Here is a 222,130-nt window from a genome sequence, read left to right as displayed (position 1 = left end):
GCAAAGCCGAACTCGCGCTTGTGGCCGCCCTCGACCTTGCCGCCGAGTTGGTGCGCCATGGTCTGCATGCCGTAGCAGATGCCGAGCACCGGCACGCCCAGGTCGAACACGGCCTGCGGGGCTTTGTCGGTGGTTTCTTCGTACACGCTCGCGTGGCTGCCCGAAAGGATCACGCCCTTCAGGTGCCCGTCGGCCGCGTATTCGCGCACCCATTCGTCGGTGACGTCGCAGGGGTGCACCTCGCTGAGCACATGCGCCTCGCGCACGCGGCGCGCGATGAGCTGCGTGACTTGCGAGCCGAAATCGAGGATGAGGATCTTGTCGTGTTGCATGGACGTTGGGACTCAGAGCGTTGAAATGTCGAACAGCTTCACGCCCGCCTTGGGCGCTGCCTGGATGAGTTGCTCGTCGAAGGTGGCGAGCGGGAGATTGAGCGACTTGGCGAGCCAGAGGTAGCCCGCGTCGTACTGCGACACGCCGGCATCGATGGCCACCGCGAGCACGGCCTTGTGCTGCGCGGGTGCGAGCTCGTGCAGCTCGACGCGATGGCGGATGGCGTAGAGCACGCTCCACAGCCCTTCGACTGCCGACGTCGGAATGCGGCCGCTGCGCACGCCGTTGGCGAGGATGTTGGCGCACTCCCATTGCCAGGCATTGGGCGCCTGCGGCTCGACCTCGTCGCGGCGGATGGCGGCGTAGAGCTTGCGGGTGTGTTCGCTGGCCCGGTCAGGCAAGAGCCAGGCGGCGGTGACGGAGGCGTCCATGACGAAGGCTGTCACGATTGGCGCCCTTCGTCGAGCAGTGCACGCATGGGGCGGCCTGGCTGGATGGTGGCGTGCAACGCGTCGATCTGGCCGAGTTCGCGCTCGATCTGCTCGTCGGTGATGACCGGCTTGCGCCGCACCGGCAGCATGCGCACCACCTCCTTGCCGTGGCGGGTGATGCGAACCTCCTCGCCCTTCTCGACCAGGTCGATCAGGGCCGAGAAGTTGTTCTTGGCTTCAGCGATGCCGATGGATTGCATTTGGGCCAGAAAATTCAAATCTGGCCTGAATTCTAATGCCAATCTGGCCAGACGTGGAAAGTCAGGCCAGATTGGACTTATTCAGCGCGGTAGTTCGGCGCTTCCTTGGTGATCTGCACGTCGTGCACGTGGCTTTCGCGGATGCCGGCCGTGGTGATTTCGACGAACTCGGCCTTGTTCTTCATCTCTTCGATGGTGGCGCAGCCGCAGTAGCCCATGCTCGCGCGCAAGCCGCCCGACATCTGGTAGACGATCGAGACCATCGAGCCCTTGTAGGGCACGCGGCCTTCGATGCCTTCGGGCACCAGCTTGTCGGCGTTGGGATTGCCGGTGGTCGACTCCTGGAAGTAGCGGTCGGCGCTGCCCTGCTGCATGGCGCCGATGGAGCCCATGCCGCGGTAGCTCTTGTAGCTGCGGCCCTGGAACAGCACGATCTCGCCGGGCGCCTCTTCGGTGCCCGCGAACATGCCGCCCATCATCACGGTGCTGGCGCCCGCGGCAATGGCCTTGGCGATGTCGCCCGAATAGCGGATGCCGCCGTCGGCGATCAGCGGGATGCCAGTGCCCTGCAGCGCGGTAGCGACGCTGTCGACCGCCATGATCTGCGGCACGCCGACACCGGCCACGATGCGCGTGGTGCAGATCGATCCGGGGCCGATGCCGACCTTGACCGCGTCGGCGCCGGCATCGGCCAGTGCGCGGGCCGCATCGCCGGTGGCGATGTTGCCGCCGATCACGTCGACCTGCGGATAGTTCTTCTTGACCCAGCGCACGCGCTCGATCACGCCGGCGCTGTGGCCGTGCGCGGTGTCGACCACGATGGCGTCGACGCCGGCCTTCACCAGCGCCTCGACGCGCTCCTCGGTGCCCGCGCCCACGCCGACCGCCGCACCCACGCGCAGGCGGCCCGAGGGGTCGCGCGCGGCGTTGGGAAAGCTGGTCTGCTTGGTGATGTCCTTGACGGTGATCAGCCCCTTGAGCTCCCACGCGCTGTTGATGACGAGCAGGCGTTCGAGCTTGTGCTTGTTGAGCAGCGCCTTGGCCTCGGCCAGCGTGGTGCCGTCGGGCACGGTGATGAGCTTGTCGCGCGGCGTCATGATCTCGCTCACCGGCACGTCGTAGCGGTTCTCGAAGCGCAGGTCGCGCCCGGTCACGATGCCCACCACCTTGCCGCCGTCGAGCACCGGGAAGCCCGAGATGCCGAGTTCGTCCGACAGTTGCATGACCTGCAGCACGGTGTGCGTGGGCGTGATCACCACGGGATCGCGCAGCACGCCCGATTCGTAGCGCTTCACCTTGGCCACCTGCGCGGCCTGCTCGGCGGCGGTGAAGTTCTTGTGCACGATGCCGATGCCGCCTTCCTGCGCGATGGCGATCGCGAGGCGTGCTTCAGTCACGGTATCCATCGCGGCGGAGACCAGCGGCAGATTCAGCGTGATGTTGCGGGAGAAACGGGTGGCGAGGGAGGTGTCCTTGGGCAGGACCTGGGAGAACGCTGGCACCAACAACACGTCGTCGAAGGTGAGCGCTTTGCCGAGAAGGCGCATGGGTGAAGCTCCAAAAGACGGATTGTAGCGACCGTCGGTACTTACCCGCCCTGGCGGGGGCTTCGACCGGCCTCCGCGTGCCCGGCCGGACGTCGAAACGTAGCCAATTCCCCACTTGGCGGCAGCGAAAGGCGGTCCCTGCCGTGTTGCAAAACGTAAGGCAACGCTAAACTCACCGCATGAAATTCGCGCATTGGCTCGTACTGGGATGTGTCTGCCTGCTGCCGCTGTCGGCCAGCGCGCAATGGCAATGGATCGACAAGAACGGCAAGAAGGTCTTCAGCGACCAGCCGCCGCCGACGGACGTGCCGGAAAAGAACATCCTGCGCCGCGCGGGTTCTCCACCGCCTCGAGGCGGCTCGGCGCCGGCCGCTGCCGAGGCTGATGCGCCCGACGCGGCGGCCCCCAAGACCGCGGCCGCGCCCAAGCCCGCGGGCGTCGACAAGGAACTCGAGGAAAAGACGAAGAAGGCGCAGGCCGAGGAAAAGGCCAAGCAGGCCGCCGAAGCGGAAAAGAACGCCAAGGCCAAGGCCGACAACTGCGATCGGGCGCGCCAGGGCAAGGCCACCTTCGACAGCGGCATCCGCGTGGCCAAGATCAACGCGAAGGGCGAGCGCGAAATCATGGATGACGCGGCCCGGGCCGCCGAGCAGAAGCGCCTTCAGTCGATCATCGAAAGCGACTGCAAGTAAGCGGCTCGCGCCGGTTCAGTAGCCGGCCTTGCCGCCCTTGCGGCGGTTCGCAAAGAGACCGGTGCCGCGCGCGCCCTGGCGCTGGAAGCGCTCGCGGCGCGCCACCTTCGGATCGACCGCCAAAGGCCGGCACAGTTCGACGCGGTCGCCGTCCGCGAGCGGCTGGTCCCAGCCGACTTCCCTGCCCCAGATTCCCGGCGTCATGGCCTCGCGCCAATCCAGCTGCGGGAAGCGCTGCGCAAGCTCGCTGGCCTTCACGGCATCGGCCACGGTGGCTTCGGGCGCGAGCCGCAGCACCTGCTCGAACACCTCGCGCGGCGCGGGCGAGCAGCAGAGCGTGACTTCGATCATCAGGAAGCGCCGTAGACCTGCTCGGCGCGCTTGACGAAGGCTTCGACCAGGCTGGAGGCCACGGTGTCGAACACCGGCCCCACCAGCGCCTGCAAAGCAAAATTGCTGAAGCCGTAGCTCATGTGCAGCTCGACGCGGCAGGCGCGCTCGCCGGGCTCGCCCACAGGCACGAACTTCCAGATGCCATCGAGGTTGGAGAACGGCCCATCGACCAGCTTGAGGTGCACTTCGCGCCCCGGCACATGGGTGTTGCGGGTGGTGAAACTCTGGTGCAGGCCGGCAAAGGCCAGGCCCACCTCGGCGGTCATGCCGGCCTCGTCTTCCTCGATGACCCTGGACTTGTCGCACCAGGGCAGGAACTGCGGATATTTCTCCACGTCGGTGACGAGCGCGTACATCTCTTCGGCGCTGTACCAGATGAGGACGGACTTGTTGACGGTTTTCATAGAATCGGGACAGCGTGCGCGACGGATTGTATTGAAGCCATGCGCCCCCACCTTCCCGAGCCATGGCCACCAAGAAACAAGATACCTCCTCCCGCATTGCCGACAACAAGAAGGCCGCGTACAACTATTTCTTCGAAGAACGCTTCGAGGCCGGCATCGTGCTCGAAGGCTGGGAGGTCAAGTCCCTGCGCGAAGGCAAGGTCCAGCTGACCGACGGCTACGTGGTGATCCGCGACGGCGAGCTCTTCGTCGTGGGCCTGCAGATCAACCCGCTCAAGAGCGCCTCGACCCACGTCAATCCTGACTCCATCCGCACCAAGAAGTTGCTGCTGCACAAGGAAGAGATCCGCCGCCTGGTCGGCAAGGTCGAACAAAAGGGCTACACGCTGGTGCCGCTCAACCTGCACTGGAAGGCGGGCAAGGTCAAATGCGAGATCGCGCTGGCCAAGGGCAAGGCCGAACACGACAAGCGCGACACCATCAAGGACCGCGAAGGCAAGCGCGAGGTCGAGCGTGCGATGAAGAGCCGCAGCCGCTAGTCATTTTTTATTTTGCGCGGCATGGAATAAAACGCCGGCAGCAGGCGTTTGTGCGGTGTCATCGGATCGTCGGTGCCACCAACTCCAGGAGTCTTCCATGTCGCCTTTTCGCCTTTCCTCCGCCGGCCTTGCCGTAGTGCTGCTTTCCGGCCTGCTCGCGCTTCCTTCGTTCGCCCAGCCCAAGGCGGCCGACGGCGCGCTGGTCGGTCCCAGCGGCATGACGCTCTACACCTTCGACAAGGACACGGCCGGCAGCGGCAAGTCGGCCTGCAATGGCGGCTGCGCAGCCAACTGGCCGCCCTTCATGGCCACCGACAGCGACAAGCCGGCCGGCGACTTCACCATCGTCACGCGCGACGACGGCAAGAAGCAATGGGCCGCCAAGGGCTGGCCGCTCTACTACTGGTCCAAGGACACCAAGCCGGGCGACAAGACCGGCGACGGCGTCGGCGGCGCCTGGAAAACCGCCAAGCCCTGACCCCCGCGCGCGCTCCCGCTCCCCATGGACGCCCGCCTGCTGGCCGACCAGATCCCGAGCCTGCGCCGCTATGCGCGCGCGCTCACGGGCAACGCCTGGGCGGCCGACGACCTGGTGCAGGACACGCTCGAGCGGGCCTGCAGCAAGTGGCGGCTCTGGGTGGTGGGCAGCGACCTGCGCGCCTGGCTGTTCACGGTCATGCACAACATCTTTGCGAGCCAGCTGCGGCGCACGCCACCGCCGCACAGCGTGGTGCCGCTGGAGGATGCGGCGCAGGAACTGCACGGCGGCAGCGATCCAGGCCGCGACCCCGGCATGGGCCTGGACCTGCAGCGCTGCCTGATGCAGCTGCCCGAAGAGCAGCGCGCCGTGCTGCTGCTCGTCACGCTCGAAGATCTTTCCTATGCCGAGGTGGCCAAGGTGCTCGGCATCCCCGCCGGCACCGTGATGTCGCGCCTGTCGCGCGCCCGCGTCCGGCTGCATGAGCTGATGGACGGCGCCTTGGCGCCGCATCGCCCCGGGCTGCGCCGCCTCAAGTGAAACTTGCCGCCTCATCATGAATCGCCCTGCCCCGCCCCCTACCGACGACGAGTTGCATGCCCTCGTCGATGGCCAGCTGGCACCGGAACGCCGCGCCGAGGTCGAGGGCGCCGTGGCGCGCGACCCGGCCCTTGCGGCGCGGGTGGCGGCCTGGCGCACCCAGCGCGATGCGCTGCGCCGGCTGCACGGCGAACTGCTGGACGAGCCCGTGCCTGCGTCCCTGATGAACGCGCTCGGTCGCAGCCAGACTCGCCGGGCCCGGCAAGGCCACTGGATGAGATGGGGCGGCGTGGCGGCCGGCGTGCTGATCGCCTTTGCCGCCGGCTGGCTCGGCAATGCCCAATGGTCGATGCAGCGCGCCGCTTCGGCCCAGCTGGCCAGGGCGCCTGCCATGCGCGAATTCGTGCACGACGCTTCGATTGCGCATGCCGTCTATGCGCCCGAGAAAAGGCATCCGGTCGAAGTGGCCGCCAGCGAGCAGCAGCACCTCGTGCAGTGGCTGTCCAAGCGCCTCGACAGGCCGCTCAAGGTGCCCGACCTGACGGCCATGGGCTACGCGCTGGTCGGCGGCCGGCTCTTGCCTGGGGAAAGCGGCGCGCGCGCCCAGTTCATGTTCGAGGACGGCGCCGGCGAGCGCATCACGCTCTACATCGGCACCCTCGACAGCCAGGGCGCCGCCGGCACGGGCGCAGCGCGCGAAACAGCCTTCCGTTTCGCATCCGAAGGACCGGTACCGAGCTTTTACTGGGTCGACCAGGGCTTCGGTTACGCCGTTGCCGGCAAGCTGCCGCGTGAAGTTTTGCTGAAACTCGCGACGCTCGCCTACCGCGATTTGTCGTGAGGCCGGCATAAACTGCCGTGTCGCGCAACCACTGCCTTGTTTTCGCGATTTTTCAACTGAAGGAGAAACTGCATGAAATTGCTCAGCGCCTCGATCCTCGCGGCGGCCTTGCTCGCCGGCTGCGGCGGCATGTCCAACAAGACCGCCAGCGCCCCCGACACCCCCACCCGCACCGCCGACGGCGTGCTGGTCGGCCCGAATGGCATGACGCTGTACACCTTCGCCCGCGACACGGCCGGTGCAGGCACTTCGGCCTGCAATGCCCAGTGCGCCGCCAACTGGCCGCCGCTGCCGGTGGCCGAAACCGCCAAGCCGATGGGCGGCTACACCATCATCGTGCGCGAAGACGGCAAGAGGCAGTGGGCCTACAAGGGCTGGCCGCTCTACTACTGGACCAAGGACAGCAAGCCGGGCGACAAGACCGGCGACGGCATCCTGAACGGCGCCTGGAAGGTGGCCCGTCCCTGATCCCGTGATCGCCTGATCGCGCGAAGGCCCCGGCAGATGCCTGGGCCTTTTTCTTTTCGGCTCGCTGGCGCAGTTCAGTGCGCGCTGGGAAGCGCGTTGTCGGCCACGGTGGCGCGGCGTCCGCGCAGCGCCAGCAGTTCGTTGAACACCAGCGCTCCGATGACCAGCGCACCGCCGGTCAGCACGCTCGCAGCCGGCTCCTCGCCCGCACCGATCCAGGCCAGTGCAATGCCGAAGATCACTTCGAGCAGCGCGAGCAGCGCCACTTCGGGCGCCTTGAGCACCTGCGCGCACAGCACCGCCAGCACGCAGGGAATGGCCAGCTGGAAAACACCCAGGAAGGCCAGCAGGCCGAGATCGTGCGCATTGGCCTGGAACGGCAGCGCAAAAGGCAGCGTGAGCAGCGCGCTGAGCGCCGCGCCAATCAGCACCGCGGGAACCAGGTCGATGTCATGCCCCTTGGCACGCGCATGCTGAACCACCGTCCAGTTGGCGGCGCCCGCGAGCGGCACGCACAGCGCCACCAGGGTTCCGAGCAGCGATCCGCCCGCCGCCCCGCCCTGCATCAGTTGCGTGCCGTACATCCAGGCAATGCCGAGGCCAGCCACCACGATGGCCACCCAGGTCCGCGCAGGCAGGCGATGGCCGATGAACAGGCGCGCGGCCAGCGCGGTGAGCAATGGGCCAAGGGACATCGTGACCAGCACGCTGGCCGTCGAAGCCAGCGTGAGCGCCACCATGAAGGCCGTGAACATCACGGTCCAGCAGACGCCCGAGATCCAGAGCTCGCGCCCGCCCGAGCGGATCTGCGAAAACACCGCCCGGCCCCGCCAAAGCGGCAAGATCACCAGCAACGCGAGCATCGTGAAGAGGCTGCGCCAGAAGGTGATCTCGAAACTGTGGGCCTGCGCCAGGTGCCGCGTGACGACGCCCGCCGTGGCCCACATCAGGGTCACGGCGACCATCAGCCACACGGCTCCGCCGTGGGTCAGGCGCAGCACCATGGCCGGATGGCGATCAGCTCGCCATTTCGCGGCTGGCCCGCTTGCGCTCGTTTTCCTTGAGGAAGCGCTTGCGCAGGCGAACGCTCTTGGGCGTGATCTCGACCAGCTCGTCGTCCTCGATGAATTCCACGCCGTATTCCAGCGTGAGTTCGATCGGTGGCGTGATCTTGATCGCATCTTCCTTGCCCGAGACGCGGAAGTTGGTCAGCTGCTTGGTGCGCGTGGCGTTCACCACCAGGTCGTTGTCGCGGCTGTGGATGCCCACGATCATGCCTTCGTACACCGGGTCGTTCGCCTTCACGAACATGCGGCCGCGGTCGTCGAGCTTGCCCAGGGCGTAAGTGAAGATTTCACCGTCGTCCATGGAAATCAGCACGCCGTTCTTGCGGCTGCCGATCTCGCCCTTGTGCGGTTCGTAGCTGTCGAAGATGTTGCTGATGAGGCCCGAGCCGCGCGTCAGGTTCAGGAATTCGTTGGTGAAGCCGATCAGGCCGCGCGCCGGAATGCGGTACTCGAGGCGCACGCGGCCGCGGCCGTCCGGTTCCATGTTGACCAGCTCGCCCTTGCGCTCGCCGAGGGCCTGCATCACGCCGCCCTGGTGCTGCTCTTCGATGTCGGCCGTCACCAGTTCGATCGGCTCGTGCTTCTCGCCGTTGACCGTGCGGAACACCACGCGCGGCTTCGACACGGCCATTTCATAGCCTTCGCGGCGCATGTTTTCCAGCAGGATGGTCAGGTGCAGTTCGCCGCGGCCCATCACCTCGAAGATGCCTTCCTCGTCGGTTTCGTTCACGCGCAGCGCCACGTTGTGCTGCAGTTCCTTCTGCAGGCGGTCCCAGATCTGGCGGCTGGTGACGAACTTGCCTTCGCGGCCGGCCAGCGGGCTGGTGTTGACGCAGAAGTTCATGGTCAGGGTCGGTTCGTCGACCTTGAGCATGGGCAGCGGCGCCGGGTTGGCCGGGTCGGTCACGGTCACGCCGATGCCGATGTCGGCAATGCCGTTGATCAGCACGATCTCGCCCGGGCCGGCTTCGGTGGCCTGCACGCGGTCCAGGCCCTGGAAGGTCAGCACCTGGTTCACGCGGCCCTTGATCGACTTTCCGTCCGGTCCTTCCATGACCAGCACGTCCATCATCGGCTTCAGCGTGCCCTGGCTGATGCGGCCCACGCCGATGCGGCCGACGAAGGTCGAGAAGTCGAGCGCGGAAATCTGCAGCTGCAGCGGTGCGTTGGGGTCACCCTTCTGGGCCGGCACGTGCTTCAGGATGGTGTTGAACAGCGCCGACATGTCGGGGCCCCACTGCTCGCCGGGCGCACCCTCTTCGAGCGACGACCAGCCGTTGATGCCCGAGGCATACACCACGGGGAAGTCGAGCTGCTCGTCGGTCGCGCCGAGCTTGTCGAACAGGTCGAAGGCGGCGTTCACCACCTTGTCGGGATTCGCGCCCGGCTTGTCGACCTTGTTCACGACCAGGATGGGCTTCAGGCCCAGGGCCAGCGCCTTCTTGGTCACGAAGCGCGTCTGCGGCATCGGGCCTTCCTGGGCGTCGATCAGCAGCACCACGCCATCGACCATGGAGAGCGCGCGCTCCACTTCGCCGCCGAAGTCCGCGTGGCCGGGGGTGTCGACGATGTTGATGTGCGTGCCTTCCCAGGTCACGGCGCAGTTCTTGGCCAGGATCGTGATGCCACGTTCCTTTTCGATGGCGTTGTTGTCCATCACCGTGTCGACCACTTTCTCGTGCTCGGCAAAGGTGCCCGACTGCCGCAGCAGCTGGTCGACCATCGTGGTTTTGCCATGGTCGACGTGGGCAATGATGGCGATATTGCGGATTTGCTTGGTACTCATGGTGTCGCTTCGGTCTGTTGTGCGTTCAAAAGAATTTGCTGGATTTCGATGGGGTTCAGCAAGCGCCCCGGGATCAATTCGTTGGCGGCGATGTGGGCCGTGCCCAGGAAGGCGGGAGGCGCTTCGCCGAACACCGCCACATGGTCGGCATCGGGCCAGGTGCCGCGGCGGCGCAGGCCGGACAGGAAGCGCCCCGCATCTTCGCTGCCGAGCGTGACGACCGTATGGCCCTCGACCAGGGATTCGGCAGGCAACAATTGCGCCAGCCGCTCTTCCTCGCCCATGGCTTCGAGCGCTTCGAGCGTGATGCACTGTGCCTCGCCGAAGCCGCCGGTGGCCGTGCGGCGCAGCGACGTGAGGTGCGCACCGCAACCCAGCGCCTCGCCGATGTCTTCGCCCAGCGTACGGATGTAGGTGCCCTTGCTCACGGAAGCCACGATCCTGATGGCGTTGCCTGCCGATTCGGAGGCTGCCTGCGTGATCTCCAAGGCATGAATGACCACGTCGCGCGGCGCCCGCTCGATCTCGACGCCTTCGCGTGCGTATTCGTACAGCGCCTTGCCGTCCTTCTTGAGCGCGCTGTGCATCGGCGGCACCTGCCGGATCGGGCCGGTGAACTGCACCTCGACGCGGGCCAGGTCTTCAGGCGTGACGTGCACCGGGCGCTCGGCAATCACCTCGCCCTCGGCGTCGCCGGTGGAGGTCTTGATGCCAAGGCGTGCCGTGGCCTCGTAGGTCTTGTCGGCATCGAGGTGCAATTGGCTGAACTTGGTGGCCGCGCCAAAGCACAGCGGCAACACGCCGGTGGCCAGCGGATCGAGCGTACCGGTATGGCCCGCCTTTTCGGCGCGCAGCAACCACTTGGCCTTCTGCAAGGCCTGGTTGCTGGAAAGTCCCAGCGGCTTGTCGAGCAACAACACCCCATGCACAGGGCGCCGCTGCACCCTTGTGCGTGGCGCATTCATCGCTAGTCGTCTTTCGAACGCGAAGCGACGGCCTGCGCAATGAGCGCATTCATGTCGGCCGCACGCTCGGTGGTGCGGTCGAACAGGAAGTGCAGCGTCGGCACGGTGTGGATGTGGAGGCGCTTGAACAGGCCGTTGCGCAAGAAGCCCGCGGCCTGGTTCAGCGCTTCGGTGGTTTCGGTCACGTCGCCCGTGAGCATGCTGAAGTAGATCTTCGCGTGCGCATAGTCGGGCGTGACCTCGACCGCCTGGATCGTGACCATGCCCACGCGCGGATCCTTCAACTCGCGCGCGATCAGCTCCGTCAGATCCCGCTGGATCTGGTCGGCAACCTTGAACGCGCGGTTGGGGGCGGCGGCTTTTCTTTTGGGCATGGACTTCGTCGCATCGAACGCTTGTTACAGCGTACGGGCAATCTCCTTGATCTCGAAGAACTCGAGCTGATCGCCCTCTTTGATGTCGTTGTAGTTCTTGAGCTTGATACCGCACTCGAAGCCTTCGCGCACTTCGCGGACATCGTCCTTCATGCGCTTGATCGAGTCGACCTCGCCGGTGTAGACCACCACGTTGTCGCGCAGCAGGCGGAAATGCGCACTGCGGTTGACCGAACCCGAGGTGATGTACGAACCCGCGACCGTACCGATCTTCGAAGCCACGAACACCGTGCGGATCTCGGCCGAGCCGATGATTTCCTCGCGGCGCTCCGGTGCCAGCATGCCCGACATCGCGACCTTGATCTCGTCCACGGCGTCGTAAATGATGCTGTAGTAGTTCAGCTGCACGCCATTGCCTTCGGCCAGCTTGCGCGCACCGGCATCGGCGCGCACGTTGAAGCCGATCACGATGGCCTTCGAGGCGATCGCGAGGTTGATGTCGCTTTCGCTGATGCCGCCCACGCCGGCGTACACGATCTGCACCTTGACCTCGTCGGTCGCCAGCTTGAGCAGCGACTGGGCCAGCGCTTCCTGCGAGCCCTGCACGTCGGCCTTGATGATGATGCGCAGCGTCTGCACTTCGCCGGCCGAGAGGTCGGTGAACATGTTCTGCAGGTTCGCAGCCTGGGCCTTCGCCAGCTTGGTGTTGCGGAACTTGCCGGCACGGTAGGTGGCGATTTCGCGCGCACGGCGCTCGTCGCTCATCACCATGAACTCGTCGCCCGCCTGCGGCACCTCGGTCAGGCCCTGGATCTCGACCGGGATCGAGGGGCCGGCCGACTTGATGGTCTTGCCGTCTTCGTCGAGCATGGCGCGCACGCGGCCATAGGTCGAACCCGCCAGCACCACGTCGCCGGTCTTGAGCGTGCCGGACTGGACCAGCACGGTCGCGACCGGGCCGCGGCCCTTGTCGAGCTGCGCTTCGATGACCAGGCCCTTGGCGGCGGCATCCACCGGCGCCTTGAGTTCCAGCACTTCGGCCTGCAGCAACACCTGCTCGAGCAGTTCGTCGATGCCCTGGCCCGTCTTGGCGGACACCGGCACGAACGGCACGTCGCCGCCGTACTCTTCGGGCACGACCTCCTCGGTCACCAGTTCCTGCTTCACGCGGTCCGGGCTGGCATCGGGCTTGTCGATCTTGTTGATGGCAACCACGATCGGCACACCCGCAGCCTTCGCGTGCTTGATGGCTTCCTTGGTCTGCGGCATGACGCCGTCGTCGGCCGCCACCACGAGGATGACGATGTCGGTGGCCTGCGCACCGCGGGCACGCATGGCCGTGAAGGCCTCGTGGCCCGGGGTGTCGAGGAAGGACACCATGCCGCGTTCGGTCTGCACATGGTAGGCACCGATGTGCTGCGTGATGCCACCGGCTTCGCCCGCTGCGACCTTGGCGCGGCGGATGTAGTCGAGCAGCGAGGTCTTGCCGTGGTCGACGTGGCCCATGACGGTCACGACCGGTGCGCGCGGCAGTGCTTCGGCGGTTTGCGCCGACACGTCCTCGTCGGTGAAGGCTTCAGGGTCGTCCAGCGCGGCAACGACCGCGTTGTGGCCCATTTCCTCCACCAGGATCATGGCGGTGTCCTGGTCCAGCGACTGGTTGATGGTCGCCATCTGGCCCAGCTTCATAAGCTGCTTGATGACTTCCTGCGCCTTGACGGCCATCTTGTGCGCAAGCTCGGCCACCGTGATGGTTTCGGGCACGTGCACTTCGAGAATGCGCGCCTCCACCGGTGCGGCCTGCACATGCTCTTCGTGGCCTCCACGGTCATTGCTGCCACGGCGGCCGCGCGGGCCTCCGCGCCAGTTGCCGCGGCCGACACCCCCGCTGGCATCGCCGCGGGTCTTGATTTCCTTCTTTTTGGCAGGATCGCCCGCCCAGCTCGAAGAGAGCTTGGCCGACTTGACTTCCTTGCCGGCACCAGCAGCGCCAGGGGCTGCGGCAGCACCCGGTGCGGCCGGCGCGCCGGGACGCGCTGCGGGCGTGGCCGGCTTGTGCAGCGTGCCCTTGACCGCGGCCTTTTCGGGCTGCGGCTTCTCGGGCGCCTTGTGCGGCACCAGCACGCGGGCCGGTGCGTTCATCATGGCGCGAATGGCTTCGGCTTCGGCCAGGGCCTTGCGGCGGCGCTCGTCCAGGTCCTTGGCGCGGGCGGCTTCCTCGTCGGCACGGGCCTTCGATTCGGCGGCGGCCTTGGCCTTCGCGTCTTCCTTGGCCTGCGTGGCGGCCGTCTGGGCGGCCAGCTTGGTGTCGGCGGCCTGCTGTTCGGCGGCGGCTGCAGCGGCTGCAACAGGCGCGGCGACCGGCTTGGCCGCTTCCTTGGCGGGCGCGGCAGCGGCTTCGGCGGCGGCCTTCTTCTCGGCGGCGGCGCGTGCGGCTTCCTGTTCGGCCTGTTCCGCGCGCTCGGCCTTTTCGGCCTGTTCGCGTTCGCGGGCTTCGGCTTCTTCGCGCAGGCGGCGCTTCTCGGCCAGTTCTTCTTCCTGGCGGCGGATCAGCTCGGCCTGGCGGCGCGCCTCTTCCTCGCGGCGGGCCAGTTCGGCTTCGTCGATGCGGGGTGCGGCAGGTGCCGCGGCAGGCGCCTCGGCCACCGGTTGCGCCTCGGGCGTGGCCGGGTGGCCGTCGTCGCGCTGGATGAAGGTGCGCTTCTTGCGCACCTCGACCTGGATGGTGCGGGCGCGGCCGGTGGCGTCGGCCTGCTTGATCTCGCTGGTCGACTTTTTCGTCAGCGTGATCTTCTTGCGCTCGGGCTCGGCGGTGCCATGGCTGGCTTTGAGAAAGCCGAGCAGGCGCTGCTTGTCAGCCTCGGTGAGCGCATCGGTGGGTGCCGCCTTGGGCACGCCTGCGCTCTTGAGCTGGTCAAGCAAGGTTTCGGGAGTCTTCTTGAGCTCGTTCGCGAACTCGGCGACAGTGGTACTGGACATATTGGTTTCGTGCCTCCATGACCATCACTCTTGGCCGGCGAACCAATGTTCGCGGGCTTTCAAGATGAGGGCTTTGGCGTCATCGGCGCTGTGGCCGGTGATCTCGGTGAGTTCATCGACCGCGAGGTCGGCGAGGTCGTCGCGGGTGTGCACACCCGCCTCGGCCAGCTTGGGAATCAGCTCGGGGTCGAGGCCTTCGAGGTCGCGCAGGTTCTGCGAGACGGTCTCGACGCCCTCTTCCTTGGCGATTTCCATGGTCAACAGCGCATCCTTGGCGCGCGAACGAAGCTCGTTGATCGTGTCTTCGTCGAAGGCTTCGATCTCCAGCATTTCGGAGATCGGCACATAGGCGACTTCCTCGAGGCTGTTGAAGCCCTCGGAGATCAGGATGTCGGCGATTTCCTCGTCGACGTCGAGTTTTTCCATGAACAGCTTGCGGCTGGCGTCGGTTTCGCTCGCCTGCTTCTGGGCCGATTCATTGGCGTCCATGATGTTGATCTTCCAGCCGGTCAGATCGGAGGCAAGCCTCACGTTCTGGCCGCCGCGGCCGATCGCGATGGCGAGGTTCTCCTCGTCGACCACCACGTCCATGGCGTGCTTTTCTTCATCGACCACGATGGACGACACGTTGGCCGGGGCCAGGGCGCCGATCACGAACTGGGCCGGGTCCTCGCTCCACAGCACGATGTCCACGCGCTCGCCGGCGAGCTCGTTGGTCACGGCGTTGACGCGCGTGCCGCGCACGCCGACACAGGTGCCAATGGGGTCGACACGCTTGTCGTGCGAGAGCACGGCGATCTTGGCGCGCGAGCCGGGATCGCGGGCGCAGCTCTTGATCTCGAGCAGGCCCTGTTCGATTTCGGGCACTTCCTGGCGGAACAGCTCGATCATGAACTCGGGCGCCGAGCGCGACAGGATGATCGGCGCGCCGCGCAGCGTCAGGTCGACTTCCATGATCATGGCCCGCACGCGGTCGCCGTTGCGCAGGTTTTCCTTGGCGATCATCTCGCTGCGGCGCAGGCGCCCTTCGACGCGGCCGGCCTCCACGATGATGTCGCCCTTGTCCAGGCGCTTGACGGTGCCCACGAAGATCTTGTCGCCGCGCGACATGAAGTCGTTGAGCAGCATCTCGCGCTCGGCATCGCGGATTTTCTGCAGGATGACCTGTTTGGCGGCCATGGCACCGATGCGGCCGATCGGCACCGAGTCCACCGCTTCCTCGATGTACTCGCCGACCTCGATGTCGGGCATTTCTTCCTTGGCTTCGAACAGGAGGATTTCCTGATCGGGCAGCTGCAGGCCGGCTTCGTCGGGGACGACGTGCCAGCGGCGGAAGGTCTCGTAGTCGCCGCTGTCGCGGTCGACCGAGACGCGGATGTCCACGTCGCCCTGGTGGAGCTTCTTGGTGGCTTGCGCCAGCGCGGACTCGACCGCGCCGAAAACCACGTCGCGCTCGACGTTCTTCTCGCGCGAGATCGCATCCACCAACATCAACATTTCGCGATTCATGCCACCCACTCCTCTAGTCAGTCCGGAACGTTGGTTCCGTCGTCAATATCCGAAAAACCCGGTTGGGTTTTGGCCCTGCGGCCCTTGAAATCCACAATTGGCGCGAGCCGCGCATCGCGCAACTCATCCAGCATGAAACCGAGCGCATGCAACTTTGCAGGCGCGCGCTTCTTGCTGACTTTTTGACCCGGTTTGGGCTCCGGCGCATCGCTCCAGACGATTTGCCAGCCCGGGGCTCCGTCGGCCCCTTCCGCCTTTTCAGCACGCTCCAGCGTGCCGCGAAATTTCTTGCGGGTGGCAGACACCTGCCCCGCCGCCGCGGCACCCATGGGCGCCTTGAGCGTGATGTCGATCACCTCGCCCACGAAACGCTCGAAATCCTGCTCATTGCGAAGCGGACGGTCAATACCCGGCGAGGAAACCTCGAGCCGCTTGTAATCGACACCGTCTACCTCGAGCGCAAACTGCAACTGGCGCGTGACCTTCTCGCAATCCTCGACCGTCACGAAGGGTTCGGGAATGCCTGCAGCCACAGCTTCCGATGTGGGGGCAGTCCAGGGCAAATCAATTGTCACGCGCAGCAATCCCCCGGCCGAGCGTTCGATCTCGACCAGGTCGTAGCCGAGACCGGCCACGGTTTGTTCCACTGTCTGCTGCAATGCCACGTGTTTGAAATTGCCTTGTAAAAATGCTTATGCGTGCCACCCGCCGCCACGGGTGTCACGCATCGAAATTGCATAGACCAAAAAAAACGGGCGGTTGGTACCCGCCCGTTTGGTCGTGAGCCTCGAATTATATGCTATTCCCGTGATAAATGAAGTGGCTTGGCCTGCTCAAAGCGCCACTTTGCGGCGGGATTTTGACCAGACCACGGCAAACAGCACCGATCCGAGCGCCAGAGCGGCGGCGGCCACCAGCAGCGGGAGCTCGAAAGACCCGGTCCGCTGGGCCAGCGGCGCCGCAAACAGCGGGCCGATGATCTGGCCGACACCGTAGGACGCGGTCGCATAGCCGATCAGCCCGGCCGCGGCATTGCCGCGCAGCCGGCGCGCATCCCGCATCGCAAAAAGGGTGATGGCCGTGAAAGGCATCCCCAGCAGCAGGCTGCCGAGCGCAAAGCCGGTGATGGTGGGCCACGCCACCGAGAGCACCACGCCCAGCGCCTGCAGCGCATAGGCCGCGGCCAGCAGCAGCCGGTTGTCCCAATGGATGGGGGCGCGGGCGCCGATCAGCGCGCCCGGGATGATCGCCAGCCCGAACAGGGGCCAGAAGAAGTCGGGCCATGGCGAGCCCGGCAGGGCCTGGCGCGCGATCACCGGCAGGAAGGTGGCGGTGATGATGTAGCCGAAGCCGGCCAGCCCATAGAGCGCGACCAGCCAGACGGCGTCGCTGCGCGCGGAAGGCGACGCGGGCACGCCGGCCTGGGCGGACGGCGCGCCCGCGGAGCCTTGCGCCGAGGGCGAGTCACCATCGTCGAACACGCGCCAGATCGACGCCACCAGCACCACCGCCAAGAGGCCCAGGCCGATCCATCCCGCCTCGGAACCCCAGCGTCCGAGCGCGCCGCCGAGCAGGCCGGTCATCGCGATGCCGATGCCGGGACCCGTGTAGATCACGCCAGCCAGCGCCGGGGAATGGGTTTCGGCCAGCCGCCGCAGGCCCCAGCCGGACGCGAAAACAAAGACCCAGGCACTCATCACCCCAGCCGCCGCGCGCAGGATGCCCCAGCTTGTGAAGCTGTGCAGCACGCCCATGCCCACCAGCAGCGCCGCCGTGGCCACGAGGCCGCCGCGCACCATGCGCTTGGCCTGGATGCCGATGGCCGCGCAACTGACTGCGCCAAGAAAGTAACCGAGGTAATTGAGCGAAGCCAGCACGCCGCCGGCCTCGAGTTGGAGCTTTCCCTCGTGCAGCATGATCGGCAGCATGGGCGTGAAGGCAAAGCGCCCCAGGCCCATGGCAACGGCCAAGGTCACCATGCACGCCAGTGCCGCGCGCCAGGCACCGCGCCTGTCCCGTCCGATATCCGACATTTCCTTTGATTCCGTTGTTCTATTCCAGCAGCGCGGCGGCCACCAGCTTCTTTGTGTAGGGATGCTCGGGCGCATCGAGCACGCGCTCGACCGCACCGGCTTCGAGGATGGCGCCATCCTTCATCACGATGACCTGGTGCGCCATGGCGCGGATCACCTCGACGTCGTGCGTGATCAGCAGGTAGCTCAGGCCGCGCTCGCGCTGCAGGCGCTGCAGCAGCCCCAGCACCTGTTTCTGGATCGTCACGTCGAGCGCGCTCGTGGGCTCGTCGAGCACCAGCAGCTGCGGATCGACGATGAGCGCGCGCGCAATCGCGAGCCGCTGGCGCTGCCCGCCCGAGAACTCGTGCGGATAGCGCTCGAGCAGCGAGGGAAACTGCGCCTCGCCCAAGCCCACGTCGGCCAGCGCCGCCAGCGCCCGCGCGCGGCGCTGGGCCGTGCTGAGCTCGGGTGCGTGCACGCGCAGCCCCTCGCCCACGATCTGTTCGACCGTCATGCGCGGCGACAGCGAAGAGAACGGGTCCTGGAACACCACCTGCATGACCCGCCGCAAGGCCAGGTCGGAACTCCGGTCCACCGCCCAGCCCTTGCCGCCCACCTTGAGTGCGCCCTGGTGCTTCAGCAGCCCGAGGGCGGCCAGCGCCAGCGTGGACTTGCCCGATCCGGACTCGCCCACCACGCCCAGGGTTTCGCCGGGCGCGATGCGGAAGTCCGCGTTCTGCACCGCGATGAATTCGCCCTTGCGGAACCAGCCGGCAAAACCGGGCCGCGGCACCGGGTAGCTCACGCGCAAGCCGGTGGCCTCGAGCAACGGCCGCGCGCCGGCACCCGCGGGCACGGCGGTGACATCGCGCTCCGGGTGGCTGTCGATCAGCTTGCGGGTGTAGGCGTGCTGCGGCGCCTCGAACACGGCCGCCACGGCGCCCTGCTCCACCACGTGGCCGTCTTCCATCACGGCGATCCGGTCGGCGAAGCGGCGCACCAAGTTGAGGTCGTGCGTGATCAGCAGCACGGCCATACCATGCCGGCGCTGCAGATCGGCGAGCAGTTCGAGGATTTGCGCGCGCACCGTGACGTCGAGCGCGGTGGTCGGCTCGTCGGCCAGCAGCAGGCGCGGCTTGCAGGCGAGCGCCATGGCGATCATCGCGCGCTGGCGCTGGCCGCCTGAAAGCTGGTGCGGAAACGCCCTCGCCCGCCGCTCCGGCTCCGGAATGCCGGTGTCGGCCAGCAATTGCACGGCGGCCGCCTGGGCCGCGCGCGCCGACAGGCCCTCGTGCAGTTCGAGCACCTCGGCGATCTGGTCGCCCACGGTGTAGAGCGCGTTGAGGGCGGTCATCGGCTCCTGGAAGATCATCGCGATCTCCTTGCCGCGGATGCCGCGCAGCTCCCGCTCCGGGATCGAGAGCAGGTCGCGCCCGTTCGGCGCATCTGCGGAGCCGAACAAGGTCGCCGTGCCGGCCACGTCGGCGTTCTGCGCCAGCCGCAGCAGCGACAGCGCCGTCACGGTCTTGCCCGAACCCGATTCGCCGACCAGCGCGAGCTTCTCCCCCGCGGCGATGCGGAAGTCGATGCCGTGCACCACCTCCTTGCCGCCGAAGGCCACGCGCAGCTCTTTCACGTCCAGCAGCGGCTGGTGCTTCGTTTCGCTCACTTGTCGGCCTTCCGCGGATCGAGGGCGTCGCGCAGCGCGTCGCCCATGAAGGTGAGCAGCATCAGCGTCACGACCAGCACGCCGAAGGTGGACAGCGAGATCCACCAGGCGTCGATGTTGGCCTTGCCCTGGCTCAGCAGTTCGCCCAGCGACGGCGTGCCCGGCGGCACGCCCAGGCCCAGGAAATCGAGCGAGGTCAGCGCCAGGATGGCCGCGCTCATGCGAAACGGCAGGAAAGTGACGACCGGCACCATGCTGTTGGGCAGGATGTGGCGCCACATGATCTGCAGGTTGCCCACGCCGAGGGCGCGCGCGGCGCGCACGTAGTCCATCTGGCGGTTGCGCAGGAACTCGGCGCGCACGTAGTCGGCCAGGCCCATCCAGCCGAACAGGCTCAGCAGGATCAGCAGCAGCGCCACGCTGGGCGCGAAGATCGCGCTGAAGATGATCAGCAGGTAGAGCTCGGGCATCGACGCCCAGATCTCGATGAAGCGCTGGAACGCGAGGTCGATCTTGCCCGCGAAGTAGCCCTGCACCGCCCCCGCGATCACGCCAAGCACCGTGCCGATGACGGTCAGCGCCAGGCCGAACAGCACGCTCACGCGAAAGCCGTAGATCAGCTGCGCGAGCAGGTCGCGGCCGCGGTCGTCGGTGCCGAAGAAGTTCTCGCGCGAGGGTGCCGCGGGATTGGGTTGCGAGGCGAAATAGTTCAGCGTGCGCGGACCGTAGCGGTTGGGCGCATAGAGCGCCCAGTTGGAACCTTCGGTGATGCGCTTCTGGATGAAAGGGTCGAGATAGTCGGCTGGCGTCTCGAAATCGCCGCCGAAGGTTTTCTCGGAGTAGTCGCGCAGCACCGGGAAGTAGGTATGCCCCTCGTAGCGCACGACCAGCGGCTTCTCGGTGGACAGCAGCTCGGCGAACAGGCTCAGTACCACCAGGGTCGAGAAGACCACCAGGCTCCAGAAGCCCAGCGGATTGCGGCGGAAGCGGCGCCAGGCGCGGCGGCCCGGGCTTACGGAAACAATGGCGGCGCTAGTCAAACTTGACCCTCGGATCGACCCAGACGTAGCAGAGGTCGGAAATCAGCTTGGTGACCAGGCCGATCAGCGTGAACAGGTAGAGCGTGCCCAGCACCACCGGATAGTCGCGGCGGATCACGCTCTCGTAGCTCAGCAGGCCCAGGCCGTCGAGCGTGAACAGCGTCTCGATCAGCAGCGAGCCGGTGAAGAACGCACCGATGAAGGCCGACGGAAAGCCCGTGATGATCGGAATCAGCGCATTGCGGAACACATGCTTCCAGAGCACCTGCCGCTGCGACAGCCCCTTGGCGCGCGCCGTCAGCACGTACTGCTTGCGGATTTCCTCGAGGAAGGAGTTCTTCGTGAGCATGGCGGTGACGGCAAAGCTGCCGAGCACCATCGACGTCACCGGCAGCGCGATGTGCCACAGGTAGTCGACGATGCGCGCGCCCCAGCTCATGCTCTCCCAGTTGGGCGAGGTGAGGCCGCGCAGCGGAAACCACTGCAGCTGCCCGCCGAAGATCACGAGCAGCGCCACGCCCAGCACGAAGCCCGGGATGGCATAGCCGATCAGCACGATCAGCGTGGTGATGAAGTCGAAGCGCGTGCCGGCCCTCACCGCCTTGGCCACGCCGAGCGGCACCGCGATGAGGTAGCTGATGAAGAAGGTCCAGAGGCCGAGGCTGATCGACACCGGCATCTTTTCCTTGATGAGCTGCCAGACGTCCTTGCGCTGATAGAAGCTGGTGCCCAGGTCGAAGCGCGCGAACGACTTCAGCATGGTCCACAGGCGTTCATGGGCAGGCTTGTCGAAGCCGTAGAGCTTGCGGATCTCCTCGACGCGCTGCGGGTCGAGGCCCTGGCGGCCGCGGTAGCCGGCACCGCTGGCCGCGGCCCGCTCGCCGCCCGAATCGCGTCCCTGCAATTGCGCCACCATCTGCTCGACCGGACCGCCCGGCACGAACTGGATCACGCCGAAGGTGATGACGAGCACGCCCAGCAGCGTGGGAATCATCAGCAGCAGGCGCTTGAGGATGTAGCTGGTCATTCGGTGTTCATGTCCGGTGCGGCCGCGTCATTTGTTGGCGGGCGAAGCCCACCACGTCGTGAGCGCCCAGTCGCCGGCATCGTAGTACGGCGGGATGGTCGGCGGCAGCACGAACGGCGCCGGCCGGTAGCCGACCAGGAACGCGTTGCCGTAGTACTGCGGGATCGAGTAGTAGCCGTTGGAAAGCACCCGGTCGAGCACCCGCATGGCCGTGGCCAGCTCGGGGCGCGTGGTGGCCGCCAGCACCTTGCCGACCACCGCGTCCACGGCCGGATCGGCAATGCCCCAGATATTGGACGAACCCGGCGTGTCGGCCGCCTTCGAGCCGAACAGCTCGAGCAGCTCGCCGCCCGGCGCGCTGTTGCCGGGCAGGCGCAGCGAGGTCATCTCGAAGTCGAAGTTCTGCATGCGCTGCTGCGAGAGCGAGAAATCGACCGTGCGGAACGTCATCTCGATGCCCAGCTTCCTCAATGCGGTCTGCAGCGGCGTCACGACGCGGATCAGCCCGGGCTGGTCGTTGAGGAACTCGATCGTGAAGGCCTCGTTCTTCGCGTTGCGCAGCGCACCGTCGCGATAGGTCCAGCCGGCCTCTGCGAGCAGCGCCCTCGCCTTGCGCAGGTTCTCGCGCAGGCTGTTGGGCGGCGCCGTGCTCGGCGGCTGCGGGGCCGGGCCGAACACTTCGGGCTTGAGCTTGCTGCGCAGGGGCTCCATCAGCGCCATCTCGTCGGGCTTGGGCAGGCCCTCGGCATGGAACTCGCTGTTGGGAAAGTAGCCCTGCACCCGGGTATAGATGCCATAGAACAGCTGGCGGTTGAGCCACTCGAAGTCCATCGCCAGGCCAATGGCCTGCCGCACGCGCGCATCCTTGAACTTGTCCTTGCGGATGTTGAACACGTAGCCCTGGAAGTCGCCGGGGTTGTGGTTCTCGAAGGCGCGCTTGACGATCTCGCCGCTATCGAACTGCTTGCCCTTGTACTGGCGCGCCCAGTTGCGCGAGGTGAATTCGCGCATGAAGTCGAACTCGCCGGCCTTCAGGCCCTCGAAGCGCGCGGTTTCGTCCAGGTAGACGCGGAAGGTGATGCGATCGAAGTTGTAGAGCCCCTTGCGCACCGGCAGGTCCGCGCCCCAGTAGTCGGCGCGGCGCACGTAGGTGATGTCGCGGCCCAGGCGGTCGCTGGCGGGCTTGTAAGGGCCGGAGCCGATCGGCATCTCGGTGACGATCTGGTCGAAGGGCTTGCCGCCGCCCCACTGGCGGCTGAAGACCGCCATGCCGCCGATCACCAGCGGCAACTCGCGGTTCGGGCTGGCGAAGTCGAAGCGCACGGTGCGCTCGCTGGTGGCCGTGGCCTTCTTCACTTCGGCGTAGATGGTACGGTACTGCGGCGCGGCCAGCGGGCCGGTCAGGGTATTGAACGAGTGCACCACGTCGGCCGCCAGCACCGGCGAGCCGTCGTTGAAGCGCGCCTTCGGGTTCAGGCGAAAGGTGGCCGAAAGGCGGTCGGGTGCCACCTCGACGTCTTCGGCGAGCAGGCCATAGCCCGTGGTCGGCTCTTCGGAATTGCCCGTCATCAGGCTCTCGAACATCAGCGAGCCGATGCCCGAGGGCGCCGTGCCCTTGAGCGTGAACGGGTTGAGCTTGTCGAAGTTGGTGGGCCGCGTGGGCGGCACCATCCGGATCTCGCCGCCCTTGGGCGCATCCGGATTCACGTAGCTGAAGTGGGTGAACCCCGGCGGATACTTGACGTCGCCGAATTGCGCGTAGGCATGGGCGGCCCATGAAGGAGCCGCCGAGAGCGCCAGAAAAAGAAGCAGCCAAACCCGCATGCGAGAATTCTGCCCAAGATTTTCACGAGGCAACTTCATGGGCTTTCTTTCCGGCAAAAAACTGTTGATCACCGGCGTGTTGAGCAATCGCTCCATTGCCTACGGCATAGCCAAGGCCTGTCACGAACAAGGCGCCGAGCTTGCTTTCAGCTACGTCGGCGAGCGATTCAAGGACCGTATCACCGAATTCGCCGCGGACTTCGGCTCCAAGCTTATTTTTGACTGCGATGTGGGCGACGACGCGCAGATCGACAAGCTCTTTGCCGATCTGGCACAAGCGTGGCCCAAGTTCGACGGGTTCGTGCACAGCATCGGCTTTGCGCCGCGCGAGGCCATCGCGGGCGACTTCCTCGAAGGGCTCTCGCGCGAGGGCTTCAAGATTGCGCATGACATCAGCGCCTACAGCTTCCCGGCCATGGCCAAGGCGGCCCTGCCCTACCTCAACGACAAGTCGGCGCTGCTGACGCTGACATACCTCGGCGCCGAGCGCGCACTGCCCAACTACAACACCATGGGCCTGGCCAAGGCCTCGCTCGAGGCCTCGGTGCGCTACACCGCAGCTTCGCTCGGCCCCAAGGGCATGCGGGTCAACGGCATCAGCGCCGGCCCGATCAAGACGCTGGCCGCCAGCGGCATCAAGGGCTTCGGCAAGATGCTGTCGGCGGTGGCCGACGCCTCGCCGATCCGGCGTAACGTGACCATCGAGGAAGTCGGCAACGTGGCCGCCTTCCTGCTGAGCGACCTGGCCAGCGGCGTCACCGCCGAGATCACCTATGTGGACGGCGGCTTCAGCAACGTCGTGGCGGGCATGGCCGAGTAGTCGATTGGCAGCGGCCTCTTGCTGAACAGACGTTCCCTCCTGCTCGCCGGCCTCGGCGCGCTGGCGGCCCGCGTGGCCGCCGCGCGCGAGGCCGCGCCGGCGCTGATGCTGGCCGAGGTCTACCGCCCCGGCATGTCGCTGGACGACTACTGGGTCAGCGAAAAATTCGACGGCGTGCGCGGCTACTGGGACGGCAAGCAGCTGTGGACGCGCGGCGGCGAACCGGTGGTGGCGCCCGCCTGGTTCATCGCGCCGCTGCCCAGGCAGCCGCTCGACGGCGAGCTGTGGGCAGGCAGGGGCCAGTTCGCGCATGCGGTTTCCACCGTGCGCAGCCAGACGCCCAACGACACCGCCTGGCGCAGCATGCGCTTCATGGTGTTCGACCTCCCGGCCCAGGGCGGCGATTTCACGGCTCGGCTGGCTGTCTTGCGCAAGCTGCTGCCGATCACCGATGCGCCGTGGGTGGTGCCTGTGCCGCAGGAGCGCGCAACCACCCATGCTGAGTTGCAGGCCCTGCTCGCCAAGACCGTGAAGATGGGCGGCGAAGGCCTGATGCTGCACCGGGGCGGATCGCTCTACCGCGCCGAACGCAACACTGACCTTCTCAAGGTCAAGACCCACGACGACGCCGAGGCCCGGGTGGTCGGCCACATGCCCGGCAAGGGCCGGCACAGCGGCCGCTTGGGCGCGCTGCTGGTTGAAACCCCCGAGGGCAGGCGCTTCAAGCTCGGCAGCGGCCTGACCGACGCCGAGCGCGAGAACCCGCCCGCCATCGGCAGTTGGGTGACCTACCGCTTCAATGGCACCAACGCCGGCGGGCTGCCAAGGTTCGCCCGCTTCATGCGGGTGCGCAGCGACCGGCCCTCCTGAAGCGCGGCGCGCGTCCTCCCCGCTTCCTTGCCGCCTACTTCTTCGACGCGGCCACGCAGTCCGCGTAATAGCGCTTCTTGCCGGTTTCGTCGATGCGCGCCACCAGGCCGTGGATGTCGGTCTCGAAGCCCGGGCACTGCGAATTGAACTCGCGCGAGAACCGGAGGTAGTCGACGATCTTCTTGTTGAACACCTCGCCCGGGATCAGGAGCGGAATGCCCGGCGGGTACGGCGTGATCAGGCTCGTGGTGATGCGGCCTTCGAGCTCGTCGATCTCCACGCGCTCGGTCTTGCGGTGCGCAATGTGGGCGAAGGCGTCGCTCGGCTTCATGGCTGGAGTCAGGTCGCTCAGGTACATCTCGGTCGTCAGGCGCGCCACGTCGTAGCGTGCGTAGAGCTGGTGGATGTGCTGGCACAGGTCGCGCAGGCCCAGGCGTTCGTAGCCGGGGTGCTGCTGGCAGAACTCCGGCAGGATGCGCCACATCGGCTGGTTGCGCGCGTAGTCGTCCTTGAACTGTTGCAGCGCCGTGAGCAGCGTGTTCCAGCGGCCCTTGGTGATGCCGATGGTGAACATGATGAAGAAGCTGTAGAGCCCGGTCTTCTCCACGATCACGCCGTGCTCGGCCAGGAACTTGGTGACCACGCTGGCCGGAATGCCGGTCTCGGCAAAGTTGCCTTCCAGGTCGAGGCCCGGCGTCACGATGGTCGACTTGATCGGGTCGAGCATGTTGAAGCCGTCGGCCAGTTCGCCGAAGCCGTGCCAGTTGCGCGGCGACTTCTTGCTCTTGCTCTGCTTGCCGTTCTTCTCGCCCGTCATGATCCAGTCTTCGGCGCGGCCGATGCCTTCGTCGACGAGCTTCTCGGGGCCCCAGACCTTGAACCACCACTCGTCCTTGCCGAATTCGGCCTCCACCTTGCGCATGGCGCGGCGGAAGTCGAGCGCCTCGAGAATGCTCTCTTCCACCAGTGCGGTGCCGCCGGGCGGCTCCATCATGGCGGCGGCCACGTCGCAACTCGCGATGATCGCGTACTGCGGGCTGGTCGACGAGTGCATCAGGTAGGCCTCGTTGAACAGGTCGCGGTCGAGTGCACGGTTCTGCGAGTCCTGCACCAGCACGTGGCTGGCCTGGCTGATGCCCGCGAGCAGCTTGTGGGTCGACTGCGTGGCAAACACCAGCGACTCCTTCGGCCGCACGCGGCGCTTGCCCATCGCGTGGTAGGCGCCGTAGAACGGGTGGAAGGCCGCATGCGGCAGCCAGGCCTCGTCGAAGTGCAGCGTGTCGACGTAGCCGTCGAGCATGTTCTTGATGGTCTCGGTGTTGTAGATCACGCCGTCGTAGGTCGACTGGGTCAGCGTCATCACGCGCGGCTTGACCTTGTCGGGGTCCACGTCGGCGAGCAGCGGGTTGGCCTTGATCTTGGCCTTGATGGCGCTCTGCTCGAACTCGCTCTTCGGAATCGGGCCGATGATGCCGAAGTGGTTGCGCGTGGGCTTCATGAACACCGGAATCGCGCCGGTCATGATGATCGCGTGCAGGATCGACTTGTGGCAGTTGCGGTCGACCACCACCACGTCGTCGGGTGCCACCGTGTGGTGCCAGACCATCTTGTTGCTGGTGCTGGTGCCGTTGGTCACGAAGAAGCAATGGTCGGCGTTGAAGATGCGCGCCGCATTGCGCTCGCTGGCCGCCACCGGGCCGGTGTGGTCGAGCAGTTGGCCGAGCTCCTCCACCGCGTTGCAGACGTCGGCGCGCAGCATGTTCTCGCCGAAGAACTGGTGGAACATCTGGCCCACCGGGCTCTTGAGGAACGCCACCCCGCCCGAATGGCCCGGGCAGTGCCACGAGTACGAACCGTCTTCGGCGTAGTCGATCAGGGCCTTGAAGAACGGCGGCTGCACGCCCTCGAGATAGCTCTTGGCTTCCCGGATGATGTGGCGCGCCACGAACTCCGGCGTGTCCTCGAACATGTGGATGAAGCCATGCAGCTCGCGCAGGATGTCGTTGGGAATGTGGCGCGAGGTCTTGGTTTCGCCGTAGATGTAGATCGGCACGTCGGCGTTCTTGCGCCGCACCTCGCCGATGAAGTTGCGCAGGCTCAGCACGGCCGGGTCGAGGTCGGGGCCGACCGTGAATTCCTCGTCGTCGATCGACAGGATGAAGGCGCTGGCACGGCTTTGCTGCTGCGCGAACTGGCTCAGGTCCCCGTAGCTCGTGACGCCCAGCACCTCGAAGCCCTCCGTCTCGATGGCCTGCGCGAGCGCGCGGATGCCGAGGCCCGAAGTGTTTTCGGAGCGGAAGTCCTCGTCGATGATGACGATGGGGAAGCGAAATTTCATGAGCGGGGCTCCGGACAAGCAATGGACACAGGCAATGAGGCGCGAAGTGTACGGAATTCGGATGAAGGATTGAGTCAGGTTTTGACACAGAATGTCGTGCATTCACCAAAGAGGAGAAGTCATGGCGAATTCCACCATCTGGTGGCTGATAGCGGGGGCCGCCATCGTGCTGGAGTTGCTTTCCGGCACGGTCTACCTGTTGCTGCTGGCCACCGGCTTCGCGGCGGCGGCCATTGCGGCGCACCTGGGCGCCGGCACCGTCGCCCAACTGGTCGTGGCGGCGGTGGTCGGCGTGGGGGCCGTCCTGGTCTGGTATGCGGTCCAGCGCCGGCGCCCGGCCGCTGCGCCCACGGCGTCGAACCGCGATGTCAATCTCGACATCGGCGAGATCATCCACGTCGAGGCATGGAACCCGGACGGCACCGCCATCGTTCGCTACCGCGGCGCCCAGTGGACCGTGATTCCGCGCGCGGGCCAGGCCCCGACCACCGGCGAGCACCGCGTGGTCGAGGTGATCGGCAGCCGCCTCGTGGTCGACAAGACCTGATCCGAACAGAACAGAACAGAACCCTAGAGGAGAAAACCATGGAATTTTCGGTACCCATCATCATCCTGGTCATTGCGATCATCTTCATCAGCCAGTCGGTCAAGTTCGTGCCGCAGCAGAACGCCTGGGTGCGCGAGCGCCTGGGCAAGTACCACGGCACCATGACGCCCGGGCCCAACTTCCTGATCCCCTTCATCGACCGCGTCGCCTACAAGCACAGCCTGAAGGAAATCCCGCTCGACGTGCCGAGCCAGATCTGCATCACGCGCGACAACACCCAGCTGCAGGTCGACGGCATCCTGTACTTCCAGGTGACCGACCCGATGCGCGCGAGCTACGGCTCGTCGAACTACATCGTCGCCGTGACGCAGCTGGCGCAGACCTCGCTGCGCAGCGTGATCGGCAAGCTCGAACTCGACAAGACCTTCGAGGAGCGTGACGTCATCAATGCGCAGGTGGTCGCGGCCATCGACGAGGCTGCGCTCAATTGGGGCGTGAAGGTGCTGCGCTACGAGATCAAGGACCTGACGCCGCCCAAGGAAATCCTGCTGGCCATGCAGGCGCAGATCACCGCCGAGCGCGGCAAGCGCGCGCTCATCGCGGCCTCCGAAGGCCGCCGCCAGGAGCAGATCAACATCGCCACCGGCGAGCGCGAGGCCTTCATCGCCCGCTCCGAGGGCGAGAAGCAGGCCCAGATCAACAACGCCCAGGGCGAGGCCGCCGCCATCACGGCCGTGGCCACCGCCACGGCCGACGCCATCGAACGCGTGGCGGCCGCCATCCGCCAGCCCGGCGGCGAACAGGCCGTGCAGCTCAAGGTGGCCGAGCGCGCCGTCGACGCCTATGGCAAGGTCGCGGCCGATTCCAAGACCACGCTGATCGTGCCGAGCAACATGACCGAAACCGCGGCGCTCATCGCTTCCGCGATGCGCATGGTGCAGGCCGGCAAGCCGCAAAATCCTACCTGAGCGACTGCTACAATCGAGGGCTCAGGAGCGGTGGATGAGCGGTTTAAGTCGCACGCCTGGAAAGCGTGTGAGGGTTAATAGCCCTCCGCGGGTTCGAATCCCGCCTGCTCCGCCAAACTATGGCCCCGGTAGCTGCCCAGCTGCCGGGGCTTTTTGTTTGCCGGCCGCTCGCGGGGTGTGGAGGCGTTGGGCCGGCACAACGACGGAATCAACGGGGTTGTCTGGCGGTACCATCCAAAGGTTCTACTTTCAAGCCTGCAAAAGGAGGAGCCTCGATGGCTGGACAGTCCCCCACCGCGCCGCGCGGCAAGACGTCGCTCGACAAGACGCTCAAGAAGAGCGAAGAAGTGGCTGCCGATGTGCAGCGCGCCTCGGACAATCTCGCGGTCGTGAACACGGTGCTCGAACAGGAGTTGCCGGACGAGGTGCAGGTTGGCGAAGTGGCACAGGCCATCGAGCAGACCGGGCAGCTGGAAGCGAAGCTCGCCAAGTCGGCCGAGAAGCTGGCCGAGGTCAACGCGGCATTGAGCGAGGAAATCGAGAAGCGCCTCGAAGTGACCGCCGAGCGCGATGAAAGCCAGGCACTGGCCGAAGAGCTCAAGGCAAGGATCCGTTCCGACAACAAGCACTGAGCGCAGCGCCGCGCCAGAACGCGCTGTCCGTCTCCCTTCTCCTACGCTGCGGCCGCGTCCGGCACGCTACGCTATTGGTTCTCAGAACGAAACCACGGCATGGCCCTCATCACGTTCCTCGTCGAGGACAACAAGACCATCAGGGACAATCTGGTCCCGGCCCTCGAAGATTTGGTCAATGGCCAGGTCGTCGGCTTTGCCGAAACCGAAACGGACGCGCTCGCCTGGCTCGCCCTTCATCCCCACGACTGGCAACTGCTCATCGTCGACCTGTTCCTGAAGGAAGGCTCCGGCCTGGGCGTGCTCTCGGGCTGCAAGGTGCGCGGTCCGGGCCAGCGCGTCGTGGTGCTGAGCAACTACGTCACCGCCGACATCCGCGCCCGCTGCGAAGCGCTGGGTGCCGATGCAGTATTCGACAAGTCGCGCGATCTCGACGCCTTCATCGAATACTGCAACACCGACCGGCCCTCGGGGTTCGCAACGCTGGCCTGAAAAGCGCCGCCGGCAGGCACAAAAAAAGGGCCCGAAGGCCCTTTTTTTTTGCCCGCCTGGATCAGCGAACCACGGCGATCTGCGTACGCACGCCACCCTTGTAGGTGAAGAGCGTCAGCGCGCCGTTCTTGATGTCGCCCTTTTCGTCGAAGGCGATCGGGCCGGTCACGCCCTTGTATTGCACCTTGCCGACTTCGGGCAGGTACTTTTCAGGATCGGCAGAACCGGCCTTGACCATGGCTTCGGCCAGCACGTTGACCGCGTCGTAGACGTACGGTGCGTAGATCTGGACTTCCACGCCGTTCTTGGCCTTGAACCTGGCCTTGAAGTCTTCCAGCGGCTGCTTGAAGTCGCCGTCCACACCGCCGGCTTCGGCGCAAACCACCATCTCTTCGCCGATCGCATCGCCAGCCAGCTTCGGCAGTTCGCCGGTGCACAGGCCGTCGCCGCCCATGAACTTGACGTTCAGGCCGAGCTGCTTGACCTGCTTGAGCATCGGGCCGCCCACGGCGTCCATGCCGCCGAAGAACAGCACGTCGGGCTTGGCAGCCTTGAGCTTGGTCAGGATGGCGTTGAAGTCGGTCGACTTGTCGGTGGTGAATTCGTGGCCGACGATGGTCCCGCCGGCAGCCTTGGCCGCCTTCTCGAACTCTTCGGCAACGCCCTGGCCGTAGGCCGTGCGGTCGTCGATCACGGCAATGTTCTTGCCCTTGAGCGTTTCGACGGCGTACTTGCCCAGCGTACCGCCGAGTTGCGTGTCGTCGGCCACCACGCGGAACGTGGTCTTGAAGCCTTGGCGCGTGTACTTGGGGTTGGTTGCCGACGGCGAGACCTGCGGAATGCCAGCGTCGCTGTAGAGCTTGGAAGCGGGAATGGTCGTGCCCGAATTCAGGTGGCCGACGATGCCGTTGACCTTGCTGTCGACCAGCTTCTGGGCCACTGCGGTGCCTTGCTTTGGATCGCCGGCGTCGTCTTCTGCCAGCAGTTCGAACTTGGCAACCTTGTCGCCGATCTTGAGGCCCTTGGCATTGAGGTCTTCGATGGCCATCTTGGCGCCGAACTCGTTGTCCTTGCCAAGGTGGGCAATGGCGCCGCTGGTGGGGCCGACGTGGCCGATCTTGACGATCAATGCGTCTGCCGGAGGCGCTGCAGGTGCGGGGGCCGCTGCCGTGGGCGCCGGAGCGGCGGGAGCAGCAGCTTCTTCTTTCTTGCCGCAAGCCACAAGCGTGAGAGCAGCCAGTGCGACCGCAGTCCATTTCAATTGCATGAGAACCTCCAGAACATTGATGAATAAACCAAAAACCGGTCGTGTGATCCGGGCGCGAAGACCTCGCAAGTTTCGCGCCGCAGACCAGCGGCACCCTCCCGCCCATCGACCTGGCGCGCAGTTTAGCTGAAGCTTTATGCGCCGGAAGCTGGCGTAGACCCTGTGTTTTCAGAGAGCTCGGCGGCCATGGCCTCGATCACCAAGGCGCGCAGCACGGCCTCGATTTCCTCGCGTAGCCGAGGCACCATCGCATCGAGTTGCTGCTGCACGGCGGCAGAGACCGTGTCGCTCAGGCGCTCTTCCAGGGACAGGTCGACGCGCTGCAGGACGCGGTGCAGAAGCTGCTCCTCGAGCCGGACGATTTCGGCCTCGGAGCGCTGCTCGGCCGGAGGCAATGCCACGGCCTCGGCGGGGTCGACCGCTGGTGGCGGCGGCGCGCTGGCGGGCTTGGCCGCCTCGGCGGCGCCCAGGGGCTCGGCCGGCAGGTCGAGCACCGTGGTCAGCGTGGGGACGAACCGGGGCGGCGTGCGCAGCGTGCTGGCCATCAGGAAGCGCTCCTTGCAAAGTCGTGCGGCTGGATCGAATAGCCCCGGTCGGCATAGTGGCGCCAGCGCGAGCGGCCGATCTGCCGATCGTCGGCCTCGTTGCTCACGATGTCGACCAGGCGCTCGAAGCGCTCGAAGCCGACGGGCACCGTGGGCCCGAGATTGACCAGCATCTCGCGGTGCGCGAGGCCCGCGGCATCCGTGCCCTCGGCGCAAAGAATGACCGGCGAGCGCGCCACCAGGTGGGGCTGCGCATCGCCGCGGCAATGCGCGATGAAGTCGCAGGGCGAGAGCTGCCAGAGCGCCGCATCGACCGCTTCCAGCACCTGCGGCTCGCCCACCACGACCACCCGCAAGCCGCGCACGCTCACAGCCTTGCGCACCAGCCGACAGGCGTAGTTCGCCTTGTCCGGCAGATTGAAGTGAAAGCCGATTTCCGTCACTGCGCGGACCGGGCCTTGCGCACCGCCTTCTTGGGCGATGCGGCCGGGGCCGCGCCGCTGCGCGCGCGTTCCATCAGATAGGCGACCAGCAGCCCCACGGGCCGACCGGTCGAGCCCTTGGCCGCCCCGCTCTTCCAGGCCGTGCCCGCGATGTCCAGGTGGGCCCAGGCGAAGTCGCCGGCAAAGCGCTGCAGGAACTTGGCCGCGGTGATCGCGCCGCCGGCACGGCCGGCCACGTTGGCGACATCGGCGAAGTTGCTCTTCAGGCCCTCGGCATATTCGTCGTCCAGCGGCAACCGCCAGCAGCGGTCCTGCGACTGCTCGCCGGCTGACTGGAGCGCCTCGGCCAGCGAATCGTCGGTGGTGAACAGGCCGCTGCGCACGCCGCCCAGCGCCACCACGCAGGCGCCGGTGAGCGTGGCGATGTCGATCACGGCCGCGGGCTCGAAGCGCTTGGCATAGGTGAGCGCATCGCACAGGATGAGCCGACCCTCGGCGTCCGTATTGAGCACTTCGATGGTCTGGCCGCTCATGCTGGTCACCACGTCGCCGGGCTTGATCGCGCGGCCGTCGTTCATGTTCTCGCAGGAGGGCACGAGGCCCACCACGTTGATGGCCGGCTGGATTTCTCCGAGCGCGCGGAAGGTGCCGAGCACGCTGGCCGCGCCGCACATGTCGAACTTCATCTCGTCCATTTCGGCCGCCGGCTTGAGCGAGACGCCGCCGGTGTCGAAGGTGATGCCCTTGCCGACCAGCACCACGGGCGCCTGGTCCTTGGGTCCGCCCTGGTAGCGCAGCACGATGAAGCGCAGCGGCTCGGCCGAGCCCTGCGCCACGGCCTCGAACGAGCCCATGCCGAGCTTGTGCACTTCCTTGGGGCCCAGCACCTCGCACTTGACGCGGGGCAGCTTGCCGAGTTCCTTGGCCGCCTCGGCCAGCAAGGTGGGCGTGCAGTAATTGCCAGGCCGGTTGCCCCACTCCTTGGCGAGCTCGACGCCGGACACCGTGGCACGGGCTTCGCCGAAGGCCTTGTCGACCGCCGCCGCGTCGGCCACGCCGAGCGTCAGGTGGCGGATGCTGCGGCCTCCTTCGCCGTTGGAGGCTTTCGACTTGGTGGTGGTGTAGACGTAGCTGGCGTCGGCTGCGGCCGCGACGGCGCACGCCACGGCCGCGCCGTCGGCATCTTGCGCGAACACCAGGACCAACCGCTTGGGCCCGTAGGCCTTGGCTGCATTGACCGCCGCGATGACGCCGCTGCGCACCGAGGCGGGCTTGCCGTCGCCAATGGCGGCCAGCACCACGCGCGAGGCCACCACTTCGTCGGGATGGTAGAGCGCGAGCAGCTTGCCGGCCTTGTCGGGCAGGTCGCCGGCCTTGCGGGCGCTGGCAATCAGCGCGGACAGGGGGTCCTTGGCCGTGAGGGGGGCGCTGCCGACGAGCACGATCAGCACGTCGGTTTTTTCGGCCGCGGCGCGGGCGACGGTGAGGGTCTTGAGCTGAAAGTCCATAATCCTTTTTTTCCTCGAACGATGTTATTCCATTCTTCCCTACGCAAGGAGCTGTCGCGCAGCTTCGGAGCGACCCTCGTGGTCCTGGTCACCATCGTGATGACCATGATGCTCATCCGCACGCTCGGGCTCGCCTCCAAGGGCAGCGTGAACCCGTCCGAAGTGTTCCTGGTGATGACGTACACAGTGCTCGGCTACATGCCGACCATCCTGAGCCTGAGCCTGTTCATCGCCATTGTCGGCACCTTGTCGCGCATGTACCGCGACAGCGAGATGGTGATCTGGTTTTCCAGCGGACGGGGCCTGGCCGATTTCGTCGAGCCGCTGTTCCGTTTTGCCTGGCCGGTTCTGGTGCTGATCGCGGTGATGGCATTGCTGGGCTGGCCCTGGGCCAATTCGCAGACCATCGGCATGCGGGCGCAATATGAAGGGCGCAGCGACATCGAGCGGGTCACGCCGGGCGAATTCCGCGAATCGTCCGGGCGCATGCGGGTCTTCTTCATCGACAAGGACACGCCGGATGGCGCCACGGCCACCAACGTGTTCATCTGGGCGGTCGAGCGCGGCCTGCAGATCACGACCTCGGCGCGCAGCGGACGCATCGAGAACGTCGGCAACAACCGCTTCCTGATGCTGAGCAACGGGCAGCGGCTCGAGCGGCCTCTGCTGCCCACCGCGGGGCTCAAGATCAGCGAATTCGAGACCTACGGCACCCGGGCCGGCAGCACCTCCGACTTCTCCGCGGACAACACGCCCGCGCGCGCCAAGCCCACGCTTCAGCTGCTGCGCGAGCCCGGCGACGCCAGCCGCGGCGAACTGGCCTGGCGCATCGGCATGCTGCTGGCGGCCATCAATTTCGTGCTGCTGGCGCTGACGGTGTCGAGCGTCAACCCGCGCGTGGGGCGAAGCGGCAACCTGCTGTTCGCGCTGTTCGCCTTCGTCGTCTACTACAACATGCTCAACCTGGGCCAGAGCTGGATCAGTTCCGGGCGCTTCGGCATGGGCTCGTTCATGCTGCTGCTGCACGGCGGCGTCCTGCTGATCGGCGTTGCATGGCTGCTCCTGCGCAACAACAACTGGGGCCGCAGGCGCAGGACCGAGCACGTCATGGCCGGTGGCCTGCCGCCTTCGCCACCCTCGAAAATCGACCCGACCTCGTGAAAACAATCCGACGCCTGATCTATGTCGAGGCACTGAAGGCCGTGGCTTTCGTGACCCTCGGCTTCCTGAGCCTGTTTTTCTTCTTCGACTTCGTCGACGAGCTGCAGTCGATCGGCCGACCCGAAAGCCTTGCCTACGGCCCCGCGCAGGCACTGATCTACGTGACCCTGCTGATTCCGAGCCACCTCTACGAACTGCTCCCGATCACGGTGCTGATCGGCTGCATCTTCGTGATGGCGCGCCTTGCGCAAAGCTCGGAATACACCATCCTTCGCACCAGCGGCCTGGGGCCCTGGCGCGCCCTGCGCACCCTGCTGCTGCTGGGCGTGGGCTTCGTCTTTCTGACCTTTGCCATCGGCGACTACATCGCACCGGCGTCCGAGCGCACCGGCCAGCTGCTCAAGTCCCGCTACCAGGGCTCCTACTCGCTGGTCGGCAACACGGGCGCCTGGCTCAAGGAAAAGCGCGAGAACGTGTCCTATGCGGTCAACGTGCTGTCCATCGCCCGCGACGGCTCGCTCAAGAATGCGCGCATCTTCGAGTTCGATGCCAACGGCTATGTGCGCAAGCAGCTCGTCGCGTCATCGGCGCACATCTTCGACGACCACTGGCAACTGTCGGACGTCGAACTGCAGGACTACGAGACGCGCGCCTCCGCGGAAAAGGCCCGCATCGTGACCACCAAGGTGCCGCAGCTCGACTGGCCGACCACGCTGACCAGCGAAATGGTGTCGGTGGCGCTGCTGCGGCCCGACCGCATGGGCACCATCGACCTGTTCGACTACATCCGGCACCTGGAGGCCAACGGCCAGACCGCGCAGCGCTACGAGATCCAGTTCTGGCGCAAGGTCTTCTACCCGCTCTCATGCCTGGTGATGGTGGTGCTCGCCCTGCCCTTCGCCTACCTGCACTTCCGCCAGGCCGGCATCACCACCTACGTGTTCGGCGGCGTGATGATCGGCATCAGCTTCTTCCTGCTGAACAACGTGTTCGGCTACCTCGGCAACCTGAGCAACTGGTCGCCATGGCTGACGGCGGCGGCGCCCGGACTCATCTATTCGGTGATGTCGCTTGCCGCCTTCAGCTGGCTGGTGCTCCGAAGGTAGCGAAGATGGCAACGGGGAACGCAAGAGGCATCGTGCTGCTGGCGCATGGTTCGCGCGACGAGCGCTGGCGCGAACCCATCGAGGCGGTGGCAGCGCGCGTCACGGCGCTCGATCCGCAGGCCCGCGTGGTCTGCGCCTACATGGAGCTTGCGGCGCCCGACCTGCGCACGGCCGCCGCGGCCCTGATTGCCAGTGGCGCCAAGGCGCTTCGGGTGGTTCCGCTCTTCCTCGGCATGGGCAAGCATGCCCGCGAAGACCTGCCGCTGCAGGTGGATGCGCTGCGCCAGGCCTGGCCGCACGTCGACTTCCAACTGGCCGGCATCGTTGGCGAAGAGCCCGAACTGGTCGATTTGCTGGCCAGAATTGCAAGCAAATCTTGAACTTGCAGCCATTTCCATAGACTCCGAAGGCATAATGAATTCCGCAATAAGACGGAATTTGATATGAATCTGCACCAGTTCAAGTTTGTTCAGGAAGCCGTGCGGCGCAACCTGAACCTGACGGAGGCGGCGAAGGCGCTGCACACCTCGCAGCCGGGCGTGTCCAAGGCGATCATCGAACTCGAGGAAGAGCTTGGCGTCGAGATCTTCGCGCGCCATGGCAAGCGCCTGAAGCGGGTCACCGAGCCGGGCCAGCACGTCATCGCGAGCATCGAATTGATCATGCGCGAAGTCGGCAACCTCAAGCGCATCGGCGAGCAGTTCAGTGCGCAGGACAGCGGCACCCTCTCGATCGCCACCACCCACACACAGGCGCGCTACGTGCTCCCGGTGCCGGTGGCCAGGCTGCGCGAGGCTTACCCCAAGGTCAACGTGAGCCTGCACCAGGGTTCGCCCGACCAGGTCGCGCGCATGGTGATCGACGAGATCGCCGAGGTGGGCATCGCCACCGAATCGCTCTCGGATTACACCGAGCTCGTGACCCTGCCCTGCTACGAATGGCAGCACGTGCTGGTGCTGCCCAAGGACCATCCGCTTGCGGCCAAGGAGCGCATCTCGCTCGAAGACCTGGCGCACGAACCCATCATCACCTACCACCCGTCGTTCACCGGCCGCACGCGCATCGACCATGCCTTTGCGCAGAAGAAGCTCACGCCGCGCATCGCGCTCGAGGCGATCGACTCCGACGTGATCAAGACCTACGTGCGCCTGGGCCTCGGCGTGGGCATCGTGGCCGAGATGGCGGTCCGCGACGAATCGAACGCCGATCTCGTGGTGCGCCCGATGGGCCACGTGTTCGGCCAGAACATCGCGCGCGTGGCCTTCAAGCGCAGCGCCTACCTGCGCAACTTCGTCTTCAAGTTTGCCGAGCTGCTGTCCGACCGGCTCGACCGCAACCTGATTGCCAAGGCCCTGAGCGGCCACCAGCAAGACTACGAACTTTGATCCAGATCCCGATTCCGAATCCGATTCCGAGCACCACCATGAGCGCCCTTCCTTCCTCCCCCCGCACCCCGGAGATCGCAACCAAGCTGCCGGCCGTGGGCACCACCATCTTCACTGTGATGTCCGCGCTCGCGGCAGAGAAGAACGCGGTGAACCTCGGCCAGGGCTTTCCCGATTTCAACTGCGACCCGAAACTGCTCGAAGACGTCACGGCCGCCATGGCCGCGGGCCACAACCAGTACCCGCCTATGCCCGGCATCCCGGCATTGCGCGAAGCCATCGCCGACAAGATCTCCGCGCTCTATGGCCACGCCTACAGCGCCGCCGACGAGATCACCGTCACCGCCGGTGCAACACAGGCCATCATCACCGCCATCCTTGCGGTGGTGCGCGCAGGCGACGAGGTGATCGTTCTGGAGCCCTGCTACGACAGCTACGTGCCCAACATCGAGCTCGCCGGCGGCCGCGTGGTGCGCGTGCCGCTCGTGCCCGGCACTTTCCGCCCCGACTTCGACAAGATCGCCGCGGCACTCACGCCGCGCACGCGGGCGATCATCGTCAACACGCCGCACAACCCGAGCGCCACGGTCTGGACCGCCGCCGAAATGCGCAAGCTCGAGGAACTGCTCGCGCCGACCGACGTGCTCGTGATTGCCGACGAGGTCTACGAGCACATGGTCTACGACGGTGCACAGCATGAAAGCGTGGCGCGCTTCCCGGGCCTGGCGGCGCGCAGCTTCATCGTGAGCAGCTTCGGCAAGACCTACCACGTCACCGGCTGGAAGGTCGGCTACGTGGCTGCGCCCGCGCCGCTGATGGCCGAATTCCGCAAGGTGCACCAGTTCAACGTGTTCACCGTCAACACGCCGATGCAGCATGCGCTTGCGCAGTACATGGCCGAGCCAAAGCCGTACCTCGAACTGCCCGCGTTCTACCAGCGCAAGCGCGACCTGTTCGCCGCCGGCCTGGCCCGGAAGACCCGCTTCAAGCTGCTGCGCAGCGAGGGCAGCTATTTCCAGTGCGTCGACATCTCGGCGGTGAGCGAGCTGTCCGAAGCCGAGTTCTGCCTGTGGCTCACGCGCGAGATCGGCGTGGCGGCGATTCCGCTGTCGGCGTTCTACGGCAATGGTTTCGACCAGCGCGTGGTCCGCTTCTGCTTCGCCAAGAAGGACGAGACGCTGATTGCGGCGCTGGATCGGCTCGCACGGCTTTGAACGGGCTCGCACGGCTTGAATGCCGACGACACCGGTAGGAAAGCCCTGACCACCGAAGAAGCGGCTATCCGGCGTGCCGCGGGTCTCCTGACATCGAGCATGGATCTCGTAACAACAAGGCCCTGGAGAAACGCATGTCCCTCTCGTTCATTCTGCTGATCGTTCTGATATTGCTTCTGATCGGTGCGCTGCCGAGCTGGGGCTACAGCCGGAGCTGGGGCTACTGGCCCAGCGGCGGGCTGGGCCTGGTCCTGCTGATCATCATCATCCTGGTGCTGATGGGCCGCATATGACGCTGCCCGACAGTTCCGGCACCTGAAGGAAGCCCGCGCGAAGCGGGCTTCTTTTTTTTGTCGCCCGCCGATCCCGATCAGGCCTGCAGCTGGGCCCAGGCCTTGTCCAGCCGCTTGACGCTGACCGGCTGCGGCGTGCGCAGCTCCTGCGCGAAGAAGCTCACGCGAAGCTCCTCGAGCAGCCAGCGGAATTCAAGCATGCGTTCGTCCACGACGCCCTTGCGCTCGGCCACCAGCCGCCAATAGCGCTGCTCCTGCGGCCGCAGTTCGGCCAGCTTGGCGGTGTCGCGCGCCGGGTCGCTGCGCAGCTTGTCGAGCCGCAGCACGATGGCCTTGAGATAGCGCGCGAAATGCTGCAGCTGCGTCCAGGGCGCGTCGGCAATGAAGCGCTTGCCGACCAGGCGCTGCAGCTGCTGCGCGGCGTCCTGCACGGACTCGGGCTGGATCTTCGTGTCCTTGATCTTGCGCGCGGCGGCCGCGTACTCGGCCAGGATGGCCGAAGCCAGCCGCGCCACCTCGTTGGCGATCAGCGTGAGCCGGCCGCGGCCCTCCTCGAAGCGGCGCTTGAAGGCGAACTCGTCGGTCGGCAGCGGCTCCTGCAGAAAGGCCCGGTCGATCGCCACGTCGATGATCTGCGTGCGCAGTTCCTCCGAGGTACCCAGCGGCATGTAGGCCACGGCCATCTTCTGCAGGTCGGGGATGTTCTTCTCGAGGTATTTGAGCGCATCCTTCAGCTGCAGTGCGAACAGCCGGCGCAGCCCGGCGCGGTGCTTCGCGGCGGCTACGGCCGGCTCGTCGAACACCTCGATGGTGACGGCATCGCCTTCGTCGCGCAGCGCCGGAAATCCGATCAGCGACTGCGATCCGCGGCGCACTTCCATCAGCTCGGGCAGTTCGCCGAAGCTCCAGCTCGTGTAGCGCTGGCCTGCGGGCAGGCTCGGCGCGGCGGCATTACCCTTTGCCGGCGTGCGCCCTTCGGCTTCTGCGGGCTTGCGGTCCGCCGATGCCTTGACGTTGAGGCCCGCCAGCGCCTGGAAAGCACCGCGCGCCTGCGCCCCCAGCTCCGCCTTGAGCGCTCCCAGGTTGCGCCCCATGCCCAGCTGGCGCCCGTGTTCGTCCACGATGCGCAGGTTCATGAACAGATGCGGCGGCAGCATGTCGAGCTTGAAGTCGGCACGCTTGACGTCGATGCTCGTTGCGTCGCGCACGCGTTTGAGCAGCACGTCGGTCAGCGAGCCATGGCCGAACACCTCGGGCGCCGAAAGCTCTTCCGTGAGCTTTGCCGCAGACTCGGGCAGCGGCACCAGCCGCGAGCGCGGCCGCTGCGGCAGGCTCTTGAGCAGTGCCTGGATCTTGTCCTTGAGCATGCCCGTCACCAGCCATTCGCAGCGTTCTTCGCTCACCTGGTTGAGAACGAAGAGCGGCACGCTGACCGTGAGGCCGTCCTTCGCGTCGCCCGGCTCGTGCAGGTAGCTGGCCGCGCAGTCGACGCCGCCCAGCCGCAGCGTGGGCGGAAAGGACTGCGTGGTGATGCCCGCCGCCTGGTGGCGCATCAGCTCCTCGCGCGTCAGGAAGAGCAGGCGCGGCTGCTCCCTCGACGCATGGCGGTACCAGTTCTCGAACGTGATGCCGCTTGCCACGTCGGCGGGCAACTGCGCGTCGTAGAAGGCGAAGATCAGTTCGTCGTCCACCAGCACGTCCTGCCGGCGCGCCTTGTGCTCCAGCCCTTCGACCTCGCGCACCAGCTTGCGATTCGCTGCGAGGAACGGGAACTTGCTTTCCCACTGCCCGCCGACCAGCGCTTCGCGGATGAAGATCTCGCGCGCCGCCACCGGGTCCACCTTGGTGAAATCGACGCGGCGGCCGCTGTACACCACGAGGCCGTAAAGCGTTGCGCGCTCCAGCGCCGAAACCTGCGCGCCCTTCTTCTCCCAGTGCGGGTCGAGCAGCTGCTTCTTCAGCAGATGGCCGGCCACCTGTTCGAGCCACTGCGGCTCGATGTTGGCGATGCCGCGGCCGAAGAGCCGCGTGGTCTCGACCAGTTCGGCCGCGACGATCCAGCGGCCCGGCTTCTTCTTCAGGTGCGCGCCCGGATGCTTGTAGAACTTGATGCCGCGCGCACCCAGGTACGCCTCGTCGTCTTCCAGCTTCCAGCCGACGTTGCCGAGCAGGCCCGCGAGCATCGACAGGTGCAATGGCTCGTAGCCGGCCGGCTCGGCATTGATGCGCCACTTGTGCTCGGTCACGACCGTGAGCAGCTGCGAATGGATGTCGCGCCATTCGCGCACGCGGCGGATGTTGATGAAGTTCTGGCGCAACAGCTGCTCGTACTGGCGGTTGCTGAGCTTGTGAGTGTCTCCATGGCCGCCGCGTGCATCGGCGATCCATTTCCACAGCCGCAGGTAGCCGCTGAACTCGCTCTTCTCGTCGTCGAATTTGGAGTGCGCCTGGTCGGCCTGCTGCTGCGCGTCCATCGGGCGGTCGCGCACGTCCTGCACGCTGAGCGCCGAGGCAATGATCAGCACCTCTTCGAGCGCACCGCGTGTGCGGGCTTCAAGAATCATCCGGCCCACGCGCGGATCGAGCGGCAGCCTGGCCAGTTCGGTGCCCGTGGCGGTGAGCTCGTTGGCGTCGTCGACCGCACCGAGTTCGTTCAGCAGCTGGTAGCCGTCGGCGATCGCACGCGGCGACGGCGCCTCGAGAAACGGAAAGCGCGCCACGTCGCCCAGGCGCAGCGACTTCATGCGCAGGATCACGCCCGCGAGCGAGGAGCGCAGGATTTCCGGATCGGTGAAGCGCGGGCGGCCCGCAAAGTCCTTCTCGTCGTACAGGCGGATGCAAATGCCGTTCGCCACGCGGCCGCAGCGGCCTGCGCGCTGGTTGGCCGCGGCCTGGCTGATCGGCTCGACCAGCAGTTGCTCTACCTTGCTGCGGAAGCTGTAGCGCTTCACGCGTGCCGTGCCGGTGTCGATCACGTAGCGGATGCCCGGCACCGTGAGCGAGGTTTCCGCCACGTTGGTGGCCAGCACGATGCGCCGGCCGGTGTGGCTGTCGAAGATGCGGTCCTGCTCGGGGCCCGACAGCCGCGCGAACAGCGGCAGCACCTCGGCATTGCGAAACAGCGGCTGGTGGCTCAGATGGCGGCGCAGGTGGTCGGCCGCCTCGCGGATCTCGCGCTCGCCGGGCAGAAAGACCAGGATGTCGCCGGCATTGTGCGGATCGCGCCAGAGCTCGTCGACGCCATCGGCAATGGCGTCGTTCAAATCGTGCTCGCGCGACTCCTCGAAGGGACGGTAGCGCTGCTCGACCGGGAAGGTGCGGCCCGACACCATGATGGTCGGCGCTGGCCCTTTCGCCGAGGCAAAGTGCTGCGCGAAGCGCTCGGCGTCGATGGTGGCCGAGGTCACGATCACCTTCAGGTCGGGCCGGCGCGGGAGAATCTCGCGCAGGTAACCGAGCAGGAAGTCGATGTTGAGCGAGCGCTCGTGGGCCTCGTCGATGATCAGCGTGTCGTAGGCCTTGAGCAGCGGATCGGTTTGCGTCTCGGCCAGCAAAATGCCGTCGGTCATGAGCTTGACCGAGGCGTCGCGGCTCAGCCGGTCCTGGAAGCGCACCTTGAAGCCGACCACGTCGCCCAGCGGCGTCTTCAGTTCTTCGGCAATGCGCTTGGCCACCGAGCTGGCGGCAATGCGCCGCGGCTGCGTATGGCCGATGAGCCGGCCCTGGCCCGGCGGCGCATTGAGCTTGCCGCGGCCGAGCGCCAGCGCGATCTTCGGCAATTGGGTGGTCTTGCCCGAGCCCGTTTCGCCGCAGACGATCACCACCTGGTGCGCCGCAATGGCGGCCATGATTTCATCGCGCCGGCCGGAGACGGGAAGCGATTCGGGAAAGTCGATGCGCAAGGGGGCGGAAGGTGTCGTGGTCGTCAAGGGAAGGCTGTTCGGGAAGGCACTGCAGGCAAACCGCACATTATCGGCGCGCGCCGCCGCTGTTGCACGCCTCCCACAATGCGCGGCCATTGCGCCACCCGCATAGTAAATAGTCTTTACTCCGACGGCCCCGCCCGCTAGGATTGCGCCCATGACCTCCTTCCTCGCCCCCCTCACTTTGCGCAACCGCCGCGCAAGCCATGCCCCGGTGCATGGCGGGGTCGGGTTGCCGCGTCCGGCCTGAAGAAGAAGCCCGCGCGTCCGTCGCACCGGACGCCTGCTCGCTTCCAGGACCGAAGCGCAGCAACCGACCTCCCGCAGCGTCCGCCATTTGCTGCCTCCTCGCCGCGAGGGAGCGGCGGCTTCTTCATTTCAGTTTTGTTTTTCTCAAGAATTCCATGTCCAACGACATTCATTCAGGCCTGCATGCAGCGCTGTCCGAGCGGACGCGCCATCTGCAGGCGGTGGCCCAGGCGCTCAAGACCGAGCTCTTCGGCATCGACGACATCATCGATCGCGTGATCGATTCGCTGCGCGCCTGGTACGTGCTGCCACAACTTATCAGCCGGCCGGTCATCGTGTGCCTCTGGGGCCTCACAGGCACCGGCAAGACGCAGCTGGTGCGCCGGCTCGCGCAGCACCTGGGCTTCTACGACCGCTTCATCGAGGTACAGATGGACGGCTTCAGCCACGGCTCGGGCTACGGCAGCCGGGGTTCGATCTCGGCCATGCTGGCCGAGTCGGGCATCGACGAAGGCACGCCGGGCATCCTGGTGCTCGACGAGTTCCAGCGCTTTCGCACGCTCGACGGCAACGGCCACGACGCCAAGGTCGAGCGCTACCAGGACGTCTGGGCGCTGCTGTCCGACGGCCGGCTGCCGCCGGCGCTGTCGATGCTCGGCGAGATCGAGTCCTCGCTCGCCCAGGCCGAATACGAGCAGGACCGCGACGGCCCGGCCGACAAGAAGAAGGCGAAGAAGCGAAAGCTGCACCTCGCGCCCTGGGAGGCGCAGGAAGTCAAGCGCTGCCTCAAGCTGCCCGACACGCTGCTGCAGATCATGGCCTGGAAGCCGGCCGAGGTGCACGCACGGCTGCGCGCCTTCCGCGACTCGCAGCAAAGCTGGGAAACCGACTACAGCAAGCTGCTGGTGTTCGTCTCGGGCAACCTCGACGAGATGTACGCAGAGACCGCGCGCCGCGTGGAGGACTGCGACACCGACGCCGACATCTTCCATGCACTGACGAAGAAGCTCTCGCTGATCGACGTCAAGAAGGCGCTGGCCGAGCGCTTCAAGCCCGAGCAGATTGCGCGGCTGGGCAACAACCACGTCATCTATCCCTCGTTCAGCCGGGCCACCTATGTGCAGCTGATCCTGTCGATCTGCGACCGCTATGTGGAAGACATCCGCCAGAGCTCGGGCGTGCGCTTCATGCTCGAGTCGAGCGTGTACGAGCAGATCTATGCCAACGCGGTCTTTCCGGCGCAGGGCACGCGCCCGCTGTTCTCGTCGATCCATGCGATCCTGAGCGCGACGCTCGTCAACGCCGCGCTCTGGGCGCTGGAGCAAGGCGCGGGCGGCGGCGAGCCGGTGTGGCTGTCGCTGGAAGCGGCGGCGGACAGGTCCTACATCGTGGCGCGGTATCGAAAGGGCAAGGCGCAGCGCCGCTTCCCGGTCACGCTCGAACTCAACCAGCTCAAGAAGCGCTCGAACGAGGACTTCCGCGCGCTGCTCGCGGTGCACGAGGCGGGCCACGGCGTGGCCTACGGCCTGCTCTTCGGCCGCGCGCCGCAGGAGATCAAGATCAACGTCGCGTCCTTCGAAGGCGGCTACAACAGCTACGAGCAGCGCAAGGCCTGGTCCCGCCAGAACCTGCGCGACCGCATCTGCGTGAGCCTGGCGGGCCGCGCGGCCGAGCAGATGGTGTTCGGTGCGCAGGCCTGCACCTCGGGCGCCTCGCAGGACTTTCGCCAGGCCACCGCCTACGCCGCGCAGTACGTGCGCCATTTCGCCTTCGGCACGCGGCTGAGCCGCACCGATGTGGCCAACGACGCCGAGGACAACCTCAACACCGACCTGGAAGCCACCAACCCGGAAATCGAGGCGCTGCTGGCGCAGGAGCATGCGCGTGCGCTGGCGCTGCTCGAGGCGCACACGCCGGCCTTCATGGCGGCGGTGGACGCCCTGGTGCGCGAAGGCTCGGTGGCACCGGCGCAGCTGGCCGAAATGCTCGACCTGCCGGCCGATGCGGGTGATTCGACCGACGCCTATGCCGCGCTGCTGGCCACTTTCAGGGCCCGCAGGACGGACGGCCCGGTGCCGCCCGAGCCCGGCGCCGGCCCTGGCGCGGCCACTCGCGCCGCCCGCCTGCTGCGTGCGATGGCCTGAGCTGCACCAAGCGCCTTCCAAGAATGCACAATCACGCTCCATGTCCACCGTTTTCAACTTCACCTTCGTGCCCTGGTTCCGCTCGGTCGCGCCCTACATCCACACGCACCGCGGCAAGACCTTCGTGGTCGCGCTGGCGGGCGAGGCGATCGCGGCGGGCAAGCTGCAGAACATTGCACAGGACCTGGCGCTGATCCAGAGCATGGGCGTCAAGATCGTGCTGGTGCACGGCTTCCGCCCGCAGGTCAACGAGCAGCTCGCGGCCAAGGGGCACGAGGCGCGCTATTCGCACGGCATCCGCATCACCGACGAGGTGGCGCTCGACTCGGCCCAGGAAGCCGCCGGCCAGCTGCGCTACGAGATCGAGGCCGCTTTCAGCCAGGGCCTGCCGAACACGCCGATGGCCGGATCGACGGTGCGCGTGATCTCGGGCAACTTCATCACCGCGCGCCCCGTGGGCGTGGTCGACGGCGTGGACTTCAAGCATTCGGGCCTGGTGCGCAAGGTCGACGCTGTGGGCATCCGCCGCACGCTCGACTTCGGCGCCATGGTGCTGATCTCGCCCTTCGGCTTCTCGCCCACCGGCGAGGCCTTCAACCTGACGATGGAAGAAGTCGCCACCAGCGTGGCCATCTCCATCCAGGCCGACAAGCTGATCTTCCTGACCGAGATCCCGGGCATCCGCATCGACAGCGAACTGCCGGAAAGCGAAGACAACCCCATCGACACCGAGCTGCCGCTCGCCGCGGCCGAGAAGCTGCTGGCATCGCTGCCGCCGCCGCAGAAGCCCACCGACACCGCCTTCTACCTGCAGCACTGCGTGAAGGCCTGCAAGGGCGGCGTGGAGCGCAACCACATCCTGCCCTTTGCGCTGGACGGCTCGCTGCTGCTGGAGGTGTACGTGCACGACGGCGTCGGCACCATGGTGATCGACGAGAAGCTCGAAAGCCTGCGCGAAGCCACGGTCGACGACATCGGCGGCATCCTGCAGCTGATCGAGCCCTTCGAGCGCGACGGCACGCTGGTCAAGCGCGACCGCACCGAGATCGAGCGCGACGTGGGCCACTACACGGTCATCGAGCACGACGGTGTGATCTTCGGCTGCGCGGCGCTCTACCCCTATCCCGAAGCCAAGACCGCCGAAATGGCCGCGCTCACCGTCTCGCCGCAGTCGCAGTCGCAGGGCGACGGGGAACGTATCCTCAAGCGCATCGAGCACCGCGCCAAGGCGATGGGCCTGGAAAGCATCTTCGTGCTCACCACCCGCACCATGCACTGGTTCCTCAAGCGCGGCTTCCAGCAGGTCAACCCCGACTGGCTGCCCGAAGCCCGCAAGCGCAAGTACAACTGGGACCGCAAGAGCCAGGTGCTGGTCAAGAAGATCTGAACCCGGAAGAAGGAAGCCCGCCAGGAAGCCCGCCGCCATGACGCTCGCCACCGCCCTGCTGTTCGCCCTCGTCGCCTTCACCGCCATCGCCACGCCCGGCCCCACGGTGCTGCTGGCGCTGAGCAACGGCTCCCGCCACGGCGTGCGCCGGGCGTTGCCGGGCATGCTCGGCGCGGTGCTGTCCGACTTCGTGCTGGTCGGCGCCGTGGCGCTTGGCCTTGGTGCGCTGCTCGCGGCCTCGGAATTCTGGTTCTCGATGCTCAAGTGGGTGGGCGCCGCCTACCTGGCCTGGCTCGGGTTGCGCATGCTGCGCTCCAAGGGAGGCTTCAAGCTGCCGGATGCGGACTCTGCCGCTTCGGTCACGGCGGGCGAGAGCCGGCGCATCTTCTTCAAGTCCTTCCTGGTGGCGGTGACCAATCCCAAGGGCTACATCTTCTGCTCGGCGCTCCTGCCGCAGTTCATCGATCCGGCGGCCGCGCAGGCGCCGCAGTACCTGATCATTGCCTTGATCTTCGCCGGCCTCGACACGCTGGTGATGCTGGGCTATGCCTTCGTCGGCGCCCGCGCGATCCGGGTGCTGACGGCATCGGCCACGCGCTGGATCGACCGCGCCTGCGGCGGCATGCTGCTGGCGCTGGCGGGTTCGCTGGCCTTCTACCGGCGCAGCGCGGCCTGACGCCTGCTGGCCGTCATGGCTGTCAGTAGCCGCTTCGGCAGGAGCGATAACACCTGTCACCGATAATCCCGGGCATGAATCCCCTGCTTTCCCGGTTGCAACCCTATCCCTTCGAACGGCTGAAGCAACTGTTCGCGGGCGCTACGCCCAACCCCGAGTTCCCGGCCATCAGCCTGGGCATCGGCGAACCCAAGCACGCCACGCCGGGCTTCATCAAGGACGCCCTGAGCGCCGGCCTCGGTGCGCTGGCCGCCTACCCGGCGACCGCGGGCGACCTGGCTCTGCGCAGCGCCTTCACCGACTGGCTGAAAACCCGCTACAGCCTCACCCTCGACCCGGCCACACAGGTGCTGCCTGTCAATGGTTCGCGGGAAGCCCTGTTCTCGCTGGCGCAGACCGTGGTCGACCCCACCGCCTCGCCGCAGCCGGTGGTGATGTCGCCCAATCCGTTCTATCAGATCTACGAGGGCGCGGCCCTGCTTTCGGGCGCCGAGCCGTACTACGTGGCCAGCGTGCCGGCGCGCAATTTCGCGGTCGCCTGGGACAGCGTGCCCGAGGCCGTCTGGGCCCGCACGCAGCTGGTGTTCGTCTGCTCGCCGGGCAACCCGACGGGTGCGGTGATGTCGCTGGACGAATGGAAAAGACTCTTCGATCTGTCGGACCGCCACGGTTTCGTGATTGCCGCGGACGAGTGCTACAGCGAAATCTACTTCCGCGACGAGCCCCCGCTCAGCGGCCTCGAGGCCTCGGTGAAGCTCGGCCGGCCCGACTTCCGGAACCTGATTGCGCTGACCTCGCTGTCCAAGCGCAGCAACGTGCCCGGCCTGCGCAGCGGCTTCGTGGCGGGCGACGCGGCCATCATCAAGAAGTTCCTGCTCTATCGCACCTATCACGGCAGCGCCATGAGCGGCGCCGTGGCCGCAGCCAGCATCGCGGCCTGGGGCGACGAGTCCCATGTGGTGGACAACCGCGCCCAGTACCGCGCCAAGTTCGCGGCCGTCACGCCGCTGCTCGAAACCGTGCTCGACGTGCGCCTGCCCGATGCCAGCTTCTACCTCTGGGCCGGCATTCCCGAAGTGTGGGCTGGCGACGACGAAGCCTTCGCCCGCGCGCTCTACGCTCAATACAATGTGACGGTCCTGCCGGGGAGCTATCTGGCGCGAGAGACCGCCCACGGCGCCAACCCCGGCCGCGGCCGCATCCGCATGGCACTGGTCGCCGAAACAGCCGAATGCGTGGAGGCCGCCCAGCGCATCGTCCGCTTCTGCAAGGACGCCCGCCGCTGATCCGCTTTTCCGCCCGCACCCATTTTTCACACGAGACTTTCTCCATGACCCAGCAACTGCAACAAATCATCGACGCCGCGTGGGAAGACCGCGCCAACATCTCGTCCAGCGCCGCCACTGCCGAAGTGCGCGATGCCGTCGAGCACGTGATCTCCGAACTCAACAACGGCAAGCTGCGCGTCGCCACCCGCGAAGGCGTGGGCCAGTGGACCGTGCACCAGTGGATCAAGAAGGCCGTGCTGCTGTCGTTTCGCCTCAAGGACAACGAGCAGATGCAGGCCGGTTCGCTGGGCTTCTACGACAAGGTGCCCACCAAGTTCTCGCACCTGTCGGCCAACGAGCTGAAGGAATCGGGCGTTCGCATCGTGCCGCCGGCCGTGGCCCGCCGCGGCAGCTACATCGCCAAGGGCGCGATCCTGATGCCCTCTTACGTGAACATCGGCGCCTACGTGGGCGAAGGCACCATGGTCGACACCTGGGCCACCGTGGGTTCGTGCGCGCAGATCGGCGCCAATGTGCACCTGTCGGGCGGCGTCGGCATCGGCGGCGTGCTCGAGCCGCTGCAGGCCGGCCCCACCATCATCGAGGACAACTGCTTCATCGGCGCGCGCTCCGAAGTGGTCGAGGGCGTGGTGATCGAGGAAAACTCGGTGCTCGGCATGGGTGTGTACCTCGGCCAGAGCACCCCGATCTTCAACCGCGACACCGGAGAGACTTCCTTCGGCCGCGTGCCGGCCGGCAGCGTCGTCATCAGCGGCAACCTGCCCAAGAAGACCAAGTCGGGTCAGGACTACAGCACCTACGCGGCGATCATCGTCAAGACGGTCGATGCGCAAACGCGCTCCAAGACCAGCCTGAACGACCTGCTGCGCGACTGATCGAGAAAACAACAGCACCCGAGGAGAGAGACCGATGAACATGATGGAGCGGATTCTTCGTTTGATGGCCGAGCGCAAGGCCTCCGACATCTACCTCTCGGCGCACTCCCCGGTGCTGATCCGCCTCAACGGCACCTGCGTGCCGATCAACGCCCAGGTCCTGCCGGCGGCCGCGCCGCTCGCGCTGCTGGCCGAGGTGGTGCCCGAAGCCCGCATCCAGGAGCTGGAGCGAACAGGCGAACTCAACATGGCCGTGATGCTCGAGGGCGCCGGCAACTACCGCATCAGCGCCATGCGCCAGCGCGGCAGCTATGCGGTGGTGGTGCGGCACATCGCCTCGACCATCCCGAGCTTCGCCGACCTGAACCTGCCCGACATCCTCAAGACGCTCATCATGGAGAAGCGCGGCCTGATCCTGATGGTGGGCGCGACCGGCGCGGGCAAGACCACCACGCTGGCCTCGATGCTCGACTACCGCAACGAGCACGCCACGGGCCACATCCTCACGGTGGAAGAACCCATCGAGTTCACCTACACCAACAAGAAGTCGCTGGTGAACCAGCGCGATGTGGGCAGCGACACCGAGTCGCTGCAGGTCGCGCTCAAGAACGCGCTGCGCCAGGCGCCCGACGTGATCCAGATCGGCGAGATCCGCGACCGCGAAACCATGACGGCCGCCATCGCCTATGCGCAGTCGGGCCACCTGTGCGTGGCCACGCTGCATGCCAACAACAGCTACCGCGCGCTCAACCGCATCCTGAGCTTCTTCCCGGTCGAGGTGCGCCCCACGCTGCTGGGCGATCTGGGATCGGCGCTGCGCGCCATCGTGTCGCAGCGGCTGCTGCGCACGCCCACCGGCGGCCGCGTGCCGGCGCTCGAGGTCATGCTCAACACGGCCCTGGTGGCCGAGCTGATCGAAAAGGGCGACTTCTCCGCCGTCAAGGAAGCCATGGAGCAGTCGATGGCCGAAGGCTCGCAGACCTTCGAGGAAGACATTGCCCGGCTCATCACCGAAGAGCGCGTGACGCGCGAGGAAGGCCTGGCCCAGGCCGACTCGCCCACCAACCTGATGTGGCGGCTGCAGAACCGCGCCGCGCCCAAGCAGAAGACCGAAGACCGCAACCTGACGGACCAGGTCGACGAACCTACTTTCACCGACATCACGCTCGACGTGAAGTTCTGAACACAGCCTTCCCCCGATGTCCCGTACCCTCCAGCTCGCCGAACAACTCATCTCGCGCCCCTCGGTCACCCCCGACGATGCGGGCTGCCAACAGATCCTCGGCGAACGGCTGGCACGGTTGGGCTTCACGCTCGAAACCATCGAAAGCGGCCCGCCCGATTTCCGCGTGACCAACCTGTGGGCGGTGCGCCGCCCGGCCGGCAGTGCGCCGACGAAGACGCTGGTGTTCGCGGGCCACACCGACGTGGTGCCCACGGGGCCGGTCGAGCAGTGGACCAGCCACCCGTTCACGCCCACCCACCGCGGCGGCAAGCTCTATGGCCGCGGCGCGTGCGACATGAAGACATCGGTCGCGGCCTTCGTGGTCTCGATCGAGGAGTTCCTTGCGGCCACGCCCGATCCCAGGCTCACGCTCGCGCTGCTGCTCACCAGCGACGAGGAAGGCCCGGGCGTCGACGGCACCGTCGTCGTCTGCAACGCGCTGGCTGCGCGCGGCGAAACCATCGACTACTGCATCGTCGGCGAGCCTACGGCCGTCGAGCGCTGCGGCGACATGATCAAGAACGGCCGCCGCGGCACCATGAGCGGCAAGCTCACGGTCCACGGTGTGCAGGGCCACATCGCCTACCCGCACCTCGCGAAAAACCCGGTGCATGCCGTGGCGCCCGCGCTGGCGGAACTGGTGGCCATCAACGCCGCGAGCGGCTGGGATGCAGGCAACGCCTACTTCCAGCCCACCAGCTGGCAGATCAGCAACTTTCATGCGGGCACCGGCGCGAGCAACGTGATTCCGGGCAGCGCGGTCATCGACTTCAACTTCCGCTTCTCGACGGAATCGACGCCCGAGTCGCTGCAGAAGCGCGTGCATGCGGTGCTCGATGCGCACGGCGTGGACTGCACGCTCGCCTGGACCATCGGCGGCCTGCCCTTTCTCACGACGCCCGGCGAACTCGTCCGCGCGGTGCAGGCGGCCATTGCCGATGAAACCGGCATCGCCACCGAGCTCTCGACCAGCGGCGGCACCAGCGATGCGCGCTTCATCGCCAAAATCTGCAAGCAGGTGGTCGAGCTCGGCCCGGTCAACGCCAGCATCCACAAGATCGACGAGCACATCGACGTGGCCGAGATCGAGACACTCAAGAACATCTACAAGCGCACCCTGGAGCGCCTCGAAGCGTCGCTCGCCCGATGAGCACCGTTATCGAGCTGATCGAGGCCGGCGCCAAACGGCTGGAAGAAGCCGGCGTTGCCTTCGGCCACGGCACGGCCAACGCCTTCGACGAAGCCGCCTGGCTGGTGCTGTGGCGCCTGAAGCTGCCGCTGGACGACATCGATGCCGTGGCCGACAAGGCCGTCTCGCCGGCCGACGCCGGCAAGGTCGCCGCGCTGCTCGACCAACGCATCGCCACGCGCAAGCCCGCTGCCTATCTCACCAAGGAGGCCTGGCTGCAGGGCGTGCCTTTCTACGTGGACGAGCGCGCCATCGTGCCGCGCAGCTTCATCGCAGAGCTGATCGCCGACGGCAGCATCGACTACTGGCTCGGCGAACACACGCAGCGCGTGCTCGACCTGTGCACCGGCAACGGCAGCCTCGCCATCCTCGCGGCCATGACCTATCCGGACACCACGGTCGATGCCGCCGACCTGTCGGCCGAGGCGCTCGAGGTGGCCGCCATCAACGTCACCCGGCACCAACTCGATGCACGCATCAGGCTGGTCGAATCCGACGGCCTCGCCAACCTGCCCGGCCCCTACGACCTGGTGCTGTGCAACCCGCCCTACGTGAACAGCGCGAGCATGGCCGCCCTGCCCGCCGAATACCGCGCCGAGCCCGAACTGGCGCTGGCCGGCGGCGCCGACGGCATGGACTTCGTGCGCCAGCTGTTTGCCGAGGCGCCTTCGCGCATGAGCGAAGAAGCCGTGCTGGTGCTGGAGATCGGCAACGAGCGCGAATACTTCGAAGCCGCCTTCCCGCAGCTTGAAGTCGTGTGGCTGGAAACCTCCGCAGGCGAGGACCAGGTCCTGCTCGTGACCCGAACCGCGCTGCTGGCCGGCGCCGGCGCGCGTTAGCTGCCGCCGCCGCGCCCCTTTTCGCCGCTTTCCCGCAGCACGGCTGCGGCCTCCTTTTCCGGGTGGTGCCCTCACCATTTGCCCCTTCGCGCCGGGCCGCCACGGGCCGGGCGGGATAATCGCCCCTACGGTTCCTATTTCATGATTACTCTCAAAAACGTCATTCTTCGCCGCAGCGCCAAGGTCCTGCTCGACGGCGCCACCGTCACCATCAATCCCGGTGAGAAGGTCGGCCTTGTCGGACGCAATGGCGCCGGCAAGTCGACCCTGTTCGCGCTCTTCAACGGCTCGCTGCACGAAGACGGCGGCGACTTCTACGTGCCCAAGCAGTGGCGCATGGCGCAGGTGGCGCAGGACATGCCCGAAACCGAAGAGTCGGCCACCGACTTCGTGGTGGGCGGCGACACCCGGCTGGCCGAGCTGCGCGCCTCGCTGGCGGCCATCGAGGCCGCCTACGAAGCCAACCCCGACGACGCCGACATCGGCATGGAACTGGCCCACGCCTACACCGACCTCGCCGACGCCGGCGAACACGACGCCGTGCCGCGCGCGCAGGCGCTGGTGCTCGGGCTGGGCTTCAAGTCGCACGAGCTCGACGAGCCCGTCAACAGCTTCTCGGGCGGCTGGCGCATGCGCCTGCAGCTGGCGCGCGCGCTGATGTGCCCGAGCGACCTGCTGCTGCTCGACGAACCCACCAACCACCTGGACCTGGATGCGCTGGTCTGGCTCGAAGCCTGGCTGCAGAAGTACGCCGGCACCATGATCGTCATCAGCCACGACCGCGAGTTCCTCGACGCCGTGACCGACGTCACGCTGCACATCGCCAACGCCCAGCTCACGCGCTACGGCGGCAACTACAGCAAGTTCGAGGACATGCGCGCGCTGCAGATGGAACAGCAGCAGGTGGCCTTCTCCAAGCAGCAGGACAAGATTGCCCACCTGCAGAAGTTCATCGACCGCTTCAAGGCCAAGGCCAGCAAGGCCAAGCAGGCGCAAAGCCGCGTCAAGGCGCTGGAGCGCATGGAAAAGGTCGCGCCGCTCCTGGCCGAGGCCGACTTCACCTTCGAGTTCAAGGAGCCGGGCAACATCCCCAACCCGATGCTCTCGATCAGCAACGCGAGCTTCGGCTACGAGATCGAAGGCGAAGAGCCCAAGACCATCCTGCGCGGCGTCAGCCGCTCGGTGCTCGCGGGCCAGCGCATCGGCATCCTGGGCGCCAACGGCCAGGGCAAGTCGACGCTGGTGAAAACCATTGCGCGCGAAATGGGTGCGCTGGCCGGCCAGGTCACCGAAGGCAAGGGCCTCAACATCGGCTACTTCGCGCAGCAGGAACTCGACGTGCTGCGCCCGCAGGACAACCCGCTCGAGCACATGGTTCGCATGGCGCGCGAACTGGGAAGCGCCGTCAAGGAAAGCACCGGCGAGCAGGCCTTGCGCGGCTTTCTCGGCAGCTTCAACTTCAGCGGCGACATGGTGAAGCAGCCCGTGGGCACCATGAGCGGCGGCGAGAAGGCGCGCCTGGTGCTCGCGATGATGGTCTGGCAGCGGCCCAACCTGCTGCTGCTGGACGAGCCCACCAACCACCTGGACCTGGCCACGCGCGAGGCGCTGGCGGTGGCGCTCAACGAGTTCGAAGGCACGCTGATGCTGGTGAGCCACGACCGCGCGCTGCTGCGCTCGGTGTGCGACGAGTTCTGGCTCGTGGGCCGCGGCGTGGTCGCCGATTTCGACGGCGACCTCGACGACTACCAGCGCTACCTGCTCGACGAAGCCAAGCGGCTGCGCGAGGAAGCCAAGGTGGCCGTGCGCGAAGCCGCCAATACGGCTGCCCCGGCGCCCAGGCAGGACGCCCAGGACCGCCAGCAGCGCAGCGACCAGGCCAAGCCGATCAAGCGCGAGATCGCGCAGATCGACGAACGGCTGGCCGTGGCCGGCACCGAACGCACTGCGCTCGAGGCGCGCCTGGCGCAGCCGTTGCCGCCAGCCGAGATTGCCGAGGCAGGCAAGCGGCTGAAAGCCCTCAACGACGAAATCGGCCGCCTCGAGGAGCGCTGGCTGGCCCTGTCGGACCAGCTCGAGGCGCTCGCGGCCTGACCTTTCTGCGAAGGAGACGCCCTGCATGCCATCTGCCATCGAACTGGCCCGTGGTGACGAAAAGCTGATCGCGGCCATCCACCGCAGCCGCCGCCTGATCGGCCGCAAGGCGCTGATGGCCGCGGCCGCCAGCGCCGTGCCCCTGCCCGGCATCGACTGGGCAGCCGATGCGGCCCTGCTCTCGCGCCTGGTGCCGCAGATCAGCGCCGAATTCGGCCTGTCGGTCACCCAGGTCGAAAAGCTGGCGCCGCACCAGCGCGAGCGCATCCAGAAGGCCGCCACGACGGTTGGCGCGCTGCTGGTCGGCAGGCTCGTCACGCGCGACCTGCTGATCAAGCTCGCGCGGCATGCCGGCGTGAAGCTCACGGCCAAGCAGGCCGCCAAGTACGTGCCGATTGCCGGGCAGATCGTCTCCGCCGCGCTCGGCTACGCAGCCTTGCGGGCCTTGGGCGAACAGCACATCAAGGATTGCGTTCGCGTGAGCGCGACGCTTTCTCTACCGCCTCCCGGAGCGCTTGCGCCCGCCTGAAGGCGCTTTGATCGAACAGCGCGGTCCCGATCCACCCCGCGGCAATGAGGCCAGCGATCCCCAAGCCGGCCAGGCCGTCGTTCTGCGAACGGAATCCATGGAAAAGAGCCGCGGCAGACAGCAGCGCCAACAGCGCGCACAGCGCGCGGTCGAGCCACAGGCCCGGCGGCAGCGGCCTGCGCACAGCTCAGCCCAACAGGTGAATGCGGGCTGAGCGCGGCGTTACATCGCAGGCGCGATGGCTTCGCTCTTCGCTTGGCTTGTGCGTCGGCCTCACGGCTTTCGGCGCCAGCACCAACTTGCGTGGTTTCATGGCAAATACTCCCTTTCAACTATTCTAGAGTCCAAAGTGAATATTCGCCTGCGCTTAAATCGGCGCCCATGGAGACTATTGCCGCGCGCGCATTGGCAGCGCGCAAATACGCCAGGATGACTCAGAAGCAAGCCGAAGCGGCTTCAGGCGTCAAGCAATCCAACATCTCGAAAATTGAACGCGGCGACACCGGCCGCTCCATGGCCCTGCTCGCGCTGGCACGCGCCTACCGCGTCGACCCCAACTGGCTCGACACCGGCGACGGCCCCGCGCCATGGGACGTACCCCAGCCAGGCACGGCGCGCGACAACGCCGGCGAACCTCCGGGTGCCTACCGGGTCACGCGCACGCCGCCGTCGGGTCCGTCCTTCAATCCCGGCACGCCCGGCACCGTTCCTCTCATCGCATGGACGCAGGTCGCTTCATGGAAGGGGGCCGCGCAAGGAGCGATCCAGGCCGAGCGGTGGCTTCCCTGCGTTGCGCATCACAGCCCCGGCAACACCTACGCGCTGCGCGTGCGCGGCGACAGCATGACCGCGCCGAGCGGCCACCTGAAGAGCTATCCCGCGGAGTCGATCATCTTCGTCGACGCGCAGCGAACGACGCCCGAGGACGGCGAGCGCATCATTGCCAGGCTCGATGCGAGCAACGAAGTCACCTTCAAGGTCTTCAAGCAGGAAGACGGCCGCCGCTGGCTGCTGCCGCTGAACCCGAAGCACGAGCCGATCCGCACCGCGTTCACAGTGCTCGGCACCGTCGTGGGCAAGTGGGAAGACGAGGATTGAGCCTCGCACCGTGCGCGAGTGCGAAGCGCGCGCCAGAGGTCAGGTTGCGTGCAGGTTCGAAGAACATAGTGAAGGCTCTCCTGTGGCCTGCATTCTCCGATCCTCCCTCCTCCAGCAGGCCATCTTCCAGCCCGCCCTTGTGCGGGCTGTTTTTTTGCCGACGCCGATCTGCGGGCAATAAAAAAAGCCGCTCGGTGGAGCGGCTTCTTGTATGGGTCTGGTAGGACGTACTGGATTCGAACCAGTGACCAACGGATTAAAAGTCCGCTGCTCTACCAACTGAGCTAACGTCCCGGAACCAATTTCTTCTTTTTCGTTTTCTCTTTGCCGGTTGAATCCGGCAAAGCCAAAGATTATAGCGTGGCGTTGCTCGCAATCCTGTCGAGAACCCAACCTGCTGCACATTGGCCGAAAGTCGCGGTCACGCTCACCACCGAACCATAGCCATGGCAGTTGAGCGAACCGTCGCCTTCCTCGATGGCGCAGGAGGCATCGGGCGGTGCGACGCTCTCGCGGCTGAAGACGCAGGCCACGCCGATCTTGCGGCCCTCGCGCGGAGCGCCATGCTCCTTGCGAAGGCGCTGGCGAAGTTGGGCCAGCAGCGGGTCGTGCGTGACGAGCGCGAGATCGTCGATGTCGACCTTGTGCGCCTGCCGCTTGCCGCCGGCCGCGCCCACGGTCACGAAGGCGGTGCGCGACGCGCGCGCCCATGCGGCCATCGCGAGCTTGGCCTTGACCTGGTCGCACGCGTCGATGACGGCCGTCGCGGGACCGTTGGCAGCCTGCGCCGCATCGAGCAATGCCGTCCAGTTGCCGGGCTCGACGAATTCATCGAGCGCGAGCACCTGGCAGCCGGGGTTGATCTGCGCGATGCGATCGCGCATGGCCTCGACCTTGGCCTGCCCCACGGTTGCATCGAGCGCGTGGATCTGCCGGTTGATGTTCGACTCCGAGACGTGATCGAGATCGACCAGCGTGAGCCGCCCCACGCCACTGCGTGCCAGCGCCTCGACTGCCCACGAGCCCACGCCGCCGATGCCGGCGACGAGCACGTGGGCGTTGCGGATGCGCGCGGCACCAGCCACGCCGTACAGGCGTTCGAGGCCGCCGAAGCGGCGCGCGAAGTGGGGCGCCGCGGTGTCGGTGACGACATTCGCGGCGGCGGTCGCTGCTTCAGGAAGGGCGGTTGCTGAACTCAAGCGGAGGATCCCGCCGTTGCTAGCGCAGGCGCGAGAGACGCTCGCGGCCGGCCTGGGCGGCTTCAGACTGTGGATAGGCCTTGGTCAGGTCTTCCAGCGTGCGGCGCGCGGCGCGCGTGTCTTTCAGCTCGATCTGGCAGTTGGCGATCGACAGCACGGCCTCGGGAGCCTTGGCGTGGTCGGGCGCAAGCGACAGCATGGAGCGGAAGTTCGCGATGGCCTCGTTGTAGTTGCGCGTGGCGTACTGCGCATTGCCGAGCCAGAACAGCGCCGAAGCGTTGTAGCCGCTTTGCGGGTAGCGCTTGACGAACTCGGCAAACGCGGTCTGCGCCTGCGCGAACTGGCCTGCGCGGAAGATGCCGAGGGCGGCGTCGAAGTCGGCCTTTTCCTTGGGGTCGGCGGTGAACTCGCGGCCATCCACGGACACCTTCGTCGGCTCGTTCTGCTTGAGCCGGTCGTCGATGGTGGCCTGGCGCGACTGCATCTCGGCCACGGTGCGCTGCAGCTGCTCGTTCTGGCCGGTCATGCGCGCAAGGTCGCCCCGCATCTGCTCGATCTGGTTCTGCAGGTCGAGCAGGCTGCGGCGCAGCTGGCCGTTTTCGTCGGTCAGCCGCTGGTCGGTCTGCTGGCGCATGGCCTCCACCCGCTGCCGCAGGTCGAGGATGGCGCGGCGCGCCTCGTCATCCTCGAACAACGCGGCCTGCGAGCCGGCCGAAACGCAGAGCAAGGCGGCAGCCAGCGCCGCGCCTCGCAACAGGGCGTGTTGCATCACCGGGTGTAGCGGATTTCAGCGCGGCGGTTCTGCGCCCAGACTTCTTCGCCCGAGCCCTGCACCGCTGGCTTTTCCTTGCCGAAGCTCACGGCTTCGATCTGGGAGTCGTTCACGCCCAAGAGCGTCAGCGCGCGGCGGACGGCTTCGGAGCGCTTCTGGCCGAGTGCCAGGTTGTACTCGCGGCCGCCGCGCTCGTCGGTGTGGCCTTCGATGGAAACGCGGCGCTGCGGGTTGGCCTTGAGGAAACGGGCGTGCCCGTCGATCAGGGACTGGAACTCGGGCTTGACCGTGTAGCTGTCGTAGTCGAAATAGACGATCCGTTCGATACCGACCGGCCCTTGAGCGGTACCGGCATTGGGATCGATGGTGACGGGCGCCACCGCGCTCGCGCTGCCCTGCTGGCCGCCGGCGGTGCCGGAGCGGTCGGTCACCGGGGTGTCGTTGAGCTTGGTGCCCGACGAGCAGCCGGCAATCAGAGCCACGATGGCCAGCGAATAAATCGTACGTTTCAACATTGGGTACTCCTCAAATAAACCTTGGTCATTGCTTTTGAAACGGACCCCAGTCCGGTTCTCTTATGTCTCCGCCCTGTCCCGCCAGCCGTGCCTTTATTTTTCCATCCAGCGTGGTCGTCATGAGCGCTTCGCGGCCTTGCAGGTGCGTTGCATAGACGATCAGCTTGCTGTTGGGGGCAAAACTCGGGCTTTCGTCTGCCGAGGTGTCGGTGATGGCCGAGACATTGCCGGTGGCCAACTCCATCACATGGAGTTTGAAGGCACCGCCAACGCGGGAGATGTAGGCCAACCACCGGCCATCGCCGCTGACAGAAGGAGAAATGTTGTAGGTGCCGCTGAAGGTGACGCGCGTCGGCGCACCGCCGCTGGCGCTCATCTTGTAGATCTGCGGAGCACCGCCGCGGTCGCTCACGAAGTAGATCGTGCTGCCGTCGGCGGAATAGACCGGCTCGGTGTCGATGCTGGCGCTCTGGGTCAGCCGGCGCGGCTCGCCGCCGCTCGCGGGGATCGTGTAGAGCTGGGAGCCGCCGTCTCGGCTGAGCGTGACGGCCAGCGAGCCGCCATCGGGCGCCCATGCCGGCGCGCTGTTGGAGCCGCGGAAGTTGGCCAGCAGACGGCGCTGCCCGCTTGCCACGTTGTGCACGTAGACCACGGGCTTGCGCGACTCGAACGACACGTACGCCAGCTGCTGCCCGTTGGACGACCAGACTGGCGAGATGATGGGTTCCGGGCTCGCGAGCGCGGCCTGCGCATTCTCGCCGTCGGCATCCGCCACCCAGAGCGAATAGCGGCTGCCGCCCTTGGTCACGTAGGCGATGCGGGTCGAGAAGATGCCCTTGTCGCCGGTCAGCTTTTCATAGACGTAGTCGGCAATGCGGTGCGACGCGAGCCTCAGGTCGCCTTGCGGAACGGTGTAGCTCTGGCCACCGAGGTCCTGTCCGCGCACCACGTCCCAGAGGCGGAAGCGCACGTCGAAGCGGCCGTCGGCCAGGCGGGTGACGCTGCCCACCACGAGCGAATCCGCCGTTCGCTGGCGCCACAGCGCGAGGTCGGGGCGCGAGGCTTCGTCCAGCGCCTGCCCCGAAGCATCGACGCCGCGGAACTGGCCGCTGCGCTCGAGGTCGGCCTGCACGATCTCGGAGATCTTCTGCGGCGAGGCGTCCTGCCCCTTGAACGGAACCAGTGCAATGGGCAGCTGCGTCAGCCCGACGCCCGAAACCTCGACCCGGAACTGAGCGAGCGCGGGCAGCATGGGAGTTGCAGCAAGAGCCGCAATCAAGGTGCGGCGTGCAAAAAGCGATGAAGAAGGAGTTGGAATGGAAACTGGCAACGGCTTGTTCATGCGGTTCGGAGATGTTTCGGGTTAAAAAGTTCTACCCGGTGCGACGGGCCACATGTTACACACTGGTTCGATCGTGCCGTCACAAAACGTGTATTGGGCGATGCGGTCCTACACAGTAGCCCACCGAGGGCCCTTCGGTGGGCCCCGTAGAATCCGCCGCCATGCAAGCATCCCCCGGCAGTGAGACCGCACGCCCTCCCCTGACACGCCGGCTGGCGCGACTCATGACCTGGTTCGGCGGCTCGCGCCACTGGTGGGCCGTCGGGCTCATCGGCGCGCTGCTGGCGGCCGTCACCGAACCCTTGATGGCGGCCCTGCTGAAGCCGCTGCTCGACCGCGGCTTCAACCGCGGCCAACTGGCGCTGTGGATCGTGCCGGCGGCCGTGCTGCTGTTGTTCGCGGTACGCGGCATCGCGCAGTTCATTTCCCAGTATGCGCTCTCGCGCATCGCCAACGAAGGCATGCAGCGGCTGCGCCGCGTGCTGTTCCAGCGCCTGCTCGCGGCCGAGCTCGCCCTGTTCTCGCGCCAGTCGGCCAGCGCGCTCTCGAACACCGTGGTGTACGAGGTGCAGACCGGCTCCATGCTGCTGGTGCAGGCCCTGCTCGGGCTCTCGCGCGACGGCTTCACGCTGGTGGCGCTGCTCGCCTACCTGGTCTACCTGAACTGGAAGCTCACGCTCATCGTCGCCTTCCTGGTACCGAGCATCTCGTGGATCATGAAGGTGTTCTCCAAGCGCCTCTACCGCCTGACGCAGCAGGGCCAGCAGGCCACCGACGAACTGGCCTACGTGGTGGAAGAGAACGTGCTCGCGCACCGCATGGTGCGGCTGCACGGCGCCGAGGCGGCGCAGGGCGAGCGCTTCGAACAGCTGAGCCAGCGCTTGAACCGGCTGGCCGTGAAATCGACCATTGCGCAGGCGGCCACCACGCCGCTCACGCAGATGATGGCCGCGCTCGCGCTGTCGGTGGTGGTGATGATCGCGCTCTGGCAGAGCGGCGAACAGGGCCTGACCGTGGGCGGCTTCGTTGCCTACATCACGGCCATGCTGATGCTGATCGCCCCGATCCGCCGCCTGGCCGACATGGCCGCCCCCATCACGCGCGGCCTCGCGGCGCTCGAGCGCGGCCTGGTGCTGATCGACGAGGTGGCCCCGGAGCCGCAGGGCAGCTTCGCCATCGACCATGCGCAAGGCCGCATCGAACTGCGCGAGGTCAAGGTCAGCTACCGCGGCGAGGACGACGCCCGCGCGCTCGACGGCGTGAACCTGACGATCGAGCCGGGCCAGGTGGTGGCCTTCGTCGGCCCTTCGGGCTCCGGCAAGACCACGCTGGTCAACCTGCTGCCGCGCTTCGTGCTGCCGAGCGGCGGCCAGGTACTGCTCGACGGCCACGACACCAGCGAATGGGAGCTCAGGAGCCTGCGCGCGCAGTTCGCGATGGTGAGCCAGGACGTGGTGATGCTCAACGACACGCTGGCCGCCAACGTGGCGCTGGGCGCCGGAATCGATCGCGAGCGGGTGCAGCAATGCATTGAAGCCGCGAACCTGTCTTCGCACGTCGAAAGCCTGCCGCAGGGCATCGACACCGTGCTCGGCCACAACGCCACGCAGCTCTCCGGCGGCCAGCGCCAGCGCCTGGCCATAGCGCGCGCGCTCTACAAGAACGCGCCCATCCTGCTGCTCGACGAGGCCACCTCGGCGCTCGACACCGAATCGGAGCGGCTGGTGCAGGACGCCCTGCAGCGCCTGATGCAGAACCGCACCACGCTGATCGTCGCGCACCGGCTGTCGACCATCCAGCATGCCGACCGCATCATCGTGATGGAGCAAGGCCGCATCGCCGAGCAGGGCAGCCACGAGCAGTTGATGGCACTGGACGGGCTCTATGCCCGGCTGCAGACGCTGGCGGTGCGCAGCGCGACGCCGGGGCAGGACCCGACGCTCTGACCAGCCTTCAGAGCAGCACGATGTCGTACTGGCCCTGCCCGATCGCAGGCTCGGACTGCAATGAAATCGGCTTGCCGATGAAGTCGCTGAGTCCCGCGAGGTGCTGGCTTTCCTCGTCGAGGAACAGCTCGATCACCTGGGGCGACGACACGATGCGGAACTCGCGCGGCGTGAACTGCCGCGCCTCGCGCAATATCTCGCGCATGGCGTCGTAGGCCACGCTGCGCGCCGTCTTCACGATGCCCTGCCCGCCGCAGGCCGCACAAGGCTCGCACAGCATGTGGGCCAGCGATTCGCGCGTGCGCTTGCGCGTCATCTCGACCAGGCCGAGCTGCGAGAAGCCGCCCGCCGTGGTCTTGACGCGGTCGCGCGCAAGCTGCTTGCGGAACTCGGCCAGCACCTGCTCGCGATGGTCGTCGCGCCCCATGTCGATGAAGTCGACGATGATGATCCCGCCCAGGTTGCGCAGCCGCAGCTGGCGCGCAATGGCCTGCGCCGCTTCCAGGTTGGTCTTGAAGATGGTGTCGTCGAAATTGCGCGCACCGACGAAGCCGCCGGTATTCACGTCCACCGTGGTGAGCGCCTCGGTCTGGTCGACCACGAGGTAGCCGCCCGACTTGAGTTCGACGCGCCGGCCCAGTGCCTTGGCAATTTCCTCGTCGACCGAATACAGGTCGAAGATCGGCCGCTCGCCCTTGTAGTGCTGCAGCTTGCCGGCCGCCTGCGGCATGTATTCGAGCCCGAACTTGAGCAGCGCCTCGAACTGCTCGCGCGAGTCGATGCGGATGGTCTGCGTGTCTTCGCTGGTCATGTCGCGCAGCACGCGCTGCAGCAGGCTCAGGTCCTGGTGCAGCAGCGACATCGGCGGCACTTTGCTCGACGCCTCGCGGATGCGCGACCAGGTCTTGCGCAGGTAGGCGATGTCCTCGGCCAGTTCGGCATCCGACGAATCCTCGCCGTTGGTGCGCAGGATGAAGCCGCCGGTGTTGGCAGGCACCACGCCGCCGCTGTCGGCCGCGGCCGCGGCCTCGATCAGCGCGAGCATGCGCGTGCGCAGCGACTCGCGCTGGTCGGAAGGGATCTTCTGCGAAACGCCGATGTGGTTGTCCTGCGGCAGGAACACCAGCAGCCGGCCGGCAATGCTGATCTGCGTCGACAGCCGCGCACCCTTGGTGCCGATCGGGTCCTTGATCACCTGCACCAGCAGCGACTGGCCTTCGAACACCTGCTTCTCGATGGGCACCATCGGCCCGCCATTGCGGTGGTCGCGCTCGGGGGCCGGCGCGCTGGGCCGGGAGCCCGGCGTGAACGGCGCCACGATGTCCGCCACGTGCAGGAAGGCCGTGCGCTCGAGGCCGACGTCGATGAAGGCCGACTGCATGCCCGGCAGCACGCGCGAGACCTTGCCAAGGTAGATGTTGCCGACCAGCCCGCGCTCCAGCGTGCGTTCGACGTGCAGCTCTTGCACCGCGCCGTGCTCGACCAGCGCCACACGGGTCTCCTGCGGGGACCAGTTGATCAGGATGTCTTGCATGGAATTCTTAGGTATTGAAACCGGCGCTGCGAAGAAGCTGCGCGGTCTCGAACATCGGGAGTCCCATGATGCCCGAATAGGACCCGCTGATGTGCTCGATGTGCGCAGCCGCCGCGCCCTGGATCGCATAGGCGCCGGCCTTGCCGAGCGGCTCGCCGCTGGCGGCATAGCGCGCGATCTGCTTGCGGGTCATGGCCGCGAAGCGCACGCGCGACACGCTGAGCGCCGCATGGCGGCGGCGGCCATGCTGCAGCGCCACGGCCGTCAGCACGCGATGCGTGGCACCCGACAGAAGCGCGAGCATGCGCTCGGCATCGCGCGCATCCTCGGGCTTGCCGAGGATGGTGCGGCCGAGGGCCACCGTGGTGTCGGCGCAGAGCACCGGCGCATCGGAGAGTCCCAGGCGCTGGCGCCGCACGACTGCCGCATCGAGCTTCAGGCCCGTCACGCGCTGCACGTAGGCGGTCGGCGATTCACCGGGCAGCACCGCTTCGAGCGATTCGGCGTCTTCGTCGGCGCCAGCCAGCAACAGTTCGTGGCGAACGCCAAGCTGGCCCAGCAGTTGGGCGCGGCGCGGGCTCTGCGATGCAAGGTAGATGAAGCCGGCGCTCATTCCCGGTGGTACGGATGGCCCGCGTTGACCGACCAGGCCCGGTACAGCTGCTCCACGAGGAGCACACGCGCCATCGCGTGCGGCAGGGTCAGGTCGGACAGGCGGATGCGTTCATGGGCCGCGGCCTTGAAGGCGGGGTCGAGGCCATCGGGGCCGCCGATCACAAGGGCCACGTCGTCGCCCTCGCCTTGCCAGGCCTGCAGCCGCGCGGCCAGCGCCTTGGTGGTGAGCGCGGTGCCGCGCTCATCGAGCACGACGATGCGCATGCCCTTGGCGATGGCGCCCTCGATGCGTTCGCGTTCGGCCGCGTAGAGCGTCTCGAGCGACTTGGAGCCGCGGGGTTCGGTCTTGACGGCGCGCAGTTCGAGCTTGAGCTCGGGCGGGAAGCGCTTGGCGTAGTCGTCCCAGGCAGTCTGCGCCCAGTCGGGCATGCGCTGCCCGACGGCGACCACCAGCAGCTTCATGCGCGGCGGGCAGGCGCCTTCTTGGCAGGCGCCTTCTTGGCCGCAGGCTTCTTCGCCGCTGGCTTGCCGACCACCTTGACGGGCACGCGCGCGGTCGTGGTCTTTTTGGCCGGCGCCTTCTTGGCGGCGGTTTTCTTTGCCGGGCTCCGGCTGGCCTTCTCGGCCTTGGCCTCCTGCTCGGCCGCGCGGATGGCGGTCTTGGCCGCGCTGGCACGGCGCAGGTTGGGCATCTTGGCCGCCACCGGCTTCTTCTCTTCGATCACCTTGGCGGCGGTTGCAAGTGCCGGCTTGGTGCCGCCGAGCTTGGCGCGCACCGGCTTGTCGCCCCAGATCTCCTCGAGGTGGTAGTACTGGCGGATGGCGGGCTGCATGATGTGCGCGACGGCCGCGCCGCAGTCCACGATGATCCACTCGCCGTTGTCCTCGCCCTCGATGCGCGGCTTGCCAAAACCGGCTTCGCGCACGGCATCGCGCACGCTGGCGGCCAGCGCCTTGGTCTGCCGGTTGGAGGTGCCCGAGGCCACGATCACGCGTTCGAACAGCGGTGAGAGATGCTCGGTGTCGAAAACCTGGATGTCCTGCGCCTTGACGTCTTCGAGACCATCGATGATGGCTCGCTGGAGTTTCTGGGTGTCTTTCTTGGCGGCGGCTTCAGTGGTCATCAGGCAGGGCGGTAAAGGTGGTGTTGGTCAATATAGCGTGCAACGGCGGACGGAACCAGCGAGGAAATGTCCTCGCCAAGCGCCGCACGCCGCCGTATGTCGGTGGCGCTGATGTCCATGGCCGGCAATTCGAGCGCCTCGAAATGCGCGCCAGCCGGCAGGCCGGGCAGCATCTTCGGATCAAAACGAGCAGTGCCGCCCGCCGATAATGCGCGATACGCTACAGAAACAATAGCAATGCCGAGTATAGCCTGCCAGCCGTGCCACGTCGGCAACGCGCTGGCCTGGTCGGCGCCCATGATCAGGACGAGCTCGGCTCCGGGCTGTTCCTGCTGCAATTCATGCAGGGTGTCGAGCGTGTAGGTGGGGCCGTCGCGCAACACTTCGCGGCTGTCGACTACCACGGTGCCCTTCAACCCAGAAAACGCCAGCCGCGTCATCGAGAGGCGGTCTTGTGCCGGTGTGAGCGTCCTGCTCTTGTGCCAGGCCTGCCCCGTGGGAATGACATGCAGTTCAGCCAGATCGAGTTGCGCAAGCGCTGCCTCGGCCAGTGCCACATGGGCGTTGTGCGGCGGGTCGAAGGCACCGCCGAAGACACCGATGCGCGGGGCCTTGCCGGAGGGATTCACAACCAGTCGCGCCGCACGATGAAGTCGCTGTACAGCGCGGCTTCGGGGGTGCCCGGCTCCGGCTGCTGCCGGTAGGCCCAGCTGGCCAGCGGCGGCATCGACAGCAGGATCGATTCGGTGCGCCCGCCCGACTGCAGGCCGAAGTGCGTGCCGCGGTCCCACACGAGGTTGAACTCCACGTAGCGTCCGCGCCGGTAGAGCTGGAACGCCCGCTCGCGCTCGCCCCATGGCATGGCGCGGCGGCGCTCCACGATGGGCAGGTAGGCCGGCAGGAAGGCATCGCCCACGGAGCGCAGCATGGCAAAGCCGTTGTCGAATCCGCCCTCGGCGAAGTCGTCGAAGAAGATGCCGCCGATGCCGCGCTGTTCGTTGCGGTGCTTGAGGAAGAAATATTCGTCGCACCAGGTCTTGAAGCGCGGGTACTTGTCGTCGCCGAAGGCCGCCAGCGCGTCGCGGCATACCGTATGGAAGTGAACGGCGTCTTCCTCGAAGCCATAGCAGGGCGTGAGGTCCATGCCGCCGCCGAACCAGCACACCGGATCCCTGCCCTCGGGCAGCGCAGCCAGCATGCGCACGTTCATGTGGACGATGGGCACGTAGGGATTGCGCGGATGGAATACCAGCGAAACGCCCATGGCTTCGAAGGGCGCGCCCGCAAGCTCGGGCCGGTTCTGCGTGGCCGAGGGCGGCAGCCTGGGCCCGCGCACCTGCGAGAAACCGCAACCCGCGCGCTCGAACAGCGCCCCGCCCTCCAGGATGCAGGTGAGGCCGCTGCCCTGCAGTGCCTCGCCGGGCTCCTTTTGCCAGGCGTCGCGCACGCAGGCACCGCCATCGGCCGCCTCGACGGCCGCAACGATCTCCTGCTGCAGCTTGCGCAGGTAGTCGCCGACCGCTGCCGGGTTGGTCTGTTGCATCAGGCGTGCGGGCTGTTGCGCGCGTGGACCGCGCGGTATCCGATGTCCTTGCGGTATTGCGCGCCGTCGAAGCTGATGCGCGCGGCGACTTCGTAGGCCCGCTGCTGCGCGAGCTTCACGCTGTCGGCCAGCACGGTCACGCACAGCACGCGGCCGCCGCTCGTCTTGAGCTCGCCGTCCTGCTGGGTGGTGCCGGCGTGGAACACCACGGCATCGGGCGCCTCGGCCGGAATGCCGGTGATGCGGTCGCCCTTGCGCGGCGAGAGCGGATAGCCATGCGCCGCCATCACCACGCCCAGCGCCACGCGCCGGTCCCACTGCAGTTCGACCTGGTCGAGCGTGCCGTCGGTGGCGTGCCAGAACACTTCGAACAGGTCGGACTTGAGCCGCATCATGATCGGCTGCGTCTCGGGGTCGCCCATGCGGCAATTGAACTCGAGCGTCTTGGGGTGCCCCGACGCGTCGATCATGAGGCCGGCGTAGAGGAAGCCGGTGTACGGGATGCCGTCCTTTTCCATGCCGCGGATGGTCGGCAGGATGATCTCGCGCATCGCGCGCGCATGCACCTCGGCCGTGACCACGGGCGCGGGCGAGTAGGCGCCCATGCCGCCGGTGTTGGGGCCTTCGTCGTTGTCGAGCAGGCGCTTGTGATCCTGGCTGGTGGCCAGCGCGGTCACGTTCTTGCCGTCGCACAGCACGATGAAGCTGGCTTCCTCGCCCTGAAGGAATTCTTCGATGACCACGCGCGCGCCGCCGTCGTTGTGGGACACGCCGAACTTGTTGTCGACCAGCATGAAGTCGACGGCCTCGTGCGCCTCCTGCGCAGTCATGGCCACCACCACGCCCTTGCCGGCGGCCAGGCCATCGGCCTTGACGACGATCGGCGCGCCCTTGGCGTCGATGTAGGCGTGTGCCGCCGCGGCGTCGGTGAAGGCTTCGTACTCGGCGGTGGGAATCTTGTGGCGCTTCATGAAGGCCTTGGAAAAGGCCTTGGAGCTCTCGAGCTGCGCGGCGGCCTGCGTGGGGCCGAAGATGCGCAGGCCGTGCGCGCGGAATTCGTCCACCACGCCGGCCGCCAGCGGCGCCTCGGGGCCGACGACGGTGAGCGCGATCTTTTCCTTGGCCGCCCACTCGCGCAGCGCGGCGGGCTCGGTGATGTCGATGCAGTCGTAGCGCTCGTCGCTCACGGTGCCGCCGTTGCCCGGCGCCACGTACACGCGGCTGACCCGGCTGGCCTGCGCCAACCGCCACGCCAATGCGTGTTCCCGGCCCCCTCCTCCAATTACCAGTACCTTCATTCGTGGGCCTTCTTCATTCGCTGTGGATCAATGTTCATTCATTCGGAGAGCGCGGCGTTGTGATAGACCTCCTGGACGTCGTCCAGGTCTTCGAGCACATCGAGCAGCTTCTGCATCCTGGCCGCGTCCTCGCCGGTCAGTTCGATCGTGTTTTCGGCACGCATGGTGACCTCGGCCACCTCGGGCTTGAGGCCGGCGGCTTCGAGCGCATTCTTGACGGCCTCGAAATCGGCGACGGCGGTGATCACCTCGATGGCGCCGTCGTCGTCGGTGACCACGTCCTCGGCGCCGGCTTCGAGCGCGGCTTCCATCACCTTGTCTTCATTGGTGCCCGGGGCGAAGATGATCTGGCCGCAGTGCTTGAACTGGAAGGCCACCGAGCCTTCGGTGCCCATGTTGCCGCCGTGCTTGGAGAAGGCGTGGCGCACTTCGGCCACGGTGCGCACGCGGTTGTCGGTCATGGTGTCGACGATGATCGCCGCGCCGCCGATGCCGTACCCTTCGTAACGAATTTCTTCGTAATTGACGCCTTCGAGGTTGCCGGTGGCCTTGTCGATGTTGCGCTTGACGGTGTCGATCGGCAGGTTGACCGCCTTGGCCTTCTCGACCGCCAGCCGCAGCCGCGGGTTGGCGCTGAGGTCGCCCCCGCCGGCGCGGGCAGCCACGGTGATTTCACGGATGGCGCGGGTCCAGAGCTTGCCGCGCTTCTCGTCCTGGCGGCCCTTCCGGTGCTGAATGTTTGCCCATTTGCTGTGTCCGGCCATGGCTTTCTATCTCGCTGTCTTGTGTTTTCAAAGCAAGCTCCGAGTTTACTGTCCGGCGCGCACAACGGCCGGCGCGCCAGCGCCAAAGCGGCAAGGTCTTTTGGTGATAATCCTTCGATGACGCCATCGCCTTCCGTCGGGCCCGGGAATCCGACCATCCTGCCGCCGCACACCCCATTACCGCTGTACTACAAGAACGAGGCGGAGCACCAGGCGTTCCTGCGGCGGATCTTCGACAGCACCGCCGCCGACTACGACCGCATCGAGAGCGTGCTGGCCTTCGGCACCGGGCCGTCGTACCGCCGCGCCGCCCTCTCGCAGGCCGGGCTTGCGCCGGGCGCGCAGGTGCTCGACGTCGGCATCGGCACCGGGCTGGTCGCCCGCGAGGCGCTCAGGATCATCGGCCCCAAGGGCAAGCTGGTCGGCGTCGACCCCAGCGTGGGCATGATGGAGCAGGTCGACCTGCCGGGCGTCGAGCTGGTCCAGGGCGTGGCGGAAGCACTGCCCCGGCCGGACGCCAGCTGCGATTTCGTGAGCATGGGCTACGCCATGCGCCACATCAGCGACGTGGCGGCCGCGTTCGGCGAATTCCACCGCGTGCTGCGCCCCGGCGGCCGCCTGGTGGTGCTCGAAATCACCAAGCCGGAGGGCCGCATCGCCACGGCCCTGCTCAAGGGCTACATGCGCGCCGTGGTGCCGCTGATCGCGCGGGTGGTCGGCCGCCGCAGCAACACCTCGGAGTTGTGGCGCTATTACTGGGACACCATCGAAGCCTGCATTCCGCCGGATCGCGTGCTGGAGGCATTGCGCGCCGCGGGCTTCACCGACGTGCGCCGCCAGGCGAGCCTTGGCGTGTTCTCCGAGTACATGGCGCGCAAGCCAGAAAACACCATCGAGGCCGGCTGACCGTGCGAGTCCAGGGCGAAACCCCCTCCTCTCTGCGCGTCGAGCGCCTTTCGCTGCCGGCCAGCCTTGCGCTGGCCGCCAACGGCAGCGCGCCTTTTGCGGCACTCGGCTACGGCACGCCGCATGAACTGGCATGGATGCCGACCGTCAATGCGCGCGTTCTTTCCGGACAAGGCGCGATGGCGGACGTGTGGCACGTGACCGGCGGGCGAGTCGAATCGGGCACCACCGGCATCGCCCGCTGGCGCAGCGACGGCCAGTGGCTGCTCGGCGCCATCGACCTCGACGAATCGGTCGAGAAGCAGGATCTTGCCGAGCTCTCGCATCGCGCCTACCGCGACCTGTTCAAAACCCTCGACCAGGCCGGCGCGCCGCACCTGCTGCGCATCTGGAACTACCTGCCGCAGATCAATGCCGACGGCGGCGGGCTGGAGCGCTACCGCCAGTTCAACCTCGGGCGCCAGGAAGCCTTCTTCGAGGCCGGCCGTGCCGCCTTCGAGGGTGCGCCCGCGGCGTGTGCGCTGGGCATCCACCAGGGCGCGCTGTCGATCCGCTTCCTGGCCGGCCAGGCCGCGCCCCGGCCGGTCGAAAACCCGCGCCAGGTCTCGGCCTACCGCTACCCCGAGACCTACGGCCCGCGCTCGCCCACCTTCTCGCGCGCCGCTCTGGCCGAGATCGGCAATGGCGACGTGGCGCTTTTCATATCGGGCACCGCGAGCATCGTGGGCCATGAAACCGTGCACCATGGCGACGTGCTGGAGCAGACGCGCGAAACGCTGCGCAACCTCGAAGCCGTGATCGCGGCCGCCAACAACCAGGCCACGGCCGCCTTCGCGCTCGCCATGCTCGACTGCGTGGTCTACGTGCGGCATCCGGCCGATACCGACAAGGTGCGCGGCGTGCTCCAGAGCGCGCTCGGTGCCGACGCGCCGATGATCCGCCACGCGGTCTACCTGGAAGCGGACATCTGCCGCAGCGACCTGCTGGTCGAGATCGAAGCCCACGCCGTCGCCCCGGGTCGCCTGCGGGCCTGACCCGGCGCGATCGATCGGACCGGCAACCCCATGTCGATGAACCGCGTGCTGCGCATTCTCACGGCCATTCCGCTTGCGTTGATGCTCTACGCGCTGCTGCTGTTCCTGGGGCTGATCTCGCTGGCCTGGAACCTGGTGGCAATGCTGCTCTACCCGGTGATGCCCGAGGCGCCTGCGCGCACGCTGGGCCGCCTGACCATCGCCTTCGCCTACCGCATGTTCTGGGGCCTGGCCTCGGTGACCGGGATGATGCGCATCGACGCCAGCTGCCTCGACCCGATGCGCAACGAGCCGGGCGTGATCTTCGTGGCCAACCACCCGACCATGCTCGACGCGCTGCTGCTGGTGGCGCGGCTGCCGCGCAGCGCCTGCATCATGAAGGCCGACCTGCTGCGCAACATCTTCCTGGGCGCGGGGGCGCGGCTGGCGCGCTACATCAGCAACGAATCGGCCCGCACCATGGTGCGCCTGGCGGTGGCCGACCTGCGCAACGGCGGCCAGCTGGTGATCTTTCCGGAAGGCACGCGCACCGTGACGCCGCCGCTCAACCCCTTCGGCCCCGGCGTGACGCTGATCGCCAAGCTCGCGCAAGCGCCGATCCAGACCGTGTTCATCGAGACCGACTCGCCCTACCTGAGCAAAGGCTGGCCGCTGTGGCGCGTGCCGCCGCTGCCCATCGTCTTCAGGCTCCGGCTGGGCCAGCGCTTCGCGCCCATGCAGGACAGCCACGTGCTGCAATCGGAGCTGGAACAATACTTTCGCCAACACATGGAACAGCGCGCCACCGACGCGTCCCCCGCATGCCAGACGCCTCGCGCACACACCTTGTCCTGATCCCCAGCTACAACACGGGCGAACGCCTGTTCTCCACGGTCGAAGCAGCGCGCGCGCAGTGGAACCCGGTCTGGGTGGTGGTGGACGGCAGCACCGACGGCACGGGCGAGCGCCTGCAGCAGATGGCCGCCGGCGACCCGGGCCTGCGGGTCTGGCTGCTGCCGCAGAACCAGGGCAAGGGTGCGGCCGTGCTGCATGGCCTGCGTGCGGCGCGCGAGGCCGGCTTCACGCACGCGCTGACCATGGATTCGGACGGCCAGCATCCGGCCGACCTGATTCCTGCCTTCATGAACGCATCGAAGGCGCGGCCCGAGACCATGGTGCTGGGCCGGCCGGTGTTCGATGCCTCCGCCCCGCTGCTGCGCGTGCGCGGACGGCGCGTGTCGAACGGCTGGACCCAGCTCGAGACCCTGTTTGCGGGCGTTGGCGATTCGCTTTACGGATTCCGCGTGTACCCGGTGGCCGACCTGATCGCCGTGATGGCGCGGCAGCCGTGGATGCGGCGCTTCGACTTCGACACCGAAGCCGTCGTGCGGCTCGCCTGGCGCGGCGTCAAGCCCGTGAACATCGACGCGCCGGTGAAGTACCTGACCGCCGAGGAAGGCGGGGTGTCGCACTTTCGCTATGGGCGCGACAACGTGCTGCTGACGTGGATGCACGCGCGCCTGATGGTCGAATTCGTGTTGCGCCTGCCCGGACTACTTTGGCGCAAGGCCCGGCGCCTGCCCCCCTTCCAGGCCTGACGAACGCGAAGCTTGATGAGTGCGGCGGCTAGATCATCCCGCCATTGATCGAGATCACCTGCCCCGTGATGTAGGCCGCCTCGTCGCTGGCCAGGAACGATGCCAGCGCCGCCACTTCCTGCGGCGTGCCGGCGCGCTTCATCGGCACCATCTGGTTGACCATGGCGGGGTCGAAGGCCGCATCGGCCATCGGCGAGGCGATGATGCCGGGCGCAATGGCGTTGACGGTCACGCCGCGCGATGCCACTTCGAGCGACAGCGCCTTGGTCGCGCTGTTGAGCGCCCCCTTGGCGGCGGCATAGTTGACCTGCCCGCGGTTGCCCGTCAGCGCCGAAACGGACGAAATATTGAGAACGCGCCCCCAGCGGGTGCGCATCATCGGCAGCAGCAAGGGCTGCGTCACGCGGAAGAATCCGTTGAGCGAGACGTCGATGACCTTGTGCCACTGGTCGGCGCGCATGCCGGGCAGCACGGCGTCGTCGTGCACGCCGGCGTTGTTGACGACGATCTGGACCGGCCCGCCTTCGAGCATGCGCTCGCAGGCCACGCGGCAGGCATCGTCGCTGCGCAGGTCGAACACATGGCATTCGGCCTTGCCGCCCGCAGCTGCAATGGCGGCCGCCAGTTGCTCCACCGCTTCGGGGCGCGAGTTGGCGTGCAGCAGCACCGTGGCGCCATCGCGCGCCAGGCGCTCGGCCATGGCGGCGCCCAAGGCACCGCTGGCGCCGGTGATCAGTGCGCGTTTTCCTTCGAGCGTCATGGTGCGTGGGCTCCGGTTGCCAGCGGCGTATTCAGCACCACCACCGCGCGGCCTTCGGCCAGCACGCGGGCGCCGCTGTCGCTCACCGCGAATTCGTAGAGGATCTGGTTGGTGTCGCCCGACAGGCGGCGCGCCTGCACCTGCAGCGCACCGTCGATGTCGTCGAGCCGCACCACCGACAGGCGCACGTTGCGCGCGCTTGCGAGGAAGCCGGCCGACGGCGCGCTTCCCTCGGCAGCCAGCAGACCGCCGTGCAGCGCCATGGCTTGCGCCGCGTATTCGATGGCGTTGGGCGCGAGCAGGCCGCCCGCCGTTCGCAGCGGGTTGTCCGGTAGCGCATGCGTGCGGGTGCTGCACTGAATGGACTCGGCATCCCAGCCTTCGAGCCGGTCGAGCAGGCACATGCTGCCGCTGTGCGGAATGCGCTCGGCAATGCCGGCGCGGTCGAGCGTCTGCGCAGCCCTGGTCACGCGCGGCGCTCCAGGTCGGCCACCAGCAGCACGTTGGCAAAGGGCGTTCCTTTGCTCATCGGAATGCTCTGGACGCGAAAGTCCAGCCGCTGCAGCGCCGCCACCCAGTCGGACAGCGGCCGACCCCAGGTGGGCGACACCTTGTGGCCGCGGATGCGCGTCACGGTGCGGTCGACCCACTGGCTGATGGCGAAGCCACGCTTGCTCGATGCATCGCCCACGCGCAGCAGCAGCCGGGCGTTCGCATTGCCGCCGCGCCGAAGCGCGTCGTGTACGCGCCGCAAGACGCCGTCCTGTGCTTCGATGCCCACGTAGTGCAGCACGTCGAGAATCACGACCAGGTCGCATTCGGGCAGCGGCACCGAGCACATGTCGGCGCAGACCAGCCGCGGCGCCGGCTGCAGATGCCCGATGGAAGCCTCGGCGCGCGCCACGTCCTTGGGCATCAGCTCGATGCCCGTGTAGTCAGCGGCTGGCGGCGTGGGCTTCCACGACGAGGGCCATCGGCCGTGCGCCTGCATGCGGCTCATCGATGCGAGCAGGCTCGCGAAGAGCCCCTGCCCGCAGCCGATGTCGACCACGCGGCGGTGCGCCGCATCGATCAGCCCGCGTTCGAGCAGCCCGCGGAACACCGGATCGCGTCCCAGCTTGCCGCGCGCGAAATGCCAGGCGAAGCTGCCGCCCTTCTTGTAGGGAACGGTGGCGGCCTCGTGAAGCTCGCGCCAGGCGGCATCGGTGGAAGAAGGTGCCGATGATGAAGAAGAAGGCAGCACCGCACTCATGATCCAAGGCCTTCCGGCAGGGTGACGGCGTGCAGGCGCTCGGCGCGCAGGCGTTCGAAAAGCAAGGGCAATACCTCCAGCAATACAGGGTTTCCCAAAGGGGTGCGCGCGGCGTTGCCGTCGTGCAGAAGCAGGATGTCGCGCGCCTGCAGCTTGCGGCCCAGGCGCGCCATGACCTTGGCGGGATCGCCTTCGCGTGTGTCGAAGCCGCGGCGCGTCCAGCTCACGAGCGACAGGCCCAGCCGGTGCAGCACCGGCTCGAGGAATGGATTGCGCAGGCCCGCCGGCGCGCGGAAGCAGGTCGGGCGCTGGCCGGTGGTGTCGGCCAGGATGTCCTGCGCGCGCGCGATCTCGCTCGCGAAGCCGCGCGGCCCGAGGAATGAAAAATTGTGCCGGTGCCGCGCCGTGTGGTTCTGGATGCTGTGGCCCCGCGCCACGATCTCGCGCGCCAGCGCCGGGTGGGCCAGCGCGCGCTCGGCAATGCAGAAGAAGGTGGCGCGCTGGCCATGTGCGTCCAGCAGGTCGAGCACCCGGGGCGTGACCTCGGGATCGGGCCCGTCGTCGATGGTGATGGCCACCTGGCGCCGGGCACCGGCGGCTTCGGGCAGGCGCGTGACATTGGGGCCCAGCAGGCTGCTGCGCGGCGTGAGCCCCGCGCCGGTGATCAGCGCGTGGTTCAGCGCAATCGCGCCGATCGCCCAGGGCATGGCGCCCGGCACCATGGCGCCGGCACCGATGGCCGCCACGTGCCAGGCCGCGCTGGCACGAATGGCAAGCGGCCAGGGCCAGGATTCGGTCGGAGCGGCAGAGGCGGACGGCATGGCGCGGGATTTTCCCATCAGCCGCGCCCGGGCGGCGTGGGCGCCACGCGGCGTGCGAACGCGGCCGACAGCAGCAATGCCAGCAAGGCGCCCGGCGCCACCACGCGGCCGATCGACGACAGCGCCGGAATGTCCGAGATCGCGATCAGCCCGAAGGACACCACCGTGGTCAGGTTGGCCAGCATCAGCGACGCCAGCGTGTCCTCGTCGGCCCGCCCGGCCACGCGCAGCTGGTCGAAGAACAGCGCGTAGTTGGAGCCCACCGCCACGATCAGCAGCAGCCCCACCAGGTGCAGGATGCCCAGCGGCACCTGCAGCACGGCCATGCCGCCCAGGGTGAGCACCACCGCGAAGACCAGCGGCTGGCACACCGCGAGAAGGCGCCGGCCCGAGCGCAGGTAGATGCCGAGCAGCACCACCACCGCCAGCGCGCCGAGCAGCACCTGCACGAAGGCCTCGTGCAGGTAGCGCTGGTAGAGCCCCGCGAGTTCGCGGCCCACATCGACCACCTGCACCTCGGGCACACCCGCCAGCGCCGCTTCGAGCCGGCGCGCGTCGAACTTCGCCCCGGGGTGCAGCACCACCAGCGTCGACCAGCCGCCGCCGGGGCGCTGGTACATGAGCGTGTTGACGACCGAACCGAGCGGGCCGTCCGCCAGGTCGGCGCGCCGCACGGGCGCGAGCTTGCGCGCGGCTTCGACATCGGCCAGGAAGGGCCCGAGGCGTGCGGCCGGCAGCGGCGAGCCCTGCGTGGCCTCGGCCAGCCGGGTGCGCAGCGTGTCGCCGTCGGGCAGGCTGGCGAGCCGGGCCGACTGGGTCGCGATGCTCGGCAATACGCGCGTCACGGCCTCGAAGCCGCCAAGCTCGCCTTTGTCAACGAGTGCCTCGAGCCGCGCGGTGGCGGCTTCGGTGTTGCGCAGTGCGCTTTCTTCATCGGCGCCGTAGACCACGACCAGCGTGCCGCCGTCACCGGTGCCGATGTCGGCGCGCAGCATCTCGTCGAGCTGCTGGGCCGACTTGGGCACCGGGCTCATGGCGCCGAGGTCGGCGCGCCACAGATGGCCGCCCTGCCAGATGACCAGCACCAGCGCTGCCACGCCGAGCCCGGCGAGCACCCAGCGCAGGTGCGGCAGGCCGCGCACCAGCACGCCGGCCGCGTGCGCCATGTACCGGCGCATGCCCATGCCGGTGGCGCCATCGGGTGCGAGCACGGGCAATGCGTAGCGCGTGGCCAGCGCCGCGGCCACGAGCCCTGCGATGGAGAACACGCCCAGCTGCGCCAGACCCGGGAAGCCCGAGAACACCAGCGCCGCGAAGCCGCACACCGAGGTCAGCAGCCCGAGCCGCACGGTGGGCCAGTGCACCTCGCGCCAGCGCGCCCAGCCGGTGCCGGCCACGGCCGCGCCACGCGCCTGGATCAGGTAGTAGATGGCGTAGTCGACGGTCTCGCCGATCAGCGTGCTGCCGAAGCCCAGCGTCATGCCGTGCACCGAGCCGAACACCACGCTGACCGCCGCGGTCCCCACCACCACGCCGGTGGCCACGGGCAGGAAGGCGATGACCAGCGCGCGCGGCGACGCAAAGGCCAGCAGCAGCAGGCCGCCCATCACGATGCCGCCCACGATCGCGAGGTGGATCGCCTCGGTCTTGATCTTGTCGCGGCTCAGCACCGAGAACACGGGCGGGCCGCTCAGCAGCAGCTTCGGCCGGGTGGCTTCGTCCATGCCGCGCGTGGCGGTGTCGAAAGCCGCATGCACGCTTGCAATGGCCTTCGACTGGGCATCGAGATCGCTGCCCGCCGCACGCGTGGTGGCGATCATGAGCGCGCGCGGCGCGCTGCGCGACATCCAGACGCCGTCTTCGCTGCGCGGTGCGCTGGCCGGCGTCAGCTCCACGGCAATGCGCTGGGTCTCGCCGGTGGGATCGCGGTCGAGCAAGGGTTTGATCGCGTTGCCGGCCGGCGTGCCCAGCATCGACAGCGTTTCGTAGATCGCGTCGCGCAGGCCTTCGGCAGTGAAATGTTCGGGCCTCACGCCCGGCGAAAGCTGGTAGCGGTGCGCGAAGACCCAGGTGCCGGCCTCGCTCCAGTCGCCGGTGTCGCCGTTCTGGATCAGGTCGAACAGCCGGCTCTCGCGCATGGACCTGGCCAACGCGCGCGACACGGCCGCGCGCTGCTGCGCGCTCGCGCCGCCCTCGATGCCGAGCATCAGCGTGCGCGATGCCACGCCGCTTTGCAGCTGCTCGATGAGCACCTGCTGCCGCGCGTCGGGGCTCTTGGGCAGGAAAGCGGAAAGGTCTGCGCTGAACTGCGTGCGCGCGATCTGCAGTGCGCCGCCGAGCAGCACCAGTGCCCAGGCCAGCAGCACCAGTGCCCGGCGCTGCCAGTCCGGCGGCCCCTCCCCCGCGGTCCCGCGCGCCCTCACGGCGTGGTGCGCCCGGCAGCGCCCGAAGGCGCGGTGGGTGCGGCGCTTTGGCGCTCGGGCGTGATACTCATCACCGAGCGGTCGCCGCCGACGAACTCCATTTCAAGGCCCAGCACTTCGCTGGCGCGGCCGCTGATGCGGATGCTGCGCACCTGGGCCGCGAGCCGGCTGTCGGCCGGCAGCAGGTCGAGCGTCCAGTTGGCGGCCGAACCGCTCACCGTGCTGCGGAAATAGCGCTGCAGGGTGGCGCCGTCGCCGCTCAGCGTGCCGCGCATGGCTTCGACCAGGCCGAGCAGCTCGGGCATGCTGTCGAGCGTGAGGGTGCGGTTGCGGCCGCCGCGTGAGAGCGTCAGCGTGTTGCCTTCGACCGCCATGGTCTCCACGCGCGGCGACAAGGTGCGCCGCACCAGCTTGTCGGGCGCATCGAAGCTCAGTGTGCCGCGCGCGTCGAGCGGGCCTTCGAGGCCGTGCACGAAGCGCTGCTCGGTGAAGCGGGCCTCGCCGCCCTTCTGCTTGGCAAGCAGCCCCATCAGGTCGGGCAGGTCGAAGGCCCACGCCGGCGCGGCGCAGCAGGCCAGTGCCAGCAGCAGGCTCCTGCAAAGCCAGTCAAACCGAATCTTCGAGCCAGAAATCATGAAAGTTGAACCAGTTGTAGGGATACGCGCGGCACAGGGCATCGAGGCGCGCCACGTAGGCTTCGACCGCCGCGCGGATGCGGCGTTCCCGCTCGGCGGGATCGGATGCCCGCTCGCTGAAGTCGGCCAGAAGGTCGAACCGGACATCGTAGCGCGCACCGCCGCCATAGAGCCCGGCCATGAAGAACACCTTGCGCCGCAGCAGCGCCGCCAGGCGGAACGGGCCGTCGTTGAAACTCGCCGGCTGCCCCAGGAACGGCAGCACGATGTTGTTGCCGCGCTGCTGCGCGGGCTGGTCCTCGCTGCCCGGCAGGGTGCGGTCGACCAGCATGCCGCCGAGCCCGCCGCCGTCGAGCCAGTCTCGCAGCGCGAGCATCGAATGAGGGCGGCCGAGCGCGATCACGTGGGGCCGCAGCTCGGGCAGGCTGATCGCGTTGAGGATGGCCGTGATGCGCTGCGCATTGTCCGGATACATCAGCATCGCAAGCCGCAGTTCGTGCTTGTGCCGGCTGTTGTGCTTGCAGGCGCCCAGGGCCTCGAAGCTGCCGACGTGCGCGCCGAGCAGGAAGGCGCCGCGCCCTTTCAGTGCCTCGGCCTCGAGCGCCTGGTTGCCCTCGACCCTGACATCGAACAGGTCCATGCGTCCGCGCAGGAAGTACACGCGGTCGAGCACCGTCGATGCGAAGGCATGCAGCAGGCGGTAGCCGTCGAGCCAGCCGGCATGCGGGCCGATGGCCCTGAACAGGTAGCGCTTGATGTGGCGCCGCGGCGCGGGAGCGAACAGCAGGAAGTACAGGCTGATCGGCGGCAGCAGCAGGCGCGTGATGCGGCGCCCGCACACCAGTGCCATCAGGCAGATGAAGCGCAGCGCCAGCATGTTGCTGCGTTCGGGAGCGTGCGCCCAGTCGCCGCGCTGGCCTGCCTGCGCCGCGTCTTTCACGGCGCGCGTCTCGGCGTCGGTGTGGTTCATCACGCAGACTCTGGCACGGCGGCCCAGCGGCCGGTGACAGCCAGCACGCCGTCGCAGCGCACGTCGAAGCGCACGCCGCGCGCGGCGCCGGACTCGGGCTGCAGTTCGATGGAGAGCATGCTGCCCGGCCGCACGGGCGCCAGGAACTTGGCGGCCGCGAGCGTGGGATGGGTGCCCAGCCGGGCGACCAGCGCCGGCACGCGCTGCACGGCTTCCATGACCTCGGCCAGTATCAGCGCTCCCGGCAGCAGCGGCTGGCCGGGGAAGTGCCCCGCGAACGCCGGGTGATCAACGGGCACCGCATGGGCCAGTTGCACCGGCGTGTCGTCTTCCGCCAGCTGCGCGAGCGCGAATTCGCGCAGCGCACGCGCCGTGAGCTTGCCGGTGCCTTCGCGCGGAAAGGCCTTCACCTGCACCACGCGGCGCGGCACGAACACCGGCTCCAGCCGCTGGCGCAGCGCGGCAATGATCTGGCCGGCCGAGAGCGTGGGCGCCACCACGAAGGCCACGGGGCGCACCACGCCGTCGGCCACTTCGTCGGGCAGCCAGAACGCGCCGTCCTCGACGCCCGCGATGCTGTTGAGGTGGTAGTTCAGATGCGCGAGCGAGCTGCGCCGGCCCGCGACATGGATCAGGTCGTTGGCGCGGCCCAGCAGGCGGAAGCGGCGCGCGTCGAGCAGTTCGAGCACATCGGCCATCGGTGTGGGCTCGGGCAGGAAGTCGCCGCTGAAGATGAAGCGCTCGGCCCCGTCGCCCTCGCCTGCTTCGGCATGCACGCGGATCTCGCCGAAGGTGTCCCAGACTTCGCTCTGCGTGGTGCGGCGGGTGGCGACCTGGCCGGATTCGGTGCTGCCGTAGATCTCGATCAATACGCCGCCGAGCGCCTGCTCGGCCTGGGCCGCGAGCTGCGGCGAAAGCGGCGCGGTGGCGGAAAGCACCAGGTCGACCGGCGGCAGCTCGATGCCCGAGAGCAGCAGCGTCTTCAGGTGGAAAGGTGTGGTGACCAGCGCGCGCGGCCGCGGCACCGAGGCCAGCGTCCTGGCCACGTCGGCCGGAAAGAACGGCCGTCCGCTGTCGAATGCAGCACCGCCGAGCATGGCCAGCAGCGCCGACGACTCCAGCCCGTAGCTGTGCTGCACAGGCACGGTCGCAACCAGCGTCAGGCCGGCGAGCGATGGCAGGCCGAGCAGGCTGGAGAGCCGTTCCACGGCCACCGCGACATCGCCGACCAGCGTGTCCCAGCGCTTGGCATGCGGCTGCGGCGCGCCGGTGGAGCCGGAGGTCAGCAGGCTCACGGCATGCATGGCGCCGTCGATGGCTGGAACCTCAACGCCGGCCCCTTCGGAACCACACCGGTATTCGACCAGCAGGCGCGGCATGCCGGGCGTGGCGAGCGCGGCATCATCGATCAGGGCAAAAAGATTCGAGCCGCCGGATTCGAGCAGGCGCGCGAGCGTGTCGGGCCGCGCGTCGGGCGGCAGCAGGCTCGCATGGCCACGCACCAGCGCAGCCGCCAGGCCGACCGCAAACGCATAGCGGTCGACACAGAGATTGACCGCCCTGCCCTCGGCAGGCAGCGTCGGCGCGAAGCGGGCCACGTCGGCCAGGAACTGGCGCGTGCTCACGGGCACGCCGGCGCGCCAGGCCAGCGGTGCATCGAGGTCCCGATGGGCGATCAGCGGCAGCAGGCGGGTATCGGTGCTCACGCGGTCGGCCTCTGCTTCAATGGCTGCCGCTGCCGTGGTCGACGGGCGAAGCGCCCTGGAAGGCGCGCACCGCATCGATGAGCCGCGTGCGCTCGAACTCGGGGTGCAGCCGGTAGCGCACCAGGTGCTCGCCCACGAAAAGAAGCGTGACCGACAGCGGCGTCAGCACGTTCGCGAGCAGCGACCAGGCCGAAAAAGGCAGCGTCAGGTACACCACGATCGACGACACCACCACCAGCGCGAAATACACGGTCCAGATGCGCGTGAGCGTCGTCGTGTAGGCCAGCATGTGGCCCTTGAGCGGATGCACGCGCTGCGCGAACTGCGTGATCAGCGGCAGGCCGGGGCCGCGCAGCGAGGCGCCGAACCAGCCGCACAGGAGGCCGTTGATGGCGACATGCTGGAACACGTAGAGCCGGTTGGTGTCGCCCGCCTCACCCAGGAACACGAGCGCAAAGCCCCCGATGCCCAGCAGCAGGGCCGCGGCAAAACCCCAGCGGCCGAACTTGCTCGCGGCGAAGCCCATGGCGGCCAGCCACAGCGGGCCGAGCAGCACCACCACGGCCCACGGCTCGGTGGGGTGGAACAGCATCATCCAGTGGGAGAGGCCGGCATAGGCCACTCCCACCAGCAGCAGGAGCGCCAGTCGCCATCGAGACATGGATCAGGAAGCGCTGCGATGCTGGGCGACGTGGGTCGCGAGCGTGCGCAGCGACTGGAAGATCTGCTGATTGCGCTCATCGTCCGAGCGCAGCTGGAAGCCGTAGCGCCGGGACACTTCGAGCGCGACTTCGAGGATGTCGATGGAGTCGAGGCCCAGGCCTTCGCCATACAGCGGATCGGTGGGCACGATGTCCTCGGGCGCGACTTCGAGATTGAGCGCGTTCACCAGCAGGACGGCCAACTCTTTTTCAATCGGCGACTGTTCAGGTGAATCGCCGGCGGCGGGAATGGGGGGCTGAGCAGTCGATGACAAGAAAACCTCCTGAAACTTTTTCCGTAACTACCTCGGGGGCCGTGGATTATAGGAGGGAGGCTTGATTAGACTGCCCGCTTCGATACGACCCGGAGCCCCTCATGGCCGACCCTCTCTTGATCGCGCGCCACGACACCATCGAGTGCACCCTGCTGCCCAGCCTGGCCAACCGCCACGGCCTGATCACCGGCGCCACCGGCACCGGCAAGACAGTCACCCTGCAGACCATGGCCGAAAAGCTCTCGGGCATCGGCGTTCCGGTGTTCATGGCCGACGTCAAGGGCGACCTGACCGGCATGAGCCAGAAAGGCAGCATCGGCGAAAAAATGGCGGCCACGCTCAAGGAGCGGGGCATCGATCTGCCCGAATCGGACGCCTGCCCCGTCACCCTGTGGGACGTGTTCGGCGAGCAGGGGCATCCGGTGCGCGCCACCGTCTCCGACATGGGCCCCCTGCTGCTGGGCCGCATGCTCGACGTGAATGAAACGCAGGCCGGCGTGCTGAACCTGGTGTTCAAGATCGCCGACGACAACGGCCTGCTGCTGCTCGACCTGAAGGATCTGCGCGCCATGCTGCAGTACGTGGGCGAGAACGCGAGCCAGTTCACCACCGAGTACGGCAACATCAGCGCCGCCAGCGTGGGCGCCATCCAGCGCGGCCTGCTGCAGATCGAGACCCAGGGCGGCGAGAAGTTCTTCGGCGAGCCGATGCTCAACATCGCCGACTTCATGCAAACGGTGGGTGGCAAGGGCGTGGTCAACATCCTGGCGGCCGACAAGCTCATGAACTCGCCGCGGCTCTACGCCACCTTCCTGCTCTGGATGCTGTCGGAACTGTTCGAACAGCTGCCCGAGATCGGCGACCCCGAACAGCCCAAGCTGGCCTTCTTCTTCGACGAAGCCCACCTGCTCTTCAACGAGGCGCCCAAGGCGCTGGTGGAGCGCATCGAGCTCGTGGTGCGGCTGGTGCGCTCCAAGGGCGTGGGCGTGTATTTCGTGACGCAGAACCCGCTGGACATTCCGGATTCGGTGCTGGCCCAGCTGGGCAACCGCGTCCAGCATGCGCTGCGCGCCTTCACGCCGCGCGACCAGAAGGCCGTCAAGGCCACGGCCACCACCATGCGCCAGAAGCCGGGGCTGGACATCGAAACCGCGATCACCGAGCTTGCGGTGGGCGAGGCGCTGGTGAGTTTTCTCGATGCCAAGGGGCGCCCCAGCGTGACCGAGCGCGTGTTCGTGGTGCCGCCCGGCAGCCAGATCGGCCCCGTCACGGCCGCGCAGCGCCAGGCGGTCATTGCCAATTCGCTCGTCGCCGGCGTGTACGAGAAGACCGTGGACCGCGAATCGGCCTACGAAAAGCTCAAGGGCCGGGCCGAAACCGCGCCCGATGCACCGCCGGCCAAAACGGCGGGCGGCGGCAAGGGTGCGGCCGCAACGTCTGAAGGCAGCAGCATGCTGAACGACCTGCTTTTCGGCAGCACGGGCCCGCGCGGCGGCAAGCGGGACGGGCTGGTGCAGACCATGGCCAAGTCGGCGGTGCGGACCATGGGCACCTCGGTCGGCAAGGAGATCCTGCGCGGCGTGCTGGGCGGCATCTTCGGCGCCAAGAAGCGCTGAGAAAGGCCGCAGGGCCGCTCACCAGCGCAGCAGGCGCGGCCCGAGCACGGCGCCCACCAGCACGGGCAGCGCGATGCCGCTCACGTACCAGACCGCGAGGAAAGGCGCCGTCAATTCCATGCAGTGCAGCGCATAGACCGCCGCACCCACCCCGCCGGCCAGCGCGCCGGCGGCCGCACCGGCCAGCGCGGGCCGCGTGGGCGCCAGCCCCTTCAGGGCCAGCAGTGCCGCCGCAAAGACCGGCAGCGCCATGAGCCCGATGCTGACCGCGCAAACACGCCACGATTCGCCCATGAGCAAGGGCATGCGCTCTTCGGCCGGCGCGTTGAACCAGGCCAGGGCCGCCATCGCCCACACGGCAAGCACCGGCACCGCGATGCCGATCCAGGCGCGCCGCACCGGCACGCCTGGCCGCGCGAGGCGCTGCGCCATCACGAAGGCGGCCGCCGCAATGCACAGCGGAAACAGCACCTTGACCCAGAACATCGGCCAGAACATGGCCTGCACCAGGTCGCGGCGCAATCCGTATTCGGTGAACAGGATCGCGAACGACAGCGGCAGCCCGGCGAGCAGCGCAAGGGCCAGGCGGCGCCCCGCGGCGCGGCGCGGCGCGGCCGTGGCGCCGGTCGCCAGCATGGCCACAAGATCGTCGGTCTTCATGGCGCCTTGCTCCTGAGCCTGGCGGCGAGCGCCTTGAGCCCGCGGTGGATGCCCACCTTCACGGCCGATTCGGACATGCCGGTCAGGCTTGCCGTCTCGGCCACCGAGAGGCCTTCGAGCTTCACGTGCACGATCGGCAGGCGCTGGCGCTCCGGCAGGGTCTGCAGCAGGCCGCCCAGGTCGCGCCGCGCATCGCTGGCCTCGATGGCCGATTCGGCGAACACCGCCAGGTCGTCGTCCAGCGGGTCATGCAGCGCTTCGCGCGCGGACTTGGCGCGCAGCAGGTCGATCATCTTGTAGCGCGCAATCGCATGCACCCAGGCCGTCAGCGGCTGGTCGCTCTGGTAGGTGTGGCGCTGGTTGTGCATGGCGAGCAGGCATTCCTGGACAAGATCTTCCACTTCATCGGGCCAGCCGAACAGGCGCTTGCCCAGAAAGGCGCGCAGATGCGCGCTGAGTTTTTGCAGAAATTCGCGATAAGCGGCTGCGTCGCCGTCGAGGCCGCGCAGGAACAGGCTGCGCAGCGCGGCTTCGGCGTCGCTCGTTCGCCTACTGCTGTCCATTGTGTTTCGTGCCATCGGACCGGCTGGTTACAGCCCTTTCGGAAAAAAGATCCCGCCGGATTGTGCCGTGCCCGGCGCAGACGCCGGCTGCGTCCTCGGCTAAGCTCGCCCGAACCCGTGGAAGGAGCGCCCCATGCACCCTGCCAGTTCATGCCCTGAACAGTCCGCCGCCCGGAGCTGACGCCGATGCTGGCCGGGCTGGTTTCGCACCCCTGGGCCTATCCGGCGCTGGAGACGGTGCATATCGTCGGCATCGCGCTGCTGTTCGGCGGGCTGCTGGTGTTCGAGTTGCGCGTACTCGGCCTTGGCCGGGAACTGCCGCAAAGGCAGTTGGCGCATCTGACGCTGTTGCCGGCGCTTGTCGGCTTCGGACTGTGCGCCGCCACCGGCCTCACGATGTTTTCCACGCAGCCCGGCGAGCTGCTGGCCAATTCCGCCTTTCGCATCAAGCTGTTCCTGATCGGCCTGGCAGGCGCCAACGCCATCTGGTTCCACCTTCGAGGCGGACTCGCATCCACCGGCGCCATATCCAGGCTGCAATGCCTGCTCTCGCTGGGGTTTTGGCTCGCTGTCATCATCTGCGGGCGCTGGATTGCCTACGTCTGAGCAAGGAGACCCAGATGATTGAGAGACGCTTGTTCATTGCCGGTTCACTCGGCCTGGCCCTGCCCTCCTGGGCGCACCACGGCTGGAGCAGCTTCGACCAGGACCGCCCGCTCTACCTGGAGGGGCGCGCGACCAAGGTCATGTGGCGCAATCCGCATGGCGAGGTGGAGCTCGAGCTGCCCGAGAACCCGACCCTGCCGGCCGACCTGAAGCAGCGCCCGCTGCCCAGGCAAAGCGCGAATGTCGACGGTCCCGCGCTGCTGGCCAAGGCGCAGCTGCCCACGCGGCGCGACCGCAAGTGGCTGATCGAACTCGCACCGCTCACGCGGCTGCAGGCCTGGGGGCTCGAGGAGATCAAGCCCGGCACCCCGGTGGCCGCGCTGGGCTTCACCTACACCGGTGAAAAAGGCGATCCGGTGCTGCGCGCCGAATACCTGTTCGTCGGCGGCAAGGCCTACGGCCTGCGCTCCTCGCCGGCCTGATCGGCGCACCGGCCGCGGTCCCCGGCGGCAATGACGACCCTCGCGCCCTGCTTGCCAGCCGCGCGAGTGATCGGTACATTGCATTTTTTGAGGGCCTCCAATGTCCGCAGATAGCACAGCGACCCCTTCTGAAGCTGCCGAGATTTCCGCGATCCCCGCCGTCCCTGCGACTTCAGCGATCCCCGTCTCGCCCCTTCCCCCGCTCCACCCTTCCTCGTCGACCGGCCACATCCGGCTGACCTCCCATGCCGGCGGCTTCGGCGCGCTGCCCATCCGCTGGGGTGCGGCCACCGCCACCGAGCGCGGGCCCGTGGTGGGCACCACTACGAAGCGGGCACATCGCAACGTCATCGGTACGCACAGCGGCTCGTACAGCGTCTATCGCGCACTGGCCGTGGCAGCCGGCGCCCTCAAGCGCGAACACAAGGCCGACCTGACCAACACCGCGCCCACCGACGTGATCGGCCCGTACCCGCAGTGGAGCGAGCCCGGGCGCATCGTCTCGCTCGATCCCTGGGGCGCGCTGGTGGCCGATGTGTTCTCCGCCGAACTGGCGGCGGGCTACGACATCCGCCCGACCATCGCAATCACCAAGGCCCACGTGATCCTGCCCGAGGTGATCGAGGCGCTGCAAAGCGGCCGCCTCAAGGCCGACGGCCACTTCCTCACCGCCGGCGGCGCGGCCATGGTGACCAAGGCCGCCATCGAGCCCGTGTGGTACCTGCCCGAAGTGGCGCGGCGCTTCGGCTGCTCCGAAACCGACCTGCGCCGCACGCTGTTCGAGGAAACCGGCGGCATGTACCCCGAACTCGTCACGCGCTCCGACCTCGAGGTGTTCCTGCCGCCCATCGGCGGGCAGACGCTCTACATCTTCGGCAACCCACGCGACCTGGCCAACCCGGAGGTCGAGCTCACCGCGCGCATCCACGACGAATGCAACGGCTCCGACGTGTTCGGCTCCGACATCTGCACCTGCCGCCCCTACCTCACGCACGCCATCGAGGAATGCATCCAGGGCGCGCAGCGCGGCGGCGTGGGCCTCATCGCCTATTCGCGCAAGGAGGGCCGCGCGCTCGGCGAGGTGACCAAATTCCTGGTCTACAACGCGCGCAAGCGCCAGGTCGGCGGCGACACGGCCGACCAGTATTTCGCGCGCACCGAGTGCGTGGCCGGCGTGCAGGACATGCGCTTCCAGGAACTGATGCCCGACGTCTTCCACTGGCTCGGCATCCGGAAGATCCACCGGCTCGTGTCGATGAGCAACATGAAATTCGACGCCATCACCGGCTCGGGCATCGAGATCGGCGAGCGCGTGAACATTCCCGACGAACTGATTCCGGCCGACGCCCGCGTCGAGATGGACGCCAAGATGGCCGCCGGCTATTTCACGCCCGGCCCGGTGCCGGACGCCGAGGAACTCAAGAAGGCCAAGGGCCGGGGATTGGGCGAATGAGCGACAACAAGGCAAACAGCAGCAACGACTACCTGCCCGCCGACGGCTCGGGCAGCCTGCCGCCGGGCAGCGCGGGCGACATCGATCCGGCCATCGAGTTCGCACCGGATACCAGCCACCCCGCGGGCGCCGCCACGGTGCTGCGCACCACCGCCGCCATCCGCGAGCGCGCGGCCGCGCTGCTGGCGCGCGCGCGCCGGGGCGAGTCGCAGTGGTTCCGCATCGCCGGCAGCGACGTGCTCGAAGACGCCGCGCGCACCGTGGCCGAGGTCACGCGCGAGCGCTATCCCTGGGACACCATCCCCTACCACAGCCGCTGGCGCCACTTCGAGGCCGGCGGCATCGACCGGCTGAAGCAGCTCGACCAACTGCTCGGCAAGGGCATCGATGCCCGGCAGCGCGCCAGCGCGCACATCGACCTCGTGCTGGTAAGCGTGCTGCTCGATGCCGGCGCAGGCCCAGGCTGGCACTACATCGAGCCCGCCACGGGCGAGCGCTTCACGCGCTCCGAGGGCCTGGCCATCGCGAGCTTCCATGCCTTCACGAGCGGCCTGTTCTCGTCCAACCCCGACCATCCGCTGCAGGTCGATGCCGCCGGCCTGCGCGGCCTGGTGACCGACCGGCTCGGCGACGCCTTCCAGGTCAGCGACGTCAATCCGCTGGTGGGCCTGCCCGGCCGCGCGGTGCTGCTGCGCCGGCTCGGCGAGGCGATGAGCGAGCAGCCCGAAACCTTCGGCGACGAGGGCCGGCCTGCCGGCATGTTCGATGCGCTGGTCGCCCCATTCGGCGCAGCCGCACCGCCCACGGCCGAGATCACAGCGCACCAGATCCTCTCGCTGCTGCTCGAGACGCTCTCGAGCATCTGGCCCTCCGCCAACACCATCGACAGCATCGCACTCGACGGCAGCGACAGCTCGGGCGGCATCGGCTCGAGCGACCCGGCGCTCGCGCTCGGCGACTGCTGGCGCCACAGCGCGGTGCGCGGCCCGGGCCTCACCAACGGCTGGATGCCGTTCCACAAGCTGTCGCAATGGCTGACCTACTCGCTGCTCGAACCCTTCGAGCGCGCGGGCGTCAAGGTGCGCCAGCTCGATGCGCTCACGGCGCTGCCCGAATACCGCAACGGCGGCCTCTTGATCGACAGCGGCGTGATCGTGCCGAAGGACCCCGCCTTTCTTGCGCGCACCTGGAAAGCCGGCGACGAGTTCATCGTCGAGTGGCGCGCCCTTACCGTGGCGCTGCTCGACGAGCTGGCGCCGCGCGTGCGCAAGATCCTCGACCGCACCGAGGAAGAACTGCCGCTGGCCTGCGTGCTCGAGGGCGGCACCTGGGCCGCGGGCCGCGTGCTGGCACAGCGCTTGCGAGACGGATCGCCACCGCTCCTGATCGAAAGCGACGGCACCGTCTTTTAGACTCTCCGGTCCAGCAACGGCAGAAAAAATCCAATGAGCAACGTCCACCTCGTCGACCACCCCCTCGTCCAGCACAAGCTCACGCTGATGCGCCGCAAGGACGCCTCCACCAACAGCTTCCGCCGGCTCCTGAACGAAATCAGCATGCTCATGGCCTACGAGGTCACGCGCGACATGCCGATGCAGGACATCGAGGTCGAGACCCCGCTCGAGACCATGCAGGCCAAGGTCATCGACGGCAAGAAGCTGGTGCTGGTGTCCATCCTGCGCGCGGGCACCGGCATCCTCGACGGCATGCTCACCGTGGTGCCGGGGGCGCGCGTCGGCCACATCGGCCTGTACCGCGATCCCAAGACGCTCACGGCCGTCGAGTACTACTTCAAGATGCCCGGCGAAATGGAGAACCGCGACGTAATCGTGGTCGACCCGATGCTGGCCACCGGCAACTCGGCGGTGGCCGCGGTCGAACGGCTCAAGGAACTCAACCCCAAGTCGATCAAGTTCGTCTGCCTGCTCACCTGCCCCGAAGGCATCGCGACCATGCAGAAGGCCCATCCCGACGTGCCGATCTACACCGCCGCGATCGACCGCGAGCTCAACAGCCACGGGTACATCCTTCCCGGGCTCGGCGACGCCGGTGACAGAATTTTCGGCACGAAGTGACGCCGACGTCCTCTGACGGCGGCCTGCTGCTCATCTGGCAGCAACAAGAAGATTTCCATACCTCGAGGAGAAGCACCGTGACAGCACGCCGTCAGTTGATCATTCGTTCAGCCGCCATTGCCGCAGCAGCGCTTGCGGCCGGCGCGCCGGGCCTTGCGCTCGCGCAGGCCAAGCTCAAGGTGGCGGCGGTCTACACCGTGCCTTTCGAGCAGCAATGGGTCGGCCGCATCCACAAGGCGCTCAAGGCGGCCGAGGCGCGCGGCGAGATCGAATACAAGGCGACCGAGAACGTCAGCAACGCCGACTACGAGCGCGTGATGCGCGAGTACGCCACCGGCGGCAACCAGCTGATCCTCGGCGAGGTGTTCGGCGTGGAAGCGGCGGCGCGCAAGGTCGCGAAAGACTTTCCCAAGGTCGCCTTCCTCATGGGCTCTTCACTCAAGCCGCAGGCGCCCAACTTCAGCGTGTTCGACAACTACATCCAGGAGCCGGCGTACCTGAGCGGCATGGTGGCTGGCGGCATGACCAAGACCAATCGCATCGGCATGGTCGGCGGCTTTCCGATTCCCGAGGTGAACCGGCTCATGAACGCGTTCATGGCGGGCGCGAAGGAAACCAATCCCAAGGTCGAATTCAGCGTGAGCTTCATCAACAGCTGGTTCGATCCGCCCAAGGCCAAGGAAGCGGCCTTCGCGATGATCGACAAGGGCGCAGACGTGATGTACGCCGAGCGCTTCGGTGTCTCGGACGCGGCCAAGGAAAAGGGCAAGCTCGCCATCGGCAACGTGATCGACACGCAGGCGCAGTACCCCGACACGGTGGTGGCTTCGGCGCTCTGGAACTTCGAACCCTCGGCCGACCGCGCGATCAAGCTCGTGAAGGAAGGCAAGTTCACCGCCGAGGACTACGGCCCCTATTCGATGATGAAGCACAAGGGCTCGGAGCTCGCGCCGCTGGGCACCTTCGAGAAGAAGGTGCCGGCGGACATCGTCGCCAAGGTCAAGGCCAAGCAGGCCGACATCCTCGCAGGCAAGGTCACCATCAAGGTCGACGACTCGCAGCCGAAGTCGACCGCGAAGTGAAGGGTCCGATGACGATGCGCTGGCGTTCTCTTCTCGCGGCCGGCGTGCTGGCCTTCGGCTTGGCCGGCTGTGCCGGTGTCTACAAGAGCCCCGGCGCCGCCGACGGCAGCGTGCGGCTGGACGACACGCCGCGCATCGCGGTGATCTCGGCCTTCCAGCCCGAGCTCACGCTGCTGCTGAACCGGCTCCAGCAGCCGGCGAAGCACAGCGTCAACGGCGTCGAGTTCACTACCGGCACGTTCGAAGGCAAGCCGGTCGTGCTGTTCCTCTCCGGCATCAGCATGACCAACGCGACGATGAACACGCAGCTGGTGCTCGACCGCTTTCGCGTCAGCCACATCGTGTTCAGCGGCATCGCGGGCGGCGTGAACCCGCAGCTGCACGTGGGCGACGTCACGGTGCCGGCGCAATGGGGCCAATACCTCGAAGTGCTGATGGCGCGCGAAACCGCGCCCGGCAAGTTCACCGCGCCGCCCTTCATCACCGATGCCACGCTGCCCAATTTCGGCATGATGCATCCGCGGCCGGTGGAAGTGCGTTCCGCGGCGCATCCGCAGATCGCGCGCAAGTTCTGGTTCGAGGCGGACCCCAAGATGCTCGAGGTGGCGCGCAGCATCCGCAATGTCGACCTCGCGAACTGCAGCGCCGGCAAGTGCCTGGCGCGCAAGCCCCAGCTCGTCGTCGGCGGCAACGGCGTCTCGGGCCAGGCCTTCATGGACAACAAGGCCTACCGCGAATACACCTTCAAGACCTTCCAGGCCAACGTGCTCGACATGGAAACGGCGGCCGTGGGCATGGTGGCCTACAGCAACGGCGTGCCTTACATCGCCTTCCGCTCCCTCAGCGACCTGGCGGGCGGCGGCGAAGGCGAGAACGAGATGGGCACCTTCATGGGCATTGCGGCCGACAACTCGGCCAAGGTCATGCTGGCGTTCCTGGCTGCATGGAAATGACCCTGCCTTTTCTCCCTCCCCTTCCGGGGGAGGGTTGGGGTGGGAGCACGCGGCCTTCGATCGATCACCGTGGCGTTGCGGGCGCTGCTCGCCCCCATCCCAGCCTTCCCCCGGAAGGGGAAGGAGCAATACCTTCATGAGCAGCACAGCGGTTCTCCGCCTCCAGGGCATCACCAAGCGCTTCGGCACCCTCGTGGCCAACGACGCCGTCTCCCTCGACCTGCATGCGGGCGAGGTGCTCGCGCTGCTGGGCGAGAACGGCGCGGGCAAGTCGACGCTCATGTCCATTCTGTTCGGCCACTACGTCGCCGACGAAGGCAGCATCGAGGTGTTCGGTGCGCCACTGCCTGCGGGCAACCCCAAGGCAGCGCTGGCCGCGGGCGTAGGCATGGTGCACCAGCACTTCACGCTGGCCGACAACCTCAGCGTGCTCGACAACGTGATGATGGGCACGGAGCCGCTCTGGCGCCCGGTCTCGCGCCGGGCAGCCGCACGTGCGAAGCTGCTCGAGGTGGCGCAGCGCTTCGGCCTGCCGGTACAGCCCGACGCCAAGATCGGCAGCCTCTCGGTCGGCGAGCGGCAGCGCGTCGAGATACTGAAGGCGCTGTACCGCGGCGCGCGCATCCTGATCCTCGACGAACCGACCGCCGTCCTGACGCCGCAGGAAAGCGAAGCCCTGTTCGCCACGCTCGCACAGATGGTGGCGCAGGGCCTGTCGGTGATCTTCATCAGCCACAAGCTGGGCGAGGTGTTGCGCGTGTCGCAGCGCATCGCGGTGCTGCGCGGCGGCAAGCTGGTGGCCGAGGCGCGCACCGCCGAGACCACGCAGGCGCAGCTCGCGCTGTGGATGGTCGGGCATGAGGTCGAAACCCCGCAGCGCCGGCCCGCCAGATCGGTGGGCGATGCAGTCTGCGTGCTCGACCACGTGAGCACCGCATCGGACAAGGACCAGGGGCAGAACCGGTTGCGCGAGGTGTCGCTCACGCTGCGCGCCGGCGAGATCACCGCCATCGCGGGCGTCTCGGGCAACGGCCAGGCGGCGCTGGCCGAGCTGCTGTGCGGCACGCGCCGCGCCACCTCGGGCACGGCCCTGCTGATGGGCCGCGCGCTGCCGCCCTCGCCCGCCCGGCTGGTGCAGCGCGGCGTCGCGCGCATTCCCGAGGACCGGCACGCGGTTGGCGTGGTCGGCGACCTGCCGGTGTGGGAGAACGCGGTGTCGGAGCGGCTGCGCAGCCCGGTCTTCTCGCGCTGGTCGTGGTTCGTGCGGCGCGCGGCCGCGCGGCTGCATGCGCGGCGCATCGAAAAGGCGTTCAACGTGCGCGGCGCAGGCCCGATGGCGCCGGCCCGTTCGCTTTCGGGCGGCAACATGCAGAAGCTGATCCTCGGGCGCGCGCTGCTCGCGCCCGAGCAGGATGAAGAAGACCCGGACAACAGAAAATACCCGACCCGTGCGCCGCGGCTTATCGTCGCGCACCAGCCGACCTGGGGCCTGGACATCGGCGCCGTCGCCTACGTGCAGCAGCAGCTCATTGCCGCGCGCGATGCGGGTGCGGCGGTGCTGGTGATTTCCGACGACCTCGACGAAGTGCTTGCGCTCGGCGACCGCGTGGCCGTGATGCATGGCGGCCACCTCGGCGAAGCACGCCCGGCCGCGGCCTGGACGCGCGAGGCCATCGGGCTGGCGATGGCCGGCGCGGCGGCGCATCAGCCACACGCGGGAGCCACGCCATGATGCGGCTCGAACGACGCCACCAAAGCTCGCGCGCCGCGCTGGTGCTGGCACCCATCGGCGCGGTAGCCTTCACGATGGCGGTGAGCGCACTGCTCGTGCTCTGGGCCGGCGCGCCGGTCGGCCGCACCTACGCATTGCTGCTGCAGGGCGGCTTCGGCTCGGTGTTCGCGTGGAGCGAAACGCTGACGCGCGCCATTCCGCTGGTCCTCACGGGACTGGCCGCGACGGTCGCCTTCAAGGCGCGACTCTTCAACATCGGCGCCGAGGGGCAGCTGTTCGCGGGCGCCCTCGCGGCCGTGGCCGTGGGCGGCATGCATGGCGGCAGCGGCTTCGAGCTGCCGCCCTGGCTGCTGTTTCCGCTGATGATGCTGGCCGCCGCCGCGGCGGGCGCCCTGCTGCTGCTCGGCCCGGCGCTCATGAAGAACAGGCTCGGCGTCGACGAGGTGGTGACCACGCTGCTGATCAACTTCATCGTGCTGCTCGGCGTGTCGGCGCTGCTCGACGGGCCGATGAAGGACCCGAGCGCCATGGGCTGGCCGCAGAGCGTGTCTCTGCAGTCCGAACTCGAACTCGGCAAGCTGGTCGCGCAAACGCGCGTGCACACCGGCCTCGTCTGGGCCGTGTCGCTCGCCGTGATGGTGTGGGCGATCTTCAAGTACACGGTGCTGGGCTTCGACATTCGCGCAGTCGGCGCCAATGCGCGCGCCGCCGCCTTTGCCGGCGTGCCGGTCACGCGCACCGTGGTGATGGTGGCGCTGCTCTCGGGTGCGCTGGCGGGCCTTGCGGGTGCCATCGAGGTGGCGGGACGCACCAGCTACGTCACGCTCGACATGTCGCCGGGCTACGGCTACACGGGCATCGTGATCGCGATGCTTGCGGGCCTGCATCCCCTGGGCGTGATCGCCGCGGGCGTATTCGTGGCCGGCGTGCTGGTCGGGGCCGACACCATGAGCCGCGCCGCGGGCGTGCCGACCTACATCGCCGACGTGATCGTCGCGGCCTCGCTGGTCGCGGTGCTGGTGGCGACGCTGCTGACGCAATACCGGGTGCGGATGAAATGACCGATCTGGCGCCTGCGTCTTTGCTCCTTCCCCCGCCGGGGGAAGGCTGGGATGGGGGCATCGGCGCCCACATCGAGCGCCGCGTGCCCCCACCCTCCCCCGGAAGGGGAGGGAGAAACACGAAATGACCGACCTGTTCGACATCCTCGCCAACCCGGCTTTCTGGGTCGCGGTGCTGCGCATCGCCACGCCGCTCGTCCTCGGCACGCTGGGCGTGCTGCTGTGCGAGCGCGCGGGCGTGCTCAACCTCGGCATCGAGGGAATCATGGTCGCGGGCGCCTTCACCGGCTGGCTCGCGGTGTATGCCGGCGCGCCGCTCTGGGCCGGCGTCGGCGTGGCCGCGCTCACCGGCATGGCGTTCGGGCTGCTGCACGCCTTTCTCACGGTGGGCCTGGCCCTGTCGCAGCACGTCTCGGGGCTGGGTATCACGCTGCTGGCCACCGCGCTGAGCTACTTCGGCTACCGCGTGAGCTTTCCGAAGGTGAACACGCCGCCGACCATCACGCCGTTCGCGCCGATGGAGTGGCTGCCGGTGCCCATCCTGAATGCACAGACCACGCTCACGCTGTTCGCGCTGCTGCTCGTGCCGGCCGTCGCCTGGGTGCTGTACCGCACGCCGCTCGGGCTCGCCGTGCGCATGGTCGGCGAAAACCCGCAGGCGGCCGAGAGCCAGGGCGTGTCGGTCGCGGCCACGCGTACCGGCGCCATCGTGGCGGGTTCGGCGCTGATGGGCATGGCTGGCTCCTTCCTCACGCTGTCGGCCTTCAATGCCTTCTTCTTCAACATGGTGAACGGCCGCGGCTGGATCTGCGTGGCGCTGGTGGTGTTCGCCTCGTGGCGGCCGGGCAAGGCCCTGCTCGGCGCGCTGCTGTTCGCATTCTTCGATGCGCTGCAGCTGCGGCTGCAACAATCGGGCGATGCCGTGCTGCCCTACCAGATCTACCTGATGCTGCCGTACCTGCTCTCGATCCTCGCGCTGGTGCTGGTGGCGCGCAAGGCGAGCTATCCGCAGGCGCTGATGAAGCCCTATCGCAAGGGGGAGCGTTGATGAAGACGAAGACCGCCGCAGGAGGAGGAATCCTGTTCGCTGCACTGCTGGCGCTATGCGGCGCAGGCGCGCACGCGCTGGGCAGCGACTACGGCTACGACACCTTCAAGACTCCCGATTCGGTCAGCTGGGTGCAACTGTGCGGCACCTGGGGCAAGGACCACCAGGGCACGTACCGCGTGGTCCATGCCGAGCAGTACGCGCAATCCTTTCTCTACGTGCAGCGGATGGCGCGCGATGCCAACGGCAGCCTGCATGCCGCGCACACCACCGCCATCGCCGAACTCGACAACGACCACGCCGAGATCGCGCTCGCCGAACTCACTTGCCGCGCCACGCCGCGCGGCATCGTGGTGACGGCGCGCGCCACCTCCGGCCATGATGACAAGCTGCGCCGCGTGACCATCGAGGTGGGGCCGGCGCCCGGGCAGTACCGCTATCGGGCGCAGCGCACGCGCTGAACGAATCTCCCTCGCGGTCACCTGCGCTGCGCATGCGACCGAAAATCCCCCGCATCCGCACCTCGGAGCCCCCACGATGCTCGACCTCCTGATCACTAACGCCACCCTCCCCGACGGCCGCCCGGACATGTCGATCGCGGTGCAGGGCGGCCGCATCACCGAAGTCACCGCCGGGCTCGACGCGCCGGCGCTCGACAAGCTCGATGCCCAGGGCCTGCTCGTTGCGCCGCATTTCGTCGATCCGCACTTCCACATGGATGCCACGCTGAGCTATGGCCTGCCGCGCATCAACCAGAGCGGCACCTTGCTCGAAGGCATTGCGCTGTGGGGCGAACTCAAGCCGCTGCTCACGGCCGACGCGCTGATCGAGCGTGCGCTGGCCTATTGCGACTGGGCGGTGGCCAAGGGCCTGCTGGCCGTGCGCTCGCATGTGGACACGAGCGACCCGAGCCTGCTCGCGGTCGATGCGCTGCTCGAGGTCAAGCGCAAGGTCGCGCCGTACCTCGACCTGCAGCTCGTGGCCTTTCCGCAGGATGGCGTGCTGCGCTCGGCGGGCGGCGTGGACAACCTGAAGCGCGCGCTCGACAAGGGCGTCGACGTGGTCGGCGGGATTCCGCATTTCGAGCGCACCATGGCCGATGGCGCCGCCAGCGTCAAGCTGCTGATGGAGCTTGCAGCCGAGCGCGGCAAGCTGGTCGACATGCACTGCGATGAGTCGGACGACCCGCTCTCGCGCCACATCGAAACGCTGTCTGCCGAGACCTGGCGCCTCGGCATGCAGGGCCGCGTGACGGGCTCGCACTGCACCTCGATGCATTCGATGGACAACTACTATGTGAGCAAGCTGCTGCCGCTGATTGCGCAAAGCGGCGTCAGCGTCGTTTCCAACCCGCTCATCAACATCACGCTGCAGGGCCGCCACGACAGCTATCCCAAGCGCCGCGGCATGACGCGCGTGCCCGAGCTGATGGCCGCCGGCGTGAACGTCGCCTTCGGCCATGACTGCGTGATGGACCCGTGGTACGGCATGGGCTCGGGCGACATGCTCGAGGTGGCGCACATGGGCCTGCACGTCGCGCAGATGACCAGCCAGGCCGGCATCCGCCAGTGCTTCGAGGCGGTGACCACGAACGCCGCGCGCGTGATGCACCTCGAAGGCTACGGCCTCGAGGCGGGCTGCGACGCGAGCTTCGTGCTGCTGCAGGCGCGCGACCCGGTCGAGGCGATCCGGCTGCGCGCGACGCGGCTCAAGGTGTTCCGCAAGGGGCGCCTGCTGGCGGAAACGCCGGCCGCGACGGCCACGCTGCATCTGCCGGGCCGCGCGCAGGCCACCAGCTGGATGAGCCGCAAGTCCTAGCGTCTCAGGCTTCGGGCGCGATGGCCTCGGCGTACTCGTAGAGCGCGCCCAGGATCTCTTCGCCGCGCTCGTCCGCGGTCTCGGACAGCGCATCGACTTCGCTGAACAGCATCTCGATGGTCCGCGCCCCGCCCTCGCCTTTGAAGAGCCGCGCGATGCGCAGTGCCTCCCAGCGTTCGGCCTCTTCCGGGCTGAGCAGCTCGGGCCAGTTGCGCGCGCGGTAGCGAAAGAGGATTTCCTCGAGCCGCCCGTCGTCGAAGCCGGTGCGGTCCTTGGCGAGCTCCTCGGGCGACAGCGCGCGCAGCTGGTTCAGTCGGCGCCGGTCGCCATTGCCGACGAAGCCGCCGTAGAGGTCCTCATCGACATCGGGCACCGCCTCCTTGGGGCGGGCGTACACCTGCGACCAGATGGCACTCATGTCGGGCAGGTCGCGCGCAATGGCCGCATGGCGCAGCGCTGCATCGAGGTCGACGTTCCAGCGCTCGGCCATGGCCGGCGCGAGCGTGCGCAGGTTGCCGACGACCATGGGCGACTTGTTCAGGTGGATGCCCTTGACCGGCAGGCGGACCATGCCTTCAGGCAGGTCGGCGGTGCGCGTGAACAAGCGCAGGCGCAAAGTCTCAACGTCCAGATCGCGCAGCTCGCTGGGGTCATGGGCCAGGTCCCAGGCGATCAGTTCGTTCTTGTTGGTTGGATGGCTCGCGAGCGGCCACATCACGCCGAGGCAGCCGCGCTCGACCGGGAACATGCCCGACACGTGCAGGAAAGGCCGCGCCGTCTCGCGCATGGCCGGCAGGCCGAGCTCGCTGGCAACGCGGTCCTTCTTGTGCAGGCCGAAGGCGAATTCGAACAGCTTGGGCTGGCGCTCGCGAATGAGCCGCGCCAGTGCGATGGTGGCGCGCACGTCGGACAGCGCATCGTGCGCGGACTCGTGCAGCAGGCCATTGGCGCGCGCCAGGTCCTCGAGCTTGAAGCTGGGCTTGCCGTCTTCCTTCTTCGGCCACTCGATGCCGTCGGGCCGCAGCGCATAGGTGAGGCGCACCACGTCCAACAGGTCCCAGCGGCCGCAGTCGTTCTGCCATTCGCGGGCGTACGGGTCGATGAGGTTGCGCCAGAACAGGAAGCGCGTGACCTCGTCGTCGAAGCGGATGGTGTTGTAGCCCACGCCGATGGTGCCGGGCTGCGAGAAGGCCTTCTCGATCTGCGCGGCAAAGGCATGCTCGGGGATGCCGCGCTCCAGGCAGAGCTGGGGCGTGATGCCGGTGATCAGGCAGGCCTCGGGGCTGGGCAGGTAGTCGGGCGCCGGCTTGCAATAAATCATCAACGGCTCGCCGATCTCATTGAGCTCGGCGTCGGTGCGGATGGCGGCAAACTGCGATGGCCGGTCGCGGCGCGGCACGGCGCCGAAGGTTTCGTAGTCGTGCCAGAGAAAGGTGTGGTTCATTCAGAGCAAGGGGGAAAACAATCGTGCAAGCGCGTCGCCGAGGCGGCGCCAGAAACTCTGCGGCCGGTGGGCGCGCACCGCACCGGAGCTGTGGAGATCGGTCTCGAACTGCGCGGCCAGGGGGCGTGCCAGTTCGGGACCGTAGACCACCGCGCTCACTTCGAAATTGAGCCTGAAGCTGCGGTTATCGAAATTCGCGGTACCGATCATCGCGCAATGGTCGTCGACCACCAAGGTCTTGGAATGCAGCATGCGCGCCTTGTACTCCCAGACCTTGACTCCCGACGCAATCAGCTCATCGAAGTAGGAGCGCGCGGCCGCGCTCACGATGGCCGAATCGCTGCGCCGCGGCACCAGGAGGCGCACGTCCACGCCGCGCAGCGCCGCGCTGGTGAGCGCCATCATGGCGGGCTCGCCGGGCACGAAGTACGGCGTGGTGAGCCAGGCCCGCTCGCTCGCCGAATGGATCGCCTCCACGTGCATGCGATGGATGGGCTCCAGCATGTTGTCCGGGCCGCTGGTCACGATCTGCACGGGAATGTCGCCGGCTTCGACCTGCGGCAGCATCGCGCCCATCAGGTGGTCGATGTCGCGGAGGTCTTCGCCGGTGGCATAGGTCCAGTCCTCGAGGAAGGTGGTCTGAAGCCAGCGCACCGCGCTGCCCTCGATGCGCAGGTGGACGTCATGGTAGGCGTCGGGCCGGGTGCGCTTGTCTTCCTCGTCCGTGATGTTGACGCCACCGGTAAAGCCCACGCGGCCGTCGCACACGACGATCTTGCGGTGGGTGCGGTAGTTGGTCACCGGGCGCAGACGGCGGCCGATGCGCGTGTCGTGGAAGAGCGCAACCTGCACGCCCGCGGCATGCAGCGGCGCCATGAACTTGCGGCCGATGCGCTTGGAGCCCAGTGCGTCGAGCAGCAGGCGCACGGCCACGCCCTGCCGGGCGCGCTCCACCAGCAGGTCGCGCAGCGCGGTGCCGATCTTGTCGGGCTCGAAGATGTAGTACTCGAGATGGATGTGGTCGCGCGCCGCGCGCACCGCGTCGAAGATGGCATCGAAGGTGCGCGCGCCGCCCGAAAGCAGCGCCACGCCCGTCGCGCTGGACACCGGCAGCCCACAGGCCGCGGTCCCCAGCCGTGCCATCTGCTGCAGCGCCGGCGGCGCGTTCTGCGCCGCGTCGCGCACGCGCGCCAGATCGGCCTGCGTATGCGCGCTGGCGCGGCTGCGCAGGCGCCTGACGCGCTGCTTGCGCAGGCGCTGCGGCCCGAGGAAGTAATAGATGACGAAGCCCGCGAACGGCAGCAATGCGAGCGACAGGATCCAGCTCATGGTGGACACCGGCGCGCGCTTCTGCATCACGATCCAGACCGACAGCACGGCGATATAGCCGCTCCAGGCCAGGGAGAGGCCGGTTTTCCATTCCTGGCTGAGCTCGGGGAGGATCAAAGTAAAACTGCGTACGGATAGATTCCGGCCAAAAAAAAGCCGGCAGCGAATGCTACCGGCCTTTTGGGTACTGCCAGGAAGAGCGCGGAACCGGCTTTGCCGGTCCGCCTTATCCAGCAGCAGCTTCCTCGGCTTCGGGCTTGGACTTGCCTTCCTTCTTCGGCAGCGGCTGGATGTCCAGCTGCACTTCGCCCTTGTCGTCGATGTCGACCGACAGACGGCCGCCATCGATCAGGCGTCCGAACAGCAGCTCGTCGGCCAGCGCACGGCGGATCGTGTCCTGGATCAGCCGCTGCATCGGGCGGGCGCCCATCAGCGGATCGAAGCCCTTCTTCGCCAGGTGCTTGCGCAGGCCATCGCTGAAAGTGACGTCGACCTTCTTCTCGGCCAGCTGCGTTTCCAGCTGCAGCAGGAACTTGTCGACCACGCGCAGGATGATCTGCTCGTCGAGCGCCTTGAAGCTCACGATCGCGTCCAGGCGGTTGCGGAACTCCGGCGTGAACAGGCGCTTGATGTCGGCCATCTCGTCGCCCGCCTGGCGTGGGTTGGTGAAGCCGATGGTCGCCTTGTTCATGGTCTCGGCACCCGCGTTGGTGGTCATCACGATGATCACGTTGCGGAAGTCGGCCTTGCGTCCGTTGTTGTCCGTCAGGGTGCCGTGGTCCATGACCTGCAGCAGCACGTTGAAGATGTCCGGATGCGCCTTCTCGATTTCGTCGAGCAGCAGCACCGCGTGCGGCTTCTTCGTGATGGCTTCGGTCAGCAGGCCGCCCTGGTCGAACCCGACGTAGCCCGGAGGCGCGCCGATCAGCCGGCTCACCGCATGGCGCTCCATGTATTCGGACATGTCGAAGCGGATGAGCTCGATGCCCATGATGTAGGCCAGCTGCTTGGCCGCTTCGGTCTTGCCGACGCCGGTGGGGCCGCTGAACAGGAACGAACCGATCGGCTTGTCCTCGCGTCCGAGGCCCGAGCGCGCCATCTTGACGGCCGAAGCCAGCACCTCGAGCGCCTTGTCCTGGCCGAACACCACGCTCTTGAGGTCGCGCTCGATCGTCTGCAGCTTGCCGCGGTCGTCGTTGCTGACGTTGGCCGGGGGAATGCGCGCGATCTTCGCGACGATGTCCTCGACCTCGGTCTTGCTGATGGTCTTCTTGCGCTTGTTCGCCGGCAGGATGCGCTGGGCAGCGCCGGCCTCGTCGATCACGTCGATGGCCTTGTCGGGCAGGTGGCGGTCGTTGATGTACTTGGCGCTCAGCTCGGCCGCGGCCTGCAGGGCCGCCACTGCGTACTTGACGCCATGGTGCTCTTCGAAACGCGACTTCAGGCCCTTCAGGATGTCGACGGTTTCCTGCACCGTCGGCTCGACCACGTCGACCTTCTGGAAACGGCGCGACAGGGCCGCGTCCTTCTCGAAGATGCCGCGGTATTCGCTGAAGGTGGTGGCGCCGATGCACTTGAGCTGGCCGCTCGAGAGCGCCGGCTTCAGCAGGTTCGACGCGTCGAGCGTGCCGCCCGAGGCTGCGCCCGCACCGATCAGGGTGTGGATCTCGTCGATGAACAGGATCGCGTTCGGCTTGTCCTTGAGCGACTTGAGCACGCCCTTCAGGCGCTGCTCGAAATCGCCGCGGTACTTGGTGCCGGCCAGCAGCGCGCCCATGTCGAGCGAATAGACCTGCGCCTCGGCGAGGATCTCGGGCACGTCGGTCTGCGTGATGCGCCAGGCCAGGCCCTCGGCGATGGCGGTCTTGCCCACCCCGGCCTCACCCACCAGCAGCGGGTTGTTCTTGCGCCGGCGGCACAGGATCTGGATCACGCGCTCGACCTCGTATTCGCGGCCGATCAGCGGATCGATCTTGCCGTCCTTGGCAAGCTGATTGAGGTTCTGCGTGAACTGCTCGAGCGGCGAAGCCTTCTCGTTCTTTTCCGCGCCGCCTTCTTCACCCTCGCCCGAAGGCGATTCGCTGCTGCCCTTGACGGCCTCGGGCGGATCGCTCTTCTTGATGCCGTGGGCAATGAAGTTCACCACATCCAGGCGGGTCACGCCCTGCTGGTGGAGGTAGTACACCGCGTGCGAGTCCTTCTCGCCGAAGATCGCCACCAGCACGTTGGCACCGGTGACTTCCTTCTTGCCGTTGCCGGTGGACTGCACATGCATGATGGCGCGCTGGATCACGCGCTGGAAACCCAGCGTCGGCTGGGTGTCTACATCGTCGGTACCCGCCACCTGGGGCGTGTTGTCCTTGATGAAGTTGGTGAGCGACGCCCGCAGGTCGTCGACGTTGGCCGAGCAGGCGCGCAGGACCTCTGCGGCGCTCGGGTTGTCCAGCAAAGCGAGCAACAGATGCTCCACGGTGATGAACTCGTGGCGCTGCTGCCTGGCCTCGACGAAGGCCATGTGCAAGCTGACTTCCAGTTCCTGGGCAATCATGTGATTTCCTTTTGCCTTGCTGTAAATAAATTCTCAGATGGGTTTGAGCGCGCGCAATTCAACTGGTTCACGCAATGGGCTCGCTGACGCATTGCAGCGGATGCCCGGCCTGGTGCGCGGCCTCCATCACCTGATTGACCTTGGTGGCCGCCAGGTCGCGGGAATAGACCCCACAAACACCACGGCCATCGAGGTGGATCTTGAGCATGATCTGGGTCGCGGTTTCGCGATCCTTGTTGAAATATTCCTGCAGCACGACGATCACGAACTCCATGGGCGTGTAGTCGTCGTTCAGCATGACGACCTGGTACATCTGGGGCGGTGCGGTTTTCTGCGGCCGCCGCTCCAGAACGACCGAATCTCCGTCGTCCCCGGCCGGTTTCTGGGCCGGCGGAGTGCTGGGAGTCTTGGGAATTCTCGTTGCCATAAAAAAGATTCTATAGAGCGTGCAAGCACCGTGCCGGCGCAAGAAGACTTGGTGGCGCGTATTCGACAAATCAAGGGGCTTGCGTCGTGCACGACACCACAGACCGTGCAGAAAAATCTGCCCTCCGCCTGCGCCGCAGCATAAATATTACGCGGCACCCGCCCGGAAAAAAATGGGTATTTGGAGCAAGGTGTTCCATTTCTCAACCTGGCCCGCCTTGCCGTGCCGGATGAAGAAAAGCCCTCGAGACCGGGCGGTCTCGAGGGCCTTGGCTGCGCGGCGCCGGAGCGCCGCCGCTCGCACAATTACATGTGGTCGATCATGACTTGGCCGAAGCCCGAGCAGCTCACTTGCGTGGCGCCGTCCATCAGGCGGGCGAAGTCGTAGGTGACCTTCTTGCTGGCGATCGACTTTTCCATCGAGCTGATGATCAGGTCGGCTGCTTCGGTCCAGCCCATGTGGCGCAGCATCATTTCGGCCGAGAGGATCTCGGAACCGGGGTTCACGTAGTCCTTGCCGGCGTACTTGGGAGCCGTGCCGTGGGTGGCTTCGAACATGGCGACGGTGTCGCTCAGGTTCGCGCCCGGAGCGATGCCGATGCCGCCGACCTGGGCCGCCAGCGCGTCGGACACGTAGTCGCCGTTCAGGTTGAGCGTGGCAATCACGCTGTATTCGGCGGGGCGCAGGAGGATCTGCTGCAGGAACGCGTCGGCGATGCTGTCCTTGACGGTGATTTCCTTGCCCGTCTTGGGGTTCTTGAACTTCATCCAGGGGCCGCCGTCGATCAGCTCGGCGCCGAACTCCTTGGCAGCCAGGGCATAGGCCCAGTCGCGGAAGCCACCTTCGGTGAACTTCATGATGTTGCCCTTGTGCACGATGGTGACGCTGGGCTTGTCGTTGTCCACCGCGTACTGCAGTGCCTTGCGCACGAGGCGCTCGGTGCCTTCCTTCGACACGGGCTTGACGCCGATGCCCGAGGTGTTGGGGAAGCGGATCTTCTTGACGCCCAGTTCGTCCTGCAGGAACTTGATGAGCTTCTTGGCCTTGTCGCTTTCGGCTTCGAACTCGATGCCGGCGTAGATGTCTTCCGAGTTCTCGCGGAAGATGACCATGTTGGTCTTGTGCGGCTCGCGCACCGGGCTGGGCACGCCTTCGAAGTACTGGATGGGGCGCAGGCAGACGTAGAGGTCGAGTTCCTGGCGCAGCGCAACGTTCAGCGAGCGGATGCCGCCGCCGACGGGCGTGGTGAGCGGACCCTTGATGGACACCACGTAGTCACGCACGGCATGCAGCGTTTCCTCGGGCAGCCAGACGTCGGGGCCGTAGACCTTGGTCGACTTTTCGCCGGCATAGACTTCCATCCAGTGGATCTTCTTCTTGCCGCCGTAGGCCTTGGCCACTGCAGCATCCACCACCTTGAGCATCACCGGGGTGATGTCCAGACCCGTGCCATCGCCTTCGATGAAGGGAATGATCGGCTGATCAGGCACATTGAGCGAGTTGTCGGCGTTGACCGTGATCTTCTGGCCTTCGGCCGGGACTTTGATGTGCTGGTAGCTGGACATGAGGGGGAATGACTCCGGGAGTGACGTAATTCGGACGACTGTCTGCGAATTCAGACAGCGATGGGGAATCGCTGTACAGCCCGCGAACAAATCGCTGTACATTTTAGACGCAACCCATCAGCTGGCGTTTGTCAACCTAAGAGACAATGGTCTCGTTAGTGGCTGACCTTCTGCTCGCCGGGAGGCGTTTCCAACCAATTCTCGATAGAGGAATCATCAATGAGCAAAATTCTCGCAGTCATGATCGCTGGCCTGTTCGCCGCTGGCGCCTACGCCCAGAACCCCACCGGCACCACGCCCGAGCAAGGGAACGCCACCAACAGCAAGCCGCAAGCGCGCGCTGAAGCCAAGAAGGAAGCCAAGCCCGCCGGTCAAGTGGCTGCTCCCGCTGGCGACATCGCCAAGACGCCCGAAGGCGGCGCAGTCGGTGCCGACAAGGCTGCAGCAGCTGGCGAAAAGCGCGCCAGCACGCGCGACCAGCGCCGCCGCAACAAGGACGGCAGCGTCAAGCGCAAGTCGACCCAAGGCGGCACCCCGCAGTAAGTCGGCCCAGGCCGTACGAAAAAGCGCTCCGAGGAGCGCTTTTTTTTCGCTTGCGGCAACGATTCGGCTGTCAACCGGCATGAGCGGCTGCCGCGTTGAATGGTCACCTTCCGAAGGGAGGTAGTCCATATCAACAATCTCAAAGGATGTCTCATGAACAAGCTGCTCGCAGCCCTCGTCGCCGGTCTCTTCGCAGCCGGCGCTTTTGCGCAAACTCCGCCCGCACCCGCACCGGCCGCTCCTGCCGCCGTTCACAAGGCAAAGCCGATGAAGCACGCCGTCAAGAAGCACAAGGTTCGCCACGTGGCCAAGGCGCACGCGGCTGCAGCCAAGAAGGTGTAAGCTTCCACGCTCACCGGCAATGCCCGCATCAGCGGGCATTTTTATTGGCCCGGCGTCCTTGGACCCTGCCCTGAAAGAAGCTCCGATGTTCCAGCGTTTTGCCGCCCTGCTCCTGCTTGCCACCTCCCTGATGGGCTCCGCGCTGGCCCAGCAGCAGCCCCAGACCGATCTGCAACGCACGCAGCTGTCCGTTGGCCTGTACAAGATCGATGCGCAAGTCGCACAGACGCCCCGGCAGCGGGAAATCGGCCTGATGTTCCGCAAGGAGATGCCGCAGGCCGAAGGCATGATCTTCGTTTTCGACCAGCCGGCCACCCAGTGCTTCTGGATGCGCAACACGCTGCTGCCGCTGACCGCCGCCTTCGTGGCGGACGATGGCCGCATCGTCAACCTGGTCGACATGCAGCCCATGACCGAGAACTCCCACTGCTCCGAGGAGCCTGTGCGCTTCGTGCTCGAGATGAACCAAGGCTGGTTCGCCAAGAAGAACATCAAGAAGGGCGCCAGGCTCGGCGGCGAACTGTTCGCCGCTTCGAAGCGCTGAGCACCCGCCTTCCTCCGGCCCACGAAAAAGCCGACCCTGGGGTCGGCTTTTTCATTGGGAGAACCCGGTTCAGCCGAAGTTCTTTGCCGCGAAGTCCCAGTTCACCAGCTTGGCCAGGAAGGTCTCGACGAACTTCGGGCGCAGGTTGCGGTAGTCGATGTAGTAGGCGTGCTCCCAGACGTCCACCGTCAGCACCGGGGTGTCGCCGGTGGTCAGCGGCGTGCCCGCGGCGCCCATGTTCACGATGTCCAGCGAGCCGTCGGCCTTCTTCACCAGCCAGGTCCAGCCCGAACCGAAGTTGCCCACGGCCGACTTCACGAACGCTTCCTTGAACGCGTCGTAGCTGCCCCACTTGGCATCGATGGCCTTGGCCAGCGCGCCGCTCGGAGCGCCGCCGCCCTGGGGCTTCATGCAGCTCCAGAAGAAGGTGTGGTTCCAGATCTGGGCGGCGTTGTTGTAGATGCCGCCGCTGGACTTCTTGACGATTTCCTCAAGGGGCATCGATTCGAACTCGGTGCCCTTTTGCAGGTTGTTGAGGTTCACCACGTAGGCGTTGTGGTGCTTGCCGTAGTGGTACTCGAGGGTTTCCTTCGAGTACTCGGGTGCCAGCGCGTCGAGGGCGTATGGCAGGGGTGGGAGCACATGTTCCATGGGTTTTTCTCGTGGGTTGGTTGTGGGGAATAAAGGATTCTAGAAAGGAATTACGCGCCCGGCGTCGGACGTGTTCCCGTTTTGCCGGGCGTCACGGTCAGGTCGACCGAACCATCGGCGAGCCGCGCGACCACGGCGTCGCCCGGGCTCAGCTTCTTGGCGCTGACGATCGCGCGGCCCTCAGGATCGGTGAGCCAGGCATAGCCGCGCTGGAGCACCAGCGCAGGATCGAGCAACCGCAGGCGCAGGGCGGCACGTTCCAGCCGCTCGCGCCGCTGCGCCATCGCGCGCTCGAGCTTGAGCGGGAAATCGGAGGCAATCGTGCGCGGCACCTGGGCAAGGCGCTCGGCCCTGGACAGCAGCGCATAGCGCAGCCGCTGCGAATGGTGAGCGAGCCGCAGCTGCTGGCGCGCCACCAGTCCGGAGGGCCGGCCCAGGCGCGCTGCCGCCTGGTCGAGGCGCTGCCCCAGAATGTCGAGGCGCGCCCCCAGCGCACTGTCGAGCCGGTCATTCAGAAGATCGATCGCACCAAGCCACATCGCCTGGGGCGCGCTGACGAGCTCCGCCGCGGCCGTGGGCGTGGGCGCGCGCAGGTCGGCGCAGAAGTCGGCAATGGTGAAGTCGGTTTCGTGGCCAACGCCGCAGATCAGCGGAACCGGGCTTTGGACGATGGTGCGCGCCAGGGTTTCGTCGTTGAAGGCCCAGAGATCCTCGATGGAGCCGCCGCCGCGCACCAGCAGGATCACGTCAACGGCCGGCTCCAGTGTGTACAGCGATTGCAGCGCGCGCACGAGTTCCGCCGGTGCATTGGCGCCCTGCACCGCGGCCGGCGCCAGGACCACGGGGATGTGCGGCACACGGCGCCGCAGCGCCGTGACCACGTCGTGCAGCGCCGCGGCGCCAAGCGAGGTGACGAGCCCGACTGCACGCGGCATGACCGGCAGCGCGCGCTTGCGCTCCGGATCGAAGAGCCCTTCGGCCTCGAGCCGCGCCTTGCGTTGCAGGAATTGCTCGAACAGCGCCCCCTGGCCGGCGCGCTGCAGGCTTTCGACCACCAGTTGCAGGTCGCCGCGCGGTTCGTACACCGCAAGGCGCCCGCGCACTTCGACCTGGTCGCCGTCGCGCGGCGAAAAATCGAGCAGGCCCGCAGCGCGCCGGAACATTGCGCAGCGCAGCTGGCCGGACGAATCCTTGAGCGCGAAGTAACAGTGTCCGCTCGACGCGCGCGAGAAGCCGGAAATCTCGCCGCGCACGGCGACCGGATTGAAGCGCGCATCGAGCGCGTCGGCCACCGCCCGGCACAGCGCGCCGACAGCCCAGATCCGCGGGCCCGGCGTTGGATTCGCGTCACGCAGGTTCACAGGACGCCCGCCCGGTCGGCGGCCACTCTTCCACAGTGGGTTGCCCGACCTCGGTGCCGCAGCCTCGATACGGAACAGGTGCACGGTTTGTCGTGCAAGCTGTTGATTTCATTGAAAAAAGAACTGCTCAAAATTCGATCGATCTAGCGGGAGGCCCGTCCCATGCGGGTCCGGACAAGTTGCGCAGCGGGTTAATCACAAAGTTATCCACAGAATCTGTGCGTCTTCGCTGACATGCAAACAAGCCGCGTAGCGATGGTGGCCTCGGTGGATAATCGCCGCGCATTTGCAGTCTACGGGGCCGGAGGATTCCTTGTTTTCCATCATAGTTGCCGCGGGCTGGCCGATCTGGCCATTGCTCGCCTGTTCGATCATCGCGCTCGCCTTGGTTATCGAACGTTTCACAAGCCTCAAAACCGTGAGGGTCCTGCCGCCCAAGCTGCTCGACGAAGCCATTACCGTGTCGCACGGCGCGGTGCCGGGGCCCGACGTGGTGACCAAGCTTGAGCGCAACTCGATGCTCGGACAGGTGCTGGCCGCCGGCCTGCGGGCGCTCAATGCCAATCCGCGCTGCACCGAGGACGACCTGCGCGCGGCCATGGAGGCTTCGGGCCGCACCGTGGCGCACAAGCTGGAGCGCTACCTGCCGGCGCTGGCCACCATTGCATCGGCGGCGCCGCTGCTCGGCCTGCTGGGCACGGTCATCGGCATGATCGAGATCTTCGGGTCGCAGTCGCCCGGCAGCGGCGCGGTGGGCTCGGGGAATCCCGCGCAGCTGGCGCATGGCATTTCGATCGCCCTCTACAACACGGCTTTCGGCCTGATCGTGGCCATTCCGACCCTGATCTTCTGGCGCTATTTCCGCAGCCGGGTCGACGAATACCTGCTCAACCTGGAACTGTCGGGCGAGCGCTTCGCGCGTCACCTGAACGCTTTGCGGAAATGATGGGCTTCGCATCGCTTGCCGCTACCTGTGCCGCGCTGCCCGGCGGAGACTTGCCGTGACCCGCGGCCGCATGCAGTTTCGCCATGGCGCGCGCGATGAGCCGGAGATCAACCTGATCCCGTTCATCGACGTGCTGCTGGTCATCCTGATCTTCCTGATGCTGTCGACCACCTACAGCAAATTCACCGAAATGCAGCTTCGGCTGCCGACGGCGGACGTGGATTCGCAGCGCGACTATCCCAAGGAAGTGATCGTGGCGGTCTCCGCCGACGGCCGCTACTCGATCAACAAGAAGCCCGTGGCCGACCGCAACGTGGACACCGTGGCCGCCGCGCTGGGCGCGGCCGCCACAGGCGGCAAGGACAGCGTGGTCATCATCAGCGCCGACGCCAGCAGCCCGCACCAGGCCGTGATCACGGTGATGGAAGCCGCTCGCCGCGTGGGCCTGGTGCAGATCACTTTCGCAGCCCAGTCGTCGGCGCAAACAGGGCACTGAGTGCCGTCGCAGGGCCGCAGCACCACCGGCACCACCGGCCCGATCGCTGTGCCGGCCTCGCGGCTGCAGCGCGCCTGGCTGGATCGCGGCGTCCTCGCCTGCCTGCTGTGGCCCCTGTCGCTGGTCTACGCAGCGCTTTTCGGGCTGCGGCGCTGGCTCTATCGGAAGGGATGGCGCACGATCGGACGCGTCCCGGTGCCGGTGATCGTGGTGGGCAACGTGCTTGCCGGGGGCGCAGGCAAGACCCCGGTCGTGATGGCGGTCGTGCGGCACCTGCAGGCCCGCGGGTTGCAGGTTGGCGTGGTGTCGCGCGGCTACGGCCGCCGCACCGGCGACTGCCGCGAAGTGCTCGCCGAGAGCAGCGCTGCCGACGCCGGCGATGAACCGCTGCTGATTCGCCGTGCCACCGGCGCGCCGGTGTTCGTGGCGCGGCGCCGCATCGAGGCTGCGCGCGCCCTGCTCGCCCGGCACCCGGCCACGCAGGTCATCGTGAGCGACGACGGGCTGCAGCACCTGGCGCTGGCGCGCGACATCGAGATCTGCGTGTTCGACGACCGCGGCGTGGGCAACGGCTGGCGGCTGCCCGCAGGCCCGCTGCGCGAGCGCTGGCCGCGCCCCTGCGACCTGGTGCTCCACAGCGGAGCGCACCCCGCATTCGAGGGCGGCTACACCGCCACCCGTGCCCTTGCGCACGATGCCGTGGCGAGCGACGGCAAACGCACGCCGCTCGAGGCACTGGCCGGCGAACCGCTGATCGCGCTGGCGGCCATTGCGCGGCCCGAAGCATTCTTCGGCATGCTGCGGGCGCGCGGGCTGACGCTTTCCGAGACGATCGCCCTGCCGGACCACCACGATTTCGAAGGCTGGCAGCGCCCCGCCGGGACCGGGCAGCGCCTCGTCTGCACCGAAAAAGACGCCGTCAAGCTGTGGCCCAGGGCGCCCGACGTGCTGGCGGTGCCGCTGGACTTCACACCCTCGCCGGAATTCTTCGCGGCGCTCGACGCAAAGCTATCATCGCTCGATGGATACCAAGCTGCTTGAACTGCTCGTCTGCCCCGTCACCAAGGGCCCGCTGACCTGGAACCCGGAGAAGCAGGAACTCTGCTCGCGCAGCGCGCGCCTGGCCTATCCGGTGCGCGACGGCATCCCCGTGCTGCTCGAGAACGAAGCGCGCACGCTGTCCGACGAAGAGCTGGGGCTGTGAGCGCCGCGCCGGGCCGCCCCAAGCAAGCTCGCTCCCGCCTGGCGGGAAGGCGCGCAGCGCCAAGGGTGCATCAATGAACTTCACTGTCCTGGTGCCGGCCCGGCTGGCTTCGACGCGGCTGCCCAACAAGCCGCTGGCCGACATCGCCGGCTTGCCCATGGTGGTGCGCGTGGCCCGGCGTGCCGGCCAATCCGCCGCCGCGCGCGTGGTGGTGGCGGGCGACGACGCGGCCATCGTCGAGGCGTGCGCAAGGCATGGCGTGGAAGCCATCCTGACCCGCCAGGACCACCCGAGCGGCTCCGACCGCCTGGCCGAAGCCTGCGAACAACTGGGGCTGGACGGCAACGACATCGTCGTCAACGTCCAGGGCGACGAGCCGCTGATCGACCCCGCGCTGATCGACGCCGTCGCATCCGCGCTGGCCGCACATCCGGAAGCCGCCATGAGCACGGCGGCCCACGAGATCGACTCGCTCGACGACTTCCTGAACCCGAACGTGGTGAAGGTGGTGCTCGATGCACAAGGCAACGCGCTGTACTTCAGCCGCGCGCCCATTCCATGGTGGCGCGACGGTTCCGCCAATGGCGCGCCACCCTCCGTGCTGCCCGCACCGGCTCCGCTGCGGCACATCGGCATCTACGGCTACCGCGCCGGCTTCGTGCGCAGCTTTCCTTCGCTGGCACCTGCGCCCGTCGAGGCCACCGAAGCGCTCGAACAGCTGCGTGCGCTGTGGCACGGGCATCGCATTGCGGTGCACGTCAGCCATGTCGCACCCGGGCCCGGCGTCGATACCCCCGCGGACCTCGAGCGCGTGCGCGCGGTCTTCGCCGCCGAACCGGCGCGCTAAAAAGTGCGCTGCCGCAAGCGTGGCAGCGGAAATTCTTCACGCGCTCGCATGCTATCCTCGACGCAACTCCGCCTTGCCCCGCTCCCGGGCTGACGCTTGGCGCGACACAAGATCGAAGAACCCTCCGAGGACACCATGAGACTAATTTTGCTGGGCGCGCCCGGGGCGGGCAAAGGCACGCAAGCAGCCTTCATCTGCCAGAAATACGGCATCCCTCAAATTTCGACCGGCGACATGCTGCGCGCCGCCGTCAAGGCCGGCACCCCGCTCGGACAGCAGGCCAAGGCCGTCATGGAGTCCGGTGGGCTCGTGAGCGACGACCTGATCATCAACCTCGTGAAGGAACGCATCGCGCAGCCCGATTGCGCCAGCGGCTTCCTGTTCGACGGCTTCCCCCGCACCATTCCCCAGGCCGACGCCATGAAGGCGGCTGGCGTCAAGCTCGACTACGTGCTCGAAATCGACGTGCCGTTCAGCGACATCATCGAACGCATGAGCGGCCGCCGTTCACATCCTGCGTCGGGCCGCACCTACCACGTCAAGTTCAATCCGCCCAAAGTGGAAGGCAAGGACGACGTCACGGGCGAAGACCTGATCCAGCGCAAGGACGACGAGGAAGAAACCGTGCGCAAGCGGCTCGAGGTCTACAGCCAGCAGACGCGTCCGCTGGTCGACTACTACTCGGCCTGGGCCAAGGCCGATCCGGCTTCGGCGCCGAAGTACCGCGCGATCCAGGGCGTGGGCAGCGTCGAAGAGATCAAGCAGCGCGCACTCGCGGCCCTCAGCAGCTGAGCCTCCTCGGCTGCCCGCGGCCGCCGCTCAGGCGGCCGCCGTTTCCATCAGTTCCAGCATCAGCGCGATGCGCGCCTTGACGGGCGTGAGCGCACCGGCGTCCCGCAGCGGATCGCCGGGCTTGGGCAGGATGCGTCCGTTCGCGCAACGGGTGGCACGCAGCACTGCCACGCCCGCGGCCTGCGCCCGCAGCGCCGCCGCCTCGAGCGCATGGTGCACCGTGCCATTGCCGGTCGCGGCCACGACCAGTCCGCGGATCGGTTCGGCAGCGCCCGATGCGCGCTCCTGCAGCAGCAGGTCGACGAGCGCGCCGCTTGCGCCCGCATGGCTGGTGACGATCTCCACGCGCGGCCAGCGCACCTCCGCCCCTGCCTTCGCTTCAGGAAGCTTCGCGGCCCCGCCCGCCGCCTGCGGCCAGTCGCGCAGGCGCCGCACCGCGCCCTCTTCCACATAGCCGATCGGCCCGGCATCGCCCGATGAAAACGCGTCCGGCCGGTAGGTGTGCACCTTCTGCACATCGAGCGCGCCGTGGATGGCACCCGCGCAGACCACCGTCACACCGTGCGCCGCCGATGTGGCCGCGACGGCGATGGCATCGCGCAGATTCTGCGGACCGTCGGGCGAGAGCGAGCTGGCCGGGCGCATGGCGCAGGTCAGCACCACGGGCTTGCCGGACGCAAGCGCCGCCTGGAGGAAGAAAGCCGTTTCCTCGATGGTGTCGGTGCCGTGCGTGATCACCACGCCCGCCACGTCGGCCTCGGCCAGCCAGAACGTGCAGCGCGTGGCGAGCTGCAGCCAGACGTCGAAAGCCATGTCCTTGCTGTCGAGCTGCGCCACCTGCTCCGCCACGAGCGCCACGCCTGCGGGCGCATCGATGCCGCCGAGCAGGTCCGCCACGCCCACCTCTCCAGCGGTGTAGCCAATGTTGTCGGCACCGCTCGCGGCCCGGCCTGCAATGGTGCCGCCGGTGCCCAGGACCACGATGCGCCGCAGGCCGGAGGAAGGGGAATTAACCATGGGTTGCCAACTTTTAAAAACTGGTTAAAAATACAGGTACTGGATATTCAGCCAGTGCCGCAAGGAACCACATATGCAGTTCGCCGTGAAGCTTACCGCCCGCCAGCAGCAGATCCTGGACTTGATCCAGAGCGCCATTGCCCGTACCGGCGCGCCGCCCACGCGGGCCGAAATCGCCAATGAGCTGGGTTTCAAGTCGGCCAATGCCGCCGAGGAGCACCTGCAGGCGCTGGCCCGCAAGGGCGTGATCGAACTTGTCAGCGGCACTTCGCGCGGCATCCGGCTCAAGGGCGATGCGCTGCGCTCGCTCAACGAGACGCGCCACCGCGAAGGCGGCCAATTCTCGCTCTCGCTGCCCGGCATGTCGCAGCTCGCGCTGCCTCTGATCGGCCGCGTGGCGGCGGGCTCGCCCATCCTCGCGCAGGAACACGTCGACCAGACCTATTACGTCGAGAACACGCTGTTCCAGCGCCAGCCCGACTACCTGCTCAAGGTGCGCGGCATGTCCATGCGCGACGCCGGCATCATGGACGGCGACCTGCTCGCGGTCCAGGCCACCAAAGAAGCGCGCAACGGCCAGATCGTGGTGGCGCGCCTGGGTGACGAAGTCACGGTCAAGCGCCTCAAGCGCAACAAGCAGGTCATCGAGCTGCATGCTGAAAACCCTGACTACCCGACCATCGTGGTCCAGCCCGGCGAGCCCTTCGAAATCGAAGGCCTGGCGGTGGGCCTGATCCGCAACACCATGCTGATGTAGGCCTTCGCGGCCTGCCGAAAGCAGCAACCCATCCGGCCGCAACAGGTGGCGGGCGTATGGCGCTTTGTCGCCATCACCCTGTTGCGTCCATTCAAAGAAATCCTGCCTGTGTTCAACCTCAGACTTTTTTGGAGTTCACATGGGAATCGCCCTCCTCGCCATCGCTGATTTGTGGATGCCGCTGCAATCGCTTGCAAGCCGGCTGCTGCCGGCACGCCGCCCGGCGCGGCGCGACACCGGCAGCAGCTCCGCCGGGTTGCGCTACGTCGCGGTCCGGCCGGCCTGCGCGGCCCGCGACCACGCGGCAACCCCCAAAGCGGCGCCGGCGCCCGTGCGGCCGCTGCGCGTCATCCGCGTGGTCGACGGCCCGCAGGGCGAAAGACGCAACACCAACCGCATGGTGATTTCGGGCCGCATGGCCGACGTCTGCGCCGAGCTCGACCGGCTGGCGGCACTCGAGGCGATGGAAACCATCAGCCCCGCGCCCCGCTCCACCCAGTTGCACTGAACCCGTGCACCCCGGTGACCACTGCCCGGGGTGGGTATCCAAACGTTCACACGCGCGTCACGCCAATGCTGCGAGGCACAATGGCACGCCATGAACATTGTGATCCTCGACGATTACCAGGACGCCGTGCGCAAGCTGCGCTGCGCCGCCAAGCTGGACGCGTACGCAGCCAAGGTCTACACCAACACGGTCAAGGGCATCGGGCAGCTTTCGGTCAGGCTGAAGGATGCCGACGTGATCGTGCTGATCCGCGAGCGCACCCAGATCTCCCGCCAGCTGATCGAAAAGCTCCCCAAGCTCAAGCTCATTTCGCAGACCGGGCGCGTCGGCGGCCATATCGACGTCACGGCCTGCACGGAGCGCGGCGTGGCGGTGGCCGAGGGCACCGGCTCGCCCCAGGCGCCTGCCGAGCTGACCTGGGCGCTGATCATGGCGGCCATGCGCCGCCTGCCGCAGTACATCAGCAACCTCAAGCACGGAGCCTGGCAGCAGTCGGGGCTCAAGTCGGCCTCCATGCCGCCCAATTTCGGGCTGGGCTCGGTGCTCAAGGGCAAGACGCTCTGCATCTGGGGCTACGGCCGCATCGGCCAGCTGGTGGCGCGCTACGGGCAGGCCTTCGGCATGCAGGTGGTGATCTGGGGGCGCGAGGCAAGCTGCGCCAAGGCGCGGTCCGACGGCTTCCAGGTGGCACAGAACCGCCACGAGTTCTTCGCCGCGGCCGACGTGCTGTCGGTGCATCTGCGGCTCAACGAGGAAACCAACGGCCTGGTCAAGCTCGAGGACCTTTCGCGCATGAAGCCGACGGCGCTCTTCGTCAACACCTCACGCGCCGAACTGGTCGAGGCCGATGCCCTGCTTGCTGCGCTCAACCGCGGCCGGCCCGGACTGGCGGCGGTCGACGTGTTCGAGAGCGAGCCGCCGCTGCAGGGCCATGCGCTGCTGCGGCTGGAGAACTGCATCTGCACGCCGCACATCGGCTATGTCGAGCAGGACAGCTACGAAAGCTACTTCGGCCAGGCTTTCGACAATGTCGTGAGCTTCATCAAGGGCAATCCCACCAACATCGTGAACCCCGGCGCGCTGCAGGTTCGCCGGTGACCCCATGAGCCGCCGGGCCGCCCCGAGGCAAATACCGCGGCCGAAGGCGAAGGTTCTTCAGTGAGCCGCCCCGCGCCGCGTGGCGCACTGTGGGCCTTGCTGGCCGGCAATTTCGTGATCGGCACGGGCGTGATGGTGGTGCCGGGCACGCTCAACGAAATCAGCGCGTCGCTGTCTGTCTCGGTGGCGACCGCGGGCCAGTTGATCATGGTCGCCGCGGTCGTGATGTGCCTGGGCGCGCCGCTGCTCGCGGCAGCGGTCGCAGGCTGGGACCGCCGCCGGCTGCTCGCTCTCACCCTGCTCTGGTACGCGGCCGGGCACGCCGCTGCGGCGCTGATGCCGAGCTTCGGCGCCCTGCTGCCGGTGCGCATGCTCACGGTGGTAGCGCCTGCGATCTTCACGCCCCAGGCCGCGGCCTGCGCCGGCATGCTGGTGCCACCGGAACAGCGCGGGCGCGCCGTGACCTTCGTCTTTCTGGGCTGGTCGCTGGCCTCGGTGCTCGGCCTGCCCATCGGTGCGCTGGTGGGCGGCCATCTCGGCTGGCGCATGGCCTTCGGTGCGATTGCACTGCTCAGCGTCGCGAGCGCGGCATCGGTCTGGCTGACCCTGCCGCAGGGGATTCGCCCCGCGGCGCTGACGGCAGCCGCCTGGGCGCGCGTGCTGCGCAGCCCGGTGCTGATGGGCATCGTCTCGGTCACGGCGCTGCAGGGCGCCGGCCAGTTCGTGCTGTTCAGCTATTTCGGGCCGATCCTGAAGCGGGACTTCGGCGCAGACCCCACCATGCTGAGCCTGATGTGGGCGCTGTTCGGCGTATTCGGCCTCGCGGGCAACATGCTCGTGAGCCGGTTCATCGACCGCGTGGGCGCGGGCCGCATGGTGCTCCTGACGAGTTCGCTGATTGCGCTGAGCCTCTTCCTGTGGCCATGGGCCGGCACGCTGCCGTGGCTGGCGGCGGTGCTCGTGCCTTGGGGCCTGGGCTGCTTCGCGACCAATTCGGCGCAGCAGGCAAGGCTGGTCGGGCTGGCCCCCGCGCTCGCGCCGGGCTCGGTGGCGCTGAACAGTTCCGGCATCTATGTCGGCCAGGCGATGGGCGCCGGCCTGGGTGGATGGCTTCTTGCCAACGACGCGGTGGCATGGATGAACTGGGCCGGTTTTGCCCTGCTGCTCGCGGCCATCGGCCTGAGTGTGGCCATCGACCGCAGCCGCCGGCCGGCCTGACAGCGCGGCCCCGCGTAAAACCCGGCATGGCCCGGCGGCCGATGGCTGCAAAATCGAAGGCTGCGCAAAACTCCGGACCCGGTGCCTGCAAGCGGACCCGGACGCCCACCAACCAGCGAAGATCTTTTTTCAATGACAGTCAACTACACCCGGATCGGCGTCGTCGGCGCCGGCGCCATGGGCCGAGGCATCGCACAGATCGCAGCCCAGGCCGGCAGCGAAGTGCTGCTGCTCGACAGTTTTGCAGGTGCCGCCGAACGCGGACGCGAAGCCCTCGCGGCCCAATGGAACAAGCTGCACGAGAAGGGCAAGATCGACGCCGCGGCGCGCGATGCGCAGATCGCGCGCGTGAAGGCGGTCGACTCGGTCGGGGCGCTGGCCCAGTGCGACCTGGTGATCGAAGCGGTGGTCGAAGATCTCGAGGTCAAGCGCAAGCTGTTCCGCGAGCTCGAAACAGTGGTCGCACCCACGGCCGCGCTGGCCACCAACACCTCGTCGCTGTCGGTCACGGCCATCGCGGCCGGGCTCGCGCATCCGGAGCGCGTGGCGGGCTTTCACTTCTTCAACCCGGTGCCGCTGATGAAAGTGGTCGAGGTGGTGGCCGGCTTCAAGACTTCGGCCGAGGTCTGCAAGCAGCTCGCAGGCTATGCGGTGCAGATGGGCCACAGCGCCGTGCAGGCGCAGGACACGCCGGGCTTCATCGTCAACCACGCGGGCCGCGGCTATGGCACGGAAGCGCTGCGCATCGTGGGCGAAGGCGTGGCCGATTTCGCCACCATCGACCGCATCCTGAAGGAGCAGGCGGGCTTTCGCCTGGGGCCTTTCGAGTTGCTGGACCTGACCGCGCTCGACGTGTCGCATCCCGTGATGGAATCGATCTATCACCAGTACTACGAGGAGCCGCGCTTCCGGCCCAGCGTGATCACCGCCCAACGGCTTGCCGCCGGCGTGCTGGGCCGCAAGACCAATGAGGGCTTCTACCGCTACAACGACGGCGTGATGCAGCAGCCTGCGGAGCCGGCGCCGCCGGTGGTGGCGGCGATGCCCTCGGTCTGGGTCTCGCCCCGCGCCGCGCGGCGGGCCGAGCTGCTGCGGCTGGTGAACGCGCTGGGCGCGCAGATCGACAGCGGCGCCACGGCGGCGCCCACGTCGCTGATCCTGGTGGCCCCGCTGGGCTTCGACGTGACCACGGTGGCCGCTGTCGAGCGCCTGGACGCCACGCGCACGATGGGCATCGACATGTTGATCGACGATGCCGCCACCAGGCGCCGCGTGCTCGCCACCAACCCCGCCACGCGGCGCGACATCCGCGATGCGGCGCATGCGCTCTTCGCGCGCGATGGCAAGGCCGTGAGCGTGATCCGCGACAGCGGCGGCTTCGTGACGCAGCGCGTGATCGGCACCATCGTGAACATTGCCGCCGACATGTGCCAGCAGCGCGTCTGCTCGCCGGCCGACCTCGAAACCGCGGTGCAGCTGGGCCTGGGCTATCCGCGCGGCCCGCTGGCCATGGGCAACCTGTACGGCCCGACCAACATGCTCGAAGTGCTGTTCAACCTGCAGACCGTCTACGGCGATCCGCGCTATCGCCCGAGCCCGTGGCTGCGCCGCCGCGGCGCGATCGGCCTGAGCCTGCTGCACGAAGAAGAATAAGCAGATCAACACCAAAAAACGAAAGCATCACAGCGATGACCGCCGAACTGAAGAGCACCAGCGAGGGACGCACCATGGTGCTGACGATCGCCAACCCGACCCAGCGCAACGCACTGGGCCCCGAGATCTACGCCGCCGGCATCGAGGCGCTCAACGGCGCCGAGAGCAGCGACGAAATCCGCAGCGTCGTCATCGTGGGCGAAGGCGCATGGTTCTGCGCCGGCGGTTCGCTGCAGCGGCTGTCCGACAACCGGCAGCGCGATCCTTCCGTGCAGGCCGAAAGCATCGAAGGGCTGCACAACTGGATCGACTCGATCCGCGCCTTTCCCAAGCCCATCATCGCAGCGGTGGAAGGCGCGGCTGCAGGCGCCGGTTTCTCGCTGGCCCTGGCCTGCGATTTCGTGGTGGCCGCGCGCGACGCGATCTTTGCAGCGTCCTACAGCAACGTGGCGCTCTCGCCCGATGGCGGCCTGAGCTGGCAGCTGGGCCGTGCATTGCCGCGCCAACTCGCCAGCGAGTGGCTGATGTGCGGCGAGCGCATCGGCGCGCCGCGGCTGCATGCGCTCGGGCTGGTCAATGAACTGAGCGAGCACGGCCAGGCGCTTGCGAGCGCCCTGGCGCTGGCGGCCCGGCTCAATGAGCGTGCGCCCAATTCGCTGGCCAGCATCAAGGAACTGCTCAGCGAAGCGCCCGGCGCCACCTTTGCGTCGCAGCTCTCGCAGGAGCGCGACCACTTCGTGCGCAACCTGCACCACCCGAATGCGGGCATCGGCATTGCCGCGTTCATCGAGAAGAAACCACCGCACTACGAGTAGCGGCCCGCCGTCGCTCCTGCGACACCCTCCAGTTTTTCAGTCGCCGACAGGACAGACCAATGGACGACCCCATTCTTACCATCGAAGAACGTGAAGCGATCAACAGCGGTCGCTGGTTTTCTTCTCTTTCTCCATCGCTACGGCACGACATTCTCCGATGCGCTTTCGTCAAACGCTTCAAGGACGGCGACCTGATCGCTGCCCGCGGCGATCCTCCCGACCACTGGATCGCCTGCGCCAAGGGCGCGGTGCGCGTCAGCTCGACGGCCGTCTCGGGCAAGCAGGTGACGCTGACCTACGTGGAGCCGGGCATCTGGTTCGGCGACGTGGCGATGTTCGACGGGGACCGGCGCACGCACGACGCCTATGCGCATGGGGACACCACCATCCTGTGCGTGGCGCGGGCCGACTTCCAGAAGATCCTGGCTGCGCACGTGGAGCTGTACGAGGCGCTGATGCGGCTGCAGGCGCGCCGCATCCGCACGCTGTTCGGGCTGGTGGAAGACCTCAACACCCTGCCACTGCGCGCACGACTGGCCAAGCAGCTTATCCACCTGGTGCGCAGCTACGGCGTGCCCAACCTGGAAGACGGCAGCCAGATGCGCATCGGCCTGCAGCTCGCGCAGGAAGAACTCGCCCAGTTGCTCGGCGCGTCGCGCCAGCGGGTCAACCAGGAACTCAAGACCATGGAACGCGAGGGCACCATCCGCATCGAGCCGGGCGGCCTGGTCGTATTGGATCGCGCAGCGCTGATGCGCGTCTCGGAAGCAGATCATTGACATGAGCCAGGACTTCTCCAACTTCATCGGCACCCGTGCGGTCTCGCAGCAGCATGCCTTCGACGTCGAAGCGCTCGCAGCGTGGCTGGCGAAGAACCTCGACGGCTTCCAGGGCCCGCTGACGGTCGAGATGTTCAAGGGTGGCCAATCGAATCCGACCTACAAGCTCGTTACGCCCACGCAAAGCTACGTGATGCGCGCCAAGCCCGGCCCCGTTGCCAAGCTGCTGCCCTCGGCCCATGCCGTGGAGCGCGAATTCAAGGTCATGAGCGGCCTGGCCGGCACCGACGTGCCGGTGCCCCGCATGCACTGCCTGTGCGAGGACGAAGCCGTGATCGGCCGCGCCTTCTACGTGATGGAATTCATGCAGGGCCGCGTGCTGTGGGACCAGTCGCTACCCGGCATGGACAACGCCGGGCGCACGGCCATCTACGACGAGATGAACCGCGTCATCGCGGCGCTGCACACCGTGAAGTTCGCCGAGCGCGGCCTCGCGGATTACGGCAAACCCGGCAACTACTTCGAGCGCCAGATCGGCCGATGGAGCAAGCAGTACAAGGCCTCGGCCGATGGCGCCGGCGAACTCTCGCGGCCCATCGAGGCCATGGAGCGGCTGATCGACTGGCTGCCCGCGCACATGCCGGCGAGCGCGCGCGACGAAAGCAAGATCTCGATCGTCCACGGCGACTACCGCCTCGACAACGTGATGTTCCATGCCATCGAGCCGCGGATCATCGCGGTGCTCGACTGGGAGCTCTCCACGCTGGGCCATCCGCTGGCGGACTTCAGCTATCACTGCATGTCGTGGCACATGCCCCCCACGACGGGGCGCGGCATCGGCGGCGTGGATGTCGCGGCACTGGGCATTCCCACCGAGAGCGAATACATCCGCCGCTACTGCGAGCGCACGCGCATCACCACGCCCGAGGCGCTGGCGCCCGACTGGAATTTCTACCAGGCCTACAACCTCTTTCGCATGGCCGCGATCCTGCAAGGCATTGCCAAGCGGGTCGAGGCAGGCACCGCATCGAGCGAGCAGGCCGTGGCCTCGGCCCGCGGCGCGCGCCCCATGGCCGAAATGGCCTGGCAGTTTGCCCAAAAGGCGTAACCGCCCCCCCACACCCCACCAGGAGACAGACGATGGACTTCGAATACTCGGCAAAAACCAAGGAGCTCCAGAAGCGCGTGAGCGCATTCATGGACGCGCACATCTATCCGGCCGAAGCCGAGTATTCCGCCGAGCTGGCCGCCAACACGGCCGCGGGCAAGCGCTGGACCGCGCTCAAGACCGTCGAGAAGCTCAAGGAAAAGGCCAAGGCCCAGGGCCTGTGGAACCTGTTCCTGCCGGTCGACAGCGCAGCCGCCTCGGGCTACGAAGGCGCGGGCCTCACCAACCAGGAATACGCGCCGCTGGCCGAGATCATGGGCCGCGTGCCATGGGCCTCGGAAGCCTTCAACTGCTCGGCACCGGATACAGGCAACATGGAGACCATTGCCCGCTACGGCTCCGAAGCCATCAAGGCGCGCTGGCTCAAGCCGCTGCTCGAAGGCCAGATCCGCTCGGCCTTTGCCATGACCGAGCCCGACGTGGCCTCCAGCGACGCCACCAACATCTCGACCCGCATCGAGCGCCAGGGCGACGAGTACGTGATCAACGGCCGCAAGTGGTGGATCTCGGGCGCCGCCGATCCGCGCTGCGCCGTCTTCATCACCATGGGCAAGAGCGACCCCGACGCGCCGCGGCATTCGCAGCAGAGCATGATCATCGTGCCGGCCGATGCCAAAGGCATCCGCATCGTGCGCCCGCTCAACGTGATGGGCTACGACGACGCGCCGCACGGCCACGTCGAGATGTACTTCGAGAATGTGCGCGTGCCAGCCGACAACATGCTGCTCGGCGAAGGCCGCGGCTTCGAAATCGCCCAGGGCCGCCTCGGCCCCGGACGCATCCACCACTGCATGCGCCTGATCGGCCTGGCCGAGCGCGCGCTCGAGCTGATGTGCAAGCGCGCCTCCTCGCGCGTGGCGTTCGGCAAGACCGTCGCCTCGCAGACCGTCACGCAGGAGCGCATCGCCGAAGCGCGCTGCAAGATCGACATGGCACGCCTGCTCACGCTCAAGGCCGCATGGCTGATGGACGTGGCCGGCAACAAGGTCGCGAAGAACGAGATCGCGATGATCAAGGTGGTGGCGCCGAGCATGGCCTGCCAGGTGATCGACTGGGCCATGCAGGCGCATGGCGGCGGCGGCATGTGCGACGACTTCCCGCTGGCCTACGCCTACGCCGGTGCCCGCACGCTGCGCTTTGCGGACGGCCCGGACGAAGTGCACCGCAATGCGATCGCCAAATGGGAGCTGGGCAAGTACGCGCCGAACAAAGGCGATGCCGACATGCCCGTCACGCGCTTCTGATTCGTCTTACCCCCTCTCCCTCCGGGAGAGGGTTGGGGTGAGGGCCGACGGCGCCAACGCGCCCGGCCCTTTTTCTTTTCAGAGCTTCTTCTGCAGAAACACCGCGTGCCCGAACGCCGGATCGAGCTGATAGCCGGCGAACCCCTCGCGCTCGTAGCTGCGCAGCGCTGGCGCATTGCCCGACAGCACCTCGAGCGTGAGCTTGCAGGCGCCGCGCGCGCGGGCCTCCTGCTCCACCCGCGCAAGCATGCGCTGCGCAATGCGCCGGCCGCGATGGCTGGGCAGCACGACGACGTCGTGCACGTTGACCAGCGTCTTGCAGGCGAAGGTCGAAAAGCCCTCGATGCAGTTGACCAGGCCCACGGGCATTGGCCCGTCGTACGCGAGCACGCTGAATGCTTGCGGCCGCGCCGCCAGCGCCGCCGGCAGCCCGGCCAGCACGCCCGCTTCGAGCGGCGTGCCGCCGCCCGCGGGATCGCGTGCATAGGCGTCGAGCAGGTCGACCAGAGCGGCTGCGTGCGCGGCGTCGCGGTAGTCCGCGAGCACAACCTCGATCATCGTCACCGCGCCGGTTCCAGGGTTGCGGCAAGCCGCTTCGCACAGGATTCAGCCTGTTTCGCATCGCGCGCCTCGACCATCACGCGCACCAGCGGTTCGGTGCCGCTCGCGCGGATCAGCACGCGGCCGCTGTCGCCGAGCTCGGCTTCGATGCGCTGCGTTTCGCCAGCCAGCGCATCGTTGTTCTTCCAGTCCTGTCCCGGCGCCAGGCGGACGTTGATCAGCACCTGCGGGAACAGCGTGATCTCCGCGAGCAGCTGCGCCACCGTCTTGCCGCTGCGCACGCAGGCCTGCAGCACCTGCAGCGCGCTCACGATGCCGTCTCCGGTGGTGTGGCGGTCGAGTGCCAGCAGATGGCCCGAGCCCTCGCCGCCCAGGAGCCAGCCGCGCTTTTCGAGTTCCTCGAGCACATAGCGGTCGCCCACCTTGGCGCGCACCAGCTCGATGCCCTGCCCGCGCAGCGCCACCTCGACGGCCTTGTTGGTCATGAGCGTGCCGACCACGCCCGCCGGCTTGTCGCCGCGCGCCATGCGCTCGGCCACCATGAGGTAGAGCAGCTCGTCGCCATTGAACAGCCGCCCGCTGGCGTCGACCAGTTGCAGGCGGTCGGCGTCGCCGTCGAGCGCGATGCCGTAGTCGGCCTTCTGCGCGGTGACGGCTTCGACCAGCGCGGCCGGATGGGTCGCGCCGAAGCCCTTGTTGATGTTGAGGCCGTCGGGTGCACAGCCGATGCTGCTGACCTCGGCGCCCAGTTCGTGGAACACGTTCGGCGCCACCTGGTAGGCCGCACCATGCGCCGCATCGACCACGAGCTTCATGCCGCGCAGGGTCAGGTCGTTGGCGAAGGTGCTCTTGCAGAACTCGATGTAGCGGCCCGGCGCGTCGTTGAGGCGGCGTGCCTTGCCGAGGTTGGCAGAGTCGACCCACACGGGGGGCTCCTCGAGCGCGGCTTCCACCGCAAGCTCCCATGCGTCGTCGAGCTTGGTTCCCTGCGCGCTGAAGAACTTGATGCCGTTGTCGGGATAGGCGTTGTGGCTGGCGCTGATCACCACGCCCAGGCTCGCACGCTGGGCCCGCGTCAGGTACGCCACGCCCGGCGTCGGCAGCGGTCCCAGCAGCACCACGTCGACGCCAGCGGAGTTGAAACCCGACTCCAGTGCGGACTCGAGCATGTAGCCCGAGATGCGCGTGTCCTTGCCGATCAGCACCGTGGGGCGCGCCTCGCTCTTCTTGAGCACGCGGCCCACGGCATGCGCGAGGCGCAGCACGAAATCGGGCGTGATGGGCGACTGGCCGACCGTGCCGCGGATGCCGTCGGTGCCAAAGTATTTGCGGGTCATGGAACTTGTTCTTGTTGTCGAGTGAGTTGTGAATGTGTCTCTTCGGCCTTCATGGCGCGCCATACGGCGATGGCCGCCACGGTGTCGCGCACGTCGTGCACCCGCACGATGGCCGCGCCCCGGTCCACGGCGAGCACCGCCGCCGTCACGCTGGGCACCAGGCGCTCTGCTGCCGCTGGAATACCGGTGACCGTGCCGATCGACGACTTGCGCGACCAGCCCAGCAGCAGCGGATAGCCGGCTTCGAGCAGCTTGCGCTGGCGCGCCAGCAGCGCAAAATTCTGCGCCGCGGTCTTGCCGAAGCCGATGCCCGGGTCCAGCGTGATCCGCGAAGCATCGACCTTCAGCGCGCGAAGCTGCGCCACCTGCTCGGCCCAGAACGACAACACCTGGGGCAGCACGTCGCCCTGCATGGGCGCCGTCTGCATGGTTTGGGGATCCCGGTGCATGTGCATCAGGCAGACGCCGCACGAGGGATGTGCCGCCACCGCCTTGCGCGCGCCGGGCCGGCGCAGCGCCCAGACGTCGTTGACGATGTCGGCGCCAAGCTCGAGCACCGCACGCATGACTTCCGGCTTGTAGGTGTCGACGGACAGCGGCACGTTGAGCTTGACGGCCTCCCGGACCACCGGCAGCACGCGCGCCAGTTCGGCCTCGAGCGGCACGGCCGGACTGCCGGGGCGGGTAGATTCGCCGCCGATGTCGAGGATGTCGGCACCCTCCTTCAGCAACTGCTCGCAATGCCGCAGCGCAGCCTCGGCGGACGCATGCGCCCCGCCATCGGAGAAGGAATCGGGCGTGACGTTGACGATGCCCATCACGCGCGGCTGCGCGAGATCGATTGCAAAACGGCCGGCCTGCCAGGCCGCCGCGCGGGCCATCGTCATGCGGCACCTTCATCGAAAACGGGGCCCATGGCCCCGTTGGTGTGGAACACCGGATTCACTTCAGGCCACTGTGGGTGCCGGATCCGGATTGACTGCCGGCGTGCCGCCGCTGCCGCCACTGCCCGAGGGCGGAATGCGCGGCGTCCAGTCCTTGGGCGGACGCGGCGCGCGGCCGGCCATGATGTCGTCGAGCTGTTCCGTATCGATGGTTTCCCATTCGAGCAGGGCCTTGGCCATGACGTGCATCTTGTCGCTGTTTTCCTCGATCAGGCGGCGCGCCAGGGCGTACTGCTCGTCGATGATGCGGCGCACTTCGGCATCGACCTTTTCCATGGTCTGCTCGCTCATGTTGGTGGTCTTGGTGACCGAGCGGCCGAGGAACACTTCGCCTTCGTTCTCGGCGTAGACCATCGGACCCAGCGCATCGGTCATGCCGTAGCGCGTGACCATGTCGCGGGCGATGGAGGTCGCGCGCTCGAAGTCGTTGCTGGCGCCGGTGGTCATCTGGTGCATGAACACTTCTTCGGCGATGCGGCCGCCGAACAGCATGCTGATCTGGTTCAGCATGTATTCGCGGTCATAGCTGTAGCGGTCCTGAGCGGGCAGGCTCATGGTCACGCCCAGCGCGCGGCCGCGCGGGATGATGGTGACCTTGTGGACCGGGTCGCACTTGGGCAGCAGCTTGCCGATGAGCGCGTGGCCAGACTCGTGGTAGGCCGTGTTGCGGCGCTCTTCCTCGGGCATGACCATGCTCTTGCGCTCGGGGCCCATGAAGATCTTGTCCTTGGCCTTCTCGAAGTCCTGCATCTCGACCACGCGGGCATTGCGGCGCGCGGCCATCAGCGCGGCTTCGTTGCAGAGGTTGGCCAGGTCGGCGCCGGACATGCCGGGCGTGCCGCGCGCGATGACGCTCGGGTTCACGTCCTGGCCCAGCGGCACCTTGCGCATGTGAACGCCCAGGATCTGCTCGCGGCCGCGGATGTCGGGCAGCGTCACGTACACCTGGCGGTCGAAGCGGCCCGGGCGCAGCAGTGCAGCGTCCAGGATGTCCGGGCGGTTGGTGGCAGCCACCACGATCACGCCCAGGTTGGTTTCGAAGCCGTCCATCTCGACCAGCATCTGGTTCAAGGTTTGTTCGCGCTCGTCGTTGCCGCCGCCCAGGCCGGCGCCGCGCTGGCGGCCCACCGCATCGATTTCGTCGATGAAGATGATGCAGGGCGCGTTCTTCTTGGCGTTCTCGAACATGTCGCGCACGCGGGCCGCGCCCACGCCGACGAACATTTCGACGAAGTCCGAACCCGAGATCGAGAAGAATGGGACCTTGGCTTCGCCGGCAATCGACTTGGCCAGCAAGGTCTTGCCGGTACCCGGAGGGCCGACCAGCAGCAGGCCGCGCGGAATGCGGCCGCCGAGCTTCTGGAAGCGCTGCGGGTCCTTCAGGAAATCGACCACCTCGCGGACTTCCTCCTTGGCCTCGTCGCAGCCCGCGACGTCGGCAAAAGTGACCGTGTTGTTGTTCTCGTCCATCATGCGGGCCTTGCTCTTGCCGAAGCTGAATGCCCCGCCTTTGCCACCGCCCTGCATCTGCCGCATGAAATAGATCCAGACCCCGATCAGGAGCAGCATCGGCCCCCAGCTCACCAGCAGCGTCATGAGGAGCGAGCCCTCTTCGCGCGGCTTGACGTCGAACTTGACGTTGTGGTCGATCAGGTCGCCCACCAGGCCGCGGTCGAGCACGGTGGCGGTCGTGCGGATCTTGCGATCCTCGTTGGTGACGGCCACGATTTCTCCGCCGCCGGCACCTTCAGGAATGACGGCGCTCTTGATCTGGTTGTTTCGGACCTGATCCAGGAACTCCGAATAGCTCACCGTCCCTGAGCCGACGCCGCCGCGGGTGTCGAACTGCTTGAACACAGTGAACAACACCATGGCAATGACGAGCCATACGGCAACTTTGGAAAACCACTGATTGTTCAAACGAAGCTCCAGTCGAAAGCGCGTGACAAGATTGTGAAAAGAACGCGCTATGGATACGCAATTGCGCCCCATTTTAGGCTTTTCAAGCTGCGAAAAGCGGGCATTTCCCTAAAGCAGCCATAGCCTGACAAGGGTTTGCGCCCCATGGGCACGCTTTGCGGGCCCCGGCGTCAAGGTATCAAAGCGTTTCCTGAGCCTTCAGACCCATGCCGACAAGGAAGGTTTCCGACGATTTGTCGCGCGAAGCCTTAGGTTTGAAGGGCTTCACGATGCGGAAGTTCGCCTTGAACAGCTTCACCAGCTCGTCATAGCCGCTGCCGTGGAAGAGCTTGGCCACCAGCGCCCCCTCGGGCTTCAGGTGGTGCTGGGCGAAGTCGATGGCAAGCTCGATCAGGTGCGCCACGCGAGCCGCATCGGCCGAATGGATGCCCGACAGGTTGGGCGCCATGTCGGAAACCACCAGGTCGGCCTTCCGGCCGGCCAGCACGCCCAGCACCTGCTCCAGCAGTTCCGCTTCGCGGAAATCGCCCTGCAGGAAGGTGACGCCCTCGATCGGCTCCATCGGCAGGATGTCCAGCGCGATGATGGTGCCGTTCAGCTCGCCGGCCGCGGCGCCTTCGGGCGACATGCGCCGGCGCAGGTACTGGCTCCAGGCGCCTGGCGTGGAACCCAGGTCGACCACCAGCTGGCCCGGCCTCACCAGGCCGAGGGATTCGTCGATTTCCTTGAGCTTGTAGGCGGCGCGTGCGCGGTATCCCTCGCGCGTGGCCAATTTCACGTACGGGTCGTTGATGTGGTCGTGCAGCCAGGCTTTGTTGACTTTTTTGCTTTTGGCTTTGGTGCTCATGGAGGTCTTTGTAACGCGTCGATAATACGGGGATGCCCGCCATTCAACTTACCCCTGCCGAGCGCAAGGTGCACCGCGCCGAAGCTCACCACCTGGATCCGATCGTCATGGTCGGTGGAGACGGGCTCACCCCTGCCGTGAAGAAAGAGGCCGACGCGGCGCTCAAGGCCCATGGCCTGATCAAGATCCGCGTCTTCTCCGACGACCGCCTGGCCCGCGATGCCATGCTGCAAGAGCTCGCCGACGAGCTCGGCGCCGCCCCCATCCAGCACATCGGCAAGCTGCTGGTGCTGTGGCGCCCCAAGCCCGAAAAAGAGCGCGTGGTCGATGAAGACCGCATGCCCGGCCCGCGCGACATCAAGGTGCTGAAGTACAGCAAGCGCGGCGGCCAGCGCCCCGAAATCAAGACCCTGCGCGTGCTCGGCAACCAGCGGCTCACCCCCGGCGGCACCATCAAGCGCGCCAAGGCCAAGCGGCCGCTCTCGGCCAAAAAACGCAACCAGGCAGACTGAACTTGGCGCCAGCGCAAGGCGCGCAGCGCCACATTCTCTGCATGAAGTGGGGCACCAAATACGGCCCCGAATACGTCAACCGCCTCTACGCGATGGTGCGCCGCAATCTCAGCGGCGACTTCAAGTTCGTGTGCCTGACGGACGACGGCACCGGCATCCGCCCCGAAGTGACCTGCCTGCCGATCCCGCCGCTGAACCTGCAGCTGGCGCCCGGCCAGCGCGACGGCGCGTGGAAGAAGCTCACCACCTTCGAAAAAGACCTGCACGGCCTGCGCGGCACTGCCCTGTTCCTGGACGTGGACGTGGTCGTCGTCGGCAGCCTCGATGCCTTCTTCGAATACCCCGGCGAGTTCCTGATCATCCACGACTACGCGCGCCCCTGGCGGCGCCAGCGGATCACGGGAAACTCGTCGGTCTACCGCTTCGAGCTGGGCGCCCATGCCGACGTGCTGGCGTATTTCCGCGCCAACATGGACAAGGTCCAGGCCGAGTACCGCAACGAGCAGGCCTATCTGTCCGACGTGCTGCACAAGCAGGGCAAGCTGGGCTACTGGCCCGCGGCCTGGTGCCCGAGCTTCAAGTACCACGGCATTCCGATGTGGCCGACCAACTACTGGGAAGAGCCCTTTGTGCCGGAGGGTGCGCGCATCATGGTGTTCCACGGCGAATGCAATCCGCCCGACGCGCTGGCGGGCCGGCGCAACCGGGCTTTCCGCTACATCCGGCCGGCGAACTGGGTCGCCAGGTTCTGGAAGGAATGAACGGAATGGCGGCGGGGACGGCGCAAGTCGTCCTGCCGCCGCCGGCATTCAGGCCGCAGCAGGCGCCCGGCCGCCCATGCGCCACAGCAGCGCACCGGCACAGAGCCACTGGACCACATACATGCCGCTTCCCACGGCGTGCCACAGCTTGAGGTTGTCGCGCGCAAGAATGCGCGGCGCCACAGCATATTGCTGGAGCAAAGCCAGCAGGAGCGCCCCCAGGATCAGGAAGATGGCGCTCATTGAGGCGCTGTCGATGCGCTGGTCCATCTTCGTGCGGAAGTGAACCAGGAGCAGCAGGCCGCAGCCGATCGCAATCCAGCTCTGCGCCTCGAACAGCTGGCCCGCGAAATTTCCGGCCACTGCGGGACTGCCGAGCTTCGCGAAGAGCATCGGCACCACGAGGAAACCGATCGTCGTGAGGCTGCCCCACCAGAAGGCGGCCAGCATCAGCGCGAGGCGGTCTTTCATCCTGCCGGTCAGATGTAGCGCACCGCCACGATCTCGTAGCGCTTGAGGCCGCCGGGCGCCTGCACCTCGGCGGTGTCGCCCTCTTCCTTGCCGATGAGCGCGCGCGCGATCGGGCTGGAGATGTTGATCAGGCCGAGCTTCAGGTCGGCCTCGTCCTCGCCGACGATCTGGTACTTGACGGCCTCGCCCGATTCTTCTTCCTCGAGTTCCACCGTGGAGCCGAACACCACCTTGCCGCCGGCGTCGAGCTCGGCCGGGTCGATGATCTGGGCGGCCGAAAGCTTGCCCTCGACCTCCTGGATGCGGCCCTCGATGAAGCCCTGGCGGTCCTTGGCGACTTCGTATTCGGCGTTCTCGCTCAGGTCGCCCTGCGCGCGGGCTTCGGAGATCGCATTGATGACCCAGGGGCGGTCCACGGTCTTGAGCTGATGCAGCTCGGCGCGCAGCTTCTCGGCACCGCGCTTGGTAATTGGAATGGTGGCCATGTTTGGTTCTCCATAAAGCGAAACCGCCGAACGCTGCCGTTCGGCGGTCGATTGGGGGACAGGATCAGACGAGTGTGCGTCCGGTCAGCCGGCTCAGGATGGCGAGCGGGCTCGAATCCGGATTGTATTGCTTCGACGCGGGCAGATGAAGGGTCTGCTCGAGCATGTACTGGCCCGCCATGACGGCGTGCGAGGTCTGGTCCGAGAAGCACACCCACACCGACCCCGGCGGGAATTCGGCCTTCTCCTGCGGCGAATTTTCCTGGTAGGCCATGTCGGCCTTCATGCCGTCGTGCAGCTGCAGCATCAGGTGGTCGTACTCGCTGCGGAACGACTTGGTCACATGCAGCGCCTGCAGCAGCTTGGCCTGCCAGCGCACATAGGGCTTGGCACGCGGCAGGAAGCGCCTGGCGATGTCCTCGAAGGGCTCGCCCACGCGCCACACGCGCGGTGCGCCCTCGGGATTGACGTTGGTGAAGACGCGCAGGATGCGCTCGCCGTAGTTCGGCCGCGACGGAAAGGCATCGACATGCAGCCGGCGGTCGTCGGCGCGCCACGACTGCACGCGCGTCTCGACCTTTGCCGGCCGGTAGCTGGTCGGCGCCAGGCGCAGGGCCGGCGTGTAGTGCGGCAGCAGGCCGTGGATCAGCTGCTGTGCCTGCGCACGGAACCGCCCCACCATCGCGGCGGCCGCACGCTGCACCGCCTCGTCGCCGGCCACGCCCTTGAGCTTGCCGTTGGCATCGAGGCTGATGTTGCGCACATCGGGCGACAGCAGGCTGGGCGTCAGCAGGCTGCGTTCTTCGGGCAGCAGCTCGAAACCCAGGCGCGGGAAATAGAGCACCTTGCCCGCTTCCAGCTGCGCGATCCACGCCTCGTTGGGCGTGGCCGCGCGCCAGTCGCTCAGGTCCAGTTCGACGAGCTGGGTTTCCATGGCCACGCTCAGGCGGCAGCCAGCTGCGCGTGCATCTCCTGCACCGAGATCACGCCGAGCTCGTCCATGAAGCCCATGCCCTCGACCGCGGCTTCGGCGCCGAAGATCGTGGTGAAGGTGGTGACGCGCGCGAGCAGCGCCGAGGTGCGGATCTGGCGCGAATCGGTGATCGCGTTGCGGCGCTCTTCCACCGTGTTGATGACCAGCGCAATCTCGTTGTTCTTGATCATGTCCACGATGTGCGGTCGGCCCTCGGTCACCTTGTTCACCGTCGCGCATTCGATGCCCGCGGCGCCGATGGCGGCGGCCGTGCCCTTGGTGGCGATGATCTCGAAGCCCAGCTTGACCAGGCCGCGCGCCACTTCCACGGCGCGCGCCTTGTCGTTGTTCTTCACCGAGATGAAGACCTTGCCCGACTTCGGCAGGTGCGTGCCGGCGCCGAGCTGCGACTTCACGAAGGCTTCGCCGAAGGTCCTGCCCACGCCCATCACTTCGCCGGTCGACTTCATCTCGGGACCGAGGATGGTGTCCACGCCCGGGAACTTGACGAACGGGAACACGGCTTCCTTCACGCTGAAGTAAGGCGGCGTGACTTCCTTGGTCACGCCCTGCGACTTGAGCGACTGGCCGGCCATGCAGCGAGCCGCCACCTTGGCGAGCTGGATGCCGGTGGCCTTGCTCACGTAGGGCACGGTGCGCGAGGCCCGCGGGTTCACCTCGAGCACGTAGATGACGTCCTTGCCATCCTTCTGCTGGATCGCGAACTGCACGTTCATCAGGCCGACCACGTTGAGCGCGGCAGCCATGGCGGCGCTCTGGCGCTTGAGCTCGGCAATGGTCTCGGCGCTCAGGCTGTAGGGCGGCAGCGAGCAGGCGGAGTCGCCCGAGTGCACGCCGGCCTGCTCGATGTGCTCCATCACGCCGCCGATCAGGGTGGCACCTTCGGCGTCGCGGATGCAGTCGACGTCGCATTCGACGGCGTCGTTGAGGAAGCGGTCGAGCAGCACCGGCGAGTCGTTGCTGACCTTCACGGCTTCACGCATGTAGCGCTCGAGGTCGCGCTGCTCGTGCACGATTTCCATCGCACGGCCGCCAAGCACATAGCTCGGGCGCACCACCAGCGGGTAGCCCAGCGCCGCGGCCTTTTCGAGCGCCTCGGGTTCAGTGCGCGCGGTGGCATTCGGCGGCTGCAGCAGCTTGAGCTCGTGCAGCAGCTTCTGGAAGCGCTCGCGGTCTTCGGCCGCGTCGATCATGTCGGGCGATGTGCCGATGATCGGCACGCCGTTGGCCTCGAGGTCGAGCGCGAGCTTCAGCGGCGTCTGGCCGCCGTACTGCACGATCACGCCGAGCGGCTTTTCCTTGTCGACGATCTCCAGCACGTCCTCGAGCGTGAGCGGCTCGAAATACAGGCGGTCGGAGGTGTCGTAGTCGGTCGACACGGTCTCGGGGTTGCAGTTGACCATGATGGTCTCGTAGCCGTCCTCGCGCATGGCGAGCGCGGCATGCACGCAGCAGTAGTCGAACTCGATGCCCTGGCCGATGCGGTTGGGACCGCCGCCGAGCACCATGATCTTCTTCTTGTCGGTGGGATCGGCTTCGCACTCTTCCTCGTAGGTCGAATACATGTAGGCCGTGTTGGTCGCGAACTCGGCCGCGCAGGTGTCCACGCGCTTGTAGACCGGGCGCACGCCGAGCGCACGGCGCTTCTCGCGGATGGCCGTGTCGGTGGTCTTGAGCTGCTTGGCGAGGCGGCGGTCGGAGAAGCCCTTCTTCTTGAGCGCGAGCAGCGTGTCGCGGTCGATGTCGGCCAGCGACTTGGTTTCGAGTTCGAGCTCGATCTTCACGATTTCCTCGATCTGCACCAGGAACCACGGGTCGATCTTGGTCAGCGCGAACACCTCATCCACGCTCAGGCCCATGGCGAAGGCATCGCCGACATACCAGATGCGCTCGGGGCCGGGCTCGCCGAGTTCCTTCTCGAGCACTTCGCGGTCCTGCGTCTTCTCGTTGAGGCCGTCCACGCCCACCTCGAGGCCGCGCAGCGCCTTCTGGAACGATTCCTGGAAGGTGCGGCCCATGGCCATCACCTCGCCCACCGACTTCATCTGCGTGGTGAGGCGCGAATCGGCCTGCGGGAATTTCTCGAACGCGAAACGCGGGATCTTGGTGACCACGTAGTCGATCGACGGTTCGAACGACGCGGGCGTGGCGCCGCCGGTGATCTCGTTGCGCAGCTCGTCGAGCGTGTAGCCCACGGCCAGCTTGGCCGCGACCTTGGCGATCGGGAAGCCCGTGGCCTTGGAGGCCAGCGCCGACGAACGCGACACGCGCGGGTTCATCTCGATGACGACCATGCGGCCGTCCTTCGGGTTGATCGAGAACTGCACGTTCGAGCCACCGGTATCGACGCCGATCTCGCGCAGCACGGCCAGCGAGGCGTTGCGCAGGATCTGGTATTCCTTGTCGGAGAGCGTCTGCGCCGGTGCCACGGTGATCGAGTCGCCGGTGTGCACGCCCATCGGGTCGAGGTTTTCGATCGAGCAGACGATGATGCAGTTGTCGGCCTTGTCGCGCACGACTTCCATCTCGTACTCCTTCCAGCCGAGCAGCGACTCTTCGATCAGCAGCTCGTTGGTGGGCGAGGCTTCGATGCCGCGCTTGCAGATGGTCTCGAACTCTTCCGGGTTGTAGGCGATGCCGCCGCCGGTGCCGCCGAGCGTGAAGCTGGGGCGAATCACCGTCGGGAAGCCGACCGACTTCTGCACGGCCCAGGCCTCGTCCATCGAGTGGGCGATGCCGGAGCGCGCCGAGCCCAGGCCGATCTTGGTCATCGCGTCCTTGAACTTCAGGCGGTCCTCGGCCTTGTCGATGGCTTCGGGCGTGGCGCCGATCAGCTCGACCGGCTTGTTGGTGGCCGCGCCGGTGTACTTGTCGAGCACGCCGTGGCGCCAGAGGTCGAGCGCGCAGTTGAGCGCGGTCTGGCCGCCCATGGTCGGCAGGATCGCGTCGGGGCGCTCCTTGGCGATGATCTTCTCGACCGTCTGCCAGGTGATGGGCTCGATGTAGGTCACGTCGGCCGTGGCCGGGTCGGTCATGATCGTCGCTGGGTTGCTGTTGATCAGGATGACCTTGTAGCCCTCCTCGCGCAATGCCTTGCAGGCCTGCACGCCGGAGTAGTCGAACTCGCAGGCCTGGCCGATGATGATCGGGCCGGCGCCGATGATGAGAATGGATTGGAGGTCTGAGCGCTTGGGCATCTTATTTGTCCTTGGTGAAACCGATGCCGCGGCCGCTGTAGGCGCCCGGCTTCGGCTCATCCATCAATTGATGGATCGCGTTGAATACATCGCGAAAGTTCTGGTCGTATCGCTGTTCCAGCGCATTCAGCTTGCGCTTGAGATCGGCATGCTCCGACAGCATGCTGCGCAGCTTGACGAAGGTTCGCATGATCTCGATGTTGACGGCCACGGCGCGTTCGCTGCGCAGCACGCTCGACAACATGGCCACACCCTGCTCGGTGAAGGCCACGCTGCGGTAGCGCGCGCCGCCCGAGCCCGGCTTCTCGGGTTTTGAGATCACAAGCTGTGATCTCAAAGCCTCGAGGTCGTGGTTCTCGAGGGTGAAGGCGAAGTCCGCCGGAAAACGATCGAGGTTGCGGCGCATGGCCTGCAGCAGCACCCGGGTCTCGACGCCGTAGAGCGCGGCAAGGTCCTGCGCCAGCATGACCTTCAGGCCGCGCAGCACATAGATCTTGCCCTCGGCATCGCGCAACGCGGCGAGCACCGAGACGTCGAGCACCGCGGGTGCATCAGCCACGTGCCTGCTCCATGAGCGCGGTGAAGCGGTCGAACAGGTAGCCGATGTCGTGCGGGCCGGGCGAGGCTTCCGGGTGGCCCTGGAAACAGAACGCCGGCTTGTCGGTACGCGCAAGGCCCTGCAGCGTGTTGTCGAACAGGCTGATGTGGGTGGGGCGCAGGTTGGCGGGCAGCGACTTCTCGTCGACCGCGAAGCCGTGGTTCTGGCTGGTGATGCTCACGCGGCCGTCGTCCAGGTCCTTCACCGGATGGTTCGCGCCGTGGTGGCCGAACTTCATCTTGAAGGTCTTGGCACCCGAAGCCAGCGCCATGATCTGGTGGCCCAGGCAGATGCCAAAGGTGGGAATGCCGGTCTCGATGAGCTCCTTGACCGCGCTGATGGCGTAGTCGCAGGGCTCCGGGTCGCCCGGGCCGTTGGCCAGGAAGATGCCGTCGGGCTTGAGCTTGAGCACGTCGGCCGCGGGCGTCTGCGCCGGCACCACGGTGATGCGGGCGCCGCGCTGGGCGATCATGCGCAGGATGTTCTTCTTGACGCCGTAGTCGAAGGCCACCACGTGGAACTTCGGCGTGATCTGCACGCCGTAGCCCGCGCCCAGCTTCCACTCGGTCTCGGTCCATTCGTAGGTCTGCTGGACCGACACCACCTTGGCGAGGTCAAGGCCGGCCATGCTGGGCGCGGCCTTGGCGGCGGCGATGGCCTTGTCGACCAGCGCCTGCGTCACAGCCTCGCCCGCGGCCAGGCCCAGGATGCAGCCATTCTGCGCGCCATGGGTGCGCAGGTGGCGCGTGAGCTTGCGGGTGTCGATGTTCGCGATGGCCACCGTCTTGCCGGCCACGAGGTATTCGCTCAGCGTGGCGGTCTTGCGGAAGTTGGAGGCGACGAGGGGCAGGTCCTTGATGATCAGGCCCGCGGCATGGATCTTGTCGGCTTCGATGTCTTCACCGTTGACGCCGTAGTTGCCGATGTGCGGATACGTGAGGGTCACGATCTGCTGGCAGTAGCTCGGGTCGGTGAGGATTTCCTGGTAACCGGTCATGGCGGTGTTGAACACCACCTCGCCGGTCGTGGAGCCGGCGGCCCCGATCGAATTGCCTTGAAAGACCGTGCCGTCTGCGAGCGCCAGGATGGCGGGCGGGAAACTTCCCTTGAGAGACAAAAGCACTGGGTTCTCCGGATGGTTACGGTCGCCCGGAGCCCCAGGCGCGTTGCCTGCGGACTGCTGCTTAAGGGGATTTTGGCGTTAAAGGCGGCCGGGCGACGCTATTGCGAGTAAGCCCCCGATTGTAGCCCGGCGGCGTCGCCCTCTCGGGCCGCAGGGCCGGAAAACATTCGCGACCCATGCCTATGCGGCACTCGGAGATCAGGAAGCTGCCTGGGCAAGCGCCGCTGCGCCGCTCGCATGCAGGCAGATCGCAGCGGCGGCCGCCACGTTCAGCGACTCCTCGCCGCCCGGCTGCGCGATCCGGATGTGATGGCTGGCGCGGGCTTCCAGCGCCGGTGAAACGCCCTGCCCTTCATGGCCCAGCAGCCATGCGCAAGGATGCGGCAGCCTCGCCTGGTGCAGCCAGTCGCCCCGGTGGGAACTGGTGGCCACCAGCGGCACCTTCAGTTCGTCGAGGGCATCGGCCTCCACGCCTTCGATCAGCCGCAACCCGAAATGCGCGCCCATGCCGGCACGCAGCACCTTCGGCGCCCACAAGGCCGCCGTGCCTTTGAGCGCGATCACCTGCTTGAACCCGAAAGCGGCCGCGCTGCGCAGGATGGAGCCGGCGTTGCCGGCGTCCTGCAGGCGGTCAAGCACCACGCTGGGCGCATCGGGAAGCAAGGGCGGCCGCGCCGGCAGATCGAGCACGAAGCCCATCGGCGCCGGCGACTCCAGGCCGCTGGCAGCCCGCAGTAGATCGTCGTTGACTACTACCGTTTTGATAGCAGAATTCACCCATTCGGCAGGTACCGACGGCCAGAAGGACTCCGAGAAGACGGCGACCGCAGGCCGGATGCCGCGTGCGAGCGCCGCTCGGCAGAGATGGTCGCCTTCGAGCCAGATCCGGCCGAGCCGGCGATAGGCGCCGGGATCCTGGGCCAGTTTGCGCAGGTCCTTGAGCAGCGGGTTGTCGCGCGAACTGATGTGGTTCGCGCCGGTGGGGCTGGTCATGCTTCGGCTCAGGGCGCGGCGCGCAGGTCGAGGTGCACGGTCTCGGCCGTCGGGATTTCGGCCGGAACCGCCATCGAGGCCTCGAGCACGAGCGCAGCCGCACCCTCCGCAGTGCGCGCCAGTGCCGCGGCCACCGGGCTGAACGACCTGCGGTGATGAATGCACGCGCCATGGCGCTGCAGCGCCTCCAGGTGCTCCGGCGTGCCGTAGCCCTTGTGGCCGGCAAAGCCGTAGTACGGAAACTCCAGGTGCAGCTGCTCGCACAGCCGGTCGCGGTGGACCTTGGCCAGGATCGAGGCGGCGGAGATCGCCTTGATCCGCGCATCGCCCTTGACGATGGCCTCGGCCAGCACGTCGAGCGTGGGCAGGCGGTTGCCGTCGACCAGCACCTTGGCGGGCTTCAGGCGCAGGCCCTCGACCGCACGGCGCATGGCGAGCATGGTGGCCTGCAGGATGTTGTGGGTGTCGATTTCCTCGACCGTGGCCTGCGCCACCGAGCAGCACAGCGCCTTGGCAAGGATCTGGTCGTTCAGGCGTTCGCGCTGCAGGGCCGTGAGCGTCTTGGAATCGGCCAGGCCGCGGATCGGCCGCTGGTCGTCCAGGATGACGGCTGCCGCCACGACCGGGCCGGCCAGCGGCCCGCGGCCCGCTTCATCGACGCCCGCTACGAGGCCCGGCGCGTCCCACACGAGGGCCGCCTGCTCAGCCTTCAAGAACTTTCTGGATCGCATCGGCGCAAAGTGTGGGCGTATCGCGCTGCAGTTGCACGTGCAGCTCTGAAAATTTTTGTTGCAGCGCCCGCGTTTTCTCGGGCGCGTCGAGCCAGGCCAGCGTGGCCTCGGCCAGCGCCTGCGGCGTGGCGGCCTCCTGCAGCAGCTCGGGCACCACGAATTCGCGCGACAGGATGTTGGGCAGGCCGACCCAGGGCTGGAGCTGCTTGCGCTGCATCAGACGCCATGAAAGCGCATTCATGTTGTATGCGATGACCATCGGCCGCTTGAACAGCGCCGCCTCGAGCGTGGCGGTGCCGCTGGCGATCAGGGTGGCGTCGCAGGCGGCCAGCGCGGCATGCGACTGGCCGTCGAGCAGTTGTACCCGCCCCGCCGCACCGCTGGCCTGCAGCAGCGCCTCGACCTCGACACGCAGCCCCGGCAGGATGGGGGCGACGAACCGGAGCGCGGGCCGCGCCTGCAGCATCTGCGCCGCGGCGGCAAAAAAACGGGCGGCAAGGTAGCGCACTTCCGAGCGGCGGCTGCCGGGCAGCAGGGCCACGACCTGCGCATCCGGCGCGAGGCCGAGGGCCGCGCGCGCCCCGGCGCGGTCTGGCACCATCGGAATCACGTTGGCCAGCGGATGGCCGACGTAGCTGCCCTGCACGCCCTGCTCGGCCAGCAGCGCCGGCTCGAACGGAAAGATGCACAGCACGTGGTCAGCCGCGGCCCGGATCTTGTCGATGCGGTCGGCACGCCAGGCCCAGATCGACGGGCAGACGAAATGCACGGTCTTCATGCCGCGGCTGCGCAGTCCGGCTTCGAGGTCGAGGTTGAAATCGGGGGCGTCGACGCCGATGAAGAGCTCGGGCCATTCGCGCAGCAGCCGCGCCTTGAGCTGCCGGCGGATGCCGGCGATCTCGGCGTAGTGGCGCAGCACCTCGATGTAGCCGCGCACCGCGAGCTTTTCCTGCGGCCACCAGCTCTGCAGCCCGTGCGCAAGCATGCGGGGCCCGCCGATGCCCATGGTCTGGAGCGACGGCCAACGCGCCTGCAGGCCGTCGAGAAGAAGGCCGGCGAGCAGGTCGCCGGAAGCTTCTCCCGCGACCAGCGCGAAGCGTCGCTGTTCGTCCTTGCCCATGGCGGCCGTCTCGCTTACTTCAACGCGCAATGCCGCGTGTCGATGTGGCCAGGAACTGCTCCATCAGCGCCACGTCTGCGGCCGCTTCCGGCGTTTCGGTGGCCAGGGCAGCGATGCCGGCGCGCGCTTCTTCGAGCGTCTTGCCCTGCCGGTACAGCAGGCGGTGCATCTGCTTGACCGCCGCCAGGCGGGAGGCCGAAAAATCGCGGCGGCGCAGGCCCACGACGTTGAAGCCGCGCACCGCCAGCGGATTGCCGTCGACCAGCATGAAGGGGGGCACGTCCTGCGACACGGCGCTGGCGAAGCCGACCATGGCATGGGCACCGACCGAGACGAACTGGTGGATGCCCGTCAGGCCGCCGATCGTGACCCAGTCGGCCAGGTGCACGTGGCCGGCCAGCGTGGTGTTGTTGGCCAGCGTGGTGTGGTCGTCGACACGGCAGTCGTGCGCGATGTGCGTGTACGCCATGATCCAGTTGTCGCAGCCCACCCGCGTGATGCCGCCCGCGCCCGGCACGCCGAGGTTGAAGGTGCAGAACTCGCGGATGACGTTGCGGTCGCCGATGACCAGTTCGGTGGGCTCGCCCGCGTATTTCTTGTCCTGCGGAATGGCGCCGAGCGAGGAGAACTGAAAGATCCGGTTGTCCCGGCCGATGGTGGTGCGCCCCTCGATCACGCAATGCGCACCGATGGTCGTGCCGGCGCCGACCCGCACGTGCGGACCGATCACGGTGTAGGGCCCGACCGAAACGGAGGCGTCCAGCTGTGCCTTCGGGTCGACGAGCGCTGTGGGATGAACCTGCGTCATGCCTTGTCGTAACCGCCGCGAGATCAGTTGATCTGGCGCATCGCGCACATCAGCGTGGCCTCGCAGGCCAGTTCGCTGCCCACCAGCGCGCGGCCCTTGAACTTGGAGATGCCGGCCTTCATGCGCTCGATCTCGACTTCGAGCGTGAGCTGGTCGCCTGGCTCCACGGGGCGCTTGAAGCGCGCGCCGTCGATGGCCGCGAAGTAGTAGACCGTGTTGTCGTCAGGCACGATGTCGAGCGAATGGAACGACAGCAGCGCGGCCGCCTGCGCCATGGCTTCGAGCATGAGTACGCCCGGCATCACCGGACGGTGGGGGAAGTGGCCGTTGAAGAACGGCTCGTTCATCGTCACGTTCTTGAGCGCCGTGATGCGCTTGCCCTTTTCCATGTCCAGCACGCGATCCACCAGCAGGAACGGGTAGCGGTGGGGCAGCAGCTTGAGGATTTGATGGATATCGAGCGTCGTCGTCATGATTTTCTGTTCCTGCATCGTCTTCACTTTTTCTGAGGGGCCTTTTCGAGCGCCTTGAGTCGTTCGCGCAGGCTGTGCAACTGCTTGAGCGTTGCCGCGTTCTTTTCCCAGTTCGCATTGTCGTCGATGGGGAACATGCCGGTGTACTGGCCGGGCTTGCGGATCGAGCGGGTCACCACGGTGGCCGCGGACACGTGAACCCCGTCGGCCACCGTGAGATGGCCGAGCACGATCGCACCGCCGCCAAAGGTGCAGTGCGCACCGATGGTGGCGCTGCCCGCCACGCCGACGCAGCCGGCCATGGCGGTGTGCTTGCCGACACGCACGTTGTGGCCGATCTGGATCAGGTTGTCGAGCTTGACGCCGTCCTCGATGACGGTGTCGTCGAGCGCGCCGCGGTCGATGCAGGTGTTAGCGCCGATCTCGACGTCGTTGCCGATGCGCACCGCGCCCAGCTGCTCGATCTTGACCCAGGCGCCCTCGTGCGGTGCCAGGCCGAAGCCGTCGGCGCCGATCACCACACCCGGATGCAGCAGGCAGCGCTCGCCGACCACGCAGTCTTCGCTGATCGTCACGCGCGACTTGAGGACCGTGCCGGCGCCGACGCGCGCGCCCCGCTCCACCACGCACAAGGCGCCGATGCGCGCCGTGGCGTCCACCAGGGCCTCGGGATGGATCACCGCGGAGGGATGGATGCGGTCGGCCTCGGGCCGCGCGTGATGCGCCTTCCACAGCTGCGTGAGGCGCGCGAAATAGAGGTAGGGGTCGGCCGCGACGATGAACGCCCCGCGCGCGGCCGCGGCCTCGCGCATGGCCGGCGCGACGATCACGCAGGCCGCCCTGGAGGCCGCCAGTTCCTGCTGGTACTTGGGATGGCTCAGGAAGCTGAGCGCATCGGGCTGTGCATTCTGCAGCGGCGCAAGCCGCTCGATGGACAGCGCCGGGTCCCCGTGAAGCTCGCCCCCAAGGGCGCTGACAATGGCTCCGAGCTGCAGTCCCACGCCGATTCGCGGCGTTATTTGCCGGCCGAAGGAGCAGCGGTCGAGGCGTTCAGGGCCTTGATCACCTTGTCAGTGATGTCGTGCTTGGGATTGATGTAGATCGCTTCCTGCAGGATGGCATCGTACTTTTCAGCCTCGGCCACCTGCTTCACGACGCGGTTGGCGCGTTCGTAGACCTGCTGGAGCTCTTCGTTCTTGCGCGCGTTGAGATCTTCCTGGAACTCGCGGCGGCGGCGCTGGAAATCACGGTCCTGGTCGACCAGCGCGCGCTGGCGCGCAGTGCGCTGGCTTTCGGACAGGGTGGGGGCTTCGCGCTCGAACCGTTCGGAGGCCGTCTTCAGTGCTTCGCCCTGCGTCGTGAGATCCTTTTCGCGCTTGAGGAATTCAGCCTCGAGCTTGGCTTGCGCAGCCTTGGCCGGCTGCGCCTCGCGCAGCACGCGATCCGGATTCACGAAGCCGATGCGAAAGGTTTCCTGCGCCTGGGCAGCAGTCGCCGCAGCGAGCGCGAAAACGGGAATCAACAACGCGCCAGCGGCGGCGCGAATCAAATGCTTCATTTAGAAAGACGTTCCGATCTGGAATTGCAAGCGCTGGATTCTATCCTTCGGGATCAGGATGACGCCGGTATTCGGATCCAGCACTTCCTTTTGGGACTTGATGGGGAAGGCGTAGGCCAGACGCAGCGGGCCCAGCGGCGAGATCCAGCTGACCCCGAGGCCCACCGAGGCACGCAGCTTCTTCTGGGCCTCGTACTGCGCGTCCGTGATGCCAGGGGCGCGCGAGCCGAACACGTTGCCGACATCGAAGAAGCCATAGAGGCGCAGCGTACGGTCGTTGCCGGCGCCCGGGAATGGCGTACTGAGTTCGGCATTGAACACGGCCTTCTTGGTACCGCCGAGCGCTGCGCCTTCCGTCTGCCAGGGCAGCGGCACGTCGCGCGGCCCGAGCGAGTTCTGCTCGAAGCCGCGGATGGACCCCAGGCCGCCGGCATAGAAGTTCTTGAAGATCGGGTAGTCCTTGCCGCCAAGAGACTTGGCATAGCCCAGGTCGGCGTTGATCGCAAACGTGTACTGCTTGTTGATTGCGAAGAACTCCTGGTACTGGTAGTTCGTCTTGAAATACTTCATTTCGCCGGCGACGCCCAGCTCCAGGTTGGCACGCTGCAGGCGCCCGGTGGTCGGAACCAGCGCGCTGTCGCGGCTGTCGCGGCCCCAGCCGACGGTCAGCGGAACGCCCCAGACGCTCTTCCGATCGCACTCGGTCACGAACAAAAGGCTCGCATCCCTCTGGCATTGGAAATAGCGCAGGTAGGACGCCGGCGTGAAGAGCCCGGAGAACGACGTCGTCGAGTTCGGATCGAAGGCGTAGCGCTCGAGCCCGACACCGAAGAAGACCGTGTCGACTTCGCTGAACGGCACGCCGAAGCGGATCGAAGCGCCTTGGTTCACGAGCTTGTAGTCGCCGTCGATGTTGGTCGAGTACGGGCGCGTGGTGGTGTGATAGACGCTGATCGTGCGCGAGATGCCGTCCTTGGTGAAATACGGATCGGTGGTGGTCAGCGACAGCGTGCGGTTGTACTTGCTGGTGTTGACCTGCACGCCCAGGAAGTTGCCCGAACCGAAGACGTTCTCTTGCGAGATGCCGAAGGTGAGAGCCACCTTTTCCGCGCTCGAATAGCCGGCGCCGAGCTGCAGGCTGCCGGTGGGCTTCTCGGCCACGTTGACGACCAGGTCGACCTGGTCGGGCGAACCCGGGATTTCCTGGGTTTCGACGTTCACCTCGGTGAAGAAGCCCAGACGGTCCACGCGGTCGCGCGAGAGCTTGATCTTGTCGCCGTCGTACCAAGAGGCCTCGAACTGCCGGAACTCGCGCCGGATCACTTCATCGCGCGTCTTGGCATTGCCGCCCACCGCCACGCGGCGCACGTAAACGCGGCGCGAGGGTTCGGCCTGCAGGGTCAGGGTCACGCGGTTGTTGACGCGGTCGATTTCCGGGCGGGCCTGCACGCGTGCGAACGCGTAGCCGAAGGTGCCGAAATAGTCGGTGAAGGCCTTGGTGGTTTCGGTGACCTGCTCGCCGTTGTAGGGCTCACCGGGCTTGATGGTCACGAGGGACTTGAACTCCTCGTCGCGGCCGAGATAGTTGCCGTCGAGCTTGACGCCGGCCACAACGAACTTCTCGCCTTCGGTGATGTTGACGGTCACCGACAGGTCCTTGCGGTCCGGCGAGATGGCGACCTGGGTCGAATCGATGCGGAACTCGAGGTAGCCGCGCGTGATGTAGTACGAGCGCAGCGTTTCCAGGTCGGCGTTGAGCTTCGAACGCGAGTATTGGTTGGACTTGGTGTACCAGCTCATGAAGCCGCCGCTGTCCTGGTCGAACAGGCTCAGCAGCGTCGATTCGCTGAATGCCTTGTTGCCGACCACACGCACTTCGCGAATGCGCGCGGAATCGCCCTCGGTGACGGTGAACGTGAGATTGACGCGATTGCGCTCGATGGGCGTGACCGTGGTCACGACCTGCGCGTTGTAGAGGCTGCGGCTCACGTACTGGCGCTTGAGTTCCTGCTCGGCGCGGTCGGCCAGGGCCTTGTCGTACGGGCGGCCATCGGCCAGGCCCACTTCGCGCAGCGCCTTCTGGAGCGCGGCCTTGTCGAATTCCTTGGTGCCGACGAAATCGACGTCGGCAATGGTGGGACGCTCTTCGACGATCACCACCAGCACGTTGCCGTTGACGTCGATGCGCACGTCCTTGAACAACCCCAGGTCGAACAGCGCACGGATGGCAGCCGATCCGCGCTCGTCGCTGTAGGTATCGCCCACACGCAGCGGAAGCGATGCGAAGATCGTGCCGGGCTCGACGCGTTGCAGGCCCTCGACGCGAATGTCACGCACCGTGAAGGGCTCGACGGCCCAGGCTGCCGTGGCCGCCAACGCGCTGGCCACCACCGCGGCAACGCTACGCAGGCGAAAGCGACTGAAGTTTGTGTTCATCTGTGAATTGGGCCGGCGCGGAAAGGGCCGGCAGAAAGTTAACCAAAGAGCCGCGTGACGTCGTTGAAGAGTGCAACCGACATCATGACCAGCAGCAAGGCGACACCGCCGCGCTGAAGCCGTTCCATCCAGGCGTCAGAGACGCTCTTGCCGGTCAGGCCCTCCCAAAGATAATACATCAGGTGTCCTCCATCGAGGACCGGCAGCGGCATGAGATTGAGCACGCCAAGGCTCACGCTGATCAGTGCAAGGAATACCAGGTACTGGGTCAACCCGAGGCTCGCGGACTTGCCGGCGTAGTCGGCGATCGTGAGCGGCCCGCTCAGATTCTTGAGCGAGGCTTCGCCGATCACCATCTTGCCCATCATGCGGACGGTCAGCGCCGACACCTCCCAGGTGCGCACGATACCGCGCCAGACGCCATCGATCGGGCCCTGGCGCACCGTCACCATTTCGGGCGGCGCACCGACATAGGCGCCGATGCGGCCGACCTTCGCCGCGCCCTCCTCGCGCAGTTCGGGCCTGACTTCGAGTTCGATCGACTGGCTGCCGCGCTGCACCTGCCAGGTCTGCGGACGCGGCTGGTCGCCATCGATCGAGGTGCGGATCACCTCGCGCAACTGCTGCCCATCGACGATGGGCACATTGCCGACGCTGCGGACCACGTCGCCGCTGCGAAGGCCCGCGCGTTCTGCCGCGCTGCCGGCCATCACCTGGCCGATCTCGGGACGCGTCAGCGGTGCGAGCACGCCGATCTTGCGGAACATCTGCGGGTCGGCGTCCCTGGCCTCCATGAGGCTCAGCGGCAGCACGACCTGCCGGCCGGGCCGGCCGCCCTCGCCCGCCACTTCGAGCGTCAGGTCGCGGCCGTCGAGCGCGCCGCGTGTCATGCGCCAGCGCAGGTCCTCGAACGACTGCACGGGTTCCAGGTCGCCTTCGAAACCGGCACGCGTGATGTGCTCGCCGCCGCGTAATCCCGCCGCTTCCGCCAGCGATGCCGCCACCGGACGCGCCAGCTTGGCAACAGGCTCCTCGACTCCGATCCAGTTGACGGCCGTGTAGAGCACCACGGCAAGCAGCAGATTCGCAATGGGCCCGGCAGCGACGATGGCCGCGCGGGAGCGCAGCGGCTGCGTGTTGAAGGCGCGGTGGCGCTCCTCGGGCGCCACCGGCCCCTCGCGCTCATCGAGCATCTTGACGTAACCGCCGAACGGAAACGCGCCGATGACGAACTCCGTTTCCTGCCCCGGATGCTGGCGCTTGGGCTGCCAGCGGTAGAGTGTCCTGCCGAAGCCCACCGAAAACCGCAGCACCTTGACGCCGCAGGCGACGGCAACGCGGTAGTGGCCGTATTCATGCACGGCGATCAGGAGGCCGAGTGCAACCACGAAAGCGATGACGGTGAGCATCCGGATCCTCTGTTGACGGGAGTGTCAGGCCGCGAAGCGCAGCGCCGCGGCATTGGCCGCCGCCCTGGCGCTGGCGTCGAGCGCCAGCAGGTCGGCCAGCGATGCGGGCTTGGAGGGGCTGACGGCTTCCAAAGTTTCCATGTTGACCGCATGAATGCGGTCGAAGCGCAGGCGCCGATCAAGAAAGGCCTCGACCGCGACTTCGTTGGCCGCATTGAGCACCGCCGTGGTCCCCGGCGCCGCGCGCAGCGCATGCCAGGCCAGGCCCAGCCCGGGAAACAGCGCCGCGTCGGGGGCATCGAAGCTCAGCGATGCCATCTGGCGGAAATCAAGGCGCGCCGCGCCGCTCTCGATGCGCTCGGGCCAGGCCAGTCCGACGGCAATGGGCACGCGCATGTCGGGCGTCCCCAGTTGGGCAATGACCGATGCATCCGTGAACTGGACCATCGAATGGACCACGCTCTGCGGATGGATGACCACCTCGATCTGCTCGGGCAGCACGCCGAACAGATGGCGCGCCTCGATCACCTCGAGCGCCTTGTTCATCATGGTGGCGGAATCGACCGAGATCTTGCGGCCCATGACCCAGTTCGGATGCGCGCAAGCCTGTTCGGGCGTGACCGTGCCCAGCGTATCGGGCGCGCGCGTGCGGAACGGGCCGCCCGACGCCGTGAGAATGATCTTGTCGATGCGCCGCGGCCAGGTCGACGGGTCTTCAGGCAGCGACTGGAAGATGGCCGAGTGCTCGCTGTCGATCGGCAGCAGCGTGGCACCGCCCTCGCGCACGGTGCGCATGAAGAGCTCGCCGCCGACCACCAGCGCCTCCTTGTTGGCCAGCAGCAGCCGCTTGCCGGCGCGCGCAGCCGCCAGGCAGGGCCCGAGGCCGGCCGCCCCCACGATGGCCGCCATCACGGCGTCGACCTCTTCGTGCGATGCTATTTTTTCAATAGCATCGACGCCGCTCAGGACGGTGGTCTTGAGATTGTTCTGCTCTATCTTTTCGGTCAGCAGCGCCGCATGCGGCGCGCTCGCCATGACCGCATAGCGCGGCGAAAAACGCGCGCACTGCGCGAGCAGCTCGTCGACCTTGGTCGATGCGGAAAGCGCGAAGACCTCGAAACGCTCCGGGTGCCGCGAAATGACATCGAGCGTGCTGACGCCGACCGAACCGGTCGAGCCCAGCACCGTGATGCGTTGTTTGGGTGTGTTCACAGGAAAGCCAGCATCATTGCAATGGGAAGCGCCGGCAAGAGGGCATCCACGCGGTCGAGCACACCACCGTGGCCCGGCAACAGGCTGCTGCTGTCCTTGGCGCCGGCACTGCGCTTGATCAGCGACTCGACCAGGTCGCCCACGACGCTCATCGCGGCGAGAAACAGCACGCCGACCAGCAGCAGCCACCAGCCGCGCTCGTACAGCCGGGTGTAGAGGCTGGCCACCGCGGCGCCGGCAGCCCTGTCGGCCCACATCCACGCAAAGGCCAGCACCACGACGCCCGCCATGCCGCCCCACACGCCTTCCCAGCTCTTGCCGGGGCTGATGGCGGGCGCGAGCTTGTTGCGCGTGAACTTGAGGCCGAAGGCGCGGCCCGCGAAATACGCGAAGACGTCGGCCACCCAGACCAGCACGAGGATCGACAGCAAAAAGTTGATGCCGACCATGCGCGCCTGCACGGCCGCGAGCCACGCCACCCAGAGCGCCAGCAGCCCGCCGACCAGCCGCAGCCCGCGGGGAATGCGCGGCCAGCCCGGCACCGCCACCCGCAGCAACGCAGCCCCGCCGAGCACCCAGGCTGCGCTGGCCACCAGCCACATGGGCAGCAGCGACCGATCGAGCAGCCCGAGCCACCAGGAGAGCGCACACAGCGCCACGGTTTCTGCGCCGAGGAAGACCGACAGCCGCTGGCCATAGCCGTTGAGACGGCCCCATTCCCATGCCCCGGCACCGATCAGCACCAGCATCACGCAGGCGAAGGGGACGTGCGACGGGTAGAAGAGCGCCGGCAGCAGGATCGCCAACAGGACGATGGCCGTGAGGATGCGTTGTTTGAGCATGCGGCTGGGCGGCTGGAGGGACAGGCCGTGAGGCCCTCAGGCCAACTGGCGATCGGGTGCGGAGCCGCTGCCGGCCGTGACTTGCGCCGAGGTCTTGCCGAAGCGGCGCTCGCGCGCCTGAAATGCGGCGATTCCCGCATCCAGTTCGGCCTGGTCGAACTCGGGCCAGAGCTTGTCGCTGAAGAAAAGCTCCGCGTAGGCGCTTTGCCACAGCAGGAAGTTCGACAGGCGCTGCTCGCCGCCGGTGCGGATGAGAAGGTCGGGATCGGGCACGTGCGCCAGGGCCATGGCGCGGTCGAGATTCGCTTCCGTGAGCGCTTCGCCCTGCTCGGCCAGCTTGGCCGCGGCGCGGGCAATGTCCCACCGGCCGCCGTAGTTGAAGCAGACGTTCAGGATCAGCTTGGTGTTCTGCGCGGTGGCGGTTTCGGCGTCGACCAGGCCCTGCACCATTTTCTTGGAAAGCCCGGTCCGTTCGCCGACGAAATGCAACTGCACGCCGTCGCGGCTCAGCTTGGGCACTTCGCGCGCGAGTGCCCCCACCATGATTTCCATGAGCCCCGAAACTTCCTCGGGCGGACGGTTCCAGTTCTCCGACGAAAACGCGAAGACCGTGAGAATGCCCACGCCGCGATCGACACACGCCTTGACGCAGCGCCTGAGCGACTCGACGCCCTGCTTGTGTCCTGCCACGCGAGGCAGGAACCGCCGCGTGGCCCAGCGTCCGTTGCCATCCATGACGATGGCAATGTGGCGGGGGATCTGCGGCGAAGAAGAGGCCATGCGCAGCCTCAAACGGCCATGATCTCCGCTTCCTTGGCCGCGACCAGGCGGTCGATTTCCGCGATGTGGCGGTCCGTGACCTTCTGGATCTCGGCTTCGGCGCGCTTCTGGTCGTCCTCGGAGGCGAGCTTTTCCTTGACCAGCTTCTTGACCGACTCGTTCGCATCGCGGCGCAGGTTGCGCGTGGCGATCTTGGCGCTTTCGCCTTCGTTGCGGACCAGCTTGGTCATTTCCTTGCGGCGCTCCTCGCTCATCGCGGGAAGCGGCACGCGGATCAGGTCGCCCATCGAGGCCGGATTCAGCCCCAGGTCGCTTTCGCGGATGGCTTTCTCGATCTTGGCGCCCATGCCCTTTTCCCAGGGCTGGACGCTGATCGTGCGCGAGTCGAGCACCGACACGTTGGCCACCTGGCTCAGCGGAACCTGCGAGCCGTAGTACTCGACGTGGATCGAGTCGAGCAGCGCGGAGTTCGCGCGGCCGGTACGGATCTTGGTGAGGTTGTTCTGGAACGCGGCAAGCGACTGATTCATCTTGGCATCGGTCGCACTGCGGATTTCTGCAATGGTCGGGGTCGTCATCTCAAATTACTCCTCAGGCATGCACCAGCGTGCCTTCGTCCTCGCCCATGACGACGCGCTTGAGCGCACCGTTCTTGAAGATCGAGAACACCTTGATCGGCAGCTTCTGGTCGCGGCACAGCGCAAAGGCCGTGGCGTCCATGATGCCGAGATTCTGCGCGATTGCCTCGTCGAAAGTGAGCGACGAATAGCGCGTTGCATCGGGATGGGTCTTCGGATCGGCGGAATAGACGCCGTCGACCTTGGTGGCCTTGAGCACCAGTTCGGCACCGATCTCGGCACCGCGCAGCGCAGCGGCCGTGTCGGTGGTGAAGAACGGATTGCCGGTGCCCGCGGCAAACACGACCACCTTGCCCTCTTCGAGGTACTGCAGCGCCTTGGGCCGCACGTAGGGCTCGACCACCTGCTCGATGGCGATGGCGGACATGACGCGCGCCACCAGTCCCTGCTTGTTCATGGCGTCGGCCAGGGCCAGCGAATTCATGACGGTGGCCAGCATGCCCATGTAGTCGGCCGTCGCGCGGTCCATGCCGACCGAGCCTCCCGCGACGCCGCGGAAGATGTTGCCGCCGCCGATCACGACGGCGACTTCCACGCCCATGTTCACCACTTCCGCCACCTCTTCGACCATGCGAACGATGGTCGCACGATTAATACCAAAGGCATCGTCTCCCATCAATGCCTCGCCCGACAGCTTCAACAAGATTCGCTTGTGGGCTGGGCGGGGATCAGACATGGGCAATTTCCTTACTTGGGTTGGCGGGGGCGAGTGTAGAACGAGGCGGTGAAAAAGCGGCGGCACACACGCGTGCACCGCTGCCTTGGGGCGTAACAGTTTTTACGCGGCGGCCTTGGCAGCAGCCACCTGGGCTGCAACTTCGGCGGCAAAGTCGTCGACCTTCTTTTCGATGCCTTCGCCGACCACATACAGGGTGAAGCCCTTGATGCTGGTGTTGGCGGCCTTGAGCATCTGCTCCACGGTCTGCTTGTCGTTCTTCACGAACGGCTGGTTGTGCAGCGAGACTTCCTTGAGGTACTTCTGCACGCCGCCTTCGATGCGCTTGGCAACGATGTCGGCCGGCTGCGGCTTCTTGCCTTCGGCTTCTGCGGTCTTGCGGTCTTCCTCGGCCTTGCCGGCGGCCACGGCGCGCTCTTTTTCGATCAGGTCGGCAGGCACGTCGGCGGCCGAGATGGCAACCGGCTTCATGGCGGCGATGTGCATTGCCACGTCCTTGGCCGAGGTGTCGTCGCCTTCGAATTCGACCATCACGCCGATGCGCGTGCCGTGCAGGTACGAAGCCAGCTTGCCGTTGCCGGCAAAGTGCTTGAAGCGGCGGAAACTCATGTTCTCGCCGATCTTGCCGATCAGGCCCTTGCGCACGTCCTCGAGCGTGGGGCCGAAACCGTCCTGCTCATAGGGCAGCGCGCCGAGCGCGGCGATGTCCGCGGGGTTGTGCTTGGCGACCAGCATCGCGGCAGCGTTGGCCATGGCCAGGAAGCTGTCGTTCTTGGTGACGAAGTCGGTTTCGCAGTTGATCTCGATCATGCCGCCGGCAGCGCCGTCGACAAACGCCGTGACCACGCCTTCGGCGGTGATGCGGCCCGAGGCCTTGCCGGCCTTGTTGCCGAGCTTGATGCGCAGCAGCTCTTCGGCCTTTTCCATGTTGCCGTCGGCCTCGGTCAGGGCCTTCTTGCATTCCATCATCGGCGCGTCGGTCTTTGCGCGCAGTTCGCCGACCATGCTTGCGGTGATTGCAGCCATTGTTCTATCTCCGTGTCCAAAAAATCAGATTAAAAAAAAGGGGCACCAAGCCCCTTCTTCAGGCGCGTGAGAGCACTCGATCAGGCCGAGGCGCCCTCTTCGACTTCGACGAATTCATCGCTGCCTTCGGCAATGGCCTTGACCACGTCGCCGGTGGCGCTGTTGCGGCCTTCGATGATCGCGTCGGCGATGCCGCGAGCGTAGAGCGTGACGGCCTTCGACGAGTCGTCGTTGCCCGGGATCACGTAGTCGATGCCTTCGGGCGAGTGGTTGGAGTCGACCACGCCGATCAGCGGAATGCCCAGCTTCTTGGCTTCGGCCACGGCGATCTTGTGGAAGCCCACGTCGATCACGAAGATGGCGTCAGGCAGCGCGGTCATGTCCTGGATGCCGCCGATGTCCTTCTCGAGCTTCTCGATTTCACGGGTGAAGGTGAGCTGCTCTTTCTTGCTCAGGCTTTCGAGGCCGGCTTCCTGCTGGGCCTTCATGTCCTTCAGGCGCTTGATCGAGGTCTTGACCGTCTTGAAGTTGGTCAGCATGCCGCCGAGCCAGCGGGTGTCGACGAAAGGCACGCCGGCGCGGCGGGCTTCGGCAGCCACGATTTCACGGGCCTGGCGCTTGGTGCCGACCATCAGGATCGTGCCGCGGTTGGCGGTGAGCTGCTTGGCGTACTTCATCGCGTCCTGGAACATCGGGAGCGACTTTTCCAGGTTGATGATGTGAATCTTGTTGCGATGGCCGAAGATGTACGGGGCCATCTTGGGGTTCCAGAAGCGGGTTTGGTGACCGAAGTGGACACCGGCTTCCAGCATTTCGCGCATGGTGGTAGACATTGAAAATTACTCCAAAGGTTGGGTCTAAAATCCAGCCCGTTTTGTGCCTCCTTCGAATGGAGTCACAACACCTTGAATGGGCCGGTTTGCGAATGTGTTTGGCTGGGTGCGACGAAAGCCGTCACATGTTCAGCGAAACCCAAAGAGTATAGCACGGCCCTCTTTCGCCCCTTCTCCTTGTCCACCCCGGAACCGAGCCGTCCGCGCCCTCCCAGCCCACCCATGAACGACCTCCACGCCACCCGTCTGAACCTTCTGGCAGGTGGCACCGATGCATGCACCGAATTGGAGCGCGCCATCGGCATTGCCCAGTCCCCGGCCTGCAGCCACGTATTCACCCGCACGCTGTTCGACGAAGCCCGCCGGCAGGCCGCCGGCTCGGCGCCGCAGAGCCGGCTCGCCGGCCTTGCCTTCACCGCCAAGGACCTGTTCGACGTCGAGGGGCAGCCGACTCCGGCGGGCTCCGTGGTGCTTTCGCATGCGCCGGCCGCCAAGGCCGATGCCGTCGCGGTGGCACGGCTGTGCGCCGCGGGTGGCGTGCTGACGGGCCGCACCAACATGACGGAATTCGCCTTTTCCGGCGTGGGAGTCAACCCGCATCACGGCACGCCGGCCAACGCGAGCGATGCGGCCACGCCGCGCATCCCGGGCGGCTCGTCCTCCGGCGCCGCCGTCTCGGTCGCCAGCGGGGCGGCCTTCATCGGCCTGGGCTCCGACACGGGCGGCTCGATCCGCATTCCCGCGGCGCTGAACGGCATCGTGGGCTTCAAGAGCACCGCCCGGCTGGTGCCGACCCAGGGCGCCCTGCCGCTGTCGACCACGCTCGACACCGTCTGCGCGATGACGCGCTCGGTGCGCGACGCCGTCGCCGTGCACGAGATCCTTGCGGCGCGCCGTGTGACCGCCGGTGCGGCCTCGCTGGGAGCATACCGGCTTGCCGTCGTGAAGAACGTTTTCTTCGACGGCATCGAGCCCGCTGTGGCCCGAGCCTTCGAAGATGCGTTGCGAACACTGCGCGATGGTGGTGCCCGGATCGAGGAGATCGAGCTGCCGGAACTCGCGGAACTGCAGGCGATCAACGCCACCGGCGGTTTTTCGGCGGCTGAATCCTATGCCTGGCACCGGCTGCTGCTCGAGCGCAGCGGTGCCGGCTACGACCCTCGCGTGGCCCAGCGCATCCTGCGGGGCGCCTCCATGAAGGCGCACGAATACATCGATCTCGTGCACGCCCGGCGCGACTGGATCACCCGCGTCGAGGCGGCGCTGACCCCTTTCGACGCGGTGCTCTCGCCCACCGTGCCGATCACCGCGCCCGCCATTGCGGGCGTCGCCCCGGGCGCCGAGCGCGATGACGAATTCTTCCGCATCAATGCGCTGCTGCTGCGCAACCCGTCGATCGTCAACATGCTCGACGGCTGCGCCATCTCGCTGCCCTGCCACGCCGCCGGCGAGTTGCCGGTGGGCCTGATGCTGTGGCATGCCTCGCTGCACGACGACGCCGTCCTGGCGGTCGCGCTGCAAGCAGAAAAAGCGCTGCAAAAACAATAGCCTCGCGCACCGATCGACGGGCGCCGGCCATCTCTTCTTACTCAAAAATTCAATGAAAATCGCGATCGTGGGCGCCGGCATCATCGGCGTCACAACCGCCTGGGAACTGGTTTCGGATGGCCATGAAGTTTCCGTGTTCGAGCGCCGTGGCGCCGCCGCCGAGGAATCCAGTTTTGCGAATGCGGGAGTGGTCGCGCCGGGCTACGTCACGCCCTGGGCCGCGCCGGGCATGCGCGCCAAGGTGCTGCGCTCACTGCTGTCGCCGCACGGCGCCATCAAGCTGCGCTGGCCGCTGAGCCCACGCGACCTCGGCTGGATGTCGCGCTGGCAGAAGGCCTGCAAGCTCGAAACCTACCTGGCCAACCGCGCCCGCATGCAGCGCCTGGCGTTCTACAGCCGCACCCGGCTGCACGAAGTGACCGAAGCGCGCGAACTGAGCTACGAACGCAGCGACGGCTACCTCGTGCTGCTGCGCTCCAAGCGCGAGAAAAAACTGGTCCAGCCAGGCCTCGAGGTGCTGCGCGCGGCCGGCAGCGTCTTCAGGGAGGTGGACGCCGACGAGGCCCGCCGCATCGAGCCCGCGCTCAGCACCGAAACGGCGCTTGCGGGTGCGATCCACCTGCCCGAGGACGAAGTGGCCAACTGCCGCCAGTTCGCACTGCTTCTCAAGTGGGAAGCCGAGGCGCTCGGCGCCCAGTTCCATTTCAACTGCGACATTGCGCCGCTGAGCCGCGCGGCCCCCACCTCCGTCTCGCTCGCCAGTGGCTCGCCGCCGCTGCGCTTCGATGCGGTGGTGGTGTGCGCCGGTCTTGCCTCGGCCACGCTGCTGCGGCCGCTCGGGTTGCGGATTCCACTGGCGCCGGTGTACGGCCATTCGATCAGCGCGCCGATCCGCGAATCGCTCAACGCGCCGCGCAGCGCCGTGATGGACGAGCGCTACAAGGTTGCGATCTCGCGCCTGGGCCAGCGCGTGCGCGTGGCCGGCGGCGCCGAGATCGGCGGCTCCCTGAGTTCGATGAATGCCTCGGCCGTGCAAACGCTCTACAAGGTGCTGCACGACTGGTTTCCGGGCGCCGCAACGCTGCAGTCGGGCGTGCAGCAATGGAAGGGCGCGCGCCCGATGCTGCCCGATGGCCCGCCGGTGCTCGGTACCAGCGGCGTACCGGGCGTCTGGCTCAATCTGGGCCACGGTTCGAGCGGATGGACGCTGTCGTGCGGCAGCGCACGCGTGGTGGCCGACCTGATCGGCGGCCGCGACGCTGACGTCGACCTCGAAGGCCTGGGCATCGAGCGGCTCGCCCAGTAGGCTGGGCCGCAGCTGCGCAGGCGCGGCTTCAGGCGGGCAGAATCGGCCCATGCAACGCATCACGCCCGCCACCGCCTGTGACCTGTTCGACATTGCGGCAACGCGTCGCATCGAACAGAAAGCGGCGACCGCCCTGCCCCCTCACACGCTGATGCAGCGCGCGGGCCTGGCCGTAGCGCGGCTCGCGATGGCACTGGCGCCGCATGCGCGGACGATCTGGGTCGCCTGCGGGCCGGGCAACAACGGCGGCGACGGATTCGAAGCTGCTGCGCAGCTGCAGCACCGCGGCTTCCTGCCCATCGCGACCTTCGCGGGCGATGAAGACCGGCTGCCGCCGGATGCCAGGGCGTCGCTGCAACGGGCCCGCGATACCGGGGTGATCTTCGCGCCGGAGCCGCCTGTGAGCTGCGATCTGGCGATCGACGCGCTGCTCGGCATCGGATCGAGCCGGCCTCCCGAAAAGCTCATGGCCGATTGGCTGCGGCGGATGCATGAGATGGCCGCGCCGGTGCTCAGCGTCGATGTGCCCTCCGGGCTGAATGCCGACACCGGCGCTTCAAACGCCGAGCCCCGTGCAGCTGACGCTTCGCGCCGCTTCTGCCTGAGCTTCCTGACCCTCAAGCCCGGCCTGGTCACAGCGCAGGGCCGCGATGCCGCGGGCACGGTCTGGTTCGACGACCTGGGCTGCAGCAGCGCCGGCGAGGCGCCGGTCGCGCGCCTGGCGGGCGCACCGGCGGATACCCCGCGCAGCCACGCCTCGCACAAGGGCAGCTATGGCGATGTCGCGGTGATCGGCGGTGCATCCGGCATGGCGGGCGCCGCGCTGCTGGCCGGCTCCGCCGCGCTGCATGCGGGTGCGGGCCGCGTGTTCGTCGGACTGCTCGACGCGAGCGCGGCCCCGGTCGACCTGGCGCAGCCCGAACTGATGCTGCGAGACGCCAAGTCGCTCGATCTCTCGGGCATGACAGCGGTCTGCGGATGCGGCGGCGGCGCGGACATCCGCGCGGTGCTGCCGCGCGTGCTGGCGACGGCGGCCGCGCTGGTGCTCGACGCCGATGCACTGAATGCCATCGCGGTCGATGGCGCGCTGCAGGCCCAGCTGGCATCGCGCGCCCGGCGCGGCAGGCCGACGGTGATCACCCCGCATCCGCTCGAAGCCGCACGCCTGCTGAACTGCACGGCCGCCGACATCCAGGCCGACAGGCTCGCAGCCGCCCGCCAGCTCGCGTCGCGCTACGGCGTGGTCGCCGTGCTCAAGGGATCGGGAACAGTGATTGCCGAGGGCGGCGGCACGCCGCCGGTGCTCAATCCGACTGGCAACGCGAAGCTGGCAACCGCCGGCACCGGCGACGTGCTCGCGGGAATGATCGGCGCCGCACTGGCGGCGCGGCGGCCACCATTCGAGGCGGCCTGCGAAGCCGTCTGGCACCACGGCCGCATCGCCGACACCTGGCCGGCCGGCGCGCCCCCGCTGACGGCCGGCGCGCTGGCGCGCCAGGCGCCCTGCTGACGAGTTCTAGCCGCGACCGACGAAGGGCATCTTCGTCGCCATGACCGTATGGAACAGCACGTTGGCCTCCAGCGGCAGGTTCGCCATGTAGAGCACCGACTGGCCCACGATCTTCACGTCCATCAGCGGCTCGATCGCGAGTTCGCCGTTGGCCTGCGGCACGCCCTTGGCCATGCGCGCAGCCAGTTCCGTCATGGCGTTGCCCACGTCGATCTGGCCGACCGCGATGTCGTACTTGCGCCCGTCGAGCGAAGCGGTCTTGGTGAGGCCCTCGACCGCGTGCTTGGTCGCGGTGTACGCCGCGGAATTGGGCCGCGGCGCGGTGGCCGAGATGGAGCCGTTGTTGATGATGCGGCCGCCGCGCGGCGTCTGCGCCTTCATCGTGCGGAACGCCTGCTGGATGCAGAAGAACATGCCGCTCAGGTTGATGTCGACCACGCCGCGCCACTGCTCGGGCGTCCAGTCCTCGAACGGACCCGGCGGATTGCCCACGCCGGCGTTATTGAACAGCAGGTCGACGCGGCCGAAGCGCTCCACCGCGGCGGCGAACAGCGCCTGCACCGATTCCGCATTGGCCACGTCGGTGGGCACCGCGAAGGCGCGCGCACCGGCGCCGGACTCTTCGGCGACCTGTTCCAGCGGCTCGAGGCGGCGCCCCGCCAGGGCCACGCTCCAGCCGTCGGCCAGCAATGCCAGCGCCGCGGCGCGGCCTATGCCCGTGCCGGCGCCCGTGACGATTGCGATGCGGCCCTTGTTGTTTTCCACGCTCATGCTCGGTGTCTCCTTCTCGGTTTGTCTATATGGATGGGATGCAATGCGGCGCCGTGCGTCATGCGCGGCGGGGTTTGCGGCCCTTCATCTTGTTGGCGGCCTTCTTGACGGCCGACTTGAAAGCCTGCATCGCCGACTGCGGGCCCGCAGCGGCAACGGCGGCGCTGCGCTCGACGCGCTGCTCTGGAACGGCTTCGGCCTTGTGGCGCGAACTGCGCTTGGCCGATGCCTTGACCGGCACGCCGGCCGGGGCCGCGCCCTTGTCCTTCATGGCGCGCGTGGTGAGGTCTTCGCCCTCGCGCACCAGGCGGAAATCGATCTTGCGCCCGTCCAGGTCGACGCGGCTCACCTGCACCCGCACGCGAGTGCCGATGGCGTAGCGGATGCCGGTGCGCTCGCCGCGCAGTTCCTGGCGCATCTCGTCGAACTTGAAGTATTCGCCGCCGAGTTCGGTGATGTGCACCAGCCCCTCGACGTACATCGCATCGAGCGTCACGAAGATGCCGAAGGTCGTGGCCGCCGTGACCACGCCGCCATACTCCTCGCCCAGATGCTCACGCATGTACTTGCACTTGAGCCAGGCTTCGACGTCGCGGCTGGCTTCGTCGGCGCGGCGCTCGTTGGCGCTGCAATGCAGGCCGGCCGCTTCCCAGGCCAGCACTTCCTTGGTCGGCGCGACCGTGGCTTTCTGCGGCTTGGTGGTCGGCGCCTTGACGCGCGAAGCCAGCCGCTTGGCGAGCTTGGCATGCGCCTCGCCCGGCGTCGGCAGCATCGGCAGCTGGTAGCGCGTCTTGCCGAGAATGGCCTTGATCACGCGGTGCACCAGCAGGTCGGGGTAGCGCCGGATCGGGCTCGTGAAATGCGTGTAGGCCTCGTACGCCAGGCCGAAATGGCCGCTGTTGATGGGCGTATAGATCGCCTGCTGCATCGATCGCAGCAGCATGGTGTGGATCTGCTGCGCGTCGGGGCGCTCCTTGGTGGCTTCGGCAATCGCCTGGAACTCGCCGGGCCGCGGATCGTCGGTGATGCTCAAGCCCACGCCCATGGCCTTCAGGTAGCCGCGCAGGATTTCCTTCTTCTCGGGCGTCGGGCCTTCGTGCACGCGGAACAGGCCCGGGTGCTTGCCCTCGGCGATGAAGTCGGCGCTGCACACGTTGGCCGCGAGCATGGCCTCTTCGATGAGGCGGTGCGCCTCGTTGCGCGTGCGGGGCACGATCTTCTCGATGCGGCCCGCGTCGTCGCAGATGATCTGCGTCTCGGTGGTTTCGAAGTCGACCGCGCCGCGCTTGCCGCGCTGCTTGAGCAGCGCCTTGTACACGTCGGCCAGGTTCAGCAGGTCCTTGACGCGGTCCTTGCGCTTGGCGGCTTCAGGGCCGCGCGTGTTGCCAAGGATGGCCGCGACTTCGGTGTAGGTGAAGCGGGCATGGCTGAACATCACCGCGGGGTAGAACTGGTAGGCATAGATCTCGCCGTCGGCGGCCACGAGCATGTCGCACACCATGCACAGGCGTTCGACCTCGGGGTTCAGCGAGCACAGGCCGTTCGACAGCTTCTCCGGCAGCATCGGGATCACGCGGCGCGGAAAGTAGACACTGGTGGCGCGGTCGTAGGCATCGATGTCGATGGCAGAGCCGGTCTGCACATAGGCGCTGACGTCGGCAATGGCCACCAGCAGGCGCCAGCCCTTGCCGCGGCCGACCTTGGCCGGCTCGCAGTACACGGCGTCGTCGAAGTCGCGCGCGTCCTCGCCGTCGATGGTGACCAGCGGCACGTCGGTCAGGTCGATCCGACCTTTCTTGTCGGCAGGGCGAACCTTCTCAGGCAGCGCCTTGGCTTCGGCCAGGCAGGCCTCGGAAAATTCGTGCGGCACGCCGTACTTGCGCACCGCGATCTCGATCTCCATGCCGGGATCGTCGATCTCCCCCAATACTTCCTTCACGCGCCCGACCGGCTGGCCGAACAGCGCCGGCGGCTCGGTGAGCTGCACCACGACGACCTGCCCCACCTTGGCGGGGCCGGTGGCACCCTTGGGAATCAGGACGTCCTGTCCGTAGCGCTTGTCTTCGGGCGCGACGAGCCACACGCCGCCTTCATGCAGCAGGCGGCCGATGATCGGCTGCTCGGGGCGCTCGACGATTTCGACCACCCGCCCCTCGGGACGTCCGCGCCGATCCTGCCGCACCACGCGCGCCTTGACGCGGTCCTTGTGCAGCACCGCACGCATCTCGTTCGGGGGCAGATAGATGTCGGCTTCGCCGTCGTCGCGCTGCACGAAACCGTGTCCGTCGCGATGCCCTTGAACAGTTCCTTCAAATTCATCCAGCAGACCGCTGGAATGGCCATTATTTTTGATATGATTCTCTCTTTCCTGAAATTCAAAACATAACTGCTTCGGCAGCTATGTGGGCCCAGATGGCGGAATTGGTAGACGCACTAGTTTCAGGTACTAGCGAGTAACATCGTGGAGGTTCGAGTCCTCTTCTGGGCACCACCCCTACCAAGCTGAAACCCCTGTGAATCATCGATTTACAGGGGTTTTTTCTTTTCCCTGGGAACATGATCGAGGGATGTTCTCCCTCACGGATGCCGATCGCGGCCAGGATTGGCCGCACCGACGGTTGTGTGCCGCGTCCGCGCACAGCGTCGTGATCCTGAGGTGGAACATTCTGCGAAGCGCTTGTCGGCGGCACGGATTCGAACAAATGGAACGGGCTTCGTCTCATGAAATGATGCAGCAACCCGCTCGTGGAGAAGCGGCTTTCCGCCATTCTGACGCAGTACATCGACGAATGATCGCGCAGAGTCTCGAGAAGCAGAGCAACCGAATCGATAACACCGTGTTGGCAGTAGAGGTGAACCGCACAACCCCTCCTGTTGAGCGCGGCATTGGCTCGCCGCGGGGGATTGCCGGCGGATCTGCAGGGGTTGCGACAGCTTTGAAGCCGGGATGCACCTTAACACGCGAAACAATGCACCGGGTCGGCAGCCTGCGAGCATGACCATTTTCCAACGCATCAAGCAATGGGCCTCGCGCATCAAGCGCGATGGCGTCACCCTGTGGTTCGCCTATCGCCATCCGGGCACGCCGTGGTTCGCCAAGCTGCTCGCGGCCTTCGTCGTCGCCTATGCGCTGAGCCCGATCGACCTCATCCCCGATTTCATTCCCGTTCTGGGCTACCTCGACGACGCCTTGCTGCTGCCCGGCCTGATCTGGCTGAACATCCGGCTCATTCCGGCCGATGTGCTCAAGGAATGCCGCCAGCGCGCCGACCTGTGGATGAAGGAACAAGGCGCGAAGCCGCGAAGCATTGCCGGCGCCGTGCTCGTCCTGGCGGTCTGGATCGGCCTGGGGGCCGCGCTCTGGGCCTGGTTCGGCACGCAAAAGTAGGCTGGGATCGGCGGCAACAATTCTCGACATTGTGAATTTTACTGTATATTTATACAGTCTTTTCACAAAGGATAACCGCCATGTCGACATCCGAACCCACCACCTCCCCTGCTCGCAACCATGCGCTGGCCGAAGCACTGGCATGGATTTCAAAGTTCGCGCATGCATGGAAGGCCATCGAGCCCGCGCCCCGCTCGCTGAGCATCGATGGATTCATCATCTGGGGCCCCGTGCTCTACGAGAAGCACCGCAACGAGGATCCCGTGGAACTCGCGGCGCGGCTGTACGGCCGGTCGGGCGAGTATTCCAGGTACCTGTATCCGGGCCGTCCGCCCAAGACTGGCGATGCGCTTCCGACTTTCGGCCCCAAGGTGTAGCAAAAGTCACACTTTCACATCAAAAACGATTCAAGAAGTAACTTGAATGTGTACACAAGGTTACGTTTGATTTGAAAATATCCAATTTAGCGGAGACCATTGTGATCACAGCATTTACCTTGTTAGTCGGCATGTTTCTCGGGGCGTTGTTCATGAGCCTCCTGGTCGTTTCTCGCTCGGATGACTGAGAAGAAGAACTGCCGCGCCCTTGCAGCCCTGTCCATGCCCACAGAAAAGCCCGCATCCAGCGGGCTTTTCCTTTTCTTGAACTACGTCAGCAGGTTGGACTTGGGCCTGCGGTTGCTCTCGATCGAATAGATCGCCGGCTTGTCCTGCTCGGTCTTCGTGCCCGCTGCCTCGGCGCTGGGAGCCGGAAGCGGATAGACCTCGCCGGAAAGGCGCTTCACGCGCTCCGCATACATCTTGGCCAGGGCCGCGTGATGCTCCGCCGCAGCCTGGTGCTCGAGTCGCGCCATCTGGGCTTCCTGAAGCAGCGTGGCAGCCCTCTTGAGATGAAGGCTGGATCCGGGTTGAAAGAGCTGGAAGAACATGGGACCTCCTGGAGAACACAAGCCGCCACGTTCAAACCCCAGGCCACACGCGTCTGTAGGCGTACAACTTTTTCGCCTGTCGCTCAGCCCGTGGTTCTCAAGTCGGCGATCGCCGCGCTGCTTTCTCGCTCTCGCCAGGATGGCGACGGTTCAGATCGGCAACGCGATCAGGTCGTGGCCCTCGGCGCCCACGATGCGGGCCCGCGTGAATTCACCCACCTTGAGCGTCTTGCTGATCTTCTCGGGCGGCAGCAGGCGCACGGTGCCGTCGATCTCGGGGGCGTCGGCATAGGTGCGGCCCACGCCGCCCTTGCGGCCCATGCCGGGCGCCGAGTCCACCAGCACCTGCATGGTTGCACCGACGCGCTGTCGCAGCTTGGCGATCGACACCGCTTCGGCCACTTCCATGAAACGGGCGCGGCGGGCTTCACGTTCAGCCGGCGGCAGCATGCCGGGAATGTCGTTGGCGGTGGCTCCTTCGACCGGGCTGTAGGCAAAGCATCCGGCGCGGTCGATCTGCGCTTCGCGGATGAAGTCGAGCAGATGCTCGAACTCCTGTTCGGTTTCGCCAGGGAAGCCCGCGATGAAGGTGCTGCGGATCACCAGTTCGGGAGAGACCTCGCGCCACCGCGCCAGGCGCTCCAGGTTCTTCTCGCCGCTGGCCGGCCGCTTCATGCGCTTGAGCACGTCGGGATGGCTGTGCTGCAGCGGCACGTCGAGGTACGGCAGCACCTGGCCGCTGGCCATCAGCGGAATGATCTCGTCCACGCTCGGATATGGATACACATAGTGCAGCCGGACCCAGGCGCCATAAGGCTCGGCGATCTCGCCCAATGTGCGCACCAGCTCGAGCATGCGCGTCTTGACCGGCTTGCCGTCCCAGAAGCCGGTGCGGTACTTGACGTCCACGCCATAGGCCGAGGTGTCCTGGCTGATCACCAGCAGTTCCTTCACCCCGCCTTCGAACAGGGCCTTGGCCTCGCTGAGCACGTCGCCGACCGGGCGCGACACCAGGTCGCCGCGCATCGAGGGAATGATGCAGAAGGTGCAGCGGTGATTGCAGCCTTCGCTGATCTTCAGATAGGCATAGTGCCGCGGCGTGAGCTTCAAGCCTGCGATGCCGAAGGTGTTGGGAACCAGGTCGACGAAGGGATCGTGCGGCTTGGGCAGGTTGGCGTGGACCGCGTCCATGACTTCCTGCGTGGCGTGCGGACCGGTCACGGCCAGCACGCTGGGATGCATCTGCCGAACCAGGTTGCCGCCCTGGTCGCCGGTCTTGGCGCCCAGGCAACCTGTGACGATCACGCGGCCGTTTTCCGCCAGCGCCTCGCCGATGGTGTCGAGGCTTTCCTTCACGGCATCGTCGATGAAGCCGCAGGTGTTGACGATCACCAGGTCGGCCCCCTCGAAGGTCTTGGCGGTCTGGTAGCCCTCAGCGCTCAGCTGGGTCAGGATCAGTTCGGAATCGGTCAGGGCCTTGGGGCAGCCCAGGCTCACAAAGCCGACCTTGGGGGCGGCCGGCGTGGCCATGCGTTCGGGGGAGGCAACTTCGCTCATATATGCCCCTATTGTCCCAGCTATCGGCCGGGGCCGGGATTTCAGGGGCGTTTGATGCCGAATGCGCCCAGAACCTGCTCGGTATTCTTCTGCATCTGCTCCTGCATCTGCAGGAACACGTTCTTGGACTGCTCGACGTAGTTGCCCATGAGTCCCTGGAGCATGGGCGACTGCATGGTCATGAAGCGCGACCACATCTCGGGCGTGAGGCCCTCCGCCTTTTCGGCGAGCTGGGCCTGCACCTCGGTCATGGCCTGGATGTTCTTTTCGAGATAGGGGCCCATGTAGCCCTGCATCGCCTGTCCGTAGAAGCGGATGATGTTGGCCAGCACCTGTTCGGTGAACATGGGCGCACCGCCCGCTTCTTCCTCAAGGATGATCTGCAGCAGGATGCTGCGTGTAAGGTCGTCGCCGGTCTTGGCATCGCGCACCACGAACTGGGCATTCTGTATGACCAGCTGCTTCACCTCGGTGAGCGTGATGTACGTGGATGTCTCGGTGTCGTAGAGCCTTCGGTTGGGGTACTTCTTGATTACACGTTGCACCGGCTTGACCCCGGACTTCTTGCTCTGCACTGCGGACTCCTTCACATGGATGCCCATGTCATCCGATGATTCTAGGTAGCGGTTTTGCTGCATCGCGACAAGGTTTACCCTGACCGTGCCTGCGCCGCTTCAACCGAGCGTTGTTGCGTACTCGGCGCCGCAGCCGCTGCAGGTGGCGGTCTCGGGGCGTTCCTCGGTGGCCTCCCTGAAACGCAGCGGACTCTTGTGGCCGTAGACCACCCAGCAGCGCGGACAGTGTTCCTGGCCGGCGGTGGGCAAGTAGGCGCGCGAGCGCTGCTCGGCACGCTCCTGAGTGACGGGCGTGCCCTGCCGGATCGCGCGGGCTATTTCGCGTGCCGCCATGGTGTCGGTACGGCCGCCTGCGTGGTCGTTGATGCCATAGACGGCGCGCGCAAATTCGATGGGAGCCTGCCTGAGCAATGCGGCCAGGCGCATGTCGGCATGAGCCCGATCAACCAGCGTTGATCGCGTATTCATCAGATCGCTTGTCAAGAAATTTGGAAAAGGTTTGCAGAGCGGCCAAGGTAGCACAACAACATGGCCATGGTCTTTGTCTGCTTCACCGCAAGGACGATTGAAACACCGGGGAACCCGGTGAAAGCTCTGTTCGACAGACCCGGTGGTTGGCCGGAAGTCGAAACAGAAATTGGTAGGCGCGATTGGACTCGAACCAACGACCCCCACCATGTCAAGGTGGTGCTCTAACCAGCTGAGCTACGCGCCTAAGGATGTGTCCGAGAAGCAGCTATTGTAGCAGGAGAAAACGCGCTTTTTCAGCGCCGACGTGCAGATCGCACACCGGCAACCGCCGTCACCACGCCAAGCACCTGCGTGAGCCGCGCCGCATCGGAGATTTCCACGGTGAACGTCATCCATGCCGTGCCCTTGACCGATTGGGTCTGCACGCCGATCACGTTCATCTTCTCGCGTGCGAACACATCGGAGATGTCGCGCAGCAGGCCCTGGCGGTCGGCTGCCTCGACGGCCACGTCGACTGCATAGACCGGCGCTTCGCCGCTCTTCGCGGCGCCCCATTCGACATCGATCACGCGCTCGCTGTCGCGCGAGGCCATCATCCGGAAGTTGCTGCAGTCGACGCGATGCACGCTGACGCCGTGGCCGCGCGTCACGAAGCCGCGGATGGCATCGGGCGGCGCGGGCTTGCAGCACTTGGCGAGCTGCGTCATCAACGAAGACACGCCCACCACCAGCACGCCGCCCTTGCCGGACTTCTCGCTCGCGCGCGGCTTCTTGATCTGCACGCCGTCGTCGGGGTTCGGCGCGGGCTCGGGCGGACGCAGCAGCACCTCGATGTTGCGCAGCGAGAACTCGTCCTTGCCGACCACTTCGAACAGATGGTCCGCCGACTTGAAGCCCAGCTGCGAAGCCAGGTCCTCGAGGCGCGTGGAGGTCTTGCCTTCGCGCTGCAGCAGCTTCTCGACGGCCTCGCGTCCGCGTGCCACGGTTTCGTGCGTGATCTGCGCGTTGAACCATGCGCGCACCTTGGCGCGTGCGCGGTGGCTCGCAAGATAGCCGAGCTCTGCGTTGAGCCAGTCGCGCGAAGGGCCGCCCTCCTTGGCCGCGATGATCTCGACCGTCTGGCCGTTGGACAGCGGCGTGTTGAGCGGCACCATGGCCCCATCGACGCGCGCTCCGCGGCAGCGATGGCCCAGCGTGGTGTGCACGGTGTAGGCAAAGTCGACCGGCGTCGCGCCCTGCGGCAGTTCGACGATGGCCGCGTCGGGCGTCAGCACGTAGATGCGGTCGTCGAAGAGGCCCTGGCCCTGCGAGCCGCCCGAAAGGTCGCGCTCCCACGCCAGCAGCTGCCGCAGCACCGCGATCTTCGCGTCGTATTCGCCGCTCGCCCACACGCCCGCATAGCCCTTGTGGCCGGCTTCCTTGTAGGCCCAGTGCGCCGCCACGCCGTGCTCGGCATGGTCGTGCATTTCTTCCGTGCGTATCTGGATCTCGATCGGCTTGCCGGGCTTGCCATCGACCATCTCGCGCACCACGGTGTGCAGCGACTGGTAGCCGTTGGGCTTGGGCCGCGCGATGTAGTCGTCGAACTCTTCGTCGATCGGCTGGAAATGCGAATGCACCCAGGCCAGCGCCGCGTAGCAGTCCTTCACGTCGGGCACCACCACGCGCAGCGCGAGGATGTCGAACACCTGCGCGAAGTCGAGCGACTTGCCGCGCATCTTCTTGACGATGCTGTAGATGTTCTTCGGCCGGCCCTGCACCGTGGCGCGCACGCCCTCGGCCTGCAGCTCGCTTTCGAGCTGCGAGCGCAGCTGCTCGACGTGGCCTTCGCGCTCGATCCGCTTCTCGTCGAGCAGGCGCGCGATCAGCTTGTAGGTCTCGGGCTCCAGGAAGCGGAACGAGAGGTCTTCGATTTCCCACTTCACCTGCCAGATGCCGAGGCGGTTGGCGAGCGGCGCGAACACCTGCAGCGACTCGCGCGCCACGCTTTCGGGAGCCGGCTGCTTGCTGGCGGCGGCATGCCGCAGGGTCTGCAGCCGCGATGCGAGGCGCAGCATGACGACGCGCAGGTCGCGCGAGAACGCGAGCAGCATCTTGCGCACGTTCTCGGTCTGCGCGCCCGCCGCGCCTTCGGCCAGGTGATGGCCCTGCGAAGCCGAGCGGGCCTGCTCCTGCACGCGCACCAGCTTGGTGGTCTCAACCGCCAGCGCCGCGAAGTTGTCGCCGAACACCTTGGCAATGACCTCCTGCGGGCGGTTGAGGTGCTGGCAGGCATAGACCAGATAGCTCGCGGCCTGCATGGCCTCGGAGCCGCCCATCTTCGCGACGATGGCCGCGACGGCGTCGGCATGCGCGAGCGTGTTCTCGCCGGTGTCGAGCTTTTCGTCGGCGATCAGCGGCTCGGCGAAAGCGCGCGCACGCGCGAGCATGTTCTCCATCACCGGCGTGCGGTCGGCCGTGGCGGCGGACAAGGGATAGTCCACCACCGCCGTATCTGGGGCATGCGCCGTTTGGAGACTCGAAGACTCGCGCTTCACGTTGGCCTCAATCGAACAGGAAGTTGGTGACGGCGCCCACCTGCCCGGGGTCGACGAAGGTGGGCGCATGGCCCACGCCCTCGAACTCGATCAGCGCCGCGCGGGGTCCGCGCTGCGTCATGGCCAGGGCCGTTTCGCGCGAGAGCAGGTCCGACTCGGCGCCACGCGTCACGAGCGTGCGCGCATCGATGGCGTCATAGAGGCTCCACATCACGGCACCGCCCTGGGCCGCAGCTTCGGGCGTGATGGCGCGCAGCGCAACGGCAATGGCCGGGTCGTAGTGAAGCAGCCAGGGGCCTGCTGCATCGTTCTGGGATTCGCCGGGCTCCACCTTGGCGGCGCCGTCGGCCGTGCGCTGCGATGCGGGCACCACCATGTGCTGCGACAGCGAAAGCCACTGGTCCGGTGTATGGGGGCCGAAGCTGGTCGAGATCGCCCACATGGCGTCGGCCGCCGACTGCAGGCTGTCGTAGCGGCCGCCCTGCCCCACGTAGGCGCCGATGCGCTGGAGCGCCGCGGCCTCGATCGTCGGACCCACGTCGTTCACGATGAAGCGGCGGATCGGCCGGGCCAGCGGCAATTGCTTGTGCCCCGCCAGCACGAAGCCGATCAGCCCGCCCATGCTGGTGCCCAGGTAGTCAAGCATGCCGATCGGTTGTTCGCGGTGCAGCTGTGCAACGAGCGCCAGCATGTCGGCCGCATAGACCGGCACCTGGTAGAGGGCCGGGTCGCGCAGCCAGTCGCTTCGGCCGCGCCCCGCCACGTCGGGGCAGACCACGCGAACGTTGCCGGCGGCGCGCGCCACGAGGGCCTGCGCGAGCACGTCGAAGTCGCGCCCCTGCCGCGTGAGGCCGTGCACGCAGATCACCACGCGCGCGCTGCGCGCGTCGCCCCATTGCCAGTAAGCCATGCGGTGACCGCCCTGGGCGTCATCGCACGCCACGTAATGAAGCGTCGGTTCTGTCATGAAAACGAAGTCGTCCTGGTGCGGATAATGGTCTCGTCGCATCCTAATTCATCCGGAGATTGATCTTCATGCTCAAAGGCAAAACCGCGCTTGTCACGGGGTCCACCAGCGGCATTGGCCTTGCCATTGCCAAGGCGCTTGCACAACAAGGCGCAAACATCGTGCTCAACGGCTTCGGCGACGCCGAAACCGCCAAGGCCCAGATCGAGGCGCTCGGCGTGCGCACCGAATATCACGGCGCCGACATGAGCCAGCCCGCTCAGATCGAGGACATGATGAAGTTCGCCGCATCCAGGTTCGGCCGCGTCGACATCCTCGTGAACAACGCCGGAATCCAGCACGTGGCAAAGGTCGAGGACTTCCCGCCTGAACGCTGGGATGCCATCATCGCCATCAATCTCACGAGCGCGTTCCACACGACCCGGCTCGCCATTCCCGCGATGCGCGAGGCCAACTGGGGCCGCATCATCAACGTGGCGTCGGCCCACGGGCTGGTGGCCTCGGCGCAGAAGTCGGCCTACGTGGCGGCCAAGCACGGCATCGTCGGCTTCACCAAGTCGGTGGCGCTCGAAACCGCGACCACCGGCATCACGAGCAATGCGATCTGCCCGGGCTGGGTGCTGACCCCGCTGGTGCAAAAGCAGATCGACGACCGCGCGGCACGGGAAGGCGTTTCGGCCACGCAGGCGCAGAACGAACTGCTGGGAGAAAAGCAGCCTTCGCTGCAGTTCACCACGGTCGAGCAGCTCGGCGGCCTTGCGGTGTTCCTGTGCTCGCCGGCCGCCGACCAGGTGCGCGGCGTGGCCTGGCAAATGGACGGCGGCTGGACCGCTCAATAGAAGCTACTGAAGCTACTTGAGCTGCACCGATCCCGAGACGCTCACGACCACGCTCGCCTTGCCGGCCTCCACCGGCACCGGCGCATCGGCCGAAAAGGACTTGGCGGCCGCCGCCATGACGCGCGGCCGGATCGGGCCGCTGTCATTCGCGTTCACCGAGACTTCGCGCAGCGTGTAGCCACCGAAGCCGAAGCCCTTGGCCAGTTCGGTGGCCTTCTGCTTGAAGTTCTCGATGGCGATGGTCTGGGCCTCGGTCTCGCTTTTGGCGCGCTGCTCGCGGCTCAGCGCGAAGCCCACATTGCCGACGTTCAGCGTGGTGATCCGTCCTGCGGTCTGCGTGATGCGCGCGAAGTCGCGGCCCTCGAGCACCATTTCGGCGGAGCCCTGCCAGCCGTTGATCTTGCCTTCTCGGGTGTAGCGCGGCGACAGGCTGAAATTGCCGGTGCGCACGTCGAGCTGGCCGGGCTGGGCGTTCTTCTTTGCCTCGGCCAGGGCCGCGTCCACCGCGGCCTTGAGCTGCGACTGGACCGTGGCGGCATCGGCTGCGTCGCGCGTGGTAGTGAGCGTCATGCTGAGCATGTCCTGCTGCACTTCCACCGTGCCCGAGGCCGTGAGTTGCAGCACATTCTGCGGCGGCGGGACCATGTTCTGGGCCATGGCGGTGCCGGCGGCGCCTGCCGCAGCCAGTGCGGCAAAGGCCGCGATCAAACTGATTTTTTTCAAGACGAGCTAACTCCCCTGGGGTTGGTATTCGAGAACGTGAGAGCACGCCGCCCTCGCCGCTTCAGCGGCGCTGGCTGCGCGGCAAGGTCAGGGCGCGCGCGGCCGACATCGGCTCCGGCACCATTCGCTCGGCCGGCTGCGATTCTGCCGAATTCAGCACCTGGGGTGTGCCGGGCGGCGTCCATTGCCTTCGCACCTGCTGGCGCAGTTCGAAGAGTTCGGCCGCCGTGAGGCGCCTGCCGGCCACGGCCTCCTCCCGCCGGATTTCGTCGCGCTGCGCGGCACGGTGGGCCGCTACCGCCTCACGGACCTCGTTGCGCCGCGAATCGCCGACCCTGAGAAACTCGCCAGCGTTTGCCAAGGCAGGGCCGCAGCTGCAGGCAACAAGGATCGGCAGGACGGGAAGAAGGGTTCTCATTGAACAAAAGTCATAGCACTGGGCGGACTTTGCCACCGCCGGGCGAACGTCGGATGACTAGACAGCGAGCGACCGCAAGTTTTGTAACTTAGTGTCAAACCATAAGTAAAACCGGCTCAACGGGGGCTCAACGCCTTCAGAATCGGCGCTGTTACAAATTCAACGTTGTAGAAATGACTCAAGTTCCCGCCCGCACTGACAAGATCGTGATCGTCGACGACGACGCCCGCATCCGCGACCTGCTTCGCCGCTACCTGACCCAGGAAGGTTTCGAAGTGATCGTGGCCGAGGACGGCAAGGCGCTCAATCGCATCCTGTTGCGCGACACGGTCGACCTGATCGTGCTCGACCTGATGATGCCCGGCGAAGACGGCCTGTCGGTCTGCCGCCGCCTGCGTGCCGCCAACGACCGCACGCCGATCATCATGCTCACCGCCAAGGGCGAGGACGTCGACCGCATCGTCGGCCTGGAGGTCGGCGCGGACGACTACCTCGGCAAGCCGTTCAACCCCCGCGAACTGCTGGCGCGCGTGCACGCGGTGCTGCGCCGCCGTCCGCCGCTCGAGGCGCCCGGCGCCCCTTCCACCGAGAACGAGACCGTCACCTTCGGCCCCTTTGCCTTCGACCTGGGTTCGCGCACGCTGAAGAAGGACGGCGAGGAACTCTCCCTGACCACCGGCGAATTCGCGATGCTCAAGGCGCTGGTGCGCCATCCGCGCCAGCCGCTGTCGCGCGAGAAGCTGGCCCAGCTGGCCCGCGGCCGCGAGTTCGAGCCCTTCGACCGCAGCCTCGACGTGCAGATCTCGCGCCTGCGCAAGCTGGTCGAGGCCGATGCCGCAGCGCCCCGCTACATCCAGACCGTGTGGGGCGTGGGCTACGTGTTCGTGCCGGACGGCACGGCCTGAACGACACCCTGAGGTGGCCATCGGCCTGCAATCCGCCAGACCCAGCCCAGCCCAGGAGGACGGCGCGCAGGTCACCATGCCAAGCCCCCTGGAGGGCAGCGGCCAGCGTGACCGGCGACCGGGCCTGAAGCTCGGCTTCAGCCTTTTCTGGCGCACATTCTTCCTGCTCGCGCTGCTGCTGATCGGCTGTACGGTCGCCTGGCTGCAGACCTTCCGCTCGCTCGAATACGAGCCGCGCGCCATCCAGACCGCACACCAGATCGCCTCGCTCGTGAACCTCACGCGCGCGGCGCTGGTGTATTCGGATGCGATCACGCGGGTCTCGCTGATCAAGACGCTGGCCGACCAGGAGGGCGTGCGCATCCTGCCGCGCGAGCCCAACGACCGCTTCCAGCCCTACACCAGCGGCGCGCTCGACCAGCGCGTGACCGAGGAGCTGATCGACCAGCTCGGCGAAGGCACCACGGTGGCCAGCCGCGTCAACGACGAGCCGGGCCTGTGGATCGGCTTCACCATCGAGAGCGACACCTACTGGCTGCTGCTCGACCCGACCCGCTTCAGCCGCGTGGGCGGGCGCACCTGGCTGGTCTGGCTCAGCACCGCCATGGCGCTGTCACTGGCCGGCGCGGCGCTGATCACGCGGCTCATCAACCTGCCGCTCAAGCAGCTCTCGCGCGCCACCATGCAGGTGCGCGAAGGCGAGTATGAGGCGCACCGGCTCGACGAGAGCGCCCGCACCAACGAGATCCGCGCGGTCAACATCGGCTTCAACCGCATGGCCGACCAGCTCGCCAAGATCGAGCAGGACCGTGCCATCATGCTGGCCGGCATCTCGCACGACCTGCGCACACCGCTCGCGCGGCTGCGGCTCGAAACCGAGATGAGCGTGTCCGACGAGGACGCGCGCGACCACATGGCGGCCGACATCGCCCAGCTCGACGCCATCATCGACAAGTTCCTCGACTACGCGCGCCCCGACCATGTCGACCCCAAGCCCGTGCTGCTGCGCGATGTGGTCGATGCCTGCACCTACGCCGTGCAGGACTACGAAGAGATGAACATCCGCGTCGACGTGCCGCCTGACCTGCGCGTGCTGGGCGACGAGGTCGAGCTCACGCGCGTGATCTCCAACCTGGTGGAGAACGCCCGGCGCTACGGCAAGACGCCCTCCACCGGCATTGCCGACGTGGTGATCCAGGCCCAGTCGAACAACGACGCGGTGCTGATCAAGGTGCGCGACCACGGTGCGGGCGTCGAGCCGGCCCTGCTCTCGCAGCTGACCAAGCCCTTCTTCCGCGGCGACGTGGCGCGCACCTCGGCGGCCGGCGCCGGGCTCGGCCTGTCGATCGTCGCAAAGAACATCGAGCGCATGGGCGGCACCTTTGCGCTCACCAGCACGCCGGGGCGCGGCCTGGCGGCGCACATCCGCATGCCGCGCGCCATGCCCGAGCCGAGGCCGGCGGAAGCCCCCGGCCGGCGGGCCTGAATCAGCCCTGGCGGTGCAGCAGCGCCACCGCGCGGGCTTCCATCGCGCGGCCTTCGCCGACCGGGCCGAGCTTCTCGGCCGTCTTGGCCTTCACGTTGACCTGCTCGGGCGCGAGGCCCAGTGTCTGGGCGATGCGCTGGCACATGGCCGGAATGTGCGGCGCCAGCTTGGGCGCCTGCGCGATCACCGTGCTGTCGACATTGCCGATCTCCCAGCCCGCGGCGCGCACGCGGCGTGCCGCTTCCCCGAGCAGCACGGCCGAGTCGGCACCGCGGAATTGCGCGTCAGTGTCGGGGAAATGCCGGCCGATGTCGCCCAGGCCCGCCGCGCCGAGCAGGGCATCGGTAATGGCATGCAGCAGCACGTCGGCATCCGAATGCCCCAGCAGGCCGGTGGTGTGCGGAACCTCCACGCCGCCGAGGATGAGCTTGCGACCCGCCACCAGCTGGTGAACGTCCCAGCCCTCGCCCACGCGGATGTTGAACGCAGCCCTCATGCGATGGCCTTCCTGCGGCCGAGCAGCACCGCCTCGGCCAGTGCGAAGTCCTCGGGAAAGGTGACCTTGAAGTTCTGCGCGCTGCCCGGCACCAGCAAGGGCGAAAGGCCGATGGCCTCGATGGCCCCGGCCTCGTCGGTCACCGCGTCGCCCGCCCGCTCCAGCGCATCGAGCAGCATGCCGACGCGGAACATCTGCGGCGTCTGGGCCAGCCACTTGTCGGCCCGCGAAAGCGTCTGCGAGACGCGGCTGTCGGCCGAGGACGCCTTCAGCGTGTCGGCCAGCCGCTGGGCCAGCAGCCCGCCGACGGCGTCGTGCTCGCAGGCCGCGATCAGCGCCTCGATCTGGCTCGAGGTGACCAGGCAGCGCGCCGCGTCGTGCACCAGCACCCAGTCATGCGCCCCGGCGCCCTTCTGCCGCAGCGCCGCGAGGCCGTTGCGCACCGTGGCGGCGCGCGTGACGCCGCCCACGCGCAGCAAGAATTCGTTGTCGGCCGGAAAGCGCGGCAGTGCGGTCTGCACCTCGCGGTCGTCCGGCGACACCACCACCGCCAGCCCGGCGAAGCGGCCCGCCAGCGAGCGGAACGCGGCCACCGTGTGGGCCACCATGGACGATCCCGCCAGCCGCTGGTATTGCTTGGGCTGGGCGCCACCCGCACGGTGGCCGAAACCGGCACAAGGAATCAGCACGAAAAGTCGGGAGGAAGACATCGGGTACGGCACGGGCCAAGGGCCGGCAAGCGGATAAGGGGCCGCCATTCTAGAATCGACCATCTCACACCCCTCGCCAGCGGCGCGGGGTGTTCTGCATTTTCAAAGCGTTCCATGGACCTCCCCCACCTCACGGCGGGCAAGCGATTCACGCTGCCGCGTCCTCCTTTGTCGGCCGATGCGCTGCTGCTGGCGCAGCTGGGCATGCGCGAGAAGGCCGCGGGCCGCGCCACCGCGATGTTCACGGCCGACGCCAACGACGCGCAGCGCCTGATCGACGAGATCGCCTTCTTCGCGCCCGAATTGCGCTGCGCCCTGTTCCCCGACTGGGAAACGCTGCCCTACGACAGCTTCTCGCCGCACCAGGACCTGATCAGCGAGCGGCTCGCCACGCTCTGGCGCATCAGCCAGAAAGAGGCCGACGTGGTGCTGGTGCCCGCCACCACCGCGCTCTACCGGCTCGCGCCGCCGGCCTTCCTGGCCGGCTACACCTTCCACTTCAAGGCCAAGCAGAAGCTCGAGGAGTCCAAGCTCAAGGCCCAGCTCACGCTGGCGGGCTACAGCCATGTGACGCAGGTGGTGAGCCCGGGCGAGTACGCGGTGCGCGGCGGCCTGATCGACCTCTTTCCGATGGGCTCGCCCGTGCCCTTCCGCGTCGACCTGTTCGATGACGAGATCGATTCGATCCGCACCTTCGACCCCGACACCCAGCGCAGCCTCTACCCGGTGCCCGAGGTACGGCTGCTGCCGGGCCGCGAATTCCCGATGGACGACGACGCCCGCGCGCGCTTTCGCAGCCGCTGGCGCGAACTGCTCGAGGGCGATCCGACCAAGAGCCGCATCTACAAGGACATGGGCAACGGCGTGGCCACCGCCGGCATCGAGTACTACCTGCCGCTGTTCTTCGACGAGACGGCCACGGTGTTCGACTACCTGGGCGCCGATGCCACCGTGGTGCTGCACGGCGATCTCGAGCCCGCATTCCAGCATTTCTGGCAGGACGCCAGCGAACGCTACCGCCTGGTGCGCGGCGACCCCGAACGTCCGGCGCTGCCGCCCGAGGCGCTGTTCCTGAGCGCCGAGCAGTTCTACCAGCGCGCCAAGCCGCATGCGCAGCTCGCCATCCGCGGAAACGCCGGCAGCGGCGAGGCCGCCGAGACGCCCTACGCCGAGTTCGACACGCTGCCGCCCTTTGCCGTGGTGCGCGGCGCCGAGGACCCGCTGGTCGGCCTGAAGGCTCACATCGCGGAGACGCCGCACCGCGTGCTGCTGATCGCCGAAAGCGAAGGCCGGCGCGAAAGCCTGCTCGACTTCCTGCGCGCCAGCGGCGTGAGCCCGCCGGCCTTCGATTCGCTGGCCGAGTTCGAAGCCTCCGCCGACGAGAAGACCGGCATCGCCACCGCCGCGCTGGCCTCGGGCTTTGCGTGGCGCGAACAGGGCATCGACTTCGTCACCGAGACCGAGCTCTTCGCCACTGCGCCCACCACGCGCCGGCGCAACAAGAAGCAGGAACAGGTCAGCGACGTCGAGGCGCTGATCAAGGACCTTTCGGAACTCAACGTCGGCGACCCGGTGGTCCACACCGCGCACGGCATCGGCCGCTACCGCGGCCTGATCCACATGGACCTGGGCCAGGGCACCGATGCCGAGGGCAAGCCGCTGCTACAGGAAATGCTGCACCTGGAGTACGCCGACAAGGCCACCCTCTATGTGCCCGTCTCCCAGCTGCACCAGATCAGCCGTTACACCGGCGTCAGCGCCGACGAGGCGCCGCTGCACAAGCTGGGCTCGGGCCAGTGGGAAAAGGCCAAGCGCAAGGCCGCCGAGCAGGTGCGCGACTCGGCCGCCGAACTGCTCAACATCTATGCCCGCCGCGCCGCGCGCCAGGGCCATGCCTTCCGCTACTCCGCCGCCGACTACGAGGTGTTCGCCAACGACTTCGGCTTCCAGGAAACGGCGGACCAGAAGGCCGCGATCCACGCCGTGGTGCAGGACATGATCTCGCCGCAGCCGATGGACCGCCTGGTCTGCGGCGACGTGGGCTTCGGCAAGACCGAGGTGGCGCTGCGCGCAGCGTTCATCGCAATCACCGGCGGCAAGCAGGTGGCCTTCCTTGCGCCCACCACGCTCCTGGCCGAGCAGCACTACCAGACGCTGGTCGACCGCTTCGCCAAGTGGCCGGTCAAGGTGGCCGAGATGAGCCGCTTCCGCTCGGCCAAGGAGATCACCACGGCGGCCAAGGGCCTGGCCGAGGGCACGGTCGACATCGTGGTCGGCACGCACAAGCTGCTCTCGCAGTCGGTCAAGTTCAAGAACCTGGGCCTGCTCATCATCGACGAGGAGCACCGCTTCGGCGTGCGCCACAAGGAAGCCATGAAAGCGATGCGCGCCGAGGTCGACGTGCTCACGCTCACGGCCACGCCGATTCCGCGCACCCTGGGCATGGCGCTCGAAGGCCTGCGCGACCTGAGCGTGATCGCGACCGCGCCGCAGCGCCGCCTCGCCATCAAGACCTTCGTGCGCAACGAAGGCACGGGCGTGATCCGCGAAGCCGTGCTGCGCGAACTGAAGCGCGGCGGGCAGGTGTACTTCCTGCACAACGAGGTCGAGACCATCGAGAACCGCCGCCAGAAGCTCGAAGAAATCTTGCCCGAGGCCCGCATCGCCGTGGCCCACGGCCAGATGCCCGAGCGCGAGCTGGAGCGCGTGATGCGCGACTTCGTGGCGCAGCGCTACAACCTCCTGCTGTGCTCGACCATCATCGAGACCGGCATCGACGTGCCGACCGCCAACACCATCGTGATGAGCCGCGCCGACAAGTTCGGCCTCGCGCAGCTGCACCAGCTGCGCGGGCGCGTCGGGCGCTCGCACCACCAGGCCTATGCCTACCTGATGGTGCCGGACACCGAGGGCCTGACCAAGCAGGCGGCGCAGCGGCTCGACGCCATCCAGCAGATGGAAGAGCTGGGCTCGGGCTTCTATCTTGCGATGCACGACCTGGAGATCCGCGGCACGGGCGAAGTGCTGGGCGAGAACCAGAGCGGCAACATGATGGAGATCGGCTTCCAGCTCTACAACGAGATGCTGGGCGAGGCCGTGCGCGCGCTCAAGGCCGGGCAGGAGCCCGACCTGCTGGCGCCGCTGTCGGTCACGACCGAGATCAACCTGCACGCCCCCGCCCTGCTGCCCGACGACTACTGCGGCGACGTGCACCTGCGCCTGTCGTTCTACAAGAAGCTGGCCACCGCAAAGACGCCCGAGCAGATCGACACGCTGCTGGAAGAAATCGTCGACCGCTTCGGCAAGCTGCCGCCGCAGGCGCAGACGCTGATCGACACGCACCGGCTGCGCGTGCTGGCGCGGCCCTATGGCGTGATCAAGGTGGATGCCGCGCCCGGCATCATCCACATCACGTTCAAGAAGGACCCGCCGGTCGACTCGATGGCCATCATCCACCTGATCCAGAAGAACAAGCACATCAAGCTCGCGGGCAACGAGAAGCTGCGCATCGAGCGCGAGCTGAAAGAGCCCAAGGAGCGCGCGCAAATGGTGCGCGACGTGCTGCGCAGCCTCGGACAACCCCTCGTCAAGGAAACCGCCCCCGCATGAGCGCTACAGAAATTTCTCCCGGCCTCGCCATCCAGCGCCTGAAGCCGCCGCTGAAGCTGGCCGACTTCAAGCTGATCGCGTTCGACATGGACTCGACGCTGATCAACATCGAATGCATCGACGAGATCGCCGATGCCGTCGGCAAGAAGGCCGAAGTGGCCGCGATCACCGAAGCCACGATGCGCGGCGAGATCAAGGACTTCAAGGAGAGCCTGCGGCGGCGCGTGGCGCTGCTCAAGGGCGTGCCGGTCGAGGCGCTGCAGCAGGTCTACGACGAGCGGCTGAAGCTCAATCCGGGCGCGGCGGAACTGGTCGCGGCCTGCAAGGCGGCCGGCCTCAAGGTGCTGCTGGTGTCGGGCGGCTTCACCTTCTTCGCAAACCGCGTGAAGGACCGCCTGGGCATCGACTTTGCGCGTTCCAACCTGCTCGACGAAGCCGGCGGCAAGCTCACCGGCCAGGTGGTGCAGCAAAGCTGGGGCGACATCTGCGACGGCGCCGAGAAGCGCCGCACGCTGCTCGAGGTCGCGTCCCTGCTGGGCATTTCGCCGCAGGAAGCCATTGCCGTGGGCGACGGCGCGAACGACCTGCCGATGATGGGCGAAGCCGGCCTTTCGGTGGCCTATCACGCCAAGCCAAAGGTGCGCGAGCAGGCCATGGTGGCGATCAACGAAGGCGGGCTCGACCGCCTGCTGGAGATCCTGAAATGACTGACGGCAACATCCCGCTCTACCGCGCCGAGGCGCTCAAGGATTACGCCAGCGCCCTGCTGCAGAAGGCCGGCCTCGCCGCGCCGATGGCCGACAGCGTCGCCCGCACGCTGGTCGAAGGCGACCTGCTGGGCCACGACACGCACGGGCTCGCGCTGCTGGCCGGCTATGTGAAAGAGATTGAGTCGGGCGGCATGACGCCGGACGGCGCGCCCGAGGTGCTGTCGGACCGCCCCGCCGCCGTACTCTGGGACGGCAAGCGCCTGCCCGGCCCCTGGCTCATGGACCAGGGCATGGACCTGCTGATTCCGCGCGCCCGCGAACTCGGCACCGCCTCGCTCGTGATCCGCCGCAGCCACCACATCGCCTGCCTCGCCGTCTACATGCTGCGCGCGCTGCAGGAAGACATGCTGATGCTGCTCGCCTGCTCCGACCCCAACACCGCCAGCGTCGCGCCTTTCGGCGGCACGCAGGCGGTGTTCACGCCGAATCCGCTGGCCATGGGCTTTCCGCTCTCGCAAGGCGGCGTGATGGTCGATATCTCGGCCTCCATCACCACCAACGGCATGAGCAACCGCAAGCGTGCGGCCGGCGAGACGTTCGAGGAGGAATGGCTGATCGACGCCGCCGGCAAACCGTCGAACAACCCGCAGGTGCTGTTCGACCAGCCGCCCGGCACGCTGCTGCCCGTGGGGGGCTTGAGCCATGGCCACAAGGGCTATGGCATGGCGCTGCTGGTCGAGACGCTGACGGCCGGCCTCGCGGGCCATGGCCGGGCCGACCCGCCCGAGGGCTGGGGCGCGACGGTGCACGTCACGCTGCACGATCTGCACGCGTTCGGCGGCAAGGCCGCTTTCCTGCGCCAGATGGACCATGTGGCCGCGCAGTGCCGCAACAACACGCCCATCGATTCGGCCAAGCCCGTGCGGCTGCCGGGCGAAGGCGGCCTGAAGCGCCGCGATGCGCAATCGAAGAACGGGGTGCGCCTGCACCCGTCGATTGCGCGTTCGCTGCAGGATGCGGAGCAGCGCCACGGGCTGCGGCTCTCGCAGGCGCTGCTCTGAGGGCGGGCTAGATTTCTTCGGGCGGTTCTTCCGCCGCCGGCTCGCCGGCCGCGCGCGGCTTGCGTTTGCCGGGCTTGGCCAGAATCTCGACGTAGAACTGCTTGCCGGCATCCTTGACGATGCCGTCGATCAGGCCCGTGATGGCCGACAGGTGCACGACTTCGGCGGTCTCCGCCGAGGCGCCGAACCTGCAATCGAAATCCCAGAAGTCCGCGCCTTCGGGCAGCTCGCGGCGCCGCTCGCGCTTGATGTACTTGCGGATCTCGTGCTTGATGGCTTCGAGGAGGCGGTCGGGGTGCTTGCCCTCGACCTGAAGCTGAAAGGTTTTTCTCATGGTCGATCCTAACCCGCGGCCTGTGTACAGTCGGCGGTGGTTCAAACGAAAGCAGGTGAAGACATGGCGCGCGCAAACGACTGGGCAAGCAAGGTGATGGCATTGGTCAACGGCGGCAACGCATCGGCGGCCATCGCGCAGATCAAGGTCGCACCCTCGGTCAAGGACCTGAAGGCGCTGCAGACCATCATGACGCTATCGAAAATGAAAGGCCGCCATCCGAACGTGGATGCGGCCATTGCGGACAACCTGGCGCTGCTGGCGGCGCCGCGCCTGCACCGCTCGCCCTGAACCGAGGGCCTACAGGGCCTGGCCCAGGCGCTTCACGCCCTCTTCGATCTTGGCCACGTCGGCCGTCGCAAAGCTCAGCCGCAGCGTCGCCAGGTCGGGCTTCTCGGCATAGAACGGCGCCCCGGGCACGAAGGCCACGAGCTTCTCGATGGCGCGCTTGGCCAGCTCGTTGGCATCGGCCAGCTTGCCGTTGGCGCCCGTGAGACGGGCCCAGAAGAACAGGCCGCCCTGCGGCTGCGTGAAGCTCACCGCATCGCCCAGCTCGCGCTTGAGCGCCGCGCCCATGGTCTGCGCGCGCTGGCCGTACACCTCGCGCACATGCGCCAGCGTGGCCGGCATGCGGCCGCTCTTGAGGTACTGCGCGGCAGTGGCCTGCGAGAAGGTGCTGGTGTGGGCATCGCTGAACTGCTTGCACATCGTGGCCTTGGCCAGCAGCTCGGCGGGCGCGATCATCCAGCCGATGCGCAGGCCCGGGCTCAGCACCTTGCTGAGGCTGCCGCAATGCGCGAGCAACTCACGGCTGCCGGGCACGTCCTTGCTCAACGCGAGGATCGAGGGCGGCGGCGCTTCGCCGAAGTAGAGGTCGCCGTAGGGATCGTCCTCGACGATCAGCGTCTGGTACTTGACCGCCAGTTCGAGCACCTTCCTGCGGCGCTCCAGGCTCAGCATGGCGCCGCTCGGGTTGCCGAAGGTGGGAATCAGGTAGACGAACTTGGGCTTGTGCTCGGCGATGAGTTTTTCGAGCTCGTCGGTCTTCACGCCGTTGGCGTCGATGGGCGCGCTGATGAGCTGCGCGCCGTACAGGCGAAAGCACTGGATGGTGGCCAGGAAGGTCGGGCCTTCGACGATCACCTTGTCGCCGGGCGAGATCATGGTCTTGCCGAGCAGGTCGAGCGCCTGCTGGCTGCCGGTGGTGACGATCAGGCCGCTCGGGTCGACGTCGACACCCTTGGTCTTCATGAAGGCGCCGAGCTGCGTGCGCAGCGGCTCGTAGCCTTCGGTGGCGCCGTATTGCAGCGCGCCGCCGGGTTCCTCGGTGAGCGCCTTCTGGCTTGCCTCCTTCAGGCCCTCGACGTCGAACATGGCGCTGTCGGGGAAGCCGCCCGCAAAGCTGATGATGCCGGGCTTGCCCAGCAGCTTGAAAAGCTCGCGGATGGCGGAGGTTTCGACGTTGTCGAGGCGGGAAGCGAATTGCATGGGAGGTCTCACTTTCTGGGCGCTATTGTGGCGAAAGCCGCAGGCAACAAAGCTGCGTAAGGCTATCGCCTTTCAACGATATATTGCGTCCGTCGGTGCTCGCCTTCCATGGCAAGACGGGCGCCGCGCTTCCAGCCCCATGAAAAAAGACAACATTCCCCTCTTCTTCGCCACCCTGCAGGCGGCCAATCCCACGCCCGAAACCGAGCTCGAGTACGCCACGCCGTTCGAGCTTCTTGCCGCCGTGCTGCTCTCCGCGCAGGCGACCGACGTGGGCGTGAACAAGGCCACGCGCAAGCTGTTTCCGGTGGCGAACACGCCGCAGGCGATGCTCCGGCTGGGCGTGGAGGGCCTGGAGGATTACATCAAGACCATCGGGCTGTACCGCAGCAAGGCCAAACACCTGATCGAGACCTGCCGCATCCTCGTGGAAAAGCACGGCGGCGAAGTGCCGCGCACGCGCGCCGAGCTCGAGGCGCTGCCGGGCGTCGGCCGCAAGACCGCCAACGTGGTGCTCAACGTGGCATTCGGCGAGGCCACGATCGCGGTCGACACGCACATCTTCCGCGTCGGCAACCGGACCGGGCTTGCACCGGGCAAGACGCCGCTCGAAGTGGAGCTCAAGCTCGAAAAACGCGTTCCGTTCGAATTCCGGCTGCATGCGCACCACTGGCTGATCCTGCACGGGCGCTACATCTGCGTGGCGCGCACGCCGAAGTGCTGGGAATGCGCAGTGGCGGCGTATTGCGACTACAAGCCGAAGACGCCGCGGCCCAAGTCGGCCTGATTCGGCCTTTTCACCCGCTATATCTCGAATGCTTCAGGCTGGCGGCCGTCCACGTCGGTGAAGCCGTATTCGCGCGCCAGGTCGGCCACACGGTGCACGCCGCCGCTCTTCTCCAGCACCCGCGCGTCGCCCGCCAGCGCGGCCACCGCGCGGCCGAGATAGCGCGGCGACTCGGTTCGCGCCAATGCCGGGCGCTCGTGCCAATGCGCCTCGTCGGTCTTGTGGCCGGCCAGCACGAACTCGGTCCGCATCCAGCCCGGCGACACGGCCAGCGAAGCGACGCCGTGCGGGCGAAGCTCCTGTGCCATGCCGAAGGCCAGCCGGTTCATGGCCGATTTGGCGAGGTCGTAGAACAGGTTCCCGCGCAGGTAGTTGCCGCGGTCCCAGAAGGTGGTGGTCACGATCAGTCCGCTCTTTTGCGCAACCATCACCGGCGCGGCGAATCGGCTGGCGAGCAGGTGGTTGCGCACGCCGCGGTCGAACATCGAATCCCAGTTGGCAAGCGGATGCTCCCAGAACGGCGCCTCGAACACGCCGGTGAAAGTCTCGTGGCCGCCCCAGGCGTTGTTGACGAGCAGGTCCACACGGCCTTGCTCGCTCTGCACGCGCGCAAAGAGCTGCTTCACCTCATCTTCCTGCGTGTGGTCGCAGCGCACCGCGATGCCGCGGCCGCCCAGGCGCGTAGCCTCGCCGGCCGTTTCGTCGATGCTGCCCGGCAGGGCTTCGAGCTCCGAGAGCGCGAGCAGCTGGCCATAGGTGTTGGCCGGCCGCTCGCGCGTGCTTCGCCCGGTGACGTACACGGTGGCGCCCGCGGCGCCCAGTTCCAGCGCAATGCCGCGCCCCGCACCGCGGCTGGCGCCGGTCACCACGGCCACGCGGCCCTTCAGCGGCTGGTTCCTGCTTTCGGCTTCTTGCATCGTCCTGTCCTTTTGTTGCGAGTGGGAAGCGACGGTAAGGCGGCGTCAATCCGCCGTCTTGGAAGAACCCGAAATCGCGCGGTCCGAAAACTCCGTCGGCGTGAGGCCGAAAAGCGCCTGGAACTCGTTGATGAGGTGCGATTGGTCATAGAAGCCGCCATCCAGCGCAAGGCTTGCCCAGGCAGGCTCGCGCTGCAGGCGCAAGGCGCGCAGGCAGGCATGCAGCCGCGCAAGCCGGCTCCAGGCTCGTGGCGACAGGCCCACGTGCTGCCGAAAGACCTGCTGCAGCCGCCGCTCGCCAAGGCCGACGGCAGCCGCCACCTCGCGCAGCGGACGCCGCCCGCCCGACATGGCGATGAGCTGCGCCGCGCGCATCGCCGCCGCGTGGACGGCGCCGTCGCCATCGGCCAGCCGGCGCTGCAGGGCCGCACACAGCACCGAAACGCGCGATGCGTCGTCCGGCTGCAGGGCGATGCGCTCCAGCAGTTCGGCACCACGGCCGCGCCACAGTTCGTCCAGGTGCACGGCGGTGCCCGCGATCTCGCTGGCCGGCCTTCCGAGCAGCGCCGCGGCCGCGCCGGGGTGCAGGGTCACCGACAGCCCTTCCATCTTCCGGCGCAGGCGCACGAGGGCCGGCGCCGCCGACGCGCCGATCGCCTCGACCGCATGCCCGGCACTCTCGCCTGCCGAGGGTGCATCGCCCAGGTTGAACACCAGCCGAACCGCGCCGTCGGGCAGCACGCGCTCCAGGACCTCGCGGCCCTCGGGCAGCGTTTCCCTGTAGAGGAGAATGTGCGCAACGTGCATCCGCAGCGGCCCGGCGACCGGAAAGGCGCGCAGCGTGCCCGCGGGCATGCCGGCCTCCGGCCCGTGCAAGGGGTCGTCGTCGAGGCGCAGGTACAGGCGTTCGTTCTTGGGCAGTGTCGGCATCGCGCTGGCGGACCGTGGCGCGCGGCAGCGGGTGCCGCCGTGCATCAGCTGCATTCGATCAGCCGGCACGCCCCATAGTCAATGGGCGCCGACGGCCACTGCGCGGCATCGTCGACGCGCCGCACGCCGCGGTGCAGCAGTTCCACGGCCCGCATCACGCCCGCATGCGTGACCCACACCGCGTCCTGCCCCGACGCGCGCCAGTCGTCGAAGGCCGTGCCGATGCGCTGCATGAAGCGGGCCGTGCTTTCGCCATGCCCGCCCGGAATCCCTTCGGCGAAATTGCAGGTCCACGCCTCGAACTCGACACGCGCGATCGACGACCAGGGCCGGCCTTCCCAGCTGCCGAAATCCATCTCGGCGAGGCGCGGGTCGGCGCGTGTGGCAAGGTCCGGGCGCAACCTGCCGATGGCTTGCGCGAGTTCGGCGCAGCGCCTCAGGGGCGAGTGCGCCAGCACAAGGTCCGCGGGCAGGCGCGAAGCCACCGCATGCGCCACCGCCAGCGTCGCCTCGGCCGGCACGCCCACGTCCGCGCTGCCGTAGCAAAGACCCGGCGCGGCCTCGGTCTGCGCATGGCGCACCAGCCACAGCTGCTTCATGCCTGCCAGGCCAGCGCCAGGTAGATCGCGAGCTCGCACAGCTGCTGCGTCGCGCCGAGCCCGTCGCCGGTGAATCCCTGCAGCCGGCGCCGGAACACGCGCGCCATGAGCAGCGCCGCCAGAGCGCATGCGACTGCCATGGCGATCGTTCTTGCAGGGCCCTGCGTCAGCAGCACCAGCGCGGCGGCAGGCACCGACCAGAGCATCCCCACCAGCAGCGCGCCGCCGCCGATCGCATCGGCCAGTGGCTTGGCCTTGCTTGCGCCGCTGTCGCCCACGTACGGCAGCCAGCGGATCAGGAACAGCGGCGCCAGGCGCGACAGCACATGCGCGCCCACGATGGCACCGGCCACCGCCTGCGCGCCCTGCCCCGCCATCGACGCGAGCAGCGCGGCCTTGAGCCCGAGCGCCAGCACCAGCGCAATGGCGCCGAAGGCACCGATGCGCGAGTCCTTCATGATCTCAAGCGCGCGACTGCGGTCGGCCGATCCGCCCAGGCCGTCGGCCACATCGGCGAGCCCGTCTTCATGAAAGGCACCGGTCAGCAGCACCGTGGCGGCCATGCTCAGCAGCGCCGCGGCCAGTGCACCGGCCACACCCGGCAAGCCCTGCAGCGCGAGCACGAAAACGGCCGCGCCCACGCCACCCACGAGCCATCCCACGCCCGGAAAATGCGCCGCGCTTGCACGCAGCATCTGCGGGCTGAAGCCGATCCATTCGGCGAGCCGGCCGGTCACCGGCACGCGCGTGAAGAACTGCAGCGCCAGCAGGTAGTGGCGGACACCGTTCATGGGTTCAACTGTCCTTGCGCGACACGCCGGCAGCTTCGAAGCTGGCCATCTCGCGCAGGATGCGGCAGGCCGACTCGAGCAGCGGCCAGGCCAGCGCGCCGCCCGAGCCTTCACCGAGGCGCAGGTCCAGGTTCAGCAAAGGCTCGAGCCCCAGGTGCTTCAGCAACAGCGCATGCCCGGGTTCCGCCGAGCTGTGCGCGGCCACGCAGCGCTGCGCCACATGCGGCTGCAGCGCCTGCGCGACGAGCACCGCGGCGCTCGCGATGAAGCCATCGACCACGATCACGCGCCGCTCCTGCGCCGCCTGCAGCACCGCGCCGACCAGCGTGGCGATCTCGAAACCGCCGAACGCCGCGAGTGCATCGAGCGGCTCGCTCGCAGCCGCATGCAGCGCCAGCACGTCGCGCAGCACCTGCCGCTTGCGCGCAAGCCCCGCGGCATCGAGCCCGGTGCCGGAGCCGGTGCAGCCGTCGATATCCAGCCCGGCGAGCCGCGCAAGCAGCAGCGCCGCGGCCGAGCTGTTGCCGATGCCCATTTCGCCGAGCAGCAAGGCGTTGCCGGGCAGTGCGCGCACCACCTCGCGGCCGTTGGCGATGGCTTGGGCGCACTGCGCCGCCGTCATCGCGGGGCCGGCCGATGCATCGGCCGTTCCGGCAGCAATCCGTCGCGACACCAGCCCCGGTCGGGCCTGGAAGTCGCGCCGCACGCCGCAGTCGACCACGGTAAGCGCCAGCCCGTGCTGGCGCGCCAGCACACTCACGGCCGCGCCGCCGGCCAGGAAGTTCTCGACCATCTGCCAGGTCACGTCGCTCGGAAAGGCCGAGACGCCGCGCGCCGCCAGGCCATGGTCGGCCGCGCACACCAGCATCTGCGGTGCTTCGAGCACCGGCATTTCGCTGCCCAGTACGAGGCCGATGCGCAAGGCCAGGCTCTCGAGGCGGCCGAGCGCGCCGAGCGGCTTGGTCTTGTTGTCGAGCGCCGCTTGCAGACGCGCCGCGAGGGCGTCATCGTGGATGTCGGAGATGGAAGGAATCTGGTTGTTGTCGGTCATGCGATCAGGCCTTGCAATACGCCGGCCTCGAAGTGGGTGTCTATGAAATCGGCCAGGCCGTCGAAGGTGGCGTCGAGCGTGGGTGCCGCGGCGCCGAAGAGTGCGTGCAGTGCGGCCGCGTCCTCGAACAGGCCGTGCAGGTAGAGGCCCAGCACGTTGCCGCGCGCGTTCTGCCAGGCCAGGCCCTCGGGCATCACGGCACGGCCATCCTGCGCCATCTGCGGGTGGATCGCAGTCTGGCCGTGATGAATCTCGTAGCCGGCCACCGGCACGTTCGAGAGAGAAGCCCATGCACCGCTCAGTTGGCCGAAGGCGGCGGCCCGGTGGCGCACCGTCTTTTCGCGCTCGAACACGGTCACCAACGGCAGCAGGCCCAGGCCGGGCGCATTGCCGTCGATGCCGTGCGGATCGACCAGCGCCTCGCCGAGCATCTGCAGGCCGCCGCAGACGCCCAGCACGGCACCGCCGCCGGCCGCGTGCGCGGCGATGGCGCGGTCCAGCCCCTGCGCGCGCAGCCATGCGAGATCGCCGCTGGTGTGCTTGGAGCCGGGCAGCACGATCCAGTCGGCACCGGCCACGTCCGCCGGCGTGCGCGCCCAGACCAGGCGAACGCCGGGCACATTCTTGAGCGGCTGGAACTCGTCGAGGTTGCTGATGCGCGGGTACACCACCACAGCCACGGTACGGGTCACCGGGCCGCTCGCACGGCTGCGGTCGTCGAATACGCCGTCTTCCTCGGGCAAGCCGTGCTGCCACCACATCGGCAGTGTCGCGACGGTGGCGATGCCGGTCAGCGCCTGCAGCTGCTGCGGCGCCGGCGCCAGCAACGAGGCATCGCCGCGGAACTTGTTGAGCACGAAGCCGCGCAGCAATGCGCGATCGCTCTCGGGCATCAGTGCCCAGGTGCCGTACAGATGCGCGAAGGCGCCGCCGCGGTCGATGTCGGTCACCAGCAGGCAGCGGGCCTGCGCATGGCGGGCGACGCGCAGGTTGACGATGTCGCTCGCCATCAGGTTGATCTCGGCCGGGGAGCCCGCGCCTTCGATCACCACCACGTCGTTCTCGGCACGCAGCGCGTCGAGCGCCTGTGCAATCTGCGGCCAGACGCGCTCGCTGCGCCCGCGCCAGGGCATGGCCGTGAGCTCCGCGCTCACCTGCCCCATCAGCACCACCTGGCTGTGGGTGTCGCGCTCGGGCTTGAGCAGCAGCGGGTTCATGCGCACGTCGGGCACGGCGCGCGCCGCCAGTGCCTGGAAGTACTGCGCGCTGCCGATCTCGCCGCCGTCGACCACGCGGGCGTTGTTGCTCATGTTCTGCGCCTTGAAGGGCGCCACCCTGAGTCCCTGGCGCGCGTACCAGCGGCACAGCGCGGCGGTCAGCCAGCTCTTGCCGGCGCCACTGGTCGTGCCGAGAACCATCACGCATCGGGTTGTCATGCGGCTATTGTCCGTTGTCGCCGCAGCCCTCTTGCGGCAGCCGCGAAGAGGCAAAGAAAAAGGGGCTTGCGCCCCTTTTTCTTTCAGCGTGCCGCGGTCTGTACCGCGCCTGCCCCGCCCTGGGGCTGCGCCCCTGCGGTGGCCGCCGGCACCTCCCAGCCGCCGCCGATGGCGCGGATCAGCCCCACGGCCGCCTGGTACTGCGCCGACTTCACCTGCAGCGCCTGGCGCCGGTTGCGCAGTTCGCTGCGGCGGGCGTCGAGCAGGTCGAGCTGGCTGATGTAGCCGTTGCGGTAGCGCGTGTCCGACAGGCTGGTCGCGCGCTGCGCCGAAGTGACGGCCTGCGCCTGCACCGCCGACTGCTCCTGCAGGATGCGGATGGCGGACAGCTGGTCCTCGACCTCCTGGAACGCCACCAGCACCTGGTTGCGGTAGTTCGCGAGCGCGCCGTCGAGCTGGGCGTTGGCGCCCTGCACGCCGGCTTCGCGGCGGCCGCCGTCGAAGATCGGCAGCGAAAGCAGCGCACCCACGCCCCACGAGCGGGCCGACCACTTGAACAGGTCGCCGATCTCGGGCGATGCGTAGCCGGCGGCGCCGGTCAGCGAGATGTCCGGGAACCAGGCGGCCTGCGCCACGCCCACGCGGGCCTGCGCCGCGAGCACGGCGTTCTGCGCGGCCGAGACGTCGGGGCGGCGCGTGAGCACCGTGGCCGGCACGCCGGGCGGCACGGACGGCAGCGCGGTGGCCCAGTCGTCGGTGCGCAGCCCGAAGCTCGATGCCGAATCGCCCACCAGCACCGCGAGCGCATGCTCGACCTGGGCGCGTTGCCGGTCGAGCGCGAGCGCGTCCGACTCGGTGGACGACACCTCGGTCTGCACGCGCGCCACGTCGAGCTCGGCGATGTCGCCGGCCTGCTGCCGGCGCTGCGAGAGGCGCAGCGTGTCGCGGTAGGCCTCGACCTGCTCGCGCACCAGCGCGCGCTCGGCGTCGAGTGCGCGCAGCTGCAGGTAGGTCTGGGCCACCTCGGCCTGCACCGCAAGGCGCGTGCTCTGCAGCAGGGCCTCGCGGCTCTGTGCGTCGAGCTTGGCCGCGTTGCTCGCGCCCGAGAGGCGGCCGAACAGGTCGACCTCGTACGAGAACGTGGCGCCGATGTTGGTCATCGTGCCCGGCCTCGTGCTGGCCGAGGCCTTGTCGAGGCCCGCGCCGCGGTTGGCGCCCGCGCCCAGGCCGATCTGCGGCATGCGGTCGGCGTTGGCGCTGCGCGCGAGGGCGCGAGCTTCCGCGAGCCGGGCCGCGGCGGCCTGGATGTTGTTGTTGTTGACGTCGGCCTTCTCGACCAGCGCATTGAGCACCGGGTCGTTGAACGCCAGCCACCAGGCGCCGCGCGCCTGCGCCTCGGAGGGCACGGCACGCGTCCATCCGGCCGGCGGAGCAGCGCCCTGCTCCTTGAACTGGGCGGTGGTCTGGATCTCCGGCACGCCGGAGGGCACGGTCGCGCAGCCGGCCAGCGCCAGGGCCGCCACCAGCGGCAGCAAAGCGTTGCGGGCCCAGGGTTGAAATGCGAATTTCATGATGATGAACTTTCTTCTTGGTCGGCCAGGCAATCAGTCGTGCGAAGGGCGCGGCGAGGCCGGCACCGGGTGCAGCCCGCCACCGCCCGAACCACCGTGCGACGAAGGTGCCGGGGCGACCGGATGGCCCGCAGAGACAAACTCCTCGCCATGCGGCACTTCGCCATGCAGCTTGAGCGCGCGGTTGCCCGCCAGGCGGCGCAGCAGCACATAGAACACCGGCGTCAGGAACAGGCCGAAGGCCGTCACGCCGATCATCCCGGCGAACACCGCCACGCCCATGGCCTTGCGCATCTCCGAGCCTGCGCCGGTCGACAGCACCAGGGGCAGCACGCCCATCACGAAGGCCAGCGATGTCATGAGAATCGGGCGCAGGCGCAGGCGGCTGGCTTCGATCGCGGCCTGGATCGGCGTGCGTCCGGCAAACTCGAGCTCGCGCGCAAACTCCACGATCAGGATCGCGTTCTTCGCACTCAGCCCCACCAGCACGATCAAGCCGATCTGCGTGAAGACGTTGTTGTCACCCCCCGATATCCATACCCCGGTCATCGCGGCCAGGATGCCCATGGGCACGATCAGGATGATGGCGATCGGCAGCGTCAGGCTTTCGTACTGCGCGGCCAGCACCAGGAACACCAGCAGGATGGCCAGCGGGAACACCAGGAAGGCGGAGTTGCCGGCCAGGATTTCCTGGTAGGTCAGCTCGGTCCACTCGAAGCTCACGCCCTTGGGCAGCGTCTCGGCCGCAATCTTGGTGATCGCGTCCTGCGCCTGGCCCGACGAGTAGCCCGGCGCCGGGCCGCCGTTGATGTCGGCTGCCAGGTAGCCGTTGTAGCGCATGGCGCGTTCCGGCCCGAAGGTCGAATTCACCTTCATCAGCGCCGACAGCGGCACCATCTCGCCCGTGGTCGAGCGCACCTTCAGCATTCCCACGTCTTCGGCGCGGGCGCGGTACGGCGCATCGGCCTGGACGCGCACGGAGTACGTACGGCCGAACTTGTTGAAGTCGTTGGCATACAGGCTACCCAGGTAGATCTGCATGGTGTCGAAGATGTCCGTCACCGGCACGCCGAGCTGGCGCGCCTTGGTGCGGTCGATGTCGGCATAGAGCTGCGGCACGTTGACCTGCCAGCTCGTGAACATGCCCGTGAGCTCGGGCGCGGCATAGGCCTTGGCCATGAAGGCCTTCACCGCCGCGTCCATCTGGTCGTAGCCGACCGAGGCGCGGTCTTCGATCTGCAGCTTGAAGCCGCCCGTGGTGCCCAGGCCCGCCACCGGCGGCGGCGGGAACATCACGATGAAGGCGTCCTGGATGCTGGCGAAGGCGCCATTGAGCTGCCCGGCCACCGCACCGCCGCTCTGGTCGGCGCGCTTGCGCTGGTCGAAGGGCTTGAGCGTGGCAAACACGATGCCCGAGTTCGAGCTGTTGGTGAAGCCGTTGATCGACAGGCCCGGGAAGGCGATGGCGTCTTCCACGTTCGGGTTCTTCTTCATGATCTCGCCCATGCGCTGGATCACTTCGTCGGTGCGGTCGAGCGTGGCGCCGTCGGGCAGCTGGGCAAAGCCGATCAGGTACTGCTTGTCCTGCGCCGGCACGAAGCCGCTGGGCACGGCCTTGAACAGGCCGAAGGTCACGCCGATCAGCGCGAGGTAGATCACCAGCATCAGCGTCTTGCGCGAGATCACGCTCTTGACGCCCCCGCTGTAGGCTTCCGAGCCGCGGCTGAAGAGCTTGTTGAAGCCGCGGAACAGCCAGCCGAAGACACGGTCCATGCCGCGCGTCAGCGCATCCTTGGGCTGGTCGTGGCCGCGCAGCAGCAAGGCGGCGAGCGCGGGCGACAGCGTGAGCGAGTTGATCGCCGAGATCACCGTCGAGATCGCGATGGTCACCGCGAACTGGCGGTAGAACTGGCCCGTGAGGCCGCTGATGAAGGCCAGCGGCACGAACACCGCCACCAGCACCAGCGCGATCGCGATGATGGGCCCGGACACTTCGCGCATCGCGCGGTACGTGGCCTCACGCGGCGTGAGCCCCGCCTCGATGTTGCGCTCGACGTTCTCCACCACCACGATGGCGTCGTCCACCACGATGCCGATTGCCAGCACCAGCCCGAACAGGCTCAGCGCATTGATCGAGAAACCCAGGACGTGCAGCACCGCGAAGGTACCGATCACCGACACCGGCACGGCCAAGAGCGGAATGATCGACGCGCGCCAGGTCTGCAGGAACAGGATCACGACCAGCACCACCAGCAGGATGGCTTCGAGCAGCGTGTGGATGACCGATTCGATCGACGCACGCACGAACTGCGTGGGGTCGTAGGCGATGCGGTACTCCAGGCCCTCGGGCATGTTCTTGTTGAGCTCGGCCATCGTCTTGCGCACGTTCGACGAGATGTCGAGCGCGTTGGAGCCCGGTGCCTGGAACACGCCCATGCCGACGGCCGGGTCGTTGTTCAGCAGCGACCGCAGCGAGTAGTCGGCGGCGCCCATTTCGAGGCGGCCGATGTCGCGCAGGCGGGTCACGGCGCCGTCGGTGCCGCTCTTGACGATGATGTCGCCGAACTCTTCCTCGCTCTGCAGGCGCCCTTGCGCATTGATGGACAGCTGCATGTCCACGCCCGAAAGGCCCGGCGACGCGCCGACCACGCCGGCCGCGGCCTGCACGTTCTGGCCACGGATCGCAGCCACCACGTCGCTCGCCGAGAGGCCGCGCTGCGCGACCTTCTGCGGGTCGAGCCAGACGCGCATGGAATAGTCGCCGCCGCCGAAGATCTGGACCTGGCCCACGCCTTCGATGCGCGCGAGCGGGTCCTTCACGTTCAGCACCGCGTAGTTGCGCAGGTAGTTGATGTCGTAGCGGTTGTTCGGCGAAACGAGGTGGACCACCATCGTCAGGTCGGGCGCGCTCTTGACGGTCGTGATGCCGAGGCGGCGCACTTCCTCCGGCAGGCGCGGCTCGGCTTGCGAGACGCGGTTCTGCACGAGTTGCTGGGCCTTGTCGGGATCGGTGCCGAGGCGGAAGGTGACGGTGAGCGTCATCACGCCATCGGTGGTGGCCTGGCTGCCCATGTAGAGCATGCCCTCGACGCCGTTGATCTGCTCCTCGAGCGGCGTGGCGACGGTTTCGGCGATCACCTTCGGGTTGGCGCCCGGGTACTGGGCGCGCACCACCACCGAGGGCGGCGCGACTTCCGGGTACTCCGAAATCGGCAGCCCGCGCAGCGCGATCAGGCCGGCTATCAGTATCAATAGCGACAGCACGCCGGCAAAGATCGGCCGGTCGATGAAGAATTTAGAGAGATTCATGTTGTTTCTCCGGCGAGCGCAACAGCGCTCCCCTCCGAGTTCAGGACTTCGCGGCTTCCGCGACGCGTTCCGGTTGTTGTTGCTTGGTGTCGGCCTTGGCGTCCATCGTCACGTTCTGCGGCACCACCAGCGCACCGGGGCGGATGTGCTGCAGGCCGTTGACCACCACGCGGTCGCCGGCCTTCAGGCCCTTGCTCACGACGCGCAGCCCGTTGACCGATGCGCCGAGCGTGACTTCGCGGTAGACCGCCTTGTTGTCCTCGCCCACCACCATCACGAACTTCTTGTTCTGGTCGGTGCCGATGGCGCGCTCGCTCACCAGCAGGGCCGAGTCGCTGCGCGCCTGGCCCATGCGGATGCGGGCGAACTGGCCCGGAATGAGACTGCCGTCCTTGTTGTCGAACGAGGCCCGCACGCGCACCGTGCCGCTGCGCGCGTCGACCTGGTTGTCGATCAGCTGCAGCTTGCCGGTGAAGGGCGTGCCCTCCAGGCCGGCGGTGCCCATCTGCACGGGAATGCTCTCGATCTGGCCGCGGGCGCTGGCGCCGCTCGGCAGGTCCTTCAGGGCGCGCGTGATCACCTGCTCATCGGCGTCGAAGCTCGCGTAGATCGGGCTCACCGAGACCAGCGTGGTCAGCACCGGCGCGCCGGGGCCGGCGGCCACCAGGTTGCCCATCGTCACTTCGAGCTTGCCGATGCGGCCCGCGACCGGCGCACGCACCTGGGTGTAGCCCAGGTTCAGCCGCGCCGACTGCAGCGACGCCTGGGCGGCGCGCAGGTTGGCTTCGGCTTCGCGCGCAGCGTTCACGCGCTCGTCGTATTCGCGCTGGGCGATGGCCTGCTGGTCCCACAGGCGCTTGGCGCGCTCCTGCTCGCTGCGGCTGAAGGCCTGGCGGGCCTGGGCCGAGGCCACCTGCGCTTCGGCGCGCTCCACTTCGGCCGCGTACGGTGCGGGGTCGATGGTGATCAGCAGGTCGCCCTGCTTCACCAGTGCGCCTTCGCGGAAGTGCACCGACTGCACGGCGCCCGCCACGCGGGAGCGCACATCCACCCGTTGCACCGCCTCGAGCCGGCCCGAGAACTCGTCCCAGGCATTGATCTCGCTCGCAGCCACGGTGGCCACCGACACCGGCGTGCCCTGCTGCGCCGCGGAGGGTGCCGTGGCCTCGGCCTTGAAGCTGTGCATGCCGAGCACCGCGGCGGCCACCGCCAGCAGCGCGGTGAGGCCGGTCACTGCGGGCCACAGGCCCTTGCGGGCGGCGGAAGAAAGGTTTTGCTTGTTGTTCGACATGATGGTTCGTCCTTCTCGATGACTTCTTGGGATGCAACAGGCCATCCCGGCGCTTTTGGCGCCAGGAGGCGGAACTCGAAAATGACCGGGGTTACCGGCGGGCCGAGGGGCGGCGTCGCGTCGTCAGCAGGGCTGCCGCGACCGGCCCGCCTAGCTGGGCTTGGGTGCTACCGGGGGCGGCGTGGTGGCACTGAAAAATTCGCGGAAGTGCTGCTGCACGCTGGCTTCGCAGGCCTTGCAGCCCGAGGGCTCGGGGTCGTAGAGCGCCTTGGGCCAGTTGGCAGCGCCTGGCAGCACGCTGCTCGTGACGTCGATGCCGGCCGCGCGCAGGCGCCCGGCAAAGGTCATGGCCTCGTCGCGCATGGCGTCGTCGGCCCCCACCAGCACCAGCGCCGGTGCCAGGGCACCGAGCCGGAGCGATCCGCTCGGCACGGCGTAGGGATGGGTGGCGTTCGACGGGCAGCTCAGGTATTTCTCCCAACCCTTGGCCCAGCGGCACTCGGCCTCGTCGTTCGTGGCCTTGCGCAGCGATGCCGTGCCCGCGCACGGGTCGAGCATGGGCGACAACAGGATCTGCCCGGCCAGCGGCGGATGCGCCCGGTCGCGGGCGATCAGCGCCACCCCGGCGGCCAGGTTGCCGCCGGCCTCTTCGCCGGCCAGGTACACCTGGGCACCCTTGCCGCCGAGCTTCACGCGCTGCTTGTAGAGCCATTCGAGCGCGGCATAGCCCACTTCGATGGGCTCGGGGAACGGCGACTCTGGCGCCAGCGGATAGTCCACCGACACCACCACCGCACCCGCACCGGCCAGCAGCCGGGCCACGTTGCGGCCGTTGTCCAGGTTGCCGCAGATGAAGGTGCCGCCATGGAAGTGCAGCACCAGCGGCACCGTCTCGCCGCGCGGGCGCTGCCCATAGACCCGGGCGCCCACGGGCTCGCGGCCGGGCAGCTCGATCGACAGATCGGCTTCCACGCCTTGCGCCGCGGCGAGAGCAGCGGCTTCGGCAGAGCGGGACGATGGGCGCGGTGACATGGGGGCAACCTCAGAAGGATTGGCGATAGTCGAAATATAAGGCGGCCAGTGTGGCGTTAAACAGGCAAGCTGCCCCTACTCTGTTTCCAAACGGCTAACAATCCAGGAAACGCCGGGGGATTGTCACCTTGTGTGAGAATCCGCGTCCTCCCGGCAATGGCCGGGCTCCCAGGAACAGTCATCAATGGATCAAATCCAGGCAATGCGGATCTTCGTCCGCGTGGTGGAAGCGGGCACGTTCACCCGGGCCGCGGACTCGCTCGCCCTGCCCAAGGGAACGGTCACCAAGCAGATCCAGGCGCTGGAATCGCGCCTGCGGGTGAAGCTGCTCAACCGCACCACCCGGCGCGTCACGGTCACGCCGGACGGCGCGGCCTACTACGAGCGCGCGGCACGCCTGTTGAACGACTTCGACGACATCGAAGCCAGCATGACCAACGCGCAGGCCAACCCCACGGGGCGGCTGCGCATCGACGTCGGCACCTCGGTGGCGCGGCTGGTCATCCTGCCCGCGCTGGCCACCTTCTGCGACCGCTATCCCGAGATCCAGCTCGACCTGGGCGTGAGCGACCGCACGGTCGACCTCATCAGCGACAACGTCGACTGCGTGATCCGCGCCGGCGAGCTGAGCGACCAGTCGCTGGTGGCCCGGCGCATCGGCACGCTGCATTTCGTGACCGTGGCCTCGCCCGCCTACGTCAAGCGCTACGGCATTCCGCAGCATCCGAACGACATCGAGAAGCGCCACCACGTGGTGAGCTACTTTTCGGGCAGCACGCGGCGCATCTATCCGCACGAGTTCAGGAAGGGCGACGAATACATCGAGCTCAACGGGCCCTACCGCGTGTCGGTCAACGAGAGCAACGCCCACATGGCGGCGGTGCTCGGCGGCTTCGGCATTTCGCAATGCATCACCTTCATGGCCGAGCCGCTGCTCGCAAGCGGCGAGCTGATCGAGCTGCTGCCCGACTGGCAGCGCGAGCCGCTGCCGATCCACGTGGTCTACCCGCCCAACCGCCACCTGAGCGCGAAGGTGCGGGCCTTCGTGGACTGGGCGGCGGAGCTGTTCGCGAAGAACCCGCGGCTGCAGCGGCGCTGAACGCGCTCGCCCGTCCTCAATCGCCCGCCGCGAACACCGGCTCGCAGCGCACCTCGGTCTTCACCGAGTTGGCGATGAAGCACTCTTCGTGCGCGCGGTGATGCATGTGCTCGACCTGCTCGCGCGTGGGCAGGTTCCCGCCGGAGAACGTCACCTCGGGACGCAGCGTGACCACCGTCATCGCGAGCTTGCCTTCGGCATTCTTTTCCATGAGGCCGCTCGCCGCGTCGAAGTAGCGGTCGACGTTGAACTTGCGCTTCATTGCCATGGTGAGGAACCACAGCATGTGGCAGCTCGAGAGCGATGCGACAAAAGCTTCTTCAGGGTCGACCGCCGCCGCATCGGAAAACGGCAGCGGCACCACGTGCGGCGACGAGGAGCCCGGCACTTCCGCGCCGCCATCGAAGCGCAGCGAATGCCTTCTGCTGTAGCTGTTGCCGAGGAAGTCCTGGCCGCCTCGCTGCCAGAGGATTTCTGCGGTGTACCGGGCCATGCCTTGCTCTCCTGCGCCAATGGGGAAAGCGCATTCTGCGTCAGAAGAAGCCGGCCAGCCTGATCAGAAGCGGCACCAGCAGCGCTGTCGCGATGCCGTTCAGCCCCAGCGCCAGCGCGGAGAACGCACCCGCCGTTTCGTTCACCTGGATGGCCCGCGCGGTGCCGATGCCGTGTGCCGCCATGCCCACTGCAAAGCCGCGCACCGCGGGCTCCCTGATGCGCAGCAGGTTCAGCAGGCCGGTCGCCATGATGGCGCCGGAGATGCCTGCCACGGCGGCAGCCACCGCGGCCAGCGAGGGCAGCCCGCCGATCTTCTCGGCCACGCCCATCGCGATCGGCATGGTGGCCGACTTGGGCGCGAGCGACATCAGCAGTTCGTGCGATCCGCCCAGCGCCCAGGCAATGCCGATGGCCGACACGATGGCCGCCACCGATCCCACCAGCAGCGCCACGCCGATCGGCAGCCACAGGCGCCGCAGCCGCCCGAGCTGGCCGTACAGCGGCACGGCCAGCGCCACGGTGGCCGGCCCGATCAGGAAGTGCACGAACTTGGCGCCTTCGAAATACGTGTCGTAGGGCGTGCGCGTGACGAGCAGCACGCCCACGATGACGATCACCGAGACCAGCACTGGATTGACCGCCGGGTTGGCACCGCTGCGCCGGTGCAGCCACAGGGCGCCCAGATAGGCCAGCAGCGTGAGCGACAGCCACAGCAGCGGCGACTGCGCCAGGAAGACCCAGATCTCGGACAACTTTGGGGGCGGGGTCATTCGGCATCCTTGCCGGTGATGCGGATCATCCAGCGCAGGGTGAGCGCGGTCACGGCCATGGTGAAGGCCGCGCCGACGATGCCGGCCGCAAGGAACGGAAGCCATTCGCGCCCGACGCGTTCGAAATGCAGCATAACGCCGGTCACTGCGGGGATGAACAGCAGCATGAGGTTGCGCAGCAGATGGCCCGAGGTCTCGTTCAGCGCCTCGGGCACGCCGCCGCGCGCAAGCAGCACGACGAACAGCAGCAGCATGCCGATCAGCGGACCGGGAATCGGCAGGCCCAGCCACTGCACGAGCAGTTCGCCGGCCAGCTGGCAAAGAAAGAGCGTCGTGATGGCGTAGAGCATGCGGATGTCCTGGCGTTCAAGGTTCGGCCGAAGCCGCGGCGCGCCTCCAGGCCTCTTTGAGCGCCTGCTGGCTCTGCGGCGGCAGCACGCCGAGCCGCACATGGCCCGGCAGGCCGAATGATGCACAGTCTCGCAGCTTGATGCCTTCGGCGCGCAGCCGGGCGGCCAGCCGCGGGTAAGGCGCGTCGGTGCGCGCGCAGAAGAAGTTGGCGTCGCTCGGCAGGCACTGCCATCCCATCGATTCGCAAAGGGCGCGCTGCTGCGCTTTCCATTCGCGCAGGGTGCGCAGGCTTCGGGCGAGCCAGGCTTGGGCGGCGTCGCCGATCCAGGTCTCGAGCAGCGCCACGCCGTGCGCGCCCACCGGCCACGAGGGAGCCAGCCGCTCGAGGCGCTGCTTGAGCGGCGCGGCGGCATCGCCTTCGGGCGCGATGGCATAGGCGGCACGGACGCCCGTCAGGCCCATCGCCTTGTTCGGCGTCCACAGCTGCCAGACGCGGTTGCGCTGCGCTGCGTCGAGCGATGCCACGCCTTCGAGGCGCAGCGCTTCGTAGGCCAGGTCGAGCACGCAGGTGCCACCGGCCGCGGCGTGCTGCGCGAGATCGGGCTGTGCCTGGCCCAGCGGGCTCGAAGGCTCGCAGCACCAGCGCAGCGCCGCTTCGCCGCACGGCGCCGGCGGCCGCAGCACCTGAAGGCCCCAGGCCGATGCCGCACGCTCGTAGTCGCCGTAGCTGTGCGCCGGCAGCAAGACCTGCCGGCCGCGGCCCTGCACAAAGGCGGCGCTGATGCGGTGGATGAATTCGCTGGCACTGGCCGCGATCACGATGCGTTCGTCGGCCACGCCATGAAACTTTGCCAATGTTTGGCGCAGCGCCGTGTAGCCCGGGTCCGGATAGTGCGCAGCATCGGCCGCACGCAGCGCAGCAAGCACCGCGGGGCATGAGCCCGTGGCGTTGCCATTGGTCGAGAAATCGTGCCAGGCGGCGCCGGCCGCGTCGGGGCCGCCGTGCAGCAGGCCGGTGGATGTCGTGTGTTCGGGTGTCATGCCCTGGGGATTGCCGCGAAGAAGATCGCCAATGATGCACAAGCGGCCGTTGCCAGCACTGCCCTGCCGCCCCACTGCGCGGCCTGCTGCGTATCGGCCGCATCGGCGGGCCGCCCTTCGGCATTCAATGCATAGACGCCGGGCTTGGCGAGCCGCACGCCGAGCAGCAGCGCCATTGCCGCCATCGGCCAGCCGCTGTTGGGCGAGGGCGTGCGCTGCGCCTCGCGCGCCACGCCGCGCGGCCAACGCCATGCCGCAAGCGCAAGCAGCAGCACCGTGAGCCGTGCCGGCAGCCACGAGAGCACGTCGTCGGCACGCGCGGCCCATTTGCCGAACCAGGTCCAGTCGCGGCCATTGCGCTCGCCGCGATAGCCCCACATCGCATCGGCCGTGTTGGCGAAGCGGTAGACCGCCGCGCCCGGCAGGCCCAGCAGCACGAACCAGAACAGCGGCGCCACGAGCGAATCGTTGAGGTTCTCGGCCAGCGATTCGATGGCGCTTTCGCGCACCTCGCACTCGCTGAGTGCCGAGACGTCGCGGCTCACCAGCCGGGCGAGTTGCGCGCGGCCCGATTCCAGCGACACGGCCAGCGCCGCGTCCACGGCAAGCACTTCGGCGCGCAGCATGCGCCATGCGAAGAGCGACTTCAGCACCAGGGCCAGTACCACGGCCGCTGCCCAGCGGGGCAGCCACAGCGCCGCGCCCTCCACGGCCAGCGCCAGTGCGCCGACCAGCACTGCGCCCATGCCCCAGGCCAGCGCACCGGCCAGGAACAGCGGCAGATCGCGCGGCCTTGCATCGGCCGCCCGCGGTGCCATGCGGGAACCGATCCAGCCGAGATAGCGCCCCATCCACACCACGGGATGCCAGCGCGCGGCAGGCTCGCCCAGCCAGCGGTCGATGGCCAAGGCCAGCCACAGCGCCGCGACGGCGGGCACCGCTCAATCCTCGATGCCGCGCTGCGCCGGGATGCCGGCCTTGAATGCGTGCTTGACCATGGCCATCTCGGTCACGGTGTCGGCCAGCTCGACGATCTCGGGCGGGCAGCGCCGTCCGGTGAGCACCACATGCACGTGGCTCGGCCGCGCGCGCAGCGTTTCGAGCACGCCTTCGAGCGGCAGCCAGCCGTAGATCAGCGGGTAGGTGATCTCGTCGAGCACCACCAGGAAGAACTCGCCCGAAAGAATGGCCGCCCTGGCTTTTTCCCAGCCGTCGCGCGCGAGCTGGGCCGAGCGTTCGAGGTCCTGGCTCTTCCAGCTGAAGCCGTCGCCCAGCCCCTCGATCGGAATGCCGATCTGCTCGAACATGCGGTGCTCGCCAAAGCGCGCCGAGGGCACTTTCATGAACTGGTAGATCTTCACCGCCTTGCCGCGGCCGTGCGCGCGCAGCGCCAGGCCGAAGGCCGCGGTGCTCTTGCCCTTGCCGTCACCGGTGTTGACGATGACGATGCCGCGGCGTTCGCCTTCGGCTTTCTCGTAGGGCTTCTCGCTGGGGGGAGTTTCGATTTGCATGATGCGGGCTCTGTGTTGATGGTCGTCAGTTCGGCAGCGCGATCCACTGGTCGGCCACGCGGTGCACGCGGATGCGGTGGTCGAACACCTGTTCAAGCGCCGCGTGGGTGGCCGGGTCGCTGCTGCCGCCGTGGTGCACCACGCGCCCATGGTTCATCACCACAACCTCGTCGGCGGCCAGCGCCATCGGCAGTTCGTGCAGCACGCTGACCACGGTGCGGCCCTGGGCCACCAGCGCGCGCGTGGTCTGCATCCAGTCGGCCTGGTGCGGCGGGTCGAGGTTGGCGAGCGGCTCGTCCATCAGCAGCAGCTCGGCCTCGACCGCGAGCGCGCGCGCCAGCAGCACGCGCTGGCGTTCGCCGCCCGAGAGCTGGCCGAGCGGCCGTTCGCGCCACTCCCAGGCCTGGGTGCTGCGCAATGCGCGCTCCACCGCCGCGCGATCGGCCGTGCTCGGCGCCGCGAGCCAGCGCTGGTGCGGCAGGCGGCCGAGCATGGCGACGTCGTACACCATCAGGTCGTCGGCGCTGCCCTCGCCCGCCGCGCCGCTCTGGCCCAGCCACGAAAGGCGCTGCGCGCGGATGCGGCCCGGCACCCTGGCCGATGCGTCGCCGAAAAGAAAGACTTCGCCGCGGTGCGCGAGCAGGCCCGCCAGCGCCTTGAGCAAGGTCGACTTGCCCGCCCCGTTCGGCCCGACCACGCTGGTCCAGCGCGCGGCGCCGAGCTTCAGGTCGATGCCGTGCAGCACCTCGGTGTTGCCCAGCGTGGCGCTCAGGCCGCGGGCTTCGAGTGCGGGAATCCGACTCATGCCACACCGCCCCGCGCACCGCGCCTGTGCATCAGCCACAGCAGGTAGCTGCCGCCGAGCACGGCCGTGAGCACGCCCACGGGCAGTTCCTGCGGCGCGATGAGCCAGCGCGCCAGCAGGTCGGCGGCCATCAGCAGCAGCCCGCCCATCGCGGCCGACAGCACGATCAGCCCCGCGTGCGTGGTCTTGACCACGGAGCGCACGAGGTGCGGCGCGGCCAGCCCCACGAAGGCGATCAGGCCGGTCTGCGCCACGGCCGCGCCGGTGGCCAGTGCGAGCACCACCACCAGCGTGGCGCGCATCGCGCCCAGCGGCAAGCCGAGGCTGCGGGCCGTCGCTTCGCCGAGCGCCAGGCCGTCGAGCACCGGCGCAAGCGCCCAGCCCAGCAGCAGGCACACCGCGCCGACCGCGGCCATCACCGCGCAGGCGCTCCAGCCGACCAGGCCGGTGCTGCCGAGGATGAAGCCCTGGATGGCCTGCAGGATGTCGGCCGAGGCGATGGTGATCAGGTCCTTGGCGGCGCCGAGCACCACGCCGACGATCACGCCCGCGAGCAGCAGCCGCAGCGTCTGCTGCACGCCGCGCGCGAGCACCAGCGTGAGCATCACCGCGAGCACCGCCCCCACGAAGGCCGCGCCCGTGAGCCCCAGGCGCATCGCCCATTGCGTGCTGGCGGCCGAGCCGCCGAACAGCAGCAGCGCCACCGCCACGCCGAGCGAGGCGCCCGAGGCGCTGCCCAGCAGATAAGGGTCGGCCAGCGGGTTGCGGAACAGGCCCTGTGCCACCGAGCCCGCGAGCCCGAGCAGCGCACCCGCGAGCCAGGCGCCGAGCGTGCGCGGCAGCCGGATGTCCCAGACGATGCGCAGCGCCACCGGATCGCGCCACGCCGCCAGCAGGCTTTCGAAGCCGGTGCTGCCGATGCCCAGGCCGAGCAACGCCAGCGCACCGCCCAGCACCAGCAAGGCGATGCCGAAGAGCCAGACGCGGCGCTGATGGCGTGTGTGCATGAAGTCCACCCGGGCTCAGCCGGCCTTCTCCGCGATGCAGCGCGCCATCAGCCGTGCGGCCTCGTCCATGCGCGGGCCGGGGCGCACGAGCACGTCCGACTGCGCGGCGTCGAAGCGGCAGATGCGCCCTTCGCGCACCGCGCGGATGCCGCTCCAGCCCGGGCGCTGTTCCATGCCCGCCGCGCTGCGCACGCTGACCATGATGAGATCGGGATTGGCGCGCACCACATATTCGGGGTTGAGCTTGGGAAAAGGCCCGAGCGAAGCCGGCACGATGTTCTTCATGCCCAGCCGCGCAAGCGTCTCGCCGATGAAGGACGATTCGCCGGCCGCATAGGGCGCGCTGTTGACCTCGAAGTAGACGCGCTGGCCCCTCGCACGGGCCGGCAGCGATTGCGCCGCAGCCGACACGCTGGCATCGATCACGCGCCAGATGTTCGGCGCCTCATGGGTGCCCAGCACCTGGTCGAGCTTGTCGAGCACGCGCCGCACGTCGGCATGGCTCTTGGGTTCGAGCACCAGCACCTTGAGGCCCAGCGCCTCGAGCCGCTGCGTCACGCGCGACGACTTGGCGAGCAGCACCGCATCGGGCCGCAGCGCCACGATCGCCTCGACGTTCGGGTCGAGCCCGCCGCCCAGCTGCGGCAAGGCGCGCACCGCGCTCGGCGAGTTGGAGTAATTGTCGACGCCCACCAGCCGGGAACAGGCACCGAGTGCGCAGACCCCTTCGGTCAGCGACGGCAGCAGCGTGACGATGCGCTGCGGCGGCTGCGGCAGGCTCACCGCCACGCCGCGCTCGTCGACCACCTCGATGGCATGCGCGGCCAGCGCGAAGAGGCCAAGCCCAATGGCCGCGGACAAGCATCGAATCCAGCGGGCGGTCATGCAGGTGCCTTCAGGGTCAGCGGCAAGCCGGCCGCCATCAGCGTGACGCGATCGCAGGCGGTCGCCACGTCCTGGTTCATGCGGCCCAGCGCGTCGACGAAAGCGCGGGTTTCGCGGCCGAGCGGAATCACGCCCAGGCCGATCTCGTTGCCCACCAGCACCACCGGTCCGCGCGCCTCGCGTAGCGCCACGAGCAGCATCGCGGCATGCGCCGCCGGCGTGCGCGTGACCGGCTGCGCGGTCTCGCAGCGCAGCGGCATCAGCAGGTTGGTGAGCCAGAGCGTGAGGCAGTCGACCACCACCAGCGTCTCGGGCGAGCTCTGGGTGACGATGGCGCGCGCCAGCTCGACCGGTTCTTCCACGGTCCGCAGGGCGGGCACGCGGCGGGCGCGGTCGGCCTGGTGGCGCACGATGCGCTCCTGCATCTCGTCGTCGTGGGCCTGGGCGGTGGCAATCAGCACGGCGCGCCGCATTCCGGGCGCCTCGGCCAGCCAGTCGGCGGCGCGCTGCTCGGCGCGGCGCGACTTGCCGCTTTTCTGGCCACCGAGGATGAATTCGTGTTCAACGCGCATGCGCATCGGCCTCCGGGGTTTCGCGTTCGAGCTCGATCGGCATCGCGCCGAACAGGCTGGCCGTGGCTTCGGGGCTGGACGCGAACCACGCATGAAAATAGCTCGCCCGCACCGGGCCGTGCACATAGAAGGCCTCTCCGGCGCGGGCGTCCGCGCCCGGCCTGCCGGTGAAGGCCGCCGGCACCAGCGGCGTCTCGCAGCTCGAATAATGAAAGGTGTGGCCGCGCACGGTGTGGTCGCCAAGCTTGAGCTGCTGAGGACCCAGGCCGGCGAGCCGCTTGTGCATCGCCACCCGGCCGGGCAGCAGGCCCCAGAGCGCGTGCGATGCGCCATCGGCCGTCTCCAGTTGCTCGAACAGCGACATCATGCCGCCGCACTCGGCCCAGACCGGCCTGCCCGCGGCCACATGCGCGGCCAGCGCCGCGCGCAGGGAATCGCTGGCGGACAGCGCCTTGGCATGCAGTTCGGGGTAGCCGCCGGGCAGCCAGAGCGCATCGCATGCGGGCAGCGCATCGCCGGCGAGCGGTGAGAAGAACACGACCCGCGCGCCCAGCGCCGCCAGCACGTCGAGGTTGGCCGGATAGATGAAGGCAAAGGCCGCGTCGCGCGCGACCGCGATGGTGCGGCCCTGCAGCAGCGGATCGATGCGCGCCGGCGGCTCGGCCGGGGCAGCCTCGAAGCGTACCAGCGGCCATTCGGCAAGCGGCCGCTTGCCCAGAGGCGTGGCGGCCATCGCGTCGGCCGCCGCATCGAGCCGCGCCATCGCGTCGCCGAGTTCATGCGCGGCGACCAGGCCCAGGTGCCGCTCGGGCAGCTCGAAGCCGGCACCGCGCGGCAGGCTGCCGAGCCACTGCGCCGGTTCGCGCAAGGCCCCCTTCAGCATGCCGGCATGGCGTTCACCGGCCACGCGGTTGGCCAGCACGCCGGCCCAGGGCAGCGCGGGCCGGAAGTTCTGCAGGCCGTAGGCCAGCGCGCCGAAGGTGCCGGCCATGGCCTGTGCATCGATCACGGCCAGCACCGGCAGGCCGAAGCGCTCGGCCAGGTCCGCCGCGCTGGGACTGCCATCGAACAGGCCCATGACGCCTTCGACGATCAGCAGGTCGGCCTCGGCCGCCGCCGCATGCAGCCGCCGGCGGCAGTCGGCCTCGCCGGTCATCCAGAGGTCGAGCGAATGCACCGGCGCGCCGCTTGCAAGCGCCAGCCAGCAGGGGTCGAGAAAGTCGGGCCCGCACTTGAAGACCCGCACGCGCCGGCCCTGGCGCGCATGCAGCCGCGCCAGGGCGGCCGCGACCGTGGTCTTGCCCTGCCCCGAAGCCGGGGCCGCCACCAGCACGGCGGCGCAGGCGTGCGCAGCGACCGGTTCGCTGTTCGCGTCGTACTGGCTTATTGCGGTGTCCACTTCAGGCCGATGTAAGCGTTGCGGCCGCCGGTGGCGTAGCCGCGTGCAAGCGTGTAGTCCTTGTCGCCCACATTGTCGACGCGGGCCACCAGGCCGATGTCGCGCGTGATCTGCGTGCTGGCCACCAGGTTCAGCACGGTATAGCCGCCCAGCGTGCGCGTGTTGGCGGCGTCGTCGAAGCGCTTGCTCGACGATTGCAGCTCGGCGCCCAGCGTCCAGCCGGCAACGCGCCAGTCGGCGCCGAGCGTGCCGTGGCGGCGCGCGCGGCGTGCGAGCAGGTGGTCGGTGTCCAGGTCGCGCGGGTCCTGGAAGTCGAGCGATGCGCGCAATGTCACGTCGCCGATGCGGTGGCCGCCCGACAGCGTCACGCCCTGGTAGCGGGCCCGCGCCGTGCTGGCATAGCAGCCGAAGCTGGAGCGGCAGTTGGTGGCCGAGCCGTCGAACACGATCAGGTTCTCGACGCGGTTCTGGTAGACGACGATGCCCGCATGCGTGCCGCCGTCGGTGTACTGCAGGCCCAGTTCCACGTTGCGGCTCGACTCTGGCTTGAGGCTGGCCACGCCGTATTCGCTGAAGCGCTGGTACAGCGTGGGTGCGCGGAACGCCGTGCCGGCCGAGACGGTGGCGCGCAGCCGCGGCGTGATCGCGTAGCCATAGGCGGCGCTGCCGGTGGCCTTGCCGCCGAATTCGCTGTCGTCGTCATGGCGCACATGCAGCTGGAGCGAATGCGCGCCCTGCACGAAGCCATAGCCGAGCGAGACCGCATCCTGCGAGCGCTTGCTCGAGAACAGGCCGCTGCTGGTGGTGGGTGCATTCTCGAGCGCGTCTTCGCGGCGCTCGAGCGTGGCCGTCACCAGGTGCGGGCCGAAGCGGAACTCGTTCTGGAACAGGTAGCCGCGCAGGTTCGTCTCGGTGCGGTAGAACGATGGCTGGGTCTTGTAGACCGACTGCGAATCGGTCACCTGCACGCGCGTGCTGTAGATGTCGTTCCACTTGGCCGACCACGACAGCCCGGCCGTGCGCAGCGTGTTGTTCGAGATGTCGTTCCTGAAGAGGATCGGCGGCTTGGTCCTGAAGCTCACCGGCGGGTCGTAGCCGGCTTCCATGTCGCTGTACAGCAGCGTGGCTTCCAGCCGCTGGTTCGGCGTGAGCTGGTAGCCCAGGCGCAGGTTGCCGGCATTGCTGCGGTAGCCGTCGCGGTCGGGGCTGGTGAAGCCGTCCTTCGAGGGCGTGCGCTTGTCCATCGGCAGCACGTTGAAGCCCCGGCTTTCCTCGTGGGCCGCGCCCAGCGAGTAGTCGAAGGCACCCGATTTCCCGCTCACGCCCGCCTCCGCCTTGCGCAAGCCATGGCTTCCGAAGCCGATGCCCGCGTAGGGCGCCACGCCCTCTTCGCCGCGCTTCGTGAAGAGCTGGATCACGCCGCCCACGGCATCGGAGCCGTACACCGCGGCGGCCGGACCGCGCAGCACTTCGATGCGGTCGATCTGCGAGAGCGGAATGCTTTCCCAGCCGGCACCGCCGGTCGATTGCGAATCGACGCGCACGCCGTCGATGTAGACGGCCGTGAAGCGCGTCTCGGCGCCGCGGATGAACAGGCTGGTGGTGTTGCCCACGCTGCCGTTGCGCGTGATCTCGATGCCCGGCAGGCGCGCCAGCACGTCGGCCACGCCGACCGCGCCGCTGCGCTCGATGGTCTGGCGGTCGACCACGGACACGTCGCCCACCAGGTCCGACAGCGGCTGCGGCGTGCGGTTGGCTGTGACCACGGTTTCGCCGAGTGCCGGCGCATCCTGCTGGGCATGCGCGACGGCCGGCAGTTGAAGCAGCGCCATGCCGCCGAAGGCGGAGGCCAGCGCGAGCGGCAGGCAGGCAAGGCGGCGGCGCGCAGGCGAACGGCCGAGGGAAAGAAAACCACAGGAAGTCATGAATGGAGCGAACGAACGTCTATGCCCGTCGCCGGCTTCCCCGCCGGCGCTTGGACGCAATGGCTGCCTTGCGCGCCGAACCGAAAATCGATCGCGCATGCGGCAGCCGCCTCGTTGGCCGGTATCCGGGCTGGCAGTGCGACCCCACCGCCTTCCCAGGTGCCTGTTTCAGGGCACCCAGTGGCTTGATGGATGAGGTTGACGCTTGCGGCGTCGACTGCTTGACCGTTGCGGGGGCAGCGCAGGCGGCTTCGGCCTTGTTCCGTTTCCGGAGGGCGTTCACTCCTGCTTCCCGTTGAACCGCGGCGCGTGAACCACGCCGCAGGCACCAACGCGCAGGATTCTAGGGCCTGCGCCGGCACAGTAAGCCAAAAGTTGCGCAGCCTGTGCTTCGCCGGGAAACTACAATCGCCAACCATGCCCGCCTCCAGCCCCATCGACCAGATCGCCGAGCGTGTGGACCGCCTGCTCGTGCGTCATGAAGAGGTGCAGCGCACCAATGCGCTGCTGCAGGAGCAGGTCGAAGCGCTCACGCGCGAGCGCGATGCGCTGAAGTCGCGGCTGGCCGCGGCCCGCACGCGCCTCGATGCATTGCTCGAGCGGCTGCCGGCTGAACCCCCTTCCCAAGATTCCCCCGCATGAAGCAGATTGAAGTTCAGATCATGGGCCAGAGCTATCTGCTCGGCTGCCCCGACGGCGGCGAGGCGCAACTGCGCGAAGCCGTCGAGCGCGTGGACGCGGCCATGTGCAAGATCCGCGATGCCGGCAAGGTGAAGGCGCGCGACCGCATCGCGGTGCTCGCCTCGCTGAACCTGGCTTTCGACCTGGCGGCACAGCAAGCGGCCGCCGCGGCCGCGCCGCTTCCCGTGGCCGCGGCGTCCTCGGCCCCCTCGGCAGATGGCGGGGACGCCGACGCCAAGGCCGCCCAGCTCATTCAGAAACTCGATCAAGCCCTCGCGGGCGATGACCATTTACTCTGAGCGGAAGCACCCGGCCCGTCCGGGGCGTAAAATCCGAACTGTCTGCGGTGCGCGTCGGGCTTAATATTTCCTTGTTCCAATGCTCTCCGGAGCCGGGCTTGGTACATCGCTTGACGGGTGTGATCATCTCGCGTCAGATGAACCCGAAGTCTTGCTGCCCTCGCCCACCTGAACCCTGGTTCAGGATGCGGGTTCGGCGCCCACTTGCAGACACCTTTTTCCGTTCATACGGCCCCTGCATGCGCTGCACGGGGCCGTTGCTTTTTTTCAAGGCTTCGCTGCGTGACTTCCCTGCTCGACCCCCTCCTGATCGCCGAACTGGCCGCACTCGGCCTGGGCACCGGTTTCCTGGCGGGCCTGCTGGGCATCGGCGGCGGGATGCTCATGGTGCCGTTCATCACGATCATCATGGGGCACCGCGGGGTGGCCTCCGATCTCGCGGTGAAGATGGCGATCGCCACCTCGATGGCCACGATCATCTTCACCTCGGTGTCCAGCGTGCGCGCACACCACAAGCGCGGCGCGGTGCGCTGGGACATCGTGCGGCGCCTGGCGCCCGGCATCGTCATCGGCAGCCTGCTGGGCAGCCTGGGCGTGTTCGCGCTGCTCAAGGGCACGGTGCTGGCCATCGTCTTTGCGCTGTTCGTGGGCTTCTCGGCCACGCAGATGTTCCTCGACCGCAAGCCCAAGCCCACGCGCCAGATGCCGGGCACCGCGGGGCAGCTGTCGGCGGGCGGCGCCATCGGCTTCATCTCGGGCCTGGTCGGCGCGGGCGGGGGCTTCGTCAGCGTGCCGTTCATGACCTGGTGCAACATCTCCATCCACAACGCCGTGGCGACCAGCGCCGCGCTCGGCTTTCCGATTGCGGTGGCCAACGTGCTGGGCTACGTGGTGAGCGGACAGTCGGTGCAAGGCCTTCCGGCCGGCTCGTTCGGCTACATCTGGCTGCCCGCGCTCGCGGTCATTGCGGTGTGCAGCGTGCTCACCGCGCCGCTGGGTGCGAAGGCAGCGCACAACCTGCCGGTGAAGAAGCTCAAGCGCGTGTTCGCGAGCATCCTGTACCTGCTGGCGGCCTACATGCTCTGGAAGGGCCTGCAGGGCTGAGCCGCCGCGCGCCTTGAAAGCCCCTCGGCGGCCGGGTGGGATCCGTTGCGAGGCCGCGGCCCCGGCCGTATAACGGGCGCATGAAAATCCTCATTGCTGTCGACGGCAGCGCCTATACGCAGAAGGCGCTCAATTACCTGCTGGCCAACCGCGCGATGTTCGTGGATGGCCATGAGCTGGTCATCGTGCATGTCTGCACCGGTATCTCGGGCCATGTGGCGCGCCACCTCAGCAAGGAGGTGATCGCCGATTACTACGCCGAGGAAAACGCCAAGGTGCTCGACCCCGTGGCGGCCTTGCTTGCGCAGAACAGCGTGAGCAACTACACGATCGACAAGCGCCATGGCCATGCGGCCGAGGAAATCCTCAAGTCGGCGGCGGCTGCGCATGCGCAGCTGATCGTGCTCGGTACCCATGGCCACGGCATCATCGGCCGCGCGCTGATGGGCTCGGTGGCCACCAAGGTGATCTCCGAGACCGACACCTCGGTGCTGCTGGTGCAGTAGCCGGGCTTTTCTCTTCTTTCCCCTCTTATTGCACGCGCTGCTGCCGCCATTCGCGCGGCGCGAGGTGGTTCCCGTGCTGCACGGTGCTGAAGGCCGACGACCAGAGCGACGAATACATCAACTGCCATGCGGGCAGCGGGCTCATGAACGGGCCGGGCGCAGCGTAGCGGGCCCCTCGCTCCGGGGATGCCGTAGGATGCGCGGCCCTACACAAAGGCAAGGACCCGACCATGTGGAGCGATCTCGACAGCCTCGTCGAAGCCTCGATGCAGGAATGGAAAGTACCGGGACTCGCGCTGGCCGTCATCCAGGACGGCGACATCGCCGTGCTCAAGGGCTACGGCGTGCGCGACATCGACACGGGCCTGCCCGTGACCATCGACACGCAATTCCTGCTGTGCTCGATCACCAAGTCGTTCACCGCGGCCGGACTCGGCCTGCTGGTGGACGAACGCAAGCTCGACTGGGACCGGCCGGTGCGCGAGGTGATTCCCGAATTCCGCCTGCACGATCCGGTGGCGACCGAGCGGCTGACCGTGCGCGATCTGCTGTGCCATCACAGCGGGCTGCCGCGGCATGACTGGATCCACATGCCCGGCGACCTGGGCAATGCGCAGATGCTGGCCGCGCTCAGGCACCTTGCACCCAGCAAGGACCTGCGCGACACCTTCCAGTACTCGAACCTCGGCTACCTGGTCGCCGGCATGGTCACCGAGCGGATCAGCGGCCAGAGCTACCAGGACTTCACCACCGAGCGCCTGATGAAGCCGCTGGGCTTCAGCCGCTTCGGCTTCTCCATCGAGGCCCTCGCGGCCGCCGAAGACGCCGCCCGTCCCCATGCGATGGACGGCGATGAGCGCTACCGCACGCCGCTGTCGCCGATCCGCGCGACGCCGGCCGGCGGCATCAACGCCTCGGTGGCCGATCTTGCGAAATGGGCACGCTTTCTCCTCGACGGCAAGGCGCATGGACGGCAACTGCTTTCGCCTCAGGCGCTGCGCGAAATGACGACCCCGCGCGTGCACATGGGGCGCTCCCCTTACGCCGAGATCGGCGACTCGCACTACGGCCTCGGGCTCTTCTGCGAGCAGTACCGCGGCGAGCGCACCGTCGCGCACTCGGGCTCGTGGACCGGCTGGAGCACGCTCATGACGATGCAGCCCGAGCGTCGCGCAGGCATCGTGGTGCTGACGAACCGCACACCGGGGAGCGTCCAGGCAATCCTCACCTACGCCGTGCTCGACCGCATCTGCGGCCGCGAGCCGGTCGACTGGTTCGAGCGCCTGGCCCCCAAGCGCAGGCAGGCCATCGAACAGCAGGCGCTCGACCGGAAGGCGGGCGCGGAAGTCCGCAGGAGCGGAACCCACCCGAGCCATCCGCTCGATGACTATGCCGGCGACTACGAGCACCCGGCCTACGGGCGCCTGCGCATCGACAGGGAGGCGGACGGGCTCGCATGGCGCTGGCGCGGCATCGAGGAAAAGCTCGAGCACCGCCACTACGACGTGTTCATCACCCCCGACCGTCCGACGGTGCTGCACCCCAGCAACCGGACGCTCACCTTCCGCTACGACCGGCAAGGCCGCATCGATCGCATCGAGATTCCATTCGAGGAGATGGTGGACGACATCGTGTTCCTTCGCGCTCCGGCCGGCGACGTGCTGGACCCGGCGTTCCGGCAACTGTGCGCCGGCGACTACCTGCACAGCGGCCGTGTGATCGAGATCAGGCTCGACGCGCGCGGCGAGCTTGCCATGACGATTCCGGGTCAGCCGACCTATCGCCTGCTGCCGGCCGATGGACGCAGCTTCCGCGTCGACACGCTCGAGGGCTTCGGCGTGGAATTCCGCCGGCCTTCGCCCGACGCGGTGGACGCGCTCATCTTCCACGAACCCCGCGTCACCGCGCTCGCACCGAGGGTGGCAGGGCCCTAGGCGAACAGCCCCTTGTGCTGCTCCCGCAGCAACGCCTTCTGCACCTTGCCCATGGTGTTGCGCGGCAGCTCGGGCACGACGAAGCAGCGCTTGGGAATCTTGAAGTTCGCGAGCTTCGACTTGAGTTCCGCCACGATGGCATCGGGCTCGAGCACCCCGCCCGCCTTGGCGATCACGATGGCCACGCCCACCTCGCCGAAGTCAGGGTGCGGCACGCCGACCACCGCGCTTTCGGCCACGCCGGGCAGCTCGTTGATGTAGCCCTCGATCTCGGCGGGATAGACGTTGTAGCCGCCGCTGATGATCAGGTCCTTGCTGCGTCCGACGATGGTGACGTAGCCTCGGCCGTCGATCTTGCCGACGTCGCCGGTCTTGAAGAAGCCATCGGCGGTGAACTCTTCCTTCGTTTTCCCCGGCATGCGCCAGTAGCCCGCGAACACGTTGGGGCCGCTGACCTCGATGTTGCCGATCTCGTCGGTGGTGCAGTCGCGGCCGGCGTCGTCGCGCACGCGCAGCCGCACGCCCGGCAGCGGAAAGCCGACCGTGCCGCCGCGACGCTCGCCCTGGGCGGGGCTGTAGGGGTTGGAGGTGAGCATGATGGTCTCGCTCATGCCGTAGCGCTCCAGGATGGTGTGGCCGGTGCGTTCGCGCCATTCATCGAAGGTCTCGATGAGCAGCGGCGCGGAACCGGCGATGAAGAGCCGCATGCTGCGAACCGCCTCGCGCGTGAGGCCGGGCTCGGCCAGCAAGCGCACGTAGAGCGTGGGCACGCCCATGAACACGGTGGCCTCGGGCAGCTTCTCGACCACGCGCTTCGGGTCGAACCTGGAAAACCAGATCATCTTGCTGCCGTTGAGCAGCGCACCATGGAGCGCAACGAAGAGGCCGTGCACGTGGAAGATCGGCAGCGCATGGATCAGTACGTCGCCCTCCGTCCAGCCCCAGTAGTCCTTGAGCACCCCGGCGTTCGACAGCAGGTTGCCATGCGTGAGCATCGCGCCCTTGCTGCGGCCGGTGGTGCCGCTGGTGTAGAGGATGGCGGCCAGGTCGTTTGCGTTCTTGCGCGCCATCTCATGCCGATCGCTGCATTGCGCGGCAAGCTCCAGCAGCGTGCCGGTGCGGTCGTCGTCCAGCGTGAACACGTGCCGGGTGCCCGCCGCACTCGCGATGGGTCCGACCCACGCGGCATTGCGGCTGGTGCACACCACCACGGCCGGCTCCGCGTTGCCGATGAAGTATTCGATCTCGGCGCTCTGGTAGGCGGTGTTGAGCGGCAAGAAGACGTAACCGGCGCGCAGCGTGGCGAGGTAGAGGATCATTGCCTCGACCGATTTCTCGACCTGCACCGCGATGCGGGCGCCCTCCTCCAGTCCCAGCGCGCCGAACAGGTTGGCCATCATTGCGCTGGCGCGGTCGAGGTCTTGCCACGAATAGAACAGGCCGTTGTCGGTTTCCACGGCCGTGCGGCCGAGGTCGGCGGGAAAGGCCGCGCGCAGGGCGGCAAACAGGTTGGAATTGGCTTTCGTCTTCATCTGGCAGGTACTTCGGAAATTCGGTGTGCGCTGGGCGTGCAAGCTTGCGGCGGCGCGTTACTCCAGCTTGGCGCCCGAGGCCTTCACCACCGCGGCCCAGCGCTTGATCTCGGAATTCACGAAGCCGCCGTACGGGGCCATGGTGAGGTTCGGGATCTCGGAGCCATTCTGGGTCCAGATGGCCTTGAGCTCATCGCTCGCCAGGGCCTTCTTCATGCTGTCGACGATGCGTGCCTGCAGGTCGGCCGGCGTGCCCTTGGGCGCCCACAGGCCGTACCAGGTGGTGACGGTGTAGTCGGGCAGGCCGACCTCTGCCGCGCAGGGCACGTCGGGGAACGCGGGGTTGCGCTTGCTGCCGGCAACCATCAGCGCCTTGATGCGCCCGCCCTTGATGTGCTGGGCCGAAGAGCCGAGGCCGTCGAACATCAGGTCGACGTTGCCGGCGATCAGGTCGGACAGCGCCGGTCCCGCGCCGCGGTAGGGAATGTGCGTGATGAAGGTGCCGGTCTGCAGCTTGAACAGCTCGCCCGCCAGGTGGTGCGAGGTGCCCGCGCCGGCCGAGCCGTAGTTGAGCTTGCCGGGGCTGCGCTTGGCGGCGGCAACCAGTTCCTGCAGCGTATTGGCCGTGACGCGGCGCGGATTGACCACCACCACCTGCGGCACGTTGGCCAGCAGCATCAGCGGCACGAAGTCTTTCTCGAGGTCGTAGTCGAGCTTGGGGTAGATCGACGGCGCGATCGCGTGGTGCACGGCGCCCATGAAGAGCGTGTAGCCATCGGGCTGGGCCTTGGCGGCGATGCTGGCCCCCACGGTGCCGCCCGCGCCGCCGCGGTTGTCGATGACCAGCGTCTGGCCCGTGACCTTGGCGAACTGGGCCGACAGCGGGCGCGCAAAGGCGTCGGTGCCGCCGCCGGCCGGGAACGGCACGACCATGTTGACCGGCCGCGTCGGCCAATTACCTCCCTGCGCCCCTGCCCCGCCGCACAGAACGGCTGCACCGGCTGCTGCCAGGCGCAGCACCTCGCGTCGCTGAAAACTCTGAGTCATCTGTCATCTCCTGTCGTTGTAGATTGCCGCACCATGCGGGCCGGCGCATCAGGCGCCGGACTTCTTTGCAGAACTCAGCCTTTTTTGAAGAACAGGCTTTCCACATCCCCCGAAACCGCCACCTTGCCCTCGGAGATCCATGCGCGATGCTTGTCGAGGCGCTTGAGATCGTAGAGGTAGTTGACCATCAGGCCGTAGGACTGCTTCAGGCCCTTGGGCGACGGGTCGCCGGCCCAGTTGAGGCGCTCCACGCGCGCCCCGTTGCCCAGGTGAAAGCGCGCCACGGGATCGGCCGGCGTGCCGTCGATCAGCGTGCGGCCCAGGTATTCGGCCGCGGCCTGCAGGAGCCACTGGCGCAAAGGCGACCTGGCATCGAGCGTGGCCGGCGCCTCCACCGCGGCAAGCAGCCGCTCGGCGGTCGGCGGCAGCGAGCCGACGAGGCGGCCGAGCTCGGCCTCGCGCTTTTCGTCCAGCCGCGGCAGCAGCTCGGCGGCATTCCTGGCAAGCCAGGCGCGAAACCCCGGGATCGGCGACAGCGTGGCAAAGGTCTTCAGGCGCGGCAGCTCTTCCTGCAGCGTCTCGACCACGCGCTTGATGAGCGAATCGCCAAAGCTCACGCCGCGCAGCCCGTTCTGGGTGTTGCTGATCGAATAGAAGATGGCCGTGGTGGCCTTGGCCGGCTGGATCGGCACGGCGGCTTCGTCGAGCAGCGGCGTGATGCCGTCGCTGATGCGGTCGACCAGCGCCACCTCGACGAAGATCAGCGGCTCGTTGGGCAGCCGCGGATGGAAGAAGCCGTAGCAGCGGCGGTCGCTGTCGTCGAGCCGGTTCTTCACGTCGGTCCAGCTCTTGATGTCGTGCACGGCCTCGTAGCGGATCAGCTTCTCGATCAGCGAGGCCGGCGAATGCCAGTCGATGCGGCGCAGTTCGAGGAACGCGACGTCGAACCAGGTGGAGAACAGATGCTCCAGCTCGGCGTCGAGCGCGATCAGCCGCTTGTCCGACTTGAGGAAAGGCAGCAGTTCGGCGCGCAGATCGACCAGGAAGCGCATCCCCTCGGGCTCCACCGCAAAGCGCTGCAGCAGGCGCATGCGCGGCGACACCAGCGCGCGCCGCAGCCGCAGCTCGGCCTGGCCTTCGTCGGGTGTTCCGACGGCGGCCTGGTGCTGGTCGCGCGCGGACTTGAGCTTGTGCGGGTCGGCAGCGAAATGCTCGCTCATGAGCGCCCAGTAGTCGCGCCGCTCCTCGGGCGTGGCGGCGGCATATTCGCGTGCAATGGCATGGGCCCGGCGTCCGCCCTCGACCTCGCTCACGCGCGGATCGATCACGGCCTGCAGGGCCGTGAGCACGCGGCGCAGCGCGCGCGGCGACAAGGCTTCGTCGGCCTTGCGCAGCGTGGCCTGCAGCCGCTCGGCGGTCGAGCGCATGCTGGGTTTTGCGGCCGTCCTGGGTGCGCCGCGGGCCGCGCCATCGGATGCCACGGGCACCTTGGCGGCGGCCTTTTCGCCGGACTTCTCGCCAGAGCGCAATCGCGCCTGGAACCACTCGGTCGCACTCATCGACAAACTCCAATGCTGTGTGCTGCGGGGATGCCTTCTTCTTTCAGGCCGTTCACGACATCACCCTGGATTTCTGTTGCCGCGCCACCGCGCGCAGCGCCTCGCGCTGCCGTGTCAGGTGCGTGCGCATGGCCGCGTCCGCGCCCTCGCTGTCGCGCGCCTTGAGCGCCGCGAACACCGCCAGGTGCTCCGACAGGCTCTGCTCGAGCCGGCCCGGCGCATGCAGTTGCTGAAGCCGCGCCAGCTTGAGAATTTTGCGCAGATCGCCAATCACCTGTGCCAGCCACTTGTTATCGGCCAGCTGGATGATGGCCTCGTGGATCAGGTGGTTGGTGGCGTAGTAGTCGTTGATGCGCTTGGCCTTGGCGTGGCGCACCAGCCGTTCGTGCAGCACGTCGAGTTCGCTCAGCTCCGCATCGCTGGCGTTGCGGGCCGCCTCGTAGGCGCAGCGGCCTTCGAGCAGCGCGATGACCGGGAATATCTCGTCCAGATCGCGCTCCGTCACCTCGCGCACGAAGCAGCCGCGCCGCGGCTCGTGGCGCAGCAGGCCTTCGGCCGTGAGCACCTTGAGCGCCTCGCGCAAGGGTGTGCGCGAAATCGACAGCCGCTCGCACAGCGCGGCCTCGTCCAGGAAACTGCCCGGCACCAGCGCGCCCGCGAAGATCTGCTCGCGCAGCGTGGCAGCGACTTCGTCGTGCAGGGAGTTGGGGACCAGGCGCATGGCGGCTGAAGGAAAAATCGGCTGGCGTAATTTTCTGTAATTACGCGTAATTGTGAGGCGCCCTTACGGGAGCCGCAAGGGTCGCGCACCCCATGCGCGGCCCGTGCTTACCCTGAGGGCCCGATGCTCAGGCGCTCGCCGGCTGGCGGCGCTGCGCGGCCCAGATCCACAGGCCGATGCCGAAGACCACCATCGGCACGCTGAGCCACTGCCCCTGGCTCAGGTTCAGCGCGCGCAGGCCCAGGAAATCGTCGGGCTCGCGGAAGTACTCGGCAACGAAGCGCAGCACGCCGTAGCCGATCAGGAACACCGCGGCCACCTGCCCCTGCCTGCGTTCCTTGCGGGCGTAGAGCCACATGATGACGAACAGCAGAAGCCCCTCGAGCAGGAACTGGTACACCTGCGAAGGATGGCGCGGCAGCATCGAGCCGCTCTGCGGAAACACCATGCCCCAGGGCAGGTCGGGGCTGCTGAAGCGCCCCCAGAGCTCGCCGTTGATGAAGTTGCCGACACGGCCCGCCGCCAGGCCCGTGGGCACGCAGGGCGCCACGAAGTCCATCACCTGCCAGAACGGCCGCGCGCGCGAATGCGCGAACCAGACCATCGCGCCGATCACGCCGAGGAGGCCGCCATGGAAGCTCATGCCGCCCTGCCATACATAGAGGATCTCGAGCGGATGCGAGAGGTAGAACTCGGGCTTGTAGAAAAGGCAATAGCCGAGCCGCCCGCCCACGATGACGCCCATCACGCCCAGAAAGAGAATGTCCTCGATGTCCTTGCGCTGCCAGGCGCCCTGGCCGACCAGCGAGCGGTACGGTTCGTGGTGCAGCCGGCGCGTGCCGAGAAAATAGAACAGCGCGAACGCGGCCAGATAGGTCAGGCCGTACCAGTGGATGGCCACGGGCCCGAGCTGCAGGGCGACGGGATTGATCTGCGGATACATGAGCATGGCGCAGATTGTGCCCGGCCCAAATGTCGCGGCCGGCGCGGGGTTTCGCGAGGCGACGCGAAAGTGCGCGAAGCTTGGGGCAGATCCACGTCACCGCGTGGTGTAGCCACCGTTGGCAAAGATCGTCTGGCCGGTGATCCACCAGCCTTCGGTGACCAGGAAGCGCACGATGGGTGCGATGTCCTCGATGTCGGTCAGGCCCTTCCTGGAGAACTTGCTGAGCGCCGCCGCGCTGCTGTGGTACTCGACGGCCTCTTTGCTTTCCTGGCCGTAGAAGAACGGCGTGTCCATCGGTCCGGGGCCGATGGCATTGACCGAGATGCCGCGCTCGCCGAACTCCTTGGAAGCTGCGCGCGTGTAGTGCTCCACCGCCGCCTTCGAGGCCGGATAGATCGCGTAGAACGGCGTGTAGGCCGCGAGCAGCGAGCTCACCAGCGACACGATGCTGCCGCCGTCGGCCAGCGTGCGGCCGGCCTGCTGGATGAAGAAGAACGCGGCCTTGGCGTTGGCGTCGAAGCTGCGGTCGTAGTCGGCTTCGGTGACATCGAGGATCGGCTTCTTGATCACCACGCCCGCGGTGTTGATGGCGATGTCGACCTGCCCGAAGTGCTGCACGGCCTGGTCGAACAGCCTGACGTTGTTCTCCACCACGGCAAGGTCGCCCTGCACCAGCAGCGTGCCGGCGCCCTTGGCCTCGAGTTCGGCGGCGGTCTTCTCGGCCTCCTTGCGCGAGGCGTCGCTGTTGTAGTGGATCGCGATGCCGCGGGCACCGCCGTCGACCAGTTGATGGCCGATGAGCGCGCCGAGGTTCTTGCCGCCGCCGGCGACGACGGCAACCTTGTTCTTGAGAGTGCGTGCGGACATGGAATGACCTCCTGCTGAAGAGCGTTGATGTGAATCGGGAAGCTTCAGTCTATTGATGGCAACTTCTGGAATAAATCAACAATTCAGCGCTAGACTGTTCTGATAATCGCAAACAATCCAGACAGCACGCATGGACCGCATCGACCTCCTCAAGGTGTTCCTGCGCGTGGCCGAAACCGGCAGCTTCACGCGTGCGGCCGATCGGCTCGCGCTGCCGCGCGCCACCATTTCCACGGCGGTGCAGCAGCTCGAGGCGAAGCTGGGCTCGCGCCTCCTGCACCGGACCACGCGGCGCGTCGGCCTCACGCCCGACGGCGAGGTCCTGCTGGAACGGGCCCGTACGCTGGTGGCCGACATGGAAGACATCGAGCAGCAGTTCCTGCCGTCGCGCAGCCAGGTGAGCGGACGGCTCAAGGTCGACGTGCCGAGCCGCATCGCGCGGCGGCTCATTGCGCCGGCGCTGCCGGACTTTTTCGAACGCTATCCGGCGATCGAGCTCGAACTCGGCTCCAGCGACCGCGCCGTGGACCTGGTGCTCGAAGGCGTCGACTGCGCGCTGCGCGTGGGTCCGTTGGCCAGCAGCAGCCTGGTGGCGCGGCCGCTTGGGCATTTCACGCTGATCAATTGCGCGAGCCCGGCCTACCTTGCGCGCCATGGCACGCCGCGCACGCCGGCGGACCTGCCGGAGCACACCGCGGTCAACTACGCCTCGCCGACCAGCGGCCGCGCGGCGCCGTGGGAGTGGCAGCGCGACGGCGAGACCGCGGCGCTGCGCATGCGCAGCCAGGTGAGCGCAAACAACGCCGAGACCTACATCGCCTGCGCGCTGGCGGGGCTGGGGCTGATCCAGATCCCGGCCTACGACGTGCGCGAACACCTCGCGGCCGGCGAGCTGGCCGAGGTACTGCCCGAGGCGCGCGCCCAGCCGCTGCCGGTGCACCTGGTCTATCCGCACCGGCGCAATCTCTCGCGCCGCATGCAGGCCTTCGCAGGCTGGCTCGAGACGCTGCTCGCCGCCTCGCTTGATGCGTCGCCGGCCGGCGCACGAGCGCCGCGCAGGTAGGCAGGCCTACGCCGGTCCCGTGCGCTCGCGCACGAATTCCACGAAGCGCGCCAGCGCCGGATGCGCGGCCTGCGCAGGCCACACGAGGCTGGTTTCGCAGGCCGGCAGCGCCACGCGGCGCCGGCCCGCGCCCTTGAACTCGCCGGCCTCCCGATAGACCACCCCGGCGCGCCGGAACTGCATCACGCTGTGCGGCACCCAGGCCACGCCGATGCCGCCCGACACCAGGTTGACGATGGTCTGCATCTGGATCGCCTCCTGCGCCACCTGCGGCGTGCGCCCCGCCGCGTGATAGAGGTCGAAGACCGCATCGTGCAGCGACGGCACGATGCGGCGCGGAAAGATCACAAGCGGTTCGTCCAGCACCTCGGCCAGCGGCACGGGCCGCGCACGCGCGAGCCGGTGCTGCGACGGCAGCGCCAGCACCAGCGCCTCCTCCTCCACCGGCAGGCGCGCCAGACCGGGCGGCGCGGCGCCTGGCGAATGCAGCATCAGGCCGGCGTCGATCTCGCCGCGCGCAAGGGCCTCGAGCTGCACGTCGCCCGTGGCTTCGACCAGTTCGAGCGCCACCTCCGGACAGCGCACGCGGAATTCGCGCACCCAGGCCGGCAACTGCTCGAAACCGACGGTCGAGACGAAGGCGATGCGCACGCGCCCCACCTGCCCCGCTGCCGCCGCGCGGGCCCGCGCCGGCAGCGCCTGGGCGCGCGCCAGCAGCTCGCGCACGTCGGGCAGCAGCGCCTCCGCGGCCGGCGTGAGCGCGACGCGCCGGCGCGTGCGGTCGAACAGCACGACGCCCAGCGTTTTCTCGAGCTGGGCGATGGCCTGCGTCACCGGCGGCTGGGTCATGTGCAGCCGCAGCGCGGCGCGGCCGAAGTGCAGCTCCTCGGCCACGGCCACGAACTGGCGCCATGCGCGCAGGTCGATCAAGGCATCTTTCATATGCCAAGCATATCAATCGGCGCGAAAAAATGGATTGGAATGAATCAATGAGAAGTCCGATACTTGGAATTCCCCTCGATCTCCCCCACGACACAAGAGACACCATGGACACCAAACCCATCCAGATCAACCGCCGCAGCGCCAACATCGTCGAAGGCAAGAGCCGCGCGCCCAACCGTTCGATGTTCTACGCCATGGGTTACGAAGAGGCCGACTTCAAGAAGCCGATGGTCGGCGTCGCCAATGGTCACAGCACCATCACGCCCTGCAACTCGGGCCTGCAGAAGCTGGCCGACGCGGCCATCGAGGGCATCGAGGAAGCCGGCGGCAACGCGCAGGTGTTCGGCACCCCCACCATCTCCGACGGCATGGCCATGGGCACCGAAGGCATGAAGTACTCGCTGGTGAGCCGCGAGGTCATCTCCGACTGCATCGAGACCTGCGTGGGCGGCCAGTGGATGGACGGCGTGCTGGTGGTCGGCGGCTGCGACAAGAACATGCCGGGCGGCCTCATGGGCATGCTGCGCGCCAACGTGCCGGCCATCTACGTCTACGGCGGCACCATCCTGCCGGGCCGCTACAAGGGACAGGACCTCAACATCGTGAGCGTGTTCGAGGCCGTGGGCCAGAATGCCGCCGGCAACATGAGCGACGAAGACCTGCACGAGATCGAGAAGCGCGCGATTCCCGGCACCGGCTCCTGCGGCGGCATGTACACGGCCAACACCATGTCCAGCGCCTTCGAGGCGCTCGGCATCTCGCTGCCCTACTCGTCGACCATGGCGAACCCGCACGACGAGAAGGCCAACTCGGCCAAGGAATCGGCCAAGGTGCTGATCGAGGCCATCAAGAAAGACATCAAGCCGCGCGACATCGTGACCAGGAAGGCCATCGAGAACGCGGTGGCCGTGATCATGGCCACGGGCGGCTCCACCAACGCGGTGCTGCACTTCCTGGCCATTGCGCACGCGGCCGGGGTCGAGTGGTCCATCGACGATTTCGAGCGCATGCGCAAGAAGGTGCCGGTGATCTGCGACCTGAAGCCCTCGGGCAAGTACCTCGCGGTCGACCTGCACCAGGCCGGCGGCATCCCGCAGGTCATGAAGGTGCTGCTGAACGCGGGCCTGCTGCACGGCGACTGCATCACCATCACGGGCCAGACGATCGCCGAAGTGCTGAAGGACGTGCCCGACGTGCCGCGTGCCGACCAGGACGTGATCCGCCCGATCGACAAGCCGATGTACGAAGAAGGCCACCTGGCCATCCTCAAGGGCAACCTGTCGCCCGAAGGCGCGGTCGCCAAGATCACCGGCCTCAAGAACCCGGTCATCACCGGACCGGCGCGCGTGTTCGACGACGAGCAGTCGGCGCTCAAGGCCATCCTCGACGGCAAGATCAAGGCCGGCGACGTGATGGTGCTGCGCTACCTCGGCCCCAAGGGCGGCCCGGGCATGCCCGAGATGCTGGCGCCCACGGGCGCGCTGATCGGCGCGGGCCTCGGCGAAAGCGTGGGCCTGATCACCGACGGCCGCTTCTCGGGCGGCACCTGGGGCATGGTGGTGGGCCACGTCGCGCCCGAAGCGGCGGCGGGCGGCACCATCGCCTTCGTGAACGAGGGCGACTCGATCACCATCGACGCGCACAAGCTGGTGCTCGAGCTCAACGTGCCCGAAGCCGAGCTGGCCAAGCGCCGCGAAGGCTGGACGCCGCCGGCGCCGCGCTACACGCGCGGCGTGCAGGCCAAGTTCGCGTTCAATGCCTCGAGCGCCAGCTCGGGCGCGGTGCTCGACAAGTTCTGAGGCCGACGGGCGATCAGGGCCTGCCGGTCAGCGCTTGGGGCGTTGGCCCTTGCTGCCGGGCAGGCCCATGTTGCTGCGCTGGCGGTCGATGCGCGCCTGCTTGCGCGCTTCCTCGCGCTCGATGACCTTGCGCTTGGTGTAGCCCGACGAATCGGCCCAGGCCCACCACGCCACGGCCATGGCAAAGGGCGACAGCACGATCCACCAGCTCCAGCCGGCCACCATGCCCACCTCGAAGTACTTGAGGCCCACGCCGAGCAGGCCCAACAGCAGAAAAAGCATCGCGAATCCTTCCGGGTTTTTGTTGGCAACGCTTCCGGACGCCGGTCCACGGCGCTACCTACAATCGCGTTGCATCGAATGTAACCCAGCCATTACGAACAAAGCCCCATGAAAAGACTCCTGTCATTCGCGGTTCTCGGCCTCGGCCTGGCGGCGCCCGCCTTTGCCGACCTGGCGCTGGCGACGTCGAAGAACTGCATGAGCTGCCATGCGGTGGACCGCAAGGTGCTCGGCCCCGCCTTCAAGGACGTGGCCGCCAAGTACAAGGGCAACGCCGGTGCCGTCGACATGCTGGCGGCAAAGATCATCAAGGGCGGCTCGGGCGTGTGGGGGCCGTTGGCGATGCCGGCCAACACCCAGGTCAGCGAAGCCGACGCCAAGAAGCTGGCGGCCTGGGTGCTGCTGGCGCGCTGACGCGGCTCTTCAGATCCGCGGATCGATGTCCGTGGGCAGCGGCTTGCGCTCGATGCGGTCTTCGAGCTGGCCGATGTGCGCGGCCACGGTGTTGTCGGACTGCTCCGAGCGCTGGCGGATCACGCTCTCGACCTGCCCCAGCCGCGTCAGCAGTGCGGCATGCCGGTCGGCGTTCTGCGCCATGTGCTTGGTTTCCTGCGCCTCGAGGAAATTGCGCAGTTCGGTGAAGCGCGAGGCCTCGGCCTTGTCGGCCAAGTCGCGCTGCACCTGCATTTCCCTGTTGTGGCGCTTGGCGTCGAGCAGCACAGAGCTGTGCAGGTACAGAACATAGACCAGGAAGAACACGCCGAGGGCCACCGTCAGCCCCAGCATCATGAGGCCCAGCGGCGCGGACACGGTCATGAAGCCCAGCGACACCGGCACCGGTGACGAGAGCGTGCCCCAGTTGAGCGCGGCGAGCGCCGCGATCAGCAGCAGGATGACGAACAGGAAAGCAGATCTCACGCCCATGGGGGCCTCCTTCGTAAAGATCGAACACAGTGAACTCGCCATGCACGTCGAGGTGCATGGCAACTGCGCCGGTTTTACCTCAGGCCGCGGGCCGCAAAGGCCCCTGCTTCCCACTAACGGCCATGTCCTACAGATCGAATCAGTTGGTCTGTGACAACTGTTCCAGAATCGCCGGATTTTCCAGCGTCGAGATGTCCTGCGTGATGGCCTCGCCCTTGGCGATGCTGCGCAGCAGGCGCCGCATGATCTTGCCGCTGCGCGTCTTGGGCAGGTTCTCGCCGAAG

General features: G+C 67.4%; 218 protein-coding genes, 4 tRNA genes and 1 riboswitch (1 of these 223 cut by a window edge). Of the genes, 91 read left to right on the top strand and 131 right to left on the bottom strand.

Annotated elements, in window-relative coordinates:
- The 4 genes from guaA to guaB all read right to left on the bottom strand — a co-directional run.
- A protein-coding gene (gene guaA / locus IB278_RS14880; protein ID WP_192323790.1) for a glutamine-hydrolyzing GMP synthase crosses the window boundary here: on the bottom strand, positions 1-332 show its beginning. Its footprint begins 1,288 nt before the window's first position; only the first 332 of its 1,620 coding nucleotides appear in the window; it begins with the start codon at positions 330-332; the stop codon falls past the left edge of the window.
- A gap of 12 nt (positions 333-344) precedes the next feature.
- The gene (locus IB278_RS14875) at positions 345-764 is read right to left on the bottom strand and encodes a type II toxin-antitoxin system VapC family toxin (RefSeq protein WP_192323916.1); all 420 of its coding nucleotides are present in this window, start codon (positions 762-764) and stop codon (positions 345-347) included.
- Positions 765-775: 11 nt separating this feature from the next.
- Positions 776-1,024, bottom strand: a complete 249-nt coding sequence (locus tag IB278_RS14870; RefSeq protein ID WP_145746699.1) for a type II toxin-antitoxin system Phd/YefM family antitoxin — start codon at positions 1,022-1,024, stop codon at positions 776-778.
- Between the two features lie 77 nt (positions 1,025-1,101).
- On the bottom strand, positions 1,102-2,571 hold the full coding sequence (gene guaB / locus IB278_RS14865; protein WP_012747865.1) for an IMP dehydrogenase: 1,470 nt from the start codon (positions 2,569-2,571) through the stop codon (positions 1,102-1,104).
- Between the two features lie 179 nt (positions 2,572-2,750).
- On the opposite strand from guaB, the gene IB278_RS14860 reads away from it, so the two are divergent.
- A complete protein-coding gene (locus IB278_RS14860) occupies positions 2,751-3,263 on the top strand; it encodes a DUF4124 domain-containing protein (protein WP_192323788.1) in 513 nt (170 codons plus the stop codon).
- A gap of 15 nt (positions 3,264-3,278) precedes the next feature.
- Here IB278_RS14860 and IB278_RS14855 read toward each other — a convergent pair whose 3' ends face one another.
- Both IB278_RS14855 and IB278_RS14850 read right to left on the bottom strand, forming a co-directional pair.
- Positions 3,279-3,614 (bottom strand): RnfH family protein, encoded by a 336-nt coding sequence (locus IB278_RS14855; protein WP_145746697.1) that lies wholly within the window; start codon positions 3,612-3,614, stop codon positions 3,279-3,281.
- Complete coding sequence (locus IB278_RS14850; protein WP_145746696.1) at positions 3,614-4,060, bottom strand: type II toxin-antitoxin system RatA family toxin; 447 nt, start codon at positions 4,058-4,060, stop codon at positions 3,614-3,616. The genes IB278_RS14855 and IB278_RS14850 overlap by 1 nt, the downstream gene beginning before the upstream one ends.
- A 62-nt stretch (positions 4,061-4,122) precedes the next feature.
- Here IB278_RS14850 and smpB point away from each other — a divergent pair, with 62 nt between their 5' ends.
- The 5 genes from smpB to IB278_RS14825 all read left to right on the top strand — a co-directional run bounded on the left by smpB (position 4,123) and on the right by IB278_RS14825 (position 6,926).
- A complete protein-coding gene (gene smpB / locus IB278_RS14845; RefSeq protein WP_012747861.1) occupies positions 4,123-4,599 on the top strand; it encodes an SsrA-binding protein SmpB in 477 nt (158 codons plus the stop codon).
- A 97-nt stretch (positions 4,600-4,696) separates the two neighbouring features.
- Complete coding sequence (locus tag IB278_RS14840) at positions 4,697-5,077, top strand: hypothetical protein (RefSeq protein WP_145746695.1); 381 nt, start codon at positions 4,697-4,699, stop codon at positions 5,075-5,077.
- Positions 5,078-5,101: 24 nt separating this feature from the next.
- Complete coding sequence (locus IB278_RS14835; protein ID WP_192323786.1) at positions 5,102-5,617, top strand: sigma-70 family RNA polymerase sigma factor; 516 nt, start codon at positions 5,102-5,104, stop codon at positions 5,615-5,617.
- Positions 5,618-5,633: 16 nt separating this feature from the next.
- Positions 5,634-6,458 carry an anti-sigma factor family protein gene (locus tag IB278_RS14830; RefSeq protein WP_192323784.1) on the top strand — a complete coding sequence of 275 codons (825 nt, stop codon included), beginning with the start codon at positions 5,634-5,636 and terminating at the stop codon, positions 6,456-6,458.
- A 72-nt stretch (positions 6,459-6,530) separates the two neighbouring features.
- The gene (locus IB278_RS14825) at positions 6,531-6,926 is read left to right on the top strand and encodes an ATP-binding protein (protein ID WP_192323783.1); all 396 of its coding nucleotides are present in this window, start codon (positions 6,531-6,533) and stop codon (positions 6,924-6,926) included.
- 74 nt (positions 6,927-7,000) lie between these two features.
- Here IB278_RS14825 and IB278_RS14820 read toward each other — a convergent pair whose 3' ends face one another.
- From IB278_RS14820 to IB278_RS14765, 12 genes are all read right to left on the bottom strand, one after another.
- Positions 7,001-7,930 (bottom strand): DMT family transporter, encoded by a 930-nt coding sequence (locus IB278_RS14820; RefSeq protein WP_192323781.1) that lies wholly within the window; start codon positions 7,928-7,930, stop codon positions 7,001-7,003.
- A gap of 13 nt (positions 7,931-7,943) precedes the next feature.
- Complete coding sequence (gene typA, locus IB278_RS14815) at positions 7,944-9,779, bottom strand: translational GTPase TypA (RefSeq protein WP_145746691.1); 1,836 nt, start codon at positions 9,777-9,779, stop codon at positions 7,944-7,946.
- A complete protein-coding gene (gene truB, locus IB278_RS14810) occupies positions 9,776-10,744 on the bottom strand; it encodes a tRNA pseudouridine(55) synthase TruB (protein ID WP_192323779.1) in 969 nt (322 codons plus the stop codon). Before truB ends, typA begins: the two co-directional genes overlap by 4 nt.
- A 2-nt stretch (positions 10,745-10,746) precedes the next feature.
- Entirely contained in the window at positions 10,747-11,118 is a 372-nt protein-coding gene (rbfA, locus tag IB278_RS14805; RefSeq protein WP_012747853.1) for a 30S ribosome-binding factor RbfA, read from the bottom strand.
- 24 nt (positions 11,119-11,142) lie between these two features.
- A complete protein-coding gene (gene infB / locus IB278_RS14800) occupies positions 11,143-14,097 on the bottom strand; it encodes a translation initiation factor IF-2 (RefSeq protein WP_192323777.1) in 2,955 nt (984 codons plus the stop codon).
- Positions 14,098-14,121: 24 nt separating this feature from the next.
- Complete coding sequence (gene nusA, locus IB278_RS14795; protein ID WP_012747851.1) at positions 14,122-15,606, bottom strand: transcription termination factor NusA; 1,485 nt, start codon at positions 15,604-15,606, stop codon at positions 14,122-14,124.
- Between the two features lie 17 nt (positions 15,607-15,623).
- Positions 15,624-16,271 carry a ribosome maturation factor RimP gene (rimP, locus tag IB278_RS14790; RefSeq protein ID WP_192323776.1) on the bottom strand — a complete coding sequence of 216 codons (648 nt, stop codon included), beginning with the start codon at positions 16,269-16,271 and terminating at the stop codon, positions 15,624-15,626.
- 168 nt (positions 16,272-16,439) lie between these two features.
- On the bottom strand, positions 16,440-17,639 hold the full coding sequence (locus tag IB278_RS14785) for a YbfB/YjiJ family MFS transporter (protein WP_145746687.1): 1,200 nt from the start codon (positions 17,637-17,639) through the stop codon (positions 16,440-16,442).
- A gap of 19 nt (positions 17,640-17,658) precedes the next feature.
- On the bottom strand, positions 17,659-19,290 hold the full coding sequence (locus IB278_RS14780) for an ABC transporter ATP-binding protein (RefSeq protein ID WP_192323774.1): 1,632 nt from the start codon (positions 19,288-19,290) through the stop codon (positions 17,659-17,661).
- Positions 19,287-20,330 carry an ABC transporter permease gene (locus IB278_RS14775; protein ID WP_145746685.1) on the bottom strand — a complete coding sequence of 348 codons (1,044 nt, stop codon included), beginning with the start codon at positions 20,328-20,330 and terminating at the stop codon, positions 19,287-19,289. Before IB278_RS14775 ends, IB278_RS14780 begins: the two co-directional genes overlap by 4 nt.
- On the bottom strand, positions 20,323-21,357 hold the full coding sequence (locus IB278_RS14770; protein WP_192323772.1) for a microcin C ABC transporter permease YejB: 1,035 nt from the start codon (positions 21,355-21,357) through the stop codon (positions 20,323-20,325). Before IB278_RS14770 ends, IB278_RS14775 begins: the two co-directional genes overlap by 8 nt.
- A 27-nt stretch (positions 21,358-21,384) precedes the next feature.
- On the bottom strand, positions 21,385-23,181 hold the full coding sequence (locus tag IB278_RS14765; RefSeq protein ID WP_145746683.1) for an extracellular solute-binding protein: 1,797 nt from the start codon (positions 23,179-23,181) through the stop codon (positions 21,385-21,387).
- Positions 23,182-23,218: 37 nt separating this feature from the next.
- Here IB278_RS14765 and fabI point away from each other — a divergent pair, with 37 nt between their 5' ends.
- Together fabI and IB278_RS14755 are read left to right on the top strand one after the other, a co-directional pair.
- Entirely contained in the window at positions 23,219-24,001 is a 783-nt protein-coding gene (gene fabI, locus IB278_RS14760; protein ID WP_145746682.1) for an enoyl-ACP reductase FabI, read from the top strand.
- An 18-nt stretch (positions 24,002-24,019) separates the two neighbouring features.
- Complete coding sequence (locus IB278_RS14755; protein ID WP_192323770.1) at positions 24,020-24,871, top strand: DNA ligase; 852 nt, start codon at positions 24,020-24,022, stop codon at positions 24,869-24,871.
- 34 nt (positions 24,872-24,905) lie between these two features.
- Here the strand turns inward: IB278_RS14755 and IB278_RS14750 are convergent, their stop codons facing one another.
- Positions 24,906-27,209: an arginine/lysine/ornithine decarboxylase gene (locus IB278_RS14750; protein WP_145746680.1), complete on the bottom strand. Its 2,304-nt coding sequence runs from the start codon at positions 27,207-27,209 to the stop codon at positions 24,906-24,908.
- A gap of 121 nt (positions 27,210-27,330) precedes the next feature.
- On the opposite strand from IB278_RS14750, the gene IB278_RS14745 reads away from it, so the two are divergent.
- The 5 genes from IB278_RS14745 (at position 27,331) to IB278_RS14725 (ending at position 29,848) form a co-directional block, all read left to right on the top strand.
- Positions 27,331-27,756, top strand: coding sequence for an NfeD family protein (locus tag IB278_RS14745; protein ID WP_145746679.1), 426 nt, complete (start codon positions 27,331-27,333; stop codon positions 27,754-27,756).
- A 38-nt stretch (positions 27,757-27,794) separates the two neighbouring features.
- Positions 27,795-28,724 (top strand): SPFH domain-containing protein, encoded by a 930-nt coding sequence (locus IB278_RS14740; RefSeq protein ID WP_145746678.1) that lies wholly within the window; start codon positions 27,795-27,797, stop codon positions 28,722-28,724.
- 24 nt (positions 28,725-28,748) lie between these two features.
- Positions 28,749-28,839, top strand: a tRNA-Ser gene (locus IB278_RS14735).
- Between the two features lie 160 nt (positions 28,840-28,999).
- Positions 29,000-29,356 carry a hypothetical protein gene (locus tag IB278_RS14730; RefSeq protein WP_145746677.1) on the top strand — a complete coding sequence of 119 codons (357 nt, stop codon included), beginning with the start codon at positions 29,000-29,002 and terminating at the stop codon, positions 29,354-29,356.
- 99 nt (positions 29,357-29,455) lie between these two features.
- A complete protein-coding gene (locus IB278_RS14725) occupies positions 29,456-29,848 on the top strand; it encodes a response regulator (protein ID WP_145746676.1) in 393 nt (130 codons plus the stop codon).
- 61 nt (positions 29,849-29,909) lie between these two features.
- On the opposite strand, the gene IB278_RS14720 is transcribed toward IB278_RS14725, so the two are convergent.
- The 4 genes from IB278_RS14720 to IB278_RS14705 all read right to left on the bottom strand — a co-directional run bounded on the left by IB278_RS14720 (position 29,910) and on the right by IB278_RS14705 (position 33,611).
- Entirely contained in the window at positions 29,910-31,115 is a 1,206-nt protein-coding gene (locus IB278_RS14720) for a branched-chain amino acid ABC transporter substrate-binding protein (RefSeq protein ID WP_145746675.1), read from the bottom strand.
- 134 nt (positions 31,116-31,249) lie between these two features.
- The gene (locus IB278_RS14715) at positions 31,250-31,660 is read right to left on the bottom strand and encodes a hypothetical protein (RefSeq protein WP_145746674.1); all 411 of its coding nucleotides are present in this window, start codon (positions 31,658-31,660) and stop codon (positions 31,250-31,252) included.
- Positions 31,660-32,103: a DNA polymerase III subunit chi gene (locus IB278_RS14710; RefSeq protein WP_145746673.1), complete on the bottom strand. Its 444-nt coding sequence runs from the start codon at positions 32,101-32,103 to the stop codon at positions 31,660-31,662. The genes IB278_RS14715 and IB278_RS14710 overlap by 1 nt, the downstream gene beginning before the upstream one ends.
- Entirely contained in the window at positions 32,100-33,611 is a 1,512-nt protein-coding gene (locus tag IB278_RS14705; protein ID WP_192323768.1) for a leucyl aminopeptidase, read from the bottom strand. Before IB278_RS14705 ends, IB278_RS14710 begins: the two co-directional genes overlap by 4 nt.
- 21 nt (positions 33,612-33,632) lie before the next feature.
- Between IB278_RS14705 and lptF the strand changes: the two genes are divergently transcribed.
- The 6 genes from lptF to IB278_RS14675 all read left to right on the top strand — a co-directional run bounded on the left by lptF (position 33,633) and on the right by IB278_RS14675 (position 38,770).
- Positions 33,633-34,772 (top strand): LPS export ABC transporter permease LptF, encoded by a 1,140-nt coding sequence (lptF, locus tag IB278_RS14700; RefSeq protein ID WP_145746671.1) that lies wholly within the window; start codon positions 33,633-33,635, stop codon positions 34,770-34,772.
- Entirely contained in the window at positions 34,769-35,878 is a 1,110-nt protein-coding gene (gene lptG, locus IB278_RS14695; protein WP_145746670.1) for an LPS export ABC transporter permease LptG, read from the top strand. The genes lptF and lptG overlap by 4 nt, the downstream gene beginning before the upstream one ends.
- A gap of 5 nt (positions 35,879-35,883) precedes the next feature.
- Positions 35,884-36,258 (top strand): sirohydrochlorin chelatase, encoded by a 375-nt coding sequence (locus tag IB278_RS14690; RefSeq protein WP_192323766.1) that lies wholly within the window; start codon positions 35,884-35,886, stop codon positions 36,256-36,258.
- A gap of 63 nt (positions 36,259-36,321) precedes the next feature.
- Entirely contained in the window at positions 36,322-37,263 is a 942-nt protein-coding gene (locus IB278_RS14685) for a CysB family HTH-type transcriptional regulator (protein ID WP_145746668.1), read from the top strand.
- Positions 37,264-37,301: 38 nt separating this feature from the next.
- On the top strand, positions 37,302-38,477 hold the full coding sequence (locus IB278_RS14680; protein ID WP_145746667.1) for a pyridoxal phosphate-dependent aminotransferase: 1,176 nt from the start codon (positions 37,302-37,304) through the stop codon (positions 38,475-38,477).
- Positions 38,478-38,611: 134 nt separating this feature from the next.
- Entirely contained in the window at positions 38,612-38,770 is a 159-nt protein-coding gene (locus IB278_RS14675; protein WP_124959571.1) for a DUF3309 family protein, read from the top strand.
- A gap of 77 nt (positions 38,771-38,847) precedes the next feature.
- Here the strand turns inward: IB278_RS14675 and hrpA are convergent, their stop codons facing one another.
- Complete coding sequence (hrpA, locus tag IB278_RS14670) at positions 38,848-42,789, bottom strand: ATP-dependent RNA helicase HrpA (protein WP_410000819.1); 3,942 nt, start codon at positions 42,787-42,789, stop codon at positions 38,848-38,850.
- 308 nt (positions 42,790-43,097) lie between these two features.
- On the opposite strand from hrpA, the gene IB278_RS14665 reads away from it, so the two are divergent.
- The 11 genes from IB278_RS14665 to IB278_RS14615 all read left to right on the top strand — a co-directional run bounded on the left by IB278_RS14665 (position 43,098) and on the right by IB278_RS14615 (position 56,287).
- Positions 43,098-45,086, top strand: coding sequence for an AAA family ATPase (locus IB278_RS14665; protein WP_192323764.1), 1,989 nt, complete (start codon positions 43,098-43,100; stop codon positions 45,084-45,086).
- Between the two features lie 40 nt (positions 45,087-45,126).
- Positions 45,127-46,473, top strand: coding sequence for an amino-acid N-acetyltransferase (argA, locus tag IB278_RS14660; protein ID WP_145746664.1), 1,347 nt, complete (start codon positions 45,127-45,129; stop codon positions 46,471-46,473).
- Between the two features lie 37 nt (positions 46,474-46,510).
- On the top strand, positions 46,511-47,149 hold the full coding sequence (locus IB278_RS14655) for a LysE family translocator (protein ID WP_145746663.1): 639 nt from the start codon (positions 46,511-46,513) through the stop codon (positions 47,147-47,149).
- A 74-nt stretch (positions 47,150-47,223) separates the two neighbouring features.
- Positions 47,224-48,435 carry a succinyldiaminopimelate transaminase gene (dapC, locus tag IB278_RS14650; RefSeq protein WP_145746662.1) on the top strand — a complete coding sequence of 404 codons (1,212 nt, stop codon included), beginning with the start codon at positions 47,224-47,226 and terminating at the stop codon, positions 48,433-48,435.
- Positions 48,436-48,479: 44 nt separating this feature from the next.
- Complete coding sequence (dapD, locus tag IB278_RS14645) at positions 48,480-49,313, top strand: 2,3,4,5-tetrahydropyridine-2,6-dicarboxylate N-succinyltransferase (RefSeq protein WP_145746661.1); 834 nt, start codon at positions 48,480-48,482, stop codon at positions 49,311-49,313.
- A 34-nt stretch (positions 49,314-49,347) separates the two neighbouring features.
- Positions 49,348-50,496: a PilT/PilU family type 4a pilus ATPase gene (locus IB278_RS14640; protein WP_145746660.1), complete on the top strand. Its 1,149-nt coding sequence runs from the start codon at positions 49,348-49,350 to the stop codon at positions 50,494-50,496.
- A 16-nt stretch (positions 50,497-50,512) separates the two neighbouring features.
- Positions 50,513-51,688, top strand: a complete 1,176-nt coding sequence (gene dapE / locus IB278_RS14635; RefSeq protein WP_145746659.1) for a succinyl-diaminopimelate desuccinylase — start codon at positions 50,513-50,515, stop codon at positions 51,686-51,688.
- Positions 51,685-52,566 carry a 50S ribosomal protein L3 N(5)-glutamine methyltransferase gene (gene prmB / locus IB278_RS14630; protein ID WP_145746658.1) on the top strand — a complete coding sequence of 294 codons (882 nt, stop codon included), beginning with the start codon at positions 51,685-51,687 and terminating at the stop codon, positions 52,564-52,566. The genes dapE and prmB overlap by 4 nt, the downstream gene beginning before the upstream one ends.
- 141 nt (positions 52,567-52,707) lie before the next feature.
- Positions 52,708-54,660 (top strand): ABC-F family ATP-binding cassette domain-containing protein, encoded by a 1,953-nt coding sequence (locus IB278_RS14625; protein WP_145746657.1) that lies wholly within the window; start codon positions 52,708-52,710, stop codon positions 54,658-54,660.
- Positions 54,661-54,685: 25 nt separating this feature from the next.
- A complete protein-coding gene (locus tag IB278_RS14620; protein ID WP_145746656.1) occupies positions 54,686-55,189 on the top strand; it encodes a hypothetical protein in 504 nt (167 codons plus the stop codon).
- Positions 55,190-55,570: 381 nt separating this feature from the next.
- Positions 55,571-56,287: a helix-turn-helix domain-containing protein gene (locus IB278_RS14615; protein WP_145746655.1), complete on the top strand. Its 717-nt coding sequence runs from the start codon at positions 55,571-55,573 to the stop codon at positions 56,285-56,287.
- 218 nt (positions 56,288-56,505) lie between these two features.
- Here IB278_RS14615 and IB278_RS14610 read toward each other — a convergent pair.
- The 5 genes from IB278_RS14610 to tolB all read right to left on the bottom strand — a co-directional run bounded on the left by IB278_RS14610 (position 56,506) and on the right by tolB (position 60,025).
- Positions 56,506-56,581, bottom strand: a tRNA-Lys gene (locus IB278_RS14610).
- Between the two features lie 59 nt (positions 56,582-56,640).
- Positions 56,641-57,486 (bottom strand): ThiF family adenylyltransferase, encoded by an 846-nt coding sequence (locus tag IB278_RS14605; RefSeq protein WP_192323762.1) that lies wholly within the window; start codon positions 57,484-57,486, stop codon positions 56,641-56,643.
- A 19-nt stretch (positions 57,487-57,505) separates the two neighbouring features.
- Positions 57,506-58,255 (bottom strand): tol-pal system protein YbgF, encoded by a 750-nt coding sequence (ybgF, locus tag IB278_RS14600; RefSeq protein ID WP_145746653.1) that lies wholly within the window; start codon positions 58,253-58,255, stop codon positions 57,506-57,508.
- Entirely contained in the window at positions 58,255-58,773 is a 519-nt protein-coding gene (pal, locus tag IB278_RS14595; RefSeq protein WP_145746652.1) for a peptidoglycan-associated lipoprotein Pal, read from the bottom strand. Before pal ends, ybgF begins: the two co-directional genes overlap by 1 nt.
- 25 nt (positions 58,774-58,798) lie before the next feature.
- Positions 58,799-60,025, bottom strand: coding sequence for a Tol-Pal system beta propeller repeat protein TolB (tolB, locus tag IB278_RS14590; RefSeq protein WP_012747799.1), 1,227 nt, complete (start codon positions 60,023-60,025; stop codon positions 58,799-58,801).
- 251 nt (positions 60,026-60,276) lie between these two features.
- Between tolB and msbA the strand changes: the two genes are divergently transcribed.
- Positions 60,277-62,061, top strand: coding sequence for a lipid A export permease/ATP-binding protein MsbA (gene msbA, locus IB278_RS14585; RefSeq protein ID WP_145746650.1), 1,785 nt, complete (start codon positions 60,277-60,279; stop codon positions 62,059-62,061).
- Positions 62,062-62,068: 7 nt separating this feature from the next.
- Here the strand turns inward: msbA and rng are convergent, their stop codons facing one another.
- The 8 genes from rng to IB278_RS14545 are packed head-to-tail and all read right to left on the bottom strand — an operon-like array spanning position 62,069 to position 68,939.
- Positions 62,069-63,595 carry a ribonuclease G gene (gene rng, locus IB278_RS14580; RefSeq protein ID WP_192323760.1) on the bottom strand — a complete coding sequence of 509 codons (1,527 nt, stop codon included), beginning with the start codon at positions 63,593-63,595 and terminating at the stop codon, positions 62,069-62,071.
- Positions 63,596-63,602: 7 nt separating this feature from the next.
- Entirely contained in the window at positions 63,603-64,208 is a 606-nt protein-coding gene (locus IB278_RS14575) for a Maf family protein (RefSeq protein ID WP_192323758.1), read from the bottom strand.
- Positions 64,205-64,672 carry a 23S rRNA (pseudouridine(1915)-N(3))-methyltransferase RlmH gene (gene rlmH, locus IB278_RS14570; protein WP_012747795.1) on the bottom strand — a complete coding sequence of 156 codons (468 nt, stop codon included), beginning with the start codon at positions 64,670-64,672 and terminating at the stop codon, positions 64,205-64,207. Before rlmH ends, IB278_RS14575 begins: the two co-directional genes overlap by 4 nt.
- The gene (rsfS, locus tag IB278_RS14565) at positions 64,669-65,334 is read right to left on the bottom strand and encodes a ribosome silencing factor (RefSeq protein WP_145746648.1); all 666 of its coding nucleotides are present in this window, start codon (positions 65,332-65,334) and stop codon (positions 64,669-64,671) included. The genes rlmH and rsfS overlap by 4 nt, the downstream gene beginning before the upstream one ends.
- Positions 65,334-65,963, bottom strand: coding sequence for a nicotinate-nucleotide adenylyltransferase (gene nadD / locus IB278_RS14560; RefSeq protein WP_145746647.1), 630 nt, complete (start codon positions 65,961-65,963; stop codon positions 65,334-65,336). The genes rsfS and nadD overlap by 1 nt, the downstream gene beginning before the upstream one ends.
- Positions 65,960-66,877, bottom strand: coding sequence for an oxygen-dependent coproporphyrinogen oxidase (hemF, locus tag IB278_RS14555; RefSeq protein ID WP_145746646.1), 918 nt, complete (start codon positions 66,875-66,877; stop codon positions 65,960-65,962). Before hemF ends, nadD begins: the two co-directional genes overlap by 4 nt.
- Positions 66,877-68,175 (bottom strand): phosphoribosylamine--glycine ligase, encoded by a 1,299-nt coding sequence (gene purD, locus IB278_RS14550; protein WP_192323756.1) that lies wholly within the window; start codon positions 68,173-68,175, stop codon positions 66,877-66,879. Before purD ends, hemF begins: the two co-directional genes overlap by 1 nt.
- 38 nt (positions 68,176-68,213) lie before the next feature.
- The gene (locus tag IB278_RS14545) at positions 68,214-68,939 is read right to left on the bottom strand and encodes a YebC/PmpR family DNA-binding transcriptional regulator (RefSeq protein WP_012747790.1); all 726 of its coding nucleotides are present in this window, start codon (positions 68,937-68,939) and stop codon (positions 68,214-68,216) included.
- 117 nt (positions 68,940-69,056) lie between these two features.
- Between IB278_RS14545 and IB278_RS14540 the strand changes: the two genes are divergently transcribed.
- From IB278_RS14540 to IB278_RS14525, 4 genes are read left to right on the top strand one after another with little or no spacing between them, the layout of a single operon-like run.
- Entirely contained in the window at positions 69,057-69,845 is a 789-nt protein-coding gene (locus tag IB278_RS14540) for a class I SAM-dependent methyltransferase (RefSeq protein ID WP_145746643.1), read from the top strand.
- A gap of 2 nt (positions 69,846-69,847) precedes the next feature.
- Positions 69,848-70,879, top strand: a complete 1,032-nt coding sequence (locus IB278_RS14535; protein WP_145746642.1) for a Rid family hydrolase — start codon at positions 69,848-69,850, stop codon at positions 70,877-70,879.
- Positions 70,880-70,909: 30 nt separating this feature from the next.
- Positions 70,910-71,713 (top strand): lysophospholipid acyltransferase family protein, encoded by an 804-nt coding sequence (locus IB278_RS14530; RefSeq protein WP_225612905.1) that lies wholly within the window; start codon positions 70,910-70,912, stop codon positions 71,711-71,713.
- Positions 71,680-72,456 carry a glycosyltransferase family 2 protein gene (locus tag IB278_RS14525; RefSeq protein ID WP_145746641.1) on the top strand — a complete coding sequence of 259 codons (777 nt, stop codon included), beginning with the start codon at positions 71,680-71,682 and terminating at the stop codon, positions 72,454-72,456. The genes IB278_RS14530 and IB278_RS14525 overlap by 34 nt, the downstream gene beginning before the upstream one ends.
- Before the next feature lie 28 nt (positions 72,457-72,484).
- On the opposite strand, the gene fabG is transcribed toward IB278_RS14525, so the two are convergent.
- Genes fabG through IB278_RS14475 form a run of 10 tightly spaced genes read right to left on the bottom strand, consistent with a single transcriptional unit; the run spans position 72,485 to position 81,999 of the window.
- Entirely contained in the window at positions 72,485-73,216 is a 732-nt protein-coding gene (gene fabG / locus IB278_RS14520; protein ID WP_145746640.1) for a 3-oxoacyl-ACP reductase FabG, read from the bottom strand.
- Positions 73,213-73,686: a hydroxymyristoyl-ACP dehydratase gene (locus tag IB278_RS14515; protein ID WP_145746639.1), complete on the bottom strand. Its 474-nt coding sequence runs from the start codon at positions 73,684-73,686 to the stop codon at positions 73,213-73,215. Before IB278_RS14515 ends, fabG begins: the two co-directional genes overlap by 4 nt.
- Entirely contained in the window at positions 73,683-74,468 is a 786-nt protein-coding gene (locus IB278_RS14510; RefSeq protein ID WP_145746638.1) for a class I SAM-dependent methyltransferase, read from the bottom strand. Before IB278_RS14510 ends, IB278_RS14515 begins: the two co-directional genes overlap by 4 nt.
- The gene (locus tag IB278_RS14505) at positions 74,465-75,307 is read right to left on the bottom strand and encodes a polysaccharide deacetylase family protein (protein ID WP_145746637.1); all 843 of its coding nucleotides are present in this window, start codon (positions 75,305-75,307) and stop codon (positions 74,465-74,467) included. The genes IB278_RS14510 and IB278_RS14505 overlap by 4 nt, the downstream gene beginning before the upstream one ends.
- Positions 75,307-77,712 (bottom strand): MMPL family transporter, encoded by a 2,406-nt coding sequence (locus IB278_RS14500; protein WP_192323754.1) that lies wholly within the window; start codon positions 77,710-77,712, stop codon positions 75,307-75,309. The genes IB278_RS14505 and IB278_RS14500 overlap by 1 nt, the downstream gene beginning before the upstream one ends.
- Positions 77,709-78,347 carry a LolA-related protein gene (locus IB278_RS14495; RefSeq protein WP_145746635.1) on the bottom strand — a complete coding sequence of 213 codons (639 nt, stop codon included), beginning with the start codon at positions 78,345-78,347 and terminating at the stop codon, positions 77,709-77,711. Before IB278_RS14495 ends, IB278_RS14500 begins: the two co-directional genes overlap by 4 nt.
- Positions 78,319-79,317: an acyl-CoA synthetase gene (locus tag IB278_RS14490; RefSeq protein ID WP_145746634.1), complete on the bottom strand. Its 999-nt coding sequence runs from the start codon at positions 79,315-79,317 to the stop codon at positions 78,319-78,321. The genes IB278_RS14495 and IB278_RS14490 overlap by 29 nt, the downstream gene beginning before the upstream one ends.
- Complete coding sequence (locus tag IB278_RS14485) at positions 79,317-81,023, bottom strand: AMP-binding protein (protein WP_145746633.1); 1,707 nt, start codon at positions 81,021-81,023, stop codon at positions 79,317-79,319. The genes IB278_RS14490 and IB278_RS14485 overlap by 1 nt, the downstream gene beginning before the upstream one ends.
- Positions 81,024-81,039: 16 nt before the next feature.
- A complete protein-coding gene (locus tag IB278_RS14480; protein ID WP_145746632.1) occupies positions 81,040-81,684 on the bottom strand; it encodes a hypothetical protein in 645 nt (214 codons plus the stop codon).
- Between the two features lie 3 nt (positions 81,685-81,687).
- Positions 81,688-81,999 carry a phosphopantetheine-binding protein gene (locus IB278_RS14475; protein WP_012747776.1) on the bottom strand — a complete coding sequence of 104 codons (312 nt, stop codon included), beginning with the start codon at positions 81,997-81,999 and terminating at the stop codon, positions 81,688-81,690.
- Between the two features lie 101 nt (positions 82,000-82,100).
- Between IB278_RS14475 and IB278_RS14470 the strand changes: the two genes are divergently transcribed.
- Positions 82,101-83,615: a helicase HerA-like domain-containing protein gene (locus tag IB278_RS14470; protein ID WP_145746631.1), complete on the top strand. Its 1,515-nt coding sequence runs from the start codon at positions 82,101-82,103 to the stop codon at positions 83,613-83,615.
- An 18-nt stretch (positions 83,616-83,633) separates the two neighbouring features.
- Here the strand turns inward: IB278_RS14470 and IB278_RS14465 are convergent, their stop codons facing one another.
- Both IB278_RS14465 and IB278_RS14460 read right to left on the bottom strand, forming a co-directional pair.
- Complete coding sequence (locus IB278_RS14465; protein WP_192323752.1) at positions 83,634-84,275, bottom strand: NrsF family protein; 642 nt, start codon at positions 84,273-84,275, stop codon at positions 83,634-83,636.
- On the bottom strand, positions 84,272-84,853 hold the full coding sequence (locus tag IB278_RS14460; RefSeq protein ID WP_225612904.1) for a sigma-70 family RNA polymerase sigma factor: 582 nt from the start codon (positions 84,851-84,853) through the stop codon (positions 84,272-84,274). The genes IB278_RS14465 and IB278_RS14460 overlap by 4 nt, the downstream gene beginning before the upstream one ends.
- A gap of 171 nt (positions 84,854-85,024) precedes the next feature.
- Between IB278_RS14460 and IB278_RS14455 the strand changes: the two genes are divergently transcribed.
- From IB278_RS14455 to IB278_RS14400, 12 genes are all read left to right on the top strand, one after another.
- Positions 85,025-85,444 carry a hypothetical protein gene (locus IB278_RS14455; protein ID WP_145746726.1) on the top strand — a complete coding sequence of 140 codons (420 nt, stop codon included), beginning with the start codon at positions 85,025-85,027 and terminating at the stop codon, positions 85,442-85,444.
- Between the two features lie 14 nt (positions 85,445-85,458).
- Positions 85,459-85,926: a DUF6152 family protein gene (locus IB278_RS14450; protein WP_145746629.1), complete on the top strand. Its 468-nt coding sequence runs from the start codon at positions 85,459-85,461 to the stop codon at positions 85,924-85,926.
- Positions 85,927-86,026: 100 nt separating this feature from the next.
- Positions 86,027-87,379, top strand: a complete 1,353-nt coding sequence (locus tag IB278_RS14445) for a GTP cyclohydrolase II (RefSeq protein WP_209502764.1) — start codon at positions 86,027-86,029, stop codon at positions 87,377-87,379.
- Positions 87,376-88,791, top strand: coding sequence for a URC4/urg3 family protein (locus tag IB278_RS14440; protein ID WP_192323750.1), 1,416 nt, complete (start codon positions 87,376-87,378; stop codon positions 88,789-88,791). The genes IB278_RS14445 and IB278_RS14440 overlap by 4 nt, the downstream gene beginning before the upstream one ends.
- Positions 88,792-88,824: 33 nt before the next feature.
- The gene (gene upp / locus IB278_RS14435) at positions 88,825-89,454 is read left to right on the top strand and encodes a uracil phosphoribosyltransferase (RefSeq protein ID WP_021007470.1); all 630 of its coding nucleotides are present in this window, start codon (positions 88,825-88,827) and stop codon (positions 89,452-89,454) included.
- Between the two features lie 77 nt (positions 89,455-89,531).
- Positions 89,532-90,536 carry a BMP family protein gene (locus tag IB278_RS14430; protein WP_192323748.1) on the top strand — a complete coding sequence of 335 codons (1,005 nt, stop codon included), beginning with the start codon at positions 89,532-89,534 and terminating at the stop codon, positions 90,534-90,536.
- Positions 90,537-90,544: 8 nt separating this feature from the next.
- On the top strand, positions 90,545-91,489 hold the full coding sequence (locus tag IB278_RS14425) for a 5'-methylthioadenosine/S-adenosylhomocysteine nucleosidase (RefSeq protein ID WP_192323746.1): 945 nt from the start codon (positions 90,545-90,547) through the stop codon (positions 91,487-91,489).
- A 136-nt stretch (positions 91,490-91,625) separates the two neighbouring features.
- Positions 91,626-93,221, top strand: a complete 1,596-nt coding sequence (locus IB278_RS14420) for an ABC transporter ATP-binding protein (protein ID WP_192323744.1) — start codon at positions 91,626-91,628, stop codon at positions 93,219-93,221.
- Positions 93,221-94,282, top strand: a complete 1,062-nt coding sequence (locus tag IB278_RS14415; RefSeq protein ID WP_186454256.1) for an ABC transporter permease — start codon at positions 93,221-93,223, stop codon at positions 94,280-94,282. Before IB278_RS14420 ends, IB278_RS14415 begins: the two co-directional genes overlap by 1 nt.
- Positions 94,283-94,406: 124 nt before the next feature.
- Positions 94,407-95,330, top strand: coding sequence for an ABC transporter permease (locus IB278_RS14410; protein ID WP_145746622.1), 924 nt, complete (start codon positions 94,407-94,409; stop codon positions 95,328-95,330).
- Positions 95,330-95,791 carry a hypothetical protein gene (locus tag IB278_RS14405; protein ID WP_145746621.1) on the top strand — a complete coding sequence of 154 codons (462 nt, stop codon included), beginning with the start codon at positions 95,330-95,332 and terminating at the stop codon, positions 95,789-95,791. The genes IB278_RS14410 and IB278_RS14405 overlap by 1 nt, the downstream gene beginning before the upstream one ends.
- Positions 95,792-95,867: 76 nt before the next feature.
- Positions 95,868-97,148: an amidohydrolase family protein gene (locus tag IB278_RS14400; RefSeq protein WP_192323742.1), complete on the top strand. Its 1,281-nt coding sequence runs from the start codon at positions 95,868-95,870 to the stop codon at positions 97,146-97,148.
- Positions 97,149-97,152: 4 nt separating this feature from the next.
- Here the strand turns inward: IB278_RS14400 and sbcB are convergent, their stop codons facing one another.
- From sbcB to icd, 5 genes are all read right to left on the bottom strand, one after another.
- A complete protein-coding gene (sbcB, locus tag IB278_RS14395; RefSeq protein WP_145746619.1) occupies positions 97,153-98,592 on the bottom strand; it encodes an exodeoxyribonuclease I in 1,440 nt (479 codons plus the stop codon).
- Complete coding sequence (cls, locus tag IB278_RS14390; protein ID WP_145746618.1) at positions 98,593-100,038, bottom strand: cardiolipin synthase; 1,446 nt, start codon at positions 100,036-100,038, stop codon at positions 98,593-98,595. It lies immediately after the preceding gene.
- A gap of 109 nt (positions 100,039-100,147) precedes the next feature.
- Positions 100,148-102,469 (bottom strand): ATP-dependent Clp protease ATP-binding subunit ClpA, encoded by a 2,322-nt coding sequence (gene clpA, locus IB278_RS14385; RefSeq protein WP_145746617.1) that lies wholly within the window; start codon positions 102,467-102,469, stop codon positions 100,148-100,150.
- Positions 102,470-102,536: 67 nt separating this feature from the next.
- The gene (clpS, locus tag IB278_RS14380; RefSeq protein ID WP_012747757.1) at positions 102,537-102,896 is read right to left on the bottom strand and encodes an ATP-dependent Clp protease adapter ClpS; all 360 of its coding nucleotides are present in this window, start codon (positions 102,894-102,896) and stop codon (positions 102,537-102,539) included.
- 305 nt (positions 102,897-103,201) lie between these two features.
- Positions 103,202-104,461 carry an NADP-dependent isocitrate dehydrogenase gene (gene icd, locus IB278_RS14375; protein WP_012747756.1) on the bottom strand — a complete coding sequence of 420 codons (1,260 nt, stop codon included), beginning with the start codon at positions 104,459-104,461 and terminating at the stop codon, positions 103,202-103,204.
- Positions 104,462-104,680: 219 nt separating this feature from the next.
- Here icd and IB278_RS14370 point away from each other — a divergent pair, with 219 nt between their 5' ends.
- The 3 genes from IB278_RS14370 to IB278_RS14360 all read left to right on the top strand — a co-directional run bounded on the left by IB278_RS14370 (position 104,681) and on the right by IB278_RS14360 (position 105,890).
- Complete coding sequence (locus IB278_RS14370; RefSeq protein WP_145746616.1) at positions 104,681-105,004, top strand: cell envelope biogenesis protein TolA; 324 nt, start codon at positions 104,681-104,683, stop codon at positions 105,002-105,004.
- A gap of 153 nt (positions 105,005-105,157) precedes the next feature.
- Positions 105,158-105,346, top strand: a complete 189-nt coding sequence (locus IB278_RS14365; RefSeq protein ID WP_145746615.1) for a hypothetical protein — start codon at positions 105,158-105,160, stop codon at positions 105,344-105,346.
- Between the two features lie 85 nt (positions 105,347-105,431).
- Entirely contained in the window at positions 105,432-105,890 is a 459-nt protein-coding gene (locus IB278_RS14360) for a DUF192 domain-containing protein (RefSeq protein ID WP_145746614.1), read from the top strand.
- 69 nt (positions 105,891-105,959) lie between these two features.
- On the opposite strand, the gene IB278_RS14355 is transcribed toward IB278_RS14360, so the two are convergent.
- The 3 genes from IB278_RS14355 to IB278_RS14345 form a co-directional block, all read right to left on the bottom strand.
- Positions 105,960-106,541 carry a superoxide dismutase gene (locus IB278_RS14355; RefSeq protein ID WP_192323740.1) on the bottom strand — a complete coding sequence of 194 codons (582 nt, stop codon included), beginning with the start codon at positions 106,539-106,541 and terminating at the stop codon, positions 105,960-105,962.
- A gap of 50 nt (positions 106,542-106,591) precedes the next feature.
- Complete coding sequence (gene xseA / locus IB278_RS14350) at positions 106,592-107,902, bottom strand: exodeoxyribonuclease VII large subunit (protein WP_192323738.1); 1,311 nt, start codon at positions 107,900-107,902, stop codon at positions 106,592-106,594.
- Between the two features lie 195 nt (positions 107,903-108,097).
- Positions 108,098-108,277, bottom strand: a complete 180-nt coding sequence (locus tag IB278_RS14345; protein ID WP_186454258.1) for a hypothetical protein — start codon at positions 108,275-108,277, stop codon at positions 108,098-108,100.
- Here IB278_RS14345 and IB278_RS14340 point away from each other — a divergent pair.
- From IB278_RS14340 to adk, 6 genes are all read left to right on the top strand, one after another.
- Positions 108,216-108,848 (top strand): MotA/TolQ/ExbB proton channel family protein, encoded by a 633-nt coding sequence (locus IB278_RS14340; protein WP_145746611.1) that lies wholly within the window; start codon positions 108,216-108,218, stop codon positions 108,846-108,848. The two genes, IB278_RS14345 and IB278_RS14340, sit on opposite strands and share 62 nt — an antisense overlap.
- Positions 108,849-108,918: 70 nt before the next feature.
- Positions 108,919-109,344: an ExbD/TolR family protein gene (locus IB278_RS14335; RefSeq protein ID WP_145746725.1), complete on the top strand. Its 426-nt coding sequence runs from the start codon at positions 108,919-108,921 to the stop codon at positions 109,342-109,344.
- Positions 109,345-110,385 (top strand): tetraacyldisaccharide 4'-kinase, encoded by a 1,041-nt coding sequence (gene lpxK, locus IB278_RS14330; RefSeq protein ID WP_192323736.1) that lies wholly within the window; start codon positions 109,345-109,347, stop codon positions 110,383-110,385.
- The gene (locus IB278_RS14325; RefSeq protein WP_007836935.1) at positions 110,366-110,548 is read left to right on the top strand and encodes a Trm112 family protein; all 183 of its coding nucleotides are present in this window, start codon (positions 110,366-110,368) and stop codon (positions 110,546-110,548) included. The genes lpxK and IB278_RS14325 overlap by 20 nt, the downstream gene beginning before the upstream one ends.
- 73 nt (positions 110,549-110,621) lie before the next feature.
- Positions 110,622-111,395 (top strand): 3-deoxy-manno-octulosonate cytidylyltransferase, encoded by a 774-nt coding sequence (gene kdsB, locus IB278_RS14320; RefSeq protein ID WP_192323734.1) that lies wholly within the window; start codon positions 110,622-110,624, stop codon positions 111,393-111,395.
- A 135-nt stretch (positions 111,396-111,530) separates the two neighbouring features.
- Positions 111,531-112,187, top strand: a complete 657-nt coding sequence (gene adk, locus IB278_RS14315; RefSeq protein WP_145746608.1) for an adenylate kinase — start codon at positions 111,531-111,533, stop codon at positions 112,185-112,187.
- A 27-nt stretch (positions 112,188-112,214) separates the two neighbouring features.
- On the opposite strand, the gene IB278_RS14310 is transcribed toward adk, so the two are convergent.
- Positions 112,215-113,204, bottom strand: coding sequence for an asparaginase (locus tag IB278_RS14310; RefSeq protein ID WP_145746607.1), 990 nt, complete (start codon positions 113,202-113,204; stop codon positions 112,215-112,217).
- Positions 113,205-113,277: 73 nt separating this feature from the next.
- Between IB278_RS14310 and lexA the strand changes: the two genes are divergently transcribed.
- The 9 genes from lexA (at position 113,278) to IB278_RS14265 (ending at position 122,444) form a co-directional block, all read left to right on the top strand.
- Positions 113,278-113,961: a transcriptional repressor LexA gene (gene lexA, locus IB278_RS14305; RefSeq protein WP_018904999.1), complete on the top strand. Its 684-nt coding sequence runs from the start codon at positions 113,278-113,280 to the stop codon at positions 113,959-113,961.
- Between the two features lie 139 nt (positions 113,962-114,100).
- Positions 114,101-114,469: a hypothetical protein gene (locus tag IB278_RS14300; RefSeq protein WP_145746606.1), complete on the top strand. Its 369-nt coding sequence runs from the start codon at positions 114,101-114,103 to the stop codon at positions 114,467-114,469.
- Between the two features lie 90 nt (positions 114,470-114,559).
- Positions 114,560-115,567, top strand: a complete 1,008-nt coding sequence (locus IB278_RS14295) for a D-2-hydroxyacid dehydrogenase family protein (protein WP_145746605.1) — start codon at positions 114,560-114,562, stop codon at positions 115,565-115,567.
- A 60-nt stretch (positions 115,568-115,627) separates the two neighbouring features.
- Positions 115,628-116,785 carry an MFS transporter gene (locus IB278_RS14290; protein WP_192323733.1) on the top strand — a complete coding sequence of 386 codons (1,158 nt, stop codon included), beginning with the start codon at positions 115,628-115,630 and terminating at the stop codon, positions 116,783-116,785.
- A gap of 132 nt (positions 116,786-116,917) precedes the next feature.
- A complete protein-coding gene (locus IB278_RS14285; RefSeq protein WP_192323731.1) occupies positions 116,918-118,438 on the top strand; it encodes a 3-hydroxyacyl-CoA dehydrogenase in 1,521 nt (506 codons plus the stop codon).
- 35 nt (positions 118,439-118,473) lie between these two features.
- A complete protein-coding gene (locus IB278_RS14280; RefSeq protein WP_192323729.1) occupies positions 118,474-119,253 on the top strand; it encodes an oxepin-CoA hydrolase, alternative type in 780 nt (259 codons plus the stop codon).
- 59 nt (positions 119,254-119,312) lie between these two features.
- Positions 119,313-120,032 (top strand): Crp/Fnr family transcriptional regulator, encoded by a 720-nt coding sequence (locus IB278_RS14275; protein ID WP_012747738.1) that lies wholly within the window; start codon positions 119,313-119,315, stop codon positions 120,030-120,032.
- Position 120,033: 1 nt separating this feature from the next.
- Complete coding sequence (locus IB278_RS14270; protein ID WP_192323727.1) at positions 120,034-121,140, top strand: phosphotransferase; 1,107 nt, start codon at positions 120,034-120,036, stop codon at positions 121,138-121,140.
- A gap of 32 nt (positions 121,141-121,172) precedes the next feature.
- A complete protein-coding gene (locus tag IB278_RS14265; protein ID WP_145746600.1) occupies positions 121,173-122,444 on the top strand; it encodes an acyl-CoA dehydrogenase family protein in 1,272 nt (423 codons plus the stop codon).
- A gap of 78 nt (positions 122,445-122,522) precedes the next feature.
- Here the strand turns inward: IB278_RS14265 and IB278_RS14260 are convergent, their stop codons facing one another.
- The 5 genes from IB278_RS14260 to IB278_RS14240 form a co-directional block, all read right to left on the bottom strand.
- Positions 122,523-123,002, bottom strand: coding sequence for a GNAT family N-acetyltransferase (locus tag IB278_RS14260; protein WP_145746724.1), 480 nt, complete (start codon positions 123,000-123,002; stop codon positions 122,523-122,525).
- Between the two features lie 2 nt (positions 123,003-123,004).
- Positions 123,005-124,342 (bottom strand): phosphoglucosamine mutase, encoded by a 1,338-nt coding sequence (gene glmM, locus IB278_RS14255; protein WP_145746599.1) that lies wholly within the window; start codon positions 124,340-124,342, stop codon positions 123,005-123,007.
- A complete protein-coding gene (gene folP, locus IB278_RS14250; RefSeq protein ID WP_192323725.1) occupies positions 124,339-125,229 on the bottom strand; it encodes a dihydropteroate synthase in 891 nt (296 codons plus the stop codon). Before folP ends, glmM begins: the two co-directional genes overlap by 4 nt.
- 60 nt (positions 125,230-125,289) lie before the next feature.
- A complete protein-coding gene (ftsH, locus tag IB278_RS14245; RefSeq protein ID WP_012747732.1) occupies positions 125,290-127,206 on the bottom strand; it encodes an ATP-dependent zinc metalloprotease FtsH in 1,917 nt (638 codons plus the stop codon).
- A 178-nt stretch (positions 127,207-127,384) separates the two neighbouring features.
- Positions 127,385-128,053: an RlmE family RNA methyltransferase gene (locus IB278_RS14240; RefSeq protein WP_192323723.1), complete on the bottom strand. Its 669-nt coding sequence runs from the start codon at positions 128,051-128,053 to the stop codon at positions 127,385-127,387.
- A gap of 32 nt (positions 128,054-128,085) precedes the next feature.
- Here IB278_RS14240 and IB278_RS14235 point away from each other — a divergent pair, with 32 nt between their 5' ends.
- Positions 128,086-128,565 carry a YhbY family RNA-binding protein gene (locus IB278_RS14235; protein WP_012747730.1) on the top strand — a complete coding sequence of 160 codons (480 nt, stop codon included), beginning with the start codon at positions 128,086-128,088 and terminating at the stop codon, positions 128,563-128,565.
- Positions 128,566-128,606: 41 nt separating this feature from the next.
- The gene (locus tag IB278_RS14230) at positions 128,607-129,326 is read left to right on the top strand and encodes a glycosyltransferase (RefSeq protein WP_225612903.1); all 720 of its coding nucleotides are present in this window, start codon (positions 128,607-128,609) and stop codon (positions 129,324-129,326) included.
- A 48-nt stretch (positions 129,327-129,374) separates the two neighbouring features.
- On the opposite strand, the gene IB278_RS14225 is transcribed toward IB278_RS14230, so the two are convergent.
- From IB278_RS14225 to rpsB, 22 genes are all read right to left on the bottom strand, one after another.
- Entirely contained in the window at positions 129,375-129,797 is a 423-nt protein-coding gene (locus tag IB278_RS14225; protein WP_145746595.1) for a DUF4149 domain-containing protein, read from the bottom strand.
- An 8-nt stretch (positions 129,798-129,805) separates the two neighbouring features.
- Entirely contained in the window at positions 129,806-130,282 is a 477-nt protein-coding gene (gene greA / locus IB278_RS14220) for a transcription elongation factor GreA (protein WP_012747727.1), read from the bottom strand.
- Positions 130,283-130,346: 64 nt separating this feature from the next.
- Entirely contained in the window at positions 130,347-131,216 is an 870-nt protein-coding gene (locus IB278_RS14215) for a Kdo hydroxylase family protein (protein ID WP_145746594.1), read from the bottom strand.
- An 8-nt stretch (positions 131,217-131,224) separates the two neighbouring features.
- The gene (gene carB / locus IB278_RS14210) at positions 131,225-134,473 is read right to left on the bottom strand and encodes a carbamoyl-phosphate synthase large subunit (RefSeq protein ID WP_145746593.1); all 3,249 of its coding nucleotides are present in this window, start codon (positions 134,471-134,473) and stop codon (positions 131,225-131,227) included.
- A 1-nt stretch (position 134,474) separates the two neighbouring features.
- Positions 134,475-135,032, bottom strand: coding sequence for an ORF6N domain-containing protein (locus IB278_RS14205; RefSeq protein ID WP_124960550.1), 558 nt, complete (start codon positions 135,030-135,032; stop codon positions 134,475-134,477).
- Positions 135,025-136,194, bottom strand: coding sequence for a glutamine-hydrolyzing carbamoyl-phosphate synthase small subunit (carA, locus tag IB278_RS14200; protein ID WP_145746591.1), 1,170 nt, complete (start codon positions 136,192-136,194; stop codon positions 135,025-135,027). The genes IB278_RS14205 and carA overlap by 8 nt, the downstream gene beginning before the upstream one ends.
- A gap of 198 nt (positions 136,195-136,392) precedes the next feature.
- On the bottom strand, positions 136,393-137,187 hold the full coding sequence (locus IB278_RS14195) for a TrmH family RNA methyltransferase (RefSeq protein ID WP_145746590.1): 795 nt from the start codon (positions 137,185-137,187) through the stop codon (positions 136,393-136,395).
- Positions 137,188-137,195: 8 nt separating this feature from the next.
- Complete coding sequence (gene rnhB, locus IB278_RS14190; RefSeq protein WP_192323721.1) at positions 137,196-137,918, bottom strand: ribonuclease HII; 723 nt, start codon at positions 137,916-137,918, stop codon at positions 137,196-137,198.
- Positions 137,890-139,038: a lipid-A-disaccharide synthase gene (gene lpxB, locus IB278_RS14185; RefSeq protein WP_145746588.1), complete on the bottom strand. Its 1,149-nt coding sequence runs from the start codon at positions 139,036-139,038 to the stop codon at positions 137,890-137,892. The genes rnhB and lpxB overlap by 29 nt, the downstream gene beginning before the upstream one ends.
- Positions 139,039-139,057: 19 nt before the next feature.
- Positions 139,058-139,846, bottom strand: coding sequence for an acyl-ACP--UDP-N-acetylglucosamine O-acyltransferase (lpxA, locus tag IB278_RS14180; protein WP_145746587.1), 789 nt, complete (start codon positions 139,844-139,846; stop codon positions 139,058-139,060).
- 23 nt (positions 139,847-139,869) lie between these two features.
- A complete protein-coding gene (gene fabZ / locus IB278_RS14175; RefSeq protein ID WP_021007523.1) occupies positions 139,870-140,319 on the bottom strand; it encodes a 3-hydroxyacyl-ACP dehydratase FabZ in 450 nt (149 codons plus the stop codon).
- 23 nt (positions 140,320-140,342) lie between these two features.
- Entirely contained in the window at positions 140,343-141,320 is a 978-nt protein-coding gene (gene lpxD / locus IB278_RS14170; RefSeq protein ID WP_145746586.1) for a UDP-3-O-(3-hydroxymyristoyl)glucosamine N-acyltransferase, read from the bottom strand.
- 14 nt (positions 141,321-141,334) lie between these two features.
- Positions 141,335-141,877: an OmpH family outer membrane protein gene (locus IB278_RS14165; RefSeq protein ID WP_025569540.1), complete on the bottom strand. Its 543-nt coding sequence runs from the start codon at positions 141,875-141,877 to the stop codon at positions 141,335-141,337.
- On the bottom strand, positions 141,878-144,313 hold the full coding sequence (gene bamA / locus IB278_RS14160) for an outer membrane protein assembly factor BamA (protein ID WP_192323720.1): 2,436 nt from the start codon (positions 144,311-144,313) through the stop codon (positions 141,878-141,880).
- Between the two features lie 38 nt (positions 144,314-144,351).
- Positions 144,352-145,722 carry an RIP metalloprotease RseP gene (gene rseP / locus IB278_RS14155; RefSeq protein WP_192323718.1) on the bottom strand — a complete coding sequence of 457 codons (1,371 nt, stop codon included), beginning with the start codon at positions 145,720-145,722 and terminating at the stop codon, positions 144,352-144,354.
- 24 nt (positions 145,723-145,746) lie between these two features.
- Positions 145,747-146,934, bottom strand: a complete 1,188-nt coding sequence (gene ispC, locus IB278_RS14150; protein ID WP_192323716.1) for a 1-deoxy-D-xylulose-5-phosphate reductoisomerase — start codon at positions 146,932-146,934, stop codon at positions 145,747-145,749.
- The gene (locus IB278_RS14145; RefSeq protein ID WP_145746582.1) at positions 146,931-147,776 is read right to left on the bottom strand and encodes a phosphatidate cytidylyltransferase; all 846 of its coding nucleotides are present in this window, start codon (positions 147,774-147,776) and stop codon (positions 146,931-146,933) included. Before IB278_RS14145 ends, ispC begins: the two co-directional genes overlap by 4 nt.
- A gap of 36 nt (positions 147,777-147,812) precedes the next feature.
- A complete protein-coding gene (gene uppS / locus IB278_RS14140) occupies positions 147,813-148,556 on the bottom strand; it encodes a polyprenyl diphosphate synthase (protein ID WP_145746581.1) in 744 nt (247 codons plus the stop codon).
- Positions 148,557-148,564: 8 nt separating this feature from the next.
- Positions 148,565-149,134 carry a ribosome recycling factor gene (gene frr / locus IB278_RS14135; protein WP_012747710.1) on the bottom strand — a complete coding sequence of 190 codons (570 nt, stop codon included), beginning with the start codon at positions 149,132-149,134 and terminating at the stop codon, positions 148,565-148,567.
- Between the two features lie 13 nt (positions 149,135-149,147).
- Complete coding sequence (gene pyrH, locus IB278_RS14130) at positions 149,148-149,870, bottom strand: UMP kinase (RefSeq protein ID WP_018905021.1); 723 nt, start codon at positions 149,868-149,870, stop codon at positions 149,148-149,150.
- Between the two features lie 102 nt (positions 149,871-149,972).
- Positions 149,973-150,896 carry a translation elongation factor Ts gene (tsf, locus tag IB278_RS14125; RefSeq protein WP_124960539.1) on the bottom strand — a complete coding sequence of 308 codons (924 nt, stop codon included), beginning with the start codon at positions 150,894-150,896 and terminating at the stop codon, positions 149,973-149,975.
- A gap of 80 nt (positions 150,897-150,976) precedes the next feature.
- Positions 150,977-151,729, bottom strand: coding sequence for a 30S ribosomal protein S2 (gene rpsB, locus IB278_RS14120; RefSeq protein WP_145746580.1), 753 nt, complete (start codon positions 151,727-151,729; stop codon positions 150,977-150,979).
- Positions 151,730-151,951: 222 nt separating this feature from the next.
- On the opposite strand from rpsB, the gene IB278_RS14115 reads away from it, so the two are divergent.
- Genes IB278_RS14115 through IB278_RS14105 form a run of 3 tightly spaced genes read left to right on the top strand, consistent with a single transcriptional unit; the run spans position 151,952 to position 156,093 of the window.
- The gene (locus IB278_RS14115) at positions 151,952-153,277 is read left to right on the top strand and encodes an amidase (RefSeq protein ID WP_192323714.1); all 1,326 of its coding nucleotides are present in this window, start codon (positions 151,952-151,954) and stop codon (positions 153,275-153,277) included.
- Between the two features lie 52 nt (positions 153,278-153,329).
- A complete protein-coding gene (locus IB278_RS14110) occupies positions 153,330-154,583 on the top strand; it encodes a D-amino acid dehydrogenase (RefSeq protein ID WP_192323712.1) in 1,254 nt (417 codons plus the stop codon).
- 49 nt (positions 154,584-154,632) lie between these two features.
- On the top strand, positions 154,633-156,093 hold the full coding sequence (locus tag IB278_RS14105; RefSeq protein WP_192323710.1) for an NAD(P)H-hydrate dehydratase: 1,461 nt from the start codon (positions 154,633-154,635) through the stop codon (positions 156,091-156,093).
- Positions 156,094-156,099: 6 nt separating this feature from the next.
- On the opposite strand, the gene IB278_RS14100 is transcribed toward IB278_RS14105, so the two are convergent.
- Both IB278_RS14100 and rnr read right to left on the bottom strand, forming a co-directional pair.
- On the bottom strand, positions 156,100-156,864 hold the full coding sequence (locus tag IB278_RS14100; protein WP_145746576.1) for an SDR family oxidoreductase: 765 nt from the start codon (positions 156,862-156,864) through the stop codon (positions 156,100-156,102).
- Between the two features lie 58 nt (positions 156,865-156,922).
- A complete protein-coding gene (gene rnr / locus IB278_RS14095; protein ID WP_225612913.1) occupies positions 156,923-159,190 on the bottom strand; it encodes a ribonuclease R in 2,268 nt (755 codons plus the stop codon).
- Between the two features lie 80 nt (positions 159,191-159,270).
- Here rnr and IB278_RS14090 point away from each other — a divergent pair.
- The 3 genes from IB278_RS14090 (at position 159,271) to IB278_RS14080 (ending at position 160,629) form a co-directional block, all read left to right on the top strand.
- Positions 159,271-159,355: transfer RNA gene (locus IB278_RS14090), tRNA-Leu, on the top strand.
- A 504-nt stretch (positions 159,356-159,859) separates the two neighbouring features.
- Complete coding sequence (locus IB278_RS14085) at positions 159,860-160,252, top strand: YkvA family protein (RefSeq protein WP_145746574.1); 393 nt, start codon at positions 159,860-159,862, stop codon at positions 160,250-160,252.
- Positions 160,253-160,332: 80 nt separating this feature from the next.
- The gene (locus IB278_RS14080; protein WP_145746573.1) at positions 160,333-160,629 is read left to right on the top strand and encodes a hypothetical protein; all 297 of its coding nucleotides are present in this window, start codon (positions 160,333-160,335) and stop codon (positions 160,627-160,629) included.
- A gap of 269 nt (positions 160,630-160,898) precedes the next feature.
- Here IB278_RS14080 and IB278_RS14075 read toward each other — a convergent pair whose 3' ends face one another.
- The 7 genes from IB278_RS14075 to IB278_RS14045 all read right to left on the bottom strand — a co-directional run bounded on the left by IB278_RS14075 (position 160,899) and on the right by IB278_RS14045 (position 167,287).
- The gene (locus IB278_RS14075; RefSeq protein ID WP_145746572.1) at positions 160,899-161,180 is read right to left on the bottom strand and encodes a hypothetical protein; all 282 of its coding nucleotides are present in this window, start codon (positions 161,178-161,180) and stop codon (positions 160,899-160,901) included.
- Positions 161,181-161,330: 150 nt separating this feature from the next.
- Positions 161,331-162,737, bottom strand: a complete 1,407-nt coding sequence (rimO, locus tag IB278_RS14070; RefSeq protein ID WP_192323708.1) for a 30S ribosomal protein S12 methylthiotransferase RimO — start codon at positions 162,735-162,737, stop codon at positions 161,331-161,333.
- Positions 162,738-162,778: 41 nt separating this feature from the next.
- Positions 162,779-163,339, bottom strand: coding sequence for a polyhydroxyalkanoate synthesis repressor PhaR (gene phaR / locus IB278_RS14065; protein WP_041946121.1), 561 nt, complete (start codon positions 163,337-163,339; stop codon positions 162,779-162,781).
- Positions 163,340-163,411: 72 nt separating this feature from the next.
- Positions 163,412-163,780 carry a hypothetical protein gene (locus IB278_RS14060; protein ID WP_225612902.1) on the bottom strand — a complete coding sequence of 123 codons (369 nt, stop codon included), beginning with the start codon at positions 163,778-163,780 and terminating at the stop codon, positions 163,412-163,414.
- Positions 163,781-163,950: 170 nt separating this feature from the next.
- A tRNA-Val gene (locus tag IB278_RS14055) sits at positions 163,951-164,027 on the bottom strand.
- A 49-nt stretch (positions 164,028-164,076) separates the two neighbouring features.
- Entirely contained in the window at positions 164,077-166,221 is a 2,145-nt protein-coding gene (locus tag IB278_RS14050; RefSeq protein ID WP_225612912.1) for a RelA/SpoT family protein, read from the bottom strand.
- 106 nt (positions 166,222-166,327) lie between these two features.
- Positions 166,328-167,287, bottom strand: coding sequence for an alpha/beta fold hydrolase (locus tag IB278_RS14045; protein ID WP_225612901.1), 960 nt, complete (start codon positions 167,285-167,287; stop codon positions 166,328-166,330).
- Positions 167,288-167,355: 68 nt separating this feature from the next.
- Here IB278_RS14045 and IB278_RS14040 point away from each other — a divergent pair, with 68 nt between their 5' ends.
- Positions 167,356-168,126, top strand: a complete 771-nt coding sequence (locus IB278_RS14040; RefSeq protein WP_192323704.1) for a 3-hydroxybutyrate dehydrogenase — start codon at positions 167,356-167,358, stop codon at positions 168,124-168,126.
- A 12-nt stretch (positions 168,127-168,138) separates the two neighbouring features.
- On the opposite strand, the gene IB278_RS14035 is transcribed toward IB278_RS14040, so the two are convergent.
- Entirely contained in the window at positions 168,139-168,849 is a 711-nt protein-coding gene (locus IB278_RS14035) for an SIMPL domain-containing protein (protein WP_192323702.1), read from the bottom strand.
- A gap of 61 nt (positions 168,850-168,910) precedes the next feature.
- Entirely contained in the window at positions 168,911-169,210 is a 300-nt protein-coding gene (locus tag IB278_RS14030; RefSeq protein WP_225612900.1) for a hypothetical protein, read from the bottom strand.
- 230 nt (positions 169,211-169,440) lie between these two features.
- Between IB278_RS14030 and ompR the strand changes: the two genes are divergently transcribed.
- Both ompR and IB278_RS14020 read left to right on the top strand, forming a co-directional pair.
- Complete coding sequence (gene ompR / locus IB278_RS14025; protein ID WP_012747691.1) at positions 169,441-170,172, top strand: two-component system response regulator OmpR; 732 nt, start codon at positions 169,441-169,443, stop codon at positions 170,170-170,172.
- 76 nt (positions 170,173-170,248) lie between these two features.
- Positions 170,249-171,658, top strand: coding sequence for a sensor histidine kinase (locus IB278_RS14020; protein WP_145746566.1), 1,410 nt, complete (start codon positions 170,249-170,251; stop codon positions 171,656-171,658).
- A gap of 1 nt (position 171,659) precedes the next feature.
- On the opposite strand, the gene ispF is transcribed toward IB278_RS14020, so the two are convergent.
- Both ispF and ispD read right to left on the bottom strand, forming a co-directional pair.
- Complete coding sequence (gene ispF / locus IB278_RS14015) at positions 171,660-172,154, bottom strand: 2-C-methyl-D-erythritol 2,4-cyclodiphosphate synthase (protein WP_192323700.1); 495 nt, start codon at positions 172,152-172,154, stop codon at positions 171,660-171,662.
- Complete coding sequence (gene ispD, locus IB278_RS14010; RefSeq protein ID WP_145746564.1) at positions 172,151-172,864, bottom strand: 2-C-methyl-D-erythritol 4-phosphate cytidylyltransferase; 714 nt, start codon at positions 172,862-172,864, stop codon at positions 172,151-172,153. Before ispD ends, ispF begins: the two co-directional genes overlap by 4 nt.
- Positions 172,865-172,978: 114 nt before the next feature.
- On the opposite strand from ispD, the gene mfd reads away from it, so the two are divergent.
- From mfd to IB278_RS13995, 3 genes are read left to right on the top strand one after another with little or no spacing between them, the layout of a single operon-like run.
- Positions 172,979-176,473 (top strand): transcription-repair coupling factor, encoded by a 3,495-nt coding sequence (gene mfd, locus IB278_RS14005; protein WP_192323698.1) that lies wholly within the window; start codon positions 172,979-172,981, stop codon positions 176,471-176,473.
- On the top strand, positions 176,470-177,180 hold the full coding sequence (serB, locus tag IB278_RS14000; RefSeq protein ID WP_145746562.1) for a phosphoserine phosphatase SerB: 711 nt from the start codon (positions 176,470-176,472) through the stop codon (positions 177,178-177,180). The genes mfd and serB overlap by 4 nt, the downstream gene beginning before the upstream one ends.
- Positions 177,177-178,244 (top strand): Ldh family oxidoreductase, encoded by a 1,068-nt coding sequence (locus IB278_RS13995; protein WP_192323697.1) that lies wholly within the window; start codon positions 177,177-177,179, stop codon positions 178,242-178,244. The genes serB and IB278_RS13995 overlap by 4 nt, the downstream gene beginning before the upstream one ends.
- Before the next feature lie 7 nt (positions 178,245-178,251).
- Here the strand turns inward: IB278_RS13995 and IB278_RS13990 are convergent, their stop codons facing one another.
- Positions 178,252-178,578, bottom strand: coding sequence for a DUF6172 family protein (locus tag IB278_RS13990; protein WP_145746560.1), 327 nt, complete (start codon positions 178,576-178,578; stop codon positions 178,252-178,254).
- Positions 178,579-178,641: 63 nt separating this feature from the next.
- On the opposite strand from IB278_RS13990, the gene IB278_RS13985 reads away from it, so the two are divergent.
- Positions 178,642-178,869 carry a hypothetical protein gene (locus IB278_RS13985; protein WP_047787036.1) on the top strand — a complete coding sequence of 76 codons (228 nt, stop codon included), beginning with the start codon at positions 178,642-178,644 and terminating at the stop codon, positions 178,867-178,869.
- Positions 178,870-178,878: 9 nt separating this feature from the next.
- Here the strand turns inward: IB278_RS13985 and IB278_RS13980 are convergent, their stop codons facing one another.
- Complete coding sequence (locus IB278_RS13980) at positions 178,879-180,066, bottom strand: PLP-dependent aminotransferase family protein (protein ID WP_192323695.1); 1,188 nt, start codon at positions 180,064-180,066, stop codon at positions 178,879-178,881.
- Between the two features lie 139 nt (positions 180,067-180,205).
- Here IB278_RS13980 and nth point away from each other — a divergent pair, with 139 nt between their 5' ends.
- Complete coding sequence (gene nth / locus IB278_RS13975; protein WP_145746559.1) at positions 180,206-180,853, top strand: endonuclease III; 648 nt, start codon at positions 180,206-180,208, stop codon at positions 180,851-180,853.
- Between the two features lie 17 nt (positions 180,854-180,870).
- Here the strand turns inward: nth and IB278_RS13970 are convergent, their stop codons facing one another.
- The 10 genes from IB278_RS13970 to IB278_RS13925 form a co-directional block, all read right to left on the bottom strand.
- Positions 180,871-181,770, bottom strand: a complete 900-nt coding sequence (locus IB278_RS13970) for an SDR family NAD(P)-dependent oxidoreductase (RefSeq protein WP_192323693.1) — start codon at positions 181,768-181,770, stop codon at positions 180,871-180,873.
- A gap of 45 nt (positions 181,771-181,815) precedes the next feature.
- On the bottom strand, positions 181,816-182,700 hold the full coding sequence (locus IB278_RS13965; protein WP_225612899.1) for a helix-turn-helix domain-containing protein: 885 nt from the start codon (positions 182,698-182,700) through the stop codon (positions 181,816-181,818).
- Between the two features lie 44 nt (positions 182,701-182,744).
- Entirely contained in the window at positions 182,745-183,299 is a 555-nt protein-coding gene (locus IB278_RS13960; protein ID WP_145746557.1) for a histidine phosphatase family protein, read from the bottom strand.
- On the bottom strand, positions 183,296-184,090 hold the full coding sequence (locus IB278_RS13955) for an adenosylcobinamide-GDP ribazoletransferase (RefSeq protein WP_145746556.1): 795 nt from the start codon (positions 184,088-184,090) through the stop codon (positions 183,296-183,298). The genes IB278_RS13960 and IB278_RS13955 overlap by 4 nt, the downstream gene beginning before the upstream one ends.
- A 4-nt stretch (positions 184,091-184,094) precedes the next feature.
- Positions 184,095-185,141 carry a nicotinate-nucleotide--dimethylbenzimidazole phosphoribosyltransferase gene (cobT, locus tag IB278_RS13950; protein ID WP_145746555.1) on the bottom strand — a complete coding sequence of 349 codons (1,047 nt, stop codon included), beginning with the start codon at positions 185,139-185,141 and terminating at the stop codon, positions 184,095-184,097.
- Positions 185,138-186,577, bottom strand: coding sequence for a cobyric acid synthase (locus IB278_RS13945; RefSeq protein ID WP_145746554.1), 1,440 nt, complete (start codon positions 186,575-186,577; stop codon positions 185,138-185,140). Before IB278_RS13945 ends, cobT begins: the two co-directional genes overlap by 4 nt.
- 83 nt (positions 186,578-186,660) lie before the next feature.
- Positions 186,661-188,148 carry an efflux transporter outer membrane subunit gene (locus IB278_RS13940; RefSeq protein ID WP_145746553.1) on the bottom strand — a complete coding sequence of 496 codons (1,488 nt, stop codon included), beginning with the start codon at positions 188,146-188,148 and terminating at the stop codon, positions 186,661-186,663.
- A 33-nt stretch (positions 188,149-188,181) separates the two neighbouring features.
- Positions 188,182-191,457: an efflux RND transporter permease subunit gene (locus tag IB278_RS13935; RefSeq protein WP_192323691.1), complete on the bottom strand. Its 3,276-nt coding sequence runs from the start codon at positions 191,455-191,457 to the stop codon at positions 188,182-188,184.
- 40 nt (positions 191,458-191,497) lie between these two features.
- Entirely contained in the window at positions 191,498-192,748 is a 1,251-nt protein-coding gene (locus IB278_RS13930) for an efflux RND transporter periplasmic adaptor subunit (RefSeq protein WP_145746551.1), read from the bottom strand.
- Positions 192,749-192,898: 150 nt separating this feature from the next.
- The gene (locus IB278_RS13925) at positions 192,899-193,780 is read right to left on the bottom strand and encodes an alpha/beta hydrolase (RefSeq protein WP_145746550.1); all 882 of its coding nucleotides are present in this window, start codon (positions 193,778-193,780) and stop codon (positions 192,899-192,901) included.
- Positions 193,781-193,964: 184 nt separating this feature from the next.
- Between IB278_RS13925 and IB278_RS13920 the strand changes: the two genes are divergently transcribed.
- On the top strand, positions 193,965-194,879 hold the full coding sequence (locus tag IB278_RS13920) for a LysR family transcriptional regulator (protein ID WP_192323690.1): 915 nt from the start codon (positions 193,965-193,967) through the stop codon (positions 194,877-194,879).
- 16 nt (positions 194,880-194,895) lie between these two features.
- Here the strand turns inward: IB278_RS13920 and IB278_RS13915 are convergent, their stop codons facing one another.
- The 12 genes from IB278_RS13915 to IB278_RS13860 are packed head-to-tail and all read right to left on the bottom strand — an operon-like array spanning position 194,896 to position 205,640.
- Positions 194,896-195,372 carry an OsmC family protein gene (locus IB278_RS13915; protein ID WP_192323689.1) on the bottom strand — a complete coding sequence of 159 codons (477 nt, stop codon included), beginning with the start codon at positions 195,370-195,372 and terminating at the stop codon, positions 194,896-194,898.
- Between the two features lie 40 nt (positions 195,373-195,412).
- Positions 195,413-196,144 (bottom strand): LrgB family protein, encoded by a 732-nt coding sequence (locus tag IB278_RS13910; RefSeq protein ID WP_192323688.1) that lies wholly within the window; start codon positions 196,142-196,144, stop codon positions 195,413-195,415.
- Complete coding sequence (locus tag IB278_RS13905) at positions 196,141-196,494, bottom strand: CidA/LrgA family protein (protein ID WP_192323687.1); 354 nt, start codon at positions 196,492-196,494, stop codon at positions 196,141-196,143. The genes IB278_RS13910 and IB278_RS13905 overlap by 4 nt, the downstream gene beginning before the upstream one ends.
- A gap of 16 nt (positions 196,495-196,510) precedes the next feature.
- Positions 196,511-197,536 (bottom strand): aminotransferase class I/II-fold pyridoxal phosphate-dependent enzyme, encoded by a 1,026-nt coding sequence (locus tag IB278_RS13900; RefSeq protein WP_192323686.1) that lies wholly within the window; start codon positions 197,534-197,536, stop codon positions 196,511-196,513.
- Complete coding sequence (gene cbiB, locus IB278_RS13895; protein WP_192323685.1) at positions 197,533-198,474, bottom strand: adenosylcobinamide-phosphate synthase CbiB; 942 nt, start codon at positions 198,472-198,474, stop codon at positions 197,533-197,535. The genes IB278_RS13900 and cbiB overlap by 4 nt, the downstream gene beginning before the upstream one ends.
- 3 nt (positions 198,475-198,477) lie before the next feature.
- Entirely contained in the window at positions 198,478-199,143 is a 666-nt protein-coding gene (gene cobO / locus IB278_RS13890; RefSeq protein WP_263864250.1) for a cob(I)yrinic acid a,c-diamide adenosyltransferase, read from the bottom strand.
- On the bottom strand, positions 199,073-199,852 hold the full coding sequence (locus IB278_RS13885; RefSeq protein ID WP_192323683.1) for an ABC transporter ATP-binding protein: 780 nt from the start codon (positions 199,850-199,852) through the stop codon (positions 199,073-199,075). The genes cobO and IB278_RS13885 overlap by 71 nt, the downstream gene beginning before the upstream one ends.
- Entirely contained in the window at positions 199,849-200,859 is a 1,011-nt protein-coding gene (locus IB278_RS13880; RefSeq protein ID WP_145746541.1) for a FecCD family ABC transporter permease, read from the bottom strand. The genes IB278_RS13885 and IB278_RS13880 overlap by 4 nt, the downstream gene beginning before the upstream one ends.
- Before the next feature lie 15 nt (positions 200,860-200,874).
- Positions 200,875-201,744 (bottom strand): ABC transporter substrate-binding protein, encoded by an 870-nt coding sequence (locus IB278_RS13875; RefSeq protein ID WP_145746540.1) that lies wholly within the window; start codon positions 201,742-201,744, stop codon positions 200,875-200,877.
- Positions 201,741-202,316 carry a bifunctional adenosylcobinamide kinase/adenosylcobinamide-phosphate guanylyltransferase gene (locus tag IB278_RS13870; RefSeq protein WP_186454253.1) on the bottom strand — a complete coding sequence of 192 codons (576 nt, stop codon included), beginning with the start codon at positions 202,314-202,316 and terminating at the stop codon, positions 201,741-201,743. Before IB278_RS13870 ends, IB278_RS13875 begins: the two co-directional genes overlap by 4 nt.
- Entirely contained in the window at positions 202,306-203,715 is a 1,410-nt protein-coding gene (locus IB278_RS13865) for a cobyrinate a,c-diamide synthase (protein ID WP_192323682.1), read from the bottom strand. The genes IB278_RS13870 and IB278_RS13865 overlap by 11 nt, the downstream gene beginning before the upstream one ends.
- Entirely contained in the window at positions 203,700-205,640 is a 1,941-nt protein-coding gene (locus IB278_RS13860) for a TonB-dependent receptor domain-containing protein (RefSeq protein WP_192323681.1), read from the bottom strand. Before IB278_RS13860 ends, IB278_RS13865 begins: the two co-directional genes overlap by 16 nt.
- A 98-nt stretch (positions 205,641-205,738) precedes the next feature.
- Positions 205,739-205,988: riboswitch (cobalamin riboswitch) on the bottom strand.
- Between the two features lie 69 nt (positions 205,989-206,057).
- Here IB278_RS13860 and IB278_RS13855 point away from each other — a divergent pair.
- The 5 genes from IB278_RS13855 to IB278_RS13835 all read left to right on the top strand — a co-directional run bounded on the left by IB278_RS13855 (position 206,058) and on the right by IB278_RS13835 (position 210,164).
- Complete coding sequence (locus tag IB278_RS13855; RefSeq protein WP_145746536.1) at positions 206,058-206,282, top strand: DUF904 domain-containing protein; 225 nt, start codon at positions 206,058-206,060, stop codon at positions 206,280-206,282.
- Positions 206,279-206,620, top strand: coding sequence for a cell division protein ZapA (locus IB278_RS13850; RefSeq protein ID WP_145746535.1), 342 nt, complete (start codon positions 206,279-206,281; stop codon positions 206,618-206,620). The genes IB278_RS13855 and IB278_RS13850 overlap by 4 nt, the downstream gene beginning before the upstream one ends.
- A 282-nt stretch (positions 206,621-206,902) precedes the next feature.
- Positions 206,903-207,724, top strand: coding sequence for a sulfite exporter TauE/SafE family protein (locus IB278_RS13845; protein WP_145746534.1), 822 nt, complete (start codon positions 206,903-206,905; stop codon positions 207,722-207,724).
- 80 nt (positions 207,725-207,804) lie between these two features.
- Complete coding sequence (locus IB278_RS13840) at positions 207,805-208,230, top strand: universal stress protein (RefSeq protein ID WP_145746533.1); 426 nt, start codon at positions 207,805-207,807, stop codon at positions 208,228-208,230.
- Positions 208,231-208,460: 230 nt separating this feature from the next.
- A complete protein-coding gene (locus IB278_RS13835; protein WP_192323680.1) occupies positions 208,461-210,164 on the top strand; it encodes a serine hydrolase in 1,704 nt (567 codons plus the stop codon).
- On the opposite strand, the gene IB278_RS13830 is transcribed toward IB278_RS13835, so the two are convergent.
- From IB278_RS13830 to IB278_RS13805, 6 genes are all read right to left on the bottom strand, one after another.
- Positions 210,161-211,696, bottom strand: coding sequence for a malonate--CoA ligase (locus tag IB278_RS13830; RefSeq protein ID WP_145746531.1), 1,536 nt, complete (start codon positions 211,694-211,696; stop codon positions 210,161-210,163). The genes IB278_RS13835 and IB278_RS13830 overlap by 4 nt on opposite strands.
- A gap of 57 nt (positions 211,697-211,753) precedes the next feature.
- Complete coding sequence (locus IB278_RS13825) at positions 211,754-212,743, bottom strand: Bug family tripartite tricarboxylate transporter substrate binding protein (protein ID WP_145746530.1); 990 nt, start codon at positions 212,741-212,743, stop codon at positions 211,754-211,756.
- Positions 212,744-212,817: 74 nt separating this feature from the next.
- A complete protein-coding gene (locus tag IB278_RS13820; RefSeq protein WP_145746529.1) occupies positions 212,818-214,302 on the bottom strand; it encodes a malonyl-CoA decarboxylase in 1,485 nt (494 codons plus the stop codon).
- A gap of 52 nt (positions 214,303-214,354) precedes the next feature.
- Positions 214,355-215,023, bottom strand: coding sequence for a GntR family transcriptional regulator (locus IB278_RS13815; RefSeq protein ID WP_145746528.1), 669 nt, complete (start codon positions 215,021-215,023; stop codon positions 214,355-214,357).
- A 127-nt stretch (positions 215,024-215,150) separates the two neighbouring features.
- Entirely contained in the window at positions 215,151-215,972 is an 822-nt protein-coding gene (gene lgt, locus IB278_RS13810; protein ID WP_145746527.1) for a prolipoprotein diacylglyceryl transferase, read from the bottom strand.
- 90 nt (positions 215,973-216,062) lie between these two features.
- Positions 216,063-216,836, bottom strand: a complete 774-nt coding sequence (locus IB278_RS13805) for an SDR family oxidoreductase (RefSeq protein WP_192323679.1) — start codon at positions 216,834-216,836, stop codon at positions 216,063-216,065.
- A gap of 130 nt (positions 216,837-216,966) precedes the next feature.
- Between IB278_RS13805 and IB278_RS13800 the strand changes: the two genes are divergently transcribed.
- A complete protein-coding gene (locus IB278_RS13800) occupies positions 216,967-217,899 on the top strand; it encodes a LysR family transcriptional regulator (protein ID WP_192323678.1) in 933 nt (310 codons plus the stop codon).
- Between the two features lie 6 nt (positions 217,900-217,905).
- Here the strand turns inward: IB278_RS13800 and IB278_RS13795 are convergent, their stop codons facing one another.
- Entirely contained in the window at positions 217,906-218,841 is a 936-nt protein-coding gene (locus tag IB278_RS13795; protein ID WP_192323677.1) for a LysR family transcriptional regulator, read from the bottom strand.
- A 104-nt stretch (positions 218,842-218,945) separates the two neighbouring features.
- On the opposite strand from IB278_RS13795, the gene ilvD reads away from it, so the two are divergent.
- Positions 218,946-220,640, top strand: a complete 1,695-nt coding sequence (gene ilvD, locus IB278_RS13790) for a dihydroxy-acid dehydratase (RefSeq protein WP_192323676.1) — start codon at positions 218,946-218,948, stop codon at positions 220,638-220,640.
- Between the two features lie 27 nt (positions 220,641-220,667).
- On the opposite strand, the gene IB278_RS13785 is transcribed toward ilvD, so the two are convergent.
- A complete protein-coding gene (locus tag IB278_RS13785; protein ID WP_145746522.1) occupies positions 220,668-220,922 on the bottom strand; it encodes a TIGR04438 family Trp-rich protein in 255 nt (84 codons plus the stop codon).
- Positions 220,923-221,030: 108 nt separating this feature from the next.
- On the opposite strand from IB278_RS13785, the gene IB278_RS13780 reads away from it, so the two are divergent.
- Complete coding sequence (locus tag IB278_RS13780) at positions 221,031-221,336, top strand: c-type cytochrome (protein WP_012747637.1); 306 nt, start codon at positions 221,031-221,033, stop codon at positions 221,334-221,336.
- A 9-nt stretch (positions 221,337-221,345) separates the two neighbouring features.
- On the opposite strand, the gene IB278_RS13775 is transcribed toward IB278_RS13780, so the two are convergent.
- Positions 221,346-221,846, bottom strand: a complete 501-nt coding sequence (locus IB278_RS13775) for a LapA family protein (RefSeq protein ID WP_145746520.1) — start codon at positions 221,844-221,846, stop codon at positions 221,346-221,348.
- Positions 221,847-222,130 lie beyond the last annotated feature (284 nt).

It is taken from the genome of Variovorax sp. VRV01 (assembly GCF_014852545.1).
Lineage (GTDB): Bacteria > Pseudomonadota > Gammaproteobacteria > Burkholderiales > Burkholderiaceae_C > Variovorax > Variovorax beijingensis_A.
This window is presented reverse-complemented; position numbering and strand designations above follow the sequence as displayed.

Excerpts from the sequence above, each read along its gene's own strand:
- IB278_RS14875 (WP_192323916.1), bottom strand. The coding sequence starts at position 764 with ATGGACGCCTCCGTCACCGCCGCCTGGCTCTTGCCTGACCGGGCCAGC.
- IB278_RS14870 (WP_145746699.1), bottom strand. The coding sequence starts at position 1,024 with ATGCAATCCATCGGCATCGCTGAAGCCAAGAACAACTTCTCGGCCCTG.
- guaB (WP_012747865.1), bottom strand. The coding sequence starts at position 2,571 with ATGCGCCTTCTCGGCAAAGCGCTCACCTTCGACGACGTGTTGTTGGTG.
- IB278_RS14860 (WP_192323788.1), top strand. The coding sequence starts at position 2,751 with ATGAAATTCGCGCATTGGCTCGTACTGGGATGTGTCTGCCTGCTGCCG.
- IB278_RS14855 (WP_145746697.1), bottom strand. The coding sequence starts at position 3,614 with ATGATCGAAGTCACGCTCTGCTGCTCGCCCGCGCCGCGCGAGGTGTTC.
- IB278_RS14850 (WP_145746696.1), bottom strand. The coding sequence starts at position 4,060 with ATGAAAACCGTCAACAAGTCCGTCCTCATCTGGTACAGCGCCGAAGAG.
- smpB (WP_012747861.1), top strand. The coding sequence starts at position 4,123 with ATGGCCACCAAGAAACAAGATACCTCCTCCCGCATTGCCGACAACAAG.
- IB278_RS14840 (WP_145746695.1), top strand. The coding sequence starts at position 4,697 with ATGTCGCCTTTTCGCCTTTCCTCCGCCGGCCTTGCCGTAGTGCTGCTT.
- IB278_RS14835 (WP_192323786.1), top strand. The coding sequence starts at position 5,102 with ATGGACGCCCGCCTGCTGGCCGACCAGATCCCGAGCCTGCGCCGCTAT.
- IB278_RS14830 (WP_192323784.1), top strand. The coding sequence starts at position 5,634 with ATGAATCGCCCTGCCCCGCCCCCTACCGACGACGAGTTGCATGCCCTC.
- IB278_RS14825 (WP_192323783.1), top strand. The coding sequence starts at position 6,531 with ATGAAATTGCTCAGCGCCTCGATCCTCGCGGCGGCCTTGCTCGCCGGC.
- IB278_RS14820 (WP_192323781.1), bottom strand. The coding sequence starts at position 7,930 with ATGGTGCTGCGCCTGACCCACGGCGGAGCCGTGTGGCTGATGGTCGCC.
- typA (WP_145746691.1), bottom strand. The coding sequence starts at position 9,779 with ATGAGTACCAAGCAAATCCGCAATATCGCCATCATTGCCCACGTCGAC.
- truB (WP_192323779.1), bottom strand. The coding sequence starts at position 10,744 with ATGAATGCGCCACGCACAAGGGTGCAGCGGCGCCCTGTGCATGGGGTG.
- rbfA (WP_012747853.1), bottom strand. The coding sequence starts at position 11,118 with ATGCCCAAAAGAAAAGCCGCCGCCCCCAACCGCGCGTTCAAGGTTGCC.
- infB (WP_192323777.1), bottom strand. The coding sequence starts at position 14,097 with ATGTCCAGTACCACTGTCGCCGAGTTCGCGAACGAGCTCAAGAAGACT.
- nusA (WP_012747851.1), bottom strand. The coding sequence starts at position 15,606 with ATGAATCGCGAAATGTTGATGTTGGTGGATGCGATCTCGCGCGAGAAG.
- IB278_RS14785 (WP_145746687.1), bottom strand. The coding sequence starts at position 17,639 with ATGTCGGATATCGGACGGGACAGGCGCGGTGCCTGGCGCGCGGCACTG.
- IB278_RS14770 (WP_192323772.1), bottom strand. The coding sequence starts at position 21,357 with ATGACCAGCTACATCCTCAAGCGCCTGCTGCTGATGATTCCCACGCTG.
- IB278_RS14765 (WP_145746683.1), bottom strand. The coding sequence starts at position 23,181 with ATGCGGGTTTGGCTGCTTCTTTTTCTGGCGCTCTCGGCGGCTCCTTCA.
- fabI (WP_145746682.1), top strand. The coding sequence starts at position 23,219 with ATGGGCTTTCTTTCCGGCAAAAAACTGTTGATCACCGGCGTGTTGAGC.
- IB278_RS14750 (WP_145746680.1), bottom strand. The coding sequence starts at position 27,209 with ATGAAATTTCGCTTCCCCATCGTCATCATCGACGAGGACTTCCGCTCC.
- IB278_RS14745 (WP_145746679.1), top strand. The coding sequence starts at position 27,331 with ATGGCGAATTCCACCATCTGGTGGCTGATAGCGGGGGCCGCCATCGTG.
- IB278_RS14740 (WP_145746678.1), top strand. The coding sequence starts at position 27,795 with ATGGAATTTTCGGTACCCATCATCATCCTGGTCATTGCGATCATCTTC.
- IB278_RS14730 (WP_145746677.1), top strand. The coding sequence starts at position 29,000 with ATGGCTGGACAGTCCCCCACCGCGCCGCGCGGCAAGACGTCGCTCGAC.
- IB278_RS14725 (WP_145746676.1), top strand. The coding sequence starts at position 29,456 with ATGGCCCTCATCACGTTCCTCGTCGAGGACAACAAGACCATCAGGGAC.
- IB278_RS14720 (WP_145746675.1), bottom strand. The coding sequence starts at position 31,115 with ATGCAATTGAAATGGACTGCGGTCGCACTGGCTGCTCTCACGCTTGTG.
- IB278_RS14715 (WP_145746674.1), bottom strand. The coding sequence starts at position 31,660 with ATGGCCAGCACGCTGCGCACGCCGCCCCGGTTCGTCCCCACGCTGACC.
- IB278_RS14705 (WP_192323768.1), bottom strand. The coding sequence starts at position 33,611 with ATGGACTTTCAGCTCAAGACCCTCACCGTCGCCCGCGCCGCGGCCGAA.
- lptF (WP_145746671.1), top strand. The coding sequence starts at position 33,633 with ATGTTATTCCATTCTTCCCTACGCAAGGAGCTGTCGCGCAGCTTCGGA.
- IB278_RS14690 (WP_192323766.1), top strand. The coding sequence starts at position 35,884 with ATGGCAACGGGGAACGCAAGAGGCATCGTGCTGCTGGCGCATGGTTCG.
- IB278_RS14685 (WP_145746668.1), top strand. The coding sequence starts at position 36,322 with ATGAATCTGCACCAGTTCAAGTTTGTTCAGGAAGCCGTGCGGCGCAAC.
- IB278_RS14680 (WP_145746667.1), top strand. The coding sequence starts at position 37,302 with ATGAGCGCCCTTCCTTCCTCCCCCCGCACCCCGGAGATCGCAACCAAG.
- IB278_RS14675 (WP_124959571.1), top strand. The coding sequence starts at position 38,612 with ATGTCCCTCTCGTTCATTCTGCTGATCGTTCTGATATTGCTTCTGATC.
- hrpA (WP_410000819.1), bottom strand. The coding sequence starts at position 42,789 with ATGGCCGCGCATTGTGGGAGGCGTGCAACAGCGGCGGCGCGCGCCGAT.
- IB278_RS14665 (WP_192323764.1), top strand. The coding sequence starts at position 43,098 with ATGTCCAACGACATTCATTCAGGCCTGCATGCAGCGCTGTCCGAGCGG.
- argA (WP_145746664.1), top strand. The coding sequence starts at position 45,127 with ATGTCCACCGTTTTCAACTTCACCTTCGTGCCCTGGTTCCGCTCGGTC.
- IB278_RS14655 (WP_145746663.1), top strand. The coding sequence starts at position 46,511 with ATGACGCTCGCCACCGCCCTGCTGTTCGCCCTCGTCGCCTTCACCGCC.
- dapC (WP_145746662.1), top strand. The coding sequence starts at position 47,224 with ATGAATCCCCTGCTTTCCCGGTTGCAACCCTATCCCTTCGAACGGCTG.
- dapD (WP_145746661.1), top strand. The coding sequence starts at position 48,480 with ATGACCCAGCAACTGCAACAAATCATCGACGCCGCGTGGGAAGACCGC.
- IB278_RS14640 (WP_145746660.1), top strand. The coding sequence starts at position 49,348 with ATGAACATGATGGAGCGGATTCTTCGTTTGATGGCCGAGCGCAAGGCC.
- dapE (WP_145746659.1), top strand. The coding sequence starts at position 50,513 with ATGTCCCGTACCCTCCAGCTCGCCGAACAACTCATCTCGCGCCCCTCG.
- prmB (WP_145746658.1), top strand. The coding sequence starts at position 51,685 with ATGAGCACCGTTATCGAGCTGATCGAGGCCGGCGCCAAACGGCTGGAA.
- IB278_RS14625 (WP_145746657.1), top strand. The coding sequence starts at position 52,708 with ATGATTACTCTCAAAAACGTCATTCTTCGCCGCAGCGCCAAGGTCCTG.
- IB278_RS14620 (WP_145746656.1), top strand. The coding sequence starts at position 54,686 with ATGCCATCTGCCATCGAACTGGCCCGTGGTGACGAAAAGCTGATCGCG.
- IB278_RS14615 (WP_145746655.1), top strand. The coding sequence starts at position 55,571 with ATGGAGACTATTGCCGCGCGCGCATTGGCAGCGCGCAAATACGCCAGG.
- ybgF (WP_145746653.1), bottom strand. The coding sequence starts at position 58,255 with ATGCAACACGCCCTGTTGCGAGGCGCGGCGCTGGCTGCCGCCTTGCTC.
- pal (WP_145746652.1), bottom strand. The coding sequence starts at position 58,773 with ATGTTGAAACGTACGATTTATTCGCTGGCCATCGTGGCTCTGATTGCC.
- tolB (WP_012747799.1), bottom strand. The coding sequence starts at position 60,025 with ATGCTGCCCGCGCTCGCTCAGTTCCGGGTCGAGGTTTCGGGCGTCGGG.
- msbA (WP_145746650.1), top strand. The coding sequence starts at position 60,277 with ATGCAAGCATCCCCCGGCAGTGAGACCGCACGCCCTCCCCTGACACGC.
- rng (WP_192323760.1), bottom strand. The coding sequence starts at position 63,595 with ATGCAAGACATCCTGATCAACTGGTCCCCGCAGGAGACCCGTGTGGCG.
- IB278_RS14575 (WP_192323758.1), bottom strand. The coding sequence starts at position 64,208 with ATGAGCGCCGGCTTCATCTACCTTGCATCGCAGAGCCCGCGCCGCGCC.
- rlmH (WP_012747795.1), bottom strand. The coding sequence starts at position 64,672 with ATGAAGCTGCTGGTGGTCGCCGTCGGGCAGCGCATGCCCGACTGGGCG.
- rsfS (WP_145746648.1), bottom strand. The coding sequence starts at position 65,334 with ATGACCACTGAAGCCGCCGCCAAGAAAGACACCCAGAAACTCCAGCGA.
- hemF (WP_145746646.1), bottom strand. The coding sequence starts at position 66,877 with ATGCAACAGACCAACCCGGCAGCGGTCGGCGACTACCTGCGCAAGCTG.
- purD (WP_192323756.1), bottom strand. The coding sequence starts at position 68,175 with ATGAAGGTACTGGTAATTGGAGGAGGGGGCCGGGAACACGCATTGGCG.
- IB278_RS14545 (WP_012747790.1), bottom strand. The coding sequence starts at position 68,939 with ATGGCCGGACACAGCAAATGGGCAAACATTCAGCACCGGAAGGGCCGC.
- IB278_RS14540 (WP_145746643.1), top strand. The coding sequence starts at position 69,057 with ATGACGCCATCGCCTTCCGTCGGGCCCGGGAATCCGACCATCCTGCCG.
- IB278_RS14530 (WP_225612905.1), top strand. The coding sequence starts at position 70,910 with ATGTCGATGAACCGCGTGCTGCGCATTCTCACGGCCATTCCGCTTGCG.
- IB278_RS14525 (WP_145746641.1), top strand. The coding sequence starts at position 71,680 with ATGCCAGACGCCTCGCGCACACACCTTGTCCTGATCCCCAGCTACAAC.
- fabG (WP_145746640.1), bottom strand. The coding sequence starts at position 73,216 with ATGACGCTCGAAGGAAAACGCGCACTGATCACCGGCGCCAGCGGTGCC.
- IB278_RS14510 (WP_145746638.1), bottom strand. The coding sequence starts at position 74,468 with ATGAGTGCGGTGCTGCCTTCTTCTTCATCATCGGCACCTTCTTCCACC.
- IB278_RS14505 (WP_145746637.1), bottom strand. The coding sequence starts at position 75,307 with ATGGGAAAATCCCGCGCCATGCCGTCCGCCTCTGCCGCTCCGACCGAA.
- IB278_RS14495 (WP_145746635.1), bottom strand. The coding sequence starts at position 78,347 with ATGATTTCTGGCTCGAAGATTCGGTTTGACTGGCTTTGCAGGAGCCTG.
- IB278_RS14490 (WP_145746634.1), bottom strand. The coding sequence starts at position 79,317 with ATGAACCACACCGACGCCGAGACGCGCGCCGTGAAAGACGCGGCGCAG.
- IB278_RS14480 (WP_145746632.1), bottom strand. The coding sequence starts at position 81,684 with ATGTCTCGATGGCGACTGGCGCTCCTGCTGCTGGTGGGAGTGGCCTAT.
- IB278_RS14470 (WP_145746631.1), top strand. The coding sequence starts at position 82,101 with ATGGCCGACCCTCTCTTGATCGCGCGCCACGACACCATCGAGTGCACC.
- IB278_RS14465 (WP_192323752.1), bottom strand. The coding sequence starts at position 84,275 with ATGAAGACCGACGATCTTGTGGCCATGCTGGCGACCGGCGCCACGGCC.
- IB278_RS14460 (WP_225612904.1), bottom strand. The coding sequence starts at position 84,853 with ATGGCACGAAACACAATGGACAGCAGTAGGCGAACGAGCGACGCCGAA.
- IB278_RS14455 (WP_145746726.1), top strand. The coding sequence starts at position 85,025 with ATGCTGGCCGGGCTGGTTTCGCACCCCTGGGCCTATCCGGCGCTGGAG.
- IB278_RS14450 (WP_145746629.1), top strand. The coding sequence starts at position 85,459 with ATGATTGAGAGACGCTTGTTCATTGCCGGTTCACTCGGCCTGGCCCTG.
- IB278_RS14445 (WP_209502764.1), top strand. The coding sequence starts at position 86,027 with ATGTCCGCAGATAGCACAGCGACCCCTTCTGAAGCTGCCGAGATTTCC.
- IB278_RS14440 (WP_192323750.1), top strand. The coding sequence starts at position 87,376 with ATGAGCGACAACAAGGCAAACAGCAGCAACGACTACCTGCCCGCCGAC.
- upp (WP_021007470.1), top strand. The coding sequence starts at position 88,825 with ATGAGCAACGTCCACCTCGTCGACCACCCCCTCGTCCAGCACAAGCTC.
- IB278_RS14425 (WP_192323746.1), top strand. The coding sequence starts at position 90,545 with ATGACGATGCGCTGGCGTTCTCTTCTCGCGGCCGGCGTGCTGGCCTTC.
- IB278_RS14420 (WP_192323744.1), top strand. The coding sequence starts at position 91,626 with ATGAGCAGCACAGCGGTTCTCCGCCTCCAGGGCATCACCAAGCGCTTC.
- IB278_RS14415 (WP_186454256.1), top strand. The coding sequence starts at position 93,221 with ATGCGGCTCGAACGACGCCACCAAAGCTCGCGCGCCGCGCTGGTGCTG.
- IB278_RS14410 (WP_145746622.1), top strand. The coding sequence starts at position 94,407 with ATGACCGACCTGTTCGACATCCTCGCCAACCCGGCTTTCTGGGTCGCG.
- IB278_RS14405 (WP_145746621.1), top strand. The coding sequence starts at position 95,330 with ATGAAGACGAAGACCGCCGCAGGAGGAGGAATCCTGTTCGCTGCACTG.
- IB278_RS14400 (WP_192323742.1), top strand. The coding sequence starts at position 95,868 with ATGCTCGACCTCCTGATCACTAACGCCACCCTCCCCGACGGCCGCCCG.
- sbcB (WP_145746619.1), bottom strand. The coding sequence starts at position 98,592 with ATGAACCACACCTTTCTCTGGCACGACTACGAAACCTTCGGCGCCGTG.
- clpA (WP_145746617.1), bottom strand. The coding sequence starts at position 102,469 with ATGATTGCCCAGGAACTGGAAGTCAGCTTGCACATGGCCTTCGTCGAG.
- clpS (WP_012747757.1), bottom strand. The coding sequence starts at position 102,896 with ATGGCAACGAGAATTCCCAAGACTCCCAGCACTCCGCCGGCCCAGAAA.
- icd (WP_012747756.1), bottom strand. The coding sequence starts at position 104,461 with ATGTCCAGCTACCAGCACATCAAAGTCCCGGCCGAAGGCCAGAAGATC.
- IB278_RS14370 (WP_145746616.1), top strand. The coding sequence starts at position 104,681 with ATGAGCAAAATTCTCGCAGTCATGATCGCTGGCCTGTTCGCCGCTGGC.
- IB278_RS14365 (WP_145746615.1), top strand. The coding sequence starts at position 105,158 with ATGAACAAGCTGCTCGCAGCCCTCGTCGCCGGTCTCTTCGCAGCCGGC.
- IB278_RS14360 (WP_145746614.1), top strand. The coding sequence starts at position 105,432 with ATGTTCCAGCGTTTTGCCGCCCTGCTCCTGCTTGCCACCTCCCTGATG.
- IB278_RS14355 (WP_192323740.1), bottom strand. The coding sequence starts at position 106,541 with ATGGAACATGTGCTCCCACCCCTGCCATACGCCCTCGACGCGCTGGCA.
- IB278_RS14345 (WP_186454258.1), bottom strand. The coding sequence starts at position 108,277 with ATGATCGAACAGGCGAGCAATGGCCAGATCGGCCAGCCCGCGGCAACT.
- IB278_RS14335 (WP_145746725.1), top strand. The coding sequence starts at position 108,919 with ATGCAGTTTCGCCATGGCGCGCGCGATGAGCCGGAGATCAACCTGATC.
- IB278_RS14325 (WP_007836935.1), top strand. The coding sequence starts at position 110,366 with ATGGATACCAAGCTGCTTGAACTGCTCGTCTGCCCCGTCACCAAGGGC.
- kdsB (WP_192323734.1), top strand. The coding sequence starts at position 110,622 with ATGAACTTCACTGTCCTGGTGCCGGCCCGGCTGGCTTCGACGCGGCTG.
- adk (WP_145746608.1), top strand. The coding sequence starts at position 111,531 with ATGAGACTAATTTTGCTGGGCGCGCCCGGGGCGGGCAAAGGCACGCAA.
- IB278_RS14310 (WP_145746607.1), bottom strand. The coding sequence starts at position 113,204 with ATGGTTAATTCCCCTTCCTCCGGCCTGCGGCGCATCGTGGTCCTGGGC.
- lexA (WP_018904999.1), top strand. The coding sequence starts at position 113,278 with ATGCAGTTCGCCGTGAAGCTTACCGCCCGCCAGCAGCAGATCCTGGAC.
- IB278_RS14300 (WP_145746606.1), top strand. The coding sequence starts at position 114,101 with ATGGGAATCGCCCTCCTCGCCATCGCTGATTTGTGGATGCCGCTGCAA.
- IB278_RS14295 (WP_145746605.1), top strand. The coding sequence starts at position 114,560 with ATGAACATTGTGATCCTCGACGATTACCAGGACGCCGTGCGCAAGCTG.
- IB278_RS14285 (WP_192323731.1), top strand. The coding sequence starts at position 116,918 with ATGACAGTCAACTACACCCGGATCGGCGTCGTCGGCGCCGGCGCCATG.
- IB278_RS14280 (WP_192323729.1), top strand. The coding sequence starts at position 118,474 with ATGACCGCCGAACTGAAGAGCACCAGCGAGGGACGCACCATGGTGCTG.
- IB278_RS14275 (WP_012747738.1), top strand. The coding sequence starts at position 119,313 with ATGGACGACCCCATTCTTACCATCGAAGAACGTGAAGCGATCAACAGC.
- IB278_RS14270 (WP_192323727.1), top strand. The coding sequence starts at position 120,034 with ATGAGCCAGGACTTCTCCAACTTCATCGGCACCCGTGCGGTCTCGCAG.
- IB278_RS14265 (WP_145746600.1), top strand. The coding sequence starts at position 121,173 with ATGGACTTCGAATACTCGGCAAAAACCAAGGAGCTCCAGAAGCGCGTG.
- IB278_RS14260 (WP_145746724.1), bottom strand. The coding sequence starts at position 123,002 with ATGATCGAGGTTGTGCTCGCGGACTACCGCGACGCCGCGCACGCAGCC.
- glmM (WP_145746599.1), bottom strand. The coding sequence starts at position 124,342 with ATGACCCGCAAATACTTTGGCACCGACGGCATCCGCGGCACGGTCGGC.
- folP (WP_192323725.1), bottom strand. The coding sequence starts at position 125,229 with ATGACGATGGCCCGCGCGGCGGCCTGGCAGGCCGGCCGTTTTGCAATC.
- IB278_RS14240 (WP_192323723.1), bottom strand. The coding sequence starts at position 128,053 with ATGAGCACCAAAGCCAAAAGCAAAAAAGTCAACAAAGCCTGGCTGCAC.
- IB278_RS14235 (WP_012747730.1), top strand. The coding sequence starts at position 128,086 with ATGCCCGCCATTCAACTTACCCCTGCCGAGCGCAAGGTGCACCGCGCC.
- IB278_RS14230 (WP_225612903.1), top strand. The coding sequence starts at position 128,607 with ATGAAGTGGGGCACCAAATACGGCCCCGAATACGTCAACCGCCTCTAC.
- IB278_RS14225 (WP_145746595.1), bottom strand. The coding sequence starts at position 129,797 with ATGAAAGACCGCCTCGCGCTGATGCTGGCCGCCTTCTGGTGGGGCAGC.
- greA (WP_012747727.1), bottom strand. The coding sequence starts at position 130,282 with ATGGCCACCATTCCAATTACCAAGCGCGGTGCCGAGAAGCTGCGCGCC.
- IB278_RS14215 (WP_145746594.1), bottom strand. The coding sequence starts at position 131,216 with ATGGAAACCCAGCTCGTCGAACTGGACCTGAGCGACTGGCGCGCGGCC.
- carB (WP_145746593.1), bottom strand. The coding sequence starts at position 134,473 with ATGCCCAAGCGCTCAGACCTCCAATCCATTCTCATCATCGGCGCCGGC.
- IB278_RS14195 (WP_145746590.1), bottom strand. The coding sequence starts at position 137,187 with ATGACCAGCCCCACCGGCGCGAACCACATCAGTTCGCGCGACAACCCG.
- rnhB (WP_192323721.1), bottom strand. The coding sequence starts at position 137,918 with ATGCGATCCAGAAAGTTCTTGAAGGCTGAGCAGGCGGCCCTCGTGTGG.
- lpxB (WP_145746588.1), bottom strand. The coding sequence starts at position 139,038 with ATGGGCAAGGACGAACAGCGACGCTTCGCGCTGGTCGCGGGAGAAGCT.
- lpxA (WP_145746587.1), bottom strand. The coding sequence starts at position 139,846 with ATGACGCAGGTTCATCCCACAGCGCTCGTCGACCCGAAGGCACAGCTG.
- fabZ (WP_021007523.1), bottom strand. The coding sequence starts at position 140,319 with ATGACGACGACGCTCGATATCCATCAAATCCTCAAGCTGCTGCCCCAC.
- IB278_RS14165 (WP_025569540.1), bottom strand. The coding sequence starts at position 141,877 with ATGAAGCATTTGATTCGCGCCGCCGCTGGCGCGTTGTTGATTCCCGTT.
- bamA (WP_192323720.1), bottom strand. The coding sequence starts at position 144,313 with ATGAACACAAACTTCAGTCGCTTTCGCCTGCGTAGCGTTGCCGCGGTG.
- rseP (WP_192323718.1), bottom strand. The coding sequence starts at position 145,722 with ATGCTCACCGTCATCGCTTTCGTGGTTGCACTCGGCCTCCTGATCGCC.
- IB278_RS14145 (WP_145746582.1), bottom strand. The coding sequence starts at position 147,776 with ATGCTCAAACAACGCATCCTCACGGCCATCGTCCTGTTGGCGATCCTG.
- uppS (WP_145746581.1), bottom strand. The coding sequence starts at position 148,556 with ATGGCCTCTTCTTCGCCGCAGATCCCCCGCCACATTGCCATCGTCATG.
- frr (WP_012747710.1), bottom strand. The coding sequence starts at position 149,134 with ATGACGACCCCGACCATTGCAGAAATCCGCAGTGCGACCGATGCCAAG.
- pyrH (WP_018905021.1), bottom strand. The coding sequence starts at position 149,870 with ATGTCTGATCCCCGCCCAGCCCACAAGCGAATCTTGTTGAAGCTGTCG.
- tsf (WP_124960539.1), bottom strand. The coding sequence starts at position 150,896 with ATGGCTGCAATCACCGCAAGCATGGTCGGCGAACTGCGCGCAAAGACC.
- rpsB (WP_145746580.1), bottom strand. The coding sequence starts at position 151,729 with ATGTCTACCACCATGCGCGAAATGCTGGAAGCCGGTGTCCACTTCGGT.
- IB278_RS14115 (WP_192323714.1), top strand. The coding sequence starts at position 151,952 with ATGAACGACCTCCACGCCACCCGTCTGAACCTTCTGGCAGGTGGCACC.
- IB278_RS14110 (WP_192323712.1), top strand. The coding sequence starts at position 153,330 with ATGAAAATCGCGATCGTGGGCGCCGGCATCATCGGCGTCACAACCGCC.
- IB278_RS14105 (WP_192323710.1), top strand. The coding sequence starts at position 154,633 with ATGCAACGCATCACGCCCGCCACCGCCTGTGACCTGTTCGACATTGCG.
- IB278_RS14100 (WP_145746576.1), bottom strand. The coding sequence starts at position 156,864 with ATGAGCGTGGAAAACAACAAGGGCCGCATCGCAATCGTCACGGGCGCC.
- IB278_RS14085 (WP_145746574.1), top strand. The coding sequence starts at position 159,860 with ATGACCATTTTCCAACGCATCAAGCAATGGGCCTCGCGCATCAAGCGC.
- IB278_RS14080 (WP_145746573.1), top strand. The coding sequence starts at position 160,333 with ATGTCGACATCCGAACCCACCACCTCCCCTGCTCGCAACCATGCGCTG.
- IB278_RS14075 (WP_145746572.1), bottom strand. The coding sequence starts at position 161,180 with ATGTTCTTCCAGCTCTTTCAACCCGGATCCAGCCTTCATCTCAAGAGG.
- rimO (WP_192323708.1), bottom strand. The coding sequence starts at position 162,737 with ATGAGCGAAGTTGCCTCCCCCGAACGCATGGCCACGCCGGCCGCCCCC.
- phaR (WP_041946121.1), bottom strand. The coding sequence starts at position 163,339 with ATGGGCATCCATGTGAAGGAGTCCGCAGTGCAGAGCAAGAAGTCCGGG.
- IB278_RS14060 (WP_225612902.1), bottom strand. The coding sequence starts at position 163,780 with ATGAATACGCGATCAACGCTGGTTGATCGGGCTCATGCCGACATGCGC.
- IB278_RS14050 (WP_225612912.1), bottom strand. The coding sequence starts at position 166,221 with ATGGAGAACATGCTCGCGCGTGCGCGCGCTTTCGCCGAGCCGCTGATC.
- IB278_RS14045 (WP_225612901.1), bottom strand. The coding sequence starts at position 167,287 with ATGACAGAACCGACGCTTCATTACGTGGCGTGCGATGACGCCCAGGGC.
- IB278_RS14040 (WP_192323704.1), top strand. The coding sequence starts at position 167,356 with ATGCTCAAAGGCAAAACCGCGCTTGTCACGGGGTCCACCAGCGGCATT.
- ompR (WP_012747691.1), top strand. The coding sequence starts at position 169,441 with ATGACTCAAGTTCCCGCCCGCACTGACAAGATCGTGATCGTCGACGAC.
- IB278_RS14020 (WP_145746566.1), top strand. The coding sequence starts at position 170,249 with ATGCCAAGCCCCCTGGAGGGCAGCGGCCAGCGTGACCGGCGACCGGGC.
- ispF (WP_192323700.1), bottom strand. The coding sequence starts at position 172,154 with ATGAGGGCTGCGTTCAACATCCGCGTGGGCGAGGGCTGGGACGTTCAC.
- ispD (WP_145746564.1), bottom strand. The coding sequence starts at position 172,864 with ATGTCTTCCTCCCGACTTTTCGTGCTGATTCCTTGTGCCGGTTTCGGC.
- mfd (WP_192323698.1), top strand. The coding sequence starts at position 172,979 with ATGGACCTCCCCCACCTCACGGCGGGCAAGCGATTCACGCTGCCGCGT.
- serB (WP_145746562.1), top strand. The coding sequence starts at position 176,470 with ATGAGCGCTACAGAAATTTCTCCCGGCCTCGCCATCCAGCGCCTGAAG.
- IB278_RS13995 (WP_192323697.1), top strand. The coding sequence starts at position 177,177 with ATGACTGACGGCAACATCCCGCTCTACCGCGCCGAGGCGCTCAAGGAT.
- IB278_RS13990 (WP_145746560.1), bottom strand. The coding sequence starts at position 178,578 with ATGAGAAAAACCTTTCAGCTTCAGGTCGAGGGCAAGCACCCCGACCGC.
- IB278_RS13985 (WP_047787036.1), top strand. The coding sequence starts at position 178,642 with ATGGCGCGCGCAAACGACTGGGCAAGCAAGGTGATGGCATTGGTCAAC.
- IB278_RS13980 (WP_192323695.1), bottom strand. The coding sequence starts at position 180,066 with ATGCAATTCGCTTCCCGCCTCGACAACGTCGAAACCTCCGCCATCCGC.
- nth (WP_145746559.1), top strand. The coding sequence starts at position 180,206 with ATGAAAAAAGACAACATTCCCCTCTTCTTCGCCACCCTGCAGGCGGCC.
- IB278_RS13970 (WP_192323693.1), bottom strand. The coding sequence starts at position 181,770 with ATGCAAGAAGCCGAAAGCAGGAACCAGCCGCTGAAGGGCCGCGTGGCC.
- IB278_RS13965 (WP_225612899.1), bottom strand. The coding sequence starts at position 182,700 with ATGCCGACACTGCCCAAGAACGAACGCCTGTACCTGCGCCTCGACGAC.
- IB278_RS13960 (WP_145746557.1), bottom strand. The coding sequence starts at position 183,299 with ATGAAGCAGCTGTGGCTGGTGCGCCATGCGCAGACCGAGGCCGCGCCG.
- IB278_RS13955 (WP_145746556.1), bottom strand. The coding sequence starts at position 184,090 with ATGAACGGTGTCCGCCACTACCTGCTGGCGCTGCAGTTCTTCACGCGC.
- cobT (WP_145746555.1), bottom strand. The coding sequence starts at position 185,141 with ATGACCGACAACAACCAGATTCCTTCCATCTCCGACATCCACGATGAC.
- IB278_RS13945 (WP_145746554.1), bottom strand. The coding sequence starts at position 186,577 with ATGACAACCCGATGCGTGATGGTTCTCGGCACGACCAGTGGCGCCGGC.
- IB278_RS13940 (WP_145746553.1), bottom strand. The coding sequence starts at position 188,148 with ATGAAATTCGCATTTCAACCCTGGGCCCGCAACGCTTTGCTGCCGCTG.
- IB278_RS13935 (WP_192323691.1), bottom strand. The coding sequence starts at position 191,457 with ATGAATCTCTCTAAATTCTTCATCGACCGGCCGATCTTTGCCGGCGTG.
- IB278_RS13930 (WP_145746551.1), bottom strand. The coding sequence starts at position 192,748 with ATGTCGAACAACAAGCAAAACCTTTCTTCCGCCGCCCGCAAGGGCCTG.
- IB278_RS13925 (WP_145746550.1), bottom strand. The coding sequence starts at position 193,780 with ATGTCACCGCGCCCATCGTCCCGCTCTGCCGAAGCCGCTGCTCTCGCC.
- IB278_RS13920 (WP_192323690.1), top strand. The coding sequence starts at position 193,965 with ATGGATCAAATCCAGGCAATGCGGATCTTCGTCCGCGTGGTGGAAGCG.
- IB278_RS13915 (WP_192323689.1), bottom strand. The coding sequence starts at position 195,372 with ATGGCCCGGTACACCGCAGAAATCCTCTGGCAGCGAGGCGGCCAGGAC.
- IB278_RS13910 (WP_192323688.1), bottom strand. The coding sequence starts at position 196,144 with ATGACCCCGCCCCCAAAGTTGTCCGAGATCTGGGTCTTCCTGGCGCAG.
- IB278_RS13905 (WP_192323687.1), bottom strand. The coding sequence starts at position 196,494 with ATGCTCTACGCCATCACGACGCTCTTTCTTTGCCAGCTGGCCGGCGAA.
- IB278_RS13900 (WP_192323686.1), bottom strand. The coding sequence starts at position 197,536 with ATGACACCCGAACACACGACATCCACCGGCCTGCTGCACGGCGGCCCC.
- IB278_RS13885 (WP_192323683.1), bottom strand. The coding sequence starts at position 199,852 with ATGAGTCGGATTCCCGCACTCGAAGCCCGCGGCCTGAGCGCCACGCTG.
- IB278_RS13880 (WP_145746541.1), bottom strand. The coding sequence starts at position 200,859 with ATGCACACACGCCATCAGCGCCGCGTCTGGCTCTTCGGCATCGCCTTG.
- IB278_RS13875 (WP_145746540.1), bottom strand. The coding sequence starts at position 201,744 with ATGACCGCCCGCTGGATTCGATGCTTGTCCGCGGCCATTGGGCTTGGC.
- IB278_RS13870 (WP_186454253.1), bottom strand. The coding sequence starts at position 202,316 with ATGCGCGTTGAACACGAATTCATCCTCGGTGGCCAGAAAAGCGGCAAG.
- IB278_RS13860 (WP_192323681.1), bottom strand. The coding sequence starts at position 205,640 with ATGACTTCCTGTGGTTTTCTTTCCCTCGGCCGTTCGCCTGCGCGCCGC.
- IB278_RS13855 (WP_145746536.1), top strand. The coding sequence starts at position 206,058 with ATGCCCGCCTCCAGCCCCATCGACCAGATCGCCGAGCGTGTGGACCGC.
- IB278_RS13850 (WP_145746535.1), top strand. The coding sequence starts at position 206,279 with ATGAAGCAGATTGAAGTTCAGATCATGGGCCAGAGCTATCTGCTCGGC.
- IB278_RS13840 (WP_145746533.1), top strand. The coding sequence starts at position 207,805 with ATGAAAATCCTCATTGCTGTCGACGGCAGCGCCTATACGCAGAAGGCG.
- IB278_RS13835 (WP_192323680.1), top strand. The coding sequence starts at position 208,461 with ATGTGGAGCGATCTCGACAGCCTCGTCGAAGCCTCGATGCAGGAATGG.
- IB278_RS13830 (WP_145746531.1), bottom strand. The coding sequence starts at position 211,696 with ATGAAGACGAAAGCCAATTCCAACCTGTTTGCCGCCCTGCGCGCGGCC.
- IB278_RS13825 (WP_145746530.1), bottom strand. The coding sequence starts at position 212,743 with ATGACTCAGAGTTTTCAGCGACGCGAGGTGCTGCGCCTGGCAGCAGCC.
- IB278_RS13820 (WP_145746529.1), bottom strand. The coding sequence starts at position 214,302 with ATGAGTGCGACCGAGTGGTTCCAGGCGCGATTGCGCTCTGGCGAGAAG.
- IB278_RS13815 (WP_145746528.1), bottom strand. The coding sequence starts at position 215,023 with ATGCGCCTGGTCCCCAACTCCCTGCACGACGAAGTCGCTGCCACGCTG.
- lgt (WP_145746527.1), bottom strand. The coding sequence starts at position 215,972 with ATGCTCATGTATCCGCAGATCAATCCCGTCGCCCTGCAGCTCGGGCCC.
- IB278_RS13805 (WP_192323679.1), bottom strand. The coding sequence starts at position 216,836 with ATGTCCGCACGCACTCTCAAGAACAAGGTTGCCGTCGTCGCCGGCGGC.
- IB278_RS13800 (WP_192323678.1), top strand. The coding sequence starts at position 216,967 with ATGGACCGCATCGACCTCCTCAAGGTGTTCCTGCGCGTGGCCGAAACC.
- IB278_RS13795 (WP_192323677.1), bottom strand. The coding sequence starts at position 218,841 with ATGAAAGATGCCTTGATCGACCTGCGCGCATGGCGCCAGTTCGTGGCC.
- ilvD (WP_192323676.1), top strand. The coding sequence starts at position 218,946 with ATGGACACCAAACCCATCCAGATCAACCGCCGCAGCGCCAACATCGTC.
- IB278_RS13785 (WP_145746522.1), bottom strand. The coding sequence starts at position 220,922 with ATGCTTTTTCTGCTGTTGGGCCTGCTCGGCGTGGGCCTCAAGTACTTC.
- IB278_RS13780 (WP_012747637.1), top strand. The coding sequence starts at position 221,031 with ATGAAAAGACTCCTGTCATTCGCGGTTCTCGGCCTCGGCCTGGCGGCG.
- IB278_RS13775 (WP_145746520.1), bottom strand. The coding sequence starts at position 221,846 with ATGGGCGTGAGATCTGCTTTCCTGTTCGTCATCCTGCTGCTGATCGCG.